This window comes from Propionimicrobium sp. BV2F7, from assembly GCF_000510445.1.
Lineage (GTDB): Bacteria > Actinomycetota > Actinomycetes > Propionibacteriales > Propionibacteriaceae > Propionimicrobium > Propionimicrobium lymphophilum.
In genome coordinates, this window is the sequence record NZ_AZIS01000003.1 from 575,010 (window position 1) to 751,071 (window position 176,062).

The window sequence follows — 176,062 nt, forward strand, 5'->3', positions numbered from 1 at the left end:
GCCCGGCGCCTACCAGACGCTGGCTCGTACAGACCGCGCGATTTGCGAGGGACAGGACGAAAACGGTGATCCGGTTCGCATCGAAGCCACCGGTTTGCTCGCACGCTGCGTTCAGCACGAAACAGACCACCTGAACGGAATGGTTTTCGGAGATCGCCTCTCCACCAGGGCTCGTCGCCAGCTGGATAAGAAACAAGCGGAAACTGACCACCTATATCCGGCGGATTGGCCGATAACCCCCAAGGGATAAGCCTAAGCTTGTGGGCATGCGCAGGGAGTTTCTTTTTTTGCCAGGCCCACAACGCGACACGGTTAAAATCGCGCTTCGCGGTCGGGACGTTTTGAGCGACCCCATGATTAATCAGGGCACCGCTTTTACGCATGAAGAACGCGCTGCGCTAGGCATCACCGGCCTGCTACCTGGCGGCGTCATGTCCATGGAGGAACAGATCCGCCGGGTTTACAAGCAGTACCAGTCCGAGCCAACAAACTTGGCTAAGTACACCTATCTGAACTCGATGAGGGATCGCAACGAGTTTCTGTTTTACAGGCTCCTTACCGACCACATCGAGGAAATGATGCCGATCATCTATACCCCGACGATTGGCGAGGCGATCCAGGAATACTCCCACTGGTTCCACCGTCCGAGGGGCATTTATCTCGACATTGACAACCCAGAGCTCATCGAGTCTTCGCTGCTGCAAGACCGCACTCCGGCAGAAGACATCGAGTTGATTGTCGTCACCGATTCCGAGGGCATCTTAGGGATCGGCGATCAGGGTGTCGGAGGCGTCGCGATCACGATCGGAAAGCTGTCGGTTTACGTCGCTGCTGCCGGCGTCCACCCGCACCACGTGCTACCGGTCGTGCTGGACACCGGCACCGACAACCTGGACCTACTTAGCGACCCTGCCTACCTGGGCGTGCAGCATCCGCGAGTCCGGGGTGAGGAATATGACGAATTCATAAACAAGTTTGTCAAGGCGGTAAAGAAGCTATTCCCCAATGCGATGCTGCATTGGGAAGATTTCGCAGCTGGAAACGCAACCCGAATTTTGAACCGCTACCGCGACGAGATCTGCTCTTTCAACGACGATATCCAAGGCACCGCATCAGTTGTGGTGGCAGCGATCTTGTCTGCAATTAGGTCCTCGGGGACGAAGATCTGCGAGCAGCAAATCGTCATAAACGGTGCTGGTAGCGCGGGCATCGGCATCGCTAACCAGCTAGTTAATGTGATGATGACCGAAGGCATTAGCGAGAAGGAAGCGAGGAGCAAATTCTGGGGTCTGTCCAGCCGCGGTCTACTGGTTGAGGACGGCGTCTTAAGAGATTTCCAGGCGCCGTTCGCCAGGAGCCGCGAGGAAGTTTCCGGCTGGGACGTGGAAAATCCACGGAAGATAACTCTCGCCGAAGTCGTGGAAAACACGCAGCCGACGATTCTCATCGGCACCTCTGCTCAGGCAGGCGCCTTTACTGAAAAGATCGTCAAGAAGATGGCCGAAAAGGTCGAGCGACCCATAATCATGCCGCTTTCCAATCCAACAACTAAAGCCGAGGCTACCCCAGAAGACTTGATCAATTGGACTGACGGGCGCGCGCTGATCGCTACGGGCTCACCTTTTAATCCTGTTGAGTACAAGAGCACGACTTTCCACATCGCCCAAGCAAACAATGCGCTGGTATTTCCAGGGATTGGGCTGGGCGTGATCGTCTGCAAGGCAGAAAAGGTCTCGGATAACATGATCGCTGCGGCCTCTTCTGCGGTTGCCAACGCCGTGACCGATCGCCGCCTGGGCGCCTCCCTACTGCCGCCAATCAACCATCTGAGATCCATTTCGGCGCAGGTCGCAATAGCCGTCGTAGAAGCTGCCAAAGCCGAGGGGTTGGCTCGAAAAGAGGTGCCGAGCCCTATAGAGGAGGTTTACAAGAACACTTGGAAGCCGATCTACCCGAAGGTTGAAGTAGTCGATTCCCTTTAGCCAAGAAGCAGCGATGATTTAAGCTTGCCTGGTGCTTAAAAAGATCGATTGGTTTTTAACCGGCATCATCGCCTTCGCCCTCTTGGGCACTTTTCTTCCTGCTCCCTTACCAGCCATGGGGGCAGTTGATTGGTTGGCGAAGATCATGATCGCCATCCTGTTCTTTCTCTATGGCATTCGGTTGAAGCCGGAGGAGACGATTGCTGGTCTAAAGCACTGGCGATTGCACGCCACTATTCTCAGCTACACGTATGTGGTGTTCCCTATCATCGGCATTTTGATTGGTTTTTTTACGCCGGGTCTGATCAGCACCGAAACCTACCGCGGGCTGCTGTGGGTGTGTCTGTTGCCATCAACCGTGCAATCGTCGATCAACTTCACTTCTATCGCTAGGGGCAACGTCGCCGGGGCAATCGTTAGCGCGTCAGCATCTAACTTGCTCGGGGTCTTCATCACACCTGTTCTTGCGCTTTTACTAATGAGCACCACAGGGCTAAAGCTGCAGGCGTCGTCCATTTTGGACATCGCGGCTCAGATCTTGTTACCTTTCCTGCTCGGACAATTCTCTAGGCGGTGGACCGCAGACTTCGTAGCGAGACATCCAAAGCTCAAATACTTCGATCAGGCGTCGATCTTGGTTGTTGTCTACAAGGCCTTCTCACAAAGCCACCATGAGGGTATTTGGGGAAGAACCAACATCTATGACCTGATAATCATCTGCATTTTCAGCGTGGTCGTACTGGCCTTCATGCTCTGGATAACTTGGGAAGGAGCTCGAGTTCTCGGGTTTAACCGCGCCGATCAGATAGCGATTCAATTCTGTGGCACAAAGAAATCGCTAGCCACGGGAGTCCCTATGGCTAGCGTCCTCTTCTCGGGTGGTGTAGGCCTAATCGTACTGCCGCTGATGGTTTTCCACCAGGTGCAGCTGATAGCGTGCGGCGCGCTCTCAAGCCACTACGCCGCTAAGGACGAAGAGTGGCACCAAGAACCCGGACGCAGGGGCTAAACGCTCCAATCTGCTCTGGCCGCCCGCACCGCACGGGCACTCCAGCGGCCGTCATCATAGAAGACCCTGAGTGGCATGTGATACGCCTTGCTCATCAACTCGTCGGTCAGTACTTGCTCGATCGGCCCGGAAGCCACGATTTTGCCCTTGTCCAAAAGCATGGCGTGCGTAATACCCTCAGGGACCTCTTCCAGGTGGTGGGTGACCAACACGGTGGCAGGCGCGTATGGGTTTGCGAACAGATCGGAAAGAGTTGCAACCAGAATCTCCCTACCCGCTAGGTCCAGACCAGCGCCAGGCTCGTCGAGCAGCAGAAGCTCAGGATCAGACATCAAGGCCCTAGCAATCTCGACACGCTTTCGTTCGCCCTCGCTAAGCGTTCCGTAGGTTCGATCCGCCAAATCCTCGATCATGAGAGCGGACATGAGCTGATTCGCCCGCTCGTAATCCATCTCGTCGTAAGCCTCGCGCCACCGTCCGATGATGCCGTAGGCGGACGAAACGACGACGTTACGCACCTTCTCCTTGTTCGGAATGCGATGTGAAAGCGCAGCGGAAGTAACTCCGATTCTCGGACGCAATTCGAATACGTCTACCGCCCCCAGGTATTCGCCAAGCAGCGAAACTACTCCGCTAGTTGGATGCATCTGGGCAGCCAAAATTTGCAGCATGGTTGTTTTACCGGCCCCGTTAGGCCCGACGATCAACCAGCGCTGACCTTCTTCTACGACTAGATTCACGTCGTCGAGGAGTAAGGAGTTACCGCGCCTAACGCTGACCGAGGATAATTCTGCAACCACTGACATATTGTAAAATCTAGCTAACTTAGCAACCCGTCGCTCGAGTGCGTGCGTATCTGCATGAACTTTTCCGTGCGAGTCCCTCCCCCGAGCGAGCTTTTTGAAAGTGACTAGATGACTCAGCAGGAAATCAACCGCACGCGGATGGGTCGAGAGGCGCTTGCGGTGCTACGCGTTGGAATGCTGATGATGGGCGCCGGCACCGGTGGCTATCGAGTCTTACGCGGAATGAAGCGCGTCGCTAGAGCGATGAATTTCGATGGGGTAAACGCGGACGTGTCAATCAATTCGATCACATGCACGCTGCGTAGAGGTAAAACGTTTAGGACGGTAGTTGCCAACCAGGCAAACCCAAGCGTGGATTCTTCCAGGATCGCCGCCCTAGAGCATTTGACTCGCCACTCTGCTGCTCCGCTTAGGCTCGAAGATCTGAACGATAAACTCGACGAAATAGAGTTCAGGATGGCGCCGCGCTGGCCGGTCTGGGTTCAGGCGATTGCCGCGGGCGTAGCGTGCAGTGGTTTCGCAGTGTTGAACCAGGTCTCTCCCGCTCAGATTTGGATTGTCGCCTTAGCAGCGGCGATCGGTCAGCTGGTTCGGGTGCTCATGACCAAGAAGCATTTTAACCAGTTGGGAACGGTTGGGTTGGCGGCAGCTACAGCGTTCCTCACCTATACGCTGGTCTCGCTGGCGGCAAGCGCGATCGGGCATCTTCCGAGCGCTACATTCGCTACCGGACACGTCGTCTCCGTGCTGTTCCTGATTCCCGGTTTCCCACTATTTTCGGCTCTACTAGATCTAAGTAGATTCGATATCCAGGCGGGCCTTTCCAGGCTTACTTATGCGCTTTTAATCATCTTCGCTGCCGCAACCCCAGTCGGTTTGGCGTCATGGATCATCGGGCAGGCTCCTTTGCCGTCACAGCCCGATGCGGTCCCTAGCAATTGGTATTTATTCGCAGCCATCGCCACGCTTGCCAGCACGGCAGGATTCGGGATCTTGTTCAACTCAAACCTGAAGATGATCTTCTGGGCCGCGTTGGCCGGCTGCTTCGGCAACACTACAAGGCTCATTCTCACGCATCACGAGCTCACCCCAGCTCCCCTGGCATGTTTCATCGGCGGTCTGCTGATCGGTCTATTAATCACCGTGATAAACCGTTTCGACAGGGCGCTGCCGAGGATAACCCTGACGGTTCCTGCCTCTTTGACGACCGTTCCCGGAGTCGCCATTTACCGCTTCGTCTACTGGCTCAACCAAGGAGACATGACGCAAGCGCTATCGAACTTGACGACGGCAACCCTTTGGATCACTTCCGTTGCGGCAGGCCTGATCGTAGCCAGGATGGTCACCGACAGGAATTGGGCGTTTGCGCATCCAATCGATTTCTCACACACTGAGCCCACAGCTACATTCACCAAAATCGAGGAGTCTTGACCGAGCTAAATCTGCTGGAGGCTTTGCGCCTAGCCAGCGTCCTCAATTCACTTCATTTTGGAGAAGTCGATGCTGCAGTCGCGGAGGCACGACTTCGATTGATGGACAGGACTAGTTCAGGTCAGCCGCATCATGTGTCAGATCCGAACGGAATTTGCGGGCTAGAAACTGAAAAGTTAATCCCCATCAGGCTGGTGCTATCTAAGGCAGCGAACCAAGGACTTGGGCCGTGGTTTTTGCTCACCCCGACACCAGGACGACATGGCGGCTTTCGTTCGGCCTCGGAATCATTGATTCAAGCTATGGAAACGGGAGCACTAGTCGTCGAGGCGAACGGAAAAATGGCGTGGCTTCCGAAACCGATCGGCCCTGCCATGCAATGGCTACTCGTAGAGGCGCAACGCCCGACGTACCCAATTTCACCGGCCGAGGCATCCAGGAACCTTTCGGAGGCAGTTATAGCCATCGGGACTAGGCTGGCGGCAATCGACAACCCGGCTGGGACACGCCCCGACGAGGCCCTTTCTGTGCATCTAGGCGAAGCGTATAGCACGCGCTGCCAACGGCTGCTGGACCGCGCAATGTTTCTGCTAAAAGTTGCAGATGAGGGGCTAAAGGCGACTTCTCGCGCGCTAACGACGGGAAACGTGCTGGCGCGCGAGAAACAGTTAAGAAGCCTTAGAGCCGCCTGTCTTGACGCTATCAGCGCCTCGGCAAGCTGGCCGCAAGGTTAGGCTCCGGTGGACGAAAGACCGCCGTCAACGTGAATCATTTGACCGGTGGTTGCCGGGAAAAGATCGGAGAGCAGTGCGCAAACGGCCTTTCCAACCGGGTAGGCGTCCTTAGCGTTCCAGCCGAGTGGAGCACGCTCCGCCCAAACCTTGTTGAAGTCAACTTCCCCGGGAATCGCCTTCTTAGCGATCGTGTCGATCGGGCCTGCAGCCACCAGGTTGCAGCGAATGTTATCCGGGCCAAGGTAACGAGCCAGATAGCGGCTGGTCGACTCCAAAGCGGACTTTGCAACGCCCATCCAGTCGTACGACGGCCAGCTAAGCGAGTTGTCAAAGGTCAAACCGACGATGGATGACCCAGACCCCAGAAGTTCACGAAGAGACACGGTTAGCGACTTAAGCGAGAACGCGGAAGTCTGCAGAGCAACAGCCACATCCTCCCACTGGGTGCTTAAGAATGCGCCGCCAAGAGCCCTCTCGGGGTTGGCATAGGCTATGGAGTGGACGATGCCGTCCAGGTGATCAAAGCCGTTTTCACGAAGCTGGTCTGGAAGATTCGCCATCGCTTCATCGTCGTTGACGTCGAGGGCAAGAACCTCGGGCGTTGGATCAATGTGTTTCACAACACGCTTGGTCAGGCTAACCGCACGCGGAATGTTAGACACGATCACCTGGGCGCCCTGCTGAGTGGCGAAATCCGCCACCGCGTAGGCGATCGAAGTGTCCAGCGTGACGCCGGTTACCAGAATCTTTTTGCCTTCAAGAATCATTTCTTAGTGCCCCATTCCAATGCCACCATCGACGGGAATTACCGCTCCAGTGATGTAGCTTTGCTCATCCGCGACCAGGAATTTGACGGCATTTGCGACGTCTTCGGTGGTGCCCATCCTGCCCACAGGAATCCTCTTGTTGTAATCAGCCTTGACGTCATCGGGAAGAATGTCGGTCATGTCAGTCTCGATAAACCCGGGAGCGACAACATTAATAGTGATGCCCCGTGAACCAACCTCCCTGGACAGGCTGCGCGCCATGCCGATCAGGCCTGCTTTAGAAGCGGCGTAGTTCAGCTGTCCGGGTGACCCCATGAGCCCGACCACCGAACCCATCAATACGATGCGGCCGAACCGAGCCCTCATCATGGTTCGTAGAACTGCCTTGACGCATCGATAAACACCAGTCAGATTGACCTCGATGACTTTCTGCCAAGAGTCTTCGTTCATTCTCAACGCAAGGCCGTCTTCCGTGATGCCGGCATTAGCGACAAGCACCTCAACCGGACCGAGCTCGTCAGCCACCTTCTTGAAGGCCTCGTCTACGGCGTCTTGATTGGTGATATCGCAGGCTACTCCGAGGGCACCTTCCGGAGCCTTACCGCTGCCGGAAAGGCTTGCCACCTTGTAACCCTCGCCAAGCAGCTTTTCACAGATTGTCTTACCAATACCGCGGCTGCCGCCGGTAACGACGGCAACCCGAGAAGTTTTTTCGTTCACAGAACAAACCTATCTGTTTGGTCGATCACTTGCTCGTCGGTTATCCGCTAAAAAGCAAAGCTCTTTATTGTCAGGTATCGCAAAAACTAGCTGGCTTGCTGTTCCTTAGCATTCTTGCGTTCGCTCCTAGCTACCAGTACATCGGTGATTATCGATAGGGCGCCGTCGCCTGTGACGTTCGTAGCGGTTCCGAACGAATCGATTGCGATGTAAGTGGCGATCATCAGACCGACCTGAGCCTCGTTGAAGCCGAGCATGCTCGCCAGGAGTCCAGCCGCAGTCATGATTGCACCGCCCGGCACGCCAGGAGCCGCAACCATGGTGATTCCGAGCATCAGAATGAACCCGACCATTAAGTGAGGCGAAATCATGCCGCCCGATAGCATGATGACAGCGATAGCAAACGACGTGATCTTTACCGTCGAACCGGCTAGGTGGATCGTTGCGAACAGCGGAATCGTGAATGCAGAAACGGCCTCGCTCACGCCCATCTTCCTGGCCTGACGAAGAGTGACCGGAATGGTCGCAGCGGACGAAGAGGTGCCTAGCGCAGTCATGTATGCCGGAAGCATGGTTTTGAGCATCTTGAGCGGGTTCTTGTGTGAGACGATGCCGGCAACTCCGTACTGAATCAGCAGCAGGATAACCGTCAGAATGAAGACAAAGACAACCACTCCGAGGAAAGTGACGATGACCTCGAAGGCTTGCCCCGAATTGGTCATATTCAAGAAGATGCCGAATATATAGAGCGGCAACAGCGGAATAATGATCTTCTCGATCGCGGCGATCACGATGTCGCGTAGCTCAACAAATCCCTTGAAGAGGGCATCACTCTTGATTCGAGTAATCCCCACGCCGACGACGAAGGCCAACACCAAAGCCGTCATGACGGATAGAAGCGGAGGCATCTCGATAGTGAAGTATGGCTGAAGCATGGAGTCTTCAGGATTATCAACCGCCTGAATGTGCTTGCCGCTGAGCAACCTAGGCAACACGGCCATGGACGACCCAAAGGCCATGAATCCTGCAAAAATCGTAGAACCGTAAGCGATCAAAGCTGTAACGGCGAGCCACTTCCCCGCAGCTTTCCCAAGCTCCGAGATACCGGGAGTGATCAGGCCAACGATTATCAGCGGAATCAAAAAGTTTAAGAAGTTACCAAATATCGAGTTGAAGGTAACGAAAACTCGAACGATCTCGGAAGGCAGGAACATACCTACGGCGACGCCGAGAATAATTGCTAGCAAGATCCTGGGGAGCAGGCCCAGGCTAAATTTCTTTTTCTCCACGCTTATAGCATATTGATTATTCGTTATACCGAAAATTTATGCCCACAATATGGTTAAAGGCCCGGCCGAAGCCGGGCCTTATATCGATGTTTATCTATTAATTTTCGGTATCGACTTCCTCGGCCTGAGCGAATTCACCGAGCTTGGTGGATAGGTAGCGGTCGCCGGAGTCGGGAAGGACAACGGCGATACGCTTACCTGCGAACTCCTCACGTGCAGCTAGCACACGGGCGGCCTGCAGAGCGGCGCCAGAAGAAATACCTACGAAGAGACCCTCGCTCTGGCCAAAGATCCGGGCTTGCTCGATGGAGTCAGAATCCGAGATGTCCAGCACTTCGTCGTAAACGGAGTTGTCGAGGGTTTCTGGAGAGAATCCGGCGCCGATGCCCTGGATCGCGTGCGGGCCAGGCTTGCCGCCATTGAGAATGGCGCTCGTCTCGGGCTCAACGCCAACGATGTAGGCGTTTGGGTTCTTTTCCTTCAGGTAACGTCCAACGCCGGTCAGAGTGCCGCCGGTACCGATGCCAGCGACGAAGACGTCGACCTTGCCCTCAGCGTCCTCCCAGATCTCTGGACCGGTGGTCTCGTAGTGAACGCGCGGGTTAGCAGGGTTGGTGAACTGGCCGAGAACGACGATGGAATCGTCGCGCTTCTTCCACTCGTCAACGTAAGCGATTGCTCCCTTGATGGCCTTCGACCCGGGGGTCAGCAGCAGCTCAGCGCCGTAAGACTGGATCAGGGCGCGGCGCTCCACGGACAGAGAGGCCGGCAAAACGATGGTCACCTTGTAACCCTTCGCGGTGCCGATAGCTGCGATACCGATTCCGGTGTTACCGCTGGTCGGCTCAACGATGTGCGCGCCAGGCTTAAGTACGCCGCGCTTCTCGGCGTCCTCGATCATGGCCAGCGCGATGCGGTCTTTGACAGAACCAGCGGGGTTGAAAGACTCGACCTTGGTCAAGATCTCTGCATTAGCCCCGACCTTTTCTGCGTACTTCTTCGCAACGAGCAGAGGGGTCTTGCCAACGATTTGAGATGCGTCTGTGTAAAAAGTCATTGAAAATCCTTAGAGTATAAAAAGTCGTTTTTGGGTGTGCGAAACAACAGGCAAAAAGCCTGAATTTTTAAAAACAGAAAATAAGAAAGATAAAAAGAGGAGCGCTTACTAGCGCATGCAGTCGCAACACATCATCGACTTCACGCGACCAAAGTCAACGTGGCGACGAATGAATCCGAACTTCAACATGTCTTTTACGCTAGCAAACGCTTCCCTAACACCCAAATGAAGGTTGCACTAATCGAACTCGTTCTTACCACCGACGAAACTACCGCCGAGGGTTGCTACATGGCCGAGCGGAGCTGACTTCTTGGATCCATGCCTGCTGAGCCAGATACCGACGAAGATTGCTATGACAGCTAGGCCTCCCCAGACTCCCACGACCGCCCAGCTTGCAGAAGCCAACACCAACATTGGGGCGAACGATACCGCGGCGATCTCAACCGGCACCACGGGAATATAGGCGTAACCGAACTGTTCGATAGTTCCCGACTTGAGCTTAGGGTCGACGATTCGCAACAGAGCCAATCCGGTTGAAACAGCTCCAGTAGCCCAGCCCCAGGTGAATAGCTGACGCTCGAACCAGCCGTCTCCCATCATTCGTGGCGCAACAACGAAACCTAGGAATACGCAAAGCAACAAACCAATCAAGAAAAGAACGCCCAGTGCGCCGACGTGGTCTTTAACGAATGCAGGCTCGATGGACGCAATGCCGCAGACGACGAGGATGTCGGTAGCCATGCCAGAAATAGAGCGCAGCGAATCAGTATCAATTAGGTGAGAGCTCTTCGTGGAGTTCATCACAAGCCGCATGACGATGCCCACCACGAAAGAGATGGAGAAAAGCGGGAAGCTGATGTCGGGCAGCCACATCTTCAAGACTTGATTAATGCCGTAAGCGCACAGGCAAGCGATCGAGATGACGCCAACATTGAACGTCAAAGACTCAACCGTTCCACCGGAGAAGGTGTGGGTGCCGATTGCTGGTCGAGTCTCCGTCTGGTCGAGGATGCCCGTCCTGATGTCTTGCGGCAACGAATCCATGCCCTTGAAGGCCTCGACCTGACCGCGACGAGCACCGATATTAGCGATGATAATTCCGCCGATAACGCCCGCGAGCAGGCCCACAGTAGCAGAGGAGAAGGCGATGGAAGCCATGCCGGGGTCACCAGCCTCGTTAAATACGTCGCCGACCGCGGCAGCAGTTCCGAAGCCACCCGCCCAACCGGTGAAAAGCATCAGACCGATCGAATCCGGAGAATCAAAAAGTGGTTTCAAGACCAGAAGGCAAAGACCCATGCCGACCGCGACCTGGAGCGAATACATGAGGACACCGTAAGTGGCGAATCCCGCTACGGAGCGGTTGATCTTGCGAACGTCGAAGTCATCCGTTAAAGCCATGCAGGCGAATACGACCACGATCAAAATTGACGAATAAGTCGAAACCTGAGAAGAAAGCGGAATGCCGTTGAACTGCAGGCTGCCGATCTTCCAGCCATGTTCTCGGGCTATAGCTCCGAGCACGTTTTGCCCCAAGAGTAGACCGAGCAGTCCGGCGATGACGCTTGCCGGCACGAGCATATTCTGTAGGAAACGAATTCTGGCTCGAAGAAAAACGCCTATCGAGAGCAAAAGCCCAATGAATCCGAGATCCACCAATGCCGTCCAGGCAGTATAGGTTTCGGTCATTCGTTCTCCTTAAAGTTCCTCAAGCCAAGCGGCAGACGCGTGGCACGATCAAAAGATTTCTGAGCTCGAAGCGTCAATTATCGCCGTACGCTTCGCGACAAACAAGAATGCGATTTTAGAAGCTGCCGTCCAAAATCAACAGCATGATTATATTCTTAAAAATCAACTGTCCCGGAACATTCTGGCAGAGGTTGAACAACGCGGTTTCACAGGTCCAAAACGAGCAGGATTCGAAACCCTCACCACAGCAGACAGCTCGATTCGGCGAGGCCTACGAGAACGATCCAACCAGCGTCTTACAAGATTGGCAAGCGGCAGACTAACCCGCATTTACGTGTTTTGATGCGATAAAATATCGGCTGGACTCATCGATCACCGCGAAAGGCCACCATGCACGCGTTTGAGTTGATATTGGTTCTATTCACCATAGTTTTGGTCTCGTCGATTCTCGACCAGCTATTGTCCAGGCTGTCGCTGCCGCTCGTCCAGATAGCCATGGGAGTAGTCGGCGCCCTAGTTATCGGGGAGCCCTTCCAAATGACCATCGACTCGCACCTGTTTTTGGTGATATTCATCGCTCCGCTGCTCTACGACGAGTCCCGGCGGGTTTCCAAACGAGCGCTGATGCGAAATATCGTGGGCATCCTTTCCCTGGCTATCGGCCTGGTGGTGGCAAGCGTCTTCGCGGTTGGCTTCGCACTCAACTGGATATCGCCGTCCATCCCTCTCGCCGCCGGGCTCGCCCTCGGGGCCGCGCTGGGCCCGACGGACGCTGTCGCGGTCTCAGCGCTGTCAAAAAGCACAAAACTCACAGAACGCCAAACCGCGTTGCTTTCTGGCGAGGCCCTGATTAACGACGCCTCTGGCATCGTGTCGTTTCAATTCGCGGTCGGGGCTGCCGTGACAGGCATCTTCTCTGTGGCGAACGCTGCGGGAGCATTCGCGGCTTCGTTCGGCGGCGGACTGCTGTTCGGCGTGGTGATGGGCGTAGTGGTGCTCGCGATACTGCGCGGCGTCAGGGGCATCGGTCTTGAGTCGACGGTCTTTCACGTCACTTTCGAGATATTGACCCCGTTCGTCATATTCCTACTCGCCGAAGGGATCGGCGTCTCTGGCATCCTCGCCGTAGTCGCGGCAGGTTTGATGATCGCTTTAGTGCCGAACAGGGCAACCGCCTATACCGCCCGGGTATCGCTGGTATCCCACGGTGTTTGGGAAGTTATCGCCTTCATCTTAAACGGCATAGTCTTCGTCTTCCTGGGCTCACATCTGCCAAGCGTCTTCACCCATTCCTGGGAGGACGCGACAAACCCGCTATCGCTGGCGGGTCTGGTGTTGGTGCTGACGGCAATAGTTGTGACACTTCGCTTCATGTGGGTTTTGATTCTCGATTGGCACATGATGCGCATTGGGCGGCTACTGGGAGTCCACAACTACAGGCAGCTATTGAAGGGCGCCTTGACGACGACGCTCGGCGGGCCGAAGGGCGCCGTCACCTTGTCGATTGCCATGACCTTGCCCGTCACGCTGACCAACGACGCGGGAGTACCGATACGCGACGAGCTGATTTTCCTGGCGTCGGGCACAATTCTCTGCACGCTGCTGCTGGCGAACTTCCTGCTGCCTGTGCTCTCGCCCGCCGAATCGAAGGGCCAGAGCCAAGAGCGAACGAACCAGGTTCGGACGATGGTCTTGAGTAATCTGGTCGAGGCACTCAACGCCAATTTCGGCACTCGCTACCCGATGGCGGTCTCGATGCTGATCGGCCGCTATAACCACGAGATAGCCGAGCTGACCATGAGCAAGGATTTTGACGCCGCGATTCGCAGGCTGCGCCTGAATTTGTTGCTTAAACAACGCGAATGGCTATCCGACCTGCTGGCGCAGGGCAAGATCAGCAACGTTGTTTTCGAATCGATCGGCCAGACTATAGACCGGCTGATCCAGGTCGCAAACCACAAATACTCCTCTCGAATCGGGCTACGCAGGGTCTGGATGCGAATCGTTCACGCTCTAAAGGAGATCCGTGCGGCCCGAAGCCAGCACGACGAGGTGACGACACCCCACCAGCTTCGGGACGCCCGAATCGCGCTCAGCCGTCGTTCTGTCGATTACCTGAATAGCCTTGAACCGAAGCCGCAGATTCCACACGAGGCGATCGACTATCTTTTGGGCGACAACCAGAGGCTGCTCGCAATGTTGCAGCGCTCGGCGCAGGACGATGAGGCCGTCTCCGACAAGGGCCACCAGCCGGCAAAAGTAGGGATTAGGGCGCGCCGCACTCTTGCCGAGCAGCTCGACCTGATGGAGGCCGAGGCTCTTCGGCTGGAGTTGGGCTGTGTTCAGCAGCTTCTTGAGGACGACCTGATAACTAGGGCGGAGGCTGCCGAACTGCGCGATGAAATCTATCTCCTGCAGATGAATCTGTCAGACTACAGCTCGCACTAGCCTATGAAAGCTCAATGAGTTCGGCGTAATCTTCGCTCCACAGATCCTCAGAACCGTCGGGAAGGACGATCACCTTGTCCGGATTCAGCGCCTCGACGGCTCCCCTATCATGCGTGACGAGAACCATGGCGCCCTGGTACGCGCGGATTGCGTTTAGAACTTCTTCGCGGCTTGCGGGGTCCAGGTTGTTGGTTGGCTCATCAAGCAACAAAACGTTTGCCGAGCTGACAACTAAACAGGCCAAAGCCAACCGAGTCTTCTCGCCGCCGGACAGCACACCCGCCGGCTTGTGATCGTCGTCGCCGGTAAATAAGAAGGAGCCGAGTACCTTGCGGGCGTCGGTCTCATTCATCTCGGTTGCGGCGCGCATCATGTTCTCGAGCACGCTCTCTTCGGGATTAAGCAGATCGTGTTCCTGCGCGAAATAGCCGAGTTTTAGACCGTGACCGTATATGACTTCTCCGATGTCCGGCTCTTCGATCTTCGTCAGCAACCGAAGCAGCGTTGTTTTACCGGCACCGTTCAAACCTAGGATGACGACTCGTGACCCCTTGTCGATCGCGATATCGACGCCGGTAAATACCTCCAGCGAACCGTAGAACTTGGTTAGGTCCTTGCCCATAAGAGGGGTTCTGCCGCAGTGGGCGGGTTCGGGGAACTTGATCTTCGCGACCTTGTCTTTGGCCCTTTCAGGCTCGACAGATGCGAGCAGCTTGTCGGCACGCTTCGCCATGTTTTGAGCTGCGACGGCCTTCGTCGCCTTCGCTCCCAAGTGGGCAGCTTGTTCCTTGAGTGCCGCTGCCTTGCGCTGCGCGTTTTCTCTCTCGCGCTTGCGTCGTTTTTCATCAGTAGCGCGCTGGGCCAAGTAATGTTCCCAGTCCATCGAGTACTGATCCAGGCAGGAACGGTTGGCATCCAAATGGTAGATCTTGTTCGCAAGTTCGCCCAGCAAGGAGACGTCGTGGGAGATCATCAAAATGCCACCCGGATAGGCCTTCAGATGCTCGCGCAGCCAACCGATGGAGTCAGCATCCAGGTGGTTAGTGGGTTCGTCGAGAAGCAGCGTATCGGCTTGCGAGAACAGGATTCGAGCTAGTTCCACGCGTCTACGCTGGCCACCAGAAAGCTCGTGTAGCGGCTGAGACAAAACTCTGTCAGGCAGCCCAAGGTTTGCGGTGATCTTTGCCGCTTCTGCTTCCGCTGCGTAGCCACCCACCGACGCTAATTCTGCGTCTGCACGGGCGTAGCGTTCCATGGCGTCGGATTGCTCGTCGCCTTCGGTCTCTGCGATCAGCTTCTCGAATTTACGAAGCCGCGCCACTAGACCCTCAATATTTCGGGCCGAAAGAATTCTAGAGCGGGCAGTCATCTCCATGTCGGCCTCGCGAGGATCTTGCGGAAGATAGCCGATCGTGCCCGAGCGAGACACTTTGCCGCCGGATGGCAGCCCCTCCCCGGCAAGAATACGCATCGTGGTGGTCTTACCGGCACCATTGCGGCCTACGAAACCGATTTTGTCGCCGGGGTTGATCCGGAAGGAGGTAGGCTCCAGCAAAAGTCGGGCACCGATACGCACCTCAAGATTGTTCGCTGAAAGCACACTCACCCCTTTTTTGAAGATTCTTCCCTGCGAAATGCTAGCGCGCAGGTCAAAGAAATCCCCAACCAGCCAGAGGCTTGATGGGGATTCGACAGGCTAGATCATGAAGCCGATGGCGCGCAGCTGTTCGCGGCCATCTTCGGTGACCATCTCTAGCGTCCACGGCGGCATCCATACCCAATTGACCGTTACGGACTTAGCAAGACCGCTCAGGGCCTGCTGGCAGCCAGCCTCAAGATAATCGGTCAGTGGGCAAGCTGGGCTAGTCAGGGTCATATCAACGGTTACGTTCAGATCGTCGTCGATATCGACTCCATAGACCAATCCGAGGTCGACGATGTTGACCATCAACTCGGGGTCAACGACGTCCTTGAGCGCCTCGTAGAGCACGGTTTCTTTTTCGGCCTGGGTGGCCTCAGCCCAAGTCTTACCGGGGGCATCGGGCAAATCGTCTTTAACTAGATCGGATGGACGAGTGTCTTCGCTCACTTGTTCTCCTTTTCCTGGGCGCTCAACGCCCTTGCAATCGCGTCGCGCAAAGCACTCCAGCCGAGCATCGCGCACTTGACTCGCCCTGGGAACTGTGCGACGCCAATAAAGGCGATGCCGTCTTCGAGCTTGTCTTCATCGGGGGCCATCTCCCCTTGGCTTTCCATCATCTCGCGGAAGTATTCGTAAAGGCTCATAGCCTCTTCGATTGGCTTACCGATCACCAGATCGGTCATAACGGAAGTGGACGCCTGCGAGATAGAGCAACCCTCGGAGTCGTAACTAACGTCCGCAATCTTGTCGCCTTCCAGGTTTACCCGCAAAGTGATCTCGTCGCCGCAAGTGGGGTTTACCTGCTCCACCTCGGCACCGAACGGTTCACGAAGTCCGCTGTTATGTTTCTCCTGGTAGTGATCGAGGATGATCTCCTGATACATCTGCTCAACGTTCATCGTTTCCTCCTGGTGAAGAAATCCCTGGTGTAAACGAGAGCATCGATGAATGCGTCGATCTCCTCGGGTTTCGTGTACAGATAAGCCGAAGCTCGGGATGAACTCTGGATACCAAGACGGTGGTGCAGAGGCTCAGCGCAGTGGTGACCCCCGCGAACCGCCACACCCCTGGAATCAAGAAGTTGCATGACGTCGTGCGGGTGAACCCCGTCCACCGTGAACGCTACAGCCGCTCCCCTATCGATGCTCGGATCTGTGGGCCCCATCACGTGAACGCCGTCAACCTCAGCCAGCTTGGTAAGCATCAAAGACGTGATTTCGTGTTCGTGAGCGGCAACATCTTCCATTCCGACACCGCTTAGATAATCAATGGCGGCGCCAAGACCTACAGCCTCGGCGATGGGCGGTGTTCCTGCCTCGAAACGATGCGGCGGGGGCATGTATGTGGAGCCCTCCATCCGCACCTTCTGGATCATCTCTCCACCGCCCAAGAACGGTGGCATCTTTTCCAGCAGTTCATAACGGCCCCAAAGGACGCCGATGCCGGTGGGCGCAAGCATCTTGTGGCCGGTGAAAGCCAAAAGGTCGATGCCCATTTTCTTGACGTCTGTCGGTCGCTGAGGAACCGCCTGGGAACCGTCGACGACCATCACCGCGCCAACCTCGTGGGCCTTCTTGGCGATCTCTTCGACCGGGTTAACCGTGCCCAAAACGTTGGACACCCAAGTCAGCGAGACCACCTTTGTGCGCTCGTTGATCAGGTTCTCAGCCTCGGCCTTTTCAAGATCGAGCAGACCGTCGTCTGTGATATCGAACCAACGAAGCTTAGCGCCCACAAGACGGCAGGCGAGCTGCCAGCTGACCAGGTTCGAGTGGTGCTCCATAACCGAGATCACCACCTCGTCGCCGGGGCCGAGATCTTTGGTCAGGGAACTGGCAGCAAGGTTCAGCGCCTCCGAAGCGTTCTTGGTGAAGACGATCTCTTCTGGCCTGTCGGCACCGATGAACTCGGCAACCTTTTTACGGGCCCCCTCGAACGCCAAGGTCGCCTCGGACCCAAGCGTGTGCATGGCCCTAGCGACGTTAGCGTTATGCGCACCGAGCTGAGCCTCAACGGCCTCGATGACCTGCCGGGGCTTCTGCGAAGTGTTGGCAGAATCCAGGTAGGCCAGCGGGTAGCCGTTTACCTCGCGATCGAGGATCGGAAAGTCAGCGCGAATCGCATTGACGTCAAAAGCCATGCTCTAAGCCTGGCCCTTCAGGTATTTGTCGTAGCCCTCGTTCTCAAGCATGTCGGCAAGCTCCTTGCCGCCCTCTTCAACGACGTGACCGTTGACAAAGACGTGCACGTGAGTCGGCTCAACGTAGTTCAAGATTCGGGTGTAGTGGGTGACCAACAGGACGCCACGCTCTCCCCTATCCGCAAAGCGCTTAACGCCCTCTGCGACCGAACGAATGCCGTCAATATCGAGGCCAGAATCAATCTCGTCGAGGATGGCGACCTTAGGATCGAGCAGCTCCAGCTGAACGATCTCAGCGCGCTTCTTCTCGCCGCCCGAGAAACCTTGGTTGATGGAACGGTTTGCGAAATCCGGATCCAGCTGGGCGTTCTCAAGCGCAGACTTGATTTCCTTCGGCCAAGTACGAACCTTCGGAGCATGACCGTCGAGTGCGGTCTTAGCGGTGCGAAGGAAGTTGGTCATGGAGACGCCAGGCACCTCGACCGGGTACTGCATAGCCAGGAACAGGCCGGCACGGGCGCGCTCGTCCACGCTGAGCTCAGTCAGGTCAACACCGTCCAGAGTCACGGAGCCACCAGTGATGTGATACTTCGGGTGACCAGCAATCGAATAAGCCAAGGTGGATTTGCCAGAGCCGTTGGGGCCCATGATGGCGTGGATCTCGTTTTCCTTGATCTCCAGGTTTACCCCGTGAAGGATCTCCTTGGGGCCGTTCTCGGTTTCGACCTCTGCAACCAGGTCCTTAATTGAAAGTTTTGCCATTATCAGTGCTTTCGTTAATTAGTTAGTTGAGTTTGTCGGAAATGCCCTCGACTGCGAGCAGCTCGTGATTGAGCGCCTCTACCAGTCGATCCTCGATTTCGGGGATATCGATGTGGTGGATCAGGTCTAGGAAGAATCCCTCCACAATCAGACGCCGAGCTTGGTCTTCAGGAATACCACGGCTGCGCAGGTAGAAGAGGTGATCCTCGTCGAAGCGGCCAGTGGAGCTCGAGTGACCCGCACCGAGAATCTCGCCGGTCTCGATCTCGAGGTTAGGCACCGAGTCAGCCTGGCAGCCCTCGGTGAGCACCAGGTTCTGGTTTGTCTCGTAGGTCTCGATGTTCTTAGCGGCAGACCTAATCAGAACGTCGCCGATCCAGACCGAGCGAGCGCCCTTGCCCTGTAGTGCGCCGCGGTAGTCCGCGTGCGAGTAGGTATTGGGTGCGTTGTGGTCGATGAAGATGCGGTGCTCAACATTGCGGTTTGCGTCAACGAAGTAGAGCCCGAACTGCTCGATCCTGCCGCCTGGGCCGGAGAACATTGCGCGCTCGACCTGCCTGATCAGCGAACCACCGATCGAAGCCTGGATCAGCTTCACCTCAGCGTCACGACCGACGAGCGTCGAGACCTGCCCGCCGTGCAGGCTGCCTTCATCCCAGTCCTGCAGGCTGACGAAGTTAACCTTCGCACCATCGCCTACGATGGTCTCAATCTTCGCAGCCAACTGCGCCTTACCGGTGTGGCGAAGGACGATGGTGGCCTGGGCGTGGTGGCCGATCTCCAGGAAAAGCTGGGTGTTGATGCGACCGCGCTCGCCGCTCAGGTCAAGAATCAGGGGCTCCGAGATGACAGTCTCCGGAGCGATCTCGATGAGAGTTGCCTTCGGCGTGTGACCCGCAACGGACGCAACAATGTCCACCGGCGCATCAAAGCTGCGCTCCTGCGCCTCTTCCTGGGTAATGGACTTGCTAGTCACGCCCTCTGGCAGTTCGAACTTCCAGTCGGTAAAGCACTCAGCCTTATCGTCGAAAAGCGGTTCGATCTTCTCCAGCGGAGTGAACCGCCAGACCTCTTCACGTCCGCTCGGCACCGGGTGGTCGCTAGGCTGCCACGACGGGGTCGGGTGCAGATGTGACTTCACCTTAGGCTGTTGCAGCGCGTCAAAACGCGCAGCTGTGTTAGTCAACATATCTCCTTAAAAATCTTAAATCCGAGGACTTGATTTAGCCTACGGAGCCTTCCATCTGCAATGCGATCAAGCGGTTGAGCTCCAGGGCATATTCCATGGGCAACTCGCGGGCGATCGGCTCGACGAATCCGCGCACGATCAAGGCGCGCGCCTCTGCCTCGTCCAGGCCACGTTGCATCAGGTAGAAGAGTTGGTCTTCGCTGATCTTGGAGACCGTGGCTTCGTGGGCCATCGAAGCGTCTTCCTCCTGCACGTCCACGTATGGGTACGTATCGGTGCGAGAGATGTCGTCGACCAGCAGCGCATCGCACTGAACGCTCGAGGCGGAGCGCAGAGCACCCGGCTCGACACGGACCAGACCGCGGTAGCTCGAGCGGCCGCCCGAGCGAGAGATCGACTTGGAAACGATGCTCGAGGAAGTATTCGGGGCGCAGTGAACCATCTTCGCGCCGGTGTCCTGGTGCTGTCCCTCGCCAGCGAACGCAACGGAGAGAGCCTCACCCTTTGCGTGGTCGCCCAGCAGCCAGCAGCCCGGGTACTTCATGTTCAACTTCGAGCCGATGTTTCCATCGACCCACTCCATCTGGCCGCCAGCCTCAACGGTCGCGCGCTGCGTAACCAGGTTTAGTACGTTGTTAGACCAGTTCTGGACCGTGGTGTAGCGAACTCGCGCGTCCTTCTTAACGATGATTTCGACGATCGCGGCGTGCAGCGAGTCGCTCTTATAAATCGGAGCAGTGCAACCCTCGACGTAGTGAACGTAGCTACCCTCGTCAGCAATGATCAGCGTGCGCTCGAACTGACCCAGATTTTCCGTGTTCATGCGGAAATATGCTTGCAGCGGTATCTTCACGTGGACGCCCTTGGGGACGTAGATGAAGGAGCCGCCGGACCAAACTGCGGTGTTGAGCGAACCGAACTTGTTATCACCAACGGGAACTACGGTTCCAAAGTATTCTTTGAACAGGTCTTCGTGTTCCTTCAACGCGGTGTCGGTGTCGAGGAAGATAACTCCCTGTTTGCCCAGTTCGTCGTTGATCTTGTTGTAGACGACCTCAGACTCGTACTGCGCCGCGACGCCCGCAACCAAACGCGCCTTCTCGGCCTCGGGAATTCCGAGCCGGTCATAGGTCTCGCGAATGTCGTCAGGCAGATCTTCCCACTCTTGGGCCTGACGGTCCGTGGAGCGCACGAAATATTTAATCTGATCGAAGTCGATATCGCTTAGGTCTGGGCCCCAAGTCGGCATCGGCTTCTTCTCGAAAAGTTCCAAGCCCTTAAGCCTGCGCTCCAGCATCCACTGCGGCTCGTTCTTCACCTTAGAGATGCCTCGGACGACCTCTTCGCTAAGACCTCGCTTCGCCGCAGCACCAGCGGCGTCCGAGTCGTGCCACCCGAACTGGTAGGCGCCAGAAATATCATCAATGGTTTGCGCCTGTTCGCGAAGCTTCTCTTCAACTGTCTGCGTCATCTATTACCTTCCGCAATATTTAAATCAGCATTATTTGGCAACGTTAAGAATTCGGTTCTATTCCCGCCGACGATGTGCATTCTGCATCGTGGACTACCTGCGGCAATTGTCGAGACCCTCTTAATATCGTGCCCCGGGCCGGCAAGCCGACTCAAGATTTCGGTTTCGTCTGAGCAAAACTGCGGGTAAATTGCCGCAACCTTGGCCACTGGGCAATGGTTTTGGTAGATGTCGGCCTCGCCCTCGAAGGTCTCTTCAGATGCGAAGTAGCCGGCATTGTTGAGCGCCTCCGCAAGGGCCTGCGGAATTGTCTTGTCCGGGTCTTCAGCGCGGAGACTCATGTAGTCGTCCTCGATCGGAGCCATTCTCTTCTCCGTGAGTCGACGCACTCCTTCGCTTCCTGCTGCGGATTCGATCTCTTCAATGGCGGAAACAGCCAACTCGTCGTAGGCCTGACCGAACATTGCTCTGCCCGCTGAACTCAAGACGTAGTAATGAGCGGGACGTCCTCGTCCCCTCTTCGCCTTTTTCGGGTCGCGCAGTTCAACTAGCCCTTCCTCATATAGGGAGGTGAGATGTCGACGCACGCCGGCCGTCGTCATATCTAATTCGTCGGCGAGCTGCACCGCGGTGAGCGGCCCGTCCTCCATCAAGCTGGCCAGAACTCGCTGCCTGGTGGAGCTGTCGTCGGACGCACCAGTGAGAGCAGCATCAGCGTTTTCCTGCATGCTTTCCACGTATTTCACAATAACAATGTTGTCTATTTGAAATGATTAAAACAAGGCAGGTAATCCTAAGCAGCAACTTGAGGCTCATGACGCCTGTCGGGACACGAATGGGTAGACAAAAAGTATTTTACCGGTATGAATGTCCAGACTGCTCCGCTAACCGACCCACCTTGAAGTCACGCAAACCCCAAGCGATAGCGTATCGGTGAGCATACTTGTCAAAGGAGACAAAGTGATATCACGTTCACAAGGCCGGATAGGTTTCTTCGGCCTCGTTATTTTGCTGCTTCCCCTACTTGCCAGCTGCTCTTCCGACGAGCCCAGCTCCCAGATCTCCGGAGGAGGTGAGGCTAATCTCAAACTCCCGCGATTGGACTCGGTCTCGTTCTTCTCGGATTCAATAAACGGCCACACGCTACTGACGATCGGTCTTCTAGTCTGTGTCGGCGGGTTGATCTTTGGCGTCTATAACTATTCGCGACTTAAGCGGCTGCCTGTGCACAAGTCAATGCTGGAGATTTCCGAACTGATCTATCAGACCTGTCGGGCCTACCTGGTACAACAGATGAAGTTTCTGTGCCTGCTATGGGTCTTCATCGCGGCGGTCGTCTTCATTTACTATCAGTTCTTGGTCGGCTTCCAGACATGGCGGGTGCTGACGATTCTGCTGTTTAGCTTGATCGGAATGCTCGGTTCGGCTTTCGTCGCCTGGTTCGGTATCAGGGTCAACACGTTCGCCAACTCGCGCACCAGCTTCGCGGCGCTGCGCGGCAAGCCCTACCCCACCCACGAGATCCCGCTTTCGGCGGGCATGAGCGTCGGGATGGTGCTGATCAGCGTCGAGCTTTTCATGATGCTTTTCATCATGCTGTTCCTGCCTGGCGACATCGCCGGCGTCTGTTTCATCGGCTTCGCGATCGGCGAGTCCCTGGGCGCCTCCGCGCTACGTATCGCAGGAGGTATCTTCACCAAAATCGCCGACGTCGGTTCAGACCTGATGAAGATCGTCTTCGGCATCAAGGAGGATGACGCCCGCAACCCCGGCGTGATCGCGGACTGTACCGGAGACAACGCAGGAGACTCTGTCGGCCCGTCCGCAGACGGCTTCGAGACGTACGGCGTGACAGGCGTGGCGCTGATTACTTTCGTGCTGCTAGCCGTTCACGACCCTTCAATGCAGGTGCAACTGCTGGTGTGGATCTTCACGATTCGGACAATCATGCTGATCGGCTCGCTGATCTCTTACGCGGTGAACCACATGTTCACCAAGTCTCGGCACGCGAACAGCCCTGAGATGGACTTCGAGCGGCCATTGAGCAACCTGGTGTGGCTAACCAGCTCCGTCTGCATAGTCTTTACGTTCCTGATCTCCTACGCGATGGTCAGCGACCTGAGCAACGGGATGTGGTGGAAACTCTCGGTGATCATCAGCTGCGGCACGCTCGCGGGCGCGCTGATCCCCGAGCTGGTCAAGATCTTCACGTCCACGAAGTCGAAGCACGTCAAGGAGGTGGTTGCCTCCAGTCACCAGGGCGGTTCAAGCCTGAACATCCTCTCGGGCATCGTCGCGGGTAATTTCTCGGCTTTCTGGATCGGGCTTGCGATCGTCTTTTTGATGTCGGTGGCATTCATCGTCAGCACGCTCGGCATGGAAAATTTCATGATCGCCCCTTCGATCTTCGCGTTCGGCCTAGTCGCGTTCGGATTCTTGGGCATGGGTCCGGTTACGATCGCGGTCGACTCCTACGGGCCAGTAACCGACAATGCCCAGAGTGTCTACGAGCTGTCGACGATTGAGGAAATCGACGGAGTCGACGAAGAGATCAAGCGCGATTTCGGTTTCGAGGTGCAGTGGGAAAACGCCAAACGCTATCTGGAGGAAAATGACGGCGCAGGCAACACTTTCAAGGCGACCGCGAAGCCCGTGCTCATCGGCACAGCGGTTGTGGGCGCAACCACGATGATCTTCTCGATCATCATGACGTTGACGCAACAGGATCCATTCGGGCCGCTGGGCAGCTACCTATCGCTCATCAACCCGGCGCTGCTGCTGGGCCTGATCACCGGCGGCTGCGTGATCTACTGGTTCTCCGGCGCGTCCATGCAGGCGGTGACTACAGGCGCGCACAGGGCCGTGGAGTTCATCAAGAACAACATCAAGTTGGACGGTGTCACGCGAGCCAGCGAGGAGGACTCGAAGAAGGTAGTCGAGATCTGCACTAGGTACGCCCAAAAGGGCATGTTGAACATCTTCCTGGGCGTCTTCTTCGCGACGCTGGCTTTCTCGTTCGTCGATGAATGGTTCTTCATCGGTTATCTGATTTCGATCGCCATCTTTGGCCTGTTCCAGGCCATCTACATGGCCAACGGCGGCGGCGCCTGGGACAACGCCAAGAAGATCGTCGAAGTTGACCTGAACGCCAAGGGCACGCCGCTGCACGAGGCGGTGGTCGTCGGCGACACGGTCGGAGACCCGTTCAAGGACACCAGCTCGGTGTCGCTGAACCCGATCATCAAATTCTCGACTCTGTTCGGCCTGCTAGCGGTCGAGCTGGCGGTTTCGGTGAAGGCAGCCAGTCCGATCCTCGTCTACGTGCTGGCTGCGGTCTTCCTGATCGTCGCCATGGTCTTCGTCTACCGCTCCTTCTACCAGATGCGCACGGGTGTGGAGCTAAGCTCGGTCGCCGCAGATGTTGCTGGCCAGGTGGTGGTCACCGAACAAGCCGCAGACGGGCTAGTCGTCCCTCCGGTTCCAGGCCGCGAGGCTAAGCGAGGGATCTGAGCGATTTAGCAACTATGGGGCCGGGCGGCATGAAACCGTCCGGCCCTAGCTTTTGACCTGCAAGATTCTTCTAGCGACCATTTTTGTCGGTGCTTTTCAACAGAGTGTTCTCCATGGCTAAAAGTTTCAATGTTGATCTGGATGAGGCAATGTTGCCTCTCGTTCTAGCGTTGGACGTCGAGGAAACTCCGGTGGATGTGGGTCCGGTGGCAAAGCCCAGAAGCAAGAACGCAGAACATTTCGTGCAGCTGGCGGAGAGCGTACAACATATTTATGCAAATTTTTACAGTTCGTTCCTTACTTTCAGCCCGCCAAGTAAGCTAGCCGTGTAAGGCGAGGCTTAGGTCGCGCCAGAAAAACGACGAAGTTCATTGTTTTTAGCTATGCCACCATCATCAATGAGGAGAGAAATGAGCGACAACCTTAAGGCACTGCACGATGCGGGCGTTTCCATCTGGCTTGACGACCTGTCTCGTCAGCGCATCGAGAGCGGCGACCTGAAAAAACTCATCGACGAGAAATCGGTCACCGGCGTAACCACTAACCCGTCCATTTTCGCTGCGGCGTTCAAGGACATGTCGGTTTACGGCGATAAGCTCCGCGAACTCAAGGAGGCCGGCACCGACCTGGACGAGACCATTCGTCAGCTTATGAGCATGGACGTTAAGGACGCCTGCAAGATTTTTGCAGACCTGTACTCCAAGACTGACGGCTACGACGGTCGCGTATCCATCGAGGTATCCCCGCTGCTGGCGAACGAGACCGAGCCGACCATCGAGCAAGCGAAGGTTCTGCACGACATGGTTGACGAGGAAAACGTCCTCATCAAGATTCCGGCTACGAAGGCTGGCCTGCCGGCGATCCGTAAGACCATTGCTAACGGCATCAGCGTGAACGTGACCTTGATCTTCAGCCTCGAGCGTTACCGCGAGGTAATGGACGCATACCTGTCCGGCCTCGAAGACGCACTCGAAGCCGGCAAAGACCTGTCCAAGATTCACTCCGTTGCTTCGTTCTTCGTTTCTCGCGTAGACACCGAGATCGACAAGCGCCTGGAGGCAATCGGTTCCGAAGATGCTCTCGCGCTGCGCGGCAAGGCTGCAATCGCTAACGCACAGCTCGCCTACAAGGCTTACAAGGAAGTCTTCTCCTCCGACCGCTTCAAGGCTCTCAAGGCCAAGGGTGCAAACCTGCAGCGTCCGCTATGGGCATCCACCGGCGTCAAGAACCCAGAGTATGACGACACCATGTACGTTGCCGAGCTGATTGCAGAACCCTGCGTGAACACCATGCCAGGCGCCACCATGGACGCGTTCGCAGACCACGGCAAGGTTGCTGGCGACACCATCACTCCGGCATTTGATGAGGCGGAAAAGACGATGGCTGCCGTCGAGAAGATCGGCATTGACCTGAACGACGTATTCGACGTTCTCGAGAAGGAGGGCGTGGAGAAGTTCAACGTCAGCTGGTACGAGCTCGTTGATGGCGTGAAGGAAGCTCTGGCAAAGGCTTAAGCATCTCCAATCGGTTAACTGTTGGGTCGATTCCATTCGGCCCAACAGTTTTCATTTTTTAGGCGTTGTAAATCGGTTTGTCAGTATTCGCGTAGGGTTGAAGAGTGAACGAAAACTGGTTGAACCCGCTTCGCGACGACAGCGACCTGCGGCTGCCGCGTGTAGCAGGATCGTGCGTACTCGTTATGTTCGGCGTAACGGGCGATCTAGCACGAAAAAAATTGCTACCCGCGATTTACGATCTAGCCGAGCATGGCGCCCTACCGCCCGGCTTTGGCCTGGTGGGCTTTGCCCGTAGGGATTGGTCTAAAGAAGATTTCGCCAAGTACGTTCGCGATTGCGTGATCGAAGGTTCTCGTACTAAGTTCCGCGAAGAGGTCTGGCAGCAGCTTGAGGCGTGTTTGGAATTCGTTTCCGGGGCTTTCGACGACGAGCAGGCATTCGCCAACTTGAAACAGACGCTCAACGATTACGACGCTTCTCACGGCACTGGAGGCAACCACGCTTTCTACCTGTCCATTCCGCCGAAATTCTTCGAGCTCGTCATCACGCAGCTCAATCAGCACGACATGGTTGACCAGTCGAAGGGGTGGAAGCGGGCAATCATCGAGAAGCCCTTCGGTCGCGATTTGGCCAGCGCTAAGGAACTTAACGACGTGGTTTCCGCGGCGTTTCCTACAGAATCTGTCTTCCGCATCGACCACTACTTAGGTAAAGAGACAGTCCAGAACCTTATGGCGTTCAGGTTCGCTAACGCCATGTACGAGCCGATCTGGGATTCCCGCTACATCAGCCACGTTCAGATCACCATGGCCGAGGACATCGGAATCGGTGGTCGAGCCGGCTACTACGACGGGGTTGGCGCAGCAAGAGACGTCATCCAGAACCACCTATTCCAGCTTCTCGCGCTCACCGCCATGGAAGAACCCAATACGTTTAACGCCAGGGATCTACGGCTTGAGAAGGAGAAGGTACTAGAAGCTTCTAGTGTGCCGAAGGACCTCGCGGCCCACACGGCTAACGGACAATACGCTGCCGGCTGGCAGGGTGGACGGCCCGTTTCAGGATTCCTCGAGGAAGACGGTATCGACCCGAACTCCATCACCGAGACCTTTGCGGCGATTCGAGTGGACATCGACAACAGACGCTGGGCTGGAGTGCCCTTCTATCTGCGCACTGCGAAGCGAATGCCTCGACGCACAACCGAGATTGCCCTCAACTTTAAGCGGATCCCACACCTGGGCTTCGACAAAGAGAACATCAAAGATCTAGGCGAAAATGCCTTGGTAATGAGGATTCAGCCCAACGAGGGCATCGACATGAACTTCGGCGCGAAAGTGCCGGGCTCCACGATGGACATTAGAAACGTCCGGATGGACTTCTCATATCTGGGTTCCTTCACAGAAAGTAGCCCGGAGGCTTACGAGAGGTTGATCCTGGACGTTTTACTCGGCGACCCGCCACTGTTCCCGCAGCAGAATGAGGTTGAGCTGTCTTGGAAGATTCTGGATCCGGTCTTGGACTTCTGGTCAGATAACGGGCGCCCGGAGCAGTACGAGGCGGGCACCTGGGGCCCGCAGTGCAGCTACGATATGCTCGCTCGAGACGGCTTCGAGTGGCGCAGGCCGTAAGCGTCTAAGGAGAAGAATGTTTACTCGACTAAACAATGTAGACGCCCGAAAAATCAACGATTGGCTGACGCACGCACGCCTAGAAGGCGGAGCAGCCGGCGGCCAGGTTTTGACTCTCGTGGTTGTCAGCAACCCCGAGAATGCGCCCACTGCTAGCGCTAACGCGCTCGCGGCCGGCAAGCTTCACCCATCGCGCGTGTTGCTGGTCATCCGCGACCATTCCAGCGAGGTTCCCGAAGGATCGACCGGCGTCGATGTAGAAATTCGCATCGGTGACGGCCTGCCAGGAGAGATGATTACTCTCTGGCTGGCTGGGGAGGCCGCTTATCATTCAAGGTCACTGATTGTTCCCTTGCTACTGCCCCAACTTCCAGTTGTCATCTGGTGGCCGAATAAATTCCCGGACTCCTTCGACGATTCTCAGGTGGCGCAGGTTTCCACAAGACGAATCGTGGATACTTCGGCAAGCCCGAATGGCGAGGCAAGCTCGATTGCAGCGTTAGAAAAACTGATCGACATTTTCGAACCTTCGACCACCGACCTGTCTTGGACTCGTCTGACCAAGTGGCGTGCGCTGCTCGTCGCAATGGTTGATCAGGCGAAGAGCAAACCAAACGGAGCCAAAATCGTGGCACCCGCCGACTCAGCCCCTGCTGCGCTACTTGCCGGCTGGTTGAGCCTCATGCTCGATATCGAGGTAGAGAGAATCGATTCACCTGGTGAAGGAATGGGCTCCGTCACGCTACACACGGACGCCGGAGATATGGTTCTAGAGCGGAAGATCGGCACCCAAGGCATCATCAAGCTACCAGGCCAGCCGGATCGCCCTGTTGCTCTTTCAAGGCGAGACGTTGAAGACCTCATGGGCGAAGAACTAGTCGAGCTAAACGGCGACCCGATGTTCGACAAGATCATGAAGTATCTTTCCGAAAGGAAATCGTGACTCACCCCCGCGTTCACCGTTACAGCGACGAGCAGACACTGACCAGCAGCGTCGCCGCCAACCTAGTCAAAAGGATCATCGAGCTACTCGCCACCAAGGAGAAGGTTCATCTGGGGCTCTCCGGGGGCGATAGCGCCAACCAGGTTTACAAGGCGTTCGGAAAGCTAGCAAAGACTACGAATCTCGATGCCCGCAGGCTAGAGCTCTGGTGGACATGCGAGCGGTATGTGCCCAGCAGCGATCACAGAAGAAACTCGACCCAGGCTTTATCGCTTTTAGCCGGCGCGCTGCCGATAGTTCCCTCGCAGACGCACGCCATGCCCGCACCGACTTCTACAGCCGATCCTCAGCAGGGAGCGCTCGCATACGCGGAAGAGCTCGGCCAGCAGAAATTCGACATCTGTCTACTCAACCTGGCGCCAGACGGACATGTAGCGGACCTCTACCCCGACGATCCTGCGTTAAGCGAAGACAACGCGAGAGTGATCGGGGTTCTCGAAGCGCCGAACGACCCCAAGGAAAGAATCACCTGCACGCTCAAGACGATCAACGAGTCAAGCGAGGTATGGGTGCTTGCGAGCGGCTACTCAAAAGCCGAGGCCGTCGAAGAAGGTATCACGGGAAAACACGTTCCTGCCTCGATGGTTTCGGGTCAAGACGCGACCCACTGGTTCATAGATCAAAGGGCGGCAAGCAGGCTGCCCTACCACGAATGCAAGCTCTAGGAAATTAGTAGATAACTTCGCCCGCTGCGCGACGAGCGCGGAGCATACTGAGAGCGTCGCCTAAAATTTGCTTGGCCTCGTCAGCGCTACGGCGTTCCTTAACGTAGTCGAGGTGGCTCTTGTAGACCTGCGTGTGCGGACGAGCAGGAGTGTTCTGCTTATCCTTGCCGGCAGGCAGACCACACTTGGTGCATTCCCATTCCTCGGGGATGTCCGCCCCCACCGCGAATGCTGGTTTGGTCTCATGGCCGTTCGCGCAGTAGTAAGAAATGCGCATCCTCGGAGCAGCGTCGCCACGTTCAGATTCGCTAGACGCACTGCCACCAATTCGGCTGCCTCGGATAGCTATTCCGCTAGACACCTTTTAGTACCCCTTGAAGTGTTTAGTTAGTTAGGCAGATGCTTTGTAAAGGAAAAGCAGAGTGAAGATGCAAGCCAACCAAACAACACCGACGATAACGGTGATGCGGTTTAGGTTGCGCTCAGCAACGGAGGTGCCACTCATCGCCGTGGTCATGCCACCACCGAACAGGTCGGATAGGCCGCCACCCTTTCCTTTGTGCAAAAGAATGAACGCAGTGAGAATAACGCTGAGTACGACCAAGATGATCGAAACCGTCAAAATAGCCCCGTTCATCGTGTCCTCTCACTAGCCGGGTAATTCACCGAATAATGATAACCCACCAGCAAATGAAACCCTAAAAAGTCCGGATTTCACGTTGCCACGGGGATAAAAAATGTGGCGGCACCACCAACAAGGCGGGCCGCCACAAATTATATTTTTTAGTTCTAGAAAAGAACGATGTCGGCGAACTTCTCGGGATCGAGCGAAGCGCCACCAACAAGAGCGCCGTCAACGTCAGGCTGAGCCATGATGTCGGAGACGTTCTCCGGCTTTACGGAACCACCGTACTGAATGCGGACGGAATCGGCAGTGGCCTCGTCGTACAGCTCGGCGACCTTGGCACGAACCGCAGCGCAGACCTCCTGAGCATCCTCAGCAGAAGCGGTCTTGCCGGTGCCAATGGCCCAAACGGGCTCGTAGGCGATGACAAGCTTGGCGACGTCATCAGCCGGGATGCCAGCCAGCGAGCCCTCAACCTGCTCGGTGACGAAGGCGACGTGGTTACCGGCCTCACGGACATCCAGACCCTCACCAACACAGATGATCGGGGTGATGCCCTTTTCGATGGCCTTCTTAGCCTTCGCGTTTACGATTTCGTCAGTCTCGTTGTGGTACTCGCGACGCTCGGAGTGGCCGACTACGACGTAGCCGCAGCCTAGCTTAGCCAGCATGTCAGCGGATACCTCACCGGTGTAAGCACCGTCGTCGTGGGCCGAAACGTCCTGAGCACCGTAGCCCAGCTTCAGGCGGTCGCCATTAACCAGGGTCTGAACGGTGTGGATCGAAGTAAACGGCGGGATAACGACTGCCTCAACCTTGTCGGCGTCCCACTTTTTGTCCTCGAGAGTCCAAGCCAGCTTCTGGACCAGACCGAGACCATCAACGTGGGTCAGGTTCATCTTCCAGTTGCCAGCCATAATCGGCTTACGTGCCATGTTAGTTTTCCTCCAAAACGCTAAGACCCGGGAGCTTCTTGCCCTCGAGGTATTCCAGCGACGCGCCGCCGCCGGTGCTGATCCAGCCGAACTGATCGTCGCTGTAACCAAGCTCGCGAACGATAGCGGCGGAATCGCCACCACCGATAACGCTGAATGCGTCGGAGCCGGCAACTGCCTTAGCTACGGCGCGAGTGCCCTCAGCGAAAGCATCGATCTCTGCAACGCCCATCGGGCCATTCCAGAACACGGTCTTAGCCTCGGCGATTGCCTCGGAGAAGAGCTTGGCAGTCTCGGGGCCGATGTCCAGGCCTTCCTTGTCTGCGGGAATCTGATCGCTAGGAACAACGGTGACGTCGCCCAGAGCCTTCTTGGCGTCGAAGTCCATGCCATCGGCAACGCGAACGTCGACCGGAAGCAGGATCTTCTTGCCCTCGTTCTCGGCTGCCTGCAGGTAGCCGGTGACCTCGGTGATCTTGGTCTCGTCGAGAATCGACTTACCGACCTCGTAGCCCTTGGCCTTGAGGAAGGTGTAGGCCATTCCGCCACCAACGATGATGGTGTCGGCGATCTTCAGCAGGTTACTGATGACAGCCAGCTTGTCGGCTACCTTTGCGCCACCAAGAACAACGACGAACGGACGCTCGGGGTTCTCGGTAACCTTGCTGAGGACCTCAACCTCCTTGCCGACCAGTTCGCCAGCAGCAGCCGGCAGCAGCTTGGCAACGTCATAAACAGATGCCTGCTTGCGGTGAACTACACCGAAACCATCGGAAACGAAGATGTCGCCGAATGCAGCGTACTTTTTGGCGAGCTCGGCGCGCTCAGCGTCATCCTTGCTCTGCTCTGCTGGTTCGTAACGAACGTTCTCGACCAGAAGAACCTCACCGTCTTTCAGTGACTTGTTCAGTTCGTTGGCGGACTCGCCAACAACGTCTGAAGCGAACTTAACGTCAACACCGAGCAGTTCGCCGAGACGCTTAGCAACCGGGGCCAGCGAGAACTTGGGGTTAACCTCACCCTTCGGACGGCCCAGGTGAGCCATGACGGTGGTGTGAGCACCAGCCTCGTGGAGCTTCTTCAAAGTGGGCAGCGCAGCCTTGATACGACCGTCGTCGGTGATGGTCTGGCCATCTAACGGAACGTTAAAGTCGCAGCGAATGACGACACGCTTGCCAATCAGATCACCGAGATCTGCAATAGACTTCATGTTTTTCCTTTCTAAAACCTCTGTAGAAAGACAAAGGACGCGCCAAGAGACGCGTCCTTGCCCTTTTTACACAACTAATTGATTAGAAGTGATTCTTACAGCTTCGAGCCAACCAGCTCGGTCAGACGAACGAGGCTGTGCGAGTAGCCGGACTCGTTGTCGTACCAAGACAGGATCTTAACCAGGTTGCCGATGACCTTGGTGTAGGAAGCGTCGAAGATCGAGGTGTGCGGATCACCGACGATGTCGGTGGAAACGATCGGATCCTCGGTGTACATGAGAACACCCTTGAGCTCGTTCTCGGCAGCCTTCTTAACAGCAGCGTTGATCTCCTCGACGGAAACCTCCTTGCTGGCGATGAAGGACAGGTCGGTAACCGAACCGGTCGGGGTCGGAACGCGAAGAGCGAAGCCGTCGAACTTGCCCTTGAGCTCAGGCAGAACCAGAGCAACAGCCTGAGCAGCACCGGTCTTGGTCGGGATGATGTTCAGGGCAGCGGCGCGGGCGCGACGCAGGTCCTTGTGAGGAGCATCCTGCAGACGCTGGTCAGCGGTGTAAGCGTGGATGGTGGTCATCAGACCGCGCTCGATGCCGAAGTTCTCCTGCAGAACCTTGGCTACCGGGGCCAGGCAGTTCGTGGTGCAGGAAGCGTTAGAAATGATGTTGTGCTTGGCGGGGTCGTACTGATCGGAGTTGACGCCCATAACAACGGTGATGTCTTCGTTCTTTGCCGGAGCGGAGATCAGAACCTTCTTGGCGCCAGCCTCGATGTGAGCCTTAGCAGCGTTAGCGTCGGTGAAGCGACCGGTGGACTCGATAACGATGTCAACACCCAGCTCGCCCCAAGGAAGCTTAGCGGGATCCTTTTCTTCGAATACCTTGAAGGTCTCGCCGTCAGCAGTGATGGACTCTTCGTCGAAGGTCACATCGCCCGGGAAGCGACCCAGGATCGAGTCGTACTTCAGCAGGGTTGCGAGGGTCTTGTTGTCGGTCAGGTCGTTTACAGCAACAACCTGGATATCGGCACCGCAGTTCTTAAGTGCACGATAGTAGTTACGGCCAATGCGGCCGAAGCCATTAATACCAACCTTGACGGTCATTCAGTTCTCCTTAGATGTTGAGGAACAGTTTAAATCTTATCGGAACCAAACCTACAGGTCATCCGACCCCGGCAATAAATGTTCTTAGCAGGCAAAACTTTCATTACCCACCAGACGCTTGTGCTATTTCGTGCACCATCTTGGTTTGGTAGAAAAATTTAATTTTTGTTCTCTGCCTGCTGCAACGCAGATTCGGTGTCAGGTATTCCCTGATCTTGGGCCGCTTTATCGGCCATCGCCAAAAGTCTCCTGATTCGACCCGCAATTGCGTCTTTAGTGATGGGCGGCTCGTGCAGATTTCCGAGCTCTTCCAGGCTCGCCTGCTTGTGCTCCATTCGGAGCTTTCCTGCCTTGAGTAAGTGTTCTGGAATGTCATCGCCGAGAATCTCGAAGGCCCTCTTCACTCTGGCTCCAGCCACGACGGCGGCGCGCGCCGACCGACGAAGGTTTGCGTCGTCAAAATTGGCCAACCTTGTTGCAGATGCGCGCACTTCTCTGCGCATCCGCTGGTCTTCCCAGACAAGAACGGCGTCGTGGGCGCCCATAGTGGTCAAAAGTTGAGAAATAGTATCGCCGTCTTTGATGACGACCTTGTCCACTCCTCGAGACTCCCTAGCCTTTGCGGTGGCGCCCAGCCTCCTAGCCATGCCGACCATTGCCAGGGCGGCCTCCGAAGACGGGCAAGCCACCTCAAGGGACGTAGACCTGCCAGGCTCGATAAGCGTGCCCCTGGCAAGAAAAGCGCCGCGCCAAGCAGCAACCTGCTCGTCATAGCCGGCTCCGACGATCTGGGCGGGCATTCCACGTACAGGCATCCCTCGCCCGTCGATCAGACCAACCTGGCGGGCCAGATCGTTACCACCTTTGATTAGCCGGACGACATAGCGAGCACCGCGTCGAATGCCCGACTGATTTATGACTATCAATTCGGAGTCGTAGCCGTAAAGGTCTTTAAGGGTGGTACGCACCCGTCGTGCGGATGCCCCGATGTCGAACTCCGCCTCGACGACGATCTTGCCTCCAACCAGATGCAGTCCCCCGGCGAACCTGAGCATGGCAGCAAGCTCCGCGAGCCTAGTGCGTGGTTTTTCAACAATCACGTTTGCAAGTTCAGACTTCACCTGTTGAGTTAACGCCATTAATACCCCCGCTAAAATTCCTCAGAAGCAATTAGTTCGCTGTATGCGCTTGCCAGCCTCAGCGGAGCATGCCTCGCTGAGCCGTCGCGCATCCGCAGATCAGCCACAATCAGCTCTGCCCCCAAGCTGGTAACGAAAGACAACAAGTGAGTTTCGTCTGCCGCAAACGACTCATCTGCCAAAACATAATCTAGCCGAAGCATTGGAGCGTGTTCAGCAATCACCTCGATATGACGCGCTGCCGAGAAACCCGCGGTCTCATCGTCTGAGGTGATGTTCAAGGTCAATATTCTTTTAGCTTTAGCCAAAGAGATTGCCTCCGCCAGTTCTGGAACAAGCAGATGCGGCAGCACGGAAGTGAACCAGGATCCGGGCCCCAAAATGATGAAGTCCGCTTCCCTGACCGCCTCGAGAGATTGAGCGCAAGCGGGAGGATTTTCCGGCACCAAGCGGACCGAATTCACCTTGCCCTTTGTGGTGGCCACATCGTGTTGGCCACGGATCGTCATTGTCTCGTCCGGAGAGATCGGATTGATGTCTAGCACTTGGGCCTCGATGTCTAGCGGCACGGTGCTCATGGGCAGAACCCTGCCCTTGATGCCTATCATCTGGCCTAACATTTCTAGGCCATAAACGTATCCTGCGTCCTGCCAGGCAGCCTCGATCATCAGGTTGCCCACGGCGTGACCGTTCAACGGACCCTCCGTCTCGAACCTTCGCTGAAGAAGCTGACGCCACGCGTGACCTTTTGCGTCGTTACGGCACAAGGCGGCCAACGCCATGCGCAGGTCGCCGGGGGGTAAACCACCTATCTCTTTACGCAACCTGCCGGAAGAGCCGCCATCGTCGGCGACAGTTACTATCGCGGTCAGATCGTCAGTTATTTGACGCAACGCTGTCAAAGAAGCAGCGAGGCCGTGCCCACCACCAAGCGCTACGACCGCAGGCTGGCTCGTCCCAAAACCATTCTTTTTCATCTCACTCCAAGCCAAGGTCGCGGTGCAGGACGCTAGCAGGTATCCCCTTTTCGCGCATTCGCTTGGCGAAGGCTTCACTCATGGCAGTGGACCTGTGCTTACCACCTGTGCAACCGATGCCGATAGTGACTAGCCGCTTACCCTCGTTAACGTATCCAGGTTCGACGGTCTCCACGATCGTTTCCAACTGATCGAGAAAATCGGTTGCTCCAGGACGCGACAAAACGTAGCTAGAAACCTCCTCCGAGAGCCCAGTCTTGGGACGCAGATGAGGCACCCAGAAGGGATTCGGCAGGAACCGAACGTCGAAAATCATGTCAGCATCCAGCGGCACACCGTTCTTAAACCCGAAACTCATCACCTGGATTCGTAGCCGGTTTGAAAGCTGCGTGCCGTAGATGTGGGCGATGCGAGACTTCAGTTGATGGACGTTGAGCATAGATGTGTTGATTACGACGTCTGCATCTGCGCGTAGATCGCTGAGCATTCGACGCTCCCTAACGAGAGCCTCCATTATCGAGCCACCGTCTTGAAGCGGCAACGGACGCCTTGAGGATTCCTGCCTCTTGACGATTGTTTCGTCGCTGGCCTCTAGGAAGCAGATCTCCGGTTTGATGCCACGTTCGCCGAGCTCCTCGAGAACGCTCGGCAGTTGATCGAACATCTCCCTGCTTCTAACATCCAGGCCGACTGCGAGCTGATTCTCTCCGCTGGATCGAACCGTCTCGATCAGGCTTGGCAACATGGTAGGGGGCAGATTGTCCACCACCAACCAACCCAGGTCTTCCATGCCGTGAGCAGCAGTACGCCGCCCGGCGCCGGACATTCCGGTGATAATGACTATCTTCGGGACTGCGGGATCAGCCAGTGGCATTACTTCGTTCATTTAATTAAGTATGGCCGACATCTGATAATTGCGTTACAGGCGTGCAATGTTTTAGGCCTCAGTTGTGCCAGCGCCGACTCAGCCACCTAAAATCTGGCGAATGCGATCGATAGTTTCATATGTACGCCGCAGCCCCCGAATGACGCCGTCACAATGGCAAGCGCTTGAACGCGGCAGGACGAATTTTGGGATAGCCGTACCTAGCGGTGAACGCGAAACCACGATTTCAACCGAAGCGAACATCAATCTAGACAAGGAATTTGGGCGCAGCGCGGATCTAGTGGTCGAGATAGGCTGCGGTATGGGCGACTCGCTGATTCCAATGGCTAGCGCGCGCCCTGAGAAAAATTTTCTGGCGTTTGAGGTTTATCAACGTGCGCTAGGAGCCATGTGCGCCAAGGTCGAAAAAGCTGGGTTAACCAACATTCGTTTTATCGAAGCCGACGGCGTGCAAGGATTGTGCCAGTTGATTGCCGACGGTCAGCTGAGCGAGCTGTGGACCTACTTTCCAGACCCCTGGCATAAGAAGCGCCACCACAAGAGAAGGCTAGTAAATCCCGAATTCGCAGAGGTAGTTGCGGCCAAGCTCTCCCCCGGCGGACGCTGGTGGCTGGCGACCGACTGGCCAGAATACGCACATGTAATGAAAGAGGTGCTCGATGGGAACCCAAATCTGCGCAATGCTGGAACCCTCGATGACGGATGGGCGGATCGCGAAGACCGTCCGGTGACGAAATTCGAGCGGCGAGGAATTGAGGCAGGTAGGCCGATCCGCGACCTGATGTATGTTAAAACAAATTAGTAATTTGCTTTAACTTTTTGGCGCGAGGAGGTGCCCGAGATGGAGTCGCTCGCTGATATAAGCACTGTCTCCTGGGTGGTCCTGATTCTTGCAGCCGCTTTTACTGGCCTCGCAAAGACCGCGCTGCCAGGACTCACCACAGTTTCCGTGGCACTTTTTGCCGCTGTCCTGCCCGCCAGAGAATCGACGGCCGTCCTACTACTTCTATTGCTCCTCGGCGACCTGATGGCGGTCTGGATATACGTCAAAACCGTCGACTGGCGACGGCTACTGAAACTAGTTCCCTGGGTCTTGATTGGTGTCGTGGCCGGCGCGGCTTTCCTAACCTGGTCCGACAACAAGGTCATGCGGGTAGCAATAGGCATAATCCTGTTAGTTCTTACCTCGCTTACCCTTCTCGTCATGCAGCGCACCCGCCAACAGACGTTGGATCGAGCTTTCGCGAGACCGGCGGCAAGCGGACTATACGGAACCTTGGGTGGCTTCACGACGATGGCTGCGAACTCAGGTGGACCGGTGATGGCTTTGTACTTCATCGCTTCGGATTCGACGTCAAACGGTTCCTGGGCACTCAGGCATGGTTCTTCTTTATAGTCAACGTGATTAAACTGCCGCTTTCGGCAGGCATCGGGCTAATCAACGAGCAGACCCTCAAACTCGACGTCTTGCTCGCGCCGGTAGTCATCATCGCGGGTTTGATCGGAAAGAAAATCGTTAGACATATCGACCAGAAGCTGTTTAACAGAATCATCATCGTCCTCACGATCATTTCGTCTGCCTACTTGTTAATCACGGTGAATTAAAAAAGCTCCCCGAGCGAAGCGCCCGGGGAGCTTGAAAATCTTACTTCAGCAATTACTCAGCCAGTTTCTTGACCGCTTCGATTGCCTCATCGACAGGAACAATCTGAACCTCGCCACTGGCACGATCACGGATCTCAGCCTTGCCCTCAGCCAACAGCTTGCCGATGACGACGCTGGTCGGAACACCGATCAGCTCGGAGTCCTTGAACTTCACGCCCGGAGAAGCCTTGCGGTCGTCCAGCAACACCTCGAAGCCCTCCTCGGCTAGCTGTTCAGCGATCTCCTTTGCCTTTTTAGCAACCTCATCGCCCTTACCAGTGGCCAAAACCATGACATCGTATGGCGCAATCGAACGAGGCCAGCTCAGGCCCTTTTCGTCGTAGGTGTCCTCGACGATCGCCGCGACCGCGCGGGAAACACCGATGCCGTAGCTGCCCATCGTGACAGTCACCAGCTTGCCGTTCTGGTCTAGCACCTGCAGACCAAGGGCATCTGCGTACTTGCGGCCAAGCTGGAAGATGTGCCCCATCTCGATGCCGCGGGCCAAGGTCAGTGGCCCGGAACCATCAGGAGAGGGATCGCCCTCCCGCACCTCGGCGACATCGATACGACCGTCTGCGGTGAAGTCGCGACCAAAGACTAGGTGGTAGGCGTGGCGCTCGTTTTCGTTGGCACCGCTAACCCACTCGCTACCCTCAGCAACGCGGGGATCTACAAGATAGCGCACCTTAGCCGGCGCCTCTTCACCCAAGAACTGTTTTCCGTCCCTGAGTGGGCCGATGTAGCCCTTTACGAGCTGGGGATACTTTTCGAAGTCTTCAGCAGTAAACGGCTCGACCTCTGCGGGCGAAACTGCTGCTTCCAAACGCTTCTCGTCCACTTCTCGATCGCCTGGCAGGCCCACGACCAACGGAACGCGTTCGCCATCCGGGTAGCTGAGCATGAAAACAATGGACTTGAGCATGTCGCTCGCTGCCCACTCGCGATCGGAGCGGGGCTGCAAGCTGTTGCTCAGCTCCACCAACGAGTCGATGGTTGGAACGTTCGGGGTATCTACTACCTGTGCAGCAGGAACACTCGAGCAATCGACCGGTTCGGCGACCGGGAAGCGAACTGCTTCTACATTCGCAGCAAAGCCACCCGGCGAACGAACGAAGGTGTCCTCACCGTTAGGAGAAACCGCCAGAAATTCTTCACTCTTGGAGCCGCCCATCGGACCAGCATCAGCCTTGACGATCGCGTAGTCGAAACCTAGCTGATCGAAAATTCGAATGTATGCCTCGCGGTGCTTCGCGTAGCTGGCATCCAAACCTGCGTCGTCGACGTCGAATGAGTAGGAGTCCTTCATGACGAACTCACGGCCACGCAAAACGCCAGCGCGGGGCCTGGCCTCGTCGCGGTACTTAGTCTGGATCTGGTAAAGCGCTAACGGCAGGTCCTTGTAGGAGCGATACATGTCCTTGACCAGCAAAGTGAACATCTCTTCGTGGGTTGGGCCCAGCAGCATGTCAGTGCCCCTGCGGTCCTTGAGCCTGAAGAGATTATCGCCGTACTCGGTCCATCGGTTAGTCGCCACGTACGGTTCGCTCGGCAACAGCGCCGGGAAGAGTACCTCCTGAGCCCCGATGCGATCCATCTCAGCACGAACGATTTCTTCAATCTTGCGCAACACCTTCAGACCGAGAGGTAGCCAGGTGTAAATGCCAGGGGCAGTCCGGCGGATGTAACCGGCCCTAACCAATAGTTTGTGGCTGGGCAATTCAGCATCGGCTGGATCGTCGCGAAGGGTCCGGACGAACAGCTCACTCATGCGCGTTATCACTGATGCACTCCTAAAAATTTTTCCGATTAAGGCTATCAAGGTTTACGGCTTTAGCGATAAAACCGATTGCTTGCTTCGAAGTAGAATCAAGTCCGCGAACATCACTTAGATAGACGAAGGTAAAAAAATAATGAATGCCAAGATGGCGGAGATAACCCGCCTGGGCCGGCGAGATCAGATTACGCAAACGGCCCTGCTAGTGGCGCAGACGCTCGCAATATGTGTGTTCTGCCTCTCTCTAGGCTTGCTAATCGCTGATGCCCTTAGTCCCGCATCTGTTTCCAAGACGGCAATTTTAGTCGCGCTAGGTTCGCTACTGATCGCGACCCTCACCGGCTACCTGGCAGCATCGATAGCCGCCACTAGCAAGGCAGACCTAGAGGCGACGCTGCGACAGATGGTTATTGGTCATTCGTTAGCGCTCGGACCGGCAAGAATGAGTCAGGCACAGACCGGTGCAGTTGTTTCGATGGCAACCGACACGGTGGATCGAGTGGCTAATTTCAGGCAGAGCTTCTTAGGCACGACCTTCAGCGCGATGTTGAGCCAACTGGTTACGCTGGTGGTCGTCGCTGTCGCTATCGACGTGCCAGCTGCGCTCGTTTTGACCGCCTTTCTCCCTCTGATTCTCGCGACCATTTATCTGTTTCAGAAATTATTCCGAAACGTTTCGGGCGAATCTAGGAAAGCACGCACAAAACTCGCAGCCGCCTTCTTGGAGGCCTTGCAAGGCCTGACCACGCTCGTCTCTCTTAAGGCAGCTGATCGAGTTGGTGACAGACTCGCCGAGCGCGGTGAAAAGAACCGGCAAGCGACAATGAAACTTCTGGCACGCAACCAGCTAGTGATTTTGGTGACTGACGCAGCGTTCTCACTATTTGCGATATGCGCTAGCGTCCTGGTCGCCTGGTGGCGGCTGGACGAGGCAACGATCAGTCCGGGTGAGGCGATCGCGCTTGTGCTGTTATCGACTCAACTTTGCGCACCGCTGGCGAAGATGGGCAGCCTCTTCTACGTTGGGATGGCCGGACGAGCCGGGCAACGCCAAATCAGCAAATTCGTCTCCATTGCGGTCCCCGACCAAAATGAGGCACAAGCTGCGCAAAATTCCGACCCTGTGCGCTTCGAAAGCGTGGACTTCTCATATGCAGAAAAGCCAGTGCTGAAAGACCTCGATCTGTCGGTTAAGCAAGGCCAAAAAGTAGTTCTTCTCGGACGTTCCGGAAGCGGAAAATCCACGATACTTTCCCTGACCGGCGGCGACTTACTACCCGATCAGGGCTCGGTAAGCGTAGCCGGAATCGAACTAACCTCGAAGACTCAAGACCAAGTCCGGGAAAAATCAGCCGTAGTAAATCAGAAGACGTGGTTGTTCTTAGGCACACTCGCGCAGAACCTACGCGTCGGGAACAAGAACGCCACGGAAGACGAGATGTGGCAGGCGCTAGCCCAAGTTGGGCTAGATACCTGGGCGCGCAGCTTGCCGGACGGCCTCGATTCCCAAGTCGGAGAACGAGGAATGGCGATGTCTGGCGGACAAGCTCAGCGCCTCTCGATCGCCCGCGCGATCCTTTCTGGCCGGAAGCTTCTGTTGCTAGACGAGCCGACAAGCCAGGTTGACCTTAACTCAGAGCAGATAATCATGTCCGCTATTGACCGCTTGGCAGAAGACCACACGATAGTTCTGGCGACTCATAGACCCTCAAGCACAAAATCCGCAGACCTGATTTTCAACCTGGAGGAACGATGAGCGAAAACAAAAAAGTGGTTTCGTGGCTCCTCGAGGTTGGCAGGCCTGTCCTAGGACATTTGGTTTCTGCGACCTTGATGCGTCACTTGGACCAGTTTCTAGGCATTGCTCTTTTAGGCATAGGTGTTGGCGCAGTTGCTAATGCCGTGCGACCAGGAGGCCCACAATGGTTGCCGGATGGCACATTGCAGTTGGCGATTTGTCTGATCGTCATCGCTTTGCTGAAGGCGTTGGCGCGTTATCTAGAAATGTTTTGGTGCCACTTGGTGGCGTTTAAGGCTCTGGAACTACTCCGCGTCAGGCTATACCGCGGATTAGTACCTCAGGCCTCTACTATCGGCACTGTTTCGACTTCCGGCGATCTTTTGACCAGGGCAACAAGGGACATCGACCGAATAGAGGTCTTCTTCGCCCACACATTCCCACCAGCAGTGACTGCAATTACCGTGCCCATCTTGGGTGTCCTCGGATTGGGCTTTTGGGCTGATTGGCGCCCGGCGCTTGCCGCCGCAATCGGATTGGCTCTTAGCGTCTTCGTTGTTCCGCTGCTCGGCTCGAAGAGGCTGCTCACCTCTGCAGCCACCCAGGGCGAGATACGCGGCAAGATCTCTGCGCATGTAACGGACACGGTTCAAGGCATGAGCGAAGTCACCGGATATGGCCACGTTGCCGAGAGGCTCGACCAGCTTTCACTGCTGGATGAAGAGGCAAATGCGGGAGCTAGGCCGAGAGGTCGTCAGCTTGCCGCTCGACAGTGCGCCTCAACTTTCGTCATGCTCGCCACTTTGCTCACGGTAACAGAATGCGGGTTAAGTGCTGAGCTAGAGATCGCAACTTTGGCTATCTGCGTTGCTGTGGTTTGGAGGCTCTTCGACGCTACGGAAGCGGTCAGAGATTTTGCAGATTCTTTGGACACGTCTCTCGCCTGCGCCAACCGGGTCTACAAGATAGTGCACGCACAAGGCATTAAGGCTCCCGAGTCCCCCAAGCATCTGCCTGCCGGACCGCTCGGAGTTCGGGTCGATTCTCTTTCCTACCGATACCCCACCGCTGGAAGTGGCAGAAAGGCGCTCTCCGATGTGAGCGTAAACATAGCGCCTTCAAGCCACGTCGCACTAATCGGCGCCTCCGGTTGTGGTAAATCGACTCTCTTAAAGCTGATCGGCAGACTGGCCGAGCCTGATTCTGGCGTGATCGAGATAGGTGGCGTCGATCTTACTTCCTTGAGCGAGGACGAATTGCGCTCCAGGGTTTGCCTCGTTGCTCAGTCTCCGATGCTTTTCAACGGGACGGTAGCGGATAATTTGCTGCTGGTAGCCCCAGACGCCACGCCCGAAAAGCTGACCGAAGTAATGCAGATTGCCCAGATAGGCGAGGAGCTTAGCCTAGATTCGCAGATCGGCCCGCAAGGAAAACAGATTTCCGGTGGACAGGCTCAGCGGCTCTCTCTTGCAATGGCGCTTTTGGTCGACGCCGACGTGTACCTACTGGATGAGTACACCAGCCACCTAAACACACAGCTGGCTGCAGAAGTTCGCAGGACACTTAGACTCAGGCGTCCCAAGGCGACCATCATCGAGGCAACACATACTGCAGCAGGATTGTCCGATGTGGACGCGGTGATCGTCCTCGAGACAAAAGTATTGGCAGCTGGAAAACCCGCTGAGCTTTCTCAAGCCGGACCGCTGGCGGAACTAATCGCTCGACAGGCGGACGCTCTCTAGCGCAGGTGGATGACGTCTCCGGCAGAAAAAGTTTCTAGCCCCGCATCGGTTTCCACGACAAGGTTTCCCTCTATCGTGACGTCTACTGCCTTCCCCAAGGTGAACGTGTCGGGGCGTTCGGCGTCGAGGAGAACTTTGACCTTTCTGCCTAGCGTGTCACAAATCCGCAGATAGCGTTCTCGCATGTCTTCGCCGTTTTCCCAGGCGAGGTACAGATCCTCGAGCGCCATGAGCACCGCTGCGGATATGGCGGTCCTGTCGGTCGGAAGACCCGCGTCGGCGAGGCAGTTAGCGCGCTCTGCGGGCACGTTCTCAGGCCAGCCAAGAACGTTTATCCCCCAGCCACAGATGAGAGCATCACCGCTAACTTGGCAGAGGATCCCGCAGATTTTTCTGCCATCGATGAGAACGTCATTGGGCCATTTCAAGCTAATTCGCGATCGCTGATCACCGGCCAGTTTGCATGTGCCAAAATCGACCGCCAACCCGACCAGCAGCGGAAGCCAACCCCACTCGCTCATCGGGCGGCTAGGCCGCAGCAGCGCCGAAGTGGCCAGACCGCGACCTGGAGTGTCTACCCAAGAACGGTCGAACCTACCCCTTCCGACGGTTTGATGATCTGCGATAAGCACGGATCCGGTGGGCAGCTGGGCGGCATTTTCCGCGAAGATGGCGTTCGTTGAAGTCACGGAAGGACGCACCTCAATGTTGGCCCAAAAAGAGCTCTCGCCCAAGAGCTCACGTAGTTTTTCGGTGTCGACCGGTTGCATGGGTCCGATGATATCGCTTCGCGAATTGACCAAGCGAAACCAAGAAAATAACTACCCATTAAGTGGTCGCATATAGCTTTTTCATTTTTAGGCACTACCCTAAGGCTATGGAGATCGACACCAAGACAACCGCCGGCAAGCTTGCCGATCTAGGAGCACGCATTGATCAAGCGATGCACGCTGCCGGCGCGGACAAGGTTGAACGCCAACACGCCAAAGGCAAGATGACCGCCAGGGAACGCATCCACGCGATCCTCGACGAGGGCACCTTCTCCGAGATGGACGAGTTCAGCCGACACCGCAATCACGACTTCGGCATGCAGGCGACTAGGCCATACGGGGACGGCGTAATCATCGGCACCGGCTATATTCACAACAGGCCCGTCTGCATCTTCAGCCAGGACGTCGGTATCTTCGGCGGCTCGCTCGGCCAGGTTTATGGCGAAAAGATCGTCAAGATTATCGAGCTAGCAACAAAGACCGGCTGCCCGCTGATCGGCATTAACGAAGGCGGCGGCGCGCGCGTCCAAGAGGGCGTTGTTTCGCTCGGTCTTTATGGGGAAATTTTCCATCACAACATCATGGCCTCGGGAGTTATTCCACAGATCAGCCTGGTGATGGGCGCTGCGGCTGGTGGTCATGTCTACTCCCCCGCACTCACAGACTTCATCGTCATGGTCGACCAAACCAGCCAGATGTTTATCACCGGCCCGGAAATCGTTCGAACAGTTACCGGCGAGGACGTCTCTCTAGAGGAACTTGGCGGCGGACGCACGCACTCGGAGAAGTCCGGTGTCGCTCACTACCTGGCAGTCGATGAGACGGATGCTCTCGACTACGTCCGGGAGCTGATCACATATCTGCCTCAGAACAACCTCGAGGATGCCCCGATCTACGAGTTCGCAGAGGCAGCAGATCTCGACTTCACCGATCACGACCGCAAACTGGACGTGCTGATCCCCGACGACCCGAGCCACGCATACGACATGCGAGAAGTTATCCGGACCGTGCTCGATGACGACGAGTTTTTGGAAGTCCAAGAGCTGTACGCGCAGAATATTATCTGCGGATTCGGCCGAATCGAGGGCCGCTCGATCGGCATCGTCGCAAATCAGCCCCAGGTGCTGGCCGGCTGCCTCGACATCAAGGCATCCGAAAAGGCCGCCCGCTTCGTGCGCACCTGCGACTGCTTCAATATTCCCGTCATTACGTTCGTCGACGTGCCAGGCTTCCTGCCGGGCGTCGAACAGGAGCATGACGGAATTATCCGCCGTGGCGCAAAGCTCATCTACGCCTATGGCGAAGCAAGCGTTCCGCTAGTCACGATCATCACCCGAAAGGCTTACGGCGGCGCGTACATCGTTATGGGTTCCAAGCACTTGGGAGCCGACATAAACCTGGCGTGGCCTACCGCTCAGATCGCCGTAATGGGCGCCGAGGGCGCGGTGAACCTGCTTTACCGCAAGCAGCTTCGGGAAGCCGAGGATCCACAGGCGCTGCGCACTGAGTTGCTGAACGAATACGAAAACGAGCTCTCTAACCCGTACACAGCCGCCGAACGCGGTTACGTCGACCAGGTCATTTACCCACACGAGACCAGGGCCCAGGTGGTTCGTGCTCTGCGTCTGCTGCGCAGCAAACGCGAGACCTTGCCGCCCAAGAAGCATGGGAATATACCGCTATGATGCACGGAGAGTTGAAGGTTACTAAAGGAGACCCGACCGACGAGGAGCTAGCTGCCCTGGTCGCCGTGCTGAGCGCACAAACGGCCAAGCCCGAACCTCGCGAAAACCGCGACCGTCCGATCGCAGGCGGCTGGAACTCCTATTGGCGAAACATCAGGCTTCCGTTCGTCTACGGCCCTGAGGCATGGCGAGGAAGTTACCGATAGGAAAGAAATGAAGCTGATCCTTGCCTCCAGTTCGCCCGCACGCCGAAAGGCTCTGGAGAACTGCGGAATTAGCCCTCGAGTTATCAAACCGCTGGCAGACGAAAGCTATCCCCCAGAGCTGAGCTGCACTCAAATAACCACGATGCTCGCCCGCAGAAAGGGCGAGCACGTCTTGAAGGAGCTGGACGTGGCTGGCGACTTCGCATTGATCAGCTGCGACACGATGCTCGATGTTCAGGGCACCAGCTACGGTAAGCCAGGTAGCAAGGAAAAGGCCGTGAAGATGTGGCAGCGAATGCGTGGGCGCACCGGCGTCGCCCATACCGGCCACTTCGTCGCGGTTCGTCGTCATGGAAAGACCCAAACGCAGTGCAGGGAAGCCACCACGCTCGTCTATTTCGCCGATCTCAGCGACGAAGAGATCGAAGCCTATGTTGCAACCGGCGAACCGGAAAGGGTCGCCGGCGGCTTCACCATCGACGCGCTAGGCGGAGCCTTCATCACTGGGATCGAAGGAGATCCGTGGAACGTCGCGGGAATCTCACTGCCGCTGGTTCGTCAGATGCTAATCGACATGAACGTCGGCTGGCATCAGCTCTGGGAAGACTAGGACCGCAGGGTCAAGGCTGCGAGTTTATCGCTAATCGTTAACCCGCCCTTCCAAGAGCCCTCGAAGATGATCGCGTCAGAAGAAGTAGAAACGACTACATACCCCATTGCAGGTAGGTTTTCGACAAGAAAGTCGACCAGGATCCGCCCCTGTTCGGGGGTCATCGTCAGTGTCACGTTGTTCTCTTGATCGACGTCCACGTAGAAGTCAGCGGTGACCGGCAAATAGAAGTTTTCCGGCCCATTTTCCAAACCGAAAGACCGCAAGCTAGCCGCCCCCGATGGCACCCGATCGACGCTCGGCTGCGATGAACTGGGAGCCGGTTGGAGGCTAGTCTGGCCACAACCAGCAAGCAATAGCGCCATTAGGGTGGCCAAAAAAATCCGTCGCATGCCTCAAGGCTACTGTCTTCTCGTCTCAAACGCCGTGCGAGTTCTACTCAAACAAGTCCTTTTGGCTTAGACTCCAAGTGGTTACCAGTAAGGAGTTGACAGTGACCGAAATGAAACGAATTAAAAAACTGCTGATCGCCAACCGAGGCGAAATCGCGGTACGAATTATTCGCGCTGCCCGCGACGCGGGTATCACGAGCGTTGCGGTCTATGCGGATTCGGATGCTAATTCGTTGTTCGTTAACCTCGCGGACGAGGCATTTGCACTGAATGGCATGACGCCTGCCGAAACCTATCTGGACCAAGAAAAGATTCTTTCGGTCGCGCAGCGCGCGGGTGCCGACGCCATTCACCCCGGCTACGGTTTCCTATCTGAAAACGCCGACTTCGCTGCCGCAGTGATCGCAGCCGGAATGATTTGGGTCGGTCCCCCACCGCAGGCAATCGACACTCTGGGCGACAAGGTAAAGGCGCGTCACTTAGCCCACAAAGTTGGCGCTCCCCTGGTTCCTGGCACCAAAGATCCCGTTTCTGACGTCAAAGAAATAAAATCTTTCGCTGCAGAGCACGGCCTGCCGATCGCGATCAAAGCCGCATATGGCGGTGGTGGACGAGGCCTGAAGGTCGCCTTCACGATGGAGGAGATCCCCGAACTTTACGACTCTGCGGTCAGAGAGGCCGTGACCGCGTTCGGTCGTGGCGAGTGCTTCGTAGAGCGCTATCTGGAGCGCCCAAGGCACGTCGAGACTCAGTGCCTAGCCGACAAATACGGCAACGTCATCGTGGTTTCCACCCGAGACTGCTCGCTGCAGCGCCGCCATCAGAAATTGGTCGAAGAGGCACCCGCGCCTTTCCTGACGCCAGAGCAGAACGAACGAATCTACGAAGCCAGCCGAGCGATCATAAAAGAAGCTGGCTACGAAAGCGCTGGGACCTGCGAGTTCCTGGTCGGCCAAGACGGCACCATCAGCTTCCTTGAGGTGAACACCAGACTTCAGGTTGAGCACCCAGTAAGCGAAGAGGTCACGGGTCTCGATCTGGTTCGCGAGCAACTGCGGATCGCCGAAGGCGAAGAACTAGAGGAATCCGACCCTGAGCCCCGCGGCCACAGCTTCGAATTCCGCATCAACGCCGAGGACCCCGGCCGTAACTTCTTCCCGGCTCCGGGCACAATCACCCGTTGGCGTCCCCCGACCGGCCCTGGCGTGCGAATCGACGAAGGCTACCGCAAGAACATGAATGTTCCGGGCGCTTTCGACTCGCTGCTTTGCAAGCTGATCGTAACCGGTGCCACTCGAGAACAGGCGCTGCAGAGAGCAAGACGAGCTCTGGACGAGTTTGAGATCGAAGGCATGCCGACTGTTCTGCCGTTCCATCGCGCAGTCGTGGAAGACCCCGCGTTCGTCGCTTCTGACGGAGACTTCAAGGTTTACACCGACTGGATCGAGGGTGACTTCGACAACCAGATCGAGCCGTATTCCGGCGACCTGGGCGAGGCCGCGGAGCCGGCCGCGCGCGAAGAAATTGTCGTAGAAGTAAACGGCCGACGCGTCGAAGTTAAGCTCCCAAGCGGCCTGAGCGCCACGCCTGCAAAGCGCAAGCCTAAGAAACCGACTCGCCGCAGCAGGGTCACCAAGCTGACCGATTCCAGCGAGGAACTGACCGTCCCCATGCAGGGCACGATCTCCAAGGTCTCGGTCTCCGAAGGCGATCGCGTCGAGGAAGGCGACCTGATCGTGGTCCTCGAGGCCATGAAGATGGAACAGCCCATCAGCGCTCACCGCTCAGGCACCGTAAAGGGCCTGATCGCGGCCGGCTCAGTCGTGCAGTCTGGCGACGTAATCTGTTCGATCACCGATTAGCGATAAAAGCAGTTGTGGCCCGCATATGCGGGCCACAACTGCTTTTATCAGAGAATTCTTTGCTACCTACTGGTTAGCACGCTCATGTAGTGAGCGCGTTCATAGTTGCTGGGATCTGGCGCGTTACCAGCGCTCATGGATCCGCAGAGCTGCCTGACCGACTCGTAATCGTTATCGGTAAGCCACTTGATAACACCGTCGAGCATGTCTGAGATGTGCTCGGGGCCCTGCTCAAGCACCGCGGAGGCGGTGCATGCCACGTCAGCACCCGCTGCTATTGCCTTGAGAACGTCGGCGGCAGAATGGACACCAGAAGTCGCCGCCAGAGAAATGCCCGGATTCTGGGCACGCAGAATGCCGATCCAACGGAGCGGGAACCGCAGCTCGTCGGGGCTGGATAGCCTGCGCTTGCTAACGATCTCCATCTTATCGAGGTCGATCTCAGCGCCGTAGAAGCGGTTAAACAAAACTAACCCGCAGGCGCCAGCATCGATAGCGCGATGGGCAAAATTGCTGAGCGCGGTGAAGTGCTGGCTGAGCTTCAACGTTACCGGGACGGAAACTGTCTCAGTGACAGACTCGATCACCTCTAGGTAGCGCTTCTCAACCTGATCAGCCGTTTCGTCGGGATCTGTGTTTACCGAGTAAAGGTTCAGCTCGATTGCATCGGCACCTGCATCGGCAAGTTGTGCGGCATAGCTAGACCAGCCACCAGGGCGATAACCGTTCACGCTTGCGATGACGGGAACATCTAGCCTACTCTTCGCGTCTGATACCAGTTGGACGTGCCTGCCAGGACCGATCTTGTCCAGATCAATTTCGGGAGCCAGCAGAGAAAACTCCGCCTGTTCTTCCCCAACCGCAAGCCAATCCATCGCCTCGAGCTCTTCGGCCTCAACCTCTTCCTCAAAGAGACTGGGCAGGACGACGGCCCCCGCCCCTGAATCGGCCAGGCGCTCCAGCGTGTCTAGCTTTCCGGTTAGCGGGCTGCAAGAGGCGACAACAGGGCTAGCCAACTCAAGCCCAAGGTAGGTCGTGGAAATGTCTACGTTCACTTGTCTTCTCCCTTGGCCTTAGCGATCTGCTTGCGACGCTCCATGATTGCCTTTACCCTCGCTGCGCGATCCTGCGACTGAGCCGGCCTAGGCGCCGCAGGTTTTTCTTCGCCGTCCTCGCTCTTACGGCTCATACCGGCAAGTGCTGAGTAATACTGCCACTTCTGTTCAGCGTCGGCTTGGGCTAGCTTGCCGAGCTGTTCGGCTGCCTCCGGGTTGGTGCGGCGCAGCATGTTGAATCGGGCTTCCTTGCTCATGAAGTCGATCACGGACCCCGTGGGCGCCTTCGAGTCCATCTTCAGGGGTTTAGCCTGATCGGGACGGAACCGGTAGAGCGGCCAGTAGCCGGTGGCCACCGCGTCACCCTGATGGCTCATGGAGGTTTCCATATCGATGCCGTGCGCGATGCAGGTGCTGTAGGCGATGATCAGGCTCGGGCCGTCCCACGCTTCTGCCTCCGCAAGTGCTCGAACGGTCTGCTGTTGGTTTGCGCCCATGGAAATCTGCGCCACGTAGACGTTGCCGTATAGCTGGGCGATCATGCCCAGATCCTTCTTGCCGGAGTTCTTGCCGGCGGCAGCGAACTTAGCGACCGCTCCCCTAGGCGTCGACTTGGAGGCCTGACCACCGGTATTCGAGTAAACCTCTGTATCGAGCACTAGGATGTTCACGTTCCTGCCGCTGGCCAAAACATGGTCTAGGCCACCGAAACCGATGTCATAGGCCCAGCCATCGCCACCTATGATCCAGACGCTCTTTTTGACCAGGGCGCCAGTGTTCGTCAGGAGCTTAGCCGCAGCAGGATCGTCCAATTCGGCGAGCGCGGTTTCCAGCTTCCCGACACGTTCACGCTGAGCGAAGATGCCTTCCTCGCTAGTCTGATCTGCATCGAGGATTTCCTGCGCCAGCGAACCAGGAAGTTTGTCCGACAACACTCCGAGTAACCGCCTGGCCTCTGCAGTCTGCTGGTCTGCGGCAAGCCGCATTCCGTAGCCGAACTCGGCGTTATCTTCAAACAACGAGTTACTCCAGGCGGGGCCGCGACCGGCATCGTTGGTCGCGTACGGTGTGGTGGGCAGGTTGCCGCTGTAGATGGAGCTGCATCCGGTTGCGTTGGCAACCAGCAGTCGATCTCCAAACAGTTGCGAAAGCAGCCTGATGTACGGGGTCTCTCCGCATCCAGAACATGCCCCAGAGAACTCGAACAAAGGCTGAAGCAGCGCCGCTCCCTTCACCTGCTCGTGGCGAACGGCGGACCTATTTACCTCAGGCAAGCCAAGGAAGAAGTCGTAATTTTCGCGTTCCATATCGAGGTGTTCAAGCCTGTTGGCCATGTTAAGAGCCTTATGCTTTGCCTCCGACTTGGAACGAGCAGGGCAAACATCGACGCAAATCGCGCAACCGGTACAGTCGTCGGGAGCAACCTGAACTATGTACTGGTGATCAGTCAGCAACCTGTCGCGGAAGTCCTTGCTGCGGAAACCTTCGGGGGCCTGCGAGAGCAGCTCGTTGGGAGCAACCTTAACGCGGATCGCCGCATGCGGACATGCCATGGCGCACTTCCCGCAGTCGATACACAGGCTCTCGTCCCAAATCGGGATCTCATACGCGATACCGCGCTTCTCATACTTTGTGGTCGCTAGCGGCCAGGTACCATCGGGCGGCAACGCGCTGACTGGCAGCAAATCGCCTTCGTCGCGAAGCATCGCACCAGTGACTCGTTGGACGAAGTCAGGAGCGCTGTCGGGAACGATCGACTGCTGCTGAACGCCGTTAATCTCTTCGGGGATCTGCAGTTCGAACAGAGCGGGGATTGCTGCGTCGATGGCGTCGAAGTTTCGCTGCACGATGGTGCGGCCACGCTTGCCGTAAGTTTTTTCGACCGACGTCTTAATGCGGTCGATTGCTTCTTCGCGCGGCACTACCCCAGAAAGGTAGAAGAAACAGGGCTGCATGACCGTATTGATGCGTTGTCCCATACCGGCATCGCGCGCAACCTTAGTCGCATTGATTACCCACACTTTAAGGTCACGATCGATGATTGCCCGCTGCAGATCTTCGGGAAGGTGATTCCAGGTGTCTTCGCCATACGGGCTGTTCAGCAAGATAGTCGCGCCAGGCTTGCTTAGCTGGAAGTTCGACATGCGCGAAAGTAACTCGAACTGGTGAACTGCGACGAAATCGGCGTGGTCGATCAGGTATGGCGAATCGATCGGGTGATCCGCAAAGCGCAGGTGGCTGATCGTGGTGCCGCCCGACTTGCGGGAGTCATAGACGAAGTAGCCTTGGGCAAATCTACCCTCGTCCGCGCCGATGATCTTCACATTGTTCTTTGCGGAGCCCACAGTGCCGTCGGCGCCGAGACCGAAAAACACGGCTTTCAAAGCGTCTTGGTCAGCGGTGGAATGAATATCTGAGTTAACCGGCAGAGACAAATTGGTCACGTCGTCGACGATTCCGACGGTGAACCTTTTCTTCGGCTCAAACTTACCCAACTCGGTAAACACCGCGACTGCCATAGCCGGGGTGAATTCCTTGCTGGAGAGCCCGTATCTGCCACCGATAACACGCGGCATAGCCCGACCAGACTCGGCGAGCGTGGCAACAACATCTGTGAACAGCGGTTCACCAACGGAACCGGGCTCCTTGGTGCGGTCCAAGACCGCGACAGATTTCGCGGATTCCGGCAAAGCCTCGATGAACCTATCGGCAGGGAAGGGCCGATATAGCCTCGGCAAGATCACACCGACCTTCTCGCCCTGGGCGAGCAGGTCGTCAACCGCCTGCTTCACCGTGCTCCAGGCAGATCCCATTACAACGACGACACGTTCGGCCTCTGGATCGCCGTAGTATTCAACGCTGCGATAGCGTCGTCCTACCCTGTTTTCCAGCTGAACGAACAGATCGTCAACGACATTAGGAACTGCGTTGTAGAACTTATTGCTCGCTTCCCTAGCCTGGAAGAAGGTGTCAGGATTTTGCGCGGTGCCCCGAATCTGTGGCGCGTCCGGAGTCAGCCCGCGCAAGCGGTGAGCTGCGACATCGTCTTCGTTGACCAAAGCACGAATGTCCGACTCGTCCAGCAGCCGAATCTTATTTTCTTCGTGGCTGGTTCGGAAACCATCGAAGAAATGCAGGAAAGGCACGCGAGTACGCAGCGTGGCTGCGTGAGAGATAAGGGCCAGATCTTGGGCCTCTTGAACACTAGTCGAGTTAAGCAGTGCCCAACCAGTCTGACGAACACCCATGACATCGGAGTGATCGCCGAAGATGCTCAGCGCGTGTGTGGCAACCGCCCTGGCCGCCACGTGGATGACCGCAGGAGTCAGCTCGCCGGCGATTTTGTACATGTTCGGAATCATCAGGAGCAGACCCTGCGACGCCGTAAAAGTGGTGCCCAGTGCGCCCTTGGTGACGGCTCCGTGTAGAGCCGCGGCAGCACCAGCCTCAGACTGCATCTCGACGACCTGGGGAACGTCTCCCCAGATGTTCTTCTTGCCGACCGCCGACCAAGCATCGGAAAGTTCTGCCATGCCGGAGCTAGGGGTGATCGGATAGATAGCGATCACTTCACTGAGGGCGTGAGCGACGCGTGCCGCCGCCTCATTTCCGTCCATTGTCGCCCAGCAAGCCTGCTGCATATCGTTCAACCTCTCCGCCGCAAATATTGCGGCACTAAACATCCATACAACCACCACTGTTCAAGTGATGGAAGGAACGCCTGCGAAGCTAAATCAGAAAACGATAAGCGGGACTCTCCGGATCGAGCGGTTCGGCAGGGATGCTGGACTTGCTGATTCGCTCCATCAAGTCGGGCATGGTCGCCGGGTCACCTAGCTCGATGCCGACTAGCGCCGGACCTGTCTCACGGTTGTTGCGCTTGGTGTATTCAAAAAGCGTGATGTCGTCGTCGGGGCCAAGCACGTCCTTCAGGAAGCGAAGCAGTGCGCCAGGTTCCTGCGGGAAGGTGACCAGGAAATAGTGCTTGCGGTCTTCAAATACCAGCGACCTCTCCAGCACCTCCGCATACCTTGAGACGTCGTTGTTTCCACCCGATACGACTGCAACGACAGTTTCACCGGGCTCGACTTGGACCTGCGAGCGAAGAGCCGCGGAGGCGAGCGCGCCCGCGGGCTCTGCGATGACTCCGTCCACCTGATACATGTCAAGCATTTCTGAACAAATCTGGCCCTCGCGGACGGTTGCCCACTCGCAGCCCATTCGCTGAATGATACTCAACGTATTTTCGCCGGCTTGAGCAACCGCTACGCCGTCTGCGAAAGTGTCGATATTGTCTAGCCGCACAGGGTGACCTGCCCAAAGACCAGCCTGCATGCTGGCAGCGCCCGTGGGCTCGACGCCGATAACACGGGTTTGCGGGAACCTCTGACGCATCCAGGTCAGGCAGCCGGAAAGCAGTCCGCCGCCACCGACCGGCACGAGCAGGACGTCCGGCGCCTCGCCACCAAGCTGGTCGACGATTTCTTTAGCGACAGTTCCTTGACCAGCGATGGTGGTCTCTGCGTCGAAGGCGTGCACCTGGACTGCCCCGGTTGCCTCAGCCTCTTGAGCTGCTGCGGCGGCTGCCTCGTCGTAAGAGTTGCCGACGAAGACAAGCTCTACCCACTCTCCGCCAAGAGCGTTCATTCGATCGCGTTTCTGCCTAGGCGTAGTAGTCGGGCAAAAGATTCTGCCCTTCACGCCCAGCTGCGCACACGAAAAGGCGACACCCTGACCGTGGTTACCTGCAGAGGCGCAGATCACACCCTTGGCACGTTCGTCGTCACTCAGCTGGCTAATGGTGTTGTATGCGCCACGCAACTTATAGGAGCGCACCGGCTGCAGATCTTCCCTTTTGAGATATACATTCGCGCCGGTCATCTCGCTGAGCCTGGGATTGGGCTGGAGAGGAGTGTGTTTTACGACACCCTCAAGCCTTGCTGCGGCCTCTTCAACGGCCGTAGCGTCGAGATTTGTTTTCACTTAAGTTCCATATCGTCCGGGTGAGATCCGACCCTGACGTTGCGATCGAGGGAATCGATGCGCTTCATCTGATCGTCCGACAGCTGTAGTTTTTGTGCTTCGAAGTTCTCAATCATGCGCTCGCGATGAGCGGACTTCGGGAACACGATGTAGCCCTTGTGCAGGTGCCAGGCGATAACGACCTGAGCCGTGCTGGCACCGGTTTCTTTGGCGATCTCCTTAAGAACCGGATCGTCAAGAACCTTTCCACGTGCCAACGGCGACCAAGACTCTGTGGCAATGCCGTGATCGTCCTGATACTCGACCAACTCATGCTGCTGCAGATAAGGGTGCAACTCGATCTGGTTCACCGCTGGGGTCATACCGGTCTGGCTGATGATGGCATGCAGATGATCGGGCTGGAAGTTCGAAACACCGATGTTTTTGGCCCGACCATCATCTTTGAATTCAATCAGCGTGCGCCAAGTCTCGACGTAATCGGTTGTTTTCGCCATTGGCCAGTGGATCAGGAATAGATCCACGTAATCAACCTCAAGTTTTTCTAGGCTCAAAGCGAAAGAGTCACGGGCCGCCTGTGGCTCGTGATTGGGGTTATCGAGCTTGGTGGTCAGAAAAATCTCGCTGCGGTCAATTCCGCTGTCGGCGATGGCCTTACCAACCTCTGCCTCGTTGCCGTACATCTGAGCAGTGTCGATGTGGCGGTAGCCAATCTCCAGCGCGCTACGAACGGCATCGTAGGCATCTTCTTGAGAAATCTTGTACGTACCAAAACCAAACTGTGGAATATTCACTCTTCCAGTCTAACTAGTCATCTTCATCTTCGGGTTTTGTCTCATTTGCGGGCGGAATATTCATCACGACAGTGGTGTCATCGTGGCTGACTTCGTGACTGCCTTCCGGATGCTCGAGGCGTGCTGCGGCTGCCCTCTTTTGCAGCCTGTGGTGAGCTATTACCGCACGCGGGGTCCGCAATTTAGGGCCAATATTCCCGCTAGGCAGCGAGCGGCCGAGCTGAGAGGCTCGCCACCGATCACGAACACCTATGTACCTATCCAGGTCCATCTCGGCTAGCACTCTCTCGATATTGCCGAGAATTGATCCTCTAAGCGTCCAAAGCGCGCTCTCCTGCGGATCAACCATCATTGCGTTGAGCAACTCTTGGTGCATTGCCCTGGCGTGTTCGAGAGCCATGCTTAGGTCGCTTTCCGCCTGCGCAGTGTTTCCGTCCGCTTCCGCATTGATCAGTTTGACGAAATAATCGACGACGTCTGCGGTGTCGTCCAAAACATCTGAAAAAGCCTGCCTGACATCATCGCCGTATCCGTCGTCGGGAGTGGGATTGGTGGGCGCCTTCTCCTCCATGCCCCGCCAGATTTGAAGGATTGTGATGTTTACCCGCTCCAGACAATCCAGCCCATAGCGAAGCAGCGGAACAACGTCTGCCCTATACAGCTGAAGCGTGTTGAACTTCGCGACTTCCGCAGCCTCATCCAATCTCGCCCTAGCGGTAACCGCGATCGGCATGATCTGACGATTGGCCAGCACCCAGTTATGCGCAGCTGTCTTATTCACCGGATGCATCTTTAACCGGTTGGCAGCGGAACGCAGCGTCTGAGAAAGTCGGTCCCCGATGACGTCGAGTTTTGTCGTCAGATCAGCAGTTCGAACCCTGCGTGGCCAGAGCAACGGAAGGATGATGCCCACAGCAGTTCCGATTAGGGTGTTCGTGAACCGCAAGTATGCGGTCGTCTCAGTCGCCGCCATCGAACCGAGAATAAGCATGGCGCTAATGGGAGTCTCGAGGGTCTGATCCCCAAGCCGCAAAACCCTGGCCAGCATCAAAGAAACAAAGACGACGATGGCCAACGACCACCAGTGAAGACCGACGAATGTCGCGACAAAAAGGGCCGTCAGGATTCCTGTTAGCACGGCGCCAACCCGCACGAGCCCCATCTGGAATGAGCCACGCAGACTCGCCTGAATGACTAGCAATGCGGTAAGGGCGCCGGTTAAATCGACCGGAGGTGGCAGCAGCCAAACAGTGAGCATGTAGGCAAGCACGCTGCCTGTTGTGAGCCTGGCAACGTCGACCGCAGCGTCACCTACCGAACGACGCAGCCCGACCCACGTGCTGGGAAGACCAGGCCAGATCTTGCGCAAGCGATAGCGCAGAAAAACGTGTAGATCCGGCAGCTTCACGATGACACCAATCTAAATCTTTTTAGTCCCCTAATATGTTTTTACCCCCGCAAAATACAACTTGCGGGGGTAAAAGCTATTTACAAATTTAGTTGATAGGAGCCCACTCTGGGCCGGTTTCGCCGAGCTTCGTGTCCAGCTTGGTGAATAGCGGAGTCGGCTTCGAAAGCGGTGTGCCCACCTTTATCTCGTGGCGCTGCCAGGTTGCTAGATCGTCCGCGTAGTTACCAGTCAGGACTGGATACGGGTCGCCGCCTGGCTCGCTGACTTCCTTGATCTGAGGCATCGAAGACCACTGTCCACTGCCACCGAGCATCTCGAAGATCTTCTGGGCGGAATGCGGCAGGAACGGGGTGAGCATGGTGTTCGCGTCCGAAACCACCTGCAGCGCGGTGTGCAGAACAGTGTCGCGCCTATCGGTGTCTTCCTTAAGCTTCCAAGGCTCGGTGGTCGAAAGATAAACATTAGCGGCGCTAACTACGCGCATGGCCTCGCTGATCGCCTGCTTGAACTTGCACTGAGTTAACAGCTCAGCAACGGTGTCGAAGGCGCGAAGGCTGGTATCCAACAGCGCCTTATCGATCTGCTCGAGCTCCTTGGGCTCAGGGATCTCGCCGTTGTTCTTGAACGCCATCGAGATGGAACGGTTCACTAGATTGCCCCACTCGTTAGCAAGCTCTTGGTTGTTGCGACGGACGAACTCGTCCCAAGTGAAGTCTGTGTCACGCTGTTCGGGGCCGGCCACCGCAATGTAGTAGCGCAGCGAGTCTGGGCCGAAATCACGAAGGAAGTCGGAAACATAAATCACGTGACCATGAGAGGTGTCGACCTTCGCCCCCTTCATCGTTAGGAACTCGGAGCTGACGACCTCGGTCGGCAGATTCAACTTGCCCAGCTTTTCCGAGACCTTGCCGCCCTTTGAACCCTCACCGTTGGCACCTAGAATCATCGAAGGGAAAATCACCGAGTGGAAGACGATGTTGTCCTTACCCATGAACATGTAGATCTGGGTTTCCGGATCGTTCCACCAATCCCGCCAGCGCTCGGGCTCGCCAATGCGGTTCGCCCATTCGATGGCCGCCGAAAGGTAGCCGATCACGGCGTCGAACCAAACGTAGATGCGCTTCATGTCTTCAGATTCCCAGCCTTCGACAGGAATCTTGATGCCCCAGTCGAGGTCTCGGGTGATAGCGCGAGGCTTGATTTCCTTAGCGAAGTTGTAGCTGAAGTTAAGGACGTTAGGACGCCAATCAGTACGGGTGTCCAGCCACTCCATTAGCTCTCCTGCCAACGCTGGCAGATCGAGGAAGAAGTGGGTCGTCTCGTGGAAATCAGGAATCGAGCCGTCGATCTTGGAACGCGGATTGACCAGATCGATCGGATCTAGCTGGCGGCCACAGTTGTCGCACTGATCACCGCGGGCGAACTCAAACTTACAGAACGGACAGGTGCCTTCGACGTAGCGGTCCGGCAGCGTGCGTCCCGTGGAAACCTGGAACGCGCCCATCTGGGTCTGCTTGGTGATGTAGCCATTTTCGTAGAGAGCGGTGAACATCTCCTGCACGACCTTAGTGTGATTCTGAGTGGTCGTGCGCGTGTAAAAGTCATAGGACAGGCCGAGCGAATGCAGATCCTCGACCAAGATGCGGTGGTATTTATCGGCAGTCTGCTGCGCAGTCATGCCCTCGGCGTCGGCCTTAACCTGGATCGCCGTGCCGTGCTCATCGGAGCCGGAGACGAAAAGCACCTCGTCGCCACGCATTCGCATGAATCGAGCAAAGACATCGGACGGAACACCGAATCCGGATACGTGACCAATGTGGCGGGGGCCGTTTGCATACGGCCAGGCTGCAGTAGCGAGAATACGTGACATGCCTACAGTTTAAGACATAGTAAGATTTTTACGCCACAAGGCAGATGCCTGTGACGATTCGGATAACCAGCAGCATCTAGAAACCTAAAATGGCCGCCACCAAAAGGTGACGGCCATTTTTTGTTGAATTACTTGTCTGCCTCGCCCGATTCGATCTGGGTGGAAGCCGAATTTGTGGCAACCTTGATCTTGCGCGGCTTGGCCTCCTCCGCAACAGGAATCGTGATGGTCAAAACGCCATCGGTGTAATCAGCTGCGATGCCGGAAAGATCTAGACCGGTGCCCAGCGTCAGCTGACGTGCATAACTGCCGTAGCTGCGTTCGCGGCTCATCCACTGATTCTTTTCATCGTTCGTGGTCATTTCGTGCTGCTTACGCTCTGCTCGAACGGTCAAGGTGCGATCGTCAACGTCGATGTCGATGGAATCCGGATCGACGCCAGGAAGATCCATCTTGACGATGAACTCGTTGCCATCACGCAACAGATCCATAGGCATTACACGATCCGTGCTGGTGCGGTTCATCTGGTTGAACCAACGATCCATTTCACGGAACGGGTTGTAAACTGTGGTGCTCATTTTTCCTCCTGATAATTCTCTTGGGCTCGTCGCCCTTACACCGGTTATAACCAATGTTCAGGAGAACTTATTCCAAAGTTGAGTTAAATAGACTCAACTTTTTTGAAAAAGTTTTTAGCGCCTACCTTTGGGCGTAACCACCTTGCAAGCAGCCCAGTCCGGACTGACTTCAACGCTCTTGGTCAGAGCAACCCCAGCGGTATCAGCAGCCTCGCTCAGATCCACCTGCTCAATGAATCCGTCGCGGCCAATCCTCGGGGTCATCAGCCAGATGTATCCCTCGTCGCTCAGATCACGAAGCGCGTCGACTAGACCATCGGTTGCATCGGTGTCATCGCGAAGCCACAGGAGGACGATGTCGACGGCCTCGTAGGCGTCTTCGATCAAATCGTCGTCAATGGCATCCATGATTTCTTCACGCAGGTCCTCGTCGACATCCTCGTCCCAGCCGAGCTCCTGCACGACCATTCCTGGCTTCAGGCCAAGAAGGTCCGCCACCGAATCGGTGGTTTTTTTATCTTTCAGGGTTTTCGCGCCCTGACCAGTTTGTCCTTGACGGACGGTCGGCACCTTTCCTCCACTCTCCGTGTTCATAACAAACACAAGAATGCCAGAATTAATCGCCTAACGCACGCACCAATGGCCCGAAAACGAAAAACGGCTCGGCCCCCAGTCTTAGCCGGGAGCCGAGCCGAATCGATTATTTGACTATTCGAAGTCTTCCACCGCTACCGCGTTGGCATCATTAATTTGATACCGATTCGCGGCATCAATGGCCCACTGCATCGGAACCTCGCCGCGCCTCGCAAGCGCGTTGAGGGTGCGCACAGCGATGGATGGGGCGTCAATGTGCAGGTGACGGCGGGCTGCTTCGCGAGTATCGGAGAAACCAAAGCCGTCCGCACCCAGCGTGTAGTAGTCGCCGGGCACCCACTCGCGGATCTGATCTTGAACCGCACGCATGAAGTCGCTCACCGCGATGAACGGGCCAGGACGCCCCTCCAACTTGGACGTGACGAAGGCCTTCTGCGGAGCTTCTTCCGGATGCTGCCAGTTGTGATCGTCGGCACGCTGACCGTCGCGACGAAGCTCGTTCCAGCTAGTTACGCTCCACACGTCTGCGACGACTCCCCAGTCATCCTTCAGCAGTCTCTGTGCCTCGAGAGCCCACGGGACGCCAACACCCGAGGCCAGGATCTGGGCGCGCCTGGCGTCCGGGTTGACGCCATCCATGCTGCCCTCGCTGATCAGGTGGATGCCCTTGAGGATTCCCTCGACATCGACGTTTTCGGGCGCCGGCGGCTGAACCATCGGCTCGTTGTACATCGTTATGTAATACGAGATATCTTCAGGATTCTCGCCGTACATCCGGCGCAGACCGTCCTGAACGATGTAGCTGATCTCGTATCCATACGCCGGGTCGTAGCTGACGATGCCCTCGTTCGTGAGCGTCAGCATATGAGAGTGGCCGTCCATGTGCTGTAGGCCCTCGCCGGTAAGCGTCGTCTTGCCTGCCGTCGCTCCGATGTAGAAGCCGCGCGCCAGTTGGTCCGCGGCAGCCCACATCATGTCTCCGGTGCGCTGATATCCGAACATCGAGTAGAAAATGTAGATCGGAATCATCGGTTCGCCGTGAGTCGCATAGCTCGTGCCGGCTGCTGTGAACGCGGCCGTGGCGCCCGCTTCGTTAATTCCGACGTGGAAGATCTGCCCGTTTGTGGCCTCGCGGTAGCTGAGCATCAGGTCATGATCGACAGGCGTGTACTGCTGACCATTCGGGTTGTAGATCTTGATGGTCGGGAAGAACGAGTCCATGCCGAACGTGCGCGCCTCGTCGGGGATGATCGGCACGATATACGGCGCGACGTTCTTGTCGCGCAGAAGGTCCTTCACCAAACGCACAAAAGCCATGGTGGTTGCAACCTTCTGCTTGCCGGAACCCTTACGAGAGGACGCGTAGAGCTTGTCTTCGGGAAGCTTGATCTTGCGACCGTGATTCTCGCGACGCTCGGGCAGGAAACCGCCCAGTTCGCGTCGACGCTCAAACAGGTACTTCATCGCAGGATGGTTGTTATCCGGCTTGTAGTACGGCGGCAGATATGGATTTTCTTCGAGCACCTCGTCACTGATCGGGATCTTGCAGCGATCGCGAAGCCCCTTGAGGTCATCGGCCGCTAGCTTCTTCATCTGGTGGGTGGCGTTTCGTCCGGCGAAATGCGTGCCGAGGAAGTAGCCCTTAATCGTGTGCGCCAGGATGACGGTCGGAGCACCGACGAACTCCATCGCCGACTTGTAAGCGTTGAAGATCTTAACGTAGTCGTGGCCACCGCGACGCAGCGCCCAAATATCGTCGTCTGACCAGTCCTCGACCATCTTCAGCGTGCGCGGATCGCGACCGAAGAAGTGTTCGCGCACGTAAGCGCCGTCGTTGGCCTTGAAGGTCTGGTAGTCGCCGTCGCGAGTCTCGTTCATAACTTTGACGAGCGCACCCTCAGTGTCGTTTTGCAGCAGCTTGTCCCAGCCAGAACCCCAAATCAGCTTGATGACGTTCCAGCCGGCGCCACGGAAGAAGGCCTCCAGCTCTTGGATGATCTTGCCATTGCCGCGAACCGGGCCGTCAAGGCGCTGCAGGTTGCAGTTGACGACGAACGTCAGGTTATCCAGGCCCTGATTTGCTGCCATCTGAAGCGCGCCGCGAGCCTCCGGCTCATCCATCTCGCCGTCGCCCAGGAATGCCCAGACGTGTTGGTCGCTGGTGTCCTTGATACCGCGATTCTCAAGGTATTTGTTGAACGCAGCCTGATAAACCGCGTTGATGGGGCCGATGCCCATGGACACAGTCGGGAATTCCCAGAAGTCCCGCATCTGGTGCGGATGCGGATAGCTCGGCAGACCCCTGCCCTTTCGCGGACGGCTGTGCTCTTGGCGGAAGCCATCGAGATCGCGCTCGGTTAGCCGTCCCTCTAGGTATGCGCGGGCGTATTGACCCGGAGCAGAGTGGCCTTGGAAGTAAACTTGGTCGCCGCCGCCCGGATGATCCTTGCCGCGCCAGAAATGCTGCAGACCAACTTCGTAGAGGGTGGTCTGCGCCGCATAGCTGGAGATGTGGCCGCCGACGCCAACGCCCGGGCGCTGCTGGCGGTGAACCAGAACTGCAGCGTTCCAGCGCAGCCAGTGGCGGATGTCGCTTTCATACTCCACATTGCCGGGATACGGCACCTCGTTCTCAACCGGGATGGTGTTCACGAAGTCCGATGAGACCAAAGAGGGCACGTTTATCTGGCTCTGACGCGCGTGCTCGTTCAACTTCAAGATGATGTAGCGGGCACGGTTCACACCCTGAGTTTCGATCAGCCCGTCGAGAGAGTCAGTCCACTCAGCGGTCTCTTCAGGGTTTGTATCAGGCAGGTTAGTTGGCTGCCCATTTAGGAGTGGGCCAGGTTTCTGGCGAGGTATCACGCTAGCGTCCTTTCATCTTTCCGGCCGCCGCTTCGCCGCGACGACAGGACAGGCGACTTTTTCACACTTCCATCTTGACCTAAGGAACCAACTATTTTCAGCAGGCAGGAATTATTTTTTTAGAAAGTAAAAAATGAATGCCTTATTACTGCAACAGCTCACACTTCCGACAAGCAGGTGGATATGTTCGTCTTGTAAGCCAAACTGAAGAAAGGCCTATTGAAATGGAGCTTCGCAAAGACGCCAAGTGGTCACTAGTAATTCCGACGAGCATGGGGGTTCGCCTCACCCCGGACAATCAGCAACCGGTGCAGTCGTCAACGCATTTCACGATGACCGCCACGTCAGCAGAATCTAATGTCGGAGCTATTTCCAGTTACCTCGGTCAACCAGTCAAGATCCTCACAAATTTTGTCGAAGGCAGTCCGATTTCTCAGTTCATCAAGTCGAATCTACGCGCCAGGTTCATGGACTATGAAGGCCCGGATCTGCCGCAAAATGACGCCTGGGGTAACCGTCACCAGTTCAACATCGCCGACTCCGGATACGGGAACCGTGGAGCTCGCGTCTGGAACGACCGATCCGGCGAGGTCGGCCTGCAACTAAACGCCAAAGACTTCGACTTAGATCGCATCTTCGGCGAAGAGGGCGCGAAGATTGTTCACATGTCCGGCCTTATCGCGGCGCTCAGCCCGCAGACACTTCAGTTCTGCCTCGATATTGCCCACAAGGCAAAGGAATACGGCACGGCTGTCAGCTTCGACCTGAACCATCGCGCATCCTTCTGGAAGGGCCGCGAGCAAGAACTTCGAGATGGTTTTACGGAGATAGCCAATAGCTGCTCGATCCTCATTGGAAACGAAGAGGACTACCAACTTTGCTTGGGTCTTGAAGGTCCGGAGGCCGGCGGTAAAGGCATTGCCGAAAAGATCGACGCATTCAAGGCCATGATCCAAAACGCTCACGAGGCCTTCCCCAACGTCGAAGTGTTTGCCAACACGCTTCGAGAAGTCGTGAACGTTAACCATCACCTGTGGGGAGCAATTCTGTGGGCTGGCGGCGAGTTCTTCGTCGCAGAGCCTCGCGACATTGGAGTGCTGGACAGGATCGGCGGCGGCGACTCCACCGTGGGCGGCATCCTTTACGGTTTGATCAAGGGCTGGGAACCGGAGAAATGCCTGCAGTTTGGCTGGGCATCGGGCGCGTTGACCACCACTTTCTTGACCGACTACGCGGTGCCTGCAGACGAGGAGCAGATCTGGGCTATCTGGGAAGGCAACGCTCGGGTCAAGCGTTAATTGTCCATATTTCTGATGGCCGGTTTTCTTGATTGTTAGAAAACCGGCCACCTGCCTTTTGAGCACACTAAACTGGCGACCTAAGTTCTAAGAAGGAGAATATGGCCTTTGCGAGATTGCCTGACGAGAGCCGTCGCAGGCTAGTTAAACAGCTTCAATCGCTTGCCGGCACGATGACGACCGCGGTGGTCTCGGAAATCACAAAACGGCACGACTGGTTCAATCAACTTGGCGCTGAGGAACGCTCGTGGGTCCGCGTGGTCGCCACCAACGGCATCGAGAGCTTCATCAACTGGTTCGCAGATCGCAGCGACGTCGACCCCGCAAACCTGTTTAACGCTGCACCCCGAGCCCTGACTAGGAAAATCTCGTTAAACCAGACGGTAGACATGATTCGCACCACCATCGAGGTGGTCGAGACCCAGATCAACGCCCGGATGAGCGATGAGGACAAGCAGGTCATGGGACAAGCTGTTCTCTATTATTCCCGCGAAGTGGCGTTCGCCTCCGCGCAGGTATACGCGAGGGCTGCCGAGCGCAGAGGCAAGTGGGACGAAAGAATCGAGGCTCTGGTTGTCGACGCAATCGTGCGCGGCGATTCCGTCGACGCATTGCTATCGCGCGCCTCTGCCTTGGGCTGGACTGGCGGCCGGGTGTCTGTCGCGGTTGGCCCTACCCCACCCGAGCCAGACCTCGAAGGAATCAGGCATGCAGCCAGACAGCTTGGTCAAGAGATTCTTGCCGCAACACACGGTGACCGTTTGATAGTCGTCCTTTCGGACAATAACTGCGAGGGTCAGTCGCTGGCTGAGCGCACAATTATGGGGCTGTCGGACTGGTTTGGCCCGGGAATAATCACGATCGGTCCACGAGTTGATGGGATCGAACACGCCGACGAGTCCGCAAAAGAGGCGCTTTCCGGTTCAAATGCATCGATTGCCTGGATAGAAGGACCAAGGGTGGTTCGATCCAGGGAGCTACTTCCGGAGAGGCTGTTGGCCGGTGACCAGAAAGCCAAACAGCAACTGGCCAAGGACATATACCGTCCGCTTATCCAGGCAGGGGGCGACCTGCTTGCCACCTGCACAACTTTCCTCGATAACTACGGTTCGGTCGAGGCGAGCGCCAGGGCGCTATTCGTGCACGCGAACACAGTCCGATACCGGCTCAAAAGGATCAGCGAAGTGACCGGTTGCAACCCTAGTTCGGCGAGAGAATCCTACGTACTCCGTTTGGCCATAGCAGTGGGAAGATTGGCTACAAACGACAAATAAATCAGTCGTTGAAGCGAATTAATTTGTAAGAACTCCACAAGGTTAGTAATTAGAATTAGTATTATTGCTTAATTACTTTAAGCAAAAGTTTAGGAGAAACTTATTACGTGCTTGCAATAGTTGCTCCGGGACAAGGAGCCCAAAAACCAGGTTTCTTGGCCGACTGGCTCGTACTCGATAGTTTCGCTAATGGTTTAGCGGAACTATCTGAGGCCGCCGAGCTTGACCTCGCCCATTTCGGCATTGAGGCCGACGAAGAGACCATCAAAAACACGTCAATCGCTCAACCGCTGCTTGTTGCCGCGGCACTATTGGTGGCCGACGAACTGGGCGTTACACCAGACGTCACGGCTGGCCACAGCGTTGGCGAGATCGGCGCGGCTGGCATTGCTGGCGTCCTGGACCGCGACGACGCGATTCGTTTCGTCACCGAGCGCGGCCGCGCAATGGCCGAGGCCGCCGCAGCTACACCGTCCGGTATGTCGGCGATTCTGGCCGGCAAAGCGGAAGAGGTTCTGGCCCGCATCGAGGAGCTCGGACTGACCCCTGCGAATCACAACGGCAAAGGTCAGATCGTAGCTGCTGGCGCATTGAGCGCGCTCGAAGAACTAAAAGAAAACCCGCCTGCTCGCACTCGCGTTGTTCCACTTAAAGTTGCTGGAGCTTTCCACACCGAGTTCATGTCCAGCGCGGTAGATAGGCTCGCCGCATTGGCGAAAAAAATCACCCCGCACCCCGCCACCGTCAAGCTGCTCAGCAACAGGGATGGCCAGGTCGTATCCGATGGACAGGACTATCTGAATCGGTTGGTCGGGCAAGTGACTACTCCTGTGCGCTGGGATTTGTGCATGGAAACGATGACGCAGTTGGGCGTTACGGGGCTGTTAGAGCTGACTCCCGCGAAAACCCTGACCGGGATCGCAAAGCGGAACATGAAAGTCGAGCGCTTCGACCTAAACACCCCGGATCAGCTCGATGAGGCACGGGCATTCTGCGCCGAGCACAAGGGCAACTGATAGGAACAATATGACACTCAAGGTTTCTAAGCCGATTCCGTACTCGCGGATGCTCAGCGTCGCGGGCTACCGAGGCAGTCGAGTTGTTGATAACGCAGAAATGTGCACGATCATCGATTCCTCAGACGAGTGGATCCAGCAGCGAACTGGCATCAGCGAGCGTCGCTGGGCTACCGAGGAAGAGACTCCTCTTTTCATGGCAGTTCAGGCTGCAAATAAGGCGATCGGACGCGCAGGCATAGAAAAGTCCGAGATCGACGGATTGATCGTCGCGACCGTATCTAACTACAAACAGTTCCCTTCGCTTGCAGTGCTCGTTGCAGCAGAGCTGGGCCTTGACGCCCCCGCCGCTTACGACATCTGCGCAGGCTGCGCCGGATTCTGCTACATGGTCGGCCAGGCCGATTCCATGGTGCGCTCCGGAATCTGCAAAAACGTATTGATCATCGGCGTAGAGACTCTCTCAACCATCACGAACTTCGAAGACCGTGGCACCGCTTTCCTCTTCGGCGACGGTGCTGGCGCTGCAGTCATCGGCCAAAGCGACGAACCCGCGATCAGCCCAACCCGTTGGGGCTCCGACGGCGATCAGGCCGCAGTGATCGACATCGAGGACTGGTCTAAGGCTTGGGACGAGGGTGCAGCCAAACCGAAGCTGGCCATGGAGGGCCGAGCCGTTTACAAGTGGGCAGTCACCTTCATCGCCGAAGAGGCAACAAAAATTCTCGAAGACTCCGGTCTTAGCCCCGAAGAGCTGGATGTTTTCATCCCCCATCAGGCAAACAACCGGATCACCGACGCTATGCTGAGGCGTTTAAAGCTTCCTGAATCGGTGGTGGTTAGCCGAGATATCAAGCAGATGGGTAACACATCCGCCGCCTCGGTTCCGCTAGCGATGGAGGCCCTGTTGGAATCCGGAGAGGCTAAGAGCGGTCAGTACGCGCTACTTATTGGTTACGGAGCTGGCCTGGCTTACGCCGGGCAGGTAGTTAAACTGCCATAATTGAGCTAACAAATACTCAACATAAATAAGGAGAAAAGAAATGGCTAACAAGGATGAAATCCTGGCAAAGCTGGCTGAGGTCGTCAACGAGGTTTCCGGCGTGGATACCTCCGAGGTTCAGATGGACAAATCTTTCACTGGTGATCTCGACGTCGACTCTCTGACCATGGTCGAGATCATCTACGCGGCAGAGGAAAAGTTCGGCGTCTCCATTCCTGATGAAGAGGCAAAGAACCTGAAGACCGTCGGAGATGCGGTCAACTTCATCGCTGACGCGCAAGCCTAAATAACGGCAGCAAAGCATCGAAATAGCCTGCCTGACTTTTCGCCAGGCAGGCAAAAACTATGCAGTAGGAGCTTGAATGACCATAGTCATAACAGGTTTTGGTGCTCTGACACCGATAGGTGACAATGCCGAGTCCACCTGGACGAACATGCTGTCGGGTCGCTCTGGCGTGCACCTTCTTGAATACGACTGGGCGGAAGAGCTGAGCGTGAGAATCGCCGGCGAAGTCACCACAGACCTATCCCCGTGGATCAGCCGTGTTGAGGCGCGCAGGCTAGACCGAGTAAGCCAACTTGCGATCGCGGCTGCGTCCCAGGCCTGGGAAGACAGTGGTCTTGCGGAAAACAATCCTTACGAGAAGGATCGTACGGGCGTGTGCGTTGGCACCGGCATAGGCGGCCTGACGACCACTCTCGAACAGTGGGATGTCATGCACAGCAAGGGCATCCGAAGGGTTAGCCCGTTCACCGTACCAGGCCTGATGGCGAACGCTACTGCGGCCCACATCGGTCTGATGATCGGCGCCCGCGCGGGAGTTCACACTGCGGTTTCCGCATGTGCATCCGGCAACGAGGCGATCAGCCAAGGCATCGACATGCTCAGGCTGAACCGTGCCGACCTAGTTCTCGTCGGCGGCACAGAGGCGGTGATCAATCCCCTGCCAATCGTTTCGTTCTCGCAGATGCAGGCACTAAGCAAGCGAAACGACTCCCCCGAAACCGCATCGCGGCCGTGGGACGTCGACCGTGACGGTTTCGTGCTTAGCGAGGGCGCGACCATCATGGTGCTAGAGCGGCTCGAATCTGCGCAGGCACGTGGCGCAAAAATCTACGGCACGCTTGCTGGTTCTGGCGTCAGCGCAGACTCTCATGATCTCGTTCAGCCGGATCCAAGTGGATACGGACAGGAACTTGCGATGAAGCGCGCACTTGCAGACGCAAACCTTCATCCCAGCGAGATTAAGCATGTTAACGCCCACGGCACGTCAACTCCTCAGGGCGACACCACCGAGGCAAAGTCCATCAGCTCCGCGCTTGGGGATGCAGCCAAGGACGTTTTGGTGACAAGCACCAAATCGATGACCGGCCACCTGCTTGGCGCAGCTGGCGCGCTCGAGACCTTCGCAACCGTCATGGCGCTACACGATCGCGTTGTTCCGCCGACGATCAACATCGAAAATCTCGAGCCGGATCTGCCCGTTCAGATCGTCGCTAACGAGAAGAAGCGGCTTCCTGCCGAGGGTAAGTTGGCTGCGCTAAACAACTCGTTCGGATTCGGCGGCCACAACGTGGCGATCGCCGTTACGAACGAAAACGTCAACTAATAACTTAAATAAAAGTGCCGGCCCGAAAAATAATTGGCCGGCACTTTTATTTTGCCGCAAGAACAATTAGTTCCCTTGGCTCGATTAGCTTTAAACCGCAGCTGACAACCAGCGCACGGTGTAGTCGTCTGCATATCTGAACGGTTCGAGCTCATCGTCCCAGGGCTCTCCGAGAAGATCTTGTAGACCGTGACGCAATTCGCCGTCTTTAGCGGTGTCGAGCAACGCGCGAAGCTGTTGCTCACCCAAAGCGATGTCGCCGTTTTCCATGGTTAAGGAGTGGAACATGCCTAGCCGAGGAGTGAACATGTAGCGCTCTCCGTGGCCGTCAACTGGGTCTTCGGTCACCTCGAACCTGATTTTCCTGCAATGCCTGAGCGCGCTAGCCAGGCCGGCGCTCGTACCGGGTGCGGCGGTCCAAGATATTTCGGCGCGCGACATCCTCGGTTCGGCGGGCTGGCAGCTCCAGTCGATCTCGACGTCGTGCCCGAGAACCGCTTCGATTGCCCACTCAATATGCGGGCACAGCGCAGCAGGCGCGGAGTGAATAAAGATCGCGCCACTATTCATCGGCCTCTCCAATCAACTCAGGTGTCTTCCCCAACAACCAAGCTGAATCAAGGCCTGTCCATATGCTACTTGCAATGAATTCAGATTTCACCTCTACACGGCATTTAAATAATGGGCGAGATTGTTAAATGACAAGTTTTTTTCTCACACCCAGTGATTAGGATCACTGATATGACTTCGATTGGCACTTGGTCCTCGACCTTCAGCATTGATGATGTTCTTTCCGCAAGCGTCAGCATCAGCAGCGTGGTGGCAGATAGCGGTTCGCTGTATTGGCTCGAGTCCCTCCCTATGCAGGATGGCAGAACTACGATCAAGCGCATGATGAGCGGCGAGGTTGCGGAGCTAACCCCGGATTTTGATGTTCGGTCGCGGTTGTACAGCTACGGCGGCGGAGCATACGACGTAGACGCAAGACGAGTTGTATTCGTCTCCGACGAGACCCTATGGCTTTTAGACGGGGACGAGCTGACAAAACTAACCGATCAGCCGATAAAGCTGGGCGGCGTAAAAATTTTCATGGATTGCGTCTACGCAGTGCAAGAGGACGAGGATGAAAATTCCTCGATCGTCGAAATAAATCTAAAGACGAAGAGACTAAAACAAATTGTCTGCGACGCAGACTTTTACGCCAACCCGGCTCCTGGCCCGGATCGACTACTTGCTTGGACGCAGTGGCAGCAGCCAGCTATGCCCTGGGATTCCTCGTGCTTGTTTTTCTCTAAACTCCGCGAAACTGGCCGGCTACCGAAGCTGGTTGCGGGCAAACCCGGCAGCGGCCTGGACGGAGTAAGCGTGCAACACCCCAGGTGGCAACCGGACGGTTCGCTCGTTTATGTCAGCGACGAAAGTGGCTACTACAACCTTCATCGGATGGACGACGGCGGACGCGTTGAAGCGCTGCACAACGAGCCATACGACTTCGATATTCCTCAATGGATTGCGACAAATGCGGCCCACGCCCCACTTGGCGATGGTCAGTTAGTCAGTCTGCGAGTCGAGGGCAAAGCGTGGCTAGGCCTGCTTAAAAACGGCCAAACTACCAAGCTTTTGCAAGTTTCAGAAGTGGATTCCATCGATTCGGATGGCGACTTCGGCTACGCAATCGTGCATAGAAGCGATTTTGGGCCTGCAATCGTCAAGGTGTCTGCGTCGGGCAAAACAGAAATTATCTACGAGATAAAGATTTCTCACAGCAGCGACGAGATCTCGGTGGCCAAGTCGCTGATTTTCGAAGGCCCGAGAGGCCGAGCACAGGCATGGTTTTATGCCCCGCAGAACCCGAAGCATACCGCCGATCAGCTGCCTCCGGTGTTGGTTCTCGCTCACAGCGGGCCGACCTTGTTCCGCACAGACCAGTACGATCCACAGGTTCAGTTTTGGACGTCTAGAGGTTTCGCGGTGCTGGACGTCAACTACTCTGGCTCTGCGGGCTTCGGTCGTGAGTTCCGCAATAGGCTGCGCGAATCGTGGACGATCGCCGATCGCGATGACGTCATAGCCGGACTCGAAATGGCTGTTAACAAAGGTCTCGTCAACGGCAAGAAAGCTATCATCAGCGGATCATCGGCTGGCGGATTGACCGTTTTCTCCACACTGGCGCATTCCGATGCGTTCGCAGGCGGAATCAGCAGATACGGCGTAGCAGACCTGAGCGCCATGGTTGGCGGGCCAAAGTTCGAGGCCAGATACCTAGACTCGTTGGTCGGGCAGTGGCCAGAAGAGAAACAGCGCTACGAGCAGCGCTCCCCCATCAATTCGGTCTCTAGAATAAGTTGCCCGATGCTGATTCTCCAGGGCAGCGAAGATCCGATTGTGCCACTGAAACAATCAGAGGGTATGACCGAGGCCCTTCGCGATGCCGGCGTCGAGGTCGAGCTGATCGTCTTCGAAAACGAGAGCCACGGTTTCCGCGGCTCTCAAGCTCGAAAGGATTCGCTGGAAGCCCAATACCGCTTTGCGGTTAGAGTTCTTAAGCTCGATTAGGGTACTCGCGGGCGCCGAAGATGGCGGATCCGACACGAACGCACGTCGATCCATGCTCGATCGCAAGTTCGAAGTCGCCGGACATGCCCATAGACAATTCATGCCATGAATGCGCGGGAATGTTCTTTTTGAGCTTCGCCTGAAGATCGCGGAGGGTCTCGAAGCAAGCAGCAACCTTGCCCATGTCCGGACCGGGAATCGCTACCGTCATTAGGCCTCGGGGGCAAAGCCTCGGGAACTCATCCAGCGCGTGCGCAAAATCCAATACGTCCCCGGGGTTCAGACCGTGTTTGGACTCTTCGCCTGAGGTATTAACCTCTATGAGCACGTCCAGGTCTTTGTCCAGTTCGTCTAGGCGACGATTGAGCATTCTCGCAACCTTGAGGCGTTCCAGCGCCTGGAATTCGTCTGCGATCTCAGCAGCGAGACGACACTTGTTCGACTGCAGCGGACCGATAAGGGCCCAGTGCAAGTCAAGATCGCTCATTTCCGCGCGTTTCGTGTCGATTTCCTGGACGCGATTTTCGCCGAATTCACGAACCCCAGCGGCGACGGCATCGCGAAGCACCCCGCTCGGGTGGGTTTTACTGACAGGCAAAAGCCTGACTTCCGAGAGATCCCTGCCGGCGCGCTCACAGGCGGCCTGGATCCTGGCCTTAACTTGTACCAAATTCGAAGAGATAGTCTCGCTGCTCATAGCTTCTAGCCTAGCCAGTTAGGGCCAACGTGCAGCCAGAGAGATGACGCCCACCGCTGCTAACAACGCGAAGATTGCTGCTATGCCCGCGTAACGTTCGGTGATCTCCACTTTTTCCTCGTCGTAGCCGAGAGAAATCGCCAAGGTTTCATAGACGCTCTTAAGATCGCTGCTGGACTCTGCGGAATACTTTTTGCCGCCGGAAATATTCGCCACAGTTGCTAATTCGGCATGGTCGACTGGCACCGGCAGACGTTGACCGTTTTCACGAACGTAGCCACCCGGTGTACCGAAAGCGATGGTGTAGACGGGCACCCCCTGGCTCTTTGCGGCTGCAGCAGCGTCAGCAGACTTTCGTCCAACATTCGTATAACCGTCAGATAGGAGCACAATTGCCGCTGGCACAGGCTCTTCCGGATCGTCTGGGTTGGGCGGAGCGAATCGGAGCGAATCTAACGCGGAATAAATACCTTCGCCGATCGCCGTGGAGGGCGCCATCTGGGCCGCGTCGATAGATGCTTTCACGCTCGAGCGGTCCGTTGTCGGCACGGTCTGGAGCTCAATATCGCCGGCAAAAAGGACTAGAGAAACGTTGAACCCTTGCGGCAGCAGATCGACGAATTCTTTTGCCGAGCTCTTCGCAGATTCGATTCTGCTGGGCGTCACGTCCTGGGCGCGCATCGAATGCGACACATCGATCGCAACGACAACCGTCGCTCTCTGCCTTGGCACCTGGTGCACTCCTAGCGGCTGAGCCCAGGCGATCACGAGGGTCGCTACGGAAAGAAGGCATGCAATCACGCTCAGATGTCTTTTAAGCCCGGATTGCCTGGGCACTGCGCCGCCGAAGCTCTCCCTGGATTTTCGACCGCTCTTGACGCTGACCAACAAATAGGCCATCGCGAGGACAGCCACCAGCGCCAGCCAGCCCAGCCGGGAGGGATTCAAGAACTCCATTTACTACCCCCTAGCCGCGATTCTGATGCCGCCGATGCAGGCAATTGTGGCGAATAGCAAGGCGTAGAAGGCCCACCTGGCGGTGATCTCTTTGTTGACCTCTTCGTAGCTGATCGCGCTGTTCATTTTCTCGTAGGCTTCTTTGAGTTTTTCTGGGCTCTTTGCCCCGATAGTTTCTCCGCCAGTTTGGGAGGCGATCTGAGACATGAGTTCTGTGTCTGGGGCGACGTTGAAGCGTTCGCCGTCCACGTCGACGAAGCCATTCATAGTGCCGTAGGCGATGGTGTAGACGGGTATTTCTAGTTCTTTTGCCTTTTCTAACGCGGTCTTCGTGCCTGGTGACATCGATTCGCCGGGAACCGCGCCGCCGTCGCCGCCGTCGGAGAGCAAAACGATCATGCCCGGAACATGAGCTTCGGATTCGCCGGGAGCAGACTGGATAGTGGTGATCGCCTGGTCCAGAGCCTTGCCGATATTCGTGCCCTCTGCCGGCTCCATGAGCTCGATGGCGCGCCTGGCCGCTCCCCTATCTTTGGACGCTGGGATGAGCGTGTTGGGCTGACCAGCAAGTTTGATGACAGAAAGGTTGTACTTAGCAGGCAAACCATCCAGAAAGTTAATCGCCGCGTTTTTTGATGCGTCGAATCTATTCGGAGAGATATCCGTCGCCTGCATGGAGATAGAGGAATCCAGGACGAGAGCAACTGTGGCCCGCTCGCGGGGCACCTTTTCCTTGCCCGCGGGCCGAGCCCAAGCGAAAATGACGGCAGCCAAAGCCAGCAGAGCTGTTAGCACTATCAGGTGGCGGCGCCACTGGCTTTGTCTGGGTAGAACAGCCCCGACTATCGCGGTTTGCGTATACCGGATGCCTCGGTTCCTTCGCAGCCCAAGTAGCGCAATGTATGCAACTACTAGCAGTAAAACCAGGATGAGCGCCCAGAGTCGTTCAGGTGCGAGGAAATCCCAGAACAGAAAACGAGTGGTTTCCTCGTTCACTTCGCCACCCCCTGAGGAGGCTGGTGAATTACTCCCGCTGTGCGCCGGTAGGTGAGCACGAATCTTGCGATATCAGCTACCCAATCTGAATCGGTGCGAAGTACCAAGTGACCGACGCTGGCACGTCTCATCGCCGCTGCGGTCCTGCGTCTTTGGGCGGCGTTTGCATAGTCAATGGCCCTACGCGCCCTCGCCTCGGAGGTGTTTACAAACCTGGAGAAATTAGTCTCCGGATCTCGTATCAACTGCTCCCCAGCGTCTGGAAAATTGATTTCTGCGGGGTCGATCACCTCGATGCAAAGCACCTGGTTACGCACTGCGAGACGCCTCAGGGGCCTCTCCCAAGCTGGCGGTGAATTCGGATCTACATCTTCGTCTCCGGCGGTGAGGAAATCGGAGACCACTATCCTCATTCCCCTGCGTCTCTGAGTGCGGACTAGGGCCTCGATGCCATCGACGAGACTTAGATTTGGTGACGGATCGTCTTTTTCGATCGGGTCTTCCAAAAGTTTTCTGAGCAACCCGTATAGCGCCTGTCTGCCTGATCTTGCCGGGTAACGGCGAACCTCGTCCGAACGCAACACAAGCCCACCGAACCTGTCGCCCATCTTCTGACTGACGAAACCGAGGGTGGCGATGGCGGCGATGCCCAGGTCCCGTTTTGTGACGGATGCAGTTCCCCAGTTCATCGAGGGAGTCGAATCCAGCAGCGCATAAATTTCTAGCTCGCGGTCAGCAATTGTGTCCCGCACGTGAGGCACCATGGTTCGAGCCGTGACTGCCCAATCCATCTTTCTGACGTCGTCTTGACCCGGAACGTATGGACGGGCGTCGTTCAGGTCTGAACCTGTTCCTGGGATCAGCCCCAAGTGGTCGCCTTGTAAAAATCCTTCCAGCCTGCGAACGATCTTTAGTTCGAGTCGGTTTAATGCCGCCTCGGGGGCAAGATCGTGAACATCGATGGTCGGCCCGCTGGGCTCGCTGATTACGCTGGCGGAGGCGAGCTGCTTTTGGAACTTGGGAGGCTCGAAGTCAATCGGAGGCATCCGTTTCTACCTTCTGTTACCCGGATTGGGCGGAGGGAAGTTCAGGTTGCCGCTATTTGGATTGACAGGGCGGCGACGAATGATTCTCTGTGAGCTTTGCTGCGCAGGTGGCGTCTTTTGCAGTTGGGGATTCTGCACAACGTTGGGAACCGCAGGTGCAGGCGTCTGGACGTTAGAGACCTGCGGAGTGTTCGCTGCGTGGGCAGCTATTCCAGCGGAATTTTTCTTGTCACCCTTCCACACTGGTGTAGGTGCCGGCACAGTTTTAATAATTTTGTCGACGACGTCCAGCGCGGACACGTCGTCGGCTATCGCATCGAAGCTTAGGGTGAGTCTGTGCGCCATGACGTCTGGGGCGACCTCCTGAACATCGCTTGGTAACACGTAGTCGCGACCCTTAATCAGCGCCAGCGCCCTGGCCGCGGCCGAAAGGCCTAACGTTGCACGAGAAGAGTTGCCGATCTGAATGATCGGTTTCAGGTCTTCCAGCCCGAAGTCTGCGGGGTTCCTAGTCGCCAGCACTAACCTGACGATGTACTCGTTGACCAGCTGATGCACGGAGATGCTCGCAGCCTTTTCCTGAAGAGCGAGAGTTATCTTTGGGTCTAGAAGCTGGGTTGCCTGCGGGGGCTTAACAGCCATCCGCTGCAGGATCTCCAACTCTTCGTCGCCCTTGGGATAGGGCACGTCGACCTTAAGCAGGAAGCGGTCTCGCTGAGCCTCAGGAAGAGGATAGACGCCCTCGGATTCGACGGGGTTTTGGGTGGCGATCACGGTGAATGGATCCGGCAGCGGATACGTCTTGCCGGCGATGGTCACCTGCTTTTCTGCCATCAACTCGAGCATAGCGGACTGCACCTTTGCGGGTGCGCGGTTGATTTCGTCTGCTAGAACGAAGTTCACAAAAACAGGCCCGAGCTCAACGTCAAAGGTCTCTTTGGAGGCCGAGTAAACGCGGGTGCCGACTATATCGCTGGGCACCAGGTCGGGGGTGAATTGAACGCGCGCGAAGTCGCCGCCAACAACCTTGGAGAAGGTGCGCACCGCGAGAGTCTTCGCGGTTCCGGGAACGCCTTCTAGAAGGATGTGGCCTTTAGCTAGCAAGCCAACCATCAGTTGCTGAACCATATGGTCTTGCCCGACGATTACTTGCTGGATGGCGGCGATGGCTTCCTTCAACAGTGCTGAAGCCGCTTTGGTGTCCTGCACGTCAGTGATGGTCACAATTCTCCTAGATTGCTTGGACTTGATTACAAGGGTACTAACCCAACCTGTGAGTAGTCGAAGAACTTAGACGGTGCGGCTAGGATTGCTAATGATGCATCAGCCAAGCTCTCTACCCGGCAGCGGGCCACAAGCGTATCCGCTGCTTGCTAGCGACCCTCCGAAAATCGGCAGCTTCTGGTTGGACGCAAGAATGACTGCAAGCCGAGGAGCGGTAGTTTATTTCGGGCACTCCAGCTTCGGCTCAGAGGTGTTGCTGCTTCGCTTAAACGCAGGAGCAGCCGGCGACGCCGCCGTTCGAGATCGCTTAAGCGGCGAAATCAACAAGATGCACGAGCAGACCGTCATAGCGATGGGCGGCGAAGGTCAGAACCGAGGCCGACTCAGCGATAAATATGACCACGAATACGACGACCCCTACTTGTCCGGCGAAGAGGTGGCGCCCTGGGTCGCCTTGGCATACGACGGAAGCGAACGGTCGATCGCCGAGGCTAACCGCCTGCTTCGAACTATCGACCTTTCGATCCCCGTCAGTCAAGATGCCGGACCCGACTATTTACTTCCTTGGGAGAAGGACGCGTCAACGGGCCGGTGGCGGGTTTGGCCGCTTCCTTGGCCAGGACGTCACGATCGTGCGGGTGTCTTGCCCATCCTCGCCGCCTGGCTAATGACGATAGTTCTAGCAGGTCTTGGGCTACTCATAGCGGTGCTGCTTTTCCAGAACACGCCCCCGGAGCAACCACAGCCTCCTGTCCCGACTCAAAATCAGAGCCAAAGCTCCAACGATCCGAGCCAGGGCGAGTCTGAATCGTCAGCCGACCAAGATAGCTCTACCCCCGATCAGGGAGAGTCCGGAGAAAGCCAGTCCGCGAGCCCTCAGGATAGTCAATCGGCTTCCCCAGGCGAGGGGGAAACCGCTCGAGAGTCTGAGGATCCAAACGCAGATCCGTCTAAGCAGCCCTCGATGAACGACGAGGGCGAGAGTTCGCCGAAACCGACCAACGGGCGCACCAAGCTTTAACTATTTTTTGGCTTCCTATATAATGAAACTTCGGCAAGTCCGTTTCGGGACCTTAGCTCAGCAGGTTAGAGCAGGGGACTCATAATCCCTTTGTCGCGGGTTCGAGCCCCGCAGGTCCTACCTAGATACGACCAAACGCTGGTTTTCTGCTGCGGAAGCGTGTCGTTCTGCCTCTATCCAGTCGGCCTAAATATTCGATAATGGTCTGTTATCTAATATAGTGGATGAACCCCTTAGATCTCGCGGTGATCGAGTTTTTCAGTAGGTAGCCCGCTTGAAGCAGATCGGTGAAGATACGTCATATTATGCCTGGAATGGATGAGAGCACTCTGTGTCAGGCCAAGAAGCAAGTGGATGTGGATTGCCCTAGGTTTTTAGTTAAGGGTGATAAGGATCAGCATGTAATGCACAACCTGTATAAATCGGTACAGTAAACCTTTCTCCCATGCTCGCGAACGGTAGATGTAAGTAAATGGCTATTGCCGGTATCCAGCGGATTTCTCCCTACACCATACAAACAGATCTAACCCACCTCATTGGCGCATCGAGATTCGGCTTAACCCAAACAGGTGTACGTCTGGTCTCATTTTCCGACATGGATGGAAATTGATTGAGGTCAACAGCCTCCGCCCCCAGCTCCCGGGCTGTTGCCCAAATGAACTGCTTTTCATCGTATACACAAGAAGCGTAGCGCTCTAAGCCTTAAGCGATGCTGAGAAGGCGGGCTTCTTTGGGGTCGAAGGCTCCTCCTGCGCCATCAATAGTCCCCCATGTACTAGCGCCACGTGTGGAAGCGCGAACCCCGTCTAGTGCTGCCGCGAGATTACCTGTGCTAGCTGCGTAAATGGATATTCGCCCGTCTCCATCGGAACCCGGTAGTTTAACCGTACCTCCCACAACACCTGTACGCCCCACCAGATTATTCAGATTCGTGGCTGTTTGATCACTGAATCTCGTTTTCGTAGCACTCATTCTTGGCTATCCCATCTGAAACATCGCCAGGCCAACAAACCCGTTGTCACCGTCCACACGATGCACACCGCCGACCCCTGAAACACGGAGTACTGCAATTGAGTTCCAACTAGGCTATGCCGCAGCATGTCACCAACGTAGGTGTAGGGAAACGCCAGACCCGCGTATTCCACGGCTGCGGGCATCATTCGATACGGCAGAAACAGCCCACACAGAAACATCATACCGACAGGCAATATTCCGGCTAGTGCCCCGACCAGCCCCGGGTTGTCGGATCTAGACCCGATCAGCAGCCCCAGCGGCAGCGTCGACGCCACACAGAGCACCATCGCCCACACCAGCATCGCCGAATCCGTCAGATTCAGCGATCTAGAGACGACCGCAATGAGCCAGATCAAGCAGAACTCCACGCCGATCACCACGATTCGTGCGGGCATCTGAGCCCACAGATACTGCGAGCGCGTCACTGGAGTCATCCCAAGACTTCGCAACACGCCGTCCTTACGTAGTTGAACAATAGGAGCGGCAGTGCCCGTCAGCCCTAGTGAAAGCGAGGCAAAAATCAGTATCGCAGGCAAACCGAACGCCAACGCGCTGATCCAGCCCTCAGGCTGGGGCAGATCCGGCAGCAACAGAAACATCGCGATAAACGACATAGGAAAGACCATGCCCAACCCGGTGGTCATCGGATCACGCAGCAACTCCCTAAAACTCGCCAAGCTAAGAGCCCGAATCTGTCTCATCAATCCTCCTCACGTGTCTGCTCATCAAGTTCCTTACCGACCAAGCGCAAGAACACATCGGAAAGTGATGGGCCAGCAGTCTTGATCCGCTGCGCTCGGATAGAGCTAGATGCGCACCGCAGCCCGGGCGCGCGTCATATCTGAAACCACCAGTCTGACACTCGTCGATGCACCCACGCGCCTGGTAGAGGCCCAGATCACTCCTGGAAGATTTTTCAAAGTGGCAGCATCAACCCGGCTGGTCGTCTTGAACGAGATGCTGCCCTGACCTGCGTAACGCTCCAGTAAATCGCTGACGCCGCCTTCAGCCACGACTCGCCCAGCATCAATAATCACGATTCTGTCGCACAAAGCTTCTGCTTCGTCCATCATCTGAGTGGCCATGACCACCGCGCCCCTACCGGCGCGCTGCCTGATCACATCCCACACCTGTTCGCGCGCCAAAGGGTCAAGCCCGACCGTCGGTTCGTCAAATGCGACTATCTCCGTGTCCCCAATAAGCGCCAAAGCCAACCGCAATCGTTGCTGCTGGCCTCCAGATAAGGTTTTAACCCGCGGCTTACGCTTCGTTTCCAGATCAACCAGAGAAATAATCTCATCCACCTGGCGCGGACGCGGATAAAACGACGCCCACAATTCCAGGCTCTCCGTCACCGACAGATGCTTAAACAGGGAAGATCCCTGCGGCTGCAGACTCATCCGCCTGGCACACTCCTCCCGCTGCCTGACTGGCGAAAACCCGCACACCGAAATACCGCCTTCGTCCAGGCACCTCGCACCCATAATCGACTCAATAAGCGTCGTCTTACCAGCACCATTAGCCCCAAGAAGTCCAACCACCTCACCAGGAAAAACCTCAATGTCAACCCCATCCAGGGCAGTCACTTGCCCATAGCGTTTGGACGCTCCGCAAACGCGTATAAGTGGTTCTGACGTGGCCGTTGTCATGCTTTCTCCTTAAGCACGAATAGTGGAAAGTCTTGGATACGAAGCCCCTCTGCTAGAATGTACTGAACCCCAATTCTTGGACAGTGTGATTCTATCCGATGGTGGTTAGTGCGTGTTGCCGGTATTCGTTTGGGGTCATCCCTCCGAGCCGTTCTTGCATACGCTCAGTGTTGTACCACTGTATGTACTCGTCAATCGCTGCGCGCAGCTCGCTGATGGAAACGAATGAGTCATTGTTGAACATTTCTTCTTTCAAGTGAGAAAAGAAGTTCTCCATCACGGAGTTATCGTAACAATTGCCCTTACGGCTCATGGATTGAACGCACTGATGCTCAACTAGCTGACTGATCCATGACTGGTGGTGATAGTGGTAGCCCTGATCAGTATGAACAAGAATACCTTCCGGATCACCCGCTACGCGAAAAGCCTTTTTCAGGCTCAACGCGGACACTTTCGTTGTTGGAGATACCGAGAGAGTGTGAGCAAGAATCGAGTGATCACACAAATCCATCACCGGGGACAAATACAGCTTCTGCCCCGAGATCTGAAATTGAGTAATATCGGAGACCCATTGTTGATTTGGCTTTTCCGTCACGAAATGCCGATCTAAATGATTATCAGCCCGACGTGACGTCGTACCGCGGTAAGAGTTGTAACACTTACGTTTCCTCGTTTTAGAGCGTAAACCAAGCTGCCTCATCAACTTAGCGACAAGCTTACGCGACACACACCACCCATCACGCAGCAGCTGAAGCCGAACACGGCGATAACCATAGCGCTGATGGCTTTTATCGAAAATCTTCCGAATCGCTTGTTTCAGCTGCACATGCCGATCCTGGGTCTGCATCTGCTTGAGCTGATAATAGAACGTTGATCGTGCTAGTTTGGCTACCTGTAACTGTACCGGCAACGGGTATTTAGATCTGAGAGTGGCAACCACACGGGTTTTCAGCCTTGCCCCTGATCCCTCAGATCTCGTAATTTTTTCAAATATGCTAACTGTGCTTTTAACCGTGTATTCTCCTCAATCAACGCAGCATCCGGAACCGTCGCGCTCCTCTCGGGATCAGGGCTAGCAATCAGCGTTTTCGGTTTTCTGCCACGCCTTTTCGGGCGTAAGCCCTCATCGCCAGCTAAACGCCACACTCGTACCCACGAATACACCAGATCAACCGAAGAAAAATTAAACTCTGCCGCCAACTGCCTCGCACTCTCACCAGCAAGAAAACGAGCGACAATCGAGCGCTTGAACTCCCACGAGTAAACAGCTTTCGTATCACGTGTCACAAGCACCATTTTCCCATGAAGAACCCACCTGTCATAAAGCGAATTCACCGGCCGAAATGGCAAACCAAGTTTTCTGGCTGTGGCTCGAGAGCCATAGCCCGCCTCAAACAAATCAACAGCCGCCGCCCGCTGCTCCACCGACAACGAACTATCAGAACGCATAACACCCCTAACCCTAAAAACTGAACAAATAAACGTCCAACTTTCAGGGTTCAGTACATTCAGAAAACCTGGGACACTTCAGACGGGCCTACATCACCTCTTTTGTCATACTTGACGACGGCATCTCAGTTGTTCGATACATTGGCGTCTGTTCCCAGACGGAATCGATTAATTATCTTTACTCAGGTCGATGAACCTTACCTGGATTGCTTAATTTCATTTTTGAGTAAGAACTGAATAGAGTACCTTGTGCGAGTGTAATGAAGATATTTGTATTGTGGCCAAGGATTCTGGAGTTGAGAATCAAGCAAGAAACAGCAAAGCAGCCTGTAAGAATAGGTGTTCTTAGTGAGAGCAGAAAAAATATACAAAGCCGCAGAACTTTACTACGCAAAAAATTTAACTCAACAGGAAATTGCAAAGCAATTAGGGATATCTAGGGTAACTGTATCAAGGATGCTGGCACGCGCCCGCGAAGATGGCATGGTGGAGATTCGGCTCCACCGACCTTTCAGAATTAATAGAGAACTATCGCTGTCTCTACAGGAAAAGTACAACTTAGAGAAAGCAGAAATCGTTACCTCCATCAATAAAGAGGAAGAAACTGTTTCCGCAGTATCTAGCGCCGCAGCAAACTTACTTATGGAGCTTGTGAAAGACAATGACGTGATAGGTGTATCGTGGGGAGGTTTGTTAAGAGAAATTGTTGATGCAATGCCAATCTGTCCGAAAACAAACACAAAAGTAGTAACACTGGTCGGAAGTCTAGGGGGAGGGAAACCGGCGCTGGATGGGCCAGAAATAGCCCGATCACTAGCGGCTAAGTTCCGGGGAACATATCGTTTTATCAACGCCCCAGCTATACTTCCGACTACTAGCCTACACGATCAAATCATTCTTTCGGGAACAATACCGGATGTGATTGACCTAGGGAAATCAGCTGATGTTTTTCTGTTTGGTGTTGGATCCATTGCTGATGAAGCATCTTCACTAAGCCAGGCAGGCTATCTGTCAGCAGAAACCCGCTCTCAATGTGAAGCACAGGGAGCTGTCGGACATCTTTTAGCCAGAATGATTGATGAAAACGGAGATTCGCTCCGCGAATTTAATAGTCGCGTGCTAGGGGTAGGCCTTGATGTGCTAAAAAATAAACAGAAAACAATTTTAACAGTCCACGGCGCCGAAAAAGCGCATGTTACACATTGCGCTTTACAAGGAGGCTATGCAAAGTACCTCGTCGCCGATACAGATTGCGCCGTAAAAATTCTTGGACTAACCAAATGAATTAAGACTAGCATTATAAACAAGAGATTCGAGCCTTTATCCAGGCCAAAACATTCTTAGGCAAATCTGTGTCATTTTCGTCGTTCCACATCTCAATGGAGATGGGGCCGGAATATCTACTTAGTTGGAGCAAATCTGCTAAGTCAGAAAATGGCACCTCACCTCTACCGAAAGGTACACCTCTAAACACTCCAGCTTTAGCTTCTTTTAATTGAATAGCTTTGACATGGTCAACGGCTTTAGCAAATTGGGAAGCTATTGAAAGGGAATTACCAATCACATTTCCTACATCAAAGTAAATACCCAAGCGAGGATTATTAATTACGTTAATAACATCAAGAATTTGCTCAACATTAACGAAATCTTGTCCATCAACGTTCTCAATGGCGAAATCCAGGGATAAAGAACGAGAGAAATGCAGCAGTTCCTGAAGATTTTCAATAAAGAAATCTAAAGATTCTGGTGATGCCTCATTATAGTAATCCAGATATCCAGCAATTTGTACAAGTTCACAGTGCGTTAAAGAAGCAAATTCAATGGCTCTCTTAGCAATTGATAGACCTTGCTCCCGTTCTAACGAATTAGTAGCACCCAACGCAAAACGCCTATTGGCACTAAGTGTTAGGGCTCCTATATAAATATTACTGTCTCGCGCACAGTCTTCAAAAGTCCTTATGACAGATGGCTCAAGGTATAGCCTGTCAAGCTTTTCCGAGCTTTCATCAATGGACAATTCAATAAAAGAGTAGCCCGATTCACCAGCCAACCGACATTTATCCTGCCACGATAAATTTCCGGGTAAACCTTTTTCATATATCCCTACTGGAGATTTCATGACACAACTCAATTCAACAATAAATTAATTCCGAGGTATCAACCTACTTTATTAGACTGCCAAGGTAACCATCAATCAAAAAAATATCTTTCTAAAGCCAAACCTAAAGCCTGTGGAGTAGAGAATTTGCCATAAGAACCAACAGCCTCATCTAATTCTGCTGTACCAGCCCATGTAACAAAAAAAGATGGAATGTTATTCTGCCGAGCCCCTATTATGTCGTACTTCCGGTCTCCTACCATAACAATTCTTTCTATCATAACCTCTTCACGAGCATTCAATTCGGCGATTGCCTCCTTAACAATCTGCGCTTTACCTGATTTTTTGTCATCCTTTGACCCTACAATCACCTCGAAATAAACTGACAGTTTCCTCGCGTTGAGGATATTTCTTGCAATTTCTAGTGGTTTCGAGGTGGCGACTGCCAATCTAATATTTTTTTTCGATAGGTTGAACAGCAAGTCCTGAATCCCATCGAAAACCGGAGCTGTCGACGCAATTGGGATATAGAAATCCCGTTGGATCTCAATCATTTGCTCCCAAATTGGCAGCGCCGCCCCTGGATTCAAATCCATCATGGCTTCTAGCAACGGCGGCCCCACATACCGACGCAGATAGTCCGATGTCTGCATATCTGCCGGCAATGGTAACTGCAGCAACCCAATCATCTGTTGGAATGCAGTGACTATAGTAGAGGTTGTATCCACTAGCGTTCCATCAAGATCGAATAAGACTACAGGCCTCAATCGCCCAGCCGAGAATTCACTCTTCGACACTGTCTACCGTACTAGCACCAAATTCGGATGTTTAACCAGGTCATCTAGTTCAAAAACGCTACAAGGAATCTGCTCGCCGTAGTGAGTCAAGGCTAATGCAGCCGCAGCCATTGCATATTTCAAACTAGACTCTACCTCGCCTTTAAGGTAAGCATGGATGAAGCCAGCCGCCATACCGTCCCCAGCGCCCAATCTGTCGACTATCCTAATATTGTAGGCATCTTCGTGAACATGCACTCCATCGATAAGAGCATCTGCACCATTTGCGCCATCAGACATAACGATGTATTTAGCTGCGGAATGCTCTTTCAAGAGAGACAACGCATCCTCTACAGTGTTTGTTTTCTTCAGCAGATTATCAACATCATCACGTTTACAGAATAAAATATGCGCATTTTCTATAAACGGAAGAAGAATACTGGCGGCTTCCTGCTTAGTCCACAAGAGCGAGCGATAATTCACATCAAAAGCAACAGGTACATTAGCTTTATAGGCTCGTTTGCTTGCCTCTTGCAAAATCTTGCATACAGAAGGTGATAACGGAACAGATAAACCCGAAAGAAGAATAATCTTCGTGTCAAGCAAGGCATCCCAATCAACGTCATTCACCGTCATGTTTGTGAACGCAGTATTGGCACGATCGAAACTTACCCGTGTCGGGTTAGGTTCTGCCGCGTATTCGACATAATACGTTCCGAGCCTAGCATCCGAAACTTTTTTAACATGCGATAGGTCTACCCCGTACGAGCGATATTGATATTCAACTCTGCGCCCTAATTTTGAATCAGGTAAAGCCGAAAACCATGCTGTCTTGTGTCCAAAATTACTGAGGGAACAAAGAACATTGGCTTCTGTTCCGGCTATTTGAACCCGAAATGATTCAGCTCGTTCGATAATTCCACCAGCGCCAACTGCTAGTCGAATTCCTCCCTCACCTATTCCTGTAGCATCATATTTTGTCATTTTCATACTCCAGCAATAACTGTCGGATCCGATTTGCTTCTGCTGCTGGATCTACAGCTTTAACGATTTCGGAACCTACTACTGCGATATCAAATGGATGGCTCTCGAATAGAGCCAATGTTTTAGGCGTAATACCACCTGCGAGAGATACTGAGACATTACCGTCAACTAGCTGTGCAAGCCGATGCAATTCCTCAACGATTGTTTGGTTCTCTTCCTCGTCCTTCGTTGTACGCTGCAGAACTATATTACTGACCCCGAGATCAACCATTAATTTGACATAGTCATCGGACCATCCAGGAAATAATTCAACCGCAATTTGACGCCCGTAGTCATAAGCAGCATCGCATGCAGACTTAATAACTGAGGAAGGTGCTTCTCCAACAACTGTCACAATGTCTGCCCCATAGTCAAATGCTAATCTGGCAAACTTGTCACCGGCTCTTGCTACTCTAATATCCGCTAATATTGTGCCAGAAAATACTGTACGCAATTTAGGTAAAGATGTCTTCATACCCTCTGATAGACAAAGATACGTCCCTGCCTCGACTATGTCCACGGAGTGGGAACACGCCTCAGCGATAGAAACGGCTTCATCAATATCTGTAAGATCTAACGCCAGCTGTATCTTTTTCACACTATTCACCTTTACGAATAGCGTAGAAATTTTGTGGATTTTGATACATAAACTTATGGACAGCGCTTTCACTGATTCCTTCATCGATGAGACGAGGTAAGAACTTATTCTTGATCCACGTAAATCCAGGACCATACCCATAGACTTTATGATGGGAGCGACGTCCCATATCATTACATAACATCAGCTTATCCTCATAGCCCTCATCAACGAGAGATTTGATTAGGGCAACCCGCATTGAATCAGGATAGTATTTTGCTTTGCCTGGACCGTCATATATAAGAGAGGCTCCTGTTTCGAGCATCTTACGGTGATACCACAAATCTGGATTACGATCCACGTGAGCTACTGCGAATCTGGACATATCGAAATCTTCTTGTCGCACAATATCAAGAATTTCCAGCCCCATCGTTCCAATGGTGGTGTGCGCATGAACAGCAACACCGGTAATCTTTGCTGCTCTACAAGCTGCCCTTATTACTTTTTCTTCACCAGGCGTGATATGCAGATAAGCAGTACCACATTTAATCCAGCCAGCTTTGATGTCTGTCCCATCCATACCGACTTCTATGTCCTGCACCATCTCATCCACAATACGTGAAATGTCCCATTCGCCCATGTCATCCGGCATGCCATGTTCCTGGCAAATGTAACCCGTACAGGCGACTACATGCACCCCGCTGGCTTTAGATGCGTAATACATTCCTTTGGCATTCCTACCCCAGGTTTTCGGTGTAGCTTCGACAATAGTGCCTCCACCTGCCTGCTTGTACTCTTCCAGCATCGCTACTGCCTTGCCATATGAATCGAGTTGGTGATCCAACTCAACTTTTGATCCGTGCCCCTGCGGCATACTCAAAATGTGCTCATGCGGCATGGTGTAACCCATGTCTTCGACCTTAATATCACCCAACACTGTCCGCACAATTGACATAATATTCTCCTATTCTTTATGCGTACGTTATTTGTATGTAAGAAATTTAAAATGATATCTGCTATATTTCCTCTAACTGTTTACCTTTGGCCTCTTTCGCAAACTGATAGATGATGGCACCAACAGCAAATAATATTGCGAACACTATAAAAGGAACGAATACAACGCCGGCTGTAGGTTTTCCACCGCCAATCAACATACCAACAAAATAGGGACCAACTATTTTCGCAGTAGCACCTAGCCCATATCCAAGACCCAACCCTGTAGAGCGAATCTCCGTAGAAAATTGTTCTGCACCAAATGGATTGAGAACGCCAAATGCTCCATCTCCAAAAGCCATTGCGATGACAATTCCAAGGAAGAAAAGCATACCGGCGTTAAATAGGTTGCTATCTTGTGCTGCGCCCATTTTGGCACCAAAGGCGGCGATTAGACAGCCTACAGCACCTAAGAGACCCCATATCAACATAACCTTACGTCTACCGATTTTATCTGAAACCCAAGCAGCTCCCAGTCGGCCCAATAAATCTGCAATCGAAACGCCGATGAACATCAACGAGACTTGCTGTACATCGAATTGGAATGATGTTCCAAGAATAGACTGACCCCAAGATTGGATTGTGAAAGAGCCTAATATAAAGCTAAATGATCCGATGGTAACAATTGCCAGAGCTTTTTTATGGCGCTCAAAGAGAACTCTGAAACCTTTTTGGGATTTGGGAGCAATTTCCGGCAAAGGACCTACATCTTCTGGTGCTATGTTTAGCGCCCACGCGTACGCGTTACGAGCCGCCTCATTATTGCCCTTGGTCTGATGGAATCTTGGCGATTCCGGTACCTTCATTGCCCAAAATACAAGAAAGATAGGTAACGCTCCAATAACAACCAATCCACGCCAACCAAAGCTAACGCCTAAGGTAGATGTGGCAATCGATCCCAGCATAATTCCAGCTGGAATGAACACGGCGGTTAGTCCCGATAAAAGTCCTCTTTGCTTACTAGGCACAAACTCCTGAACAAATGGAATCGAGGTAATTGATAATCCTCCCACCCCGAATCCAACGCCTACCCTTAAGATCGCTAATAGGATCCAGCCATTTACCGGAACTACAAGGCAAAGTACAGTAAATACTGCGAGAATGATTATGCAATATATAAAGGCTTTCTTTCTACCAAGAAAATCAGCTAACCTTCCCCAGAAGATAGATCCTAAAACTGTTCCTAAACCAGCACCAGCGAGAACCACACCCGAGTGAAAACCAGTTAGATTCCAACCAGGATCCTTCATCAGTAACGCAACGATGAATCCGATAAGAAACATATCGAAGAATTCGGAGATATTTCCAACAATCGCTAGTCCAATTAACGATTTTTGATTTCTTGTAAGTTTCCCGGAATCAATCTGCTCCATTGCAGTAAGTTGAGTATTCATAATAGCCTCATTGTTATGCGCCATCTTTAACTGGCGTCTGTCCATATTCTTTCAAATACCAAGCGCGCGATTCAGCAATCACCTGATCGTCTAGCTCGTCAAGTGAACCGAGTTGCAGCGCTAAATGGGCAACTTCAGCAATTTCTTCCACATAAGTAGCAGACCTCAACGCCTGGTTGCAGTCCTTCCCAATGGTGAACACGCCATGGCTTCTCAGCAATACAGCACTCGAATTACCCAAGTACTTTATTATCTGTTTACCAATTTCATCGGTGCCTATGGCAGCATAATCAGATACAGGTATCCTGCCTCCAAAAATATCTGCAGCCAAGGTACTAATACAAGGTATATATTCACCTCTTACCGCAAATGCCGTAGCATATCTCGAGTGGGTATGCACTATGCCATTTACGTCCGGTCTATGCCGATATACATAGCAATGTGACGCTGTGTCAACAGATGGTTTCCTGTCTCCAGCAACCTGTTCTCCATCCAAGTTAACAACTGACATATCATCCGGCGTCAAGTCTCGAAACTTTACGCCTGAAGGCTTTATAACGATTAAACCGGTTTCCTCATCACGACCCGACACGTTGCCGGATGTCCCTACCACCAGATTAGATTCAGGAAGCTCACGATTCGCACGACACACTTCTTCTTTTAATTGCTCCAACATTACAAAGCCTCCAATTGGTCACCATCTTTTGATGAAGGATCCAAAGATCCAATTTCGGGAATTTCTTCACTTACTACCGAAACTGGCACGCCTACTGCTTTCGCTATTCTTTCTGCGATCGCCTTTGCATCCATGTTGAACTCAGCGAGTAGGTATGGCATATTTGCGCCGTGAGCAAATCCAGGTATCGCAATTTTATGTAATTTGCTACTTGCCCCAAGTTCAGCCATCCGCTCAGCTACACAGGATCCCAGCCCCCCGATCACATAATGATTTTCAACCGTGAATATCGGACATTTCGCATCCAATAGAGCCTTATCCACTTCAGGATCATCGAATGGTTTCAATGTGGAAATATGTAGATGTTTGATATTGATCCCATGTTTAGCTAAGACTGCTGAGGCGCGAATTACTTCCTGCGTCATGACTCCGGATGACAAGACTAGTGCCGCATCGCCTTGGCTAACTTGTCTCGCCTTCGAAAGCTCCATTGGAGTGTCAAATAATCTAGGAATAATACCGCGCAGTTGCCTTATATATACCGGCCCATTTATCGAATATGCTACATCCAACACAGATTCAACATCTGCAGCATCTCCGCACTCCAATACCGTAAAGTTAGGCAGTCCGCGCATGAGATTTATATCATCAATAGCCTGATGAGTAACACCGCCAGGGGTCATCATTCCTGGTAAAAAACCAACTAACTTCACATTCAAATTTGGATACGCAATAGACATTGCTACTTGGTCGTATGGTCTCCTAGTTAGGAAAACCGCAAAGGTATGCACCAATGGAACAAAACCTTCTCGAGCCATACCGCCTGCCCAAGAAAGCATATTCTGCTCTGCCATTCCCATTAGATAAAATCTTTGGGGATAGGTTTCAGAAAATTCTGTTATTTCTGTAGATGCTGTCAAATCGCCCGAGAAAACTACAACATCAGGTTTGTCTGCCGCCCATTTAACAATATGCCGCGCGTGGACTTGTTTTTCCATCGTAATCATGCTATGCCCTTCTTAAAATTAACCAGTGCTTCTTTCAGCGCAATAACATCTGCTTCTGATTTCGGACGTACATAATGCAAATGAGGTTTACGACTATCCAGATATGGAATTCCCTGCGTAGTGTTCGTATCGCACAGCGTGACAGTGGGTTTACCGTTAGGCTCCATTTCTGCGGTTCCAGCAATAGCTTCCACGTCATGGCCATCAACTCGGTGGACATTCCAACCGAAAGCTTTAAATCTGGCATCAATCGGTTCAATATTCATGACATCTTTAGTATTTCCGTCATACTGCTGGCCGTTTACGTCAACGAATACATGCACCTTGTCCAGTTTAAAAAATGCGGCAGCTTGGGCAGCTTCCCAAGTCTGCCCTTCTTCCAACTCGCCGTCAGAAATGAATACAAATGTTCTTCCACTTTCCCCCTTGACCTTTCGAGCTTGCGCTATTCCACAAGCCTGAGATAGCGCCTGGCCAAATGAACCTGTAGTGAGTTCAAACCCAGGAGAATGCTCCGCGCCAATCATCTCAAGCGTTGACCCATCCTCATTGAAAGTCATGAATGCCGAACGGTCCAAACGGCCAACAGCCTCCAGCGCGGCGTAAATCCCCACTGCGTAATGGGCAGGTGAAATTAGGAAACGATCATATAGGGCACCTGGTTCACCATGGAACCTACCCCCAGAAGGAGAAGGATTATGACTACCAGGAGTGCCCGTAAACATTGGTGTACAAAGAGGCTTAGCCAACGGAGCTAAGTGCAAGACCTTAACATACAACGCGCCTAAAATTTCAGCCGAAGACAGAGCCTGGCTTAAATACGTTCCATTTTTTTCCAAACATAATTCCAGAACCCGGGTTCGTATGTGATTTGCCACCCTCCTGGCATCCGACTGCCATGGTTGACTCATTTCCGCCCTCCTTTGGACAAAAGTTCATATTTAAAACTTTATAGCCGACAATTTATGTCGATGTGTTTCTTTTGTCAACCACTATTGTGAACTTTTGTAAATTTATTCGATCGTGCTGATTTGGTGAGTTGAAGTGTCTGTAAGTCTTGGGGTGGCTGGTCTGGGATTGGCTGACAGGATTGGTATTGGCCGTTACTCTCGTGTGGTGTGACTCTTGAAGCGTTTGACAAGATTGTCTTTCCCAGGATTTGTCCGCTACTCGATGGTGCGGCCGATACCGCCTAGCCCACGTCGGTAGCTTGATCAGAAGATTGTCCGCGTGAATTCGTGACACCTTACAGACATGTTCCGAGGTGATTCCTCCCTAGGTCGGTATCGGCCTGACGGTCATTGGTTTCCACTTATGGGGAAGGTATTACCGCTATGTCTATTGTTGCTCATGTTCACCCGTATGTTGTGGGTGTTGATACTCATGCTCGCCATCACGTGTATTCAGTTCTTGTCTCTTCCACGGGCGAACTTTTAGGATCGCAGAAGTTTCCCACGACGGAAGCAGGGCTGAAACGTGCGATGAGGTGGGTTGTTCATCGCACTCGTTCACATGTGGAAGCTTTGTGGGTGATTGAAGGCACTTCTTCTTATGGTGCTGTTCTGACAGGCATGGTGCTGGCGAGTGATTTTTCGGTCGCTGAAGCGCCCCGTGTTGATTCTCAGCATCGTGCCGGTGTGGGGAAGACTGATGAATTGGACTCTGCAAGGATCGCGCGAGCAGCACTGGGGTTGCCGGTGGATAAGTTGCGTCGGCCTCGCCTCGGTAAAGGTATTCGTCAAGCAATCCGGATCCTTGTCGCGTCTCGAGAACTACTGGCAGGTGAAAGCACCCGGAAAGTAAACGCGCTGACTGCTCTTGTGCGTGGCAACCCGTTGGGTATCGATGCGCGTAGCGCGTTATCACGAACTCAGATCGAACAGATTGCCTCGTGGCGAATGCGCGGGGAGGATATCGAGTTACGGGTTGCTAGAACCGAAGCGAAAAGACTTGCTCGCCAGATTCTTGAACTCGATTGCGAACTTGGGGCCAACGAGCGTGATCTTGCTGGACTGGTCCAGATCAGTGAAGCCGCACCATTACTTCAAGAGACAAGATTTGGCGCCGTGAGTGCGGCGAAATGTCTCGCGGCCTGGTCTCACTACGGAAGAATAAGAACGGAGGCAGAATTTGCGTCACTTGCAGGCGTTAATCCAATCCCGGCCTCGTCAGGCAACACGGTTCGACACCGGCTCAATCGCGGAGGAGATCGTAAGCTTAACAGCGCTCTACACATGGTTGCCATCGTGAAAATGACCCATGACGAGGAAACAAGAAAATACGTGGCGAGAAGACGCGAAGAAGGAAAAACAGACCGAGAAATCCGACGCTGTCTCAAACGCTATATCGCTCGCCGAGTCTATCGCACACTCAATGCCCAACACGAGCTTTCCATAGCCGCTTGACAAATATAGAAGAATCCTGGGCTTTGTTCCACTTCTTATACGGGGGTCAGCTCGCTGACCCGAGTTTGATTATACATATCGATGATGTCGGCTGGAGTGCGGTATCCGAGCGCTTCGTGTAGGCGCTCATTGTTCCACCAGTGCACCCAGTTCAGCGTGGCGAACTCAACCTCTGTCAAAGAAGCCCATGATTGTGAATAGATTAACTCAGCCTTATATAGGCCGTTGACCGCTTCGGCTAGCGCGTTATCGTAGGAATCACCCACCCGTGGAGGGCTTGATCCCGTAATCAGCCAGTTTCTCGTTATAGGCAATACTCGTGTACTGCGAGCCATGATCGCAGTGATGCGTAACATTCACTCGCGTAGTTCTTCAGCAAGAATCCGATCACGAATGCTTCTGGCGCTTGCTGGTCTGCTCTTCGCTAGCCGGTAGCCGCGAGAGGTAATAAACCCTCCTTCCAGACTCGCATCCAATACCCGGCAAATCGGCTCAACCCCGAAACGACCCCTTATATTCGTCAATATAAGCAATCATCATCGGGCCGGACGGTCGAGCTGCGCTGCGAAAAAGCCGAGGCAGTTTTCAAAATCTCATTCGCCCTACGCAGCTGCGCATTCTAGCGTTTGAGCCGTTTGATTTCCTCATGCTCTTCACGCGTGAACCCCTGCCGCTCACCCGTGTTCACAAGATGCCGCTCATACCAACGGCGCAATGACTCATTCGCGATCCCCAGCTTCGAAGCAATCTCATTAACCGCCCTCCACTACGAACACGAACGATCAGCAGCCAACCGAACAGAAAGCAACCACACCGCACGATCCTCAAAATCCTGAGAATACCTCTTAGACATATCCCTAACCCTCTCAAAAACGAGTAGGAACAAAACCCAGGACGCTTCAGTTAATCCCCCTAAGCCTTGTATCAAAATTAAGCGTCTAAATAACAAACATTTTTCTGCCAGGCTAGATCTCTGCCATCGCTTTTCTAATCCGCTTCGCTGAAACCGGCATCGCCGTGCCCAACTGCTGAGCGAAGAACTGCACCCGCAGCTCCTCGATCATGAAGGCGATATCGTCCACCTCGTCCGGGATCGGGCCCTGGGGCAGGCGCTCGCAGAGCGCGTCGTATTCATCGAGCAGCTGATAAATAACATCGGCGTTGCTCGAGTCACGGCCTGGGTTAGAGGCGTAGGCGCGCATCCTACCCAGCATCGCCTCCAGGTATTTCGGCAGCTGCCGATACCAGGGGTCACGGATGAAGGAGATGAAACCTGGGAAGTAGAGATCCTCTAGCTGACGGACGATCTCGTCGCCGATTGGGCTCTCCGCAGCTTGAACGCGGACTTGAGCGGCCAACTCGCAGACCTTCGCAGCCACGTCCACCACTCTGACCATCTGGTCCGCCTGGTCCTGGCGAACTTCTAATGCCAGCCTGTCGAAATCCTTCTCGTTCCAGACCAACAACCCGCCGTGCGCCTCCGCCGCCTGCCCAGCCGCCTTCAACCAGGCGTCCGTCAGCAGATCCTGCAGCGAGTCGTACGGGCTGGACGGCAGCGCCAGCTTCTGGTCGTTACGCATCCTTGAAACCGCCCAGCGTGTCGGGTCCGGATTGACCAGCTGAAGAAGACGCCGCACTCCCCTAGAGTGAGTCGCCCGCTGTCGCTCCTCAGTCTCCTCGAGCACCTGCCCAACGTTAGAGCCGAAGTCGCGAAGCGCAGGATATCCAATCGCGGTGATGCCCGAACGCTTGACCTTTTTGGTTTGGGGAATATCGCCGAAAGTCCAACTATCCGACTTCTGCGACCTAGGTGCCGCCTTGTTAATCGTTTTTGCAACCTGAACGGCAAGATCTTTGCGCAGCTCGCCTAGATCGTTACTGTAAACGGCGTCTCGTCCGGGCCTGGTCACCTCGAACCCGACCTGCAGGTGGTCGGGCACCTTGAACGGGTTCCAATCGTTAGAGTCGACTGCAACACCGTTCAGTGCAAATAGCGCGCGTCCCAGCTCGTCGCAAAAACGTTTGGTTCTATCCGCCCCGTTCTCCTCGAGCCAAGTTAATGCGGCACGCGCATGATCTGGTGCAGGAACAAATTGCGTGCGGACCTGCTTAGGCAAATGCCTGATCAGTTCCGTCGCCAGCTCTAGGCGAAGCCCAGGCACCTGCCACGAGAACGGTTCCGGAGAGATCTGGTTCAACTGCGCGAGTGGCATTTTTACCGAGACGCCATCCCTGCCGGCTCCAGGAGCGAACTCGTAGCTGACCGGCAAATTAAGGTCGCCGAACTGCCACCTGTCCGGGAACTGCTCGCGAGCGGACGCAATGTCTTCCTCTTCTGCGAACAGGTCGATATCAAACTCGAGGAATGTCTTATCGGGATACTTCTTCCACCACTTGTCGAAAGTGGACTGGGAGTTGACGTCGCTTGGCAAGCGCACGTCGTAGAACTCGAAAATATCTCGATCGTCAACGAAAATTCCGCTGCCACGAGTCCGGTCGACGATCTCATCCGCTTCCGCAAGCACGGCTCGATTGTGCCTAAGGAAGTCGTGGTTAGCGTGTCGATCGTCCGGGCGCCACTCACCCTCTACGATGCCAGTCTGGATGAAAATCTTTCGCGCCTCTGCAGGGTCTATCCGACCGAAATTCACCAATCTGTCGGCGAAAATCGGCACACCAAGCAGGGTTGCACGTTCCCTTGCCACGACGTTATTGCGGCTAGCGGCGAAATGCGGTTCCGTGTAATTTCGCTTCAACAAGTGCCCGCCGATTTGCTCAACCCACTCAGGCTGAATCTCTTCGACCGTCCTCGCCCACAACCTAGAAGTCTCAACCAACTCCACAGCCACCACCAACTGCGGAGGATTCTTGGCCAGAGCGGAGCCCGGCTGGATGGCGAACTTGGCTCCCCTCGCGCCCTGGAATTCAGTTAATGGACGTCTGAGCCGCTTTCCGGTTTTTGGTTTTTCAGGCCGGGGCAGCTGGAATCCGATATTTCCCAGCAGTCCCGAAAGAGCGCTGATGATCACCTTGTCGTAAGAGGCTGGTTTATCGTTCTTCTTCATCTTCAGCGACTTGCAGATCTGACCAAGTTGAGTGTGCAGGTCTTGCCACTCTCGGGTGCGCATAAAGTTCAAGAATTCGTTGCGGCAAAGTTTACGAAACTGATTTCCGGAAAGCTCCCTGCGTTTGACCTTCAAGTAGCCCCACATGCGAAGGATCGCGATTATGTCTCCTCCGCTGTCGCCGCCGGGTTGGGCCTTAGCTTTCACCTTTTTTGCGTTCATCGCCCGGGCGCGCTCAGTTTTAGAAGTGTGCACGGTGAAGCGCAGCGGCTCACCTGCTTTCGCCTGACCGTAATCGACGCGCTCTTTTTGTTTTTTGTCGCCCGCAAGAGGCTGATCCATTGCCGCATCGGAAAAGAACCTGGCGTGAAGCTGATCTGCTTGCTCGCGCTGCTCCGCCGGCCGTTCACGAATGTCCTGAATGCCCAAGAAAGAAACCACTATCAGTACTTCCTTTAGGCAATCGCGCCTGGACGCCTCGATTAGCATCCTGCCCAGCTTCGGGTCGATCGGAAGTTCGGCGAGCGCGTGTCCGACACGAGTCAGCCTGGTCGGCTTGCGCTTAGCAAGGGCTCCGAGTTCGTCGAGCAGTCGAACGCCGTCGGCGATTTGAGAGGAATCCGGAGCCTCAACGAACGGGAAATTCTCAATGTCTCCCAACCTGGCCTTGGCCATCTGGAGGATTACCGAAGCAAGATTAGTGCGAAGGATCTCCGGCTCGGTGAATTCGTCACGAGCCGCAAAATCCTCTTCGCTGTATAGCCGAATTGCCACGCCGGGTGCGACACGGCCGCAGCGGCCTGCCCGCTGATTCGCGGACGCCTGGCTAATCGGCTCGATTGGCAGGCGCTGCACCTTGGTCCTTGCGGAATAGCGGGAGATACGCGCAGTTCCGGCATCAATGACGTATCTAATTCCCGGCACCGTCAGGGAGGTTTCTGCGATGTTCGTAGATATCACGATTCGCCGTCCCCTGTGGGACTGGAAAATCCGATGCTGTTCCACGGCGGAGAGCCCGGAGTGAAGCGGCAAAACTTCCATCGGAGCAAGCCGTTTAGCGGTGATCGCGTCATCAATCACATCTTGCGCGTCGCGAATCTCGCGCTCCCCCGAACAGAAAACCAGGATGTCGCCACGGCCAACGCCGATGAGTTCGCGGACCGCCTCGACTATGCCCTCAGACTGCTCAATTTCTTGGCCATCACGAGCCAGCGGACGGTAACGAATTTCGACCGGATAACCACGTCCGGAAACCTCAACGATCGGAGCGTCACCAAAATGTTTCGAAAACCGAGCTGTGTCGATTGTCGCCGATGTGATGATCACCTTTAGATCGTCACGCCTAGCCAAAAGCTGTTTTAGGTATCCGAGTAGGAAATCGATGTTCAGGCTTCGCTCGTGCGCCTCATCAATGATTATCGTGTCGTATTTTCGAAGATCTCGATCGTGGGTGATCTCGTTTAACAAGATTCCGTCGGTCATGAGCTTGATCCGGGTATCGGCACCGGTCTGGCGAGTAAACCTAACCTGATAGCCAACTAGCTGCCCCAGGTTCGTGCCGGTTTCTTCAGCGATTCGCTCGGCAACGCTCCTAGCGGCTATCCGCCTGGGCTGAGTGTGCCCGATGCTCTGCCTGCCAGCGAGCAAACACATCTTTGGCAGCTGAGTGGTTTTACCCGAACCGGTCTCACCGGCCACAACGATGACGGGATGCTCCCTCAACAGCCCCACTATCTCGTCAACGTGGGAACTGATCGGCAGTGCCGGAAAATCGATTGTTGGCTCAGACATATCCCATCTAGCCTAAACCAACAGGCAACACGTTCGTTCCATATGCGCCATACCACCTGTAATGTGGGCTTCTATGCAGGTCAAAGACACCACGGTCAAGGTTAGGGTCCCAGCCACGACGGCAAACATGGGTCCCGGTTTCGACTCGTTCGGAATGGCATTTCGCTATTACGACGAGGTAACCGCGCGTCCCATTTCCGGACACACCCGTGTCTACGCCAAGGACGAAGGCGCAGGAGCCAGCGTCCCCGGCGACGACGGAAACCTGATCGTGCGCACTCTGCGAGTCGGCCTAGAAACAGCTGGACTGCACCAGAGCGGCTTCGAGCTGCACTGTACCAACCGAATCCCGCAGGGAGGAGGGCTCGGTTCTTCGGCTGCGGCGATCGTCGCGGGCCTGATGCTTGCCCGCGGCTTCGCGGAAGACGAATCCAGCCTTGACGACCACACGATCTTCTCCATCGCCACCGCATTCGAAGGACATCCTGACAACGTGGCGCCTGCAGTTTTCGGCGGCGCGACGGTTGCCTGGATGGACGACAAGGGTAAGCCCCAATCCGCACCCATGCCCGTCGACGCCACGCAGCCCGTGACGCTCTTCGCGCCCCCTTTCGGATTGCGTCTGGCAACGGAAAAAGCTCGTGAGGTGCTGCCGAACTCGATTCCCCGAGAGGACGCGGTTTTCAATACTTGCCGGGCCGCGGTGCTGATGCTCGCGCTAAATGGGCGACGCGACCTGCTTATGGAAGGCACCGAGGACAGGCTGCACCAGGACTACCGTCGCGGCGTGCTGCCCGAAACCATGAAACTGATCGACCGGCTCCGTGCCGAGGGCCACCCGGCCGTCATCTCCGGAGCTGGCCCCACCGTGTTGGTGCTCGGCGAAGTCGACGAGGACGCCGCGAGAGCCGCGAGCGCGGACGGCTGGCGGATGCTCACCCCAGGAATCGACACTGAGGGCGCAAAAATTCAGTAACTTGATTTTTCTGCCAAACTCACCTGAATAGATTCTCAACACCCTTGAGATTTCGCGAATGCCCCAGTCAGAGCCTTATTCATCATTTTGAAAACCAAGCTCCGGAATTTGAGCGTTGAGTTTGGCAAATTTTTTTGGCTAGACGTGAGAAGTGGAGCCCCTCGAGGCCCCACTTATCACGCTTCTTTCTAGCGGTCCGGCAGCGGAGGACGCGCTACGTGCGCCTCGCTATGGTTCGGGTTGGCATCCAGATCAGGAGCATCGAAACTGCCGAGTTTCCAGTTTCGGACCTCGGGCATATCCTCCAGATGCTCCACGATGTACTCCTGGTGACGAGCAAGCTGCGACTCGCACCAGCGGTACAGCTTGATCGCGTTATCAGGCACCCTCTTAGCGTTATTGAGGATGTCCATCACCAAGTGGTAACGGTCGATTTCGTTACGAACCACCATGTCGAACGGTGTCGTCGTGGTGCCCTGCTCCTTGAAGCCACGAGCGCGGAAGCGATCCGCATCGGGACGGCCATGCACCAGCTGGTGGATAGCGCCCGGATAACCGTGGAAGGCGAAGATTACATCGACATCGTCGGTGAACAGATCCTTAAAGTGCTGGGTGCTCATGCCGCTAGGGTGGTCCTTAGGCCTGTAGAGACTGGTCAGGTTAACGACGTTAACGAACCTGATCTTGATCTGAGGGCACACGGTCTTAACAATCTCAGCCGCAGCAACCGCTTCCATGGTCACAACATCGCCTGCGCAGGCAACGACGATGTCAGGATCCTCGTCGCCGAGCCCCTCGCTGCCAGCCCAATCCCAGATACCGTAGCCACGGTTGCAATGCTCGATGGCCTCGTCCATGCTCAGCCACTGCGGCTGAGGCTGCTTATCTTGTACGATCAAGTTAACCAAGTTCTTAGTGCGGAACACGTGGTCGCTGACGGCAAGCAGGCAGTTGGCGTCCGGCGGTAGGTAAATCCTGCCCACCTCACCGCGCATGTTCAACACGATCTGCAGAAGTTCCGGAGCTTGATGGCTGAAACCGTTGTGGTCGTTACGCCAACAAGTCGAACTAAGCAAAATATTGGTGCTCGGCACCTTGGCTCGCCAGTCGAGAGCGTTGGCTTCTTGCAGCCACTTAGCGGCCTGCATCGTCATGGACGCGGAAACCATTCCGAATGCCTCGTAGCTGGCGAACATTCCGTGCCGGCCAGTCAAGTTGTAGCCATCGAGCCAACCGTGGCAGTTGTGCTCAGAAAGCACTTCCATTACGCGGCCCTGCGGGCTGAGCTTCTCGTCGATGACGTTTACGCGCTCCATGAAGGTGCGGTCGGACACGTCGAATACTGCTCCAAGACGGTTCGAATTTGTCTCGTCCGGGCAAAACAGCCTGAAGTTATCAGGATTGTCCCGGTAGATATCGCGCAGGAACTCTCCGAGCTTTCGAGTCGATTCGAGTCGGTCACTCGCCCTACTTCCCGGCGTCACCTCAACGGCGTACTGCTTGAAGTCAGGCAGGTTGAGGTCCTTCGTCAACAATCCACCGTTAGCGTGCGGATTTGCGGACATCCGAAGATCGCCCTCGGGGTTGTTCGACTCGACAAGCTCGCTGGGCGACCCATCTTCATTAAACAATTCCTCGATCTTGTACGAGCGCATCCACTCCTCGAGGAGCTTTAGATGATCGGGGTCCTGCTTGACACCTGACAGCGGTACCTGGTGAGCACGCCACGTGCCCTCAACCGTTTTACCGTCTACTTGGTGCGGGCCCGTCCAGCCCTTAGGCGTACGCAGAATAATCATCGGCCAAATCGGACGAGATCCGTCCCAGTTGCCTTGGCGAGCAGATTCCTGAATGTCCTTAATCTGGTCGTAGCAGTAAGCCAATGCCGCCGCAAACCTCTCGTGCATCCACGGCAGGTCGTCGCCCTCTACCCAGACGACTTCGTATCCGTGGCCTTCGAACAGGCTGGTCACCTCGTCAGGATCCTTTCGCGAGAGGACGCTCGGGCTGGCGATCTTTGCGCCATTGAGGTGCAGGATCGGCAGCACCGCACCATCGTGTACGGGATTTAGGAAGCTAATGCCCTTCCAGCTGCCCTCTAGCGGACCAGTTTCTGCCTCGCCGTCTCCGACGACGGCAGCCACCAGAAGGTCCGGATTGTCGAACGCTGCACCGAATGCGTGCGATAACGCATATCCGAGCTCGCCGCCTTCGTGAATCGAACCGGGGGTCGTAACGGAACAGTGCGACGGAATGCCTCCGGGCGCGCTGAACTGCCTGAACAGTCGACGCATCCCACTAAAGTCTTGAGTCACTTTAGGGAAGCAGTCGGAATACGTGCCCTCCAGATAAGAGGCACCAACCAATGCGGGGCCGCCGTGACCTGGCCCGGCGATGTATATCGTTGACTGACCTGTCTTCTTTATCAGTCGATTCAAGTGGGCATAAATAAAGCCGAGACCGGCACTGGTTCCCCAGTGACCAAGCAATCTCGGCTTAATATCATCGGCGCTAAGCGGGCGCCGCAGAAGCGGGTTTTCTTGCAGATAAATCTGCCCCACGCTCAGGTACATGTTTGCCCGCCACCAAGCATCGACAGCGAGCAATTCTTGCTTTGTGAATTTTTCAACCCTTGACATATCTTCAAGCTATTACTGATCACAATTCAATAACAGTGCCTGCGGTAAAGGATTGCATTAATTGCCAAAATCAAGATCCGAGTCTTATCTCAGTACACGGCATGTAGCACCGTTGCGAAGATTGTAATCACGGGTATGCAGGCAAACGACGTGATGAAAATCGCGTCGCGAGCCATGGTCACGGACTCTTTGCCGCGCATGGCGAAAACAAACACGTTCTGGGCACACGGTAGACCTGCCATGACCGTCACAGCAAGAGTTGTTACAGAGTCGAGCTTGAACACAAAGATTGACAAAAGTGCCGCCACCAAAGGCATGACAACTGTCTTTAGTGTCGCGATGAACCAGGTCTCGCCAGCATTTTGTCTTCCTGGGATGGGACCGATCCGCAGGGAGACACCAAAAGCAATCAGCATCGCTGGCACGGAGAAATCTCCTAAGATCTCGACGGTTCTCAGCAATGCGCTGGGGTACTCGATCTTGACGATATTGCTCAAAATCCCTAAAAGCACACCGATCGTCATCGGATTCTTGAACGGCAGGCTCAGGTAGCTCAGTTTAGAAACTTCGCGACCGCTCTTCTTCACCAGTTGAGCATCCAAGATGGAAAGTCCGAGAGGCTGGAGTAGGAGCACCTGAACCAAAAGCACGGGCGCCACCCAGCTGGAATCACCAATCACCGCAAGCGTTATAGGCACGCCCATATTGTTCGCATTCACGTAGCTAGACGCAAACGTGCCGATGACAGCGTGTCCGAGATTCGGCTTCCAGATCAATCGCGATACGACCACATAGATGAGCGCTGTCAGCACTATCGCGCTTGCCGATGCCAAGACGTTGAAGGAAAAGATTCGCCCCAGATCGGCTCGATACATAGAAGCGAAAAGGAGGCATGGCAGACCCGCACGAAACGACGTCTTGGCTAGCGCCTCCTGAGCAGACCTGTCGAGGATGCCGATGTGAGCCAAAACCCAACCGACACCGGCAATCGCCCAAATAGTAGCGAACCCGCTCAATGCGCTTAACACGCCGCAAGTATATGCGCTCGAAAGCCAAAAATCTGATCGTCAAGTTTTCACAGAATTCAAGCGTAATCAACTTTTTTTCAAAAATTGTTTCATTAATATCTTTTTCATGTAAATTAGAAGATCGAGGGGGCAAAGAAGTCCTGCAGATTACGTCCATCAAAGGAGATGACGAAAATGGAAAAGTTCATCATTGGAATCGATATCGGCACGGGATCCACTAAAGGAATTCTGGCTGACTGTGCCGGCAATGTATTACACACAACCATCGTCAAGCACAAAACAAGCTTCCCTCGTCCAGGCTGGGCCGAGCACGACGCTGACGAAGTTTGGTGGGCTGACGTAGTTGCTGTTTGCCGAGAGCTCACCACACGAGCAAAGGGCAGCGTTGCAGGAATCTGCATTTCAGGCATTGGGCCTGTTTTCCTAGCAGCAAACGATCGTGGCATGCCGTTGCGTCAGGCGATCTTATACGGCGTAGACACCAGGGCTTCCGAAGAAATTAACGAGCTAAACGAACGTTACGGATACGACGAAATTTACAATCGCTGCTGTAACAATATGACCTCGCAGTCCGTTGGTCCGAAAATACTTTGGGTCAAGAAAAACGAGCCCGAGGTTTGGAAAAGAACTAGCCGCTTCTTGATGGCTCACACCTACTGCGTATTCCACTTAACAGGACAATACGTACTTGATCATTTGTCTGCCTCAATGTGCGAACCGCTCTACTCCCCAATCACTAATGACTGGGTTGACGAATGGGTAGAAGATATCTGCGGGGATCTGCCCATGCCTAAACTTATGTGGTCGAATGAGATCGCTGGGTACGTGACTGACAACGCTGCGAGAATTACTGGCCTCGCACCCGGAACTCCGGTGGCAGTCGGCTCGATTGACGCATTCGTTGAGGGACTCTCTGTTGGCGTCCGCAACCCCGGTCAAGTCATGATCATGTACGGCTCGACGATGGTTGGCATCCAAATCTCTGACAAGCCATTAAAGGCAGAAAATCTGTGGTCTTGCTCTGGTCTATTCAAAGACACCTATTTGTTAGCAGGTGGCATGTCCACCTCTGGCTCGATCACAACTTGGATCTGCGATTTAACAGGAAACTCTTACGACGATTTAACAAAGGCCGCAGAGCAATCCGGACCTGGAGCTCGCGGTTTACTCCTGCTCCCCTATTTTTCTGGCGAACGTTCCCCAATTGCGGACGAAAAAGCAAGAGGCGTGCTTGCCGGCTTAAACCTCACCCACACCAAGGGAGATATTTATAGGGCCGCGCTCGAATCGATCACATACGGAAGCCGCCACATCCTATCGACCATGGCAGAAGCCGGTGGGAAACAAACTGAATACTGGGCAGTAGGTGGCGGCACTAAGGGAGGTTTGTTACCACAAATCATGTCTGACTCCCTGCATGTCGAACAGTTCATTCCAAAGATCACAACCGGCGCATGCTACGGAGACGCTCTCCTCGCGGCGATGGCAGCTGGTCTTGTAGAAACAGATACTTCATGGAATGAAGCAATAATGACAGTCTCGCCCAATTCTGATGTCGCCAAACAATACGACGAAATGTACGAAAACTACCTCAAGCTATACCCGTCAACGCTTGATGTAGTTCACGAGTTAGCAGTAGCGCAAGATGCTGAGGCAGGGGCATGAGCGAAAAATTAAAACTGCCAGAAATAGGCTTTGGCACCTGGCAGATGGACGATGCTAAAGCAAAGGAATGCGTGTCACAAGCCATTAAAGATGGATATCGTCTGGTTGACACGGCGATGCGTTATCACAACGAAGCTGGTGTTGGCCAGGGAGTTAAAGCAAGCGGTATCGACAGGGCCGAGGTGTTAGTTAGCACTAAGCTTCGTGGCGGCGATCAAGGTAAGGATCAGGCCAAAAGGGCTTTCTACGCCAGCCTTCGAAATCTGGGCTTAGATTATGTAGATATTTATTACATTCACTGGCCATTACCTCGACTTGGGCTCTATCTAGAATCTTTCGAAACAATATTAGAGCTTAAAGAAAAGGGCCTTGTAAAACACGCTGGCGTATGCAATTTTCCTAACAAATACCTCGAGGAAATTCACAAGCGTTTCGACATTTACCCAGAAGTGAATCAATTTGAATTACATCCTGGCTACCCGCAACTCGATTGGGTGAAGTTCTGTCAAGAACGGGATATACCAGTTCAGGGATGGGGAGTAATTGGCAGGGGGAGAGGTCTTCTCGAAAAGCCAGAAGTTAAGCAGCTCGCAGAAAAATACGACTGTTCCCCCGCTTCGATCTGCATTTCGTGGGCGAAGAAACGAAACATATCTTCGATTGTTAAATCGACCACTCGACAGCGGTGGCAAGCGAATTTAAACAACTCTAATGCAGATCTAAATGATAGCGAAATGGAGATCCTAGACAATTTGGATTTCCCCAGAACGAGCAAAGACCCGGAAATTGATGAGGAGTATTAAGAATGAGCGGAATGGAAATTAGGCTGAATCGCCTACTCAACGAGCAGTCTGGCAGGGCCATGATAGTGGCCTTCGATCATGGGCAGTCTCTGCCGATGAAACGCGGCATTGGTAGCCCTGTTTCACTTTTAAAGAAAATAATTGAGGGCAGGCCCGAAGGCGTTCTTATTAACCGAGGAATGCTCCAGCAGTGTGCAGCAGATTTCGCTGTTCCTGGTGCTCCACAAGTAATTCTAAGAGCGGACTGGACAACTCTAGATTCAGATATGAAAGCTGACATGGGTGAAGCATACAGAAGCCTGGTTGAGCCCGAGGAAGCCCTTTCACTTGGGGCGACAGCAGCATGTCTCTACCTAATTGGCAGACCAAAGGCTACTGGAATGTTTTTTGACAATATCCGAGAGGTAGCGAAGTTTATCAGCAAAGCCCACAAGGTTGGTTTACCAGTGATTGTAGAAGCCACCCTTTGGGGCTTGAAAAATGATGATCAGAAGGCAGTCGACCCGCTTCGTCAGATGTGCCGCATTGCCGCTGAAATCGGCGCTGACGCGATCAAGACGGAATACGTGGGAGATATCGAGGATGAAAAATCTCTAATAGAAGACGTAGGAGATATTCCCGTATTTACCCTTGGCGGCTCCGCGACCACACCCGAAAAGGCCTTTGAGTCTGCATCGCAGGCAATCGAATCTGGAGCTAAGGGACTCATCTTCGGAAGAAATGTCTGGCAGGCGGAAGATATCGTCGGCACAATCACTAAATTCCGAGAGATTGTTCACCAATAGAAAGGTCAAAATGAAAGCAGCAATTTTCAATGGACCTGGGGATCTCAACGTGAAAGAGGTCCCAACTCCAGAAGCCGGCCCAGGTGAGATAGTCCTACGTGTAGGCGCTAACACTGTCTGCGGCACGGATGGCAGGATCCTACGCGGAGAAAAAACCGCAGGTGTTAGGAAGGGCGTAGTCCTTGGGCACGAGATTTCAGGCTATGTGTGTGAGGTTGGTTCGGGCATAAAAGGATTCAACGAAGGCGATTTAGTCGGCGTGATGCCTACCGTTCCATGCGGAAAATGCTTCTACTGCATCCAGGGATACGAAAATCTCTGTACCGACTCAGAGTTATTTGGATATGGCTATGACGGTGGACTCGCAGAATATATAAAAATTCCAAACCCTGCCATAACTCGCGGAGGAATTTTTAAAGTCTCAAGCCACTTAGATCCAGTAGAAGTGTCTCTAGCAGAACCCCTAGGTTGTGTACTTAATGGAGCGGATCTTTACGAGCCAAAGATTTCTAACACCGTTGTCATTATTGGGGCAGGTCCTATCGGGTTGCTTCACATTCAAGTATGTCTTCATGCCGGAGCATCGAGAGTGATCGTTTCTGACCCTTCTGAGGAACGGAGATCAATCGCAGAAAAATTCGGCGCCACACTCACTATTGACCCAAACTCCGAGAACTTAGTTGAGCGGGTCAGAGACTACACGAATGGCATTGGAGCAGATATAGCGATTGTATGCATCGGGCATCCTGGGCTATTCAACGATGCATTGAAAGTTGTTCGTAAACGTGGCACCGTTAGCGCTTTCGCAGGTTTTTCGAAGACAGACCTTGCACAAGTCGATCCCAACCTTATTCACTACGGAGAATTGAAGGTAACAGGAGCTTCCAATGCAAGCAGAAAATCCCATCGCTTAGCGCTAGAGCTAATCGAGCAAGGGGCTATTGACGTGAAGTCATTGCACACCAACACCTTTTTGCTAGACGCTGTAGTGGAAGGCATTCAAAGCGCCACTACCGGACATGGTATAAAAACCGCCATAGTACCGAATTAGCAGGAGAACTAGTGACAGAAACGAATAACGGGTTAATACCTCACGTCAGCAGAAGACAAGCTCGTTTGACGAATACGGTTATTGATCAAGGAAGCATGACCGTAGAGCAATTAGCCACGTTTTTAGACGTTTCTGTTGTGACCATTTATCGAGATTTAGCGTTATTGGAAAATGAAGGAATCTTAACTTTAAAAAGAGGAATTGTAGAAGCTACGACTTCTACAATTTTTGACAGATCATCGAGTCTAAGATCAGAAATCGAACAAGACGCAAAAAATAAGATATCTGCTCTCGCGGCCCCACTGGTTCCCAGAGGTGCGTCGCTGGCTGTCGATGATTCTTCTACTGCATTACCCGCTCTAGATAGAATCATCGACAAGTCAGCACCCATCACACTGATAACGAATTCATTAGCTGTACTCAAGCACGCAAACAAACATGCATCCGTAGATGTTCAGCTTACTGGCGGAAAATACTATTCTTGGTCCAATTCTTTCTACGGACCTCTAGCTATTAAGCATCTTGATGATTTCCAGATTGATTTCTGCATGATGTCAGACACTGCAATATTTAATAATGCGGTGTGGAATCCGTATGATTACGTGACAGCTTTTAAACAAAAGATGTTAGAAGTTTCACGCACCAAAATACTTATGGCAGATTCATCAAAATTTCACAGGAAAGCGCTAACAAAAACCTGCGAATTGGGAAATTTTGATTTTTTAATAACTGACGAAATCCCGCCGAAAGAAATAGCCGAATATTGCAAATCACATGAAGTTGAGATACTGCATGCCTGAGTCAAATTTGGTCCATACATTAAGGCAAGTAAATTAACATGAAAGTTCTTTTAGCAGCAGATGGTTTCTTAACACCCAGAGTACTCGAAACAGCTCTGGAACGACATAATCCTGGGATTAAGCATAGTTTTATCAAATCTACTTGGCCAACCACTCCTTTCCATGACATAACCGAAGTAAAAGAGGCCCTCGGTGACGAAGACGAACTAATTAAAGCGCTGCAAGATTGCGAAATTGCCTTTACTCACACTTATCCGTTTACAAAACGAGTAATCGAGTCTTGCCCCAAACTCCGACTAATTACAGTTTGTCGCGGCGGTCCGGTCAACATAAATGTTGAGGCGGCAACAAAAAATAATGTCGCCGTCACTTCTGCGCCTGGAAGAAATGCTACGTCCACAGCAGAACATTCGATCGCCATGATTTTGGCTACCGTGAGAAAAATAGCTCAACACGACAGCGAAGTTAAAAACGGTGTTTGGGGTACTGATTACTACTTATACGAAAATGCCAGTCCTGAAATAGCCTCATCCACAATTGGAGTTATTGGGCTAGGAGCTGTTGGTCACCGTGTCGCATCAGCCATGGCAGCGTTAGGTGCAGAAGTAATCATCTTCGACCCTTATCTAGAAGACAAGAGCTCAACTCCAGGCTTTAAATTCGTAGAAACGCTTGATGACCTCCTGAAGAATTCTAGGATCGTTACCATCCACGCACGAGTAACACCAGACAACTACCACATGATAGATTCCAAAGCCCTGGCAAAGATGCCTGAGGGTTCGTACTTGATCAACTGCGCCAGAGGTCCTTTGGTCGATTATGACGCGGTTTGCGACGCCTTAGAGTCTGGGCATTTGGCTGGGGCAGGCTTTGACTGCCTACCAGAAGAACCGCTGCCCAAGGGGCACAGGCTTCTTTCTGCACCGAGAGTAACTATCACTCCTCATTTAGCAGGAGCATCTAAAGAATCCGCTCATTTGGCTGCAGAAATCGGAAGCAAAGACATCAAAAAATTTATCGATGGTGAACTCCCAGACCACATACTCAACCCGGAGGTTCTTGGTCGATAAGGTCTCACTTACCTGAATGGGTGTGCTGGCAGTTTTTCATGCCGCCACACCCATTCATGTTGCGCGATCCTAGCTCAAAACTGATTTCCTGAATAAGGTTTAACTTAGTAGTCAGGAGGTTTTGTGGACCCTTTTCGACTGGGATGCGCCCTGGGCTGTGTTGTTCGCCGCGCTCTTTGTCATCGTCTTCTTCCGATCTAACCTATTCCACCTGATCGGTCGGGGTCTGGTTTCCGGTTTTGCAAAAACCGAGCTGTTATCGAGCTACCTCGAGTCTGCGGGATATAGAAGAGCCCAAGATCTAATCTGCCGATATGGCGCTCCGATCGTCGCTTTGTGCTTTGCGACGGTAGGTTTTCAAACGCTCGTTCTTCTTGCATCTGGAGCAGCGAAGATGCCCATGAGACGATACCTGCCTGCCAACATCCTCGGTTGCCTTCTGTGGGCGATTATCTATTCCACTGTAGGAATGGTTGGATTCAGGCTGATCGGCTGGGCCTGGGACAAGTCACCCGCAGTGACGATTACCACTGCCGTTGCCGTTGCTGGGCTCATTCATCTTTTCGTAAGAAGAAATCGCAAAGTAGCCGAACAAGAGCATCTTGCCCAGAACTAAGAAAATCGCCGCCCTTAATCAGGCGGCGATTTTCATATTTGCAAATAGCTTTTTAAAGAACCTTGCTGAAGAACTCTTTGGTCCTCGGCTGGGTCGGATTATCGATCACGTCACGGGGCTTACCTCGTTCGACGATCAAGCCCTGATCCATGAAGATCAACTGGTCTCCGACCTCTCGAGCGAAACCGATCTCATGGGTAACGACGATCATAGTCATGCCATCCTCAGCTAGCTCACGCATAACGCCGAGGACCTCCCCCACCAGCTCAGGGTCCAGAGCGGAAGTCGGCTCGTCGAAGAGCATCAGCTCAGGCTCCATAGCGAGAGCTCGTGCAATAGCAACGCGCTGCTGCTGACCACCAGAAAGTTGCGACGGATAGTGATCGACGCGATCACCGAGGCCGACCCTCTCCAGCTGTTTGATTGCCAGCTCCTTGGCCTTATCCTTCGACATTTTCTTAACGTGGACGGGCGCCTCCATGACGTTGCCAAGGGCGGTCATGTGTGGGAACAGGTTGAATTTCTGGAAGACCATGCCGATCCGGGAGCGCTGCTTGGCGATATCCTCATCACGAAGACGGTAAAGAACCTTTTCACCGTTCTTTTCCTCTTCGCGATAGCCCATCAACTCACCATCAACCCAAATGCGGCCGGCGTCAATCTGCTCCATCTCGTTGATGCAACGGATCAGCGTGGACTTGCCGGAACCCGAAGGCCCTAGCACCACGCAGACCTCGCCGTGAGCAACATCAAGGTCGATGCCTTTTAGAACGTGGAGGTCACCGAAAAACTTGTGAACCTCGCTTACCTTTACCATTTCGCTCATGGCGTCACATCCAAATTGATTTGATCCTTAACAGTGCCCGACGCCGCAATCATCTGCTGGCGGGACCCAAACTTAGACTTTTTAGTCGAAGCGTCCTGATCATCGTCGAAGCCACGTCCATAGTACTTCTCGAGCTGAGTCTGGCCTACCATCAAGATGGAGGTAATGATCAGGTAGTAGATCATGGCGACCATCAGCAGAGGAACCGGAAGGAAGGTCTGACTACCAATCGCGTTGGTAACGAATGTTAGCTCCAGCGTGAACGGAACTGCGGTAACCAGCGAAGTCGTCTTAAGCATGGAGATGGTCTCGTTACCGGTCGGAGGAACGATAACGCGCATCGCCTGCGGAATGATGATCCTGCGCAGCACCTGCCCAGGCTTCATACCCAAAGCCGTTGCAGCTTCAGTCTGCCCCTTATCGACAGAATTAAAACCGGTACGGATAATCTCTGACAGATAAGCGCCCTCGTTCAGGCCCAGACCAAGCGTTGCTGCGACGCCCGCGTTGATGACGTCCTGAGTGGTGAACACGAAGAACTCAGGACCGAACGGAATGCCCAGTGAAAGCCTCGGATACAGAACCGGCAGCAGACCCCAGAACACCAACTGCGTGTAAACAGGGGTGCCACGGAACAACCAGATGTAGCCCCATGCCACGGCGCGCAGAATCGGATTCGTGCCCATCCTCATGATTGCGGTCGTCACGGCCAGCGTTATGCCGATGATCATTGCGCCCAGCGTCAAGAGCAGCGTCCAGCCGACACCCATCAGAATCCGGGAATCGAACAAGTATTCCCAGACCACATCCCAGCGATAGTTGGGGTTGGTGATCAGGCCATGCACGAACATGGCCATGAGCACCAGAACGATAGCCGCCCACACCCACAAGCTCGGTTTAAAAACCGGCTTGGCGTTAATTAGTTCGACTTTTTTCTTCGACACTTAGTCAACCTTAGGGTTCAGTTCAGCGGTAGTCACCGCAGCCTCGGTGCTAACACCCCAAGACTCAAGGATCTTGTTCCAGGTGCCGTCGTCAATAAGCTTTTGCATAGCTTCCTGGACGGCCTCGGTCAGTTGCTCGTCGGACTTGTCAACGACGATGCCCTGCGGAGCAGAATCACGGATTCCACCGATCACCTCAAGCTGACCGTTGGTCATTGCCACTGAGTAGTCCGCGACGGTGGAGTCGGCGAACATCGCATCGATCTTGCCGCCGGCGAGGTTGGTGGTGACGTCAGTCTGCTTTCCGTAGCTAGCGATGTTGATCTCAGGTTTGCCTGCGGCCGTGCATTCCTTAGTCATCTCGCGCAGCTGATCTTCCTGAGAAGTGCCGGTCTGGACGCCAATGTGTTTGCCGCAAACATCATCCGGGTTAAGTTCCTTCGGATTGCCCTTCTGGACAGCGTAGGAAGAGCCAACTTTGATGTAAGCGATCATGTTGTAGGCATCTGTACGCTCCTGCGAAACAGTGAAGGAGGAAATACCCAGGTCGTACTTGGTGCCCATGCCGGGAAGCAGGCTAGCGAATTCAGCAGCGCTAAGTTCTGTCTCAACGCCTAGGACCTTGCCCAATGCTTTGCCTAAATCGACGTCGTAACCAATACCGGTCTGCAGATCGTCAGCGCGGAATTCGGCTGGTGCGTAGTCAATGGCAGCGCCGATTACCAGCTTTCCGTTGTTCTTAATCTTTTCGGGAAGTTTCGCCGCGATCGTTTCGTCCTTTTGAATTGCGGAAACGTCGTAGCTTCGGTCCTTATCGGACTTTGCAGCGCCATTTTCGCTACCAGCACCACCACAAGCGCTCAGCGTCAGTGCCAAGGTCAACAGTCCAGCGGAGATGATCTTCTTGTTCACGATTTTGCCCTTCGTCCTTAGGTCCGAACCGAAGCTGTAGATCGGCTCGTCCATCTTTAATGGAATAATTATTAGTTATACAGCATGTTTAACACATTTGGAAGACCAGGGCCTAAATTCGAGACGTTCCTTTCCAATTTCCTCTCCACACTCGTCACATTTTCCGTACGTGCCCTCCGCCAACTTTTGCTTCGCACGACGAACTTGAGCGAGCAGATCTGAGAGATTCTGCGCACTGAACGAGTCGTTAAACGCCTGCACAGCCTGGATAGTTCCATCCCCGATGCGCTTACCAAAACCGATTGCACCATCTAGATCCACGGGCTTGGCCAGTTCAGCCAGCTGAGCCTCCAGATCTTCCTCGCGTTCATTCAGCCTTGCGAGTATTTCATCGTTATCCACAATGCCTCCTAAATGCCTAAGGCCGGACGGGAAAACCCGCCCGGCCAAAAAGCTAATCACTTGAGTTTAGCTGCAACCGCTAGTAGAACCGCAGCCCTCGCAGACATAGCAGCTTCCAGAAGGACGCATCTTCGTACCGCAGATCATGCACAGCGGAGCGTCGACCTCCATTCCGGTGATTTCCTCGAGAAGCTCGCTAGTGGTGTGCGCATGCGATTCCTCTCGACCATCCGAGATTAGGCTGGGTTGAACCGGACCGGCCTCATCGGTGCGAATGTCGTCACCGGCGTCGTTCTTCAGCTGCTCATACTCCGGCATCTGAGCTTCATCCTCTTCGCTCATGTAACGCCCAGTTTCGACGTAGTGGGCACGCTCCGCAGCGGTGTAGATACCGAGCTCGGAACGCTCATCGAAAGTCAAGTAATCGAGCGCAAGCCTGCGGAAAATGTAGTCCATGACGGACTGCGCGATGCGGATATCCGGGTCGTCAGTCATGCCAGCGGGCTCGAACTTCAGGTTCGTGAACTTCTGGACGAAAGTGGTCAGCGGAACACCGTACTGCAAACCGATCGAGACGGCGATGGAGAATGCATCCATGACGCCCGACAGAGTCGACCCCTGCTTACCCAGCTTCAGGAAGACCTCACCCAGCTTGCCAGAATCGTATGCTCCAGAGGTCATGTAGCCCTCTGCACCACCAACAGAGAAGCGGGTGGTGCGACCCGCGCGAGACTTCGGCAGTCGAGTACGCTTCGGGCGGTACTCGATGCGGACCTCAGTGGCCGGAGATTCCTTCTTCTCCTCTTTCTTCTTGACGGCAGACAGCGGCTGACCAACCTTGCAATTGTCACGGTAGACAGCGACTGCCTTAAGACCCATCTTCCAACCGGCCATGTAAACGTTGGCGATATCCTCGACGGTCGCCGATTCCGGTAGGTTTACGGTCTTACTAATGGCGCCCGAAAGGAACGGCTGAACGGCAGCCATCATGCGCACGTGCCCCATCGGCTCGATGGAACGAACACCCATGGCGGTGTCGAAAACCTCGTAATGCTCGGGCTTCAGATACGGCGCATCAACCACATTGCCCTTCTCAGATATGTAGTCGACGATTTCGTCAGCCTGCTCCTTGGAGTAGCCAAGGTTCTTCAAAGCGCGCGGTACGGTCTGGTTGACCATCTGCATGGAGCTGCCATCAATCAACTTCTTGAACTTAACCAGCGAAAAGTCCGGCTCGATACCGGTGGTATCGCAGTCCATCATGAAGCCAATAGTGCCGGTAGGCGCGAGAACCGAAACCTGAGCGTTGCGGTATCCGTTACGCTCACCAACTTCGACGACCTGACTCCACTGGTCGGCAGCTGCTGCCTTTACCTCGTAGTCGACCTGGTTCAAAGTGTTAATCTTGGCGTTCGCCTCGGCATGCATACGCATGACATTTTTATGCGGCTCGGCGTTCTTCTCGTAGCAAGCGTAGGGGCCAACGATCCCAGCGATTTCGGCGCTGCGGCGGTATGCAGTGCCGGTCATCAAAGAGGTGATCGCCGCTGCCAGAGATCGGCCTCCCTCACTGTCGTAGCCCTTGCCGAGGGCCATCAGCAAGGCGCCGAGGTTCGCATAGCCGATGCCAAGCTGGCGGAAGTTGCGAGTGGTTTCGGCGATGGGCTCGGTCGGGAAGTCCGCGAACACGATGGAGATCTCCATGGCGGTGATGACCAGCTCGACGGCCTCGATGAAGCGCTTCACGTCGAATGTGTCGTCCTCACGAAGGAACTTCAACAGGTTGAGGCTGGCCAAGTTGCACGAGGAATTGTCCAGGCTCATGTATTCCGAGCACGGGTTCGAGGCATTGATTCGACCAGAGTTCGGGTCGGTGTGCCACCGGTTAATAGTGTCGTCGTACTGAATGCCAGGGTCAGCACACTCCCAGGCAGCCTTCGCTATCTTGTCGAAAAGATCCCGCGCATCTACGGTTTCAATGGCTTCGCCGGTCGTCCTCGAGATCAGATCAAAGGGCTTGCCGTCCTCGACAGCCTGCATGAACTTGTCGGAGACACGAACCGAGTTGTTTGCGTTCTGATACTGAACACTGACGATATCTTTGCCACCAAGATCCATGTCGAAGCCGGCATCGCGAAGCGCACGAATCTTGTCTTCTTCACGAGCCTTGGTCTCAACGAACTCTTCAATATCGGGGTGATCGACGTCGAGCACAACCATCTTCGCCGCGCGACGAGTGGCGCCACCAGACTTGATGGTGCCCGCGGAGGAATCGGCGCCTCGCATGAAGCTAACCGGGCCGGAGGCAGTGCCACCTGAAGAACGCAGCAGCTCCTTCGAGGAGCGAATGCGCGAGAGGTTCAGGCCCGCACCAGATCCGCCTTTGAAGATCATTCCTTCTTCGCGATACCAATTAAGAATCGACTCCATCGAGTCGTCGACCGAGAGGATAAAGCAGGCGCTAACCTGCTGCTTGGCATTCGTGCCAACGTTAAACCAAACCGGAGAGTTGAAGCTGAAGTACTGATGCAGAAGTAGCCAGGTCAGATCGTCGGCAAAGGCCTGAGCGTCTTCAGAGCTAGCGAAGTAACCATTCTCTTCGCCAGTCTGACGATACTTGTTGACAACGCGATCGATCAGGGTCTTCAGGCTGGTTTCACGTTCTGGGCTGCCCTTGGCGCCACGGAAATACTTCGTGGTGACGATGGTAGCCGCGTTCTGGCTCCAAAAGTCGGGGAATTCAACACCCTTTTGGCTGAAAACTTCCTCGCCGGTTTTCCAGTTCGTCTGCACCACATCACGCAACTGCCAGGTGACCTCGTCATAAGGATGCACGCCGGGGGTTGCAAATTTTCTCTCAATGCGTAGCCCTGGCTGCCTGCCTTCGGCAGTCTGAGTGTCAGTCATTATCTACCTCTCGATTAGATTCCACTGGTTTGATTTTGAGCGCACAAAACCCAATGGATTTAGTGCAAGTTTTTATTCGACGCCGACTCTACGGGACTTCAGCCCCTCTATTTCTGAAAGAAAATCGTCAACGCTTTGATAGTCCTTATAGACGCTTGCGAATCGCAGATACGCCACGTCGTCAAGTTCGCTAAGCGGGCCAAGTATGGCCAATCCAACATCGCCGCTTTTGACCTCGGCTTGGCCAGTTGCACGCAACTTGTCTTCGACCTGTTGCCCGAGATGAGCCAGTTGCTCTTCAGTCACAGGTCTTGACTCACAGGCTTTACGAACCCCGTTAACTACTTTTTCTCGATTGAAAGGCTCAACAACCCCACTTCTTTTCACAACGACCAGTTGAGTCTGCTCTATTGTAGTGAAGCGACGTTCGCATTTTTGACACTGCCTACGCCGACGAATGCTCGCGCCTTCGTCTGCATTACGCGAATCCAACACCCTGGATTCTCCATGGTGACAGTACGGACAGTGCATGTTTGCGGTTCCCTTCATCCCCTAGCGGAAATCGCCGTTTCAGCCTTAAAACAAAATGTCTGTTGTAGCACTTTTAAGAGCAATGATCAACTCGACAAAAGCTCGAAAACCACAACAATTAGTTAGCCAACCAGGCGTCAACCACTAGATGTTGACAACATTACACCATACCGAAAACCGTTCAACACCGCCCCACGCTCAAGGCAAAAAATCATCTTTCCACCCAGCATAGAGCGCCTGAGCAAAGCTCAGCGAACAGACATTACCACTGAAGACTGCTGAGAAGCAGCGGAATCAGTACCCAAATATTGCCCCACAGCAACACCAGCACCGAGTAAAACCGCAACGACGAAACTGGCAATAATTGCACCCATGCAACGGTTACTCAACTGCTCCTGTTCGAGCGGCTCCTCCGAAGGCAACGCCAACACCATAGGCTCAGAAGTTCTAAGCGGAGCCGAAGGCTGAACAGGCCTACACCCAGGTGCGCTCGGCCGAGCACCTCGCCCCACGCGAACACCACGAGCCCTCGTAGGCGTCTCAACAACTAAGGCTTCCTGACCGGATTCCCTCAACATGATGCTCATTTCGACTTCCTTCCATACCGCGAGACGAAACTTTCGCCTCAACCGTTCGACCAAAGCTGAAGCTTACTCGAACATGTGTTCGATTAAAGATTAAGCTATTTTGCTTCACGCTTCAAGCTTGAAAACAAGTCAACCAGCCGGGTCTGACAAAAAATGCACTTATCCACACTCGAACGGGTGTTTGATTATTTATTCCGCTTAAAGTAAATTGAAAGCATGGCTGGAAACCCTAGGAAAAACTCGAAATTGGGCGCCGCAAAGGCTGCTCGAAAAAAATCTGGCGCTGGCAAAAAAGCCGGTCGACCGAGCGAGTCTTCTCTAGATGCGACTTTGAAAAGTCAGATTCCAGAGTTCTTCTTTGCCGACTCCCGATTCGAGGGGCTCACCAAACGACAGCTGCTCCTGCTCAGCGTCATAGACTCCAGCATCAAGGAGCGGGGATACCCGCCTTCGATCCGAGAAATGGCTAGGGCCGTGGGGCTCGCTAGCCCATCGAGTGTTTCCCATCAGCTAAAAACATTAGAAAACAGGGGCTTTCTAGTGCGTCAGCCCAACCGCTCAAGAGCTTTGGAAGTTGTAGGTCTGCAGCAAGAAGCGCACGAAAGGGAACCGCGGATGCCATCGGACGCCGTAGAGGTTCCGTTAGTCGGCCAGATCGCAGCCGGAGCTCCAATCCTTGCTGAGCAACACGTCGAAGACGTCATGCCGCTGCCCCAACAGCTTGTCGGCCACGGCCAAACATTCATACTAGAGGTCCGCGGCGACTCGATGATCGACGCGGCAATCTGCGATGGAGACTACGTAGTAGTACGCAGCCAGCCCGATGCGTCCAATGGAGAAATCGTCGCCGCGATGATAGACGGAGAGGCCACCGTCAAAACTTTGAAAAAGACACCCAGCCAGGTCTGGCTGTTGCCGCACAACAAGTTTTACGAACCGATCAACGGCAACAACGCAACCATCCTGGGCAAGGTGGTAGCAGTCCTCCGAAAGATCTAAATTTCTGCCGATTTAGCCAGTCTTTGTAGCGCCGAAACCACTGTTTCGTGGTCTCTCGTTCGCCAAAACGGCGGCAATGACCTCAACAGGAACGAGCCGTATCTGGCGGTTACCATTCTGCTGTCTAGAACTGCGACGACTCCCCTGTCGCTTTGCCTGCGGATCAGACGTCCTGCGCCCTGAGCCATCAATAGCCCCGCATGCGAAGCAGCAACTGACATGAAACCATTGCCGCCAGCCCTGTCGACGGCATCTTTTCTGGCCTGCATGAGGGGATCATCGGGCCTGGGGAAGGGGATTTTTTCGATCACAACCAGCTGGCAAGCGTCTCCCGGCACATCGATACCTTGCCACAGGCTCAAAGTTCCGAATAGCGCGGTGTTCGGTTCCGCTGCGAACTTTTTAGTGAGTTCCGAAATCTGAGCCTCGCCCTGACACAGCACCGTCATGGCAGGCAGCTGAGCCCGAACGAATTCTGCGGCCGCGGTCGCAGAGCGCTGGGAGGCGAAAAGCCCCAAAGCGCGTCCGCCAGAGGCCCAGACCAGTTCAGCTATCTCTTTGAGCACTTCTTCGCTAAGACCGTCGCGAGACGGCTTGGGCATGTGCGAAGGCAGGTAAAGGATGCCCTGTTTTGCGTATTCGAACGGCGATCCCACGTCCAGACTGGACCAGACGCTTCCTTCGTCCGACTTGGCAAGCCCAACAGATCCGGCAGCCGAGTTGAACTTACCGCCGACCGCGAGCGTCGCAGAGGTCATGATCGTGGTGACCTGGTCCAAAACCTTTTCACGCATCAATCCGGAAACAGAAAGGGGTGCCACTTTAATGCTTGACCCGAATCTGTCGCTAACCGTCAGCCAAACCACATCGTGGCTGGAAAGCTCGGAGATCCTCTTAGCAACCTCGTGCACCTCATCTGCCATAGCCGCAGCCTGCGCTTTTTCGGGTGCCTGAGTGGCGTTGCCGCCGCTCATCGCAGAAATAACGTTCCTCATCAGTTGCCGAACAACGTCCGCAGCCAAGACGGGGCTAGCTCCTGGCTCGGTCAACCTGCCGGGTTCGAAATCTGAAATGGCAGCAGAAAAATCCTCTGCGGCTTCTGTCAACTGTTCAGCTAGCTCGTCGCTAACCCAAGGAGAGCAACTTTTCGCGGCGCGAGCAATCAGAGCAGCCGTTAGTTCCGCGCTCGCGGCTCCTGTGACCCGATCTGTAAGTTCGTGCGCCTCGTCAATGATCACCGCGGAATGTTCCGGAAGAACGTTATTGTCCGTCATCGCGTCGATGGCAAGCAGAGCGTGGTTAGTTATCACCAGATCTGCCTCACCGGCTTTAGTTCGGGCGCGCTCCGCGAAACATTTATCGGCGAAACTGCACGCCTGAGCGCCGATACACTCTCTGGAATTAACTGAGACCTGCTTCCAAGCCAGATCGGTGTGAGCGGGTGCATCTTCGCGCTCTCCAGAACCTTCGTCGATCTCGTCATTAGCCCACTCGCGAAGCTCGACAACTTGTTTACCCAGCGAACTAGTTGAGCCGGAATCGCCTGGTTGCCCGATCAGCGCGTCCTGCTCAACCACAACCTCATTAACCCGCATCAGACATGCGTAGTTAGAGCGTCCTTTCAGAACCGCAACCTTTGGTTTCGTGCCGGTGACATCTTCGATCGCAGAAAGAATAAGCGGAATATCCTTCTTAGCCAGCTGCGATTGCAGTGCAAGCGTTGCCGTTGCTACTACTACCGGATCGTTGTCGCATGCCCACACCATTGCAGGGGCTAGGTAAGCCAGAGATTTACCCGTTCCTGTCCCGGCCTGCACGAGCAGGTGCCGCCCACTATTTAAACTCGCCTCCACGGCCTGAGCCATCTTCCGTTGGCCATCGCGAGGATGCCCGGACAGCTTTTCGACAGCTGCGTCCAAGCAGTTGAGTGAATCAGACACCTTAAGGTCCTAACTATTCGCAGAGAAAATCGGTTAATTCGGCAGCCAAACCGCCATGCACCCGCGCCCTTATCTCGGTGCCTTCGGGCAGATATTCGCTAAAGATTAGCTCCCCCTGCTTGTGCACCTTATCGACCAATTCACCATGGTTCCAAGGCACGATCGCATGAATCTCCACCTCCGGACGTGGCAGCAGCTGTTCGATTCGTTCGCGGAGCTCGCTAACTCCTTGCCCAGTGCGAGCCGAGCAGAAAATGGCATCCGGATAGTGCCTGCGCAAAATCATCATTTGATCAGAATCGGCCAGGTCGCACTTGTTTATGACGAGCTGTTCCCTAATATCTCCTGCACCGATGTCGTTCAGCACCTGACGCACAGCGGTGATCTGGCCCTGTGGGTCCGGATCGGCACCATCGACGACATGCATCAGCAAGTCGGCCTGGTTGGTCTCCTCAAGAGTCGACCTGAAAGCCTCCACAAGATCAGTCGGCAAATGCCTAACGAACCCAACTGTGTCGGTAAGCGTGTAGACCCTACCATCGGCGGTTTGAGAGCGCCTGGTCGTCGGATCCAAAGTCGCGAACAGCGCGTTTTCCACCAACACACCGGCATCGGTGAGTTTATTCAGCAGCGAAGATTTGCCGGCGTTAGTGTATCCAACAATCGCTACCGAAGGCACCTGGCGACGGTGACGTTCTGCTCGTTTGATCTCTCGTGTGCTATCTAGTTCACGAAGCTTTTTTCGCAGGATCGCGATTCTGCTGTTGATTCTTCTTCGGTCGGTCTCAATCCGGGTTTCGCCAGGTCCCCTACCACCGATGCCGACGCCACCAGCAGCCCGACCACCGACCTGGCGGGAAAGGTTGCCGCCCCAGCCCCTCAAGCGCTGTTTTAGGTAGTTCAGCTGGGCCAGCTCGACTTGTGTTTTGCCCTCCGCGCTTTTTGCATGCTGGGCGAAGATGTCAAGGATGAGCGCGGTTCGGTCAACCACCTTTACCCCGACCCTGTCCTCGAGGTTACGGAGCTGAGCAGGAGCCAATTCGCCATCGCAGATGACGGTGTCCGCACCATTAGCAATAACTGAGTCTCGGAGCTCTCCTACCTTGCCCCTGCCAATGTAGGTCGCAGGATCTGGACGCTGCCGTCGCTGAATTAGCCCATCCAAGACTTGGGAACCTGCAGTTTCTGCGAGCGCTTTCAACTCAAAAAGCGCGTTTTGTGCGTCGGCCTTGCTTCCGGTAGTCCAAACAGAAACGAGCACTACTCGCTCCAGACGAAGTTTTCGGTACTCGACGTCGCTGACGTCCTCGAGTTCCGTCGAAAGCCCAGGAACGCGACGAAGTGACAAGCGCTCGGCTAGATCGAGCTGGTCTTCCTCTGGGAGCTCCAGCTGGGCTTCGGGGTCTTCACCATCGGCGGAAATGTCTTCGAATTCTTGCGTCATTTGGCTTCTAGCCTAGTTGGCTGCACCAAAAGAATTACCGAGGCCCGTGCCGAGCTGCATCAAAACCTTGGAGACGTTCTCGGGGTCACCCGCATATAGCCAGGTGATTCTTGGGTCTCTCCTAAACCAACCGAGTTGCTTTCGAGAGAACTTCCTGGTGCCGACGATAGTTTGTTCCTTAGCTTCTTCCTCGCTGATCTCACCGTTCAGCATCGCTAGCACCTGCTGATAGCCCAGGCCCCGCGACGCGGTTAAGCCTTTCCTTAAACCTTTCGGAATCAGGCCGCGAACCTCGTCGACTAAACCGTCTTGCCACATCTTTTCGACGCGATCGGCGATCCTTTTGTCTAGAACCGACCTTGCGATCCTGATGCCGAACTGATGAACATTTTCAAGTTCGTATCTTGGCTCAGGCAGCTTCCCTGACACGGAACCGGTCAATTCGAATATTTCTAGGGCCCGCACTATTCTCCTGCCGTTACCTGGCTCGATGCGATCTGCAGCCTCAGGGGCTTTTTCCCCAAGCACCTCATGTAGCGCGTGCGGGCCGATTTCGTCACACTTAGCCTGCCATTTGGCCCTTACCGAGGGATCGGTTCCCGGGAAGTCAAACTTGTCTACAACGGCACGGACGTACAAGTTCGAGCCACCAACTAAAATCGGTACCGCGGATCTAGACCTCACCTCGGCGATAGCTGTGCGCGCCATGCGCTGAAAATCAGCTACCGCAGCAGTCTCAGTCACCTTCAGCACATCGACCAGGTGATGCGGAATCTCAGCGAGTTCTTCCTCGGAGGGCTTAGCCGTGCCGATGTCCATGCCTCGATAGACCAGCATCGAATCGCCGTTTATCACCTCGGCCTTGCCGATCTGCTTCGCCAGCTCGATAGCAAGGGAGGACTTGCCGCTTGCGGTCGGGCCCACCAGAACGATGAGTGGAGGTACCTGCTGGCTCATTATTTGCGCACTAATTTGGGCATTCCGATGGCTACGCCAGGTGCTGGAGCTTCGTTCCTCGCCTGCCAAGCGTCTCCACCACGAGTCCTCTCGAGGCGTTCGATCGGGCTGTCAGCTATCAGGTGGTGTGGTGCTGCGTGAGTAACCTTCACCCAGCCAATATCTCCAGGACGCGGCATTGGCTCGCCTGCGCTCGGAGCTGCAACGTGGACCAAACGATTATCCGGGCAGCGACCGGAGATGCGATCCTGCGATCCGTCCTTTCGGCCCTCGCCAACGGCAAACATGACCTCGACGAGCTGCCCCTCCAGCTTCCTGTTCTCTTCCCAGGCGATGTCGTCGACCAGTTCCACTAGTCTTTCGTAGCGATCTTGGACAACGTCACCGGGTACTTGTTCCATTTCGCCTGCGGGAGTTCCGGGACGAATCGAGTACTGGAACGTGTAGGCGGCGGAGAACTTGGCCCGGCGCACGACGTCCATTGTCTGTTGGAAATCATCCTCAGTCTCGCCTGGGAACCCGACGATAATGTCGGTAGTGATGGCCGCATTTGGCAGCTTCTCTCGCACCTCGTCAAGAATGCGAAGGAACTTTTTAGAGCGATAGCTGCGACGCATGTCCTTGAGCACCTTGTCCGAGCCAGACTGAAGAGGCATGTGCAAGCTGGGCATCACATTAGGTGTTTCGGCCATCGCATCTATCACATCAGACGTGAAAGAAGCCGGATGCGGACTGGTGAACCTGACCCGACGAAGTCCCTCGATCTCGCCACAGGCTCGCAGCAGCTTGGCAAACGCCTGACGATCGCCAAACTCGACGCCGTAAGTGTTCACGTTTTGCCCCAGCAACGTGATCTCTTGGACGCCTTGCGCAACCAACATCTCGATTTCCGCGAGGATTTCTCCTGGCCTGCGGTCCGTCTCCTTGCCTCGCAGGCTCGGCACGATGCAGAAAGTGCAGGTGTTGTTACAACCGACGCTGATTGCCACCCAAGCCGAGTAGGCGGAATCGCGGTGAGTGGGAAGGTTAGACGGGAATGTCTGCAGCGCTTCCTTGATCTCCACCTGAGCTTTTTCTTCTACTTCTGCACGCTTCAGAAGCATGGGAAGAGAACCCAGGTTGTTTGTGCCGAAAACGACGTCCACCCAGGGCGCCTTCTTCGTGATCAGATCACGATCTTTTTGCGCCATGCACCCGCCGACGGCAATCTGCATTCCGCCCGAACGGGTCTCCTTGACCTTCTTCATGTGGCCGAGGTTGCCATAGAGACGGTTATCCGCATTCTCACGAACGGCACAAGTGTTGAACACGACGACGTCGGCATCCGCCATCTCCCCGACGGGTTCAGGGGCCCTGACCATGCCGGCCTCTTCAAGAAGCCCGCTGATCCGCTCGGAATCGTGTACGTTCATCTGGCACCCGTAGGTAATCACCTGGTAGGTGCGCGGTTTTTCAGCTTCAACAGTCATAACTCATGGGAGTCTAGACGATCAACGTGAGCTTTTTAGCTTTAGGACGCGGTAGCGGTTGCCCTAGATTCCCTCACGACCACCACTTTGACGTTTCCGGGATAGGTCAACTCGCTCTGGATCTCGTCTGCAATCTGGTCGGCAAGCAGCTGCGTCTTATTGTCGGGCACCCTATCTGGGAGAACCATGACACGAACTTCACGACCGGATTGCATAGCATAGACACGCTCAACACCGTCATGCTGACGCCCGATCTCTTCGATGCGCTCTAAACGGTGGACGTAGCTTTCCAAGCTCTCTCGACGAGCACCCGGCCTTGACCCAGAGATGGCATCAGCAGCCTGAGCAAGTGCCGCCTCGACACACATCATAGGGACTTCTCCGTGGTGGGAAGCGATTGCGTTTACGACTTCCTCGGACTCGCCATATCGCTTGGCGAGTTCAGCCCCCTCGAGTGCGTGAGAACCATCGCCGGAGGTAACAACTGCCTTGCCGATGTCGTGCATGAAAGCGGCCCGCTTGCAGCTTGCAACGTCCAGGCCAAGCTCCGCGGCCATCGCGCCACCGAGCCGTCCACACTCGACCATGTGCTGAAGAACATTCTGCCCATAGCTGGTGCGATACTGAAGCGCACCGATTACGGGCAAAAGCTGCTCCGCCACATCGCCAATGTTGAGACTATTCAGGGCCTCTACGGCTGCACGACGACAGCTCTCCGCAACCAGTTCTTCGCTTCGCTTATGCATCTCCTCGATGCGTGAGGGGTTGATCCGACCGTCGGCGATTAGCTCGGTGAGAGTCAACCGAGCCGCTTCCCTGCGAACGGGGTCGAAGCAACTCAGCAAAACAACGCCCGGCGTGTCATCGATGATGACGTTTACTCCAGTTATCTGCTCGAGGACACGAATATTTCTTCCTTCACGGCCGATGATTCGGCCCTTCATGTCGTCCGAAGGAAGATCTACCGTTGTGACGACCGATTCAGACGTCTGCTCTGCAGCTACGCGCTGTATCGCAGTGACTAAGATTTTCTTAGCTCTGCGCTGCGCTTCGTCGATAATTTCGTCGTTGATCTGCTTGGCCCGTTTACTCGCTTTAATCTTCGCGTCGGCCTCAACCTTCGCGATGATTTCAGCCCTAGCCTCCTCGTGAGTAAGGCCGCTAATTCTTTCCAGTTCCGTTCGGGCTAGCTCCTGGTGCTTCGCTAACTCTTCGCTTGCGGATTCGACCTCGTCCCTGCGCTGACGCACCGTCGCCAGTTCATCGCTAATTCTGGACGATTCTTCCCGCAGTCTCTTGCTTTCGGCAGCAAGGTTATCTTCTCGCTCGGTCAGCTTAATTTGATGTTCAGCCAGAGCTTCACGTTGCTTTTCGAGCGCTTGCGATTTTTGCTTATCCGCTTCGTTCTCTCGTGAACCGCGAATCGAGAACAAAACAAGAACAATCAAGTTAACGAAGAGGAGCCCAAGAGCAACCCACATCATGATGATGGGCATGTCACACTCCTCGTCTATTTTCGGGCGAGCAGAAAGAAAACTCGCCATTGATATGCAATATCTTCGAGCATATCCTTTAACACCTAATTGGATTCTTTGATCCTCAGATGTCAGAACGAAAAGATTAGAGCAAAATCAGTCGTCACACCACTCATCTAAAACAGCGGAAACCACGTCGCTGACCAGAGACGAAGGATAGCCTCTTCTGGCGAGCACACCGGCAACTCGTCGATACGCGGTTCTTCTGTCTACGTTTCCAAGACTTCTGGCCTTTTTAACGGCCAGCTGCCTAGCCGCCTCGTATTCCTTGTCGATATCAATCGCCTGCAAAGCGTCATCGATGAGGTGCTCAGCCACTCCCTTGCGTCTCAGCTCGATTGAGATTGCACGCTTAGAAAGCTTCCTGTTCTCGTGTCGATACCTAACCCACATCTCGGCATAGGCCCTGTCATTTATCAGGCCGACTTCTTCAAATCGGTCCATGACCTCTTTAACAGCTGATTCATCCACCTCCTTGCCAAGCAAGTATTCGGTGAGTTCAGCGCGGCTATACGATCTGCGATCTAAACGCCGCAACGCCAGCTTTCTAGCCATCGCTACAGCCTCAAGATGAGAATCGGACGAAGACTCTAGAATTCGATCTCACCAGTTTCAGGATCGACGCCTTCCGGAACTTCTTCCGCCTCTTCCTCAGGCTTCTTAGGAGACAGCTCTTCGCGAATTCGGGCGTCTATCTCATTAGCCATCTCGGTGTTTTCCATCAGGTACTTACGGGCGTTCTCCTTACCCTGACCCAGCTGAATGTCACCATACGTGAACCAGGAGCCGGCCTTGCGGATGATGCCGGTGTCCACACCCATATCGATCAGGCTGCCCTCGCGGCTGATGCCCATTCCATACATGATGTCGAATTCAGCCTGCTTGAACGGCGGCGCAACCTTGTTCTTAACGACCTTCACTCGGGTGCGATTACCGACCATGTCGGTGCCGTTCTTCAAGGTTTCTATGCGTCGAACGTCCAGACGCACGGACGAGTAAAACTTCAACGCGCGGCCACCAGTGGTTGTTTCTGGGCTGCCGAACATAACGCCGATCTTCTCGCGAAGCTGGTTGATGAAGATCGCGGTGGTGTTACTCGCTTTTAGCGGACCCGTCATCTTTCGCAGCGCCTGGCTCATCAGTCGCGCCTGCAGACCGACGTGGCTGTCGCCCATCTCGCCTTCGATCTCAGCCTTCGGGGTCAGCGCGGCGACGGAGTCGATGACAACCAATGTAATCGCGCCGGAACGAACCAGCATGTCGGCGATCTCTAGCGCCTGCTCACCGTTGTCTGGCTGGCTAACCAAAAGCTGCTCTACGTCTACGCCAAGGGCCGCAGCATAAGTCGGGTCGAGCGCGTGCTCCGCATCGACGAAGGCGCAGATCCCGCCCTGTTTTTGCGCACTAGCGATTGCGTGCAGTGCAACGGTGGTCTTACCGCTGGACTCGGGACCATAGATCTCGACGATCCTGCCCCGAGGAAGACCCCCAACGCCGAGGGCCATATCGAGGGCAATCGAGCCCGTCGGGATGACCTCGATCTGTGTGTTGACCTGGTCCCCCATCCTCATGACCGAGCCCTTACCGAATTGTTTTTCGATTTGCGCCAGGGCCTGGTCTAACGCCTTTTGACGATTTGAAGCAGCAGCCATCTTAAGCCTTACCTTCCTATCCAAAGTCCGGCACGCAAGCCGGTAAAACCTTTTTCTCTACGACGGTTATCACTGTAGTTAACGGCACTGACAAAAATTCACAGCGACAACACTCCAGCCGCCTTGGTCAACACTCGCGTCGAGCAACAATTAAACTTTAGCCGAACACTTGTTCGATTTAAAAGTTTGAGGCAAACTCATTTCTCTTTTTCGTCGAGTTCCAGGAAGCTCCAGACCGCTCTCCAGATTTTCTTGCAGTTGAGGCCAGAGTCCAATGCCTGGCGGACCGTCTTGGAATCCAGCCCGGGCACGCAGGCCTGCTCTGTCCAGACCAGGTAGTACGGATCCCCCAGGGCCTTCTTCAGCTTGGCCCATAACTCTTGTTCGCGCACTTGACTAGGTTACGACATGCGCAAAAGGGCCCACGCTGAAAGCGTGGGCCCATGCAGCATAATTTTACTTCTTGAGCACCTTCGTCAAAGGGGTGTCTTCGCTCGAAGTGCCTACGTACAAGGTGTAGTCGCCTGGCCTGATATCGAAATCCCCCAATGCGTTGCACCACACGCTGAACGGGTGGTTTGTCGCATTCGGGTCGATAACTATCTTTGCCGTCTTAGATTCGCCCGGCTCCAAGTAAACCTTGTCGAAGCCAACGAGGCGCTTAGGCGGTTGACCGTCGACGGGAATTCCCAGGTACGCCTGGACGACCTCCGCGCCAGCACGCGAACCGGTATTTGTCACCTTGACGGTTGCGGTAACCGGCGAATCGCCTACCTTGTCCGTGTTCACGGTGAAATCCGACAGCTCGAAGCTCGTGTACGACAAACCGTGACCAAAAGCAAACAACGGTTTGATGTCTTGAGCCTGGAACCAGCGGTAGCCCACCTGTAGGCCCTCGGAGTAGCGAATGACCGGGTAACCTGCGCCCTCGTCGGTGCCTGGGTAGCGCTCCGGGTGTCCAGCATAAAACACATCGTCCTCGCTTACCGGATAGGTGGTTGGCACCTTGCCCGACGGGTTGATGCGCCCGAAGATGAGATCGGCAACCACGTGGCCATCCTCGGTGCCCTGGTTCCAGACCTCCAAGATGGTCGGTGCCTTATCGACCCAAGGCATCAGAACTGGTGCGGAGTCCTTCATCACCAAAATCGTCTTGGGATTAATTCCTAGCAGCTCATCGAGCATCCTGTTTTGATCGTTGAACATGTTGGCATCCGGCATATCTGCACCCTCGGTGGCCACCAAGCCAGCCATCAGAACTACGATGTCGGCGCTTTCTGCGGCCTTCTTGGCATCGTCCAGGTTAGACAGGTCGTCGGCTACGACAAATAGCTCCGCAGTGGCGTCTGCGCCCATCTTCTTCAGGATGTCCTGCATGCCAGGAAGCGGATCGACCGTGTACAGCGGGTCGACCTTAGAGGAGCCACCGCCGCCCTGACATGCTTTGCCTGCGAACGTTTTCTGCCCAATAATGACGATCTTGCCGCTCGGCTCGATCGGCAGCAGGCCCTCGTCGTTCTTAAGCAGGACTGCCATCTGGGCCCCAAGCTTTCGCGAGATTTCACCGTGCGCCTTGGCGTCGATTTCTCCCGGATCGTATGGCCGATCGAATTGGTTGAAACGGAACATCTGTGTGTAGCGCCTGATCAGTGCTCGATCGATGGTCTTTTCTTCCAGGCTGGTATCTGACAAGGCGGCCTTGACGTTTTCTTCGTTAAGCCACTTAGCATCCGGCATCTCGTGATCAAGACCCGCGTTCAAAGACGGAGCTGCAGACCTGGTCGACCAGAAGTCGGACTGAACATAGCCCTCAAAGCCCCATTCGTCACGCAAAATCTTGGTCAGCGTGTAGTAGTACTCTGTAGCGTAGACGCCACGGATCCTGTTGTAAGCGCTCATCACCGCGGCGCACTCGCCGTCCTTGATGACCATTTCGAAGGGCAACAAATAAAGCTCGCGCATAACGTTTTCGTCGACCTCAACGCTGTTTCGGAAGCGCTCTGTCTCCTGATCGTTGAGCACGTAGTGCTTTACCATCGCGATGATGTCGTGGGACTGAATCGCCTTAGTCACTTCGACGCCCATCACGCCCGACAGGAAAGGATCCTCGGAAAAATACTCGAAGTTACGGCCCGCGATAGTTGTGCGGTGCAGGCAGACCGCAGGCCCCTCAAGCACGTGCTGGCCTAGCGTGGCGGTCTCAGAGCCAATTACGTCGCCGTATTCCTTCGCTACTTCACGGTCAAAAGAGGCTGCTACACCGATGGTCATCGGCAATGCGGTGGCCGGCGGGCTGGGGGTGCCATCGCCCATACCGACGCCGACAGGACCGTTAGTGATCCTGAAGCGGGGAATGCCGAGTTCGTCGATGGCGGCTACGTGACGCTCCACCCGGATTTGAGCGGCTAGTTGTTCCATCTCCTCGGCAGTAGTTGCCTGATTGCTGACTGCATAGATATCGATAGTTTCCATCGCGCCATGAAGCTGTGCAATCTTTTGTTCAATAGTCATTGCCGAAACGAGCAGCTCTGCCCGTTCCCGCGGCGACTTAGTGGAATCTTGCCACGGATAAGTTTGTTTCATATACAGACTCTAGCGAGCGTGCAGCAACAATTAGCTGGTTGCCAGAGCTTGCAACAGAGTTTCTAAAGCTGCCTCGACGGTCTGATTACGGATCTCTTCCCTAGTCCCGTTAAGCGAAAGCAGAACCGCATCTGTTTTTCCGGGAACGACGTAGCCAACCCAGACGCTACCGGGCGCGCTGCCGTCCTGCGGATCGGGGCCGGCGACCCCTGTCACCGCGACGCAGGCATCAGCGCAACAGAGTTTCGCAGCGCCTTCAGCCATCTGCTGTGCCGTGTACGAATTGATCACGCCGTACTTTGCGACGTGATCACCATCAACACCGACGAGAGAAGTTTTTAGGTCGCTGGCATATGTCACCAGTCCTCCCCGATACACCCTCGAGGCCCCGGGTACGGAAGTAATCGTGGCGCCTATTAAGCCTCCGGTAAGCGACTCGCAGGTGGCCAGAGTCATGCTCCTGGCGGCCAACTCGTCTAGAAGATGACTGGCAAGACTCACTTGTCGCCCTTGAAAATTCGCTTGATAAACGGTTCCTGCTCAACAGTCGAAATGTCTACCGGATGGCCGGCTTTTAACGCCGCATTTCGCAGCCTGGCGGCCTCGAAAATGTATTCGGCGCCGGTGTAAACGGTTAACAAGAAGGCAATCCACATTGCGATCCACTTGGGCGCGCACCACCAAGCCCCAAGAGCAGGAAGCCCGAGCAGGAACATGATCAGTGCGACCGACTGGATGACAGTTTTGAGTTTGCCGCCGCGGTTTGCCGCCATCACTCCGTACTTGAGAATCACAAACCGCATGGCGGTGATCCCCCATTCGCGGAGAAGAATGATCACGGTCATCCACCAGGGCAGCTCGCCGACAATCGAGAGAACGATGAACCCGACACCTGTCAGCGCCTTATCTGCGATCGAATCCCAAATTTTGCCGAAATTGGTGATCAAGTTGTACTTGCGGGCGATCTTTCCGTCGAAAAGGTCGGTGAGGATAGCCACCGCGAAAACGACCGTAGCCCAGAATCGCCAAACTTGATCGTGAGGATGAGCCAAGAAGACAATCAGAAAAACAGGAACTAACGCTATTCGCAACAGGGTTAGAATGTTTGGCACATTCCACTTAAAGCCGAGCTTCGGCCTGCTCTCATTCTGATCAAAAATTTTACCCACCGCCCTAGAGCGCCAAAGTTAGCCCTGCTTGGCCACTAGGTCGGCCCCAAAGCTATCTACTACTTTTGCTTTAACAATATCGCCAACCCGAAGCTCCTGCGGATCAGCGTCTTCTATTCTAGTTTCTCCATCTACCTCGGGCCCCTGGTGCTCGGCGCGCCCGACAACGCTGTTTTCGTCTAACGATTCGATTAAGACGCTAACCTCTTCGCCCACCCTCTCGGCTGCTCGTTGATCCATCATTTGGGTCACTAGGTCTGTGAGAATTCGAGTTCGGTCGGCGATGACATCGTCGGGAAGGTGGCCCTCTAGTTTTTCGCCTTCTGTGCCTTCTTCATCTGAGTATGCAAACACGCCCATTACGTCCAGGCGGGCCTCTTGGACGAAGTCGCAGAGCGTCTCGAAGTCTTCCTCGGTTTCACCCGGAAAACCCACGATGAAGTTGCTCCTAGCTCCTGATTGAGGATCTAGTTGACGGACCGTTTCCAGCAGCTTGAGGAAGTTCTCTTCGTCACCAAATCGACGCATCCTGCGAAGCACGGAAGCAGAAGCGTGCTGGAACGAGATGTCGAAGTAGGACATCACGTGTTCTAAGGAGGCCATCGTCTCGAGCAGACCCGGATAGATTTCTGCGGGTTGCAGGTAGCTGACCCTGACGCGCTCAAGACCCGGCACGTCGTTCAGCTCGCGGAGCAGCTTAATGAGACCTCGCCTATCCCCCAGGTCCTTTCCGTAGCTGGAGGTATTCTCGCTGACCAGCATGACCTCTTTGACGCCCTCTTGGACCAGCCATTCGGCCTCCTCTATGACCTCCTCGACCGGACGAGAGATATAAGAGCCGCGGAAGGCAGGAATCGCGCAGAATGCGCATCGGCGGTCGCAGCCAGAAGCAATCTTGAGCGGAGAATAGGGGCCGCTAGTGAGCCTGCGACGTCCGGTGCTCTTGACCCGTTTGGCCGAACGTTTGATCGGAGCTAACGGCAACAGTGTTCGGCGGTCTTGGGGCTTATGGGCCTCTATGTGGCCGCCAGCGAGAATGCTGCGCAGCCGCTTAGAGATATCTGGATAGTCGTCGAAGCTGAGCACCGCGTCGGCCTCAGGAAGCGCTTCGGCCAGTTCATCACCGTAGCGTTCTGCCATGCAGCCAACGGCTACCACGGCCTGCGCCCTACCGTTTGCTTTCTGATCGCTGGCTTCAAGGAGCGTATCGATTGAATCCTTCTTCGCCTGATCGATAAAGCCACAGGTATTGACCACGATTACGTCAGCATCGGTTGCGTCTGGGACGAGTTGGAACCCGCCGGCGTCCAGCCGTGCGGCGAGTTCCTCTGAATCGACGTCGTTACGAGCACAGCCGAGGGTCACCATGGCCACCGAGGTACGCGGGGATTGCTTCAAAGTTTTCATACGTCTTCTAGTATCCCTCACGCCCAGAAAAATGATTAACTTTGCTTCCCTGGCTTAGCAAATCCATACCTTCATGGCTGGAGACGTACAGCGATATTTACAGACCCGGCAGGGCCAAACGGCATTTTCTGGCAGCACTCCGCAAAGGCAGTTTTCCAGAGCAATCCTCAGATATTGAGATGCTAAGCCCCGGTCTTCAGGCTTTCCAGCACATCGTCCAGGCCGTCCGGACCAACCAACACCTCGCGGGGTTTGCTGCCTTGGCTTGGACCGACGATGCCGCGGCTCTCCAAAATGTCCATCATCCTGCCAGCTTTGGCGAAACCGATGCGCAGCTTTCGCTGCAACATGGACGTAGAACCGAGCTGCAATTCGATGACCAGCTGAGCCGCTTCAAGAACGGTGTCCAAGTCGTCGCCGATGTCTTCGGCAGGCTTTTGCTTGTCTGCGACAGCAGCTTGAACGTCATCGCGGTACTGGGGCTCTAGCTGCTCCTTCAAGTAATCTGCGACGTTACGGATTTCCGCCTCGGTGACCCAGGAACCCTGGACACGCATCGGCTTGGAAGCGCCCATCGGCAGGAACAATCCATCACCTTGTCCAACCAGCTTCTCTGCACCTGGCTGGTCGAGAATAACGCGCGAATCTGTCATCGAGCTGGTGGCGAAGGCTAAACGGCTTGGAACGTTCGCCTTGATCAATCCGGTTACCACGTCGATAGACGGGCGCTGGGTTGCCAGCACCAGGTGGATGCCTGCGGCTCGGGCGAGCTGAGTGATGCGAACGATCGAATCCTCGACGTCGCGCGGAGCAACCATCATCAGATCCGCCAACTCGTCCACGACTACTAGCAGGTACGGGTACGGCGTCAGCTTGCGCTCGGAGCCTTCCGGCACCTTGACCTGGCCGGCCTTTACGGCCTTGTTGAAGTCATCGATGTGCCTGAATCCGAAAGCCGCGAGATCGTCGTAGCGATGATCCATCTCGGAAACGACCCACTCCAGTGCCTCCGCAGCTTTCTTAGCGCTGGTGATGATCGGCGTGACGAGGTGCGGAATGCCCTCGTAGTGATTCAGCTCTACGCGCTTCGGGTCGACCAACAGCATGCGTACTTCATCTGGGGTTGCACGCATCATCACAGAAGTGATCAGCGAGTTGATGAAGCTGGACTTACCGGAACCGGTCGCGCCGGCGACCAGAAGATGCGGCATCTTAGCCACATTGGCGATCACGTAGCCGCCCTCGATGTCCTTACCAAGGCCGACCACCAACGGGTGATGATCGTTCTGAGCCTTCTGACTGCGCAGCACATCACCCAGAGAAACGACCTCTTTATCGCGGTTAGGAATCTCGACGCCGATCGCGGACTTGCCAGGAATCGGAGCCAAGATGCGCACGTCGGCTGAACCGACCGCGTAAGCGATGTTCTTTGAGAGATTCGTGACCTTCTCGACCTTCGTGCCTGCCCCGACCTCAACCTGGTAGAGGGTAACCGTCGGGCCACGCGTATAGCCAGTTACGTTTGCGTCAATGTTGAACTCAGTGAAGACGTCCTGAAGCCTGTGCACGATCTCATCGTTAGCTTCGGTGCGCGCCCTAGGAACCGTGCCGGCCTTAAGCATTTCGGACGAAGGTAACGTGTACTGCACGTCTCCCGACAGCTCCAGCTGCTCGGAACGAACCGGGGCGGGTGTGTGCTCGGGAGCGATCAGTTCGGGCTGAACCGGTTCGGCGACCTCGGCCTTCTTTGACTTCGCTTTAGCCTCGGTTTCGGGGTCCGGCTCTTCTTCCACGACATCCGCAAAATAGTCTTCGGAGATATCAGAGTAGAGGTCCTCGGCCTCCTCAACCAGCGGAGAATCGTATGCCTTATCTACGCCGTACTCGAGTTTTTCCTCCGCCAGTTCCGGGCGGCCAAAGAAGAATTCCATGACGCTCGTGTAGATCTTTCGGCCGTCCTCGACAAGCTCGCTGACGGGGCGACCGATGACTATCAAAGTCCCGAATATGGCTACGAGCGCAAGCAGAAATGCCGAAATCCAAACCGGCATTAGCTGCACTAGCATGGAGCTGGAAATGTATCCCACGAAACCGCCAGCCGCGCGCATGGCGATCTGGTCAGAGGGTCTCGGCAGCGGAGTGTGCATGAGATTGATCACGCCCAGCGCACCGAAGAAGATAAGAGACCAACCGATCAGCTGACGGCCTCCCGGACCGTTAGCAAGCGGATCCCTGAGGGTTCGCCAGGTCATGACGATTAGCAGAAGAGGCAGAGCGTAGCTAGCGATGCCGAAAACCGTGCTGATGCCGATTCTTAACCATTCACCGAGCAACCCGGGCATCGAGAACCAGAAAATTGCCGCTACGATTACGGCCAAGAAAAGCAGCGTCAGGCCTACCCCATCGCTTCGCACCGCGGGATCTACATCGCGGGCTCCTCGCCCGATCTTGCGCACACCGCTACCGAGGGCCTTCGAAAGGCCACGGAAAATTCGGGGCAGGATTCCGTTCTGGTTGCTACCCGTCCTTTTTGCGGCGGCTTTAGATACAGTCTTTCTGCCGCGCGACGAAGAGGCCTTCTTGCTGCCGCCCGAAGGACGACGTGCAGTAGCCTTCTTGGTCGCCGGCCGCGAGGGGGAAGACATGCGGGACGCCATATGTATTACAGTAGCGGGCGAGGGAAAATGAGCGACGTCTCCACGCCGTCAAGACCGAACTTTGCTCAGAAATGGGTCCAACCGGAATATTCGGTTTCCCATTCCTCGCCGTCGACCAGGACATTCGCGCTGCCTTCGACTGGATCCAGGACCCGACCGATATGCGCCCAACCCTGTGGCACGTAATCGGCAAACGTGGCCACCAAGGGATGATCCTCGCCGCCGGTGAGCACAAAATTTAAGGGATCACTATTAAGCGCAGCGCCGACGTTTTGCAGCGGGCCAGGAATCTCGAGGCTTGAAGAATCAATGTCGATTAAGACGTTACTCTTTTCGGCGATGTGCCCCAAATCAGCGATCAGACCATCCGAGACGTCGATCATCGCGTTCGCGCCAGCAGCAGCGGCAATCCTGCCAGCCCCGTAAGGAACCTCGGGGCATCGATAAGCGTCGACCGCGGCACGGGGTGAGCGGAAACCACGGCTCAGCGTCGCCCATCCTGCTGCAGCCCATCCTTGCCTACCGCAAAGAGCAACCACGTCTGCTGGTTTAGCCCCGCTGCGCAAAACTGGTGCCCGACCCTCCATCTGACCAAAAACTGTAGCGGTAGCGACAATTTTTTCTCCGCTTGTAATATCGCCACCAACGAGAACTGCTCGCGCCTTAACGACCTCCGCAGAGACTCCCTGGAAGAAATCTTTGAACCATTCTGCCTGCAGTTCTTCGGGCATCGAAATAGCCACCACACAGCCTCGGCTGGTGGCCCCCATCGCCTCGAGATCGGCGAAACTTCTAGCGATTAGCTTGCAGCCGACGTCGAATCCTGAGCACCAATCCCGGCGAAAGTGGACGTCCTCGACCATCATGTCGGTCGAAACTACGGCGTCGCCGTCTACGGAGAAAACCGCAGAGTCGTCGCCTGGGCCGACAGAAACCGAAGCTGGCATTGAAAGCTGGCCTGTAACGCGCTCGATCAGGCCGAATTCGCCGACATCTTTAATGGTTTCCTCGTTAGCCACCCGTATCACCTGTTCACGTTCACTGGGCGTGCTAGCGCCTGCTCGATCAGATCGGTCAGCAACTCGCGATAGCTAAGACCAGAGGCCTCCCAAAGGCTTGGAAACATCGACAGCTTGGTGAATCCGGGCATGGTGTTCACTTCATTAACATAAACCTCACCCTGCGCGGTTACGAAGGTGTCTGCCCTAGCCAGCCCCTCACAATCCAGCGCCAGGAAGCTATCGACGGCAAGCTTTCGCACAACCTTAGATGTCTCCTCATCGATTTTTGCCGGAATGCTGAGGTCAACCTGGCCCTCGGTGGGCAGGTATTTAGCCTGATAATCGTAAAACTCGGCGTCCTTGTTGACGACGATCTCACCAGGACAGGATACTCTCGGGCACTCTCCTAGCTTTGCAGGGCCCAACACCGCGCACTCCACTTCGCGAGCCCCGATGAATCCCTGCTCGACGATCACCTTGGGATCAAACTTGCGAGCTTCTTCCACCGCTTCCTCAAGACCCGTAAGCTCGTCGACTCGAGAGATACCAACTGACGAACCGCCTCGAGCCGGCTTGACGAACACCGGGAATTCGAGCCGATCTGCGATGCGCTTGATCGTCGTTTCTTTTTCGTTCAGCCACTGTGCCGAGCTGACAAGCTCGAATGGTCCGATCGGCACGTCGGCGGCCTGCAGCGCCAGCTTCATGAAGTGCTTATCCATGCCGATTGCGCTTGCGGTGACGCCCGAACCAACGTAAGAGACGCCGAGCATCTCGAGCATTCCCTGCAGCGTACCGTCTTCGCCATATGTGCCGTGCAGCAAAGAGAATACGCAATCGATCTTCACCTGATCCGTGAGGCTATCGCCAACATGTGTCGCGATCCGCAGGCCGTCCTCATCGCGGATAGCGACGGCTACGGGACCGTCTTCGCCAAGGCGTGGCAGCTTGTTGTCTTCGACATGCAGGCCTGCTACTTCTTCTACGCCGTAACGATGCCAAATACCATCGGGCGAGATGCCAACACAAACCATCTCGTACTTGCTCGGGTCGAGTTCCTTCACGACCTCGCTAGCCGTTAAGCACGAGATCTCGTGTTCGGTGCTCTGACCGCCAAAAATTACCGCTATCGTTTTACGTTTTTGCATCAGTTTCCTAAATAAGATTGTGAACGGCTAACGCACGGGCTCGACTGGAGACACACGCTGCTTTTTCCTATGATTCCACACGGTTTCGGGGATGAGCTCCCGTCTCGCATCAGCAGTTTTAGCAAGAATCGCTTTGAATATTCTGCGGCTCGCCTCACCGACGCTTTCCCTGTCCGGGGAATCTGAGAATAGATCTGAAAGGTCAACCGGTTGGCCAGCGACGACCCTAATCTCCCGGTGCTTGAGACTCGGCTTTCTAATCTTTCTAGGCGGAAGCAGATAATTAGCACCCCACTGACCCACGGGAACAACGTTCTGCTTAGCCATAAGCGCCAGTTTTGCGACTCCGACATGAATCGCCATTGGCCATTCCAACGGGTCAAAAGTGATAGTGCCTTCCGGATAGATGATCACGGCATTACCTTTAACTAGTGACTTCTCTGCTTCCGCAAGCGATTCGATGGCCTTGGCTGTTGCGCGATGAACGGGAATCTGCCCGCTGTTTACAAGAATCTTCTTAAGCAGCTTGTTTTCCCATAGATTCGCGCGGGCCAGATAGTGCGGCCACCGGCCCTGATGGGCTAAGAATAGGCCGAGCAGGACAGGATCGAGCGAGGAGATGTGGTTCGCCGCGATAATCACGGGCCCCGTCTTAGGGATGTTCTCACCGCCCTGCCACGAGAACTTCGCCACCGGGCTAAACAGCGGTTTTAGAAGCGGAGAGATCGAGGCCAGGGCGAACGAATCGGTCGATTCGTCGTTTAGTCTTCGCAGTTTGCCCCAGGTCTTGAACCTTGCCGACTCGCACATGTTAACCAAGCTTAATCTTTGGTTGGTCAAAGCATGAAAAACCATCCCAGCCAAAATTGTTTTGGTTGGGACGGTCTTTTCAGATTAGCTAAACCAGCTTCGGCAGCGTGCGCGGCTTCCAGCTGGGACGATTCTTCTCGAATGCGGCGATATCGTCCTCGTGGGTTAGCGTGATAGCGATATCGTCAAGCCCATTAAGCAGCCGGTGCTTGGTGTACTCGTCAATTTCAAACCCGTAGCTATCCTCGCCTGCGGTGATTGTTTGGCTAGGCAAGTCGACGCTGATCTGCGCGCCTGGATTAGCCTTGGTGTACTCCCAAAGCGCATCTACGGTTTCCTGCGGCACGAGGGCAATCAGCAGGCCGGCTTTACCCGCGTTGTTGCGGAAGATCTCGCCGAAGCGGGAGCCGATGACCACCTTGAAGCCATAGTTCTGCAGGGCCCAAACGGCGTGCTCACGCGAGCTGCCAGTGCCGAAGTCCGGGCCGACGACCAGAACAGATCCGTCTTTGTACTTGGGCTGGTTAAGGACGAAATCTTCGTCCTTTCGCCAAGAAGCGAACAGGCCATCCTCGAAGCCGGTGCGCGCGATGCGCTTCAGGTAGACGGCAGGGATGATTTGATCGGTATCGACATTGCTGCGCTGTAGCGGGACGCCGATGCCAGTGTGCGAAGTGAACTTTTCCATGGTTTTCCTTTACAGATCGGCGGGGCTGGACAAATGACCCGTGATGGCGGTGGCTGCCGCCACGAGTGGGCTAACCAGGTGGGTCCTGCCCTTGGGGCCCTGTCGTCCTTCGAAGTTTCGGTTGCTTGTGGAGGCGGAACGCTCCCCCGGTGTCAGCTTGTCCGGGTTCATGCCCAAACACATGGAGCAGCCGGCGAAGCGCCACTCGGCACCGAAGTCGGTGAAAACCTTGTCTAGGCCCTCCTCCATCGCCTGGTTGCGAATTGCGGCCGACCCGGGGACGACAAGCATGCGGACACCATCCTTGATCTTCTTGCCACAGACGACGTCCGCTGCCATGCGCAGGTCCTCAATTCGTCCGTTAGTGCACGAGCCCAAGAACACAGTGTCAATCTTGATATCGCGCATCGGCGTGCCCGCGCGCAGATCCATGTATTCCAGCGCACGCTTTGCGGCGGCGCGGTCCGTGGAGTTCTCGAACTGCTCGGGATCGGGGACCCGATCGCCCAGCTCGATGCCCTGCCCAGGGTTCGTTCCCCAGGTGACGAACGGGGTCAGTTTCGAGGCGTCGATGAAGACCTCGCGGTCGAATTCAGCATCGTCATCGCTGTACAAGCTCTTCCAGTAGTCGAGAGCCTCGTCCCAATCGGCGCCCTTGGGCGCGTATGGCTTGTCCTTCAGGTAATCGAAAGTGGTCTGGTCCGGAGCCATCATGCCGGCCTTAGCTCCCCACTCGATGGACATGTTGCAGATCGTCATACGCGCATCCATGGATAGGCTGCGGATGGTGGAGCCGCGATACTCCGCGACGTACCCCGCACCACCGCCGGTGCCAACCATAGAAATCAATTTCAAAATGATGTCCTTTGACACGACGCCCTCGGGCAGCTCGCCCTCGACGTTCACTGCCATGGTCTTCAGCTTCTTTTGCTGCAGAGTCTGGGTGGCGAGCACGTGCTCCACCTCGGAGGTGCCAATTCCAAACGCCAACGCACCGAACGCGCCATGAGTCGAAGTGTGCGAGTCGCCGCACACGATCGTCATTCCAGGCTGGGTCAGGCCAAGCTGAGGTCCGATTGCGTGGACGATGCCCTGGTTGTCGTTGCCCAAAGGAAATGCAGGAACACCGAATTCCTTGACGTTTTTGCGAAGCGTTTCGATCTGATTCCTGCTCGTGGGATCCGCGATTGGCGAAAAAATGTCTAGCGTAGGAGTGTTGTGGTCTTCGGTGGCCTGAGTCAGATCTGGCCTGCGCACTTTGCGACCAGCCATGCGTAGCCCTTCGAAGGCCTGCGGGCTTGTTACCTCGTGCAGCAGTTGAAGGTCGATGTAAAGCAAATCGGGTTGTCCTGCAGATCGCCTGACAACGTGATCGTCCCATACCTTCTGGCTAAGCGTTTTTCCCATGTTTCCATTATCCGGTAGCCATCCAGCTAATGAGATGCTAATCTCAAACTATGGGACAATCTTCTGGCGTAGGCGTACTAGACAAAGCAGCCTCAGTGCTGACGGCCCTCGAATCGGGCCCAATGACACTTGCTACTCTAGTACAGGCCACAGGCTTAGCACGACCCACCGCGCATCGACTTGCAGTGGCGCTCGAATTTCATCGCCTAGTCTCCAGAGATCTTCAAGGCAGGTTCGTGCTCGGACCACGCCTAGTTGAGCTCGCGGCGGCAGCCGGAGACGACAAGTTACTCGTGAAAGCGGGCCCCGTATTGGAACGCCTGCGCGACATCACAGGAGAATCCGCACAGCTTTATAGGCGTCAGGGCGAAACCAGGGTGTGCGTTGCTGCCGCAGACCGACCCAGCGGCCTTCGCGATTCAATCCCTGTCGGAAGCCAGCTGTCCCTGACGGCAGGATCCGCCGCACAAGTGTTGTTGGCCTGGGAAGAACCAGAGAGGCTCTCTCGCGGATTGACGGAATCAAACTTTTCCGCAGTCGGACTAAGCAACGTACGCAAGCGCGGCTGGGCACAATCCGTCGCAGAACGCGAAGCGGGCGTCGCCTCGGTTAGCGCTCCGGTGCGTTCTCCGCAGGGCAAGGTGATCGCCGCCATCTCAGTTTCAGGCCCGATCGAGCGCCTGACCCGCCAGCCGGGACGCCTCCACGCGCCGGCGGTGATCGCGGCAGCCGAGCACCTGTCAGAGATGCTCGCCCGCGACGATGACTAGAGAGACTAGAAAATCTGCCAAACTCAACTCACTAAACGTTCTTGAGCGCCAGCCGAAAGCATAATGCCTAGTCAACAAGGCGCCAGAAAAGGCGACTAACAAAACCAAGGTTTAGCGCGTTGAGTTTGGCAGATATTTATAAGTCACGAAGCGAAAAGCGCTCGGCTAAAAATCGGCAGCTCGCTCTTCTCTGTGACCGGAAGCGCAGTCAACTACCATTATTACAACCGTGCATTTTCTAGCGGCTGAGTCGCAGATGCCATTTGACGAGGTCATGCGAAAGGTTTCTTTGTTGTATTGCTCGTATAGCGTGCGATAGGTAGAAACAACGTCGGGCATCTTGCTGTCCGGCATGAGCAAGTAATCCATCGCGGGATCGACGTATTCAGCTCCACAAGCAAAAGGGACACTCACATCGGTGAGCCCATCGTTTGCAGAAAAGAACTTTTGCAAAGTGCAGCCGTCCTTAGTCACAGGTCCGACAGCGTTGAGCTGATATTTATTTTCGTCCCCGGAGAGCACCATCATCGTCATTCCGTCAGAATCACCAATTTTGGTCGGGATGAAGCGCTGTAGCGAGTTCTGGCCATCGTCAGTGAATGGGGAGAAATCGTCTCTCATGCCGGCAATCAGACGAGTGGAGAGCCACAAATTGGAACAACTGTCTCACCGAAGAAAAGTAAAGAAGTTGCACGCTAGATGCACGCGCCGGTTGAAGGGGGTCTAATCTCACCCTTTTTGCTACGCACCCCCTAGTCAGATAGGGTTTTGCTTTGTAGCCCCGAGCGGATTCGAACCGCCGTTTCAGCCTTGAGAGGGCTGCGTGCTAGGCCTCTGCACCACGGGGCCATGTTTAGTTTTTCTTGCTAGAAACTCTTGGTTGGGGTACTAGGACTCGAACCTAGACTAACGGAACCAGAAACCGTCGGGCTACCATTACCCCATACCCCAGTTCAGCGTTTCAACTAGCAAACTATTTTGCTGTCTCGCTTAACGCGCGGAATGAAACATTACACGGTCTTTGCCCCAGATACAAAATTGGGGGTTGTACGGGCAACATTCATTTTCTTTCCCACAAACCAGCAGCCTGCGAACGTGATCGCGTAGGCGGCCAAATCCCATCCGGTAGTCGTCCATGAGGAGACCGAGATTGCGTGTGCTTGTGACAGAGTTCCGGTAAGCGTCGCGTAGCCAAACGAAAATACGTTATTAATGACGTGAGCCGCGATCGCCGCCTCAAGCCCACCGGTTAGCACGACGAGGCCGCCGGCCAACAACCCGAACCCGAGCCTATCGACGAAGAGTGGCAGATTCTGGCTGCCATGCATCATCGCGAAAATAGCCGCGGAGAAGGCGACGGAAACCCACGGACTTCTTGCGAATGTGCCAACAGACTGCATGAGATACCCGCGGAACACGAACTCCTCCCCGGCTGCCTGTAACGGGCTAGCGATAAGGATAGAAGAAAACCACAAGCTGGCATTTGAGGGCAGGTCAGGCTGGAATGGCTGGCCGATTCGGCTTAGCCAGTAGATGGCGTTCAATGCCACGCATGCAACTAGCAGGCACGCAAGAAGATAGCGCCACCGCATTCCAGGCTGCACCGATACTAGCCAACGCGGTGGAACCCTATGTATCCAATACACGACTCCGAAACAGATCAGCGTCATAGTCGCGAGGCCAAGGTGGCTGCCCAGCAGACCCTCCGGGTACTCATAATGCATGGCGTAGGAGGCGAACTCGGCAAGGGTCCCGGGGCGGCCGCGCAGCAGCCAACCGAGGCTTACCACCACATAAGCGACCGCCATGACCACGACTAGGTAGCCGAAGAAGACACATAGCAGCCCAACCAAAGATTTGTTGGTGACGCCGGCGTCGTCATCGCGTGCCAAAACGCGCGTGTAATTGACGCTAGGTTCTGGCGTCTGCAGCGGAGCAGTAAAAATCACTTCTCGTCCATAACCGGGTTGGTCAAGGTACCAATCCCCTCGATTTCGACGCTAACCTGCTGGCCAGATTCCATCGGACCGACTCCAGCCGGGGTTCCGGTGAGGATGACATCTCCGGGCAGCAGCGTCGTGAACTGGCTTATGTAGCTGACCAGGTGGGCAACATCGAACGCCATGGACCCCGTCGTGTCCTCTTGACGAACCTCTCCGTCCAGGGTGGTCTTTATGGCCAAATCGCCCGCCGCATTGAGGTCCAGGTGGGTAGAAATCCATGGCCCAAGCGGGCAGAAGGTGTCGAAACCCTTAGCCCTGGTCCACTGCGGTTCCGCGTTTTGGATGTCACGGGCAGTTACGTCGTTAGCGGCCGTGTAGCCGAAAATGACTTCCTGCGAGCGTTCCAGCGGAACCCTTCGGCAGATCCTGCCGATAACGACGGCGAGCTCGCCTTCGTAGTGCAGATCCTGCGTCTCTGCGGGCTTGACGATCGGTTCATTCGGTCCGATCACCGAAGTATTCGGCTTAATGAAAAGCAGCGGATTCTCGGGCACCTGCGAACCGAACTCGGCTGCGTGCTGAGGATAGTTTTTCCCAACTGCGACGATCTTCGAACGCGGAATCACTGGGGCAAGCAGTCGCACGTCCGCCAGATCGACTCGCTCGCCGGTGTAGTTGACCGGCCCAGCTAGCGGGTCACGATTGATAACGGCGATAGTCTGCGGGTTCGAGCCCTTGTCCTCTTCGAGTTCGACCAGCCCATATTGGGGCTGGTCGTTAAGCACAAATCGAGCGATTCTCATGCGTTAAAGCCTAATCGCTTGTCGCTCACTTATTCGAACCGTAGCCCTTCATCAGGCCGTAATGATAGGCATCCGCTAATGCTTCCCAACTCGCCTCGATGACGTCGGTGCCAACACCGAGCGTCGTCCAGGTGGTTTCGCCGTCCGTTGTGACGATCATCACCCTCACGACGGCGTCAGTTCCGGCTTCCATGTCGAGGATGCGAACCTTGTAGTCGGTGAGGCTATAGCTTTTGACGAACGGATACTCACCACTCAGGGCCTGAACTAGAGCCTGGCCCAGCGCATTAACCGGCCCATTGCCAACGCTAATCACGCCCTCTCGCAAACCATTAGCGATCAGCTTCACGCTCGCCTCGGAAACCGAGTTTTCTTCGGAACCATCATCCTCAGACACGACCTTCCAGCTAACCACTTGGAAAGGCAATTCGAGCTGATCGAGATAGTCAAGGACCAGCAATTCGAACGAAGCGTCCGCGAGGTCGTAGGAATAGCCCTTGGACTCGCGCTGCTTGACCAACTCGGCGACCTGATCGGCGACTTTGCGGTCGGAGAGATCCAACCCGAGTTCTTCGCCCTTGACCTGAACACTAGCCCTGCTAGCCATTTCGCTGATAACCATGTGGGTGCTGTTACCCACGGCCCTAGGATCCACGTGCTGATAGAGATTCTCGTTGATCTGCACCGCCTTGGCGTGCAGCCCAGCCTTGTGGGCGAATGCCGAATGCCCGACGAACGGTTGCCTCGGGTTGAGCGGCTGATGGGCGATCTCTGCGATGGAATTACTAATGGACGTCAGCATCCCGAGTTGTCCGGGGCTGATCACCTGCCACTTGTACTTAAGCTGCAGATTGGCGATCACCGTGGTCAGGTCGACGTTGCCGGACCGCTCACCGTAACCATTAATCGTGCCCTGCACATGCATCACGCCGGCATCAAGGGCAGACATGGAGTTGGCCACCGCACAGCCGGAATCGTTCTGACAGTGCACACCGAGGTCGACGCCAACCTGGGTGGCAGCAGACACGATGTCGCCCATGTCGTGCGGCAGCATCCCGCCGTTGGTGTCACACAGCACCACCACTTCCGCCCCAGCTTCTGCCGCCTTGCGCAGCACCGCCATCGCGTAGGTGGGATTTGCCTTATAGCCGTCGAAGAAGTGTTCCAGGTCTACGAACACTCTCTTCCCCAAGCCCACCAGATAGCGCACGGTCTCGTCGACCATCGCCAAATTCTCTTCGAGCGTCGTGCGGAGCGCGTCGTAGACGTGAACATCGTGGGCCTTCGCTACCAGGCAAACTACCTCGGTATTAGCCTCGACGAGTTTGGCTAGCGCCGGATCGTTCTCGCAGGTAAGTCCGGGCTCACGGGTGCGGCCATATGCGACGAGCTTCGCATTGCGCAGCTCGAGCTCTGTGGCAGCAGACTTAAAGAAGTCCTCGTCTCCAGCGACCATTGCCGGCCAGCCGCCCTCGATGAAATTGATGCCAAGTTCATCCAGCAGTCTTGCTATCCGCAACTTGTCGGTAACCGAAAGGTGCATACCTTCCTGTTGGTTACCGTCGCGCAGAGTCGTGTCGTAAATGTGGAACACATCTGGCATCGCCAGTGGGCTACTCATCTGTTTGCTACTACCTCTCGAAATTAAACAACCCGGTGCATCCAGCCACGGGTGTCCTCGACGCGCCCGTACTGGATATCGATTAGGTGATTGCGCAGCTCAAGAGATTTCTTGGGCTCGCCCTTGAAGGCGTAAACGCCGTCTGCATCCTGCAGCGAAGCGATCGGGGTGATGACTGCAGCAGTGCCACAGGCAAACGCCTCTACGAACGCGCCGGATTCGATCCCGTTAAGGACTTCTTCGTAGCTGACCGGACGTTCGACCGGAGTCAGACCGAGATCGGGGGCTAGCTGCAGAAGCGAGTCGCGGGTCACACCCGGAAGAATATTTCCGTTTAGCTCCGGAGTGACCAGTTCGTCGTTGTTCGTGATCAGGCAGATGTTCATTCCGCCAAGCTCCTCGAGCCAGCGGTGCTCTGCTGCGTCTAGGAACAGCACCTGGCTGCAACCTTTCTTCTCAGCGAGCTTTTGCGGCAGCAGCGAAGCCGCATAGTTTCCGCCACACTTAGCGGAACCAGTTCCGCCCACCGCGACGCGGGCGTACTGCGACTCGACCCAGATGTCTACCGCATGAACACCACCGGAGAAATAGGCGCCAACCGGGGAGCAGATGACCACGAAAACCACGGTCTCTGCAGGACGAACACCTAGGAAATCCTCATTAGCCATCTCGAACGGACGAATATAGAGGCTCTGTTCTTCACCGCCCGGCACCCAGCGCTCATCGAGCTTAACTAGGTTTTCGACAGCTTTCAGGTAGTCTTCCACCGGAAGTGCGGGCAGGGCCAGACGCTTTGCGGAATCCGCCATCCTCGCGGCGTTGCGCTCGGGACGGAACAGCCAAACGGAGCCGTCAGCATGACGGTAGGCCTTCATCCCCTCGAACACTTCCTGCGCGTAGTGGTATACGGCGCCGGCCGGATCCATCGCAACGGGAGAATACGGAACAAGCCTGTCGTTCTTCCAACCGTCTTCATGATTCCAATCGGCAACAGCCATGTGATCTGTAAAGAACTTCCCGAAACCGGGGTTCTCGTGGATCGTAGCTATCGCATCATCGGCTAAGAAACTCGGGTTTTCTGGTAATTCAAATTTCAGCGACATGCAAGTAAGGCTAACCCTATTAAGAAGCAGAGAAATTCATAGTCCAATCAGTAAACGCTTGGCCTTTTATATACTTGAAAACGTAACTTACCTGAACCATTAATTAGGAGTAACCATGGGCAAGAAAAAGAAGGAGCCCCAGTACGTATTCATCGATCGTCCCTTAGACCAGAACATCGGTCAGGCAGATCGTGCACTTCGCGGATTGCTGTCCGCAATCTTCTTCACGAGGTCTGGCTCCCATCATGGCCTAAGGCGGGTCATCAACACGCTTCTCGGCTGCACCATGGGCATCTCCGCACTGACCGGACGATCGTCGCTGTACAAGAACCTGGAAATCGACACCACCGATTGCGCCAGCTGGAAGAGCGTACGCGAGTGGCTCAATAAGGCCAATTAAAACTGTCTGCTGAGACTAAACAGTTGACCGCTTGAGCTTTCATTAAGCTAGCCGGCATGACTTCTAAGCAGGCGAGAATTGCAGTTATCCGAGGCGACGGAATCGGACCGGAGGTAGTCGGCGAGGCACTCAAGGTACTAATGGCGACGGTGGGCGAAAACACTTTCGAATTTGTCGATTTCGACCTCGGTGCTCAGCACTGGCTTGCCACCCAAGAGGTACTTAACGACGACACTCTGGAGGAGCTTAAGAAGACTGATGCGATCATCCTCGGTGCCGTCGGCGCCGCCCCCGGTTCGACCACCATCCCTAGCGGCTTGCTCGAGCGCGGGCTGCTGCTGAAGCTTCGGTTTGCCCTAGACCAGGACGTCAATCTTCGTCCTTCCAAGGTCTACCCCAACCAACAGATCCCGCTGGCCGAATGGGTGACCAACGGCGAGCCGATCGACTTTGTCGTTGTCCGCGAGGGAACCGAGGGACTCTACTGCGGAAACGGCGGCAAGCTTCGCGCTGGAACCGACCAGGAGGTAGCCACAGAGGTAAGCGTAAACACCGCTCACGGGGTGAAGCGAGTTGTTCGTTACGCTTTCGAGCTGGCCACCCGCAGATCCAACCACGTCACCCTGCTGCACAAGCACAATGTGCTGGTGAACGCGGGCGGGCTTTGGAACCGAATCTTCAACGAGATCGGCGAGGAATTCCCGCAGGTGAAGCGTGACTACCTGCACATCGATGCGGCCACGATCAAGATGATCACAGATCCTCAGGATTTTGACGTCATAGTCACCGATAACCTCTTTGGCGATATCATCACCGACGAGGCAGCTGCCGTCACTGGCGGAATCGGGCTCGCTCCTTCGGCAAACATCAACTCGTCGCGCGAATTCCCCTCTATGTTTGAGCCCGTGCACGGCTCCGCCCCAGACATCGCTGGGAGGGGAATCGCCGACCCGGTCGCCGCGATCAGCTCGATGGCGCTGCTGCTGGATCACCTGGAGCGCCCGCAAGATGCGGAACGGATCAGAACGGCCGTCAGCGAGTTCATGGCCAACCGCGGAGACGAATCTCTATCCACCTCCCAGATCGGCGACAAGGTAGCAAAACTGGTTTAATCGGGATCGTTTGCAGGCCACACGTTCGGCTTGCAAACATCAACCGACATGCTCTGCTGCTGCATCACCGGGGCCGGAATGCCCTGCCCCGGGCAACTCAGGTGCCCCCTACCGAGGTAGTGACCGATCTCGTGGTTGACCAGGTAGGAACGATATTCCTCGATACTCAGATCAGAAAACGATGGCGTACCGTACATCCACCGATCTGCGTTCAGGTTAACTGCCTCCCCCGCCCGGCAGCTCCAGCAGCTTTGAGTGTCCAAAGGTCTGCAAAACTCGTTTACAGTAGCCGGAGTGGCCAAAGTCACGATCAGTTCGGCGTCATCGGGATCGGGAACGAGTCGGAACGAAACCTTATCGATCGGCGCCCAGCCCCTATCGTCATCCAGGGTCTCTTGGATCTTCTTAGCAACCTCTTCGGGATCAAGACCAAGGCTATCTTCCACCCGGACCGCATAGACGATCTTTCTACCTTCCCTGGCAGAATCCGCAGAGCTTTTATTGATCAGGAACGATCCTGTTGATTTGGCGTCCGAGTGCACGATTCCCTTGGAGTCCGTGCTCGTGGAAAAGGTCGGCTGTGGGCTAACCGAAGGCTCAACGCTGCTAGGGCTCCCGGGAGTGGTTTTCGCAACCGGAGAAAGGCCATAGCTGCCCGGCGAAACAGTCATTGAACCACATGCGCAAAACACGACACAGCACAATGCGAATAAAAGCGCTAGTGGTCGGTTCACAGAAACCACATTAGCGACAATTCGCAGGTAACCAATCATTCGCACTTACGCTGTTCTCCAGAAACAAAAACTGGCCTGGTCAAAAATGACCAGGCCAGTTATCCGATTAGCAACGGTTAGCGTGCAGCGGTGCCTTCGGTGTAGTCGTCGTCGGTGTTCTCGATCCAGCTGAACATCTTGCGCAGTTCCTTACCGGTGGCCTCGATCTGGTGACCGGCCTCCTCCTCGCGCAGCCTCTTGAACTCAGGAGCGCCAGCATCCTGGTCGTCGATGAAGCGCTTCGCGAACGCGCCGTTCTGGATGTCGTCCAGGACAGCCTTCATATTGTCCTTGACGTGCTGATCGATGACGCGACGGCCAGAGACGTAATCGCCGTACTCAGCGGTGTCGGAGATGGACCAGCGCTGCTTGCTGATGCCACCCTCGATCATGAGGTCGACAATCATCTTCAGTTCGTGCAGGCACTCGAAGTAAGCCATCTCGGGCTGGTAGCCAGCCTCGACCAGGGTATCGAAGCCCGCCTGGACCAAGTGAGACATGCCGCCACACAGCACGGCCTGCTCGCCGAACAGGTCGGTCTCGGTCTCCTCCGCGAAGGTGGTCTTGATGCCACCAGCGCGCAGGCCGCCGATCGCCTTCGCGTAGGACTTAGCCAGATCCCAGGCCTTGCCCGAAGCGTCCTGCTCGACGCAAACCAGAACCGGAACGCCACGTCCGTCAGAGTATTCCCGGCGAACGATGTGACCCGGGCCCTTCGGTGCAACCATGCAGACGTCGACGCCCTCAGGAGCCTGGATGTAGCCGTAACGGATGTTGAAGCCGTGGGCGAAGAATAGCGCGTCGCCGTCCTTCAGATTCGGGGCGATCTCGTCGCGGTAGACGTTGCGCTGAACCTGGTCGGGAACCAGGATCATGATGACATCTGCTTCCTTAACGGCATCAGCGACGCTGAGTACGCGCAGACCCTGGGCCTCGGCCTTGGCGCGAGACTTGGAGCCCTCCGCCAGGCCGACGCGAACGTCAACACCGGAATCGCGCAGGTTGAGCGCGTGTGCGTGGCCCTGAGAACCATATCCGATGACGGCGACGGAACGATCCTGGATTACTGCCAAATCCGCGTCGTCGTTGTAGTAAATTTCAGCCATTTTTGCCTTCCTTATTTTTTTCGAGCACGCTAGACGCGAGCCCGTTTTTCATTGATTGATTTCTGGCCGCGACCTAGCGCAACCTGCCCGGATTTAACCAGCTCGATGACGCCGTAAGGCTCAAGCATGGTCAGCAACGCCTCTAGTTTGTCGTGACTTCCAGTGGCTTCGATAGTCACTGAGGTCAGTCCAACGTCAACTGCTTTGCCCCTAAACAGGCTAACCACGTCGATGACGGAGCTGCGATTGGTGTTATCGCAGCGCACCTTCACCAGGATCATTTCGCGGCATACGGAGGACTCCGGAAGCTCTAAAACTTTCAAGACTTCCACGAGCTTGTTCAGCTGTTTCACGAGCTGCTCGACGAACCTTTCGTCGTCGACAACCGTGACCAGCGTCATTCGCGAAACCCCTTCTTTTTCTGTCGGCCCGACCGCCAGGGATTCAATGTTGAACCCGCGCCTGCTGAAAAGAGAAGCGACCCTCGTCAAAACACCTGGGTGATCTTGCACCAAAACGCTAAGTGTGTGCGTGGTCATTAGTCCTCCCAATCTGGCGCCATTTCGCGGGCCACCTTGATCTCGTCGTTACTCGTGCCTGCGGCAACCATCGGCCAAACCATCGAGTCCTTCTTGCAGACAAACTCGACAACTACCGGACGATCGTTGATCTCCATCGCCTTGTTGATCACCTCGTCGACTTCCTCTACAGAGGTTGCCCTCAGACCCGCGCAACCCATCGCTTGCGCGAGCATCGGGAAGTTCGGCAGCGAATCGGTCCTGATGTCGGTGTTCGAATAGTGCTGGTTGTAAAACAGTGTCTGCCACTGCCGCACCATGCCGAGAGTGTTGTTGTTGATGATCGCGATCTTGATCGGAATCCCGTTCAAAGCACAGGTAACGAGTTCCTGGTTGGTCATCTGGAAGCTGCCATCACCGTCAATGCCCCACACGACCTTGTCCGGCTGTCCCACCTTCGCTCCCATGGCTGCCGGAACGCAGTAGCCCATTGTGCCCAGACCCGCGCTCGTCATCCACTGTGCAGGCTTTTTGAACGGCAGGAAGTGGGCCGACCACATCTGGTGCTGGCCAACTCCGGTGACGAAGATTGAATCCGGTCCGGAAATCTCGCCGATCCGTTTAATCACCTGTTGCGGGCTCAGGCCGGTCCCACCTTCGTCACCGGCCTCCCATGACAGCGGGTAGCGCTTCTTCATGACCTGCAGTTTGGCGGTCCACTCCGAGTAATCGGGGATCCGCTTGTGTCGCATTTCGTCGAGCAGCTGCCCGAGGAACATCTTTGCGTCGCCCACGACCGGGACATCGACGGCACGGTTCTTACCGATCTCGGCTGGGTCGATATCAGCGTGAATGATTTTCGCGTTCGGAGCGAACGTGTCCAACGCGCCGGTGACGCGATCATCGAACCTGGTGCCAACAGCAATCAGAAGGTCCGAGCGCTGCATAGCTCCGACGGCTTGAATTGTGCCATGCATGCCAGGCATACCCAGGCACAGCGGGTGATCGTCGGGGAAAACGCCGCGCGCAGGAAGCGTGGTAACCACCGGAATACCGGCTAGCTCAGCCAAGTCCTTCAGCTCCTGCCAAGCACGAGCGCGAACCACGCCGCCACCGACGTATAAAACGGGCTTGACGGACTCACAGATGAGGTCCGCTGCGGCCTCAACCTGGCGGTTGTGCGGACGAACCGTCGGCTTATATCCGGGCAGCTTCACCTCGTCGGTGAAGTCGAATGGCACGGTGTCGTTCTGCGCATTCTTAGTGATATCTACCAGAACGGGGCCGGGACGCCCAGTGGAGGCGATGTGGAATGCAGCCTTGATGATCTCCGGAACGTTGCGCGCGTCTTTAACCAAAAAGTTGTGTTTCGTGATCGGCATCGTAATGCCCCTGATATCGGCCTCTTGGAAGGCGTCGGTGCCGATTGACTCGGAGGAAACCTGACCGGTGATCATGACCAAAGGCACCGAATCCATGTATGCATCGGCCAGCGCTGTGACACCGTTGGTGGCGCCTGGGCCACTGGTCAGGATTGCGACGCCTACGCGTCCAGTAGCCAAAGCGTAGCCCTCTGCAGCGTGGCCCGCACCTTGTTCATGACGAACCAAAACCTGCTTAAGAGAGGATTCGTATAGCGCATCGTAAATAGGCAGCGCGGCGCCACCGGGAAGACCGAAAACTACTTCTACGCCTACTTTTTCCAAAGAAGTAATAAGCGCCTGGGCGCCTGTCAGCATCGGTAGCTGCTTTTCGGACTGGTCTGCCATCTTGCTCCTCCATATTTTCGACGCGCAACCGCTAGATAATAAAAAACCCTCGATGCCTTTGGGCATTCGAGGGAGCGCTTCTGAGCTTCACTACCTTGCAGACCAACCGGCCGGCAAGATTCTGCCGAGAAGCGCTAAACGATTACTAGCTCGTTGCTACGCATGAATGAAAATATATCGGCAAGTTTTACCGTTTCACAATGCGTCTCAAATGGTGGATAAGGTTATTTTCTTACTTCTATCCCAGCGTTTGCCAAACCCTGTTTGACTTCGGCAATCGTAATGGTTTCGTAATGGAAAACTGATGCCGCCAAAAGCGCATCTGCGCCGGCCTTTGCGGCATCGATGAAATGCTGAACCGTGCCTGCTCCGCCCGAAGCGATGATCGGGACGTCGACGACCTCGCGTACTGCCTTGATCATCTCGATGTCGAAACCGCTAGTCGTGCCGTCGGCATCCATTGATGTCAACAGGATCTCGCCAACTCCCCTGTCTTGTGCTTCCTTGGCCCACTCGATTGCGTCCAAATTCGCCGGGCGCTTGCCACCGTGAGTGGTGACGCCAAAGCCGGAAGGCTGATCGTCCTGGCGACGGGCATCAAGACTGAGCACGACGACCTGCTTACCGAACCTATTGCTTACGTCCGTTAGCAGCTGCGGATTAGCGATCGCTGCCGTGTTGATGCCGACCTTGTCGGCTCCACAACGCAGCAGATCATCGACGTCTTCAACCGAGCGTACTCCTCCGCCTACGGTTAGCGGAATGAAGACGGTCTCGGCGCACCTACGCACCATGTCGCGGGTAGTCGCCCTGCCCTCGTTGGTCGCGGAAATGTCTAGGAAAGTCAGCTCGTCGGCGCCTTGCTCGTTGTAGCGTGCTGCCAGTTCAACCGGATCGCCGGCGTCGCGCAGGTTCTCAAAGTTGACGCCTTTGACCACACGTCCGGCGTTGACGTCGAGGCACGGAATGACACGGATAGCTAAACTCATGAGCTAAAGCTTAACTGCCCAACAAGAGTTTTCCAGGTTTCGTCCAAAGGAACTATTCGGCGCCGAAGTCGACTATGTCACGACGCATGGAGTTGACCACACCCCGGCAGGTTTCCCGAATCGGTTGCGCTCCAGGGGCGTTTGATAGCTGGCTTGCTAGATCGATAACCTGACGCACCCAGCGCACGAAGTCGCCGGCAGGCATGTCGGAGTCATCCAGCAAGTCGGCAAGCCCTTCGCCAGCAGCCCATCGATAGGCCAGCTCAGCGAACCCGATCTCTGGCGAACGGCTACGCTCAACTCTCGCATCGCGCTCGACCTTGTTGATGTCTCGCCAGATTCGACGAACCTGCGTCTGCACGGCCTCGGAATCGCGGTCTGGCATAGAGAAGAACCTGCCCGAATCAGCGCGTCGGGCCTCATAGACGAGGGTCGAAAGCACTGCCGCCAAGGAGGGCACGCCAAGATCAACAAAGACGTTCTGCCGCACGCACTCTGCAACAACAAGATCTAGTTCGGAATAGATGCGCTGCAGCATCTTTCCGTCGTCGGTAACCACATCGCCGTCTAGATAACCGAGAGAGTCAAGCACTAGGCAAATTCGATCGAACTGTGCGGAAATAGAATTTCGGCTCTTCGGCTTAGGAGCAACCTTGCGCTCGATACGAATAGCCTGCTCTGCGCTGCGCGCATGGGCCTCCCGATCTGGACAAGAATGGCAAGGGTGCTCTCGGAGCTGGGCGCGCAGCTCGTCTATCTCGGCCGCAAGCTGCTTATCTCTGCCTGGCTTCGATGCCGGTGGTGGAGTCCGGTCGATAGTCTCTAGCCGAGCATCAAGCGATCTCGCGAACGCCTTCCTGTCGGCTGCCGAGCGTTGGTCGAACTTCTTCGGCACCCGAACCCTTGAGCGCACAACACCCGGAACTGGAAAGTCACCGTCGGTCAGCCTCAAAGCAATGTGCTTCTGCGTCATCACCAGCGGATGTGGCACTGGCGGACGTCCAGGATCGGCGACCGCAGCCCAACCCTTGTGTTTGCCTGCAGGAACCCAGATGACGTCTCCAGGCTCCAGTCCGAAGAGGAAGTCCAACACCTCGGCACGCTTGTCGCCCTTACGCAGCTTCGCAACCTCATTTTCTAGCTGGCTGATCTGCTCACGAAGGTTCGCGTATTCGCGGAAGTCACCTTTAGAACAAGTGGCTTGTTCCCAAAGCTCTTTGGCCCGGTTAGCTTCGGTGGCGTGCAGTCTGGCTGCCTTCACGACCTTTCGATCTGCCTGGAACTGGGCAAAGCTCTGCTCCAGAAGTGCTCGCGCTCGGTCTCTACCTATAGTCCCGACCAAGTTAACGGCCATGTTGTAGTTGGGAGTGAAGCTGGAACGAAGCGGGTAGGTTCGCTTCGACGCCAGGCCAGCGACAGCACGCGGATCGATGCCAGGCTGCCATGCGACGACTGCATGTCCCTCGGTGTCGATCCCCCGTCTGCCCGCACGCCCAGTTAGCTGGGTGTATTCGCCGGGCGTGATGTCGACGTGCGCCTCACCGTTGTATTTCACCAGCCGTTCAATGAGGACGGTCCTGGCAGGCATGTTGATTCCCAACGCTAGGGTTTCGGTTGCGAATACCACCTTGATCAGGCCCCTGGTGAAGCCCTCCTCGATGATCGCCTTGAATGCCGGCAGCAATCCTGCGTGGTGAGCCGCGATACCGCGCCCAAGAGCCTCGACGAAATTGTCCCAACCAAGCGCCAGCTTGTCATCGTAGGTCAACTGTGCGGAGTACTTTTCAGCGATCCGCATTAGCTCGGAGCGCTCTACTGAATTCGTCAGCACGATGTTGGTGCCAAGTAGTTGCTGAACCGCGCCATCGCATCCAGCACGGCTGAACACGAAAACGATCGCGGGCAGCAGGTTCTCTTTCGCCAAGCCCCGAACCATCTGTCCCCTAGACGGCCGGAGGGTTTTTCTTCTATCGTCGCCGCGATCGCGATAGCGGCTAGCGGCTGCACCGCCGTACCTTCCGGAACCAAAGCTGACGTTGCGCTTGCCCTTACCCGAGCGCCCTCTGGGCCTCCTGGAATCGTCGCGCTGGTTTCTGGCTTCGCCGCGCTCCAGCTTTAGCAGCTTCTGATTCACCTTGCCATTAACGAACAGGTCGATCACTTGTTCGTTGACCAGCATGTGCTGGGCTAAATCAACTGGGCGTTTTTCGCTGACGACAACCGCGACGTCTCCTCGCACCTCGTCTAGCCACTCGCCGAATTCCTCCGCGTTGCTGACCGTGGCGGATAGGCAGATCAGGTCGACGTCTGGCGCCAGGCCAAGAATAACCTCTTCCCAGACGGCGCCGCGGAATCGATCGGCCAGGTAGTGAACCTCGTCCATCACCACGTAGCCAAGACCCTGCAGCGTACGAGAACCCGCGTAGAGCATGTTCCGCAACACTTCGGTAGTCATGACGACGACGTCGGCCTCGGAGTTAACTGACTGATCGCCGGTGAGCAGGCCAACCGAATCGGCTCCGTAGCGGGCAACCAAGTCGTGATATTTCTGGTTGCTAAGCGCCTTAATCGGTGTGGTGTAGAAGCATTTTTTGCCGGTCTGCAAAGCAAGCCAGCAGCCAAATTCTCCAACCACTGTTTTGCCCGAACCTGTGGGAGCTGCGACCAAAACGCCGGAGCCATCCAAGACTCGCTGGCATGCCTTGATCTGGAAATCGTCGAATTTAAAGCCGTAGCCAGCCGAGAACTCGGCCAGCATCTCAGTGTCAGTCATTGTTTCTCGATCTGGTCGTACATCTTCAGTGTTTGTTGCGCGGCGTGCACGGCATCCTTCGCTAGAGATTCGTCTTCGACGCGGGCGCCGTCGCCAAGACGCAAAAGAATCGACGTGAGCCAGGCGTCGCTCGCCACTTTGAATCGGGCGCGCACCGAGCCATCAGTTTTGCGCTCGAGAACTTCGCACGGGTGGTATTCGCAAACCCATGCGGCATCCGGAGCGAGGACGAGCACAACATCCTTCTCCTTTTCGAACCACTGGCCGCTCGGCGCCTCGCCGTGGTCTTCGGCGCTCTGCCCGGTGTATTCCACGCTGATTATTCGATCGAACCTGTAGACCCGCCAATCTTTGGCGTCCAAGCTCCAAGCGTTCAGATATGCCACGCCATGCCTGACCTCGATGAGAACCGGGTCGATGACAGGTTGCGTCGTGACGGCCCGTGACGCGCCATCGTAGACGAGTTTGACTCTGTTGTTATTAGAGATTGCGGCGGCTAACCGATCGCGCACTTCATCGGAGCCCGACGAAATCTCGAAATGGACCCCGCTTCCGGCGCCCGTGATTTCTTCAAGCTTCGCTATCGCAGAATTCGCCGTTTTCGCTTGTTCTCCGGTGGCCGCCTCGCGAACAACTTCAAGCGCTGCGAGCAGGCTCATAGCCTCGTCCTGCGTCAGACGCAGCGGCCTGTTCAGGTACTCCGCATTGCTGATCTGGATCACGCCATCTTCGATGGCCGCGTCCATATCAACGTCAATCAAATCGTCCGGATATCCGCCCGGCAAACCACACATGAATAACGTCGAAAGATCGTTTATAACCTGGCGTTTGGTTATGCCAAACATCTTTGCCAACGACTTGGTTGTCAGGCTCTCTCCGCTCTGGGCAAGAGGAAGAATCGCCAACATTCTGCAGAGCTGGTCTTTATTCTTCATGCTCACCCCCGTGGGCACCTATCACTTGCTTTAATCGCTCGATCACCTGGTTTTTCAGTTGGTCCGGTTCGAGCACAAGCACCTGCGAGCCAAAGCTTGCGATTTCGGCCACGGGATTGTACGGCAGCCTAACCCGCCAGACCTGAAAGCCTTCAGGAAGCTCACCTCTCCATTCGATGCGTTCGCCGCGGCGACGAAGAGCGGGCGCGTGAGACTTCCGAATGGCCAAAACGGCCTCGCCGTTGTCACCGCTAGGGGCGATCGAAGCAGCCATGTCGTTTAAAGTTTGCGAATCAGGAATTTCATAATCGGCGACCTCGCCAACCTTAACGTTCGACGTTATGCGGTTAAGTCTGAAAATTCGCGACGATTCCTTCGTCACGTCGTAGCCCAGCAGGTACCAGATGTTTGAGCGCATAACTAGACGCCACGGCTGAACGATCCTCGTGGCCGGAGAGTTGCGATACTCGAAAGAGACTACGCGCTTTTCAGCGAGCGCCTCCCAGATCGGCTCGAATGACGGGTCCTCAACGCTCACCCGAGTTTCCAGCACTCCATCCTCGCGATCGGATTCAATTTCGACTCCACCTGCGCGCAGCTTTAGCAGGGCCTTCCTAGCCTGGTCTGAAGTGCTTGCCTGCTGCCAGACGCTCGATGCTAGCGAAAGTAGAGCCGTCTCATCCTTGCTGAACTGGACTTCAGGGAGTTCATAATCGCTGCGTTTGATCATGTAGCCGGTCTCGTCACTGAAAAGTGCCGAGTTGCTGCCGGTCTCGATTGGGACGCCTCTGGCGCGCAGCTCGTCCTTGTCGCGTTCAAATGTGCGCTCAAAGTTGGAATCGTTCAGGTCTCTATAACCCTCTATGCGGGCTCGGATCTCGTCACGGGAGACGTATTTGTTGGCGGAAAGCAGCATGATCGTTAAATTCATCAACCGCTCTGATTTCTTCTGCGCCACGAAATCAAATCTAGCAGTGCGCTGGAAACGACTTTGCGCTTTCGGGCCATTAGCTATTGCTACGAGCGCAATGCCACCGTCTGAGCGGGCTAACCTTAATTGTGTGAAAACAATCGGTCGCTTTGCCCCTAGCCCAACCTCTGATCTGCACATCGGAAACCTTCGCACCGCAGTTCTCGCCTGGCTCTTCGCGAACGCGGAAGGCGGCGAGATGCTGCTGCGCGTTGAGGATCTTGATCAGCAGCGCGTGGCGGCAGCACCCGGTGTGGCTCGCAGGCAGATCGAAGACCTTCGTAGTCTCGGGCTCAGCTGGCCAGAACCGGTATGGCGCCAGTCCGAACGTATCGAGGTTTACCGTGAGGCGGCGTCGAAGCTCGAAACCTACGAGTGTTTCTGCACTAGACGCGAGATCGCAGCGGCATCGCAGGCACCGCACGGCGACTACCGCCCATATCCCGGAACGTGCGCGATCCTTACCCAAGCCCAGCGGGACGAAAAACGGCAGAACCGCAAGCCAGCGATCCGCGTTCGCGCCGAACAAGCAACGTTCACGGTCCACGATATCCATGCGGGAGACGTCACCGGCGTCGTCGACGACTTTGTACTATTCCGCGCCGACGGCACGCCCGCATATAACCTAGCGGCCGTGGTTGACGACGGGCTCGGCGGAGTGAACCAGGTCGTTCGTGGCCGCGACCTACTCGACTCCTCGCCCCGCCAAGCATGGCTTGCCTCAAAACTCGGCTTCGTGGTGCCCACTTACGTCCACGTTGGGCTTGCCGTTAACGAAAACGGAGACAGGCTTGCAAAACGCGACGGCGGTTACACGCTTCGAGATCTCAAGGCAGGGCCTCGGGAGTTTTTCGCGAAGCTTTGCGAGTCCGCCGGCCTGCCCCCCGCAAATACGCCAAAAGAACTAAAAGATCGCCTCGCCGGCACCGATTGGCGCCAAAGCGAGGCGATCTGGAACGACTGGGTCATTTCCGGAAGCCTGTTTTAGACTCCGTTTTTAGCCCTGCTTAGGAATGGGCTGAGTGAAGAGGATGTCCACCACGCAAGCAACCGAAGTGTTCGGCTCTAGCGGCGGATTCGGGTTGCCCTTCGGGTAAGCGACCGAACCGGGAAGAGTGACCAGCACGCGGCTGCCCTCCTTCTTCCCAACCAACTGCTGCCAGAGGGGCTCCAGCGGCTTCTGTTGAGACGCCTTGGCGTCGATCACGGCCTTGTTGCCGAAGTCGCTGTAATACTGCTTTCCATCCCAGGTGGTACACACGGAATGCGACTTCAGAATGTCGCCGTCTGCCAGCGCACGTCCCTTGCCTTCGACCAGAACCGCAGAGGCTGCCTCTTTCGGCGCAGCCACTCCTGCTATGTCAATAACGGGCTTGCCGTCCTGGTCACTAACTTTTGGGAAGCCTGCCGGGCTAGACATTTTGCCGGAAACTGCCGGCTGCTCGGTGCGAACAACATCAACCACGAAGAACAAGGTGTCGCCGGGGTTGATCTTCGCCTGCGGCATGCCCATCGGGTCGTAGCCGTCGGAGCTGGCGGCGGCGATCAGAACGCGGCTGCCCTCCTTCTTGCCGACCAGGCCCTTCTGGAATCCCTTGATGACGCCGTCAAGCGGGAAATAGGTGGAGCTACCGCGGTTGTAACTATCGTCGAAGGTCTCGCCGGTGGTGCCGTTAATGCCCATGTAGTGCACCTCGACGGTGGCGTTATCGTTGGGTACCTCGGCACCGTCGCCCTCGACGATCACCTTAGACATCGTTTCTTCTACCTCGACCGGGTAGTCGATGCCCTCGACGGTCGGCTTTTCGCCGAAGTTGTCCGATACCTTGACGTCGTCAAGCGAGCCGAGCTTCTTCTTCTGGACCGAGGCGGTGGCCGACGGGCTGCCCGAAGGGGCTGCGGAGCTGTCGGCGTTATCTGCGTTACCGCCCGAGCAACCAGTCAGCATCAAAGCTGAGATTGCAGCAGCGGATAGAACTTTTACAAAACGTTTCTGCACGCTATGAAACATTACCTGCTACATCTTTACTAGGTCTAAAAGCTCGCCGAGTTCGTTGCGGGTCAGTTCCCTACTCTCGCCTACTTTCAGCCTGCCGAGCTTGACCGGCCCGATCTTGATGCGCGACAACCTGCGGACGGGGTGGCCGATCGTGTCGAACATTCGGCGAACGATTCGGTTGCGGCCCTCATGCAAAGTGACCTCGACCATGGAGCGAGATTCCGTGCGCGAAACCAGCTTCACATTATCTGCTCGCGCGGGGCCATCTTCCAGCGTTACGCCCTTCTTCAGCCGCTTTAGCGCGTGGTTCTCGATCCTGCCTTCGCATTCCACTAGGTATACTTTCGGCACCTCGTAACTGGGGTGCGTCATGCGGTGGGTGAACTCACCGTCATTGGTGAGCAGAATCAGGCCTTCGGTATCCGTGTCAAGACGTCCTACATGGAACAGCCTTGTGCGCGAATCCACGTAGTCGAGCAGCGTCTCGCGGCCCTGGGGGTCGTCCATAGTGGAAACCACGCCGCGAGGCTTGTTCAACACGACGTAAACATGCCTGCGCGCGGTCGGAATTCGGGAGCCGTCCACCCTGATCTCGTCCTTGTCCGGATCTACCCGTAAACCTTGTCGCAGCACGATTTCGCCGTTGACCTCGACGCGACCCTCGGCAATCATTTCTTCACTTGCTCTGCGGCTAGCGACGCCCGCCTGAGCGAGCACCTTCTGCAGCCGAATCTTGTCGTCATCACTCATTTTCTTCTCCTGACGTTTCGTCGGCGTTTTCTTCTGGTTCGCCAGCCAGCCCGGCTAGTTCCTGCTCCAGCTGGTTCGCATCCGGCAGCAGCGGCGCGATAGGTGGTAGATCTGCGAGGCTAGCCAAGCCTAGCCGTTCGAGGAAATAATCGGTGGTTCTGAGCATCGTGGCGCCGGTCTGTTCGTCGTTTCCTTCTTGCTCGACGAGCCCACGAGCGATGAGCGTGCGCACCACGCCGTCAACGTTCACTCCCCTGACCGCGGAGACTCTCGACCGTGAGACGGGTTGCATGTAAGCGATGACGGCGAGCGTCTCGAGGCTAGCCTGCGTAAGTTTGTTCTGCTGGCCCTCGATGATCCAAGTTTTAATTACTTCCTCGTGCTCAGGACGAGTAGCGTAACGCCAACCGCCGGCAACATTTCGAAGCTGAAATCCCCTGCCAGTTTCGTTATAGAACTCAGAAAGCGCCTCTAGGGCTTCCCTGACGACGGATTCCTCCGCGCTTACTGCATGCGCTAGTTCTTCGACGCTGAGGGCCTCGGTGGCCATGATCAGGATCGCCTCGAGTTCTCCCGAGATCTCCTGCGGGGTTCGGTCAAGCTCAGTTTCTTCGATCATTCTTCACTCGTTTCGTCGAATTCTCCGCTGAATTGAATTTCGCCGTTGTCTCTTCCGGACCAATGCACGGTCAACTCGCCGAGAGGTGTTAGTTGTTCAAAAGTCACTTGCTTCTGACGGAATAGCTCCAGCAAAGAAAGGAACCTAACCACTGTGTGTAGCTTGTCGGCGTCGGCACATAGCGCCCGAAATGTCATTGTTTTCGCCGCCCGCAGCTTTTTTACCACCTTGGTACCCTCTTCCTGCACGCTCACCTGCACGATATGCAGCTGACTCAGCGGCATCTCCGGCATTTCCTGTGGCGTGAAAACCTTCACCGCAACTTTCGTGAAGCGTTCCAGCCCACCAGGAAACTGGACCTCCGGCAGCACATCGGCGAATTTACTTTCGAGCCCGCCGGGCCTGTAGTGAATATGCTCTGCAGCCTCTAGCGAAGCTGCGAACCACTTAGATATTTCCTTGTATGCCCGATACTGCAAGAGCCTTGCGAACAGGAGGTCGCGGGCCGCGAGAATTTCCAGGTCCTCCTCGTCTTCCACTTCCCCCTTCGGCAGCAGTCGAGCAGCCTTAAGGTCCAGAAGCGTGGCGGCAACGAGAAGAAACTGGCTGGTCGTCGCTAGATCCCAGATCTTCGTCCCGGCCTTCGCATGCGCAACGAATTCGTCGGTGACTTCGCTCAGCGCGATCTCTGTCACGTCTAGGCGCCGCTTCGAGATTAGTTGCAGCAAGAGGTCGAAGGGGCCCTCGAAATTGTCCAGGCTAACGGTAAACGGGTTGCCCTCGACGTCGACGAAGCTGTGTTCGTCCGAGGCGGAAGCCATGTCTAGCCCTCTTGCTCAAGCATATTGACAACGTTGGCCTCGCCACCGCGCTCATCCAGATCGTTGATGGCTAGCGCGACTGCGGCACGCACCAGCTTGCCTCGATCGACCCGAAGACCAAACTCCGCCTTGAGCCTCAGCCTCGCCTGTTCTAAGGCCATCAGCTGTTCGCTGGAGATGTAGACGGTGATTTTTTCGTCATGCTTCGGACGAGCCTGGTCCTGCTGCTTCGGAGCTGGCGTTTTTTTGGTCTGCTCCTGCGCAGGCTGGCCCATCGTCTTACGAAAGAGTTCGTTCGCTCCCGGCAGATCCGAAGTCTTGGCCTCGAGATTAGCTGCTATCGAGCTGCGATCTACTCGCATCGTGCGAGCACCTCCCTGCCCAGCTGGCGATATGCGTCAGCTCCAGGAGAAGAGGGAGCGTAGCTGGTGATTGGTTCGCCAGCCACGGTCGTCTCCGGGAACCTGACGGTGCGCTTGATTATGGTGTGGAAGACCTTGTCTCCGAAAGCCTCGATGATTCGCTCGAAGACCTCCCTAGTGTGGATCGTTCGGGTGTCCACCATCGTCGGCAGGATGCCCAGCAGATCGAGCTCGGGGTTAAGCCTGTCCTTCACCTTGTTGATCGTGTCGTAGAGCAGAGCGACGCCACGAAGCGCGAAGAATTCGCACTCGAGAGGCACCAGGGCCCAATTCGACGCCGTCAAAGCGTTGACCGTAAGCAGGCCGAGCGAAGGCGCGCAGTCGATGATGATGTAGTCGTAGCGATCGCGAACCTTGTAAAGCAGCCTCTTGAGCGTCAACTCGCGAGCAACCTCGCTGACGAGCTGGATCTCTGCGGCTGACAGGTCGATGTTTGCGGGCAGCAGATCGCAGCCGGGCGCCGCGTCGGGAATAACCACGTCGTCGAAGCTGTATTGATCCGAGAGTAAAAGGTTGTACACGCTCAGTTCGAGAGTGTGCGGGTTTACTCCCAACCCAACGGAAAGAGAACCCTGCGGGTCGAAGTCAACGAGCAGCACCTTGCGTCCGGTCTCTGCGATCGTTGCGCCGAGATTAATGCTGCTAGTGGTCTTACCGACCCCGCCCTTTTGGTTCGTCATAGAGATGACGATGGCGTTCTTTGGGCCCGGGGCCGGGGGCTGAGGCTCGGGATAGTCCGGAATGGGACGGCCAGCTAAATCGACGTTTTCCTCGTCTTGTTCTGGCAATTCAAAGAGCTCATCGCTCATCACACACTCCTATCGTTCGAAAACAACAATAGTCGACAAGTCTGCTTTTTAGAACTGACGTATTACCTTGCCCTGGGGTGTGCGGTTATATAGACCTCACGCAACTTTTCGATCGTCACTTCGGTGTAGATCTGAGTCGTTGTTACCGACGAGTGACCTAGCAGTTCTTGAACGACCCTGATGTCGGCTCCGCCTTCGAGAAGGTGGGTGGCGAAGCTGTGCCGAAGGCTGTGCGGGCTTATCTCCTTAGTGATGCCAGCACTTGCCGCACGCTCACGCAGGATGGCCCAAGCGGATTGCCTGGAAAGCCTGCGACCTAGCGTGTTCAGGAAAAGCGCAGCAGTAGATTTTTTAGCCTTTCCCAGCAGAGCGGGACGCCCACGAACCAGCCACGCATCTAGCGCTTTCCGGGCATATGAACCAAGCGGGACGATCCTCTGTTTACTGCCTTTGCCCAACAGCCTCAGCCCCGAATCGGGATCTTCCAGCACGGAAGTGACGTCATCTACGTCTAAATCAAGAACCTCACTGATTCGGGCTCCGGTGCCGTATAAAAGTTCTAGGAGGCAAGAGTCTCTGAGCCCTAGCGGTTCAGAGGTGTCGATAGAGCCCAGCAGCCTTTGCACCTCGTCGATATCTAGCGCCTTCGGCAGCCTCTTTCCCAGTTTCGGGACGGCTATCGACTTACCGACGTCCTCTTTCGTCAGCCCCTCCTGGGCAGCGAAAGAGTGCAGGTTCCTGATGGCCACCATCGCCCTAGCGACGGAAGATTTCGCTAGTGCCGGATGCTCGCCGTCTCCAGTCGACAATTGCGTTTGATACGCGTTGATCGTCTCTGAATCGACGACGTCTATATCGTCTACGGCCCTAGCTTTTAGCCAGTCTATGTACCTGCCTAGGTCCCTGCGATACGCGGCGACAGTGTTTATAGATAGCCCTCGTTCGACGATTACGTGATCGAGATAGCCCTGTAACAGCCGGTCTAGCCCCATTAAGACTGCGACCTGCGTTCGACCAGACGCTCACGTGCAGGCCAAGGCGAATCGGCTGGGCGCAGATCTTCGACGCGGCCCTGTTCCAGCGCAAGCTTGAGGCTAAGCACGCCGTTGACCATGGTCGGGCTCTGGATCTTACCCGCATAGACGTTTTCGACTAATTCGTCCAGATCTATCCAGTGCACGCTCATTTCGGCTTCTTCGTCCTCCACGACGAAGCCTTCCGGACGAGGCGCGGGTTTGAGATCGCGGGCCAAGTAGACACGGATGGGCTCGGCAAGACCACCAGGCGAAGTGAAGATATCGACCAAGACGGACCACTTGCCGGCAGAAAGCATCGCTTCCTCGGCAAGCTCGCGCTTGGCAGCCACTAGCGGATCTTCGTGTGCGACGTCCATCAGCCCTGCGGGGGGCTCGATCAGCCTCATCCGAACCGGGTGCCGGTATTGATCGACGACCGCGATTCGTCCTTTGTCATCCAGCGCGATGATGCTCACCGCTCCGGGGTGATCGGCGTATTGACGAACCATTGACCCACCGGAGGGAAGCTCAACCTCGTCCTCGATGAAGTCTTGAACCCTGCCCTCGGCCTTAACCGTGTGCCGGATTACCTTCCACGACTCCTGTTGATCGATCATGCTCAACTTCCAAATTTTACAATTCATACACCTTGGAATTGGTGAATCACTAGTTGAAGCTTACCTCGGAGCTTAATGCACACTCCATTTCTAAAAAAACTTTCCAGATCAACCTTTAGTAGCGCCTGATGATAAACCAGAAATAATGTGTTTTTGAGCGAATAAAGAAAACACGAAAATTGGAATTGTCATCAATACTGCAGCAGCCATAAGTCCACCCCAATCGATGCTCGCATATCCAACAAAATCGAACAGAGCAACAGGGAGTGTTTTCTTACTGGAAGCTCCAAGGATCATCGAGAAGAGCAGATGGTTCCAAGAGAATATGAAAGACAGCAGTGCGGACGTTGCGATACCAGACTTCGACAGCGGTAAAACAACCCTAACGAAAGTTCCTATACGAGAAAGACCATCTATTCTCGCTGCATCTTCTATATCTCGCGGAACCGCATCAAAGAAACTAATCATAATCCAAATAACCATTGGCATAGTAATGATCATGTGGCTCATAATTAACGAGAAATAGCTTCCCACTAATTTCATCCTCGTAAGAAGAATGTACCAAGGGACAAGATAAGTAATTCCAGGAAGCATCCTAACCAAAAGCAAAACCACACTTGTTGTTCTCATTGTAAATCTAGAAATCACATACGCAGCAGGAAGACCGATTACTAACGAGAATAGAGTTGCCCCTACAGCAACAACAACTGAGTGCAAAGTAGCTTCAGGAATGTTACTTTCAGTAAGAATTTTCGCATAATTTTCTATAGTTGCATCGAACACAAACAACTTGCTTGGGTTATATATGTCGACATTCAACTTAAAAGAAGAAAGCACCATCCAAATAATTGGGAATGCACATAAGAAAGCTATTAACGCGATAGAAATGAAACGAAAAACGCCTGCAGCTTTCCTCTTTATGGGAATTTTTCTTTCACCAGACGACGATGCCCGCTTAACCATGGATGTCATTTCAGAATCGCCTCAGCCCTATTTTGAATTCTCGAAGTAAGAAGTGTTATTGCAAGCACGATCGCTATAAAAACAACGATCACCGATGAGGACAATCCAAAGTTTGTGTACTCAAAGGCTTGTAGGAATCCATAAATATTCAATGTTTCCGTAGAGCTTCCAGGCCCACCCTTTGTTGTTGAATAAATAATGTCGAAAGTCTTAAGCGAGTCCACTAAACGCAAGATTATCGCAGAAAACATAGAGGGGAGCATTAGCGGAAAAGTCAAATGCCAGAATCTCTGCCACGCAGATGCACCATCGACCATTGCCGCCTCGTAGGGCTCTTCTGGAAGAGCAGTTAAACCGGCCAACAAAATGAGAATCATCATAGGAGTCCACTGCCAAATATCGATGAGCATCAGCCACCAAATGGCGCCACTCGGATCAGCTAAAAAATGTTGTGTTCCGAATCCTAAAGATTTCAAAATTATATTTCCGAGGCCGATGTTAGGGTCAAGAATAAGCATCCAGGCCATTGCGATCGCAACAGGAGTAGCTACGACTGGAAGCAAAATAATCGTTCGCACAACACTTTGCCCCCTGAAAGATTTTCTGAGCAACAAAGCTGCCATGTATCCTAAAACGACTTCACCCACAACAGTTACCAGCGTGAATAGAAGAGTTCTCCAAACAGCCGGAACAAATCTAGCATCACTAGTAAACAAGTTTATGTAATTACCAAACCCGAGCCATTTCGGATCTTTTAGAGCACTACCGCTCCATACAGTCATGCTTACATAACCCGTATAGATTAGCGGGAAAATTAAAACTACTGCCGTGAAAATAAAAGCCGGAATTACGAAAGTTGCTCTAATATGTTTATTTAAAAACCTCACTACAACCCCACTCCTGATTGAAATAGGTGGCATCTATTTAAAGATGCCACCTATTACAGAAATTATTTAATTCCGAATTCTTGTTTTTCCGCATCAATTAAAGCCTGGAAAGACTTGTTAGCTGTTTCTGCACTAGCTTCCACATCTTTCCCTTCAATTGCGCTCACAATAACCTCACCAATAGCGTCCCTAGCTTCGCCAACCTTCACAATTCGAGGCCGGTCATAGGGAACTCCTTCAGCATTGCCAAACCTAACCGCTTCAATAACAGCATCGGGGAAAAATTCTTTAGTTTCAGGAGCCTCCCACGCTGAATCGCGTGCGCCCATTACACCTACGCTCTGCATCTTTGCAGCCATTTCTTTACTAGTAGCCCATTTAACAAATTTCCATGCAATGTCGGGATTATCGCTAAACGCACTGATCGCTAAAGCTTGGGGAGTCACCGAGGAGGTATGCGCTGGCGACTTAGCGTATCCCACTTGTTCAGCAGTCAGAGTGGATTTAGCTGGATCGGTAAATTCGGGCCACCTATCATCGCCCTCGATCAACATGGCGACCTTTCCCTGCTGGAACAAAGCGCTACATTCAGCCCATGACATATTCAGAACGCCATCTGGACCGCTTTCTCGAAGAAGGTCTCCGTAATACTTAAACGCTTCAACAGCTTCTTTACTGTTCAAACGAGCATCACCGTAGGGTTCAGCGCCTTCATTCCAATCCCCATCGAACTGATAAAGGAACTGAGCCCAAGTTGTAACTGCCTGAGCCTTCTGCCCGCGCATACAAATTCCAGCCATATCACCGGTTTTCAGCTTTGCAGCTGCAGATTTAAGCTCATCCAAATTTGTCGGGACCGAAATGCCATTGGCGTCGAGCAGATCTTTTCGATAAAAGAGCATTTGTCGTGCTGTAGCAACCGGGACGGCAACTACGTTACCTTCCCTGCTGGTTACAGCCTCTCTAGCTGCAGGCCCAAAATCTTCCCAGTCAAACCCTTCCTCAGACACTTTGTCGTCAAGGCTTTGAATCCAACCATTATTGACAAACTGGGCCGAATCCTGTGGAGGCCTAAACAGGAATACATCAGTTTTGGAGTTTGCGGCTCCCAGCTCAACCCTTAGCTGCTGGGATACCTGGTCTTCATTCAGGCTAGTTATATTTACTTTAACGTCATTTTCTTGCTCAAATTCTGACAAATTGTTTTGAATGTGGTCCGTCAGAGCATGAGGAGACATCATTACATCTAGCGTTTTAACATCACTTTCTTTAGCAGATCCACACCCTGTCATCGATAAACAAAGCACAGCCGCAAGAGCACCTGAAGCGAGCCTGAAATTCTTTTTTCTACTCATTAGCAACATCCTTGTTGACTGCCCAGAATCTTAATCCGGAACTACCTATAGAACTTGACCCAATTACCGCACTAGTAGGATCCAATGTCTACTTACATTTAACAATGTTTACCATATCGTTACAGTTGCATGTGTAAAACCCGGTCAAAAAACATATTACGCAACGAAACATTTAATGACATTAGCTAACATTTGGGTTAGACTCTAAACTTGCTCAACACGCTAGGAACCGCGAGATGTCCAACCAAAATCCTTTTATACGCTTAGACAGAGGTTCGGCTGTGCCCCTCTATGTTCAACTAGCCTCGAACCTCGAGAATTCTATCAAATCTGGCGAAATAAAAAATGGTTCTATGCTAGAGGGAGAGGTCAAATTAGCTGAACGTTTAAGACTCTCTCGCCCCACGGTGAGGAAGGCAATTCAGCTCCTAGTTGACAAAAATTTAGTTCACAGAGCTCGCGGTATAGGAACATTAGTAACTGGTACGAAAACGGACCGCCACGGCTATACCAGTACTACCGAATCAAATTATCCGACTATCAAAGGAACACTTGCCGTTATAGTCCCAGACGGCGAAAATCCTTTTTTTAGTGAGATAAGTAGGGCGATCTCGACTCATGCTTGGCAAAGAGGCTTCTTCACAGTAGTCGCTGATTCTCAGGAGCATTTGGAGACTGAAACTCAATTGATAATAAGCGCGGTAAGAGATCTATCCGGATTAATTTTGGTCTCTCCCAGATCGGATGACAATACGATTCTTTCAAGCGCCTATCCCAGCAAGACCGTTTTAGTGAACCGAAGTCTGAGTGGGTTTTCTAGCGTCATGGTAGATGTCAGTGTAGGGATGGAGCAGGCATTCTCCCACCTGGTTGCGCTAGGACATAGCAGAATTTGCTATGTCGGTGGACCGTCGAACTCTAGGTCTGATCAAATTATTCAAAGAACTCTTGAGGAAAGCGCCAAAAAGACTGAGTCAGATTTTAAGCTTCTTACCCGCGTAGCTCCCACGCTAACTGGTGGCTATTCTGCGGGAGATCTTGTACTTGCCTCAAAATGCACTGCTGCAATTACTCACAACGACCTAGTAGCTATGGGAATCCTACAGAGGATTTCAGAAAGAGGGGTTTCGGTCCCTGGTGACATGAGCATAATTGGAACAGACGACACCCCTTACAGCCGTATATTGTCACCAAAGTTAAGTACAGTCGCCATAAGCAAGACTGCTGTAGCTCTAAATGCCTTAGACCTCTTAATCCGAAAAATAGGTTTTGCCACAGAGAAAAGTGAGACGATCAAGGTCGCTTCCCAACTGATCGTCCGGGAAAGTTCAGCTGAACCAAAACCAATATTCTCTAATTAGTCTCTAATATTTTACGTCCCAATCCAGCTTCGCGTGCCACGGACGCTGCTTAAGCGTGGCCTTCACCGAGTCCACGGAGCAACCCAGAACGGTCAGGAAGATTGCCATCCTGATTCGTAGACCGTTGTCGGTCTGACGGAAGATAGACAGGCCAGGCAGGTCATCAACGTCGTCAGACAGGTCGAAGCTTGCCGAACGCGAATCCCTTGGCAGCGGGTGCATGATGATGATGTCGAGCGCGTCTGCTTCGCGAAGCATTTCCTTATCCAGCAGCCTGCCGCGGAATTTGTCGCCACGCTTAACCTCGTCGGTCATGCGCTCGCGCTGGACACGTGTGCAGTAAACAACATCCGAACCGGATACGGCTTCAATGACGCTGTCGCAATCAACTACCTCATGGCCGCGCGCTCTAGCGTATTCAGCAATCGGCTCGGGCAGTTCGAGGCTGGACGGGCTGTACACCTTGAAGGTGAGGCCCTTGTGCAAGCTGAGCAGCTTCATCAGAGAGTGAACGGTCCTGCCGTATTTCAGGTCGCCAATGATCGCGATGGTCCTGCTATCGACGCCGAGATCGCGCTTCTTCAGCTCACGGCTGAGGGTGTAAACGTCAAGAAGCGCCTGGCTTGGGTGCTCCCCTGCCCCATCTCCAGCGTTAACAACTGGAACAAGCGAAGCGTTGGCGAATTCTTGTACAGAACCCTCATCCGGGTGGCGAACGACCAACACATCGGAATATCCGGAAACTACGCGAGCGGTGTCATGAATCGACTCACCCTTAGCCATTGACGAGAAGGTGAACCCGGTAGTGGTCGTTACTTCGCCGCCGAGCCTGAGGAATGCGGACTCAAAGCTTAGGCGAGTTCGCGTGCTGGGCTCGAAGAACAACGAGCCAAGGATTGCACCGTCAAGGACCGTGCAAACCGCTTCGCCGGCAGCGATCGGATCGACTGCATCCGCCAGGGCAAAAAGATTGCTCAGATTTTCGTCGTTGAACTGTTGGGTAGATAGCAAGTGCCTGCCGTGACCAAATAATGGCAGCTGATTCATCGATACCTCCGAGGTGTTTTCTAGCAGAATACCGCTGAAGCGTTACCCATTGAAAGATGAGATTTAAAGGTGAGAAAAGGCGCCGAAGACTCTCGCACTTTAAGCGTTTTCGCCATCTCCTCAAGCCCACTCGTCGAGACTAAATAGTCTCATTAGAGATTGTGACCAGTGTCGCTAATCAATTTGGGCTAGCTCGCTTAGGAATTGGGCACGATTCCTCTAAATATCTTCAGCCTGCTGCCTGAGTTCTTTGGCGTGGGCAAGAGCGGTCTTCGTATCGGAACCGCCCATCATTCTTGCCAACTCGGTAAGCCTGGCTTCGTCGTCGAGCCGCGTCACTCCACTGGTTGTAACCTCGCCGTCGCTTGATTTCGCGATCACGTAATGTGCGTCGCCGAAGGCTGCTACTTGGGCCAAGTGGGTTACGACGATCACCTGGGAATGCTTAGCTAGCATGGCCAAGCGGCGACCAATCTCGGTCGCCACCGCACCGCCGACGCCGGCATCGACCTCGTCGAACACGAAGACGTGGCCCTCGTCTCCTGCCGCCAATACCACTTCAAGTGCCAGCCTGACTCGGGACAGCTCACCTCCAGATGCGACCTTGGCTAGCGGCGCAGGTTTGCTCCCTGGATTGGCGGAAAACAGTAGCTGAACCTTTTCCAAACCCCAAGGGCCGGGTTCGTCTAAAGGGTCTAGGTGGAAAACCAACCTGGCATGCGGCAGGGCGAGCGCGGTCAGCTCCCCCATCGCCTTCTCAGCCAGCCTGTCCGCTGCGTTTTTTCTGCTCGTGCTGAGTTTCTTGCCGACCTCAAGCAGCTTTGCCTCGATTTTGGCTAGCTGCTCCGATAGTTTGGCTATCTTCGAGTCATCGTCGCTTAGTTCTAGAACGCGTTTGCTGGCGTTCTGCGCCCAGGCAAGCACGTCATCAATAGAATCACCGTACTTGCGGGTCAGCTCCTGCAGCTTTGCCCTGCGTTGGCCAATAGCCTCCAGCCTCAGAGGGTCGCCCTCCAGGTTGGCGAGATAGCTTGCGACGCTCGAAGACAGATCTTCGACAGCAAAACTCGCCTGCCGGGCAGCTTCGGCAAGCTGGGCACCAGACTCATCAAGGTCGGCAACCTGCTCGAGAGCTTTCACGGTTTCGAATAACAGCCCAGATGCGCCAGGCTCGTCTATATCGCCGCTCGGAGATCCAGACAGTGCACGGTTAGCTCGTGCCGCCAGGGTCCTTAAATCATCGACTGCCTGGAGTCTTGCGGCCTCTGCGGCGAGTTCCTTATCCTCGCCGGGCTGGGGATCCACCTTTTCGATCTCGTCTAAGCCGTAAGCAAGAACGTCGTGTTCCCTGGCCCTGGCCTGGGCGTTGTTTCGGACCTCCGTCAATTCATCTCTGGTCTGGGCCCGCAAAGCATATAGCTCTCGGTATTCCTCGAGCAGTTGCTCATGTGCTGCAGCATGATCTAGCACCTGCCTCTGACGCTCCGAAGTGCCCAACCGAATCTGCTCGGATTGCCCGTGCAAAGTTGCAAGCTCTCCGGTCAGAGCTCCTAGCTTGCCAAGCGGAATCTGCACACCACCCGCGAAAGATCTAGATCTGCCAGTTTTGCTTATTTGTCGGACGAAAAGAACCTCGCCGTCATCGATCTCGGCACCGCACTGGCCTAGCTCGTCAACTATTTTGTCTGCATCAAAAGTTCCCTCGACCAGACACTTTTGGGAACCTAGACGGACAAGCCCAGAGTCGCTTCTCGCTCCGAGCAGCAGCCCGAGGCCGCTAACAATCATCGTTTTACCGGCTCCGGTTTCGCCCGTGAGCACAGTCATTCCTGGCTCAAAATCCAGGGTTGACGACGAGATGACGCCTAAATCTTTAATGCGAAGACTAGTGAGCATTAGTGCCTAAATCCTTCGACATTTAGTTTGAATTTTTTAACTAGCCTGGAAGTAAAAGGCTGCTCCGAAAGGCGCGCCACGAGCATTTTCTTAGCGTTCTGCTTGACGTTAATTTTCGCGCTCGGCGGCATGTCGACGGTTCTACGTCCATCGCACCACAAGACAAGCTGGGACCCAGTGTCGTCGGCAACGCAGACATCCACCTGCGAGTCAGGGGCAAGCACCAGTGGACGCGCGAACAGCGCGTGGGCAGCCATCGGAACAACCAAAAAGGCCTCGACGTCAGGCCACACAACCGGCCCAGAAAGCGAAAAAGCGTAAGCGGTAGACCCCGTTGGAGTTGAGACTAGCAACCCGTCACACCCGAACCGATATAGCGGTAGCCCGTCGACCTCGATAAGCAGATCCAGCATCTTCGTCTTGGCATGTTTCTCGATCGTCACCTCATTGACGGCGAAAGAATGCCAGACTTCTTCTCCGTTGTCGTTGACGCTGACGTCGAGAGTCAAGCGCTCCTCGACATCGTAGTGTCTAGAAATAACCTGTTCGATTAGTTCTGGGATGTTCGAGGGGTCGAGTTCCGCGAGAAATCCGACGTGTCCAAGGTTGACACCCAGCAGAGGTATGCCATGTGGCACGGCCATCTCTGCCGCGGCGAGAATTGTGCCGTCACCACCGAAAACGACCATCACCTCGACATCGTTGGTGAGGTCTTCAGGCCGACAAATCTGTACGTTAGCGCACTTATCTGCAACTAATTCGGCGCGCTGCCCAAATCCCAGGCACTCAATCGCTTTCTCGCTCATCCCTTGAGCGAATCCCAATGCGGCATCTACCGCCTCAGGCTTGGCAGGATGCACCACGAACGCGACTTTTCGACTCATACCTTCGAGCTTATCTGCTAGTTCTAGGCTGCCTAAGCCAGCCCATTCAATTGTTCTGCCCGGTCGCGTTGAAGCAGACAAAAATCTCGCGATTCCCAGATGGTCCAGGCAGCTTGCTGTCGGCGCTCCAGATGGGATTCCATCCGACCCCTCTTGCCTCCTCTATTACTGCGGTTACGCTTTCGCGACGAAGCTCATCGCTTCGCACGACACCGCCAGCTCCGAGCTGATCCTTGCCAACTTCGAACTGTGGCTTAACTAGTAATAACGCCAATCCATCTGGTTTGAGGACACCCGCTAGCGGTTTCAATAGCAGTTTTAACGAGATGAATGACACATCCCCGACAATCAAGTCGACTGGCTCGGAATCCAAATCTGACAGCACTAAATCTCGCAGGTTGAGACCTTCCCTGACCTCTACTCGCTCGTGTGAGCGGATTGTCTCATCGAGTTGATCGTGGCCGACATCAACCGCATAGATCCGACGGGCACCCGCATCAAGCATCACCTGAGTGAAGCCACCTGTTGATGCACCTGCGTCAAGCACCCTCGGGCTTTCCGGAAGTTGGATGCCAGCTTCCTGAAGCCCCTCAAGCGCGCCAAGAAGTTTGTAGGCTGCCCTGGAAACCCATCGATCGTTTTCAACCTCAATTACGTCGTATTCGCCGACTCCAAATGAGGGTTTAAGGACGGTTTTACCGTTAACCTGAACCTTGCCCGACCTGATCAGTTTCTGCGCCCGAGTGCGCGACCTGACCTGGGCCTGGACAGCCTTGTCTAGCCGAATCAATTTTTCGGTTTCGGCATAGGAATTGATTCCCGAGACCTTTCGAGGACCCTAGTCAGGCCGTCTTGGGCCTTAGCAAGCTTGGCTAGTCGATCGCTCGGAGAGAGCTCCGATATATCGCCCAACTCTTCTAAGACCCTGTCGACCGCGTGATTGCCCGTAACGGGAATCCGTCCAGCGTCACTCATCGGAGCATCATCAGTGGACGTCATCTAGTGCCACCAGAAAGTCTTCCGCGTCTACATCGTTAGCCCAAGAAAGCTGGCTACCCGCCCAGAGGGCATCGAGCTGGCCCTCGTAGTCGGAAGGCATTGCATCCGCGACTAATCTGCCGTTCTCGATCCGAACGGTGGTCCCGTTGCATGTGGCGACGTGCCCATCCACGGTTGCAGTGCGTGCGGGTTCGCTCATGGAACGAATATCGGCGCCGATGTAAGTGGGACGCTGGTGCTCTGCTGCGTAAATCAGATCGCGTTTGCCATGAGCTCCGGTAAACACCATGAACGAGTCGATGCCCACGTTGTATGCACCCTCGATATCGGTGTCCAGCCTGTCACCCACGAAAATCGGAACGGAAACGCCCATTCGTTCGATCGTGTAGTCCAGTAACGGCCGGTACGGCTTACCGGCAATCACGGGCTTGTGACCAGGAGCGCAAAGCTCGATCAACATCAGCACACCGCCAGCGCCCGGCACGATTCCTCGATCGGTGGGACGTGTCGCGTCCGGGTTAGAGGCGTACCAGGGCACGCCATTCTGCACCGCCAGAGCCGCCTCGTCGATAAGTTCCCAAGGCATCTTGGGGTTGTAACCGCAAATCACTGCTTCGGGAGAATCAGCGTAGGTTTTGACGACCTCAAAACCCGCCTCGCGAACCTTGTCGTCGAAGGCTTCTGCTCCGCAGACGAGCACCTTAGCGCCCGGCTTTAGGTCCTTGCGCAGCATATCTTGGGATGCCTGGCCGCTTGTGGCGACGTCTTCAAGTTCGCAATAGACGCCCATGCCATTTAGCTGGTCCCTGACGGTCTCGGGCAGTCTGCCGGAGTTATTAGTCACGAACCCGATCTTCTTGTCCAGCTCTCTGAGCTTGCCGATGCCTTCGGGGGCACCAACTACCGGTTCGGGACCCAGATATACGACCCCGTCGAGGTCGAAAAGGGCGCAGTCGTACGGATCAATTAGACGATTCATCTTCCTCTTTCTCGTTCTGCTCGAGCTCGTCAGCGTCTTCTTCGGGCTGTTCGTCTTCCTCGGAAGTCTCGTCCTGAACCATTTCTTCTTCGCTGTCATCGAGGTTATCGTCATGGATTGGTTCTTCCTCGAAGTCGACATCGAGAACCTCGAACTCCTCAGGAGCTTCTTCAACGATTTCCTCACCCGTTATCGCAGAGATGCGCGCTGCGGTATCTAGTTCGTTGTTGTCGTCATACTTAGCAGCTGACGTGAACCACTCTTCCGCCTGCCTGGTCTGACCTGCTAGTTCCAAGAGGTTCGCATAGGCGTATCGCAGTCTGGCCTGCTCGTATCGGCCGCCCAGCCCGCTAGAAATCTGATTCTTGAGAACTCGAAGGGCCTCTTCGCGCTGTCCCATGTCTTCGCGAGCGCCTGATTCGACAAGAACGGCCTCAGCCTGCTGCTCAACGTCAAGATCCTTGGCATTCCTAAGAGTGCGGAGTGCAGCTTCAGGCTTACCGCCGGCTCGCTCACAGTCAGCGATCACGGGAAGATAGTTCTGATTACCGGTCATCCTCAAGACGGCTCGATAATCGCTGAGTGCCTTATCGAAGTTTCCAGCCTGGTACTCAACCTCACCAGCGATGCTACGAATTACTGGCAGACGGGCAGCTAGGCGCCGAGCTGCCCGAGCATGCCCCAAAGCAAGTTCCATGTCAGTTTCAATGCTCGCCATCGCGCCGGCGATGTGGCCCTGGATCTGTTCAGAAAGATCCTTGGGAAGACCGCGAAGCTCAGCCCGCACAGTGAACGGAATGGACTTCTCGTCGAAATCTACTAGCGGTTCGGGCTCGTTTTCCGGCCTCTGCAGGCCAGGATTTAGACGCTCGTTGCGAACTTCACGGAAGCTCCTGTGATCTCGCTTGACCTCGTGACGGTCTTCACGCGATCGCCTGTCTTCGTCACGACGATCGAATTTACCAGGCTCGCGATCCCACGAACGGTTATTTGGCCTGTCATCGCGACGAAAGTCTCTGTCATAATTCTTGAAACCACTGCGATCGCCCCAGCGCTTTTGACCTCGCTGGTTGTCTCGCTTATTGCCCCAGCGCTTTTCGCCGCCGTGATCGTCACGTCGATCATTCCAACGCTTCTGGCCGCGTCTATCATCATGACTGTCAAAGCCACGGTCCTCACGTCGGTCATTCCAACGACGTTCTCTTGGCTGCCTGTCCTTACGCTCTTCCCAGCGATTTTCACCGCGCCGATCGTCCCAGCGACGATCATTACGGTTGTTGTTCCAACGCTTTTCGCCACGCTCGCCATCTCGCCTATCGTCGTGACGATCGTTTCGCTTATTTCCCCAAGGCTTGCGATCGAAATCCTGGGACTTGTTCCAAGACCCACGACGATCATCGCGACGCTCGCCACGGTCAAAACCACGATTGTTACGATCTTCTGAATCGCTCCAGCGGTTATCGAAATTACGCTTACGTCCCTTGTTATCGTCGCGGCCGAAATTGCGTTTGTCAGTGGATCGGTTCTTGTTCCAACTGCGTTTGTCTTCTCGGTCACCGCCCCACGAATGCCCGTTACGATTATCGCCGTCCCTGCGATCATTCCAACTGTTACGACGATTTCTGTCTTCGGAGCCCTTGCGGTTCCAGTTGCTGCCTTCGTCGCGAGAATCGAAACGCTTACGATCCCTGCGTTCTGAACGGTCTTCGAAGTTGCGATCGTCCCGACGATTGTCGAACTTGCCGTATGGACGCCCCTGCTTGTGATCACGATCGAATCGTTTCTTTCCTCCGAAGCTGCGTCCAGAAGAATAGTTTGAGCGTTCGGATTTGGAACTGTTGCCCCATGAACCTCCGCCGGAGCGCCCGCGCCCTTTAGATCCCCAGTTCTGCTTTCGCCCACCGGCTCGATCAGCGCGTTGTTCGTAATTACGACGGTCTCTTCCGTCGTTTGAGCGTGAATCCATGAAACTCTTTCCAATTAATATAGAGGCGTTCGACCAATCATAACCATTTAGAGATGGTTACAGATAATGCACTAAACATGATTTGTCAATGAGCAAGAGAGAATAACAACTCATTAACCCCATAGCAATGGAGATCTCTTGCACCAACAAAAAAATTTTG

General features: G+C 54.9%; 157 protein-coding genes, 3 tRNA genes and 1 pseudogene (1 of these 161 running past the window's edge). 46 read left to right on the forward strand and 115 right to left on the reverse strand.

Features of this window, described 5'->3' with window-relative positions; translation table 11 throughout:
• The 3 genes in view from def to HMPREF1255_RS03575 are tightly spaced (at most 31 nt apart) and all read left to right on the forward strand, a layout consistent with a single transcriptional unit that may run on beyond the window.
• Positions 1-250: the end of a peptide deformylase gene (gene def / locus HMPREF1255_RS03565; RefSeq protein ID WP_016455787.1), read on the forward strand. The gene continues 329 nt to the left of window position 1, outside the view; the window shows 250 of its 579 coding nt (coding positions 330-579); its start codon lies beyond the left edge, outside the window; it ends in the stop codon at positions 248-250.
• A 16-nt stretch (positions 251-266) separates the two neighbouring features.
• Positions 267-1,982 (forward strand): NAD-dependent malic enzyme, encoded by a 1,716-nt coding sequence (locus HMPREF1255_RS03570; RefSeq protein WP_016455786.1) that lies wholly within the window; start codon positions 267-269, stop codon positions 1,980-1,982.
• Positions 1,983-2,013: 31 nt separating this feature from the next.
• Positions 2,014-2,991 carry a bile acid:sodium symporter family protein gene (locus tag HMPREF1255_RS03575; RefSeq protein ID WP_016455785.1) on the forward strand — a complete coding sequence of 326 codons (978 nt, stop codon included), beginning with the start codon at positions 2,014-2,016 and terminating at the stop codon, positions 2,989-2,991.
• Here the strand turns inward: HMPREF1255_RS03575 and HMPREF1255_RS03580 are convergent.
• Positions 2,988-3,797 (reverse strand): ABC transporter ATP-binding protein, encoded by an 810-nt coding sequence (locus HMPREF1255_RS03580; protein WP_016455784.1) that lies wholly within the window; start codon positions 3,795-3,797, stop codon positions 2,988-2,990. The genes HMPREF1255_RS03575 and HMPREF1255_RS03580 overlap by 4 nt on opposite strands.
• 108 nt (positions 3,798-3,905) lie before the next feature.
• Between HMPREF1255_RS03580 and HMPREF1255_RS03585 the strand changes: the two genes are divergently transcribed.
• Positions 3,906-5,228 (forward strand): threonine/serine exporter ThrE family protein, encoded by a 1,323-nt coding sequence (locus tag HMPREF1255_RS03585; protein WP_024110666.1) that lies wholly within the window; start codon positions 3,906-3,908, stop codon positions 5,226-5,228.
• Positions 5,229-5,530: 302 nt separating this feature from the next.
• The gene (locus tag HMPREF1255_RS03590; RefSeq protein ID WP_036916824.1) at positions 5,531-5,962 is read left to right on the forward strand and encodes a hypothetical protein; all 432 of its coding nucleotides are present in this window, start codon (positions 5,531-5,533) and stop codon (positions 5,960-5,962) included.
• Here the strand turns inward: HMPREF1255_RS03590 and fabI are convergent.
• The 5 genes from fabI to HMPREF1255_RS03615 all read right to left on the reverse strand — a co-directional run bounded on the left by fabI (position 5,959) and on the right by HMPREF1255_RS03615 (position 11,484).
• Positions 5,959-6,729: an enoyl-ACP reductase FabI gene (gene fabI, locus HMPREF1255_RS03595; RefSeq protein WP_016455781.1), complete on the reverse strand. Its 771-nt coding sequence runs from the start codon at positions 6,727-6,729 to the stop codon at positions 5,959-5,961. The two genes, HMPREF1255_RS03590 and fabI, sit on opposite strands and share 4 nt — an antisense overlap.
• A 3-nt stretch (positions 6,730-6,732) precedes the next feature.
• On the reverse strand, positions 6,733-7,449 hold the full coding sequence (fabG, locus tag HMPREF1255_RS03600; RefSeq protein WP_016455780.1) for a 3-oxoacyl-[acyl-carrier-protein] reductase: 717 nt from the start codon (positions 7,447-7,449) through the stop codon (positions 6,733-6,735).
• An 86-nt stretch (positions 7,450-7,535) separates the two neighbouring features.
• Positions 7,536-8,738 (reverse strand): dicarboxylate/amino acid:cation symporter, encoded by a 1,203-nt coding sequence (locus HMPREF1255_RS03605; RefSeq protein WP_024110849.1) that lies wholly within the window; start codon positions 8,736-8,738, stop codon positions 7,536-7,538.
• 97 nt (positions 8,739-8,835) lie between these two features.
• The gene (cysK, locus tag HMPREF1255_RS03610; protein ID WP_016455778.1) at positions 8,836-9,795 is read right to left on the reverse strand and encodes a cysteine synthase A; all 960 of its coding nucleotides are present in this window, start codon (positions 9,793-9,795) and stop codon (positions 8,836-8,838) included.
• A 237-nt stretch (positions 9,796-10,032) separates the two neighbouring features.
• The gene (locus tag HMPREF1255_RS03615) at positions 10,033-11,484 is read right to left on the reverse strand and encodes a sodium/glutamate symporter (RefSeq protein WP_024110857.1); all 1,452 of its coding nucleotides are present in this window, start codon (positions 11,482-11,484) and stop codon (positions 10,033-10,035) included.
• A gap of 390 nt (positions 11,485-11,874) precedes the next feature.
• Here HMPREF1255_RS03615 and HMPREF1255_RS03625 point away from each other — a divergent pair, with 390 nt between their 5' ends.
• The gene (locus HMPREF1255_RS03625) at positions 11,875-13,932 is read left to right on the forward strand and encodes a sodium:proton antiporter (protein WP_024110952.1); all 2,058 of its coding nucleotides are present in this window, start codon (positions 11,875-11,877) and stop codon (positions 13,930-13,932) included.
• A 1-nt stretch (position 13,933) separates the two neighbouring features.
• On the opposite strand, the gene HMPREF1255_RS03630 is transcribed toward HMPREF1255_RS03625, so the two are convergent.
• From HMPREF1255_RS03630 to HMPREF1255_RS03665, 8 genes are all read right to left on the reverse strand, one after another.
• A complete protein-coding gene (locus tag HMPREF1255_RS03630; protein WP_024110935.1) occupies positions 13,934-15,532 on the reverse strand; it encodes an ABC-F family ATP-binding cassette domain-containing protein in 1,599 nt (532 codons plus the stop codon).
• A 96-nt stretch (positions 15,533-15,628) separates the two neighbouring features.
• Entirely contained in the window at positions 15,629-15,922 is a 294-nt protein-coding gene (locus tag HMPREF1255_RS03635) for a metal-sulfur cluster assembly factor (RefSeq protein WP_369793283.1), read from the reverse strand.
• Positions 15,923-16,017: 95 nt separating this feature from the next.
• Positions 16,018-16,473 (reverse strand): Fe-S cluster assembly sulfur transfer protein SufU, encoded by a 456-nt coding sequence (sufU, locus tag HMPREF1255_RS03640; RefSeq protein ID WP_016455773.1) that lies wholly within the window; start codon positions 16,471-16,473, stop codon positions 16,018-16,020.
• A complete protein-coding gene (locus HMPREF1255_RS03645) occupies positions 16,470-17,714 on the reverse strand; it encodes an aminotransferase class V-fold PLP-dependent enzyme (protein WP_016455772.1) in 1,245 nt (414 codons plus the stop codon). The genes sufU and HMPREF1255_RS03645 overlap by 4 nt, the downstream gene beginning before the upstream one ends.
• A gap of 3 nt (positions 17,715-17,717) precedes the next feature.
• Positions 17,718-18,476: a Fe-S cluster assembly ATPase SufC gene (gene sufC / locus HMPREF1255_RS03650; protein WP_016455771.1), complete on the reverse strand. Its 759-nt coding sequence runs from the start codon at positions 18,474-18,476 to the stop codon at positions 17,718-17,720.
• Positions 18,477-18,498: 22 nt separating this feature from the next.
• Positions 18,499-19,662: a SufD family Fe-S cluster assembly protein gene (locus HMPREF1255_RS03655; RefSeq protein WP_016455770.1), complete on the reverse strand. Its 1,164-nt coding sequence runs from the start codon at positions 19,660-19,662 to the stop codon at positions 18,499-18,501.
• A 37-nt stretch (positions 19,663-19,699) separates the two neighbouring features.
• Positions 19,700-21,136, reverse strand: coding sequence for a Fe-S cluster assembly protein SufB (gene sufB / locus HMPREF1255_RS03660; protein WP_024110749.1), 1,437 nt, complete (start codon positions 21,134-21,136; stop codon positions 19,700-19,702).
• Positions 21,133-21,864, reverse strand: a complete 732-nt coding sequence (locus HMPREF1255_RS03665) for a metalloregulator ArsR/SmtB family transcription factor (RefSeq protein WP_155948454.1) — start codon at positions 21,862-21,864, stop codon at positions 21,133-21,135. The genes sufB and HMPREF1255_RS03665 overlap by 4 nt, the downstream gene beginning before the upstream one ends.
• A gap of 232 nt (positions 21,865-22,096) precedes the next feature.
• On the opposite strand from HMPREF1255_RS03665, the gene HMPREF1255_RS03670 reads away from it, so the two are divergent.
• The 6 genes from HMPREF1255_RS03670 to pgl all read left to right on the forward strand — a co-directional run bounded on the left by HMPREF1255_RS03670 (position 22,097) and on the right by pgl (position 29,459).
• A complete protein-coding gene (locus HMPREF1255_RS03670) occupies positions 22,097-24,646 on the forward strand; it encodes a sodium-translocating pyrophosphatase (RefSeq protein WP_024110967.1) in 2,550 nt (849 codons plus the stop codon).
• A 113-nt stretch (positions 24,647-24,759) separates the two neighbouring features.
• Positions 24,760-24,978: a hypothetical protein gene (locus tag HMPREF1255_RS03675; RefSeq protein WP_016455766.1), complete on the forward strand. Its 219-nt coding sequence runs from the start codon at positions 24,760-24,762 to the stop codon at positions 24,976-24,978.
• Positions 24,979-25,056: 78 nt separating this feature from the next.
• Positions 25,057-26,160, forward strand: a complete 1,104-nt coding sequence (tal, locus tag HMPREF1255_RS03680) for a transaldolase (RefSeq protein ID WP_016455765.1) — start codon at positions 25,057-25,059, stop codon at positions 26,158-26,160.
• 104 nt (positions 26,161-26,264) lie between these two features.
• Entirely contained in the window at positions 26,265-27,791 is a 1,527-nt protein-coding gene (gene zwf, locus HMPREF1255_RS03685; protein ID WP_016455764.1) for a glucose-6-phosphate dehydrogenase, read from the forward strand.
• A 16-nt stretch (positions 27,792-27,807) separates the two neighbouring features.
• Positions 27,808-28,734: a glucose-6-phosphate dehydrogenase assembly protein OpcA gene (locus tag HMPREF1255_RS03690; RefSeq protein WP_016455763.1), complete on the forward strand. Its 927-nt coding sequence runs from the start codon at positions 27,808-27,810 to the stop codon at positions 28,732-28,734.
• Entirely contained in the window at positions 28,731-29,459 is a 729-nt protein-coding gene (pgl, locus tag HMPREF1255_RS03695; RefSeq protein ID WP_016455762.1) for a 6-phosphogluconolactonase, read from the forward strand. The genes HMPREF1255_RS03690 and pgl overlap by 4 nt, the downstream gene beginning before the upstream one ends.
• Before the next feature lie 4 nt (positions 29,460-29,463).
• Here the strand turns inward: pgl and HMPREF1255_RS03700 are convergent, their stop codons facing one another.
• The 8 genes from HMPREF1255_RS03700 to rapZ all read right to left on the reverse strand — a co-directional run bounded on the left by HMPREF1255_RS03700 (position 29,464) and on the right by rapZ (position 36,331).
• Positions 29,464-29,820, reverse strand: coding sequence for an RNA polymerase-binding protein RbpA (locus tag HMPREF1255_RS03700; RefSeq protein ID WP_016455761.1), 357 nt, complete (start codon positions 29,818-29,820; stop codon positions 29,464-29,466).
• A gap of 30 nt (positions 29,821-29,850) precedes the next feature.
• Positions 29,851-30,096, reverse strand: coding sequence for a preprotein translocase subunit SecG (gene secG / locus HMPREF1255_RS03705; RefSeq protein WP_016455760.1), 246 nt, complete (start codon positions 30,094-30,096; stop codon positions 29,851-29,853).
• 152 nt (positions 30,097-30,248) lie between these two features.
• The gene (gene tpiA, locus HMPREF1255_RS03710; RefSeq protein WP_016455759.1) at positions 30,249-31,019 is read right to left on the reverse strand and encodes a triose-phosphate isomerase; all 771 of its coding nucleotides are present in this window, start codon (positions 31,017-31,019) and stop codon (positions 30,249-30,251) included.
• Between the two features lies 1 nt (position 31,020).
• Positions 31,021-32,229, reverse strand: a complete 1,209-nt coding sequence (gene pgk / locus HMPREF1255_RS03715) for a phosphoglycerate kinase (RefSeq protein WP_024110832.1) — start codon at positions 32,227-32,229, stop codon at positions 31,021-31,023.
• 95 nt (positions 32,230-32,324) lie between these two features.
• Positions 32,325-33,329 (reverse strand): type I glyceraldehyde-3-phosphate dehydrogenase, encoded by a 1,005-nt coding sequence (gap, locus tag HMPREF1255_RS03720; RefSeq protein ID WP_016455757.1) that lies wholly within the window; start codon positions 33,327-33,329, stop codon positions 32,325-32,327.
• Positions 33,330-33,487: 158 nt separating this feature from the next.
• Positions 33,488-34,468 carry a DNA-binding protein WhiA gene (gene whiA / locus HMPREF1255_RS03725; protein WP_024110959.1) on the reverse strand — a complete coding sequence of 327 codons (981 nt, stop codon included), beginning with the start codon at positions 34,466-34,468 and terminating at the stop codon, positions 33,488-33,490.
• An 11-nt stretch (positions 34,469-34,479) separates the two neighbouring features.
• A complete protein-coding gene (gene yvcK, locus HMPREF1255_RS03730) occupies positions 34,480-35,445 on the reverse strand; it encodes a uridine diphosphate-N-acetylglucosamine-binding protein YvcK (protein WP_024110686.1) in 966 nt (321 codons plus the stop codon).
• Between the two features lies 1 nt (position 35,446).
• Positions 35,447-36,331, reverse strand: coding sequence for an RNase adapter RapZ (gene rapZ, locus HMPREF1255_RS03735; protein WP_016455754.1), 885 nt, complete (start codon positions 36,329-36,331; stop codon positions 35,447-35,449).
• A 100-nt stretch (positions 36,332-36,431) separates the two neighbouring features.
• Between rapZ and trmB the strand changes: the two genes are divergently transcribed.
• Genes trmB through HMPREF1255_RS10115 form a run of 3 tightly spaced genes read left to right on the forward strand, consistent with a single transcriptional unit; the run spans position 36,432 to position 37,936 of the window.
• The gene (gene trmB / locus HMPREF1255_RS03740) at positions 36,432-37,133 is read left to right on the forward strand and encodes a tRNA (guanosine(46)-N7)-methyltransferase TrmB (protein ID WP_051112270.1); all 702 of its coding nucleotides are present in this window, start codon (positions 36,432-36,434) and stop codon (positions 37,131-37,133) included.
• Between the two features lie 39 nt (positions 37,134-37,172).
• The gene (locus HMPREF1255_RS03745; RefSeq protein ID WP_024110589.1) at positions 37,173-37,727 is read left to right on the forward strand and encodes a sulfite exporter TauE/SafE family protein; all 555 of its coding nucleotides are present in this window, start codon (positions 37,173-37,175) and stop codon (positions 37,725-37,727) included.
• On the forward strand, positions 37,724-37,936 hold the full coding sequence (locus tag HMPREF1255_RS10115) for a hypothetical protein (protein ID WP_255325101.1): 213 nt from the start codon (positions 37,724-37,726) through the stop codon (positions 37,934-37,936). The genes HMPREF1255_RS03745 and HMPREF1255_RS10115 overlap by 4 nt, the downstream gene beginning before the upstream one ends.
• A 52-nt stretch (positions 37,937-37,988) precedes the next feature.
• On the opposite strand, the gene HMPREF1255_RS03750 is transcribed toward HMPREF1255_RS10115, so the two are convergent.
• Positions 37,989-39,746 (reverse strand): proline--tRNA ligase, encoded by a 1,758-nt coding sequence (locus HMPREF1255_RS03750; RefSeq protein WP_036916828.1) that lies wholly within the window; start codon positions 39,744-39,746, stop codon positions 37,989-37,991.
• Positions 39,747-39,888: 142 nt separating this feature from the next.
• On the opposite strand from HMPREF1255_RS03750, the gene HMPREF1255_RS03755 reads away from it, so the two are divergent.
• Positions 39,889-41,508 (forward strand): ABC transporter ATP-binding protein/permease, encoded by a 1,620-nt coding sequence (locus tag HMPREF1255_RS03755; RefSeq protein WP_024110786.1) that lies wholly within the window; start codon positions 39,889-39,891, stop codon positions 41,506-41,508.
• Positions 41,505-43,232, forward strand: coding sequence for an amino acid ABC transporter ATP-binding/permease protein (locus tag HMPREF1255_RS03760; RefSeq protein WP_024110671.1), 1,728 nt, complete (start codon positions 41,505-41,507; stop codon positions 43,230-43,232). Before HMPREF1255_RS03755 ends, HMPREF1255_RS03760 begins: the two co-directional genes overlap by 4 nt.
• Here HMPREF1255_RS03760 and HMPREF1255_RS03765 read toward each other — a convergent pair.
• On the reverse strand, positions 43,229-44,002 hold the full coding sequence (locus tag HMPREF1255_RS03765) for a biotin--[acetyl-CoA-carboxylase] ligase (RefSeq protein ID WP_024110855.1): 774 nt from the start codon (positions 44,000-44,002) through the stop codon (positions 43,229-43,231). The genes HMPREF1255_RS03760 and HMPREF1255_RS03765 overlap by 4 nt on opposite strands.
• 107 nt (positions 44,003-44,109) lie before the next feature.
• Between HMPREF1255_RS03765 and HMPREF1255_RS03770 the strand changes: the two genes are divergently transcribed.
• From HMPREF1255_RS03770 to HMPREF1255_RS03780, 3 genes are read left to right on the forward strand one after another with little or no spacing between them, the layout of a single operon-like run.
• A complete protein-coding gene (locus HMPREF1255_RS03770; RefSeq protein WP_024110719.1) occupies positions 44,110-45,687 on the forward strand; it encodes an acyl-CoA carboxylase subunit beta in 1,578 nt (525 codons plus the stop codon).
• On the forward strand, positions 45,687-45,893 hold the full coding sequence (locus tag HMPREF1255_RS03775; RefSeq protein ID WP_028822342.1) for an acyl-CoA carboxylase subunit epsilon: 207 nt from the start codon (positions 45,687-45,689) through the stop codon (positions 45,891-45,893). The genes HMPREF1255_RS03770 and HMPREF1255_RS03775 overlap by 1 nt, the downstream gene beginning before the upstream one ends.
• 7 nt (positions 45,894-45,900) lie before the next feature.
• Positions 45,901-46,503, forward strand: a complete 603-nt coding sequence (locus HMPREF1255_RS03780) for a nucleoside triphosphate pyrophosphatase (RefSeq protein ID WP_016455745.1) — start codon at positions 45,901-45,903, stop codon at positions 46,501-46,503.
• On the opposite strand, the gene HMPREF1255_RS09375 is transcribed toward HMPREF1255_RS03780, so the two are convergent.
• Positions 46,500-46,895: a hypothetical protein gene (locus tag HMPREF1255_RS09375; RefSeq protein ID WP_155948456.1), complete on the reverse strand. Its 396-nt coding sequence runs from the start codon at positions 46,893-46,895 to the stop codon at positions 46,500-46,502. The genes HMPREF1255_RS03780 and HMPREF1255_RS09375 overlap by 4 nt on opposite strands.
• A gap of 110 nt (positions 46,896-47,005) precedes the next feature.
• Here HMPREF1255_RS09375 and HMPREF1255_RS03790 point away from each other — a divergent pair, with 110 nt between their 5' ends.
• A complete protein-coding gene (locus HMPREF1255_RS03790) occupies positions 47,006-48,757 on the forward strand; it encodes a biotin carboxylase N-terminal domain-containing protein (protein ID WP_036917072.1) in 1,752 nt (583 codons plus the stop codon).
• A gap of 62 nt (positions 48,758-48,819) precedes the next feature.
• On the opposite strand, the gene HMPREF1255_RS03795 is transcribed toward HMPREF1255_RS03790, so the two are convergent.
• From HMPREF1255_RS03795 to aceE, 9 genes are all read right to left on the reverse strand, one after another.
• The gene (locus tag HMPREF1255_RS03795) at positions 48,820-49,812 is read right to left on the reverse strand and encodes a dihydroorotate dehydrogenase-like protein (protein ID WP_024110964.1); all 993 of its coding nucleotides are present in this window, start codon (positions 49,810-49,812) and stop codon (positions 48,820-48,822) included.
• A complete protein-coding gene (gene nifJ / locus HMPREF1255_RS03800; RefSeq protein ID WP_024110899.1) occupies positions 49,809-53,453 on the reverse strand; it encodes a pyruvate:ferredoxin (flavodoxin) oxidoreductase in 3,645 nt (1,214 codons plus the stop codon). The genes HMPREF1255_RS03795 and nifJ overlap by 4 nt, the downstream gene beginning before the upstream one ends.
• Positions 53,454-53,541: 88 nt before the next feature.
• Entirely contained in the window at positions 53,542-54,795 is a 1,254-nt protein-coding gene (ilvA, locus tag HMPREF1255_RS03805; RefSeq protein WP_024110974.1) for a threonine ammonia-lyase IlvA, read from the reverse strand.
• Positions 54,792-55,586: an aldo/keto reductase gene (locus tag HMPREF1255_RS03810; RefSeq protein ID WP_024110517.1), complete on the reverse strand. Its 795-nt coding sequence runs from the start codon at positions 55,584-55,586 to the stop codon at positions 54,792-54,794. Before HMPREF1255_RS03810 ends, ilvA begins: the two co-directional genes overlap by 4 nt.
• Before the next feature lie 13 nt (positions 55,587-55,599).
• Positions 55,600-56,994, reverse strand: a complete 1,395-nt coding sequence (locus tag HMPREF1255_RS03815) for an aromatic acid exporter family protein (protein WP_016455738.1) — start codon at positions 56,992-56,994, stop codon at positions 55,600-55,602.
• A gap of 88 nt (positions 56,995-57,082) precedes the next feature.
• Positions 57,083-58,867: a methionine--tRNA ligase gene (metG, locus tag HMPREF1255_RS03820; RefSeq protein WP_016455737.1), complete on the reverse strand. Its 1,785-nt coding sequence runs from the start codon at positions 58,865-58,867 to the stop codon at positions 57,083-57,085.
• 128 nt (positions 58,868-58,995) lie between these two features.
• Positions 58,996-59,445, reverse strand: a complete 450-nt coding sequence (locus HMPREF1255_RS03825) for an Hsp20/alpha crystallin family protein (protein WP_016455736.1) — start codon at positions 59,443-59,445, stop codon at positions 58,996-58,998.
• 114 nt (positions 59,446-59,559) lie between these two features.
• Positions 59,560-60,039: a DUF3052 domain-containing protein gene (locus tag HMPREF1255_RS03830; RefSeq protein WP_024110665.1), complete on the reverse strand. Its 480-nt coding sequence runs from the start codon at positions 60,037-60,039 to the stop codon at positions 59,560-59,562.
• A 114-nt stretch (positions 60,040-60,153) separates the two neighbouring features.
• Positions 60,154-62,904 carry a pyruvate dehydrogenase (acetyl-transferring), homodimeric type gene (gene aceE / locus HMPREF1255_RS03835; RefSeq protein WP_024110623.1) on the reverse strand — a complete coding sequence of 917 codons (2,751 nt, stop codon included), beginning with the start codon at positions 62,902-62,904 and terminating at the stop codon, positions 60,154-60,156.
• A 224-nt stretch (positions 62,905-63,128) separates the two neighbouring features.
• Between aceE and HMPREF1255_RS03840 the strand changes: the two genes are divergently transcribed.
• The 6 genes from HMPREF1255_RS03840 (at position 63,129) to fabF (ending at position 69,105) form a co-directional block, all read left to right on the forward strand.
• A complete protein-coding gene (locus tag HMPREF1255_RS03840; RefSeq protein ID WP_016455733.1) occupies positions 63,129-64,202 on the forward strand; it encodes a sugar kinase in 1,074 nt (357 codons plus the stop codon).
• Positions 64,203-64,303: 101 nt separating this feature from the next.
• Positions 64,304-65,476: a CdaR family transcriptional regulator gene (locus HMPREF1255_RS03845; RefSeq protein ID WP_024110740.1), complete on the forward strand. Its 1,173-nt coding sequence runs from the start codon at positions 64,304-64,306 to the stop codon at positions 65,474-65,476.
• 107 nt (positions 65,477-65,583) lie between these two features.
• The gene (locus HMPREF1255_RS03850; protein WP_024110970.1) at positions 65,584-66,492 is read left to right on the forward strand and encodes an ACP S-malonyltransferase; all 909 of its coding nucleotides are present in this window, start codon (positions 65,584-65,586) and stop codon (positions 66,490-66,492) included.
• Positions 66,493-66,502: 10 nt separating this feature from the next.
• Positions 66,503-67,495 carry a beta-ketoacyl-ACP synthase III gene (locus tag HMPREF1255_RS03855; RefSeq protein WP_024110611.1) on the forward strand — a complete coding sequence of 331 codons (993 nt, stop codon included), beginning with the start codon at positions 66,503-66,505 and terminating at the stop codon, positions 67,493-67,495.
• 40 nt (positions 67,496-67,535) lie between these two features.
• Positions 67,536-67,781 carry an acyl carrier protein gene (locus tag HMPREF1255_RS03860; protein WP_016455729.1) on the forward strand — a complete coding sequence of 82 codons (246 nt, stop codon included), beginning with the start codon at positions 67,536-67,538 and terminating at the stop codon, positions 67,779-67,781.
• 76 nt (positions 67,782-67,857) lie between these two features.
• The gene (gene fabF / locus HMPREF1255_RS03865) at positions 67,858-69,105 is read left to right on the forward strand and encodes a beta-ketoacyl-ACP synthase II (RefSeq protein ID WP_024110942.1); all 1,248 of its coding nucleotides are present in this window, start codon (positions 67,858-67,860) and stop codon (positions 69,103-69,105) included.
• 90 nt (positions 69,106-69,195) lie between these two features.
• On the opposite strand, the gene HMPREF1255_RS03870 is transcribed toward fabF, so the two are convergent.
• Positions 69,196-69,675: a DUF3145 domain-containing protein gene (locus HMPREF1255_RS03870; RefSeq protein ID WP_024110718.1), complete on the reverse strand. Its 480-nt coding sequence runs from the start codon at positions 69,673-69,675 to the stop codon at positions 69,196-69,198.
• Positions 69,676-69,846: 171 nt separating this feature from the next.
• Here HMPREF1255_RS03870 and HMPREF1255_RS03875 point away from each other — a divergent pair, with 171 nt between their 5' ends.
• On the forward strand, positions 69,847-71,661 hold the full coding sequence (locus tag HMPREF1255_RS03875) for a prolyl oligopeptidase family serine peptidase (protein ID WP_024110512.1): 1,815 nt from the start codon (positions 69,847-69,849) through the stop codon (positions 71,659-71,661).
• On the opposite strand, the gene HMPREF1255_RS03880 is transcribed toward HMPREF1255_RS03875, so the two are convergent.
• Genes HMPREF1255_RS03880 through HMPREF1255_RS03900 form a run of 5 tightly spaced genes read right to left on the reverse strand, consistent with a single transcriptional unit; the run spans position 71,648 to position 76,581 of the window.
• Positions 71,648-72,358, reverse strand: a complete 711-nt coding sequence (locus HMPREF1255_RS03880; RefSeq protein WP_024110672.1) for a YggS family pyridoxal phosphate-dependent enzyme — start codon at positions 72,356-72,358, stop codon at positions 71,648-71,650. The two genes, HMPREF1255_RS03875 and HMPREF1255_RS03880, sit on opposite strands and share 14 nt — an antisense overlap.
• Positions 72,359-72,376: 18 nt before the next feature.
• Positions 72,377-73,315, reverse strand: a complete 939-nt coding sequence (locus HMPREF1255_RS03885) for a VWA domain-containing protein (protein WP_016455724.1) — start codon at positions 73,313-73,315, stop codon at positions 72,377-72,379.
• Between the two features lie 3 nt (positions 73,316-73,318).
• Positions 73,319-74,311 (reverse strand): VWA domain-containing protein, encoded by a 993-nt coding sequence (locus tag HMPREF1255_RS03890; RefSeq protein WP_024110954.1) that lies wholly within the window; start codon positions 74,309-74,311, stop codon positions 73,319-73,321.
• Positions 74,308-75,357 carry a DUF58 domain-containing protein gene (locus HMPREF1255_RS03895; protein ID WP_024110524.1) on the reverse strand — a complete coding sequence of 350 codons (1,050 nt, stop codon included), beginning with the start codon at positions 75,355-75,357 and terminating at the stop codon, positions 74,308-74,310. Before HMPREF1255_RS03895 ends, HMPREF1255_RS03890 begins: the two co-directional genes overlap by 4 nt.
• Before the next feature lie 6 nt (positions 75,358-75,363).
• The gene (locus tag HMPREF1255_RS03900) at positions 75,364-76,581 is read right to left on the reverse strand and encodes a MoxR family ATPase (protein WP_024110565.1); all 1,218 of its coding nucleotides are present in this window, start codon (positions 76,579-76,581) and stop codon (positions 75,364-75,366) included.
• A gap of 91 nt (positions 76,582-76,672) precedes the next feature.
• Here HMPREF1255_RS03900 and HMPREF1255_RS03905 point away from each other — a divergent pair, with 91 nt between their 5' ends.
• The gene (locus HMPREF1255_RS03905) at positions 76,673-77,602 is read left to right on the forward strand and encodes a hypothetical protein (protein ID WP_024110646.1); all 930 of its coding nucleotides are present in this window, start codon (positions 76,673-76,675) and stop codon (positions 77,600-77,602) included.
• Positions 77,603-77,648: 46 nt separating this feature from the next.
• A tRNA-Ile gene (locus tag HMPREF1255_RS03910) sits at positions 77,649-77,722 on the forward strand.
• Between the two features lie 848 nt (positions 77,723-78,570).
• On the opposite strand, the gene HMPREF1255_RS03915 is transcribed toward HMPREF1255_RS03910, so the two are convergent.
• From HMPREF1255_RS03915 to HMPREF1255_RS03930, 4 genes are all read right to left on the reverse strand, one after another.
• Positions 78,571-79,317: an ABC transporter permease gene (locus HMPREF1255_RS03915; RefSeq protein ID WP_024110755.1), complete on the reverse strand. Its 747-nt coding sequence runs from the start codon at positions 79,315-79,317 to the stop codon at positions 78,571-78,573.
• A gap of 105 nt (positions 79,318-79,422) precedes the next feature.
• On the reverse strand, positions 79,423-80,265 hold the full coding sequence (locus HMPREF1255_RS03920; protein ID WP_024110930.1) for an ABC transporter ATP-binding protein: 843 nt from the start codon (positions 80,263-80,265) through the stop codon (positions 79,423-79,425).
• A gap of 91 nt (positions 80,266-80,356) precedes the next feature.
• Complete coding sequence (locus HMPREF1255_RS03925; protein ID WP_024110912.1) at positions 80,357-81,205, reverse strand: IS3 family transposase; 849 nt, start codon at positions 81,203-81,205, stop codon at positions 80,357-80,359.
• Positions 81,206-81,213: 8 nt separating this feature from the next.
• A complete protein-coding gene (locus HMPREF1255_RS03930; protein ID WP_024110576.1) occupies positions 81,214-81,714 on the reverse strand; it encodes a helix-turn-helix domain-containing protein in 501 nt (166 codons plus the stop codon).
• A gap of 348 nt (positions 81,715-82,062) precedes the next feature.
• Here HMPREF1255_RS03930 and HMPREF1255_RS03935 point away from each other — a divergent pair, with 348 nt between their 5' ends.
• Positions 82,063-82,998: a sugar-binding transcriptional regulator gene (locus tag HMPREF1255_RS03935; protein ID WP_024110570.1), complete on the forward strand. Its 936-nt coding sequence runs from the start codon at positions 82,063-82,065 to the stop codon at positions 82,996-82,998.
• A 13-nt stretch (positions 82,999-83,011) separates the two neighbouring features.
• Here the strand turns inward: HMPREF1255_RS03935 and HMPREF1255_RS03940 are convergent, their stop codons facing one another.
• The 9 genes from HMPREF1255_RS03940 to HMPREF1255_RS03980 all read right to left on the reverse strand — a co-directional run bounded on the left by HMPREF1255_RS03940 (position 83,012) and on the right by HMPREF1255_RS03980 (position 91,169).
• Positions 83,012-83,833: a TIM barrel protein gene (locus HMPREF1255_RS03940; RefSeq protein WP_036916834.1), complete on the reverse strand. Its 822-nt coding sequence runs from the start codon at positions 83,831-83,833 to the stop codon at positions 83,012-83,014.
• A gap of 71 nt (positions 83,834-83,904) precedes the next feature.
• Positions 83,905-84,609: an HAD family hydrolase gene (locus tag HMPREF1255_RS03945; RefSeq protein WP_024110932.1), complete on the reverse strand. Its 705-nt coding sequence runs from the start codon at positions 84,607-84,609 to the stop codon at positions 83,905-83,907.
• A 3-nt stretch (positions 84,610-84,612) separates the two neighbouring features.
• Positions 84,613-85,572 (reverse strand): sugar kinase, encoded by a 960-nt coding sequence (locus HMPREF1255_RS09595; RefSeq protein WP_024110537.1) that lies wholly within the window; start codon positions 85,570-85,572, stop codon positions 84,613-84,615.
• Positions 85,559-86,209, reverse strand: a complete 651-nt coding sequence (locus HMPREF1255_RS03955) for an orotidine 5'-phosphate decarboxylase / HUMPS family protein (RefSeq protein ID WP_036916839.1) — start codon at positions 86,207-86,209, stop codon at positions 85,559-85,561. Before HMPREF1255_RS03955 ends, HMPREF1255_RS09595 begins: the two co-directional genes overlap by 14 nt.
• Position 86,210: 1 nt before the next feature.
• The gene (locus tag HMPREF1255_RS03960; RefSeq protein WP_024110733.1) at positions 86,211-87,143 is read right to left on the reverse strand and encodes a phosphotriesterase; all 933 of its coding nucleotides are present in this window, start codon (positions 87,141-87,143) and stop codon (positions 86,211-86,213) included.
• Positions 87,144-87,204: 61 nt separating this feature from the next.
• Entirely contained in the window at positions 87,205-88,575 is a 1,371-nt protein-coding gene (locus HMPREF1255_RS03965) for an MFS transporter (protein WP_036917091.1), read from the reverse strand.
• A gap of 13 nt (positions 88,576-88,588) precedes the next feature.
• Complete coding sequence (locus tag HMPREF1255_RS03970) at positions 88,589-89,251, reverse strand: L-ribulose-5-phosphate 4-epimerase (protein ID WP_036916842.1); 663 nt, start codon at positions 89,249-89,251, stop codon at positions 88,589-88,591.
• Complete coding sequence (locus HMPREF1255_RS03975) at positions 89,251-90,258, reverse strand: transketolase family protein (protein ID WP_024110850.1); 1,008 nt, start codon at positions 90,256-90,258, stop codon at positions 89,251-89,253. The genes HMPREF1255_RS03970 and HMPREF1255_RS03975 overlap by 1 nt, the downstream gene beginning before the upstream one ends.
• Positions 90,255-91,169 (reverse strand): transketolase, encoded by a 915-nt coding sequence (locus HMPREF1255_RS03980; RefSeq protein ID WP_024110711.1) that lies wholly within the window; start codon positions 91,167-91,169, stop codon positions 90,255-90,257. The genes HMPREF1255_RS03975 and HMPREF1255_RS03980 overlap by 4 nt, the downstream gene beginning before the upstream one ends.
• A gap of 423 nt (positions 91,170-91,592) precedes the next feature.
• Between HMPREF1255_RS03980 and HMPREF1255_RS03985 the strand changes: the two genes are divergently transcribed.
• Entirely contained in the window at positions 91,593-92,663 is a 1,071-nt protein-coding gene (locus HMPREF1255_RS03985; RefSeq protein ID WP_024110591.1) for an IS110 family transposase, read from the forward strand.
• A 35-nt stretch (positions 92,664-92,698) separates the two neighbouring features.
• Here the strand turns inward: HMPREF1255_RS03985 and HMPREF1255_RS10175 are convergent.
• A pseudogene (locus tag HMPREF1255_RS10175) lies at positions 92,699-93,516 on the reverse strand (integrase core domain-containing protein).
• A 112-nt stretch (positions 93,517-93,628) separates the two neighbouring features.
• Positions 93,629-97,519, reverse strand: coding sequence for an ATP-dependent RNA helicase HrpA (hrpA, locus tag HMPREF1255_RS03995; protein ID WP_024110861.1), 3,891 nt, complete (start codon positions 97,517-97,519; stop codon positions 93,629-93,631).
• 73 nt (positions 97,520-97,592) lie between these two features.
• Here hrpA and thrB point away from each other — a divergent pair, with 73 nt between their 5' ends.
• On the forward strand, positions 97,593-98,495 hold the full coding sequence (thrB, locus tag HMPREF1255_RS04000) for a homoserine kinase (RefSeq protein ID WP_024110800.1): 903 nt from the start codon (positions 97,593-97,595) through the stop codon (positions 98,493-98,495).
• A gap of 188 nt (positions 98,496-98,683) precedes the next feature.
• On the opposite strand, the gene HMPREF1255_RS04005 is transcribed toward thrB, so the two are convergent.
• Both HMPREF1255_RS04005 and HMPREF1255_RS04010 read right to left on the reverse strand, forming a co-directional pair.
• Positions 98,684-101,134, reverse strand: coding sequence for a phosphoketolase (locus tag HMPREF1255_RS04005; RefSeq protein WP_024110887.1), 2,451 nt, complete (start codon positions 101,132-101,134; stop codon positions 98,684-98,686).
• Between the two features lie 89 nt (positions 101,135-101,223).
• On the reverse strand, positions 101,224-102,162 hold the full coding sequence (locus tag HMPREF1255_RS04010; protein WP_016455716.1) for an AEC family transporter: 939 nt from the start codon (positions 102,160-102,162) through the stop codon (positions 101,224-101,226).
• Positions 102,163-102,327: 165 nt separating this feature from the next.
• Between HMPREF1255_RS04010 and HMPREF1255_RS04015 the strand changes: the two genes are divergently transcribed.
• The 7 genes from HMPREF1255_RS04015 to HMPREF1255_RS04045 all read left to right on the forward strand — a co-directional run bounded on the left by HMPREF1255_RS04015 (position 102,328) and on the right by HMPREF1255_RS04045 (position 108,952).
• Positions 102,328-103,827, forward strand: coding sequence for an FGGY-family carbohydrate kinase (locus HMPREF1255_RS04015; RefSeq protein WP_231376309.1), 1,500 nt, complete (start codon positions 102,328-102,330; stop codon positions 103,825-103,827).
• Complete coding sequence (locus HMPREF1255_RS04020) at positions 103,824-104,630, forward strand: aldo/keto reductase (protein ID WP_024110546.1); 807 nt, start codon at positions 103,824-103,826, stop codon at positions 104,628-104,630. Before HMPREF1255_RS04015 ends, HMPREF1255_RS04020 begins: the two co-directional genes overlap by 4 nt.
• Positions 104,631-104,632: 2 nt before the next feature.
• Entirely contained in the window at positions 104,633-105,415 is a 783-nt protein-coding gene (locus HMPREF1255_RS04025) for a class I fructose-bisphosphate aldolase (protein ID WP_016455713.1), read from the forward strand.
• Between the two features lie 10 nt (positions 105,416-105,425).
• Positions 105,426-106,466, forward strand: coding sequence for an alcohol dehydrogenase catalytic domain-containing protein (locus tag HMPREF1255_RS04030; protein ID WP_024110650.1), 1,041 nt, complete (start codon positions 105,426-105,428; stop codon positions 106,464-106,466).
• 11 nt (positions 106,467-106,477) lie between these two features.
• Positions 106,478-107,266: a DeoR/GlpR family DNA-binding transcription regulator gene (locus HMPREF1255_RS04035; protein WP_016455711.1), complete on the forward strand. Its 789-nt coding sequence runs from the start codon at positions 106,478-106,480 to the stop codon at positions 107,264-107,266.
• A 38-nt stretch (positions 107,267-107,304) separates the two neighbouring features.
• Positions 107,305-108,336 carry a 2-hydroxyacid dehydrogenase gene (locus HMPREF1255_RS04040; protein ID WP_016455710.1) on the forward strand — a complete coding sequence of 344 codons (1,032 nt, stop codon included), beginning with the start codon at positions 107,305-107,307 and terminating at the stop codon, positions 108,334-108,336.
• Positions 108,337-108,457: 121 nt separating this feature from the next.
• Entirely contained in the window at positions 108,458-108,952 is a 495-nt protein-coding gene (locus tag HMPREF1255_RS04045; protein ID WP_024110969.1) for a DedA family protein, read from the forward strand.
• 52 nt (positions 108,953-109,004) lie between these two features.
• Here HMPREF1255_RS04045 and HMPREF1255_RS04050 read toward each other — a convergent pair whose 3' ends face one another.
• From HMPREF1255_RS04050 to HMPREF1255_RS09805, 7 genes are all read right to left on the reverse strand, one after another.
• The gene (locus tag HMPREF1255_RS04050) at positions 109,005-109,769 is read right to left on the reverse strand and encodes an amino acid ABC transporter ATP-binding protein (RefSeq protein ID WP_155938447.1); all 765 of its coding nucleotides are present in this window, start codon (positions 109,767-109,769) and stop codon (positions 109,005-109,007) included.
• 5 nt (positions 109,770-109,774) lie between these two features.
• Positions 109,775-110,722, reverse strand: a complete 948-nt coding sequence (locus HMPREF1255_RS04055) for an amino acid ABC transporter permease (RefSeq protein WP_024110943.1) — start codon at positions 110,720-110,722, stop codon at positions 109,775-109,777.
• The gene (locus HMPREF1255_RS04060; protein WP_024110529.1) at positions 110,723-111,688 is read right to left on the reverse strand and encodes an ABC transporter substrate-binding protein; all 966 of its coding nucleotides are present in this window, start codon (positions 111,686-111,688) and stop codon (positions 110,723-110,725) included.
• A gap of 21 nt (positions 111,689-111,709) precedes the next feature.
• The gene (locus HMPREF1255_RS09380; RefSeq protein ID WP_024110712.1) at positions 111,710-112,036 is read right to left on the reverse strand and encodes a TraR/DksA C4-type zinc finger protein; all 327 of its coding nucleotides are present in this window, start codon (positions 112,034-112,036) and stop codon (positions 111,710-111,712) included.
• A gap of 66 nt (positions 112,037-112,102) precedes the next feature.
• Positions 112,103-114,943, reverse strand: coding sequence for a vitamin B12-dependent ribonucleotide reductase (locus HMPREF1255_RS04070; RefSeq protein ID WP_016455704.1), 2,841 nt, complete (start codon positions 114,941-114,943; stop codon positions 112,103-112,105).
• 72 nt (positions 114,944-115,015) lie between these two features.
• The gene (gene nrdR, locus HMPREF1255_RS04075; protein WP_028822083.1) at positions 115,016-115,474 is read right to left on the reverse strand and encodes a transcriptional regulator NrdR; all 459 of its coding nucleotides are present in this window, start codon (positions 115,472-115,474) and stop codon (positions 115,016-115,018) included.
• A gap of 248 nt (positions 115,475-115,722) precedes the next feature.
• A complete protein-coding gene (locus HMPREF1255_RS09805; RefSeq protein ID WP_155948464.1) occupies positions 115,723-116,061 on the reverse strand; it encodes a hypothetical protein in 339 nt (112 codons plus the stop codon).
• A gap of 216 nt (positions 116,062-116,277) precedes the next feature.
• Here HMPREF1255_RS09805 and lexA point away from each other — a divergent pair, with 216 nt between their 5' ends.
• Complete coding sequence (gene lexA / locus HMPREF1255_RS04080) at positions 116,278-117,060, forward strand: transcriptional repressor LexA (RefSeq protein ID WP_051394981.1); 783 nt, start codon at positions 116,278-116,280, stop codon at positions 117,058-117,060.
• On the opposite strand, the gene HMPREF1255_RS04085 is transcribed toward lexA, so the two are convergent.
• The 18 genes from HMPREF1255_RS04085 to leuC all read right to left on the reverse strand — a co-directional run bounded on the left by HMPREF1255_RS04085 (position 117,057) and on the right by leuC (position 138,927).
• On the reverse strand, positions 117,057-118,925 hold the full coding sequence (locus HMPREF1255_RS04085; RefSeq protein ID WP_231477450.1) for an ATP-dependent DNA helicase: 1,869 nt from the start codon (positions 118,923-118,925) through the stop codon (positions 117,057-117,059). The genes lexA and HMPREF1255_RS04085 overlap by 4 nt on opposite strands.
• Before the next feature lie 88 nt (positions 118,926-119,013).
• Positions 119,014-120,444, reverse strand: coding sequence for a GTPase HflX (hflX, locus tag HMPREF1255_RS04090; RefSeq protein ID WP_024110747.1), 1,431 nt, complete (start codon positions 120,442-120,444; stop codon positions 119,014-119,016).
• Between the two features lie 12 nt (positions 120,445-120,456).
• Positions 120,457-121,401, reverse strand: coding sequence for a tRNA (adenosine(37)-N6)-dimethylallyltransferase MiaA (gene miaA / locus HMPREF1255_RS04095; RefSeq protein ID WP_024110673.1), 945 nt, complete (start codon positions 121,399-121,401; stop codon positions 120,457-120,459).
• Positions 121,401-122,870 carry a tRNA (N6-isopentenyl adenosine(37)-C2)-methylthiotransferase MiaB gene (gene miaB / locus HMPREF1255_RS04100; RefSeq protein ID WP_024110714.1) on the reverse strand — a complete coding sequence of 490 codons (1,470 nt, stop codon included), beginning with the start codon at positions 122,868-122,870 and terminating at the stop codon, positions 121,401-121,403. Before miaB ends, miaA begins: the two co-directional genes overlap by 1 nt.
• A 41-nt stretch (positions 122,871-122,911) precedes the next feature.
• Positions 122,912-124,366 carry a ribonuclease Y gene (rny, locus tag HMPREF1255_RS04105; protein WP_024110773.1) on the reverse strand — a complete coding sequence of 485 codons (1,455 nt, stop codon included), beginning with the start codon at positions 124,364-124,366 and terminating at the stop codon, positions 122,912-122,914.
• A 135-nt stretch (positions 124,367-124,501) separates the two neighbouring features.
• On the reverse strand, positions 124,502-124,960 hold the full coding sequence (locus HMPREF1255_RS04110) for a regulatory protein RecX (RefSeq protein ID WP_024110863.1): 459 nt from the start codon (positions 124,958-124,960) through the stop codon (positions 124,502-124,504).
• A gap of 35 nt (positions 124,961-124,995) precedes the next feature.
• Positions 124,996-126,057 carry a recombinase RecA gene (gene recA / locus HMPREF1255_RS04115; RefSeq protein WP_024110908.1) on the reverse strand — a complete coding sequence of 354 codons (1,062 nt, stop codon included), beginning with the start codon at positions 126,055-126,057 and terminating at the stop codon, positions 124,996-124,998.
• A 197-nt stretch (positions 126,058-126,254) separates the two neighbouring features.
• Entirely contained in the window at positions 126,255-126,449 is a 195-nt protein-coding gene (locus HMPREF1255_RS04120; protein WP_016455693.1) for a DUF3046 domain-containing protein, read from the reverse strand.
• A gap of 64 nt (positions 126,450-126,513) precedes the next feature.
• Positions 126,514-128,640 carry a beta-glucosidase gene (locus HMPREF1255_RS04125; protein ID WP_024110859.1) on the reverse strand — a complete coding sequence of 709 codons (2,127 nt, stop codon included), beginning with the start codon at positions 128,638-128,640 and terminating at the stop codon, positions 126,514-126,516.
• A gap of 30 nt (positions 128,641-128,670) precedes the next feature.
• Entirely contained in the window at positions 128,671-129,141 is a 471-nt protein-coding gene (locus HMPREF1255_RS04130; protein ID WP_024110782.1) for a CinA family protein, read from the reverse strand.
• On the reverse strand, positions 129,138-129,809 hold the full coding sequence (pgsA, locus tag HMPREF1255_RS04135; RefSeq protein WP_024110721.1) for a CDP-diacylglycerol--glycerol-3-phosphate 3-phosphatidyltransferase: 672 nt from the start codon (positions 129,807-129,809) through the stop codon (positions 129,138-129,140). Before pgsA ends, HMPREF1255_RS04130 begins: the two co-directional genes overlap by 4 nt.
• Positions 129,810-129,827: 18 nt before the next feature.
• Positions 129,828-131,216, reverse strand: coding sequence for a 30S ribosomal protein S12 methylthiotransferase RimO (rimO, locus tag HMPREF1255_RS04140; protein ID WP_024110676.1), 1,389 nt, complete (start codon positions 131,214-131,216; stop codon positions 129,828-129,830).
• A gap of 182 nt (positions 131,217-131,398) precedes the next feature.
• Entirely contained in the window at positions 131,399-133,873 is a 2,475-nt protein-coding gene (locus HMPREF1255_RS04145) for a DNA translocase FtsK (RefSeq protein WP_197016972.1), read from the reverse strand.
• 65 nt (positions 133,874-133,938) lie between these two features.
• Entirely contained in the window at positions 133,939-134,892 is a 954-nt protein-coding gene (locus tag HMPREF1255_RS04150) for a thiamine-phosphate kinase (RefSeq protein WP_024110569.1), read from the reverse strand.
• 5 nt (positions 134,893-134,897) lie between these two features.
• Complete coding sequence (locus HMPREF1255_RS04155) at positions 134,898-136,022, reverse strand: D-alanine--D-alanine ligase family protein (RefSeq protein ID WP_024110929.1); 1,125 nt, start codon at positions 136,020-136,022, stop codon at positions 134,898-134,900.
• A 27-nt stretch (positions 136,023-136,049) separates the two neighbouring features.
• Positions 136,050-136,832 (reverse strand): 1-acyl-sn-glycerol-3-phosphate acyltransferase, encoded by a 783-nt coding sequence (locus tag HMPREF1255_RS04160; RefSeq protein ID WP_051394982.1) that lies wholly within the window; start codon positions 136,830-136,832, stop codon positions 136,050-136,052.
• Positions 136,833-136,920: 88 nt separating this feature from the next.
• Positions 136,921-137,520, reverse strand: coding sequence for a 3-isopropylmalate dehydratase small subunit (gene leuD / locus HMPREF1255_RS04165; protein WP_016455684.1), 600 nt, complete (start codon positions 137,518-137,520; stop codon positions 136,921-136,923).
• Positions 137,521-137,529: 9 nt separating this feature from the next.
• Positions 137,530-138,927, reverse strand: coding sequence for a 3-isopropylmalate dehydratase large subunit (gene leuC / locus HMPREF1255_RS04170; RefSeq protein ID WP_024110809.1), 1,398 nt, complete (start codon positions 138,925-138,927; stop codon positions 137,530-137,532).
• A 50-nt stretch (positions 138,928-138,977) separates the two neighbouring features.
• Here leuC and HMPREF1255_RS04175 point away from each other — a divergent pair, with 50 nt between their 5' ends.
• Positions 138,978-139,697: an IclR family transcriptional regulator gene (locus HMPREF1255_RS04175; protein WP_024110847.1), complete on the forward strand. Its 720-nt coding sequence runs from the start codon at positions 138,978-138,980 to the stop codon at positions 139,695-139,697.
• Between the two features lie 165 nt (positions 139,698-139,862).
• Here HMPREF1255_RS04175 and HMPREF1255_RS04180 read toward each other — a convergent pair whose 3' ends face one another.
• The 7 genes from HMPREF1255_RS04180 to HMPREF1255_RS04210 all read right to left on the reverse strand — a co-directional run bounded on the left by HMPREF1255_RS04180 (position 139,863) and on the right by HMPREF1255_RS04210 (position 145,167).
• A complete protein-coding gene (locus HMPREF1255_RS04180) occupies positions 139,863-140,318 on the reverse strand; it encodes a hypothetical protein (RefSeq protein WP_155948466.1) in 456 nt (151 codons plus the stop codon).
• Positions 140,319-140,473: 155 nt separating this feature from the next.
• A tRNA-Glu gene (locus HMPREF1255_RS04185) sits at positions 140,474-140,546 on the reverse strand.
• Positions 140,547-140,574: 28 nt separating this feature from the next.
• A tRNA-Gln gene (locus tag HMPREF1255_RS04190) sits at positions 140,575-140,648 on the reverse strand.
• A gap of 59 nt (positions 140,649-140,707) precedes the next feature.
• A complete protein-coding gene (locus tag HMPREF1255_RS04195) occupies positions 140,708-141,646 on the reverse strand; it encodes a CPBP family intramembrane glutamic endopeptidase (RefSeq protein ID WP_024110808.1) in 939 nt (312 codons plus the stop codon).
• A complete protein-coding gene (locus tag HMPREF1255_RS04200) occupies positions 141,643-142,443 on the reverse strand; it encodes a fumarylacetoacetate hydrolase family protein (RefSeq protein ID WP_024110923.1) in 801 nt (266 codons plus the stop codon). Before HMPREF1255_RS04200 ends, HMPREF1255_RS04195 begins: the two co-directional genes overlap by 4 nt.
• Positions 142,444-142,468: 25 nt before the next feature.
• Positions 142,469-144,064, reverse strand: a complete 1,596-nt coding sequence (gene cimA / locus HMPREF1255_RS04205; RefSeq protein ID WP_036916855.1) for a citramalate synthase — start codon at positions 144,062-144,064, stop codon at positions 142,469-142,471.
• 23 nt (positions 144,065-144,087) lie between these two features.
• Positions 144,088-145,167, reverse strand: coding sequence for a branched-chain amino acid aminotransferase (locus HMPREF1255_RS04210; protein WP_024110543.1), 1,080 nt, complete (start codon positions 145,165-145,167; stop codon positions 144,088-144,090).
• 115 nt (positions 145,168-145,282) lie between these two features.
• On the opposite strand from HMPREF1255_RS04210, the gene HMPREF1255_RS04215 reads away from it, so the two are divergent.
• Together HMPREF1255_RS04215 and HMPREF1255_RS04220 are read left to right on the forward strand one after the other, a co-directional pair.
• Complete coding sequence (locus HMPREF1255_RS04215) at positions 145,283-145,567, forward strand: YgaP-like transmembrane domain (protein ID WP_024110610.1); 285 nt, start codon at positions 145,283-145,285, stop codon at positions 145,565-145,567.
• Positions 145,568-145,623: 56 nt separating this feature from the next.
• A complete protein-coding gene (locus HMPREF1255_RS04220) occupies positions 145,624-146,679 on the forward strand; it encodes a 3-isopropylmalate dehydrogenase (RefSeq protein ID WP_024110742.1) in 1,056 nt (351 codons plus the stop codon).
• Here HMPREF1255_RS04220 and HMPREF1255_RS04225 read toward each other — a convergent pair.
• The 8 genes from HMPREF1255_RS04225 to HMPREF1255_RS04260 form a co-directional block, all read right to left on the reverse strand.
• A complete protein-coding gene (locus tag HMPREF1255_RS04225) occupies positions 146,676-147,350 on the reverse strand; it encodes a DUF3152 domain-containing protein (RefSeq protein WP_051112267.1) in 675 nt (224 codons plus the stop codon). The genes HMPREF1255_RS04220 and HMPREF1255_RS04225 overlap by 4 nt on opposite strands.
• Positions 147,351-147,529: 179 nt before the next feature.
• Positions 147,530-148,558 (reverse strand): ketol-acid reductoisomerase, encoded by a 1,029-nt coding sequence (gene ilvC / locus HMPREF1255_RS04230; RefSeq protein ID WP_024110946.1) that lies wholly within the window; start codon positions 148,556-148,558, stop codon positions 147,530-147,532.
• Positions 148,559-148,587: 29 nt separating this feature from the next.
• Positions 148,588-149,097: an acetolactate synthase small subunit gene (ilvN, locus tag HMPREF1255_RS04235; RefSeq protein WP_016455672.1), complete on the reverse strand. Its 510-nt coding sequence runs from the start codon at positions 149,095-149,097 to the stop codon at positions 148,588-148,590.
• A complete protein-coding gene (locus tag HMPREF1255_RS04240; protein WP_016455671.1) occupies positions 149,097-150,845 on the reverse strand; it encodes an acetolactate synthase large subunit in 1,749 nt (582 codons plus the stop codon). Before HMPREF1255_RS04240 ends, ilvN begins: the two co-directional genes overlap by 1 nt.
• 224 nt (positions 150,846-151,069) lie before the next feature.
• The gene (hisF, locus tag HMPREF1255_RS04245) at positions 151,070-151,834 is read right to left on the reverse strand and encodes an imidazole glycerol phosphate synthase subunit HisF (RefSeq protein ID WP_016455670.1); all 765 of its coding nucleotides are present in this window, start codon (positions 151,832-151,834) and stop codon (positions 151,070-151,072) included.
• A 52-nt stretch (positions 151,835-151,886) separates the two neighbouring features.
• Positions 151,887-154,607: an RNA helicase gene (locus tag HMPREF1255_RS04250; RefSeq protein ID WP_016455669.1), complete on the reverse strand. Its 2,721-nt coding sequence runs from the start codon at positions 154,605-154,607 to the stop codon at positions 151,887-151,889.
• The gene (locus tag HMPREF1255_RS04255) at positions 154,604-155,542 is read right to left on the reverse strand and encodes a YafY family protein (protein ID WP_016455668.1); all 939 of its coding nucleotides are present in this window, start codon (positions 155,540-155,542) and stop codon (positions 154,604-154,606) included. The genes HMPREF1255_RS04250 and HMPREF1255_RS04255 overlap by 4 nt, the downstream gene beginning before the upstream one ends.
• Positions 155,532-156,500, reverse strand: coding sequence for a YafY family protein (locus HMPREF1255_RS04260; protein WP_036916861.1), 969 nt, complete (start codon positions 156,498-156,500; stop codon positions 155,532-155,534). Before HMPREF1255_RS04260 ends, HMPREF1255_RS04255 begins: the two co-directional genes overlap by 11 nt.
• 103 nt (positions 156,501-156,603) lie before the next feature.
• On the opposite strand from HMPREF1255_RS04260, the gene gluQRS reads away from it, so the two are divergent.
• Entirely contained in the window at positions 156,604-157,500 is an 897-nt protein-coding gene (gene gluQRS / locus HMPREF1255_RS04265) for a tRNA glutamyl-Q(34) synthetase GluQRS (protein WP_231376306.1), read from the forward strand.
• A 9-nt stretch (positions 157,501-157,509) separates the two neighbouring features.
• Here the strand turns inward: gluQRS and HMPREF1255_RS04270 are convergent, their stop codons facing one another.
• From HMPREF1255_RS04270 to HMPREF1255_RS04320, 11 genes are all read right to left on the reverse strand, one after another.
• Complete coding sequence (locus HMPREF1255_RS04270; RefSeq protein WP_024110732.1) at positions 157,510-158,511, reverse strand: FKBP-type peptidyl-prolyl cis-trans isomerase; 1,002 nt, start codon at positions 158,509-158,511, stop codon at positions 157,510-157,512.
• Positions 158,512-158,529: 18 nt separating this feature from the next.
• Positions 158,530-159,261, reverse strand: coding sequence for a pseudouridine synthase (locus HMPREF1255_RS04275; protein ID WP_024110527.1), 732 nt, complete (start codon positions 159,259-159,261; stop codon positions 158,530-158,532).
• On the reverse strand, positions 159,254-159,880 hold the full coding sequence (gene scpB / locus HMPREF1255_RS04280) for an SMC-Scp complex subunit ScpB (RefSeq protein ID WP_024110843.1): 627 nt from the start codon (positions 159,878-159,880) through the stop codon (positions 159,254-159,256). The genes HMPREF1255_RS04275 and scpB overlap by 8 nt, the downstream gene beginning before the upstream one ends.
• The gene (locus tag HMPREF1255_RS04285; RefSeq protein WP_024110677.1) at positions 159,877-160,701 is read right to left on the reverse strand and encodes a ScpA family protein; all 825 of its coding nucleotides are present in this window, start codon (positions 160,699-160,701) and stop codon (positions 159,877-159,879) included. Before HMPREF1255_RS04285 ends, scpB begins: the two co-directional genes overlap by 4 nt.
• Before the next feature lie 2 nt (positions 160,702-160,703).
• The gene (locus HMPREF1255_RS04290; RefSeq protein ID WP_016455661.1) at positions 160,704-161,063 is read right to left on the reverse strand and encodes a hypothetical protein; all 360 of its coding nucleotides are present in this window, start codon (positions 161,061-161,063) and stop codon (positions 160,704-160,706) included.
• Positions 161,054-161,932, reverse strand: a complete 879-nt coding sequence (locus HMPREF1255_RS04295) for a ParA family protein (RefSeq protein WP_024110550.1) — start codon at positions 161,930-161,932, stop codon at positions 161,054-161,056. The genes HMPREF1255_RS04290 and HMPREF1255_RS04295 overlap by 10 nt, the downstream gene beginning before the upstream one ends.
• A gap of 62 nt (positions 161,933-161,994) precedes the next feature.
• Positions 161,995-162,924, reverse strand: coding sequence for a site-specific tyrosine recombinase XerD (gene xerD / locus HMPREF1255_RS04300; protein ID WP_024110616.1), 930 nt, complete (start codon positions 162,922-162,924; stop codon positions 161,995-161,997).
• Entirely contained in the window at positions 162,924-163,565 is a 642-nt protein-coding gene (locus tag HMPREF1255_RS04305; protein ID WP_016455658.1) for an NUDIX hydrolase, read from the reverse strand. Before HMPREF1255_RS04305 ends, xerD begins: the two co-directional genes overlap by 1 nt.
• 108 nt (positions 163,566-163,673) lie before the next feature.
• On the reverse strand, positions 163,674-164,537 hold the full coding sequence (locus HMPREF1255_RS04310; protein WP_024110961.1) for a carbohydrate ABC transporter permease: 864 nt from the start codon (positions 164,535-164,537) through the stop codon (positions 163,674-163,676).
• Positions 164,534-165,415 (reverse strand): carbohydrate ABC transporter permease, encoded by an 882-nt coding sequence (locus HMPREF1255_RS04315; RefSeq protein WP_024110763.1) that lies wholly within the window; start codon positions 165,413-165,415, stop codon positions 164,534-164,536. Before HMPREF1255_RS04315 ends, HMPREF1255_RS04310 begins: the two co-directional genes overlap by 4 nt.
• 62 nt (positions 165,416-165,477) lie before the next feature.
• Entirely contained in the window at positions 165,478-166,770 is a 1,293-nt protein-coding gene (locus HMPREF1255_RS04320; protein ID WP_024110854.1) for an ABC transporter substrate-binding protein, read from the reverse strand.
• 236 nt (positions 166,771-167,006) lie between these two features.
• Between HMPREF1255_RS04320 and HMPREF1255_RS04325 the strand changes: the two genes are divergently transcribed.
• Positions 167,007-168,131: a substrate-binding domain-containing protein gene (locus HMPREF1255_RS04325; RefSeq protein WP_024110642.1), complete on the forward strand. Its 1,125-nt coding sequence runs from the start codon at positions 167,007-167,009 to the stop codon at positions 168,129-168,131.
• A gap of 3 nt (positions 168,132-168,134) precedes the next feature.
• Here HMPREF1255_RS04325 and pyrB read toward each other — a convergent pair whose 3' ends face one another.
• The 7 genes from pyrB to HMPREF1255_RS09385 all read right to left on the reverse strand — a co-directional run bounded on the left by pyrB (position 168,135) and on the right by HMPREF1255_RS09385 (position 175,902).
• On the reverse strand, positions 168,135-169,178 hold the full coding sequence (gene pyrB / locus HMPREF1255_RS04330; RefSeq protein WP_024110613.1) for an aspartate carbamoyltransferase: 1,044 nt from the start codon (positions 169,176-169,178) through the stop codon (positions 168,135-168,137).
• Between the two features lie 219 nt (positions 169,179-169,397).
• Complete coding sequence (gene recN / locus HMPREF1255_RS04335; RefSeq protein ID WP_024110554.1) at positions 169,398-171,074, reverse strand: DNA repair protein RecN; 1,677 nt, start codon at positions 171,072-171,074, stop codon at positions 169,398-169,400.
• On the reverse strand, positions 171,074-171,958 hold the full coding sequence (locus HMPREF1255_RS04340; RefSeq protein ID WP_024110898.1) for an NAD kinase: 885 nt from the start codon (positions 171,956-171,958) through the stop codon (positions 171,074-171,076). The genes recN and HMPREF1255_RS04340 overlap by 1 nt, the downstream gene beginning before the upstream one ends.
• A gap of 46 nt (positions 171,959-172,004) precedes the next feature.
• Entirely contained in the window at positions 172,005-172,745 is a 741-nt protein-coding gene (locus HMPREF1255_RS04345) for a TlyA family RNA methyltransferase (RefSeq protein WP_036917112.1), read from the reverse strand.
• Positions 172,745-172,957 (reverse strand): hypothetical protein, encoded by a 213-nt coding sequence (locus HMPREF1255_RS04350; RefSeq protein WP_036916869.1) that lies wholly within the window; start codon positions 172,955-172,957, stop codon positions 172,745-172,747. Before HMPREF1255_RS04350 ends, HMPREF1255_RS04345 begins: the two co-directional genes overlap by 1 nt.
• Positions 172,944-173,936 carry an HAD-IIA family hydrolase gene (locus HMPREF1255_RS04355; protein WP_024110766.1) on the reverse strand — a complete coding sequence of 331 codons (993 nt, stop codon included), beginning with the start codon at positions 173,934-173,936 and terminating at the stop codon, positions 172,944-172,946. The genes HMPREF1255_RS04350 and HMPREF1255_RS04355 overlap by 14 nt, the downstream gene beginning before the upstream one ends.
• A complete protein-coding gene (locus HMPREF1255_RS09385) occupies positions 173,920-175,902 on the reverse strand; it encodes a tetratricopeptide repeat protein (protein ID WP_024110707.1) in 1,983 nt (660 codons plus the stop codon). Before HMPREF1255_RS09385 ends, HMPREF1255_RS04355 begins: the two co-directional genes overlap by 17 nt.
• Positions 175,903-176,062 lie beyond the last annotated feature (160 nt).

What these genes read in the sequence shown, in the direction of transcription:
- HMPREF1255_RS03570 (WP_016455786.1), top strand. Translation starts at nt 267, where the DNA reads ATGCGCAGGGAGTTTCTTTTTTTGCCAGGCCCACAACGCGACACGGTT.
- HMPREF1255_RS03580 (WP_016455784.1), bottom strand. Translation starts at nt 3,797, where the DNA reads ATGTCAGTGGTTGCAGAATTATCCTCGGTCAGCGTTAGGCGCGGTAAC.
- HMPREF1255_RS03585 (WP_024110666.1), top strand. Translation starts at nt 3,906, where the DNA reads ATGACTCAGCAGGAAATCAACCGCACGCGGATGGGTCGAGAGGCGCTT.
- HMPREF1255_RS03590 (WP_036916824.1), top strand. Translation starts at nt 5,531, where the DNA reads ATGGAAACGGGAGCACTAGTCGTCGAGGCGAACGGAAAAATGGCGTGG.
- fabI (WP_016455781.1), bottom strand. Translation starts at nt 6,729, where the DNA reads ATGATTCTTGAAGGCAAAAAGATTCTGGTAACCGGCGTCACGCTGGAC.
- cysK (WP_016455778.1), bottom strand. Translation starts at nt 9,795, where the DNA reads ATGACTTTTTACACAGACGCATCTCAAATCGTTGGCAAGACCCCTCTG.
- HMPREF1255_RS03615 (WP_024110857.1), bottom strand. Translation starts at nt 11,484, where the DNA reads ATGACCGAAACCTATACTGCCTGGACGGCATTGGTGGATCTCGGATTC.
- HMPREF1255_RS03625 (WP_024110952.1), top strand. Translation starts at nt 11,875, where the DNA reads ATGCACGCGTTTGAGTTGATATTGGTTCTATTCACCATAGTTTTGGTC.
- sufU (WP_016455773.1), bottom strand. Translation starts at nt 16,473, where the DNA reads ATGAACGTTGAGCAGATGTATCAGGAGATCATCCTCGATCACTACCAG.
- HMPREF1255_RS03645 (WP_016455772.1), bottom strand. Translation starts at nt 17,714, where the DNA reads ATGGCTTTTGACGTCAATGCGATTCGCGCTGACTTTCCGATCCTCGAT.
- sufC (WP_016455771.1), bottom strand. Translation starts at nt 18,476, where the DNA reads ATGGCAAAACTTTCAATTAAGGACCTGGTTGCAGAGGTCGAAACCGAG.
- sufB (WP_024110749.1), bottom strand. Translation starts at nt 21,136, where the DNA reads ATGACGCAGACAGTTGAAGAGAAGCTTCGCGAACAGGCGCAAACCATT.
- HMPREF1255_RS03665 (WP_155948454.1), bottom strand. Translation starts at nt 21,864, where the DNA reads ATGCAGGAAAACGCTGATGCTGCTCTCACTGGTGCGTCCGACGACAGC.
- HMPREF1255_RS03675 (WP_016455766.1), top strand. Translation starts at nt 24,760, where the DNA reads ATGGCTAAAAGTTTCAATGTTGATCTGGATGAGGCAATGTTGCCTCTC.
- tal (WP_016455765.1), top strand. Translation starts at nt 25,057, where the DNA reads ATGAGCGACAACCTTAAGGCACTGCACGATGCGGGCGTTTCCATCTGG.
- HMPREF1255_RS03690 (WP_016455763.1), top strand. Translation starts at nt 27,808, where the DNA reads ATGTTTACTCGACTAAACAATGTAGACGCCCGAAAAATCAACGATTGG.
- secG (WP_016455760.1), bottom strand. Translation starts at nt 30,096, where the DNA reads ATGAACGGGGCTATTTTGACGGTTTCGATCATCTTGGTCGTACTCAGC.
- tpiA (WP_016455759.1), bottom strand. Translation starts at nt 31,019, where the DNA reads ATGGCACGTAAGCCGATTATGGCTGGCAACTGGAAGATGAACCTGACC.
- pgk (WP_024110832.1), bottom strand. Translation starts at nt 32,229, where the DNA reads ATGAAGTCTATTGCAGATCTCGGTGATCTGATTGGCAAGCGTGTCGTC.
- gap (WP_016455757.1), bottom strand. Translation starts at nt 33,329, where the DNA reads ATGACCGTCAAGGTTGGTATTAATGGCTTCGGCCGCATTGGCCGTAAC.
- whiA (WP_024110959.1), bottom strand. Translation starts at nt 34,468, where the DNA reads ATGGCGTTAACTCAACAGGTGAAGTCTGAACTTGCAAACGTGATTGTT.
- yvcK (WP_024110686.1), bottom strand. Translation starts at nt 35,445, where the DNA reads ATGAAAAAGAATGGTTTTGGGACGAGCCAGCCTGCGGTCGTAGCGCTT.
- rapZ (WP_016455754.1), bottom strand. Translation starts at nt 36,331, where the DNA reads ATGAACGAAGTAATGCCACTGGCTGATCCCGCAGTCCCGAAGATAGTC.
- trmB (WP_051112270.1), top strand. Translation starts at nt 36,432, where the DNA reads ATGCGATCGATAGTTTCATATGTACGCCGCAGCCCCCGAATGACGCCG.
- HMPREF1255_RS03745 (WP_024110589.1), top strand. Translation starts at nt 37,173, where the DNA reads ATGGAGTCGCTCGCTGATATAAGCACTGTCTCCTGGGTGGTCCTGATT.
- HMPREF1255_RS03750 (WP_036916828.1), bottom strand. Translation starts at nt 39,746, where the DNA reads ATGAGTGAGCTGTTCGTCCGGACCCTTCGCGACGATCCAGCCGATGCT.
- HMPREF1255_RS03755 (WP_024110786.1), top strand. Translation starts at nt 39,889, where the DNA reads ATGAATGCCAAGATGGCGGAGATAACCCGCCTGGGCCGGCGAGATCAG.
- HMPREF1255_RS03760 (WP_024110671.1), top strand. Translation starts at nt 41,505, where the DNA reads ATGAGCGAAAACAAAAAAGTGGTTTCGTGGCTCCTCGAGGTTGGCAGG.
- HMPREF1255_RS03765 (WP_024110855.1), bottom strand. Translation starts at nt 44,002, where the DNA reads ATGCAACCGGTCGACACCGAAAAACTACGTGAGCTCTTGGGCGAGAGC.
- HMPREF1255_RS03770 (WP_024110719.1), top strand. Translation starts at nt 44,110, where the DNA reads ATGGAGATCGACACCAAGACAACCGCCGGCAAGCTTGCCGATCTAGGA.
- HMPREF1255_RS03775 (WP_028822342.1), top strand. Translation starts at nt 45,687, where the DNA reads ATGCACGGAGAGTTGAAGGTTACTAAAGGAGACCCGACCGACGAGGAG.
- HMPREF1255_RS03780 (WP_016455745.1), top strand. Translation starts at nt 45,901, where the DNA reads ATGAAGCTGATCCTTGCCTCCAGTTCGCCCGCACGCCGAAAGGCTCTG.
- HMPREF1255_RS09375 (WP_155948456.1), bottom strand. Translation starts at nt 46,895, where the DNA reads ATGCGACGGATTTTTTTGGCCACCCTAATGGCGCTATTGCTTGCTGGT.
- HMPREF1255_RS03790 (WP_036917072.1), top strand. Translation starts at nt 47,006, where the DNA reads ATGAAACGAATTAAAAAACTGCTGATCGCCAACCGAGGCGAAATCGCG.
- nifJ (WP_024110899.1), bottom strand. Translation starts at nt 53,453, where the DNA reads ATGCAGCAGGCTTGCTGGGCGACAATGGACGGAAATGAGGCGGCGGCA.
- metG (WP_016455737.1), bottom strand. Translation starts at nt 58,867, where the DNA reads ATGTCACGTATTCTCGCTACTGCAGCCTGGCCGTATGCAAACGGCCCC.
- HMPREF1255_RS03825 (WP_016455736.1), bottom strand. Translation starts at nt 59,445, where the DNA reads ATGAGCACCACAGTTTACAACCCGTTCCGTGAAATGGATCGTTGGTTC.
- HMPREF1255_RS03830 (WP_024110665.1), bottom strand. Translation starts at nt 60,039, where the DNA reads ATGAACACGGAGAGTGGAGGAAAGGTGCCGACCGTCCGTCAAGGACAA.
- HMPREF1255_RS03840 (WP_016455733.1), top strand. Translation starts at nt 63,129, where the DNA reads ATGGAGCTTCGCAAAGACGCCAAGTGGTCACTAGTAATTCCGACGAGC.
- HMPREF1255_RS03845 (WP_024110740.1), top strand. Translation starts at nt 64,304, where the DNA reads ATGGCCTTTGCGAGATTGCCTGACGAGAGCCGTCGCAGGCTAGTTAAA.
- HMPREF1255_RS03855 (WP_024110611.1), top strand. Translation starts at nt 66,503, where the DNA reads ATGACACTCAAGGTTTCTAAGCCGATTCCGTACTCGCGGATGCTCAGC.
- HMPREF1255_RS03860 (WP_016455729.1), top strand. Translation starts at nt 67,536, where the DNA reads ATGGCTAACAAGGATGAAATCCTGGCAAAGCTGGCTGAGGTCGTCAAC.
- fabF (WP_024110942.1), top strand. Translation starts at nt 67,858, where the DNA reads ATGACCATAGTCATAACAGGTTTTGGTGCTCTGACACCGATAGGTGAC.
- HMPREF1255_RS03870 (WP_024110718.1), bottom strand. Translation starts at nt 69,675, where the DNA reads ATGAATAGTGGCGCGATCTTTATTCACTCCGCGCCTGCTGCGCTGTGC.
- HMPREF1255_RS03875 (WP_024110512.1), top strand. Translation starts at nt 69,847, where the DNA reads ATGACTTCGATTGGCACTTGGTCCTCGACCTTCAGCATTGATGATGTT.
- HMPREF1255_RS03880 (WP_024110672.1), bottom strand. Translation starts at nt 72,358, where the DNA reads ATGAGCAGCGAGACTATCTCTTCGAATTTGGTACAAGTTAAGGCCAGG.
- HMPREF1255_RS03885 (WP_016455724.1), bottom strand. Translation starts at nt 73,315, where the DNA reads ATGGAGTTCTTGAATCCCTCCCGGCTGGGCTGGCTGGCGCTGGTGGCT.
- HMPREF1255_RS03895 (WP_024110524.1), bottom strand. Translation starts at nt 75,357, where the DNA reads ATGCCTCCGATTGACTTCGAGCCTCCCAAGTTCCAAAAGCAGCTCGCC.
- HMPREF1255_RS03905 (WP_024110646.1), top strand. Translation starts at nt 76,673, where the DNA reads ATGATGCATCAGCCAAGCTCTCTACCCGGCAGCGGGCCACAAGCGTAT.
- HMPREF1255_RS03915 (WP_024110755.1), bottom strand. Translation starts at nt 79,317, where the DNA reads ATGAGACAGATTCGGGCTCTTAGCTTGGCGAGTTTTAGGGAGTTGCTG.
- HMPREF1255_RS03920 (WP_024110930.1), bottom strand. Translation starts at nt 80,265, where the DNA reads ATGACAACGGCCACGTCAGAACCACTTATACGCGTTTGCGGAGCGTCC.
- HMPREF1255_RS03930 (WP_024110576.1), bottom strand. Translation starts at nt 81,714, where the DNA reads ATGCGTTCTGATAGTTCGTTGTCGGTGGAGCAGCGGGCGGCGGCTGTT.
- HMPREF1255_RS03940 (WP_036916834.1), bottom strand. Translation starts at nt 83,833, where the DNA reads ATGAAATCTCCAGTAGGGATATATGAAAAAGGTTTACCCGGAAATTTA.
- HMPREF1255_RS09595 (WP_024110537.1), bottom strand. Translation starts at nt 85,572, where the DNA reads ATGACAAAATATGATGCTACAGGAATAGGTGAGGGAGGAATTCGACTA.
- HMPREF1255_RS03960 (WP_024110733.1), bottom strand. Translation starts at nt 87,143, where the DNA reads ATGTCAATTGTGCGGACAGTGTTGGGTGATATTAAGGTCGAAGACATG.
- HMPREF1255_RS03965 (WP_036917091.1), bottom strand. Translation starts at nt 88,575, where the DNA reads ATGAATACTCAACTTACTGCAATGGAGCAGATTGATTCCGGGAAACTT.
- HMPREF1255_RS03970 (WP_036916842.1), bottom strand. Translation starts at nt 89,251, where the DNA reads ATGTTGGAGCAATTAAAAGAAGAAGTGTGTCGTGCGAATCGTGAGCTT.
- HMPREF1255_RS03975 (WP_024110850.1), bottom strand. Translation starts at nt 90,258, where the DNA reads ATGATTACGATGGAAAAACAAGTCCACGCGCGGCATATTGTTAAATGG.
- HMPREF1255_RS03980 (WP_024110711.1), bottom strand. Translation starts at nt 91,169, where the DNA reads ATGAGTCAACCATGGCAGTCGGATGCCAGGAGGGTGGCAAATCACATA.
- HMPREF1255_RS03985 (WP_024110591.1), top strand. Translation starts at nt 91,593, where the DNA reads ATGTCTATTGTTGCTCATGTTCACCCGTATGTTGTGGGTGTTGATACT.
- hrpA (WP_024110861.1), bottom strand. Translation starts at nt 97,519, where the DNA reads ATGTCTGAGCCAACAATCGATTTTCCGGCACTGCCGATCAGTTCCCAC.
- thrB (WP_024110800.1), top strand. Translation starts at nt 97,593, where the DNA reads ATGCAGGTCAAAGACACCACGGTCAAGGTTAGGGTCCCAGCCACGACG.
- HMPREF1255_RS04005 (WP_024110887.1), bottom strand. Translation starts at nt 101,134, where the DNA reads ATGTCAAGGGTTGAAAAATTCACAAAGCAAGAATTGCTCGCTGTCGAT.
- HMPREF1255_RS04015 (WP_231376309.1), top strand. Translation starts at nt 102,328, where the DNA reads ATGACGAAAATGGAAAAGTTCATCATTGGAATCGATATCGGCACGGGA.
- HMPREF1255_RS04020 (WP_024110546.1), top strand. Translation starts at nt 103,824, where the DNA reads ATGAGCGAAAAATTAAAACTGCCAGAAATAGGCTTTGGCACCTGGCAG.
- HMPREF1255_RS04025 (WP_016455713.1), top strand. Translation starts at nt 104,633, where the DNA reads ATGAGCGGAATGGAAATTAGGCTGAATCGCCTACTCAACGAGCAGTCT.
- HMPREF1255_RS04030 (WP_024110650.1), top strand. Translation starts at nt 105,426, where the DNA reads ATGAAAGCAGCAATTTTCAATGGACCTGGGGATCTCAACGTGAAAGAG.
- HMPREF1255_RS04040 (WP_016455710.1), top strand. Translation starts at nt 107,305, where the DNA reads ATGAAAGTTCTTTTAGCAGCAGATGGTTTCTTAACACCCAGAGTACTC.
- HMPREF1255_RS04050 (WP_155938447.1), bottom strand. Translation starts at nt 109,769, where the DNA reads ATGGTAAAGGTAAGCGAGGTTCACAAGTTTTTCGGTGACCTCCACGTT.
- HMPREF1255_RS04060 (WP_024110529.1), bottom strand. Translation starts at nt 111,688, where the DNA reads ATGGACGAGCCGATCTACAGCTTCGGTTCGGACCTAAGGACGAAGGGC.
- HMPREF1255_RS04070 (WP_016455704.1), bottom strand. Translation starts at nt 114,943, where the DNA reads ATGACTGACACTCAGACTGCCGAAGGCAGGCAGCCAGGGCTACGCATT.
- nrdR (WP_028822083.1), bottom strand. Translation starts at nt 115,474, where the DNA reads ATGCACTGTCCGTACTGTCACCATGGAGAATCCAGGGTGTTGGATTCG.
- HMPREF1255_RS09805 (WP_155948464.1), bottom strand. Translation starts at nt 116,061, where the DNA reads ATGAGCATCATGTTGAGGGAATCCGGTCAGGAAGCCTTAGTTGTTGAG.
- lexA (WP_051394981.1), top strand. Translation starts at nt 116,278, where the DNA reads ATGGCTGGAAACCCTAGGAAAAACTCGAAATTGGGCGCCGCAAAGGCT.
- HMPREF1255_RS04085 (WP_231477450.1), bottom strand. Translation starts at nt 118,925, where the DNA reads ATGGCTCAGGCCGTGGAGGCGAGTTTAAATAGTGGGCGGCACCTGCTC.
- hflX (WP_024110747.1), bottom strand. Translation starts at nt 120,444, where the DNA reads ATGACGCAAGAATTCGAAGACATTTCCGCCGATGGTGAAGACCCCGAA.
- miaA (WP_024110673.1), bottom strand. Translation starts at nt 121,401, where the DNA reads ATGAGCCAGCAGGTACCTCCACTCATCGTTCTGGTGGGCCCGACCGCA.
- miaB (WP_024110714.1), bottom strand. Translation starts at nt 122,870, where the DNA reads ATGACTGTTGAAGCTGAAAAACCGCGCACCTACCAGGTGATTACCTAC.
- rny (WP_024110773.1), bottom strand. Translation starts at nt 124,366, where the DNA reads ATGCCCATCATCATGATGTGGGTTGCTCTTGGGCTCCTCTTCGTTAAC.
- HMPREF1255_RS04110 (WP_024110863.1), bottom strand. Translation starts at nt 124,960, where the DNA reads ATGGCTAGAAAGCTGGCGTTGCGGCGTTTAGATCGCAGATCGTATAGC.
- recA (WP_024110908.1), bottom strand. Translation starts at nt 126,057, where the DNA reads ATGGCTGCTGCTTCAAATCGTCAAAAGGCGTTAGACCAGGCCCTGGCG.
- HMPREF1255_RS04125 (WP_024110859.1), bottom strand. Translation starts at nt 128,640, where the DNA reads ATGAAACAAACTTATCCGTGGCAAGATTCCACTAAGTCGCCGCGGGAA.
- rimO (WP_024110676.1), bottom strand. Translation starts at nt 131,216, where the DNA reads ATGAAAACTTTGAAGCAATCCCCGCGTACCTCGGTGGCCATGGTGACC.
- HMPREF1255_RS04145 (WP_197016972.1), bottom strand. Translation starts at nt 133,873, where the DNA reads ATGGCGTCCCGCATGTCTTCCCCCTCGCGGCCGGCGACCAAGAAGGCT.
- HMPREF1255_RS04155 (WP_024110929.1), bottom strand. Translation starts at nt 136,022, where the DNA reads ATGCAAAAACGTAAAACGATAGCGGTAATTTTTGGCGGTCAGAGCACC.
- HMPREF1255_RS04160 (WP_051394982.1), bottom strand. Translation starts at nt 136,832, where the DNA reads ATGTGCGAGTCGGCAAGGTTCAAGACCTGGGGCAAACTGCGAAGACTA.
- leuD (WP_016455684.1), bottom strand. Translation starts at nt 137,520, where the DNA reads ATGGAAAAGTTCACTTCGCACACTGGCATCGGCGTCCCGCTACAGCGC.
- leuC (WP_024110809.1), bottom strand. Translation starts at nt 138,927, where the DNA reads ATGGGAAAAACGCTTAGCCAGAAGGTATGGGACGATCACGTTGTCAGG.
- HMPREF1255_RS04175 (WP_024110847.1), top strand. Translation starts at nt 138,978, where the DNA reads ATGGGACAATCTTCTGGCGTAGGCGTACTAGACAAAGCAGCCTCAGTG.
- HMPREF1255_RS04180 (WP_155948466.1), bottom strand. Translation starts at nt 140,318, where the DNA reads ATGAGAGACGATTTCTCCCCATTCACTGACGATGGCCAGAACTCGCTA.
- HMPREF1255_RS04200 (WP_024110923.1), bottom strand. Translation starts at nt 142,443, where the DNA reads ATGAGAATCGCTCGATTTGTGCTTAACGACCAGCCCCAATATGGGCTG.
- cimA (WP_036916855.1), bottom strand. Translation starts at nt 144,064, where the DNA reads ATGAGTAGCCCACTGGCGATGCCAGATGTGTTCCACATTTACGACACG.
- HMPREF1255_RS04210 (WP_024110543.1), bottom strand. Translation starts at nt 145,167, where the DNA reads ATGTCGCTGAAATTTGAATTACCAGAAAACCCGAGTTTCTTAGCCGAT.
- HMPREF1255_RS04215 (WP_024110610.1), top strand. Translation starts at nt 145,283, where the DNA reads ATGGGCAAGAAAAAGAAGGAGCCCCAGTACGTATTCATCGATCGTCCC.
- HMPREF1255_RS04220 (WP_024110742.1), top strand. Translation starts at nt 145,624, where the DNA reads ATGACTTCTAAGCAGGCGAGAATTGCAGTTATCCGAGGCGACGGAATC.
- HMPREF1255_RS04225 (WP_051112267.1), bottom strand. Translation starts at nt 147,350, where the DNA reads ATGACTGTTTCGCCGGGCAGCTATGGCCTTTCTCCGGTTGCGAAAACC.
- ilvC (WP_024110946.1), bottom strand. Translation starts at nt 148,558, where the DNA reads ATGGCTGAAATTTACTACAACGACGACGCGGATTTGGCAGTAATCCAG.
- ilvN (WP_016455672.1), bottom strand. Translation starts at nt 149,097, where the DNA reads ATGACCACGCACACACTTAGCGTTTTGGTGCAAGATCACCCAGGTGTT.
- HMPREF1255_RS04240 (WP_016455671.1), bottom strand. Translation starts at nt 150,845, where the DNA reads ATGGCAGACCAGTCCGAAAAGCAGCTACCGATGCTGACAGGCGCCCAG.
- hisF (WP_016455670.1), bottom strand. Translation starts at nt 151,834, where the DNA reads ATGAGTTTAGCTATCCGTGTCATTCCGTGCCTCGACGTCAACGCCGGA.
- HMPREF1255_RS04250 (WP_016455669.1), bottom strand. Translation starts at nt 154,607, where the DNA reads ATGACTGACACTGAGATGCTGGCCGAGTTCTCGGCTGGCTACGGCTTT.
- HMPREF1255_RS04255 (WP_016455668.1), bottom strand. Translation starts at nt 155,542, where the DNA reads ATGAAGAATAAAGACCAGCTCTGCAGAATGTTGGCGATTCTTCCTCTT.
- HMPREF1255_RS04275 (WP_024110527.1), bottom strand. Translation starts at nt 159,261, where the DNA reads ATGAGTGATGACGACAAGATTCGGCTGCAGAAGGTGCTCGCTCAGGCG.
- scpB (WP_024110843.1), bottom strand. Translation starts at nt 159,880, where the DNA reads ATGATCGAAGAAACTGAGCTTGACCGAACCCCGCAGGAGATCTCGGGA.
- HMPREF1255_RS04285 (WP_024110677.1), bottom strand. Translation starts at nt 160,701, where the DNA reads ATGGCTTCCGCCTCGGACGAACACAGCTTCGTCGACGTCGAGGGCAAC.
- HMPREF1255_RS04290 (WP_016455661.1), bottom strand. Translation starts at nt 161,063, where the DNA reads ATGCGAGTAGATCGCAGCTCGATAGCAGCTAATCTCGAGGCCAAGACT.
- HMPREF1255_RS04295 (WP_024110550.1), bottom strand. Translation starts at nt 161,932, where the DNA reads ATGAGCGATGAGCTCTTTGAATTGCCAGAACAAGACGAGGAAAACGTC.
- xerD (WP_024110616.1), bottom strand. Translation starts at nt 162,924, where the DNA reads ATGGGGCTAGACCGGCTGTTACAGGGCTATCTCGATCACGTAATCGTC.
- HMPREF1255_RS04305 (WP_016455658.1), bottom strand. Translation starts at nt 163,565, where the DNA reads ATGATCGATCAACAGGAGTCGTGGAAGGTAATCCGGCACACGGTTAAG.
- HMPREF1255_RS04310 (WP_024110961.1), bottom strand. Translation starts at nt 164,537, where the DNA reads ATGACATCCATGGTTAAGCGGGCATCGTCGTCTGGTGAAAGAAAAATT.
- HMPREF1255_RS04320 (WP_024110854.1), bottom strand. Translation starts at nt 166,770, where the DNA reads ATGAGTAGAAAAAAGAATTTCAGGCTCGCTTCAGGTGCTCTTGCGGCT.
- HMPREF1255_RS04325 (WP_024110642.1), top strand. Translation starts at nt 167,007, where the DNA reads ATGTCCAACCAAAATCCTTTTATACGCTTAGACAGAGGTTCGGCTGTG.
- pyrB (WP_024110613.1), bottom strand. Translation starts at nt 169,178, where the DNA reads ATGAATCAGCTGCCATTATTTGGTCACGGCAGGCACTTGCTATCTACC.
- recN (WP_024110554.1), bottom strand. Translation starts at nt 171,074, where the DNA reads ATGCTCACTAGTCTTCGCATTAAAGATTTAGGCGTCATCTCGTCGTCA.
- HMPREF1255_RS04340 (WP_024110898.1), bottom strand. Translation starts at nt 171,958, where the DNA reads ATGAGTCGAAAAGTCGCGTTCGTGGTGCATCCTGCCAAGCCTGAGGCG.
- HMPREF1255_RS04350 (WP_036916869.1), bottom strand. Translation starts at nt 172,957, where the DNA reads ATGACGTCCACTGATGATGCTCCGATGAGTGACGCTGGACGGATTCCC.
- HMPREF1255_RS04355 (WP_024110766.1), bottom strand. Translation starts at nt 173,936, where the DNA reads ATGAATCGTCTAATTGATCCGTACGACTGCGCCCTTTTCGACCTCGAC.
- HMPREF1255_RS09385 (WP_024110707.1), bottom strand. Translation starts at nt 175,902, where the DNA reads ATGGATTCACGCTCAAACGACGGAAGAGACCGTCGTAATTACGAACAA.